The organism is Streptomyces sp. NPDC001781 (assembly GCF_053596035.1).
This window is the reverse complement of the sequence record NZ_JBSFFI010000013.1, coordinates 1-168,891: the sequence shown is the minus strand read 5'-3', so window position 1 is coordinate 168,891 and position 168,891 is coordinate 1. Positions and strand designations below refer to the sequence as shown.

General features: G+C 71.8%; 143 protein-coding genes and 6 pseudogenes. 86 read left to right on the top strand and 63 right to left on the bottom strand.

Translation table 11 applies throughout. The features are described 5' to 3' along the window. Positions 1–131: 131 nt before the first annotated feature. A complete protein-coding gene (gene sepH, locus ACWCV3_RS15195) occupies positions 132–1,172 on the bottom strand; it encodes a septation protein SepH (protein WP_451223242.1) in 1,041 nt (346 codons plus the stop codon). A gap of 482 nt (positions 1,173–1,654) precedes the next feature. Between sepH and ACWCV3_RS15190 the strand changes: the two genes are divergently transcribed. Continuing rightward, positions 1,655–2,407, top strand: coding sequence for a hypothetical protein (locus ACWCV3_RS15190; protein ID WP_451223240.1), 753 nt, complete (start codon positions 1,655–1,657; stop codon positions 2,405–2,407). On the opposite strand, the gene ACWCV3_RS15185 is transcribed toward ACWCV3_RS15190, so the two are convergent. Continuing rightward, a complete protein-coding gene (locus tag ACWCV3_RS15185) occupies positions 2,334–3,650 on the bottom strand; it encodes a D-arabinono-1,4-lactone oxidase (RefSeq protein ID WP_451223238.1) in 1,317 nt (438 codons plus the stop codon). The two genes, ACWCV3_RS15190 and ACWCV3_RS15185, sit on opposite strands and share 74 nt — an antisense overlap. Further along, positions 3,610–4,848 (bottom strand): MFS transporter, encoded by a 1,239-nt coding sequence (locus ACWCV3_RS15180; RefSeq protein ID WP_451223236.1) that lies wholly within the window; start codon positions 4,846–4,848, stop codon positions 3,610–3,612. The genes ACWCV3_RS15185 and ACWCV3_RS15180 overlap by 41 nt, the downstream gene beginning before the upstream one ends. Before the next feature lie 175 nt (positions 4,849–5,023). On the opposite strand from ACWCV3_RS15180, the gene ACWCV3_RS15175 reads away from it, so the two are divergent. Both ACWCV3_RS15175 and ACWCV3_RS15170 read left to right on the top strand, forming a co-directional pair. After that, positions 5,024–6,151, top strand: a complete 1,128-nt coding sequence (locus ACWCV3_RS15175; protein ID WP_451223234.1) for a ferrochelatase — start codon at positions 5,024–5,026, stop codon at positions 6,149–6,151. An 8-nt stretch (positions 6,152–6,159) separates the two neighbouring features. Continuing rightward, on the top strand, positions 6,160–6,975 hold the full coding sequence (locus tag ACWCV3_RS15170; RefSeq protein WP_451223232.1) for an inositol monophosphatase family protein: 816 nt from the start codon (positions 6,160–6,162) through the stop codon (positions 6,973–6,975). 278 nt (positions 6,976–7,253) lie between these two features. Here ACWCV3_RS15170 and ACWCV3_RS15165 read toward each other — a convergent pair whose 3' ends face one another. Beyond that, positions 7,254–7,427, bottom strand: a complete 174-nt coding sequence (locus ACWCV3_RS15165; RefSeq protein WP_165425622.1) for a hypothetical protein — start codon at positions 7,425–7,427, stop codon at positions 7,254–7,256. Positions 7,428–7,839: 412 nt separating this feature from the next. Here ACWCV3_RS15165 and ACWCV3_RS15160 point away from each other — a divergent pair, with 412 nt between their 5' ends. From ACWCV3_RS15160 to ACWCV3_RS15145, 4 genes are all read left to right on the top strand, one after another. Continuing rightward, positions 7,840–8,493, top strand: coding sequence for a response regulator transcription factor (locus ACWCV3_RS15160; RefSeq protein WP_007387794.1), 654 nt, complete (start codon positions 7,840–7,842; stop codon positions 8,491–8,493). Positions 8,494–8,499: 6 nt separating this feature from the next. Further along, entirely contained in the window at positions 8,500–9,780 is a 1,281-nt protein-coding gene (locus ACWCV3_RS15155; protein ID WP_451223231.1) for a sensor histidine kinase, read from the top strand. Between the two features lie 406 nt (positions 9,781–10,186). Continuing rightward, on the top strand, positions 10,187–10,483 hold the full coding sequence (locus ACWCV3_RS15150) for a DUF4193 domain-containing protein (RefSeq protein ID WP_005481602.1): 297 nt from the start codon (positions 10,187–10,189) through the stop codon (positions 10,481–10,483). A 13-nt stretch (positions 10,484–10,496) separates the two neighbouring features. Beyond that, positions 10,497–11,399, top strand: coding sequence for a hypothetical protein (locus tag ACWCV3_RS15145; RefSeq protein ID WP_451223229.1), 903 nt, complete (start codon positions 10,497–10,499; stop codon positions 11,397–11,399). Positions 11,400–11,469: 70 nt separating this feature from the next. Here the strand turns inward: ACWCV3_RS15145 and ACWCV3_RS15140 are convergent, their stop codons facing one another. Continuing rightward, the gene (locus ACWCV3_RS15140) at positions 11,470–11,934 is read right to left on the bottom strand and encodes a DUF3093 domain-containing protein (RefSeq protein WP_451223227.1); all 465 of its coding nucleotides are present in this window, start codon (positions 11,932–11,934) and stop codon (positions 11,470–11,472) included. Between the two features lie 90 nt (positions 11,935–12,024). On the opposite strand from ACWCV3_RS15140, the gene ACWCV3_RS15135 reads away from it, so the two are divergent. The 7 genes and pseudogenes from ACWCV3_RS15135 to ACWCV3_RS15105 all read left to right on the top strand — a co-directional run bounded on the left by ACWCV3_RS15135 (position 12,025) and on the right by ACWCV3_RS15105 (position 18,614). After that, positions 12,025–12,603, top strand: coding sequence for a PaaI family thioesterase (locus ACWCV3_RS15135; protein ID WP_451223225.1), 579 nt, complete (start codon positions 12,025–12,027; stop codon positions 12,601–12,603). Positions 12,604–12,611: 8 nt separating this feature from the next. Next, positions 12,612–13,148, top strand: a pseudogene (gene dut / locus ACWCV3_RS15130) (dUTP diphosphatase). Between the two features lies 1 nt (position 13,149). Then, complete coding sequence (locus ACWCV3_RS15125) at positions 13,150–13,902, top strand: DUF3710 domain-containing protein (RefSeq protein WP_451223223.1); 753 nt, start codon at positions 13,150–13,152, stop codon at positions 13,900–13,902. A gap of 191 nt (positions 13,903–14,093) precedes the next feature. Then, positions 14,094–16,649, top strand: coding sequence for an ATP-binding protein (locus ACWCV3_RS15120; protein ID WP_451223221.1), 2,556 nt, complete (start codon positions 14,094–14,096; stop codon positions 16,647–16,649). Then, positions 16,646–17,332 carry a response regulator gene (locus ACWCV3_RS15115; protein WP_451223219.1) on the top strand — a complete coding sequence of 229 codons (687 nt, stop codon included), beginning with the start codon at positions 16,646–16,648 and terminating at the stop codon, positions 17,330–17,332. The genes ACWCV3_RS15120 and ACWCV3_RS15115 overlap by 4 nt, the downstream gene beginning before the upstream one ends. 64 nt (positions 17,333–17,396) lie before the next feature. Continuing rightward, positions 17,397–17,795: an OB-fold nucleic acid binding domain-containing protein gene (locus tag ACWCV3_RS15110; RefSeq protein WP_451223217.1), complete on the top strand. Its 399-nt coding sequence runs from the start codon at positions 17,397–17,399 to the stop codon at positions 17,793–17,795. Positions 17,796–17,798: 3 nt separating this feature from the next. Continuing rightward, a complete protein-coding gene (locus ACWCV3_RS15105; protein WP_451223215.1) occupies positions 17,799–18,614 on the top strand; it encodes a DUF3159 domain-containing protein in 816 nt (271 codons plus the stop codon). Between the two features lie 65 nt (positions 18,615–18,679). Here ACWCV3_RS15105 and ACWCV3_RS15100 read toward each other — a convergent pair whose 3' ends face one another. The 3 genes from ACWCV3_RS15100 to ACWCV3_RS15090 form a co-directional block, all read right to left on the bottom strand. Next, positions 18,680–19,351: a potassium channel family protein gene (locus ACWCV3_RS15100; protein WP_451223213.1), complete on the bottom strand. Its 672-nt coding sequence runs from the start codon at positions 19,349–19,351 to the stop codon at positions 18,680–18,682. Continuing rightward, on the bottom strand, positions 19,351–20,022 hold the full coding sequence (locus tag ACWCV3_RS15095) for a potassium channel family protein (RefSeq protein WP_030803045.1): 672 nt from the start codon (positions 20,020–20,022) through the stop codon (positions 19,351–19,353). Before ACWCV3_RS15095 ends, ACWCV3_RS15100 begins: the two co-directional genes overlap by 1 nt. A gap of 112 nt (positions 20,023–20,134) precedes the next feature. Then, positions 20,135–20,269, bottom strand: a complete 135-nt coding sequence (locus tag ACWCV3_RS15090) for a hypothetical protein (protein WP_451223211.1) — start codon at positions 20,267–20,269, stop codon at positions 20,135–20,137. Between the two features lie 160 nt (positions 20,270–20,429). Here ACWCV3_RS15090 and ACWCV3_RS15085 point away from each other — a divergent pair, with 160 nt between their 5' ends. The 4 genes and pseudogenes from ACWCV3_RS15085 to ACWCV3_RS15070 all read left to right on the top strand — a co-directional run bounded on the left by ACWCV3_RS15085 (position 20,430) and on the right by ACWCV3_RS15070 (position 26,711). After that, a complete protein-coding gene (locus ACWCV3_RS15085) occupies positions 20,430–22,478 on the top strand; it encodes an APC family permease (protein WP_451223209.1) in 2,049 nt (682 codons plus the stop codon). Between the two features lie 102 nt (positions 22,479–22,580). Then, positions 22,581–23,900, top strand: coding sequence for a class I SAM-dependent RNA methyltransferase (locus ACWCV3_RS15080; RefSeq protein WP_451223207.1), 1,320 nt, complete (start codon positions 22,581–22,583; stop codon positions 23,898–23,900). 378 nt (positions 23,901–24,278) lie between these two features. Continuing rightward, positions 24,279–25,777 (top strand): annotated as a pseudogene (locus ACWCV3_RS15075) (AAA family ATPase). A gap of 53 nt (positions 25,778–25,830) precedes the next feature. Continuing rightward, positions 25,831–26,711 (top strand): IS5 family transposase gene (locus ACWCV3_RS15070; protein ID WP_451223258.1). Its coding sequence is split into 2 segments (ribosomal slippage): positions 25,831–26,203 and positions 26,203–26,711, totalling 882 coding nucleotides; the frame shifts between segments, so codons are not numbered across the junction. A gap of 17 nt (positions 26,712–26,728) precedes the next feature. On the opposite strand, the gene ACWCV3_RS15065 is transcribed toward ACWCV3_RS15070, so the two are convergent. Both ACWCV3_RS15065 and ACWCV3_RS15060 read right to left on the bottom strand, forming a co-directional pair. Beyond that, entirely contained in the window at positions 26,729–27,025 is a 297-nt protein-coding gene (locus tag ACWCV3_RS15065) for a hypothetical protein (protein WP_451223205.1), read from the bottom strand. A 336-nt stretch (positions 27,026–27,361) separates the two neighbouring features. Beyond that, positions 27,362–27,577 (bottom strand): annotated as a pseudogene (locus tag ACWCV3_RS15060) (Lrp/AsnC ligand binding domain-containing protein); the annotation flags it as partial. Positions 27,578–27,783: 206 nt separating this feature from the next. On the opposite strand from ACWCV3_RS15060, the gene ACWCV3_RS15055 reads away from it, so the two are divergent. The 5 genes from ACWCV3_RS15055 (at position 27,784) to ACWCV3_RS15035 (ending at position 31,293) form a co-directional block, all read left to right on the top strand. After that, positions 27,784–28,200 (top strand): hypothetical protein, encoded by a 417-nt coding sequence (locus tag ACWCV3_RS15055; protein ID WP_451223203.1) that lies wholly within the window; start codon positions 27,784–27,786, stop codon positions 28,198–28,200. Between the two features lie 166 nt (positions 28,201–28,366). Continuing rightward, on the top strand, positions 28,367–28,645 hold the full coding sequence (locus ACWCV3_RS15050; RefSeq protein WP_451223201.1) for a hypothetical protein: 279 nt from the start codon (positions 28,367–28,369) through the stop codon (positions 28,643–28,645). Further along, the gene (locus ACWCV3_RS15045) at positions 28,642–29,085 is read left to right on the top strand and encodes a PIN domain-containing protein (RefSeq protein WP_451223199.1); all 444 of its coding nucleotides are present in this window, start codon (positions 28,642–28,644) and stop codon (positions 29,083–29,085) included. Before ACWCV3_RS15050 ends, ACWCV3_RS15045 begins: the two co-directional genes overlap by 4 nt. 295 nt (positions 29,086–29,380) lie before the next feature. Beyond that, entirely contained in the window at positions 29,381–29,989 is a 609-nt protein-coding gene (locus ACWCV3_RS15040) for an ArsR/SmtB family transcription factor (RefSeq protein ID WP_451223256.1), read from the top strand. Further along, positions 29,986–31,293 carry an MFS transporter gene (locus ACWCV3_RS15035; protein ID WP_451223197.1) on the top strand — a complete coding sequence of 436 codons (1,308 nt, stop codon included), beginning with the start codon at positions 29,986–29,988 and terminating at the stop codon, positions 31,291–31,293. The genes ACWCV3_RS15040 and ACWCV3_RS15035 overlap by 4 nt, the downstream gene beginning before the upstream one ends. 395 nt (positions 31,294–31,688) lie before the next feature. Here the strand turns inward: ACWCV3_RS15035 and ACWCV3_RS15030 are convergent, their stop codons facing one another. Further along, positions 31,689–32,003: a hypothetical protein gene (locus ACWCV3_RS15030; protein ID WP_451223195.1), complete on the bottom strand. Its 315-nt coding sequence runs from the start codon at positions 32,001–32,003 to the stop codon at positions 31,689–31,691. Positions 32,004–32,183: 180 nt separating this feature from the next. Next, positions 32,184–32,759, bottom strand: a complete 576-nt coding sequence (locus ACWCV3_RS15025; protein WP_451223193.1) for a rhodanese-like domain-containing protein — start codon at positions 32,757–32,759, stop codon at positions 32,184–32,186. Between the two features lie 83 nt (positions 32,760–32,842). Between ACWCV3_RS15025 and ACWCV3_RS15020 the strand changes: the two genes are divergently transcribed. After that, the gene (locus tag ACWCV3_RS15020) at positions 32,843–33,130 is read left to right on the top strand and encodes a metal-sensitive transcriptional regulator (protein WP_010056191.1); all 288 of its coding nucleotides are present in this window, start codon (positions 32,843–32,845) and stop codon (positions 33,128–33,130) included. A 46-nt stretch (positions 33,131–33,176) separates the two neighbouring features. Here the strand turns inward: ACWCV3_RS15020 and ACWCV3_RS15015 are convergent, their stop codons facing one another. From ACWCV3_RS15015 to ACWCV3_RS14995, 5 genes are all read right to left on the bottom strand, one after another. Further along, positions 33,177–33,920, bottom strand: a complete 744-nt coding sequence (locus ACWCV3_RS15015; protein WP_451223191.1) for a sulfite exporter TauE/SafE family protein — start codon at positions 33,918–33,920, stop codon at positions 33,177–33,179. After that, complete coding sequence (locus ACWCV3_RS15010; protein ID WP_451223189.1) at positions 33,917–34,282, bottom strand: rhodanese-like domain-containing protein; 366 nt, start codon at positions 34,280–34,282, stop codon at positions 33,917–33,919. Before ACWCV3_RS15010 ends, ACWCV3_RS15015 begins: the two co-directional genes overlap by 4 nt. A gap of 60 nt (positions 34,283–34,342) precedes the next feature. Continuing rightward, a complete protein-coding gene (locus ACWCV3_RS15005) occupies positions 34,343–35,701 on the bottom strand; it encodes an MBL fold metallo-hydrolase (protein ID WP_451223187.1) in 1,359 nt (452 codons plus the stop codon). A 394-nt stretch (positions 35,702–36,095) separates the two neighbouring features. After that, on the bottom strand, positions 36,096–36,779 hold the full coding sequence (locus ACWCV3_RS15000; RefSeq protein WP_451223185.1) for an ABC transporter ATP-binding protein: 684 nt from the start codon (positions 36,777–36,779) through the stop codon (positions 36,096–36,098). Further along, positions 36,776–37,864, bottom strand: a complete 1,089-nt coding sequence (locus tag ACWCV3_RS14995) for an ABC transporter permease (RefSeq protein WP_451223183.1) — start codon at positions 37,862–37,864, stop codon at positions 36,776–36,778. Before ACWCV3_RS14995 ends, ACWCV3_RS15000 begins: the two co-directional genes overlap by 4 nt. Before the next feature lie 168 nt (positions 37,865–38,032). Between ACWCV3_RS14995 and ACWCV3_RS14990 the strand changes: the two genes are divergently transcribed. From ACWCV3_RS14990 to ACWCV3_RS14975, 4 genes are all read left to right on the top strand, one after another. Continuing rightward, complete coding sequence (locus ACWCV3_RS14990; RefSeq protein ID WP_451223181.1) at positions 38,033–39,253, top strand: sensor histidine kinase; 1,221 nt, start codon at positions 38,033–38,035, stop codon at positions 39,251–39,253. Continuing rightward, positions 39,250–39,900: a response regulator gene (locus tag ACWCV3_RS14985; RefSeq protein WP_451223179.1), complete on the top strand. Its 651-nt coding sequence runs from the start codon at positions 39,250–39,252 to the stop codon at positions 39,898–39,900. Before ACWCV3_RS14990 ends, ACWCV3_RS14985 begins: the two co-directional genes overlap by 4 nt. Before the next feature lie 893 nt (positions 39,901–40,793). Further along, the gene (locus ACWCV3_RS14980; RefSeq protein ID WP_451223177.1) at positions 40,794–43,733 is read left to right on the top strand and encodes a glycosyl hydrolase; all 2,940 of its coding nucleotides are present in this window, start codon (positions 40,794–40,796) and stop codon (positions 43,731–43,733) included. Positions 43,734–44,159: 426 nt separating this feature from the next. Continuing rightward, positions 44,160–44,501, top strand: coding sequence for a hypothetical protein (locus tag ACWCV3_RS14975; RefSeq protein ID WP_451223175.1), 342 nt, complete (start codon positions 44,160–44,162; stop codon positions 44,499–44,501). A gap of 273 nt (positions 44,502–44,774) precedes the next feature. On the opposite strand, the gene ACWCV3_RS14970 is transcribed toward ACWCV3_RS14975, so the two are convergent. Beyond that, a complete protein-coding gene (locus ACWCV3_RS14970) occupies positions 44,775–45,209 on the bottom strand; it encodes a MarR family winged helix-turn-helix transcriptional regulator (protein ID WP_451223173.1) in 435 nt (144 codons plus the stop codon). Positions 45,210–45,270: 61 nt separating this feature from the next. Between ACWCV3_RS14970 and ACWCV3_RS14965 the strand changes: the two genes are divergently transcribed. The 6 genes from ACWCV3_RS14965 to ACWCV3_RS14940 all read left to right on the top strand — a co-directional run bounded on the left by ACWCV3_RS14965 (position 45,271) and on the right by ACWCV3_RS14940 (position 51,788). After that, positions 45,271–46,068 (top strand): alpha/beta fold hydrolase, encoded by a 798-nt coding sequence (locus ACWCV3_RS14965; RefSeq protein WP_451223171.1) that lies wholly within the window; start codon positions 45,271–45,273, stop codon positions 46,066–46,068. Positions 46,069–46,414: 346 nt separating this feature from the next. Then, positions 46,415–46,993, top strand: coding sequence for a fasciclin domain-containing protein (locus ACWCV3_RS14960; RefSeq protein ID WP_451223169.1), 579 nt, complete (start codon positions 46,415–46,417; stop codon positions 46,991–46,993). Between the two features lie 154 nt (positions 46,994–47,147). Continuing rightward, positions 47,148–47,576 carry a hypothetical protein gene (locus tag ACWCV3_RS14955; protein ID WP_451223254.1) on the top strand — a complete coding sequence of 143 codons (429 nt, stop codon included), beginning with the start codon at positions 47,148–47,150 and terminating at the stop codon, positions 47,574–47,576. A 20-nt stretch (positions 47,577–47,596) separates the two neighbouring features. Next, positions 47,597–49,945 (top strand): hypothetical protein, encoded by a 2,349-nt coding sequence (locus tag ACWCV3_RS14950; protein WP_451223167.1) that lies wholly within the window; start codon positions 47,597–47,599, stop codon positions 49,943–49,945. Positions 49,946–49,974: 29 nt separating this feature from the next. Continuing rightward, entirely contained in the window at positions 49,975–50,664 is a 690-nt protein-coding gene (locus ACWCV3_RS14945) for a hypothetical protein (RefSeq protein ID WP_451223165.1), read from the top strand. A 101-nt stretch (positions 50,665–50,765) separates the two neighbouring features. Continuing rightward, positions 50,766–51,788, top strand: coding sequence for a tetratricopeptide repeat protein (locus tag ACWCV3_RS14940; RefSeq protein ID WP_451223163.1), 1,023 nt, complete (start codon positions 50,766–50,768; stop codon positions 51,786–51,788). A 54-nt stretch (positions 51,789–51,842) separates the two neighbouring features. On the opposite strand, the gene ACWCV3_RS14935 is transcribed toward ACWCV3_RS14940, so the two are convergent. Next, positions 51,843–52,400, bottom strand: a complete 558-nt coding sequence (locus tag ACWCV3_RS14935) for a PadR family transcriptional regulator (protein WP_451223161.1) — start codon at positions 52,398–52,400, stop codon at positions 51,843–51,845. A gap of 55 nt (positions 52,401–52,455) precedes the next feature. On the opposite strand from ACWCV3_RS14935, the gene ACWCV3_RS14930 reads away from it, so the two are divergent. Further along, positions 52,456–52,848 carry a nuclear transport factor 2 family protein gene (locus ACWCV3_RS14930; RefSeq protein ID WP_451223159.1) on the top strand — a complete coding sequence of 131 codons (393 nt, stop codon included), beginning with the start codon at positions 52,456–52,458 and terminating at the stop codon, positions 52,846–52,848. 9 nt (positions 52,849–52,857) lie between these two features. Here ACWCV3_RS14930 and ACWCV3_RS14925 read toward each other — a convergent pair whose 3' ends face one another. Together ACWCV3_RS14925 and ACWCV3_RS14920 are read right to left on the bottom strand one after the other, a co-directional pair. Further along, positions 52,858–53,553: a type 1 glutamine amidotransferase domain-containing protein gene (locus ACWCV3_RS14925; protein ID WP_451223157.1), complete on the bottom strand. Its 696-nt coding sequence runs from the start codon at positions 53,551–53,553 to the stop codon at positions 52,858–52,860. A gap of 112 nt (positions 53,554–53,665) precedes the next feature. Next, on the bottom strand, positions 53,666–54,619 hold the full coding sequence (locus ACWCV3_RS14920) for a GlxA family transcriptional regulator (protein WP_451223155.1): 954 nt from the start codon (positions 54,617–54,619) through the stop codon (positions 53,666–53,668). Positions 54,620–54,706: 87 nt separating this feature from the next. On the opposite strand from ACWCV3_RS14920, the gene ACWCV3_RS14915 reads away from it, so the two are divergent. After that, entirely contained in the window at positions 54,707–55,642 is a 936-nt protein-coding gene (locus ACWCV3_RS14915) for an NADP-dependent oxidoreductase (protein WP_451223252.1), read from the top strand. 181 nt (positions 55,643–55,823) lie between these two features. Next, on the top strand, positions 55,824–56,300 hold the full coding sequence (locus tag ACWCV3_RS14910) for a diadenosine tetraphosphate hydrolase (RefSeq protein ID WP_451223153.1): 477 nt from the start codon (positions 55,824–55,826) through the stop codon (positions 56,298–56,300). A 73-nt stretch (positions 56,301–56,373) separates the two neighbouring features. On the opposite strand, the gene ACWCV3_RS14905 is transcribed toward ACWCV3_RS14910, so the two are convergent. From ACWCV3_RS14905 to ACWCV3_RS14885, 5 genes are all read right to left on the bottom strand, one after another. Further along, positions 56,374–56,853 carry a nucleotide triphosphate diphosphatase NUDT15 gene (locus tag ACWCV3_RS14905; RefSeq protein ID WP_451223151.1) on the bottom strand — a complete coding sequence of 160 codons (480 nt, stop codon included), beginning with the start codon at positions 56,851–56,853 and terminating at the stop codon, positions 56,374–56,376. Between the two features lie 28 nt (positions 56,854–56,881). Continuing rightward, positions 56,882–57,808: a DUF4232 domain-containing protein gene (locus tag ACWCV3_RS14900; protein ID WP_451223149.1), complete on the bottom strand. Its 927-nt coding sequence runs from the start codon at positions 57,806–57,808 to the stop codon at positions 56,882–56,884. Between the two features lie 94 nt (positions 57,809–57,902). Next, positions 57,903–58,898 (bottom strand): methylmalonyl Co-A mutase-associated GTPase MeaB, encoded by a 996-nt coding sequence (gene meaB, locus ACWCV3_RS14895; RefSeq protein ID WP_451223147.1) that lies wholly within the window; start codon positions 58,896–58,898, stop codon positions 57,903–57,905. 7 nt (positions 58,899–58,905) lie between these two features. Further along, entirely contained in the window at positions 58,906–61,080 is a 2,175-nt protein-coding gene (gene scpA, locus ACWCV3_RS14890) for a methylmalonyl-CoA mutase (RefSeq protein WP_451223145.1), read from the bottom strand. Further along, positions 61,080–62,885: a methylmalonyl-CoA mutase family protein gene (locus ACWCV3_RS14885; protein WP_451223143.1), complete on the bottom strand. Its 1,806-nt coding sequence runs from the start codon at positions 62,883–62,885 to the stop codon at positions 61,080–61,082. Before ACWCV3_RS14885 ends, scpA begins: the two co-directional genes overlap by 1 nt. 239 nt (positions 62,886–63,124) lie before the next feature. Between ACWCV3_RS14885 and ACWCV3_RS14880 the strand changes: the two genes are divergently transcribed. The 7 genes from ACWCV3_RS14880 to ACWCV3_RS14850 all read left to right on the top strand — a co-directional run bounded on the left by ACWCV3_RS14880 (position 63,125) and on the right by ACWCV3_RS14850 (position 70,984). After that, positions 63,125–63,508 (top strand): cell division protein SepF, encoded by a 384-nt coding sequence (locus ACWCV3_RS14880; protein WP_030802931.1) that lies wholly within the window; start codon positions 63,125–63,127, stop codon positions 63,506–63,508. A gap of 135 nt (positions 63,509–63,643) precedes the next feature. After that, on the top strand, positions 63,644–64,810 hold the full coding sequence (locus tag ACWCV3_RS14875) for an ATP-binding protein (protein ID WP_451223140.1): 1,167 nt from the start codon (positions 63,644–63,646) through the stop codon (positions 64,808–64,810). Further along, a complete protein-coding gene (locus ACWCV3_RS14870; protein ID WP_451223139.1) occupies positions 64,807–65,151 on the top strand; it encodes a nucleotide pyrophosphohydrolase in 345 nt (114 codons plus the stop codon). The genes ACWCV3_RS14875 and ACWCV3_RS14870 overlap by 4 nt, the downstream gene beginning before the upstream one ends. A 175-nt stretch (positions 65,152–65,326) precedes the next feature. Further along, on the top strand, positions 65,327–65,797 hold the full coding sequence (locus tag ACWCV3_RS14865; RefSeq protein ID WP_451223137.1) for a DUF6099 family protein: 471 nt from the start codon (positions 65,327–65,329) through the stop codon (positions 65,795–65,797). Positions 65,798–65,949: 152 nt separating this feature from the next. After that, positions 65,950–66,873, top strand: a complete 924-nt coding sequence (locus ACWCV3_RS14860; protein WP_451223135.1) for an LLM class F420-dependent oxidoreductase — start codon at positions 65,950–65,952, stop codon at positions 66,871–66,873. Positions 66,874–66,968: 95 nt separating this feature from the next. Then, on the top strand, positions 66,969–68,444 hold the full coding sequence (locus ACWCV3_RS14855) for a 3' terminal RNA ribose 2'-O-methyltransferase Hen1 (protein ID WP_451223133.1): 1,476 nt from the start codon (positions 66,969–66,971) through the stop codon (positions 68,442–68,444). Continuing rightward, positions 68,441–70,984 (top strand): polynucleotide kinase-phosphatase, encoded by a 2,544-nt coding sequence (locus tag ACWCV3_RS14850; RefSeq protein WP_451223131.1) that lies wholly within the window; start codon positions 68,441–68,443, stop codon positions 70,982–70,984. Before ACWCV3_RS14855 ends, ACWCV3_RS14850 begins: the two co-directional genes overlap by 4 nt. A gap of 8 nt (positions 70,985–70,992) precedes the next feature. Here ACWCV3_RS14850 and ACWCV3_RS14845 read toward each other — a convergent pair whose 3' ends face one another. Further along, entirely contained in the window at positions 70,993–71,883 is an 891-nt protein-coding gene (locus tag ACWCV3_RS14845; protein WP_451223129.1) for a hypothetical protein, read from the bottom strand. Next, positions 71,880–72,968: an SPFH domain-containing protein gene (locus ACWCV3_RS14840; RefSeq protein WP_451223127.1), complete on the bottom strand. Its 1,089-nt coding sequence runs from the start codon at positions 72,966–72,968 to the stop codon at positions 71,880–71,882. Before ACWCV3_RS14840 ends, ACWCV3_RS14845 begins: the two co-directional genes overlap by 4 nt. 131 nt (positions 72,969–73,099) lie before the next feature. Here ACWCV3_RS14840 and ACWCV3_RS14835 point away from each other — a divergent pair, with 131 nt between their 5' ends. The 3 genes from ACWCV3_RS14835 (at position 73,100) to ACWCV3_RS14825 (ending at position 77,020) form a co-directional block, all read left to right on the top strand. Beyond that, complete coding sequence (locus tag ACWCV3_RS14835; RefSeq protein WP_451223125.1) at positions 73,100–74,323, top strand: arginine deiminase; 1,224 nt, start codon at positions 73,100–73,102, stop codon at positions 74,321–74,323. Between the two features lie 111 nt (positions 74,324–74,434). Beyond that, complete coding sequence (gene argF, locus ACWCV3_RS14830) at positions 74,435–75,463, top strand: ornithine carbamoyltransferase (RefSeq protein ID WP_451223123.1); 1,029 nt, start codon at positions 74,435–74,437, stop codon at positions 75,461–75,463. A gap of 111 nt (positions 75,464–75,574) precedes the next feature. Continuing rightward, complete coding sequence (locus ACWCV3_RS14825) at positions 75,575–77,020, top strand: amino acid permease (protein ID WP_451223121.1); 1,446 nt, start codon at positions 75,575–75,577, stop codon at positions 77,018–77,020. Here the strand turns inward: ACWCV3_RS14825 and ACWCV3_RS14820 are convergent. Further along, the gene (locus ACWCV3_RS14820; protein ID WP_451223119.1) at positions 76,983–77,432 is read right to left on the bottom strand and encodes an ATP-binding protein; all 450 of its coding nucleotides are present in this window, start codon (positions 77,430–77,432) and stop codon (positions 76,983–76,985) included. The genes ACWCV3_RS14825 and ACWCV3_RS14820 overlap by 38 nt on opposite strands. Before the next feature lie 298 nt (positions 77,433–77,730). Then, on the bottom strand, positions 77,731–78,543 hold the full coding sequence (locus ACWCV3_RS14815) for a PaaX family transcriptional regulator (protein WP_451223117.1): 813 nt from the start codon (positions 78,541–78,543) through the stop codon (positions 77,731–77,733). 173 nt (positions 78,544–78,716) lie between these two features. Here ACWCV3_RS14815 and ACWCV3_RS14810 point away from each other — a divergent pair, with 173 nt between their 5' ends. After that, positions 78,717–79,142 carry a DUF6299 family protein gene (locus ACWCV3_RS14810; protein ID WP_451223115.1) on the top strand — a complete coding sequence of 142 codons (426 nt, stop codon included), beginning with the start codon at positions 78,717–78,719 and terminating at the stop codon, positions 79,140–79,142. Between the two features lie 39 nt (positions 79,143–79,181). On the opposite strand, the gene ACWCV3_RS14805 is transcribed toward ACWCV3_RS14810, so the two are convergent. Further along, positions 79,182–79,964, bottom strand: a complete 783-nt coding sequence (locus tag ACWCV3_RS14805; protein ID WP_451223113.1) for a hypothetical protein — start codon at positions 79,962–79,964, stop codon at positions 79,182–79,184. Between the two features lie 117 nt (positions 79,965–80,081). On the opposite strand from ACWCV3_RS14805, the gene ACWCV3_RS14800 reads away from it, so the two are divergent. Continuing rightward, positions 80,082–80,333: a DUF4287 domain-containing protein gene (locus ACWCV3_RS14800; protein ID WP_451223111.1), complete on the top strand. Its 252-nt coding sequence runs from the start codon at positions 80,082–80,084 to the stop codon at positions 80,331–80,333. Between the two features lie 9 nt (positions 80,334–80,342). On the opposite strand, the gene ACWCV3_RS14795 is transcribed toward ACWCV3_RS14800, so the two are convergent. The 6 genes and pseudogenes from ACWCV3_RS14795 to ACWCV3_RS14770 form a co-directional block, all read right to left on the bottom strand. Next, the gene (locus ACWCV3_RS14795; protein WP_451223109.1) at positions 80,343–82,397 is read right to left on the bottom strand and encodes a phosphocholine-specific phospholipase C; all 2,055 of its coding nucleotides are present in this window, start codon (positions 82,395–82,397) and stop codon (positions 80,343–80,345) included. 218 nt (positions 82,398–82,615) lie between these two features. Beyond that, on the bottom strand, positions 82,616–83,116 hold the full coding sequence (locus tag ACWCV3_RS14790) for a cupin domain-containing protein (protein ID WP_451223107.1): 501 nt from the start codon (positions 83,114–83,116) through the stop codon (positions 82,616–82,618). Between the two features lie 196 nt (positions 83,117–83,312). Then, positions 83,313–84,257 (bottom strand): NADP-dependent oxidoreductase, encoded by a 945-nt coding sequence (locus ACWCV3_RS14785; protein ID WP_451223105.1) that lies wholly within the window; start codon positions 84,255–84,257, stop codon positions 83,313–83,315. 403 nt (positions 84,258–84,660) lie between these two features. Further along, positions 84,661–85,470 (bottom strand): annotated as a pseudogene (locus ACWCV3_RS14780) (helix-turn-helix transcriptional regulator); the annotation flags it as partial. Between the two features lie 1,276 nt (positions 85,471–86,746). Next, positions 86,747–88,276, bottom strand: coding sequence for a helix-turn-helix domain-containing protein (locus tag ACWCV3_RS14775; RefSeq protein ID WP_364810771.1), 1,530 nt, complete (start codon positions 88,274–88,276; stop codon positions 86,747–86,749). Between the two features lie 84 nt (positions 88,277–88,360). Further along, entirely contained in the window at positions 88,361–88,558 is a 198-nt protein-coding gene (locus ACWCV3_RS14770; protein ID WP_086693800.1) for a DUF4236 domain-containing protein, read from the bottom strand. Between the two features lie 345 nt (positions 88,559–88,903). Between ACWCV3_RS14770 and ACWCV3_RS14765 the strand changes: the two genes are divergently transcribed. Continuing rightward, positions 88,904–89,290, top strand: a complete 387-nt coding sequence (locus ACWCV3_RS14765; protein WP_451223102.1) for a hypothetical protein — start codon at positions 88,904–88,906, stop codon at positions 89,288–89,290. Between the two features lie 260 nt (positions 89,291–89,550). On the opposite strand, the gene ACWCV3_RS14760 is transcribed toward ACWCV3_RS14765, so the two are convergent. After that, positions 89,551–90,039: a hypothetical protein gene (locus ACWCV3_RS14760; protein ID WP_451223100.1), complete on the bottom strand. Its 489-nt coding sequence runs from the start codon at positions 90,037–90,039 to the stop codon at positions 89,551–89,553. A gap of 255 nt (positions 90,040–90,294) precedes the next feature. On the opposite strand from ACWCV3_RS14760, the gene acnA reads away from it, so the two are divergent. Further along, complete coding sequence (acnA, locus tag ACWCV3_RS14755) at positions 90,295–93,015, top strand: aconitate hydratase AcnA (protein WP_451223098.1); 2,721 nt, start codon at positions 90,295–90,297, stop codon at positions 93,013–93,015. A 335-nt stretch (positions 93,016–93,350) separates the two neighbouring features. Further along, positions 93,351–93,776, top strand: coding sequence for a DUF6003 family protein (locus tag ACWCV3_RS14750; RefSeq protein ID WP_451223096.1), 426 nt, complete (start codon positions 93,351–93,353; stop codon positions 93,774–93,776). Positions 93,777–93,783: 7 nt separating this feature from the next. Here the strand turns inward: ACWCV3_RS14750 and ACWCV3_RS14745 are convergent, their stop codons facing one another. From ACWCV3_RS14745 to ACWCV3_RS14730, 4 genes are all read right to left on the bottom strand, one after another. Next, the gene (locus ACWCV3_RS14745; protein WP_451223094.1) at positions 93,784–94,548 is read right to left on the bottom strand and encodes a phosphatase PAP2 family protein; all 765 of its coding nucleotides are present in this window, start codon (positions 94,546–94,548) and stop codon (positions 93,784–93,786) included. Further along, positions 94,548–95,501, bottom strand: a complete 954-nt coding sequence (locus ACWCV3_RS14740) for a YihY/virulence factor BrkB family protein (RefSeq protein WP_451223092.1) — start codon at positions 95,499–95,501, stop codon at positions 94,548–94,550. Before ACWCV3_RS14740 ends, ACWCV3_RS14745 begins: the two co-directional genes overlap by 1 nt. Position 95,502: 1 nt before the next feature. Next, positions 95,503–97,218, bottom strand: a complete 1,716-nt coding sequence (locus ACWCV3_RS14735; protein WP_451223090.1) for a diacylglycerol kinase family protein — start codon at positions 97,216–97,218, stop codon at positions 95,503–95,505. 157 nt (positions 97,219–97,375) lie between these two features. Continuing rightward, on the bottom strand, positions 97,376–101,188 hold the full coding sequence (locus tag ACWCV3_RS14730) for a GH92 family glycosyl hydrolase (RefSeq protein WP_451223088.1): 3,813 nt from the start codon (positions 101,186–101,188) through the stop codon (positions 97,376–97,378). Positions 101,189–101,529: 341 nt separating this feature from the next. Between ACWCV3_RS14730 and ngcE the strand changes: the two genes are divergently transcribed. The 9 genes from ngcE (at position 101,530) to ACWCV3_RS14685 (ending at position 113,708) form a co-directional block, all read left to right on the top strand. Continuing rightward, on the top strand, positions 101,530–102,975 hold the full coding sequence (gene ngcE / locus ACWCV3_RS14725) for an N-acetylglucosamine/diacetylchitobiose ABC transporter substrate-binding protein (RefSeq protein ID WP_451223086.1): 1,446 nt from the start codon (positions 101,530–101,532) through the stop codon (positions 102,973–102,975). Between the two features lie 60 nt (positions 102,976–103,035). Beyond that, positions 103,036–103,962, top strand: a complete 927-nt coding sequence (locus tag ACWCV3_RS14720) for a carbohydrate ABC transporter permease (RefSeq protein ID WP_451223084.1) — start codon at positions 103,036–103,038, stop codon at positions 103,960–103,962. 5 nt (positions 103,963–103,967) lie between these two features. Further along, complete coding sequence (locus tag ACWCV3_RS14715; RefSeq protein ID WP_451223082.1) at positions 103,968–104,882, top strand: carbohydrate ABC transporter permease; 915 nt, start codon at positions 103,968–103,970, stop codon at positions 104,880–104,882. Positions 104,883–105,224: 342 nt separating this feature from the next. After that, positions 105,225–106,436 (top strand): ROK family transcriptional regulator, encoded by a 1,212-nt coding sequence (locus tag ACWCV3_RS14710; protein ID WP_451223080.1) that lies wholly within the window; start codon positions 105,225–105,227, stop codon positions 106,434–106,436. A gap of 133 nt (positions 106,437–106,569) precedes the next feature. Then, on the top strand, positions 106,570–107,673 hold the full coding sequence (locus ACWCV3_RS14705; protein WP_451223250.1) for a sugar ABC transporter substrate-binding protein: 1,104 nt from the start codon (positions 106,570–106,572) through the stop codon (positions 107,671–107,673). Positions 107,674–107,851: 178 nt separating this feature from the next. Next, positions 107,852–108,643, top strand: a complete 792-nt coding sequence (locus ACWCV3_RS14700; RefSeq protein ID WP_031181620.1) for an ATP-binding cassette domain-containing protein — start codon at positions 107,852–107,854, stop codon at positions 108,641–108,643. Beyond that, on the top strand, positions 108,640–109,932 hold the full coding sequence (locus ACWCV3_RS14695; protein ID WP_451223078.1) for a sugar ABC transporter permease: 1,293 nt from the start codon (positions 108,640–108,642) through the stop codon (positions 109,930–109,932). Before ACWCV3_RS14700 ends, ACWCV3_RS14695 begins: the two co-directional genes overlap by 4 nt. Before the next feature lie 199 nt (positions 109,933–110,131). Beyond that, on the top strand, positions 110,132–112,060 hold the full coding sequence (dxs, locus tag ACWCV3_RS14690) for a 1-deoxy-D-xylulose-5-phosphate synthase (protein WP_451223076.1): 1,929 nt from the start codon (positions 110,132–110,134) through the stop codon (positions 112,058–112,060). Between the two features lie 148 nt (positions 112,061–112,208). Beyond that, complete coding sequence (locus tag ACWCV3_RS14685) at positions 112,209–113,708, top strand: amino acid permease (protein WP_451223074.1); 1,500 nt, start codon at positions 112,209–112,211, stop codon at positions 113,706–113,708. Between the two features lie 297 nt (positions 113,709–114,005). Here the strand turns inward: ACWCV3_RS14685 and ACWCV3_RS14680 are convergent. Further along, a pseudogene (locus ACWCV3_RS14680) lies at positions 114,006–114,392 on the bottom strand (NTP pyrophosphohydrolase); the annotation flags it as partial. Between the two features lie 73 nt (positions 114,393–114,465). On the opposite strand from ACWCV3_RS14680, the gene ACWCV3_RS14675 reads away from it, so the two are divergent. Beyond that, the gene (locus tag ACWCV3_RS14675; RefSeq protein WP_451223072.1) at positions 114,466–115,485 is read left to right on the top strand and encodes a hypothetical protein; all 1,020 of its coding nucleotides are present in this window, start codon (positions 114,466–114,468) and stop codon (positions 115,483–115,485) included. A 28-nt stretch (positions 115,486–115,513) separates the two neighbouring features. On the opposite strand, the gene ACWCV3_RS14670 is transcribed toward ACWCV3_RS14675, so the two are convergent. Next, entirely contained in the window at positions 115,514–116,584 is a 1,071-nt protein-coding gene (locus ACWCV3_RS14670) for an LCP family protein (protein WP_451223248.1), read from the bottom strand. Positions 116,585–117,202: 618 nt separating this feature from the next. Between ACWCV3_RS14670 and ACWCV3_RS14665 the strand changes: the two genes are divergently transcribed. From ACWCV3_RS14665 to ACWCV3_RS14650, 4 genes are all read left to right on the top strand, one after another. Beyond that, positions 117,203–118,912 (top strand): stealth family protein, encoded by a 1,710-nt coding sequence (locus tag ACWCV3_RS14665; RefSeq protein ID WP_451223246.1) that lies wholly within the window; start codon positions 117,203–117,205, stop codon positions 118,910–118,912. 80 nt (positions 118,913–118,992) lie between these two features. Then, positions 118,993–119,859, top strand: coding sequence for a hypothetical protein (locus ACWCV3_RS14660; RefSeq protein ID WP_451223244.1), 867 nt, complete (start codon positions 118,993–118,995; stop codon positions 119,857–119,859). A gap of 8 nt (positions 119,860–119,867) precedes the next feature. Next, positions 119,868–122,738 (top strand): stealth conserved region 3 domain-containing protein, encoded by a 2,871-nt coding sequence (locus ACWCV3_RS14655; RefSeq protein ID WP_451223070.1) that lies wholly within the window; start codon positions 119,868–119,870, stop codon positions 122,736–122,738. A 71-nt stretch (positions 122,739–122,809) separates the two neighbouring features. Next, a complete protein-coding gene (locus tag ACWCV3_RS14650; protein WP_451223068.1) occupies positions 122,810–124,810 on the top strand; it encodes a PIG-L family deacetylase in 2,001 nt (666 codons plus the stop codon). Positions 124,811–124,967: 157 nt separating this feature from the next. Here the strand turns inward: ACWCV3_RS14650 and ACWCV3_RS14645 are convergent, their stop codons facing one another. From ACWCV3_RS14645 to ACWCV3_RS14625, 5 genes are all read right to left on the bottom strand, one after another. After that, the gene (locus ACWCV3_RS14645) at positions 124,968–127,097 is read right to left on the bottom strand and encodes a 3-hydroxyacyl-CoA dehydrogenase NAD-binding domain-containing protein (RefSeq protein ID WP_451223066.1); all 2,130 of its coding nucleotides are present in this window, start codon (positions 127,095–127,097) and stop codon (positions 124,968–124,970) included. After that, positions 127,094–128,311: a thiolase family protein gene (locus ACWCV3_RS14640; protein ID WP_451223064.1), complete on the bottom strand. Its 1,218-nt coding sequence runs from the start codon at positions 128,309–128,311 to the stop codon at positions 127,094–127,096. Before ACWCV3_RS14640 ends, ACWCV3_RS14645 begins: the two co-directional genes overlap by 4 nt. Positions 128,312–128,459: 148 nt before the next feature. Further along, positions 128,460–129,746: an HRDC domain-containing protein gene (locus tag ACWCV3_RS14635; protein ID WP_451223062.1), complete on the bottom strand. Its 1,287-nt coding sequence runs from the start codon at positions 129,744–129,746 to the stop codon at positions 128,460–128,462. Positions 129,747–129,954: 208 nt separating this feature from the next. Next, a complete protein-coding gene (locus tag ACWCV3_RS14630) occupies positions 129,955–130,620 on the bottom strand; it encodes a LuxR C-terminal-related transcriptional regulator (RefSeq protein ID WP_164196023.1) in 666 nt (221 codons plus the stop codon). 306 nt (positions 130,621–130,926) lie between these two features. Beyond that, entirely contained in the window at positions 130,927–131,607 is a 681-nt protein-coding gene (locus ACWCV3_RS14625; protein WP_451223060.1) for a DUF3000 domain-containing protein, read from the bottom strand. 98 nt (positions 131,608–131,705) lie between these two features. Here ACWCV3_RS14625 and hemE point away from each other — a divergent pair, with 98 nt between their 5' ends. Next, positions 131,706–132,773 (top strand): uroporphyrinogen decarboxylase, encoded by a 1,068-nt coding sequence (hemE, locus tag ACWCV3_RS14620; RefSeq protein ID WP_451223058.1) that lies wholly within the window; start codon positions 131,706–131,708, stop codon positions 132,771–132,773. A 10-nt stretch (positions 132,774–132,783) separates the two neighbouring features. On the opposite strand, the gene ACWCV3_RS14615 is transcribed toward hemE, so the two are convergent. Further along, on the bottom strand, positions 132,784–133,611 hold the full coding sequence (locus ACWCV3_RS14615) for a rhomboid family intramembrane serine protease (protein WP_451223056.1): 828 nt from the start codon (positions 133,609–133,611) through the stop codon (positions 132,784–132,786). An 87-nt stretch (positions 133,612–133,698) separates the two neighbouring features. On the opposite strand from ACWCV3_RS14615, the gene ACWCV3_RS14610 reads away from it, so the two are divergent. After that, the gene (locus ACWCV3_RS14610; protein ID WP_451223054.1) at positions 133,699–134,517 is read left to right on the top strand and encodes a hypothetical protein; all 819 of its coding nucleotides are present in this window, start codon (positions 133,699–133,701) and stop codon (positions 134,515–134,517) included. Here ACWCV3_RS14610 and ACWCV3_RS14605 read toward each other — a convergent pair. Then, the gene (locus tag ACWCV3_RS14605; protein ID WP_451223052.1) at positions 134,514–135,902 is read right to left on the bottom strand and encodes an FAD-dependent oxidoreductase; all 1,389 of its coding nucleotides are present in this window, start codon (positions 135,900–135,902) and stop codon (positions 134,514–134,516) included. The two genes, ACWCV3_RS14610 and ACWCV3_RS14605, sit on opposite strands and share 4 nt — an antisense overlap. Before the next feature lie 37 nt (positions 135,903–135,939). Continuing rightward, positions 135,940–136,878, bottom strand: a complete 939-nt coding sequence (locus tag ACWCV3_RS14600; protein ID WP_451223050.1) for a DUF4349 domain-containing protein — start codon at positions 136,876–136,878, stop codon at positions 135,940–135,942. Between the two features lie 148 nt (positions 136,879–137,026). Here ACWCV3_RS14600 and hemG point away from each other — a divergent pair, with 148 nt between their 5' ends. Both hemG and hemQ read left to right on the top strand, forming a co-directional pair. Continuing rightward, a complete protein-coding gene (gene hemG, locus ACWCV3_RS14595; protein WP_451223048.1) occupies positions 137,027–138,472 on the top strand; it encodes a protoporphyrinogen oxidase in 1,446 nt (481 codons plus the stop codon). Between the two features lie 5 nt (positions 138,473–138,477). Beyond that, positions 138,478–139,209 carry a hydrogen peroxide-dependent heme synthase gene (gene hemQ, locus ACWCV3_RS14590; RefSeq protein ID WP_451223046.1) on the top strand — a complete coding sequence of 244 codons (732 nt, stop codon included), beginning with the start codon at positions 138,478–138,480 and terminating at the stop codon, positions 139,207–139,209. A 103-nt stretch (positions 139,210–139,312) separates the two neighbouring features. Here the strand turns inward: hemQ and ACWCV3_RS14585 are convergent, their stop codons facing one another. From ACWCV3_RS14585 to zapE, 7 genes are all read right to left on the bottom strand, one after another. Further along, a complete protein-coding gene (locus ACWCV3_RS14585; RefSeq protein WP_451223044.1) occupies positions 139,313–140,935 on the bottom strand; it encodes an alpha/beta hydrolase in 1,623 nt (540 codons plus the stop codon). Between the two features lie 117 nt (positions 140,936–141,052). Next, a complete protein-coding gene (locus ACWCV3_RS14580) occupies positions 141,053–141,844 on the bottom strand; it encodes a TIGR04222 domain-containing membrane protein (RefSeq protein WP_451223042.1) in 792 nt (263 codons plus the stop codon). Between the two features lie 107 nt (positions 141,845–141,951). Beyond that, positions 141,952–143,238: a DUF692 domain-containing protein gene (locus tag ACWCV3_RS14575; protein WP_451223040.1), complete on the bottom strand. Its 1,287-nt coding sequence runs from the start codon at positions 143,236–143,238 to the stop codon at positions 141,952–141,954. Between the two features lie 97 nt (positions 143,239–143,335). Continuing rightward, complete coding sequence (locus ACWCV3_RS14570) at positions 143,336–144,052, bottom strand: peptidyl-tRNA hydrolase (RefSeq protein WP_451223038.1); 717 nt, start codon at positions 144,050–144,052, stop codon at positions 143,336–143,338. Between the two features lie 32 nt (positions 144,053–144,084). Next, the gene (locus ACWCV3_RS14565) at positions 144,085–144,939 is read right to left on the bottom strand and encodes a polysaccharide deacetylase family protein (RefSeq protein ID WP_451223036.1); all 855 of its coding nucleotides are present in this window, start codon (positions 144,937–144,939) and stop codon (positions 144,085–144,087) included. A gap of 86 nt (positions 144,940–145,025) precedes the next feature. Then, a complete protein-coding gene (locus ACWCV3_RS14560; RefSeq protein WP_451223034.1) occupies positions 145,026–145,943 on the bottom strand; it encodes a slipin family protein in 918 nt (305 codons plus the stop codon). Between the two features lie 385 nt (positions 145,944–146,328). Then, entirely contained in the window at positions 146,329–147,429 is a 1,101-nt protein-coding gene (zapE, locus tag ACWCV3_RS14555) for a cell division protein ZapE (RefSeq protein ID WP_451223032.1), read from the bottom strand. Between the two features lie 30 nt (positions 147,430–147,459). Here zapE and ACWCV3_RS14550 point away from each other — a divergent pair, with 30 nt between their 5' ends. From ACWCV3_RS14550 to ACWCV3_RS14505, 10 genes are all read left to right on the top strand, one after another. Further along, positions 147,460–148,266 carry a pyrimidine reductase family protein gene (locus tag ACWCV3_RS14550; RefSeq protein ID WP_451223030.1) on the top strand — a complete coding sequence of 269 codons (807 nt, stop codon included), beginning with the start codon at positions 147,460–147,462 and terminating at the stop codon, positions 148,264–148,266. Positions 148,267–148,439: 173 nt separating this feature from the next. Continuing rightward, on the top strand, positions 148,440–148,895 hold the full coding sequence (locus ACWCV3_RS14545; RefSeq protein WP_451223028.1) for an indole-3-glycerol phosphate synthase: 456 nt from the start codon (positions 148,440–148,442) through the stop codon (positions 148,893–148,895). 197 nt (positions 148,896–149,092) lie between these two features. Beyond that, positions 149,093–150,484 carry a UDP-N-acetylmuramate--L-alanine ligase gene (gene murC / locus ACWCV3_RS14540; RefSeq protein ID WP_451223026.1) on the top strand — a complete coding sequence of 464 codons (1,392 nt, stop codon included), beginning with the start codon at positions 149,093–149,095 and terminating at the stop codon, positions 150,482–150,484. 14 nt (positions 150,485–150,498) lie between these two features. Beyond that, positions 150,499–150,906, top strand: a complete 408-nt coding sequence (msrB, locus tag ACWCV3_RS14535; RefSeq protein ID WP_451223024.1) for a peptide-methionine (R)-S-oxide reductase MsrB — start codon at positions 150,499–150,501, stop codon at positions 150,904–150,906. Between the two features lie 282 nt (positions 150,907–151,188). Further along, positions 151,189–152,313, top strand: coding sequence for an ABC transporter ATP-binding protein (locus tag ACWCV3_RS14530; RefSeq protein WP_451223022.1), 1,125 nt, complete (start codon positions 151,189–151,191; stop codon positions 152,311–152,313). Further along, positions 152,310–152,963, top strand: coding sequence for an ABC transporter permease (locus ACWCV3_RS14525; RefSeq protein ID WP_364810880.1), 654 nt, complete (start codon positions 152,310–152,312; stop codon positions 152,961–152,963). Before ACWCV3_RS14530 ends, ACWCV3_RS14525 begins: the two co-directional genes overlap by 4 nt. Further along, positions 152,960–153,628, top strand: coding sequence for an ABC transporter permease (locus ACWCV3_RS14520; RefSeq protein ID WP_451223019.1), 669 nt, complete (start codon positions 152,960–152,962; stop codon positions 153,626–153,628). Before ACWCV3_RS14525 ends, ACWCV3_RS14520 begins: the two co-directional genes overlap by 4 nt. A gap of 109 nt (positions 153,629–153,737) precedes the next feature. Then, positions 153,738–154,697: an ABC transporter substrate-binding protein gene (locus ACWCV3_RS14515; protein WP_451223017.1), complete on the top strand. Its 960-nt coding sequence runs from the start codon at positions 153,738–153,740 to the stop codon at positions 154,695–154,697. A gap of 143 nt (positions 154,698–154,840) precedes the next feature. Further along, on the top strand, positions 154,841–155,206 hold the full coding sequence (locus ACWCV3_RS14510; RefSeq protein ID WP_451223015.1) for an ArsR/SmtB family transcription factor: 366 nt from the start codon (positions 154,841–154,843) through the stop codon (positions 155,204–155,206). A gap of 5 nt (positions 155,207–155,211) precedes the next feature. After that, on the top strand, positions 155,212–157,704 hold the full coding sequence (locus ACWCV3_RS14505; RefSeq protein WP_451223013.1) for an HAD-IC family P-type ATPase: 2,493 nt from the start codon (positions 155,212–155,214) through the stop codon (positions 157,702–157,704). On the opposite strand, the gene ACWCV3_RS14500 is transcribed toward ACWCV3_RS14505, so the two are convergent. Continuing rightward, entirely contained in the window at positions 157,695–159,269 is a 1,575-nt protein-coding gene (locus ACWCV3_RS14500) for an LCP family protein (protein ID WP_451223011.1), read from the bottom strand. The genes ACWCV3_RS14505 and ACWCV3_RS14500 overlap by 10 nt on opposite strands. A gap of 123 nt (positions 159,270–159,392) precedes the next feature. Here ACWCV3_RS14500 and tatA point away from each other — a divergent pair, with 123 nt between their 5' ends. Continuing rightward, positions 159,393–159,593 carry a Sec-independent protein translocase subunit TatA gene (gene tatA, locus ACWCV3_RS14495; RefSeq protein ID WP_451223009.1) on the top strand — a complete coding sequence of 67 codons (201 nt, stop codon included), beginning with the start codon at positions 159,393–159,395 and terminating at the stop codon, positions 159,591–159,593. A gap of 90 nt (positions 159,594–159,683) precedes the next feature. Here the strand turns inward: tatA and ACWCV3_RS14490 are convergent. Next, positions 159,684–159,921 (bottom strand): annotated as a pseudogene (locus tag ACWCV3_RS14490) (DUF6114 domain-containing protein); the annotation flags it as partial. A 59-nt stretch (positions 159,922–159,980) separates the two neighbouring features. Next, the gene (locus ACWCV3_RS14485) at positions 159,981–160,928 is read right to left on the bottom strand and encodes a lytic polysaccharide monooxygenase (RefSeq protein WP_451223007.1); all 948 of its coding nucleotides are present in this window, start codon (positions 160,926–160,928) and stop codon (positions 159,981–159,983) included. Between the two features lie 359 nt (positions 160,929–161,287). Here ACWCV3_RS14485 and ACWCV3_RS14480 point away from each other — a divergent pair, with 359 nt between their 5' ends. Together ACWCV3_RS14480 and ACWCV3_RS14475 are read left to right on the top strand one after the other, a co-directional pair. Further along, positions 161,288–161,935 carry a ScbR family autoregulator-binding transcription factor gene (locus ACWCV3_RS14480; RefSeq protein WP_451223005.1) on the top strand — a complete coding sequence of 216 codons (648 nt, stop codon included), beginning with the start codon at positions 161,288–161,290 and terminating at the stop codon, positions 161,933–161,935. Positions 161,936–161,956: 21 nt separating this feature from the next. Further along, a complete protein-coding gene (locus ACWCV3_RS14475; RefSeq protein ID WP_451223003.1) occupies positions 161,957–163,159 on the top strand; it encodes a damage-control phosphatase ARMT1 family protein in 1,203 nt (400 codons plus the stop codon). Here the strand turns inward: ACWCV3_RS14475 and ACWCV3_RS14470 are convergent. Beyond that, a complete protein-coding gene (locus ACWCV3_RS14470) occupies positions 163,136–164,239 on the bottom strand; it encodes a cytochrome P450 (protein ID WP_451223001.1) in 1,104 nt (367 codons plus the stop codon). The genes ACWCV3_RS14475 and ACWCV3_RS14470 overlap by 24 nt on opposite strands. 235 nt (positions 164,240–164,474) lie before the next feature. Between ACWCV3_RS14470 and cyc2 the strand changes: the two genes are divergently transcribed. The 3 genes from cyc2 to ACWCV3_RS14455 all read left to right on the top strand — a co-directional run. Next, positions 164,475–166,634: a germacradienol/geosmin synthase Cyc2 gene (cyc2, locus tag ACWCV3_RS14465; RefSeq protein WP_451222999.1), complete on the top strand. Its 2,160-nt coding sequence runs from the start codon at positions 164,475–164,477 to the stop codon at positions 166,632–166,634. A gap of 167 nt (positions 166,635–166,801) precedes the next feature. Next, complete coding sequence (locus ACWCV3_RS14460) at positions 166,802–167,926, top strand: M24 family metallopeptidase (RefSeq protein ID WP_451222997.1); 1,125 nt, start codon at positions 166,802–166,804, stop codon at positions 167,924–167,926. A 57-nt stretch (positions 167,927–167,983) separates the two neighbouring features. Beyond that, positions 167,984–168,891, top strand: a 908-nt coding sequence (locus ACWCV3_RS14455; protein WP_451222995.1) for a phosphotransferase family protein, incomplete at its 3' end; no start/stop codon positions are given.

The following is a 168,891-nucleotide window of genomic DNA, read 5'->3' as shown; positions in this document are numbered from 1 at the left end:
GTCCTTTCGTGCGGATCAGGCCGGGTCAGGGGGCGGCACCAGCCCCCGCGAGCCCGGCATGGTCCAAACGGGAGAACCAGCGGAAGACGTGAGGGGGTGGAACGCACCCGCGCTCCACCCCTCCGGTGCGGCTACTCCTGCTTCTTGCGCCGGGTGCCGAACACGATCTCGTCCCAGCTCGGCACGGCGGCACGGCGGCCGGGGCGAACCCCGTCGGCCTCGGCCTGACGGTCCGTCGCACCTGTCAGCCGGTCGCGGTGGCTGGAGACGGCGCGGGGCATCAGCACGTCCGCGTAGGCGGAACCGGCCGACGCGGCGGATGCCGGATGCTCCTCCTCCATGACCTCCTCGGCCGCCTCCTCCGGGGGCTCCGGTGGCAGTTCCGGCACCACCAGGTCACCCCGGAAGCTCGGCACGGCCTCCAGCAGGCTGGTCAGGGAGTCGCGTTCGCCCGTCGTCTCCTCCACGGGCTCGGAGGGCTGCGCGGGCAGGCTGGGCCGCTCGCGGTCGCCCCGGTCGAGGGCGCGGTCCATGCCGCGGTCGCGCGGCAGGCGCGCGATGCGCGGGACGAACGGGAAGGTGGGCTCCGGCACCGCGAGGTCGTCGGACTCGCCGATCAGCGAGCGCGCCTCGTCGTCGACGGCCTGGACGAGCCGGCGGGGCGGGTCGTACGTCCAGCTCGCCGAGTGCGGTTCACCCGCGACCAGGTAGACGAGCAGGACCTCCCAGGTGCCGTCGTCGCGGCGCCAGGAGTCCCACTGCACGGTGTCCTTCTCCGCGCCCCGGAGCAACAGCCGCTCCTGCACGGCCTCGCCGAGCAGCGGGCCGGAGTTCTCGCCGGGACGACGGACGGGGGTCTTGCGGGCGCGCTCGGCCATGAAGGCGCGCTCGGCGAGCACCGGTCCCTCGAAGCGGCGGACCCGGTCGACGGGGATGCCGGCGAGCTGGGCGACCTCTTCCGCGGTGGCACCGGCTCGTATCCGCGCCTGGATGTCGCGGGGGCGGAGGTGGCTCTCCACCTCGATCTCGATCTGGCCGAGGCGGGGGCGGTCACCGCGCACGGCGGCGCGCAGCCGCTCGTCGATCGGAAGGGTGTACTCCGTCGCGTCGGCAGCCTTGAGCACCAGCCGTGTGCCGTCATTCGAGACGGCCACGACACGCAGTTCGGGCATGGGGACCTCCCGGATGGTGCCTGCCGACGTCACGTGCGTCGCTGCTTCCGCTAGTCGAGTGTGGCCTGCCCGAGCGCAACGTGCCACAACCTTGCCGAGTTGCCCGGCGTGTCGGGCGCGAGCCGAGCACCGCCGTTATGGCACGGTTACTTGTTCGCAACGCTGAGTGACGAAATTCGTCACCCTGTGCAACTTTCCCCCTCCTGGCGGCCCTGCGAGGCTCCGGACATCCTGATGGGACACCGGTGCCCAGGGCTGGCCACAGTACTCCATTCGGGCCATGCGCGTCTTTCGGCGCGCCGCCCAACTTCTGCCGGGGGGTGCGACTTGGCCGCCCGTGGGCGGATTCCGCCGGGCACCAACGTGGCGAAGTTCACGCAATCCGGCGAAACGGAACTAATGGTTTCCCTTCGCACGTCCCTCACTCGTCACCTGTCGGCAGGAGCCGGCGCAGAGCAAGGGAAAGGCAGCGGGTTCCGGGTATGCGTGAAACGCCCGATGCGGGTCGGAAGCGGTTCGACCTGAACGTCCCCCAGGTCGCGGGCAGCGCGCTCGCGGCGGTCGTGGCGGCCAAGATGGCCTCCTACTTCGGGGTGTACGGCACGATCCTGGGCGCCGGGGTGGTCAGCATCGTCGCCACCTGCGGCGGCTCGGTCTTCCAGCAGTTCTTCCGGCGCACGGGCCAGCAGTTCCGCGAGGCCCGGGACACCACCCGGTCCCGTACGGCGGCCGTCGCCGGTCATCCGGAACCGGTTCCCGGGGAGTTCACCGAGGGCACCGTCTACCGGGCCAAGGTCAAGAGCTGGAAGCGACCGCTGCTCGCGGCCGCCCTGGTCTTCGGGGTCACGATGGGCGGCATCACCCTCTACGAGGCGGCGTCCGGCAGCAGCTTCAGCGGCGGTTCGGGCACCACGGTCAGCGACGCGGTCGGCGGCCGCGACCACTCCTCCCACCGCGAGGACGACCCCACGCCGGCCGGCACTCCGTCCGGCACGACGGGCTCCACCGAGGAGACCCCGTCCGGGGACGGCTCCGCGACCGGTCGGCCCACGACGCCCGAGACCACGCGGACCCCGGATGACGGGCCGAGCAGCGCGCCCGGCGGCGACGCGGCCACCTCGGCCCCCACCCCCGGCGAGGGCGCGACCGACCCGGCGCCGACTACCCCAGAACCCTCCGCAGGTAGTCGTTCTGGAACAGCCGTTCCGGATCCAGCCGGTTCCGCAACGCCGTGAATTCGTTGAAGCGCGGATACAGCCCTGCGAGATGTCCCGCGTCCCGCGTGTGCACCTTCCCCCAGTGCGGCCGTCCCTCGTGCGCGGTGAACACGCGCTCCGCCGCGCTGAAGTACGCCTGGTACGGGGCGCCCCGGAACATGTGGACCGCGATGTAGGCGCTGTCCCGGCCCGAGGCGGTGGACAGGGTGATGTCGTCGGCCGGGGCTGTGCGCACCTCCACGGGGAAGCTGATCCGCAGCCCCGACCGCTCGATCACGGCCTTCAGCTCGCGCAGCGTCTCCGCCAGCGCCGCGCGCGGCACCGCGTACTCCATCTCCACGAACCGCACCCGGCGCGGCGAGGTGAACACCCGGTACGGGATGTCGGTGTACGAGCGTGCCGACAGTGCCCGGCTGGAGACCCGGGCGATGACCGGCACGGAGACGGGGGCGGCGCGTCCCACCCACTGGACCGCCTGGAAGACGCCGTTGGACAGGAACTCGTCCTCGAACCAGCCCGCCGCCCGCCCCGCCGGCCGTGCGGGTCCTTCGCTGCGGTTGTTCCGCTTGGTGTTGGTGCTGCCGGTGTGCGGAAACCAGTAGAACTCGAAGTGCTCGTTCTCCGCCCAGAGTTGATCGAACTCCGCCAGCACCCGGTCGAGCGGCATCGGCTCCTCGCGCGCGGTCAGCAGGAACAGCGGCTCGACGGCCAGGGTCAGCGCGGTGACGACGCCCAGTGCGCCGAGACCGATCCGGGCGGCCGCGAAGACCTCCCGGTTGTGCTCGGCGGAGCAGGTGAGCACCGAGCCGTCGGCGGTGACGAGTTCGAGTCCGGTGATCTGGGCGGCCATGGAACCGGACTCCCGCCCCGTGCCGTGGGTGCCGGTGCTGGTGGCCCCGGCGACGGTCTGCTCCATGATGTCGCCCATGTTGGTGAGCGACAGGCCCTCGCGCGCCAGGGCCGCGTTGAGCCGCTTCAGCGGGGTGCCCGCCTCGACCGTGACGGTCATGGCGGCGCGGTCGATCGCGCGGATGCCGGTCAGCAGATCGGGGCGGACGAGCACCCCGTCCGTGGCGGCGGCGGAGGTGAAGGAGTGCCCGGTGCCCACCGCCTTCACCCGCTGTCCGCGCTCGGCGGCCACGCGTATCTCGGCGGCCAGTTCCTCGACCGAGGCCGGCGTCACCTGCCGGGCGGGCCTGGCGGTGACGTTGCCGCCCCAGTTACGCCACGTTCCGTGCTTCCCGTTCGCCGTGCTGCTCAACGGTGCCTCCCCGCCCCGTGACCGGCCTGCGCAGCCGGCGGTACCCGAGGAAACCGACCACGGCCGCGGTGGCCCCGGCGGCGACCGGGACCCCGTACCCGGCGCGCGCGCCGGCCGCGTCGATCACCCAGCCCGCCATGGCGGAGCCGAGCGCGATCCCGACCGCCAGACCGGTACCCACCCAGGTCATGCCCTCGGTGAGGTTCGCGCGAGGTACGTGCTTTTCGATGAGGGACATCGTCGTGATCATCGTCGGTGCGATGGACAGCCCCGCAACGAACAGTGCCGCGGCCAGAAGCGCCAGGTTTCCGACCAGTAGGAGTGGGATCATACTCGCGGCCATCGCGCCCACACCCAGCAGCCACCGGCGCTGCGGCGGACCGGAGAGGCGCAGCAGGCCGAAGACCAGGCCCGCGACACAGGAACCGGCGGCGTAGAGCGCGAGGACCACGCTGGCCGCGCCCTTGTGGCCGCGTTCGTCGGCGAAGGCCACGGTGACCACGTCGATCGCGCCGAAGACGGCGCCCGTGGCCACGAAGGTCGCCACCAGTACCTGGAGTCCGGGGGAGCGCAGCGCGCTGCCGGTGCCGTGTTCCTCGCGCGGGTGCGGCACCGGTTCGGTGGCGCGCTGGGCGGTCAGCCAGAGGACGCCGACGGCCAGGAAGCACGCCGCCAGCAGCGGACCCGCCTCCGGGAACCAGGCGGTGGACAGGCCGATGGACAGGATCGGCCCGAAGATGAAGCAGACCTCGTCCACCACCGACTCGAAGGAGTAGGCGGTGTGCAGCCGCGGGTCACCGGCGTACAGCGCGGCCCAGCGGGACCGGATCATCGGACCCAGGCTCGGCACCGCGCCGACCCCGGCCGCGAAGGCGAAAAGTGTCGGGTCCGGCCAGCCGAAGTGCGCGGCGAGCAGCAGTCCGGCGCCCGCCGCGAGCGCCACCAGGGTCGCGGGTCGCAGCACCCGGCGCTGCCCGTGCCGGTCCACCAGGCGGGAGATCTGCGGTCCGAGCACGGCGGCGGAGAGCGCCATGGTGGCCGAGAGAGCGCCCGCGAGGCCGTAACGGCCGGTGAGCTGGGAGATCATCGTGACGACGCCGATGCCCATCATCGACAGCGGCATCCGGCCGACAAGGCCCGCTGCGGAGAAGCTCTTGGTGCCCGGTTCGGTGAACAGGGCGCGGTAGGGGCTGGGCACGCGGGGCTCCGTCTGGACTGCTCGGTAAGGCACGAAGAAGGTGGATACAGCTTACAAGTTAGGTGAGCCTAAGGCGTCCGGTCTCCCGCGGGCGTGAACCGGTGTGAAAAGCCGCTTTCCCGGTTCCCGCCCGTGCCGTTTCCTCCCTGTCAGCGGCGGGTGGCAGGATCGAGTCATGTCAGACGTGCTCGATGCCACCCCTTACGACGCCCTCCTCCTGCTCTCCTTCGGTGGTCCCGAGGGGCCGGACGACGTGGTCCCGTTCCTGGAGAACGTCACGCGCGGCCGCGGCATCCCCAGGGAACGCCTCAAGGAGGTCGGACAGCACTACTTCCTGTTCGGCGGGGTCAGCCCGATCAACGAGCAGAACCGCGAACTGCTGGACGCCCTGCGCAAGGACTTCGCCGACCACGGGCTGGATCTGCCGGTCTACTGGGGCAACCGCAACTGGCAGCCGTACCTGACCGACACCCTGCGCGAGATGACCGCCGACGGCCGCCGCCGCGTGCTGGTCCTCGCCACCAGCGCCTACGCCTCCTACTCGGGCTGCCGCCAGTACCGGGAGAACCTGGCCGACGCGCTCGCCACGCTGCAGGCGGAGGGGCTGACGCCGCCCCGGGTCGACAAGCTCCGGCACTACTTCAACCACCCCGGCTTCGTCGAGCCCATGGTCGACGGCGTACTGCGCTCGCTGGCCGACCTCCCCGACGAGGTGCGCGACGGCGCCCACATCGCCTTCACCACCCACTCCATCCCGCTCGCCGCCGCCGACACCTCCGGCCCCGCCGAGGGCCACGGCGACGGTGGCGCCTACGTCGCCCAGCACCTCGACGTGGCCCAGCTGATCGCCGACGCCGTCCGCGAGCGCACCGGCGTCGACCACCCCTGGCAGCTCGTCTACCAGTCCCGCTCCGGCGCCCCGCACATCCCGTGGCTGGAGCCGGACATCTGCGACCACCTGGAGGAGCGGCACGCCGCCGGGGTCCCGGCCGTCGTCATGGCCCCCATCGGCTTCGTCTCCGACCACATGGAGGTCCTCTACGACCTCGACACCGAGGCCTCTGCCAAGGCCGTGGAGCTGGGCCTGCCGGTCCGCCGCTCGGCCACCGTGGGCGCCGACCCCCGCTTCGCCGCCGCCGTCCGTGAGCTGGTCGTGGAGCGGTGCGAGACCGAGCGCGGCCGGGAGATCACGCCGTGCGTCCTCGGCGCGCTCGGCGCGAGCCACGACGTGTGCCCGGTCGGGTGCTGCCCGGCCCGCGCCCCCCGCCCGGCCGCCGCCGGCGCCGACAGCCCCTACGCGTAAGGAACCCCGTGACCGACCCGTTCCACTCCGAACTGCTCCGGCTCGCCCAGGAGGCCGCCGGCCGAGCGGGGACGCTGCTCCGTGACGGGCGTCCGGCCGACCTCGCGGTGGCGGCGACCAAGTCCAGCTCGGTCGACGTCGTGACCGAGATGGACCTCGCCGCCGAGAAGCTGATCGTGGACCTGATCTCCGGACGCCGTCCCGGTGACGGGTTCCTCGGCGAGGAGGGTGCCAGCACCGAGGGCACCACCGGGGTCCGCTGGGTGATCGACCCGCTGGACGGCACGGTGAACTACCTCTACGGGCTGCCGACCTGGGCCGTGTCCATCGCGGCCGAGGTGGGCGGGGAGACCGTGGCCGGGGTGGTCGCGGCCCCGATGCGCGGCGAGACCTACCAGGCCGTGCTCGGCGGGGGAGCCTGGGCCACCGGCGCCTGGGAGGGCGAGCGGCCGCTGGCCTGCCGCCCGGCGGCCCCGCTGGACCAGGCACTGGTCTCCACCGGCTTCAACTACGTCACCGACGTCCGGACCCGGCAGGCGGAGATCGCGGCCCGGCTGATCCCGCTGGTCCGAGACATCCGGCGCGGCGGCTCCGCAGCGATCGACCTGTGCGACCTGGCCTGCGGCCGGCTCGACGGGTACTACGAGCGCGGACTCCACCCGTGGGACCTGGCCGCGGGGGAGCTCATCGCGCGTGAGGCGGGCGCCGTGACCGGCGGGCGGCCCGGAGAGCGCCCCTCGGCCGAGCTGACGCTCGCGGGTACCCCTGCCGTCTTCGAGCCCCTCCAGCGGCTGCTGGGGGACTTCGGCGCCTGGCAGGACTAGGGCCTCTCGTCTGGATCAGGCCGGCCTCGCGGAGGCGGCCTGATCCGGACGAAAGACCCCACAGGACAGCCCTCAGGGCCTGTCCGGCGGCTCATGACACGGACGCGTGGCCTGGCACACCCGCCCGCGGCGTTGTCGTCACTCGCCGACGCTCCGCGTCGACTCCCTCCTCCGGCTCGCACCCGGACGCACCGGACCCCGCTCACCGGGATCGACCGGCACGGCTGCCTTCCCGCACCCCCGTCCCCCGGACAGGCCCCAGGTGCCCGCAAAGCAGGTCAGGCGGGGGTGACCCCGACCTCCACGCCGTGCTCCGCGGCGAGACGGCGCAGGTCGTCCAGCTCACCCTGCTCCACCTCGACGAGGAAGTCGTCCCCCTCGTCGCGTGCCCGCGTCAGATCGGACTCGGTCGCCTTTATGCGCTGCAGAAGTCCCGTGGTGAAAGCGTCCATGCTGCGCCCCCTCGTCCTGGGTCGTGGGTCGGTGGCACGGGATGTGCCGGGTCAAGGAAGGGGCGATCATCGCCGCGGGTGCCCAGCGCTGCCCTGCCGGGCGGCGACGGTGCCGGACACCCGCGCCCGCTCCGCCGAGTGATCGCGGAGCACCGCATGGTGCTGCGGCACATGCAGAGCGTGATCGCGGGGTGTAAAGCCGTCCTCCCCGTCCGCTTCCGCGCGGAAACCTCGTCGGCGGGAGAAATTCCGGCATTCTCGTTCCGCCCCCTCCGTCCCAGTGGCACCCGCAGCCGGCTTACAGCCGACTTACGGCCGAAAAGGGCAGGATGGAGGCCCGATCCCACGGCCGTATCCGCCCGGCCGCGCCCTATGGCGGTCCAACGGGCGGACTTCAGGAAGGACTAGCGACGTGCGTGTACTCGTCGTCGAGGACGAGCAGTTGCTCGCCGATGCGGTGGCCACCGGACTGCGCCGGGAGGCCATGGCCGTCGACGTCGTGTACGACGGTGCGGCCGCCCTGGAGCGCATCGGTGTCAACGACTACGACGTGGTCGTCCTCGACCGCGACCTCCCGCTGGTGCACGGCGACGACGTCTGCCGCCGCATCGTCGAGCTGGGGATGCCCACGCGGGTGCTGATGCTCACCGCCTCCGGCGACGTCAGCGACCGCGTCGAGGGCCTGGAGATCGGCGCCGACGACTACCTGCCCAAGCCGTTCGCCTTCAGCGAGCTGATCGCGCGCGTACGCGCCCTCGGCCGCCGCACCAGCGTGCCCCTGCCCCCGGTCCTGGAGCGGGCCGGCATCAAGCTCGACCCCAACCGCCGCGAGGTCTTCCGCGACGGCAAGGAGGTCCAGCTCGCGCCGAAGGAGTTCGCGGTGCTGGAGGTCCTGATGCGCAGCGAGGGCGCGGTCGTCTCGGCCGAGCAGCTGCTGGAGAAGGCGTGGGACGAGAACACCGACCCCTTCACCAACGTGGTGCGGGTGACGGTGATGACGCTGCGCCGCAAACTCGGCGAGCCGCCGGTGATCGTGACGGTCCCCGGCTCGGGCTACCGGATCTGATCCGCCGTGGCCGCCACACCCGCGCCGCCCCAGGCGCCCCCGAAGCCCACCTGGGATCCCCGTCCCCAGCCGCCCTTCCCCTGGCTGCGCCCGACCATCCGGATACGGCTCACCCTGCTGTACGGCGGCATGTTCCTGATCGCCGGCATCCTGCTGCTGTCGATCATCTACCTGCTGGCCGCGCAGGCGATCAGTACCGGCAACCAGCCGCTGTTCAAGATCGTCGGCTATCAGGACCTCCGCGTCTCCAGCGGCAACTGCCCGGTGATCAACAACACCACCAGCCTGTCGCTGCAGGACTTCAACACGGCGATCAGCCAGTGCGTCGACCACCAGCGCCAGGTCGCCCTCGACAACCTGCTCAGCCGCTCGCTGCTGGCCCTGCTGGGCCTCGCGGTGATCGCCTTCGCCTTCGGCTACGCGATGGCCGGCCGGGTGCTCTCCCCGCTCGGCCGGATCACCCGTACCGCCCGGCAGGTCGCCGGGTCGGACCTGTCCCGCCGGATCGAGCTGGACGGCCCGGACGACGAGCTGAAAGAGCTGGCCGACACCTTCGACGACATGCTGGAGCGGCTCCAGCGGGCCTTCACCGCCCAGCAGCGCTTCGTCGGCAACGCCTCGCACGAGCTGCGCACGCCGCTGGCGATCAACCGCACGCTGCTGGAGGTCCATCTCTCGGACCCGAACGCCCCGGTGGAGCTGCAGCAGCTCGGCAAGACCCTGCTGGCCACCAACGAGCGCAGCGAGCAGCTGGTGGAGGGCCTGCTGCTGCTGGCCCGCAGCGACAACCAGATCGTGGAGCGGGGCCCGGTGGACCTGGCCGAGGTGGCCGGGCAGGCCATCGACCAGGTGCGCGGCGAGGCGGAGACCCGCGGCGTGGAGATCCGCAGCGAGCTGGAGCCCGCCGTGGTGCGGGGCAACGGGGTGCTGCTGGAGCGCATCGCGCTCAACCTCGTACAGAACGCCGTGCGCTACAACGTGGCCCCCGACGAGACGCAGCGCGACGGCGAGGCGGCGGAGAGCGGATGGGTGGACGTGAGCACGGCGGTCGAGCACGGACGCGCGGTGCTGACCGTCACCAACACCGGTCCGGTGGTGCCCGCCTACGAGGTCGACAACCTCTTCGAGCCCTTCCGGCGGCTGCGCACGGAGCGTACGGGCAGCGACAAGGGCGTCGGGCTCGGGCTGTCCATCGTGCGGTCCGTGGCGCGGGCGCACGGCGGCCACATCGCGGCCGTTCCGCGCGAGGGCGGCGGTCTGGTGATGCGGGTGACGCTGCCGTTGTGACCGGCCTTGTCACAGATCCCGACACTCGCGGAGGATGTTCGCTTCGCGCGGAATTTTCCGAGCACCGAAAGAGGTTTTTCCTGTGTGATCCATCACATGGGCGGATTTCCGGCCATGCACTGTCCGTGATCATGAAGGGGGCCGGAAAGCCGGGAAAATCCGGGTTTTCAGGGCTCCTGATCACGGGAAGTACACGATGAGGCGCCTTTGAGGTGCGGCATCCGGACCGTGTACGGTCCTCACCGCCATCCAAGCCGATCACTCGAGAGGGGCCGGGTTGGGTGTCGATTGAGTAACAGACCTTGATGTGAGGCAAAATCTCCGCCTCAGGTCGGGCACAAGTCCGGCCTCTCACGCGTTACGTGCGCTGAAGACACCGCAGACACCCAGAGGGGGAGAGCGACACATGGCAACCGATTACGACACTCCACGCAAGACCGACGACGACGTCGACTCGGACAGTCTCGAAGAGCTGAAGGCCCGCCGGAACGACAAGTCCACCTCCGCGGTGGACGTCGACGAGTTCGAGGCCGCTGAGGGCCTCGAGCTCCCGGGAGCCGACCTCTCCAACGAGGAGCTGGCAGTCCGCGTGCTGCCCAAGCAGCAGGACGAGTTCACCTGCATGAGCTGCTTCCTGGTCCACCACCGCAGCCAGTTGGCCCGTGAGAAGAACGGCCAGCCGATCTGCCGCGACTGCGACTGAGGACGGGTCGGCCGTGACTGGCTCGACCCCTCCGCGGAAGCGCCGCTTCCACCTTCCGGGAGCGGACAAAGGGCTCTTCAGGAGCTCGCACGGCACACGTGACGAAGACGAGCGGGGCCCCGCCCGACCGGGGGCCTCGCTCGAACCGGCGTCTGAGACCGACGCGGCCAGGACGGACCAGCCCGGCCGCGCGGCGGCGATGCGGGCCCGCGCCCGCCTGCTGGCCCGCGAAGGCGCCCGCAGAGGCGGCACGCACGCCCGCGCGGGACTCGCCTACATCGCCGACCGGGTCATCGACCTGGCGCCGCGCGTCCCCGTACGCGACCTGGCGACGCTGCGCCGCCAGTTCCCGGGCCTCGGGCCCGAGCAGCTCGCCGACAAGCTGGTGGCCGGAGCGGCCGCCGGTACCTCCACGGTCGGCGCCGGCATCGGCGCCGCCGCCATGCTCCCCGTACCGCCCGCCCTGCCCACCGAGCTGGCCGCCGAGATCACCGGGGTCGCCGCGATCGAGCTGAAGCTCATCGCCGAACTCCACGAGGTCTACGGCCTGCGCCCGCCGGGCGGTCTCCGTGCCCGCAGCACCGCGTATCTGTCCTCCTGGTCGGGGGAGCGCGGGATCGAGGTGACGAAGCCGGCGTCCGTCGACGCAGCCCTCAGCGGCCGGATGAAGCGCGAACTGCGCCAGCAGATCATGAAGCGCATGGTCCGCAACCTGCCCAACCTCATGCCGTTCATGGTCGGCGCCGCCGTCGGCGCGGTCATGAACCGCCGGGACACCAGGAAGCTCGCTGCACGAGTGCGGGCCGACCTGCGCAGGAGCCAGGTCCCCTGGGACAGGCTGACCGACCTGCCGCCGCTGGAGGAGCCCGATGACCCGCTGAGGATCACCGGGTATCCGGAGGGCACCGGCAGTTGACGCCCCGCGGGCCGGGGCCTGCCGTCCGGATCGAGCCGGGCTGGTCCGGACCAAAGACACTGGACGCGGCTCAGGCGGCCGGGGCCTTCGCGCCCGCGATCGCCGCGGCCAGCTTCTCCGGCTCCCGCGTCGACAGGTACAGGTAAGGCGTCGGGTCCTCCGGGTCGGTCACCTCGACCCGCAGCGCCGTCGGGATGTAGGCCCGCAGCAGCAGGAACGCCCGGACGTCGGCCTTGTACGTGCGCCAGGCGCGTGCCTCCTCCGCGTCCAGCACCTCGGTCGCGCCGAGTGCCGACACCGGGATCCGCGCCTCGCCCGCGATCAGCGCGTCGCCCACCACCCGGATGCGCGGGGAGCCGTACGCGCTGGCCATCACCGCCGCGACGGCCGTGCCGCCGACCAGGCCGCCGAGCAGCGGCAGGGTGCCGAAGGGCAGCAGGATCAGGGCGAAGGAGACACCCACGAGCACGCTGATCAGCCACCACGAGCGCGGGGCGGTCAGGCGTTCTTCGTAGGGGGCGGCGGAGAGCTGCATGAGCCAAGCTTGGCACGGTGGACGGACATCCCGGACGCCGGGGCGGCGGCGTGGTGGCGGCCACAGGGGGGAGCGGTAAGGTCTGCGCCTGTGAGTTCAGCCAGCCTCCAGCCCCCCGCCGACGCACAGCCCCCCGTCCGGCACCCCGACGCCCCCGCGCCCGGTGAGCCGCTCGGTGCCCACTACGAACACTGTTTCGGCTGCGGCCCCGGTCAGCCGCACGGGCTGCACCTGGAGGCCCGCGCCGGCGCCGGCGTCTCGCTGATCGCCGAGTTCACCGTCCAGCCCGCCCACCAGGGCGCCCCCGGCCTCGCGCACGGCGGCGTGCTGGCCACCGCCCTGGACGAGACCCTCGGCTCGCTGAACTGGCTGCTGCGCACCATCGCCGTCACCGGACGGCTGGAGACCGACTTCGTGGCCCCGGTCCCCGTCGGCACCGTGCTGCACCTGCAGGCCGAGGTCACCGCCGTCGCCGGCCGCAAGATCTACTCCCGCGCGACCGGCCGCATCGGCGGCCCCGAGGGACCCGTCGCGGTCCGCGCGGAGGCGCTGTTCGTCGAGGTGAAGGTCGACCACTTCACCGAACACGGCCGCGAGAGGGAGATCCGGGCCGCCATGAGCGACCCGGACCAGATCCGGCGCTCCCGCGCCTTCGAGGTGAACCCGTGAGCGCCCGGCTGGACGTCTCCCTGCGCCGCATCGACCCCGGCGTACCGCTTCCGGCGTACGAGCACCCCGGTGACGCCGGAGCCGATCTGCGTACCACCGAGCCCTGCGAACTGAGGCCCGGTGAGCGGGCCGTGCTGCCGACCGGCGTGGCTGTCGCGCTGCCCGAGGGGTACGCGGCCTTCGTGCACCCCCGCTCGGGGCTGGCGGCCCGTTGCGGAGTGGCGCTCGTGAACGCCCCGGGGACGGTTGATGCCGGGTACCGTGGAGAGATCAAGGTGATCGTGGTGAATCTCGATCCGCGCGACAGTGTGCGGTTCGAGCGCTTCGACCGGATTGCCCAACTGGTCGTCCAGCAGGTCGAGAGGGTCCGCTTCCGTGAGGTCGCGGAACTTCCCGGTTCGGTGAGGGCCGAGGGGGGCTTCGGGTCCACCGGAGGCCACGCCTCGGTGGACGGCTAGCGCGGCACGACGGTCCGGCCGCCGCGGGGTGGCCGGGCGGGTGGGAATCGATACGCTTCGGTCGTATCCGACCGGGAAGGACAGTGACGTGTTCGGACGTCGCAACAAGAAGGGTGCCGCCGAGGACGCGGCCGGCGAGGCCGAGCAGGTCGTCGACAGCGTCGACACCGAGGCGGAAGAGCAGACGCGGGTACGGCTCGAGCCCGAGCCGCGCCCCGACGGACCCTGGGACTCCACCGAGGTACGCGACCCGGCCGAGGGCCGCGTCGACCTGGGCGGTCTGTTCGTACCCGGGGTCGACGGCATGGAACTGCGGGTAGAGGTCGCCGGTGACGCGATCGTCGCCGCGACCGTCGTCCTGCGCGACAGCGCCGTCCAGCTCCAGGCGTTCGCCGCCCCCAAGCGCGAGGGCATCTGGGGCGAGGTCCGCGAGGAGATCGCCGGCGGCATCACCCAGCAGGGCGGCATCGTCGACGAGGTCGAGGGCCCCCTCGGCTGGGAGCTGCGGGCCCAGGTGCCGGTGCAGCTCCCGGACGGCACGGGCGGCTTCCAGGTCGTGCGGTTCGTCGGTGTGGACGGCCCGCGCTGGTTCCTGCGTGGCGTGATCTCCGGCCAGGGCGCGGTGCAGCCGCAGGCGGCCGGGCTGCTGGAGCAGATCTTCCGGGACACGGTCGTGGTGCGCGGCGAGGGCCCGATGGCGCCCCGCGACCCGATCGTCCTCAAGCTGCCCAACGACGCCCAGATGGTCCCCGAGGGCGTCCAGCAGCAGGAGGAGGGTTCCCGCTTCTCCGGCGGCATGGGCCAGCTCCAGCGCGGCCCGGAGATCACCGAGGTCCGCTGAGCACAGAGGTCCGCCGGGCCGAAAGGCAACGACGAAGGGCCGCACCCTGGGGGTGCGGCCCTTCGCGTGCGCCCGAGGCGTCAGGGATGCGTCAAAGCGTCCCGTCGCGCCGCTCCCCGTCCGTTTTGTCCGCGCCGGCCGCCGTAAGGTCGACGCGGCGCAGACGGCAGTCACCGGAAGACAATGGGGCCATGGCACGCGGCAAGCTTCGGATCTACCTCGGCGCGGCACCGGGCGTGGGCAAGACCTACGCCATGCTCGCCGAGGCGCACCGCCGTCTGGAGCGCGGCACCGACTGCGTGGTGGCCTACGTGGAGCACCACGGCCGCCCCCGTACCGAGACGCTGCTGCACGGCCTGGAGCAGGTGCCGCGCCACCGGCTGGAGCACCGGGGCGCCTCCTTCGAGGAGATGGACGTCGACGCCGTGCTGCGCCGGGCACCCGCCGTGGCCCTGGTGGACGAACTCGCCCACACCAACGTCCCCGGCGCCCGCAACACCAAGCGCTGGCAGGACGTGGAGGAACTCCTCGCCGCCGGGATCGACGTCGTCTCCACCGTCAACATCCAGCACCTGGAGTCCCTCGGGGACGTGGTCGAGTCGATCACCGGGGTCCGCCAGCGCGAGACGGTGCCGGACGAGGTGGTGCGCCGGGCCGACCAGATCGAACTGGTCGACATGTCCCCGCAGGCCCTGCGCCGCCGCATGGCGCACGGCAACGTGTACCAGCCCGACAAGGTCGACGCGGCCCTGTCCAACTACTTCCGCCCCGGCAACCTCACCGCCCTGCGCGAGCTGGCCCTGCTGTGGGTGGCCGACCGGGTCGACGAGCATCTCAACGCCTACCGCAGCGAACACCGGGTCTCCCGGATCTGGGGCTCCCGCGAGCGTATCGTGGTCGGCCTGACCGGCGGCCCGGAAGGGCGCACCCTGATCCGCCGTGCCGCCCGGCTCGCCGAGAAGGGCGCCGGCGGCGAGGTGCTGGCGGTCTACATCGCCCGCAGCGACGGCCTGACCGCCGCCTCCCCGAAGGAACTCGCCCTCCAGCGCACTCTGGTGGAGGACCTCGGCGGCACCTTCCACCACGTGGTCGGCGACGACATACCCGCCGCCCTGCTCGCCTTCGCGCGCGGTGTCAACGCCACCCAGATCGTGCTCGGCTCCTCCCGCCGCAAGACCTGGCAGTACGTCTTCGGGCCCGGCGTGGGCGTCACCGTGGCCCGGGAGTCCGGACCCGACATCGACGTGCACATCGTCACCCACGAGGAGGTCGCCAAGGGGCGCGGGCTGCCCGTGACGCGTGGCTCCCGGCTCGGCCGGGGACGCGTCGTGGCGGGCTGGGCGACCGCGCTCGCGGGCCCGGCCGTGATGGCGCTGCTCCTCAACACCATCGATCTCGGCCTCGCCAACGACATGCTGCTGTTCCTGGCGGTCACGGTCGCGGCCGCGCTGGTCGGCGGACTGCTGCCCGCGCTCGCCTCGGCCGCGCTGGGCTCCCTGCTGCTGAACTTCTTCTACACCCCGCCCCTGCACCGGCTGACCGTCTCCGACCCCCGGAACATCGTCGCCATCGCGATCTTCTTCGGTGTCGGCATGGCGGTCGCCTCCGTGGTCGACCTCGCCGCCCGCCGCACCCACCAGGCGGCGCGGCTGCGGGCCGAGTCGGAGATCCTCTCCTTCCTGGCCGGCAACGTCCTGCGGGGCGAGACCAGTCTGGAGGCACTGCTGGAGCGGGTCCGGGAGACCTTCGCCATGGAGTCCGCCGCCCTGCTGGAACGGGCGGGCGACCTGGAACCCTGGACCTGCGCGGGCCGCGCCGGACTCGGACCCGCGCTGGAGCGGCCCGAGGAGGCAGACGTGGACATGCCGGTCGGCGACCACATGGCGCTCGCGCTCACCGGCCGGGTACTGCCCGCCGAGGACCGCCGGGTCCTGGCCGCCTTCGCCGCGCAGGCCGCCGTCGTGCTCGACCGGCGCCGCCTCCAGGCGGAGGCCGACCGGGCGGGCGCGCTCGCCGAGGGCAACCGCATCCGCACCGCCCTGCTCGCCGCCGTCAGCCACGACCTGCGCACCCCGCTCGCCGGGATCAAGGCCGCCGTCTCCTCCCTGCGCTCGGACGACGTGGCGTGGTCCGAGGAGGACCGGGCCGAGCTGCTGGAGGGCATCGAGGAGGGCGCCGACCGGCTCGACCACCTGGTGGGCAACCTGCTCGACATGTCCCGCCTGCAGACCGGCACCGTCACCCCGCTGATCCGCGAGATCGACGTGGACGAGGTGGTCCCGATGGCGCTGGTCGGCGTCCCCGAGGACAGCGTCGGCCTGGACGTGCCGGAGACGCTGCCCATGGTCGCCGTCGATCCCGGTCTGCTGGAGCGTTCGGTCGCCAACCTGGTGGAGAACGCCGTCAAGTACAGCCCGCCCGGCCAGCGCGTCACCGTCTCCGCCAGCGCCCTGGACGACCGGGTCGAGGTGCGGGTCGTGGACCGGGGGCCGGGCGTGCCGGACGACGCGAAGGACCGTATCTTCGAGCCGTTCCAGCGGTACGGCGACGCCCCGCGCGGCGCCGGGGTCGGACTCGGCCTCGCGGTGGCCCGCGGCTTCGCCGAGGCCATGGACGGCACCCTGACCGCCGAGGACACTCCCGGCGGCGGACTCACCATGGTGCTCAGCCTCCGTGCCGCCCGGCCCGGTCCGGACCCGCTCCTCGCGGGGGAGGACACCGCAGAACAGGAAAGGCAGCCTCAATGACCAGGGTGCTCGTGGTCGACGACGAACCGCAGATCGTGCGGGCGCTCGTGATCAACCTCAAGGCGCGCTCGTACGACGTCGACTCGGCCCCCGACGGCCGCACCGCGCTCCAGCTCGCCGCCTCCCGCCATCCCGACGTGATCGTCCTGGACCTGGGCCTGCCCGACCTGGACGGCGTCGAGGTGATCCGGGGCCTGCGGGGCTGGACCCGGGTGCCCATCCTGGTGCTGTCCGCCCGCCACTCCTCCGACGAGAAGGTCGAGGCGCTGGACGCGGGCGCCGACGACTACGTCACCAAGCCCTTCGGCATGGACGAACTGCTGGCCCGGCTGCGGGCCGCCGTGCGCCGGGCCGAGCCGGTCGGGCCGGGCGAGGGCGAGGTGACCACGGTGGAGACGGCCGGCTTCACCGTCGACCTGGCCGCCAAGAAGGTCGACCGCGGCGGCAAGGACGTCCGGCTCACCCCGACCGAGTGGCATCTGCTGGAGGTGCTGGTCCGCAACACCGGCCGGCTGGTCGGCCAGAAGCAGCTGCTGCGCGAGGTCTGGGGGCCCTCCTACGGCACCGAGACCAACTACCTGCGTGTCTACATGGCGCAGCTCCGCCGCAAGCTGGAGGCCGACCCGGCCCACCCCCGGCACTTCATCACCGAGCCCGGCATGGGCTACCGCTTCGAGAAGTGAACCGGTGTCCGGCCGGGACCCGGTGGAGTACGGTCTCGGGCGCACACCCCGGTACGCTTCAGATATGAGTGGCCTTCCTCGATCCGAAAAGCCGGCAGGCCGGTTCCGCCGCATGCTGGACCGGCTCTCCACCTCCCAGGAGGACCTGGAGTCGGAGGAGCTGCGGGAGGACGCCGAGACCGCGGGCTGCACCCGGATCGGCGACTGCCACGACCGGCAGATCGTCACGGTAACTGGTACCTTGCGCACGGTCACCCTGCGACCGCGGGCCGGAGTCCCGGCGCTGGAGGCGGAGTTGTTCGACGGCACCGCGGCGCTGGACGTGGTGTGGCTCGGCAGGCGCTCCATCACGGGCATAGAACCGGGACGCAAGCTGATCGCATCGGGCCGGATCTCGATGAGCCGGGGCCGCCGCGTGCTGTTCAACCCGAAATACGAACTGCGACCCCTCGGACGGGAGTAGCCGGTGACGTCCCTCGACAAGCCGACCCAAGACGCCGGACAGAGCCCGCCGGACGGTGGCCGCGAGGGCGACGGCCAGGTCCATGACTCCCGGACGGTGACCGAGGCCGCGCTGTTCGAGGCGTTCGGCGGCGTCCGCGGCATGGTCGAGACGGTGCTGCCCGGCCTGATCTTCGTCACGATCTTCACGATCAACAAGGACCTGCACTTCTCCGCGATCGCCGCGCTGGCGGTCTCGGTGGTCATGCTGGTGGTCCGGCTGCTGCGCAAGGACACCGTCAAGCACGCCTTCAGCGGTGTCTTCGGAGTCGTCTTCGGTGTCGTGTTCGCCATGTTCACGGGCAACGCCAAGGACTTCTACCTGCCCGGCATGATCTACACCCTGGGCCTGGCGCTGGCGTACATCGTCACCACCCTCGCCGGGGTGCCGCTGATCGGTCTGATGCTGGGCCCGGTGTTCAAGGAGAACCTCTCCTGGCGCACCCGCAACCCCGGCCGCAAGAAGGCGTACGCCAAGTCCAGTTGGGCGTGGGGCCTGATCCTGCTCGCCAAGTGCGCGATCCTCTTCCCGCTCTACTGGTGGGCCGACACCACCCAGCTCGGCTGGATCCTGGTCATCCTGAAGATCCCGCCCTTCCTGCTGGCCGTCTGGCTCACCTGGGTCTTCCTCGCCAAGGCGCCGCCGCCGATCGACGTGTTCGCCGAGATGGAGGCCGCCGAGAAGGCGGAGGAGGCCGAGAAGGCGGCCCGGGCCGACCGCGAGGGCGCCGCCGCCGAGAACGGCGAGTCCGCGGCCGGACGGCACCGCAGGGACGCGTAGGCATCGCGGACATGTGACGAGGGCGCCCCCGGAGAGATCCGGGGGCGCCCTCGTGCCACGCGGCGTCAGGCGCTGCCGCGGCGGACCGACAGCAGGTCCTCCAACTGCTCCTCGCGGGCCTGCGCCGCCACGAAGAGGAGTTCGTCACCCGCCTCCAGGGAGTCCTCCTTGGACGGCGTCAGCACACGGGTGCCGCGGATGATGGTGACCAGGCTGGTGTCCTCGGGCCACTCCACGTCCCCGACCTGGATGCCGGCCAGCGCCGACTCCTCCGGCAGGGTCAGCTCGACCAGGTTGGCGTCGCCGTGGCTGAAGCGCAGCAGCCGGACCAGGTCGCCGACGCTCACCGCCTCCTCGACCAGCGCGGACATCAGACGCGGCGTGGAGACGGCCACGTCCACGCCCCAGGACTCGTTGAAGAGCCACTCGTTCTTGGGGTTGTTCACCCGGGCCACGACGCGCGGGACGCCGTACTCCGTCTTGGCGAGCAACGAGACGACCAGGTTGACCTTGTCGTCACCCGTCGCGGCGATCACGACGTTGCAGCGCTGGAGCGCGGCCTCGTCCAGCGCCGTGAGCTCACAGGCGTCGGCCAGCAGCCACTCCGCCTGCGGCACCCGCTCCACCGAGATGGCGGTGGGCGCCTTGTCGATCAGCAGGACCTCGTGGCCGTTCTCCAGCAGTTCCGCCGCGATCGAGCGGCCGACCGCCCCGGCTCCGGCAATGGCGACCCTCATCAGTGACCGCCCTCCTCTTCGGGGCCGTCCGCGAACGCGGCCTCGACCTTCTGGACCTCGTCCGTCCGCATCATCACGTGCACCAGGTCGCCCTCCTGGAGGACCGTCTGCGAGGTGGGCAGCACGGCCTCGCCGAGCCGGGTCAGGAACGCCACGCGGACGCCCGTCTCCTCCTGGAGCTTGCTGATCTTGTGGCCGACCCACTTCGCGGAGGCGTGCACCTCGGCGAGCTGGACCCCGCCGGTGGGATCGCGCCACAGCGGCTCCGCACCCGAGGGCAGCAGCCGGCGCAGCATCTGGTCGGCGGTCCAGCGGACCGTGGCGACGGTCGGGATACCGAGGCGCTGGTACACCTCGGCACGGCGCGGGTCGTAGATGCGGGCGGCCACGTTCTCCACGCCGAACATCTCACGGGCCACCCGGGCGGAGATGATGTTGGAGTTGTCACCGCTGGAGACGGCGGCGAAGGCGCCCGCCTCCTCGATGCCTGCCTCGCGCAGGGTGTCCTGGTCGAAGCCGACACCGGTGACCCGGCGGCCGCCGAATCCCGGCCCCAGCCTGCGGAAGGCGGTGGGGTCACGGTCGATCACGGCGACCGTGTGTCCCTGTTGCTCCAGGGTCTGGGCGAGAGCGGAACCCACTCTGCCGCAGCCCATGATGACGATGTGCACGACCGTCCTTCCGGTGTCAATAAGTCTCTGCTCGGCATCAGGGTCTCAGACCAGGGCCCAATGCTGCACACGCGTGCGCGTCCCGCTCGCCGTCGATCCACCGTGACGGCGTTCATCTGCGCTGTTCCGTGACCGCGGTCACGGAAGGAGAGCGGCGCCGAGTGATGCTGCGCACGCTGCACCCGGTGAGGACGGCGAGACCGGCCAGGGCGAGCACGGCCCCGAGCATCTCGGCGGCGGCGGGCATAGGACCTCCGAAGTGCGACGACGGGCCGGAGGAGTCATCTAGGCACGCGGGCGCGCGCACCCGGTACACCCCGGTTCCGGGCGCCCCCGATTTCACTCGTGAGGCAGAACGAGGCCACCGGTTGCGCGCCCGCCTGTTCGAAGCCCTACGATCCTCTCTCGTGTCCAAACTGACCGACGTGCCCAAACGGATTCTGATCGGGCGCGCACTGCGCAGTGATCGGCTGGGCGAGACGCTCCTGCCGAAGCGCATCGCCCTCCCCGTCTTCGCCTCCGACCCGCTGTCCTCCGTCGCCTACGCGCCGGGGGAGGTTCTGCTGGTCCTGTCCATCGCGGGTGTGTCGGCGTACCACTTCAGCCCCTGGATCGCCGTCGCGGTCGTCGTGCTCATGTTCACGGTGGTCGCCTCCTACCGCCAGAACGTGCACGCCTACCCCAGCGGCGGCGGCGACTACGAGGTCGCGACGACCAACCTCGGCCCCCGCGCCGGCCTGACCGTCGCCAGCGCCCTGCTGGTGGACTACGTCCTCACCGTGGCCGTGTCGATCGCCTCCGGCATCGAGAACCTCGGCTCGGCGGTCCCCTTCGTGGTCGAGCACAAGGTGCTGTGCGCCTGCGCGGTGATCGTCCTGCTGACGCTGATGAACCTGCGCGGGGTGAAGGAGTCGGGCAAGCTCTTCGCCATCCCGACCTACGTGTTCGTCGGCGGCGTCTTCATCATGATCGCGTGGGGAGCCTTCCGCGGGCTGGTCCTCGGGGACACGATGCGCGCGCCCACGGCCGACTTCCACATCCGGGCCGAGCACCAGGGCCTCGCGGGCTTCGCGCTGGTCTTCCTGCTGCTGCGGGCCTTCTCCTCCGGCTGCGCCGCGCTCACCGGCGTGGAGGCCATCTCCAACGGCGTCCCCGCCTTCCGCAAGCCCAAGTCGAAGAACGCGGCTACCACGCTCGCCATGATGGGCCTGCTCGCCGTCACCATGTTCTGCGGCATCATCGCGCTCGCCATGACCACCAAGGTCCGCATGGCCGAGTACCCGGCCACCGACCTGCTGCGCCACGGCGTGCCCATCGGCTCCGGCTACGTCCAGAACCCGGTGATCTCCCAGGTCGCCGAGGCGGTGTTCGGCAAGGGCAGCTTCCTGTTCATCGTGCTCGCCGCCGCGACCGCGCTGGTCCTCTTCCTCGCGGCCAACACGGCGTACAACGGCTTCCCGCTGCTCGGCTCGATCCTGGCGCAGGACCGCTACCTGCCCCGCCAGCTGCACACCCGCGGCGACCGTCTGGCGTTCTCCAACGGCATCGTGCTGCTCGCGGGTACGGCGATGCTGCTGGTGGTCATCTACGGCGCCGACTCGACACGGCTGATCCAGCTCTACATCGTCGGCGTGTTCGTGTCCTTCACACTCAGCCAGACCGGCATGGTCCGGCACTGGAACCGGCACCTGGCCGCCGAGAAGGACCCGCTCAAGCGCCGCCACATGGTCCGCTCGCGCGCCATCAACGCCTTCGGCGCCTTCTTCACCGGCCTGGTGCTGGTCGTCGTGCTGGTCACCAAGTTCACGCACGGCGCCTGGGTCGCCCTTTTGGGCATGTGCATCTTCTTCGTGACGATGACCGCGATCCGTAAGCACTACGACCGGGTCGCGGACGAGATCGCCGCCGTGGACGCCCCCAACGACGACAGCGTCCGCCCCTCGCGGGTGCACTCCCTGGTGCTCGTCTCCAAGATCCACCGCCCCACGCTGCGCGCCCTGGCCTACGCCAAGCTGATGCGCTCCGACACCCTGGAGGCGCTCACCGTCAACGTCGACCCGATGGAGACGAAGGCGCTGCGCGAGGAGTGGGAGCGGCGCGGGATCGACGTACCGCTGAAGGTGCTGGACTCGCCGTACCGCGAGATCACGCGGCCGATCATCGAGTACGTCAAGAACCTCCGCAAGGAGTCCCCGCGCGACGCTGTGTCGGTGATCATCCCGGAGTACGTGGTGGGTCACTGGTACGAGCACCTGCTGCACAACCAGAGCGCGCTGCGTCTCAAGGGCCGGCTGCTGTTCACCCCCGGTGTGATGGTCACCTCGGTGCCCTACCAGCTCGAGTCCTCCCAGGTGGCCCGCGACCGGGCCCGCAGGCGCCAGGACTGGAGCGCGCCGGGCGCGGTGCGCCGGGGCCCGGCGGAGCGGCCGAAGGACGGTGCGGGGGCGAAGGAGTGACCGCGGGGGTCCGCGGGACCCCGTAGACTGGTCGGCTGTTGTCCGCGCGGGCCCGGCTGTGGCCATCGCCCCCCTCCTCCCCGATCTTGGAGTCACCCCACCATGCAGGCAGAACAGAAGAAGTCTCTGGTGGGCGAGGAGTACGAGGTCGAGGTCGGCCCCGTCGCCCACGGCGGTCACTGCATCGCCCGTACCGCCGAGGGCCAGGTGCTGTTCGTCCGGCACACGCTGCCGGGGGAGCGGGTCGTGGCGCGGGTGACCGAGGGCGAGGAGGGGGCGCGGTTCCTGCGCGCCGACGCGGTGGAGATCCTGGACGCGTCCAAGGACCGCGTCGAGGCGCCGTGCCCGTTCGCCGGCCCCGGCAAGTGCGGCGGCTGCGACTGGCAGCACGTCAAGCCGGGCGCGCAGCGGCGCCTGAAGGGCGAGGTCATCGCCGAGCAACTCCAGCGGCTCGCGGGCCTCACCCCCGAGGAGGCCGGCTGGGACGGCACGGTCATGCCGGCCGAGGGCGACAAGCTGCCCGCGGGCCAGGTGCCCCAGTGGCGCACCCGCGTCCAGTACGCCGTGGACACGGAGGGCCACGCGGGCCTGCGCCGCCACCGCTCGCACGACATCGAGCGGATCGACCACTGCATGATCGCCGCGCCCGGGGTCAGCGAACTCGGCATCGAGGACCGCGACTGGTCGGGCATGGCCTCCGTGGACGCGATCGCCGCGACGGGTTCGCAGGACCGGATGGTGATCCTGGAGCCGCGTCCGGGCGCCCGGCTGCCGCTGGTCGAGCTGGACAAGCCGGTCTCGGTGATGCGCGTGGACGAGAGGGACGGCGGCGTCCACCGGGTCCACGGCCGCGCGTTCGTGCGCGAGCGGGCCGACGACCACACCTACCGCGTCGGCAGCGGTGGCTTCTGGCAGGTCCACCCGAAGGCCGCCGACACCCTGGTCAAGGCGGTCATGCAGGGCCTGCTGCCGCGCAAGGGCGAGATGGCCCTGGACCTGTACTGCGGCGTGGGCCTCTTCGCCGGCGCCCTGGCCGACCGCCTGGGCGAGAAGGGCGCGGTACTGGGCATCGAGTCCGGCAAGCGGGCGGTGGAGGACGCGCGCCACAACCTGGCGGGCTTCCCCCGGGTGCGCATCGAGCAGGGCAAGGTCGAGTCGGTCCTGCCGCGCACGGGCATCACGGAGGTCGACCTCGTGGTCCTGGACCCGCCGCGCGCGGGCGCCGGCAAGAAGACGGTCCAGCACCTCACGACACTGGGCGCGCGTCGTATCGCCTACGTCGCCTGCGACCCCGCCGCGCTGGCCCGGGACCTGGGGTACTTCCGCGACGGCGGGTACCGGGTGCGGACGCTTCGGGCGTTCGATCTGTTTCCGATGACGCATCACGTGGAGTGCGTGGCGATTCTGGAGCCGGTGAAGTAGGGCCGCTGACCTGGGGTTTTGCGAGGGAGCCGGAGATCTCGACCTGTTTCGGGGGATGAAACAGATCGAGGTCGGTACAACCCTTTCACCTGCGGTTTCGCGCTGGAGTGACGGGTGGGACGGGTGGTTTTCGGGACTCTCGACGCTCGTTTGACGCTCGCGATCTGTCGGTGGGGCCGTCGCTTCGGCCGGGGGATTGGTGAGGTCCGGGCGGACTCGGTTCGTGCCGCCGGACGCGGCTTCGATGTGACTACGCAGAGTGCTGCCGACCGGCGGCTGTCCCTCTCGCGGTAACTCGATCTGTCGCGATTGTGTCGAAGTACACTTAGACAGAATCGCGTGGTCGAGCAGACGGAGGGAGTGCCGGTGGCCGACAGCATGCTTGCCAAGCCCGGGGACGTGGTCGACCGCGATCGTGAGTGGGGTCTGCTCACGGAGTTCGTCACGGATCCGGATCCGGCGATGCGTCTCGGGATCGTGGCGGGGCGCAGGCGGCACGGGAAGTCGTATCTGCTGCAGGCGCTGTCGGAGAAGGTCGGGGGCCTGTACGTCACCGCGGTGCGGGAGGAGGGGCGGCTGCCGGCGATTCAGCGGTTCAGTGACGCCATCGCCGCTCACGCGGGTCTGCGGCCCGGCACGCTGCGGCTGTCGGACTGGCGTGAGGTGCTGTCCGACGCCCTTGATGTCACTGCCCGTTCGAAGACCCCCCATTGCTCGTCGTCGATGAACTGCCGTATCTCCTCCAGCACTCGCCCGAGATTCCGGGGCTGATCCAGCAGCTCTACGACGAGCGTCAGCGCGGCACCGGCGCGAACGACGGCCCAGGGGCCCGAGTGGTCCTCTGTGGCTCGGCGATGAGTGTCACACATGAACTGCTGTCGGGGACCAAGCCGTTGAGGGGCCGTGCGGTGATCGATCTGCGGCTGGAGGCCTTCGACTACCGGGCCGCACGCGACTTCTGGGGGATCGACGACCCGCTGACAGCCCTTCAGGTCCATGCCGTCCTCGGTGGGGCACCGGGGTATCGGCCGGTTGCGGCCCGCCCGCACCCCGACGACGGCTTCGCGCCCTGGCTTACCCGCACGCTCCTGGACCCCGGCAGGGCGGTCTACTCGCGTACGGAGACGGAGTACCTGCTGCGCGAGGACCCGCGCATCACCCAGCACACCCTGTACTACGACATCCTCACCGCGATCGCCCAGGGCGCCTCCACCCCCACGAAGATCGGTGCGGCCCTGGAACGCCAACGCAACGCCGTCACACACCCGTTGGACGTCCTGGAATCCACCGGCTACATCCAGCGGGAGCAGGACATCCTGCGCCCTCGTCACCCTGTCATCACGCTGGCCGACCCGGTCATCCGCTTCAACCAGCTGATCACCCTGCCGCAGGCCGCCACAGTCGAGCAGGGCTTCGCGGAACAGGCATGGCAGGCCGCCGCACCGACGTTCAACTCCAAGATCCTGGGCCCGCATTTCGAGGACCTGGCCCGCACGTTCACCCGCCGGTACGCCCACACCCTCCTCCCCGGCGGCCTGCCGGGCCCGGTCGGCACCACCGAGGTGGCCGACCCGACAGCACGGACCAAGCACGAGGTCGATGTCATCGCGCTGGCTCTGGGCGAGCGCCCGCAGGCCCCCCGGGCCAAGGTCGCCCTCATCGGCGAGGCCAAGGCCACCGCAGCCCGACGGGGCACCGTTGACCTCCAACGCCTGGAACACATCCGGCACTTGCTCACAGGCCAGGGCTACGACACCACGGGCACCACGCTGGCCCTCTTCTCACTGCACGGCTTCTACCCGGACCTGATCGAGTCGGTGGCCAGACGCGACGATGTGCTCCTGGTCGACCTGATGGGACTTTACGGGTCGGGTTAGGCACTGTCCGGCGGATCATGTGACTTTCCAATCGATTTCTCGTTGGTTCGGTCCTGGGGCGGGGAGACCTAACGAATCGCGAGTGGTCACGTGTGGAGCCGCATCTGCCACTTCCCGGCAGGCGGGGAGGCCGGTGGAACGATCACCGCACCGTGCTCAACGGGATCCTGTTCCGGATCCGTACCGGCGTCCCGTGGCGTGATCTGCCGAAACGCTACGGCTCCTGGAAATCCGTCTACGAGAGGCATCGCCGCTGGTCGGCGGACGGCACCTGGGACCGGATCCTGCAGGCGGTCCAGGCCCACGCCGACCTGGCCGGCCAGCTCGACTGGGGCATGGTCGGTGTCGACTCGACCTCCTGCAGGGCCCACCAGCACGCGGCCGGAGCCCGCAAGGCCACTCCACGGATCCCGAAAAATGGACGACGCCCCGGCACCACCGCCCTGACGAGGGACTCGGACGGTCCCGGGGCGGGCTGACCTGCAAGATCCACCTCGCCGGGGAAGGCGGCTGCCGCCCGATGGCTCTCCTGATCACTCCGGGCCAGTGGGGCGACGCCCCGCAGATGATCGAGGTCCTGGGCCGGATCCGGGTTCCCCGCCCGCTGGGCGGACGGCCCCGGACCCGGCCCGACCACGTCAGCGGTGACAAGGCGTACAGCTCTCGCCGAAACCGCCGTTACCTGCGGCGACGCGACATCAAACACACCATCCCGGAACCGAAGGATCAACGCGCCAACCGTCGACGCAAGGGCAGCACGGGCGGAAGACCCACCGGCTTTGACCCTGACCACGACCGGCGCCGCAACGAGGTCGAGCGGACCATCAACCGCCTCAAGAACTCCCGCGCTGTCGCGACCCGTTACGACAAGCGAGCCTACGTCTTCCACGGCACCGTCACCGCAGCAGCAGTCCGCCTCTGGCTCAAGCCGTGAACTGCCGGCCCGGCCTCTCAGAATCCCGGGGCGGGGATGAAACTCGGCCACCACGGGGGCACACCATTGAGGCACGCAGGAGCGGCGGCGCCCTCCCAGAAGATCGAGATGACGCACCAGACAACGCCGAGGAGCGCCACCGCGAGGGCAAGGGCATGGAGGAGGGGACGGTTCCCGAGAAGGGCGCCCACCGAGGCCCAGACCAGCAGCAGGACCGTCCAGAGGCCCGGGATGAACAGCCACAGCAGGAAACCGCTGTTGGCCGCGTTGTTCACTCCTACGTCGCAGGTGGTCCACGACCTGCCCAGAAGCATGGCAGCGGACACCGCGAGAAGCAGAGCCACAACCGCCCCGAGACACCCATGCAGCCGTCGACTCCCCACAGGCCCCCCGTTCGCCGTCCGCTGCGGGAAGCACCGGATCCGCACCGCTCATCACTGCCGCAACCCCCGTACCCCGGCACAGGCCGACAGGGAACAGACGCCCCTGGATCCTAGTAATCACATGATCCGCCGGACAGTGCCTAGCCGTCAGGACTTGTTCTGGTGGGGCCGTACCGGTGACCGCTGCGAGGATGTCGACGATGTTCCCTCGACGGTCGGCGGGCCTTTCCGCTCGCGGACACGCTCTTCCCGCGGACCCGCTTCGGATCAGTCCTGACCGGTGGCCTGCGGGGGAACTGGACGCTCGAAGAGGGTCTCCAGCACCACCGTGGCCTCCGTTCCGCTGACCCCGTCGATCGCGTAGATCCGGCGCAACACGTCCTGCAGTTGTTCGGTGGTCGCGGTTCTGACCTTCACCAGCACCGATGCGGTGCCGGCGATGATGTGCGTCTCCAGGATTTCGGGCATCGCGGCGAAGCTCTCCGTCGGACACCTTCGGCAGCCAGGAGTGGCTGTGGGACGCTCCCGACGAACTCCGCTTCGGCCAGGCCGACCGGAACCTGGCCGGCGCCGGCTTCCGCCTGCCCTACGAATGCGCCGCCGCCGAGGACTCCGCCCGCGTTCCGGCCACGCCTCCCGTCCGCCCGGGCGGCCTCCGTGCGGAGGAGGCCCGGGACTTCCGTCTGGAGGTGACCACGGAACTCTGCCGCGCCGCCGGTGACACGGTGCTGACCTGCCTCCGCGACGCCGATGTCCTCGACGAGCCGCTTCAGGCCCGTATCGGCATCGCCCCGGACGTGGCGCTCCTGGTCCAGCACGGCACCGTAGTCGGCTGGAGCCTCACCGACCCCGTCCGGTATCTGACCAATGGATTCGCCCCTCCCGACCCCGCCCCGCCGTCCCCGGCCGTCGAGCGGCTGTTCACCGAGTGCCTGTCGCTGGTCACCCAGCCGCTGCTCGACGAGGTGCGGAACCGGAACCCGGCCGCCCTGGCCCGCCTGCGAGCCGCCGACGAGGCCCTGCGCACCCACAAGGGCGACCGGCACCGCGCCGACGCGCTCCTCTCGCTCATCGGCACCCTGGTGGAGGACTTGGGGAATCGGTGACCTCAGTGCCATGACGGCGCTCCCAGCGGTGGCCCTTCGCGACGCTCGCTTGCAGGAGCCGTTCAACAAGGTTGACCAGGGCAGGCGGGGTGGAGAGCCGTCGCTTGATCGCAGTCTGTGATGGGGTCAGGAAGTGCGGTCGGCGTCTGACGATCCTCAGGGGAGGGTGGACGGCCGTCACCGGACCGTCCGGCGCCGGAGGAATGGCTGTTTCGCTGACCTAGACCTCGCGATCATCAAAGAGGCCGCGAAGCGGCGCGGTATCAGCGAGGCAGAGATCATCCGCCAGGGCATCCATCTCGCGGCCATGGCCAACCGTGTATGGGACGAGCCTCTCTTCTCCCGCACCTTCCGGGGAGCGGGACGCACTCCCGGTAGGCGCGACGTGCGTGACGCTGTCGCCGACGCGGTGCGCCGTGAGACCGGGACCGGGACCGCTGCGTGATCGTCGTCGTCGCGGACAGCTCCGGGCTGCTTGCTGCGCTCGACTCCGCCCACCCCGAGCACCAGGCGTCGAACGAGGCCATCATGGCTGCCGGGCTCCTGGTGATATCCCCGCTGCTGCTCGCGGAGATCGACCACGTCGCCACGCGCGAGCTCGGCCGTGAAGCGGCGCTCAGTGCGGTCGACGACATCCGGCACTGGGTGCGACGAGGCCGGGTCGTGCTGCCCGAGATCACGGAGGACCATCTGGGTGCCGCCCAGTCGGTGCGCGCACGCTGTCGCGACTTGGACCTGGACCTCGCGGACGCGGTGAACGTGGCCCTTGCTGCCGAGTACGACACCGATGCGGTACTCACGCTCGACCGGCGTGATTTCCGGGCTGTGCGCCCGTTGGGCCGGCACAAGGTGTTCCGGGTGCTGCCCGACGACCTGCCGATCTGAATTCGGGTGGTGTCCGGCTGTGTCGTCCGCCGGGTTCCGCCGGTCGTGACGCTCGTATGACGCCCGTGGCCCTCACGGACTCGCTGGTGGGGTGCGAAACCCTACCTGGCCTGTAGTTTCCCGTATGCGGTTCCGGTCGACATCTTTCCGACCGGGACCTGCTGCGTCCAGCGCCCTGACCTGGCCGATCAGCCCGCCGCCGGCACGTGATCTCACCTGCTCCGCTGGGACGCGCATCCGGTTCGGGAGATGTGAGACTTGACTCTCACAATATGTGAGAGGAACCTCTCACGTTATGGATTCTGGTAATCGCCTCGGCGATATCGAGGTCACTGATCCGCAGGCGATGCGGGCCCTGGCGCACCCCGTGCGGCTGGCGATCCTCGAACGCCTGCAGCGGCACGGGCCGGCGACAGCGACACAACTCGCGCCCGATGTGGGAGCAACTCCGTCAGTGACCAGCTGGCATCTGCGGCACCTGGCGAGCTTCGGTCTGGTCCGCGATGCCGAGCCCGGCCCGGACCGTCGCCAGAGGCGGTGGGAGGCGGTGGCACGGGGCTTCCGGTTCGAGGCGCCGGGGGATCCGGACGATGAGGAGGGCTGGTCGGCTGCGCGGGTCCTGTTCCGGGAGATGTTCCTGCGTTCGGGAGACTTGCCGAACAGGTGGGCTGCCGAGGTCGAACCCGGACTCGAACCGGGGTGGCGGCGGCTTGCAGGTCTGGCCAACACCCGTGTCGTGGTCTCCACCGACGAACTCGCCGCCATCGAGGACGCGATCGAGCGTCTTCTCGCCCCCTACGTGACGCGCGACGAGGCCGCGCGACCGGCCGGCGCCCGTGGCGTCAGGCTGCTGCGGTACGCCCTGCCGGAGGGTGCCGAGGATCAGACCGGCGGGACGCCATGAGCGCGGCGGAGCGGTCCTTACCCGTGTCGCTGTGGCGTGATCGGCGGTTCCGTCGTTTCTGGGCCGGCCAGTCGATCTCTCAGTTCGGCGACCGGATCACCGAACTGGCCCTGCCGTTGATCGCGGTGGGCGCCTTGCAGGCTTCGGCCGATCAGGTGGCGTTGCTGACCGCGCTCATCTGGACCCCGAACCTGCTCGCGATCGTCCTCGGTGCCTGGGTCGACCACCGCGTCCACAAGCGGCGCCTGATGGTTCTCGCCGACCTGATGCGGGCGGCGGTGCTGCTCACTCTCCCGGCGGCCTGTCTCCTGGGGGCAGTGACGCTCGGTCAGTTGTATGCCGTGGCCTTGCTGACGGGCGCGGCCGGGGTGCTGTTCAACACCGCCTATCCGCCGTTCTTCGCCCACCTGGTGCCTCGCTCGTCCTACGTCGACGCGAACAGCAAGCTCAGTGCCAGCCGTTCCGCGTCCTACGTCGCCGGACCGGCGATCGGTGGTGCTCTGATCCAGGCGTTGACCGCTCCCGTCGCGGTCGCCGCCGACGCCCTGACGTTCCTGGCGTCGGCGCTTATGGTCGGTCGGGTATCGGTCGACGAGTCGCCGGCAGTCCACGACCGAGCGGCACCCTCGCTGCTGCGGCGTGCCAGGGAAGGACTGGTCTTCGTCATCCGTCACCCGGTGCTCCGGGCGAGCCTCGGATGCGCGGCGACCGTCAACTTCTTCACCTTCGTCGCGGGCAGCGGGCTGGTCGTGCTTTTCGCCAGCCGAAACCTCGGGCTGACCGCGGGAGTCATCGGTATGGCGTTCGGGATCGGAGCCACCGGCTCGCTCCTTGGCGCGGTGATCGCCCCGAAGATCTCGCGAAGGTTCGGCGTGGGCCCCAGCATCGTCGTGGGTGCCGTACTGTTCCCGGCACCGATCGCCATCGCTGCCGCCGCGGGCGGCCCCCTCTGGGCGCGCGGCGGAGCGTTGGCTACGGCCGAGTTCCTCTCCGGAGTCGGCGTCATGCTGTTCGACGTCAACCTCAACTCCCTCCAGGCGGACGTGATCCCCGACGGCATGCGCAGCCGGGTCGCAGGTGCGTACAGCACGATCAACTACGGATTACGCCCTGTGGGCGCCGTCTTCGGCGGCCTCCTGGCTACCTTCGTCGGCCTACGGACGACCCTCCTCGTCGGGGCCGTCGGCGGAGCGCTGTCCCTGCTCTGGTTGCTGCCCTCGCCGATACCACGCATCCACGCCCTGACTCCGGACCGTCCGGGAACTCCGGACAGTGACACGGACGCGCGACCACTGCCCGGCTGATCGCCGGGGAACCACCCGGGTCCAAGCCGGAACTTCCCGGACCACGCGGCCCGGCACATGCACGTGCCGGGCCGCGAGCCGCCCGGTGCGGACACTGAAGCCGGGCATCGTGGGTCACGTACCTGGAGGCACCCCTGATCCAGGCTTCGGGCTACCTGACCGAAGCCGCGCGTCCTCCTGAGGCCGAGCGACGCGCGTGTCCGCCCTGTGCCCCCTCATGCCGACGACCCGGAGTCCCTCGTCCCCTTCGCCGCGCGCGTCCGCGACGGCGGGCTGCCCGCCTCTGGCAGGGCCGGTCGTCGAGCGCGGACACCCAGCAGGTCTTCGCCTGTCCGGCCGGGCGGGGACACCGCGTCCCGGTCGGCGCCGGCGTCGTCCCGACCGCTCGGACAGGGTTACCGTGTGCCGCCGCCCTTCCGGTTACCACCGGCGAGCTGACCCGCCATCATGATGCTGAAGCCGGCGACGAGAATCGCGGCGCCGATCAGCGTTCCCGACGGCCGAGCGCCGGAATCGCTGATCATCAACCCGAAGACCAGCTGCCAGCACAGTGCAAAGGCCACCACCAGCTGACCCCAGCCGTAGATCCGCGGGGCGCGAATATGGCGCCGGTTCATGGGAAGCACCCAGCCGCGGGTAACCGCCGCAGCGCCGGAGGCGGCGATGAGCAGCGCCGACAGGGCAAGAGGCACGGCGAGGTACAGCTTCACGGCCTCTCCCCTACACACCGGGGCCCACGCCCGAGGACAACGTGATCATGACACCCGCCGTATCGCACGTCCATCACTGCGCAGGCCCGGTGATCGGCCGGACAAGTCCTGGTCCGAAGGCGCGGGCAAGGGAGCGGGAGCCGGTCGTCGGGCTTGCTGCCCTCTTGCCGAGTCGCGGCGTCAGCGGCTGCGCAGTTGCGTCAGGGTGCGGTCGAGGTCGCCGGCGCGGGGGCGGTTGTGGGGGAGCTTGGCGAGGATCGCGGCCATGCCGCAGGTGTTGGTCAGCGCGGAGAAGACCAGTCCTCCGGCGATGCCCGCCGACAGGAGCTGGAAGGCCGGATGGATGAGGAGGCCGAGCAGGAGACCGAGGAGGACGAGGATGCCGGCGGTGAGGCGGACCTGGCGCTCCATGCCCCACACGGTGCGGGCGGATCCCTGGGGCCGGTGGAGTTCGTTGCCCTCGGCGGCCCAGGCTCCGGTGCCGCCGGCGAGGGTGGCGGTGGTGATGCCGTTCTCGGCGAGGATCCTGCAGGCGTTCTCGGAGCGGGCCCCTGAGGCGCAGACGACCAGGACGTCCGCGCGGTTCGCGGCTTCGCTGATGGCGGGCAGGGCGTGCTGGACCTGGTCCAGGGGGATGTTGAGGGCGCCGGGGAGGTGGCCGCCGGCGTACTCGCCCGGGGTGCGGACGTCGATGATGGTCAGCTCGTGCAGGCGGGTGCGGGCCTCACCCGTGGTGAGGGCGGCGGTGGACGTCATGGCAGGTGTCATCCTTTGCGGATCGGCAGCCCCCCCGACGCGGGGAGTATATTACCCCAGGGGGTATGTGATGAGGAGTGATGATGGAGCTTGATCTGGCGGGTGCGGAGCTGAAGGCGGTTCTGAACCGGCTGCGCCGGGCGCAGGGGCAGATCTCCGGGGTGATCCGGATGATCGAGGAGGGGCGGGACTGCGAGGAGGTCGTCACGCAGCTGGCGGCGGCGTCGCGGGCGCTGGACCGGGCCGGTTTCGCGATCATCGCCACCGGGCTCCAGCAGTGCCTGACCGAGATGGAGGACGGCAGCCGCTCCGGCGAGGACCGTGACGAGATGCGTGCCCGGCTGGAGAAACTGTTCCTGTCCCTGGCCTGACCTCTCCCGGCGGCCGCGGCGGCGGTGAAGGTGCGCGGCAGCCGGCTCAGAGGGCGATGTCGATGAGCATCCAAGCCGCCACTGCCAGCAGGACGTACGCGAAGATCCGTTGCAGGGACCGGCCGGTGATCTTCACGGAGAGGCGCTTGCCGTCCCATGCGCCGAGAATCGCCGCCCCGGTGAAGGGGGCGATCACCTCCCAGCGCAGGTCTCCGCCGGCTCCTGTCCTGGCTGTCAGCGCGGCCAGGGAGTTGACGGTGATGACCAGCAGACTGGTGCCCACGGCCTGCTTCATCCGCAGCCCCAGCACACCGACCAGGGCGGGGACGGCGAGGAATCCGCCGCCGACGCCCAGGAAGCCGGTGACGGCGCCGAGCCCGGCTCCCGCTCCGGCTGCCGTGCCGGGACGTGTCCGCCGCGGCGGCGCCGAGGCGGCGGGGCGCAGCATCCGCAGGGCGGCCAGCGCGGCGACGACCGCGAACGCTCCGGCGAGAACGGCGACGGGGAGGTGTCCTGCGGCGGTTCCGGCGAGGAACGCCGGCGCGATGCCCGCGAGCGCGAACAGGGCTCCGGTCTTCCAGGCGACGTTGCCGTCGCGTGCGTGGGCGTACAGGGCGGTGGCGGACGTCGCGGCGACGATGATCAGGCTGGCGGTCGTGGCCGAGGCCGGGGAGAAGCCGAGCAGGTAGATCAGGACGGGGACCGTCAGCACGCTTCCGCCGCCGCCCAGGGCCCCGAGGGCCATTCCGATGACCGCCCCGGCGACCAGGGCGAGTATGAGGGTGCTCACGCTGTCGAGCCGCTGTTCCCGCGCCCCTCCACGACCGGATGTCCGGCGGCGGCCCAGGCGTTCATACCGCCCTTCACATCCGCCGCGTCCGCCCCGCGCCCGGTCAGGAGTTCCGCGGCCTGCTGCGAGCGACGTCCGCTGCGGCAGATCACCACCAGGGGCCGTCCCTGGGCGGCGGCCGGCAGCGCGCCTCCCGCGACCAGGCCCGTCAGCGGGGCGTGCACGGCGTGTGGGGCGTGAGCGGACTCCCACTCCGGTTTCTCGCGCACGTCCAGCAGCACGGCATCGGCCTGCTCCCCGCCTGTTCTGGTACGCGCCTCGTCCACGGTCAGACGCTTACGGCTCTTGCGGAAGAGGAACATCGGGTCTTTCGTCTCATCTCTCGTCGGGCCCCTGGTGGAGCAGGGGGAGGGGGTGAAGGTTCAGCCTCTGACGACGGTCAGCCCGGCCTTCTCGGCGGCCTCGAAGCCGTCGTCGACCGCGACGACGTCGCGTCCGGCGGCGTCCAGGAGGGAGGCGGCGATGCCTGCCCGCATACCGCCCGCGCAGTGCACCCACACCGTGCCGTCGGGTATCTCGGCGAGGCGGCGGTGGACCTGATGGATCGGGACGTGGACGGAGCCCGCGATCCGGCCTGCGGTGCGCTCGGAGTTCCGGCGCACGTCCAGCACCACGACCGCGTCCCTGTTCTGGCCGGCCAGCTCCGCGAAGGTGGCCCTGGGGAAGGACGCGGGGCGTTCACCCTCGCGCAGCCAGTGCGCCGGACTTCCGGTCGCTGCGAGGGCAGGCCGGTCGATGCCTACCCGGACCAGTTCCCGCTGGGCCGCCGCCAACTGCTCGGCGCTCTCGGCGAGGAGGGTGACGGGCTTGCCCCACGGGATCATCCAGGCCAGGTAGGTGGCGAGTTCGCCGTCCGCCTCGAAGTTGAACGAACCCGCCACATGTCCTTCGGCGAACGCGATCCGGTTGCGCAGGTCCACGACCCATTCCCCGGCCGCGAGCCGGGCGGCGATCTGGTCGGGGTCGGCCAGGGCGGGCGGCGTCAGGTCGACCGGTTCGGGGCCTGCCGTGTTGGCCGGACCCATGTGCGCGTAGTAGGCGGGAACGTCCTCCAGGCCGGCGAGCAGCTCGGTGACGAACGTGTCGACGTCCACGGTCAGGGCCGCGTTCGCCGTCTTCTCCTTCCCGATCGTCGTGGAGTCGCCGTCGGCCTGCGCGGAGGAGCAGAAGCTGCCGAAACCGTGCGTGGGCAGCACCGCCGTGTCGTCCGGAAGGATGCGGGCCAGGCGGTGCGCCGAGGCGTGCTGGGCACGGGCCAGCTGATCGGTGAGACGCGGCTCCACCAGGTCGGGGCGGCCGACCGTACCGATGAGCAGGGACCCGCCCGTGAACACGGCCACCGCACGGTCCGTGTCACGCAGGACGTAGGCGGTGTGGTGCGGTGTGTGCCCGGGGGTGGCCACGGCCGTCAGGTTCAGCCCGGCATCGATGCCGACGGTGTCCCCGTCGGCGACGGGCGTCCGGGCGAACGAGACCCGGGCCCCGGCCGGCACCAGGTAGGAGGCGCCGGTGATCCGGGCCAGTTCCAGGCCGCCGGTGACGTAGTCGTTGTGGATGTGGGTCTCCACCACATGTGAGATGCGCACCCCCCGCCGCGTGGCGGCTGCCAGCACCTGGTCTATGTCGCGGGGAGGGTCCACCGCCACCGCTGTCGAGACGCCGCCGGCGAGGTAGCTGCGGTTGCCCAGTCCTTCCAGCTCGATCACGTCGACGAAGAACACCGCGATACTCCTTTCGCACGAAAATTACCCCCTGGGGTATGCGTTTCACCGTAGCACCATTACCCCCAGGGGTATATTTCGAAGAGGGTGGCAGCAGTCACTGGCACCCGCGGATCGGCCGATCGCCCCGGTCGGCGCCCTCACCGAAGTCCTCGGCCCCGGCCCGGCTGGACGGTCCCGTCGCCCACCCGGTGCCGGCGCTGATCGTCTGCTGCCGGGAGGGACGGCGCAAAAACGCCGCAGCCCAAAGCCTCACCCGGTGCGGGCAGGGGCCCCACCCTCGACGGCGGACACCTGCGGGCGCTCCCGGAGGGGGCCGCGGTGACAGGTGGTGGTCCGTTCCGCGGGCGGAGTTCCTGAGGGACGGACATCCGTGCAGCGCGCCCCCCGACGATCAGCGGACCGCGGTCGGGAGGGTGAGCCGTCCGTCGTGCATCTCGGCGACCTGGTCCACGGCGGTGAGGTGGGTGCGGTCGTGGGTGACCAGGACGGTGGCCGTGGCCTGCTCGTGGGTGAGGCGGGTGATCAGGGCGATGACGGCGGCGCCGCGTTCGTGGTCGAGGGCGCTGGTGGGCTCGTCCACCAGCAGGACGGCCGGGTCGTTCATCAGGGCGCGGGCCATGTTGACGCGCTGGCGCTGACCGCCGGAGAGCTGGTGGGGGCGGCGTCCGGCTTGGTCGGCGAGGCCCACGGCATCGAGGAACTCCATCGCGCGGGAGTGGGCGGTGCGGGGTGCGCGGCCGTCGATCCGGGCCATGACCTGGAGTTGTTCGACCGCTGTGAGCGAGGGCAGCAGGTTGGGCTGCTGGAAGACGATGCCGATCCTGTGGCGGCGTAGTTCCGCGAGCTCGCCGCGGGTGAGACCGGTGGTGCTCCGGCCGTCGACGGCGATGGTGCCGGAGTCGGGGGTGACCAGGGTCGCGGCCACCGCCAGGAGGCTCGACTTGCCGGACCCGGAGGGGCCCACCACGGCGGTCAGACTGCCCTGGGGAACCTCCAGGCTCACCCGGTCCAGAGCGGTCAGGCGGGTGTCGCCGTCGGGATAGGTGAGGGTGATGTCGGTCAGAGTGAGGCTCATCGGGCGTTCCCCAGGGCGGTCAGCGGGTCGACTGAGGTGATGCGGCGGATGGACAGGGCCGCTCCGAGCGCGCCGAGAAGGACGATCACGACGGCCGGGATCAGGACGGTGGCCGGGCCGAGGAGGAACGGCACGGAGGAGCCGGACACCAGCGCCCCGACGGCGGCGGCGATGCCGGTGCCGGTCACGGTGCCGCCGGCGAGAAGGACGACGGCCTGACCCATCGCGTCCTTCAGCAGGCCGGGGGTGGAGGCGCCGAGTGCCTTGAGGACGGCGACGTCGCCGCTGCGCTGAATGGTCCAGACGGTGAAGAAGGCGCCGATGACAAGGGCGGAGATGGCGAACAGGAAGCCGCGCATCAGCCGCAGGGAGCCGTTCTCCGAGGTGTAGGAGCCGATCGCGGACAGGGAGTCGCCGATGGACACCGTCTTCGTCCCGGCCGCACGGTCCATGGTCGCGACATCGGTCCCGGAGGTGGTGCTCAGGGCTATGACGGTCGCGGTCGGGCCGTCGTCGGCGCCGGTCGGTGGTGCGGCCTGCCGCCAGGTGTCCAGGCTGGTCCAGATCACCGGAGTGTGACTGAAGTGGGCCTCGCCCGCGACGGCGGACACCCTCAGCCGCCGCCCCGCCAGGGTCAGGGCGTCACCGGCCCCGACACCGAGGCCGTCCGCGGCCGCCGTGGACAGCACCACCGCGCCGCTGTCGATCCTGCGGCTGTCGGGCGCGAGGCGGGAGCCGCGAGCGACACCGAAGACCGAGACTCCGGTACTCCTGTCTCCGGCGGTGGCCCTGGTGGTGGTGATCCCGAGCGGTTCGGCGCTTTCGACACCGGGCGCTTCGGACCAGTCCCGCCACTGCCGCCCGGTGACGGTGGAGTCGGTGTACGACAGGTCCTGGCCCCTCGCGGGCGCCTGGAAGGCGATCCTGTCGGCGGGCAGGGAGGTGATGGCGGAGACGTTCTGCCGGCTCAGGCCGGCCGTCAGTCCGGACAGCAGCCCGACCAGCAGCGTGATCAGCACGATGACGGTCCCCATCAGGGCGAAGCGCCCCTTGGCGAATCTCAGGTCTCTCCAGGCGACGAACACGGTCCTGTCCTTTCCGGCGGTGGCAGCGGTCCGGCCCCACCGTCACCGACGGCCTCCCGCGCGCGCTTCCGGCCCAGGAGCGCTTTTCACGGGCCGGAAGACGCCAGCCGGGTTCCAACTTTCGATGGAGGCACCGGGCACACCGGTCTCCGTATCCTGGAACGCACTGTGAACTCCACCGCGCCCGCCCTGACCCCGACCACCCGTGCCCTGGCCTGGTGTCTGCACCTGCTGATCGTCGGACTGCTCGCCCTGGCCGCCGGCCGGGCCGTGGTCGACGACCGGGCCCACGCCGGGTGGGTCGTCGCCGCCTCGGCGGTGTGCGGCCTGGTGTACACGGGCGGCCCGCTGCTTCCGGGCATACGCCGCTCGCGGCGGGCCGCCGCCCTGTGGCTGGCCGTCGTCGGTGCCTGCTGGCTGGTGCTGCTGGCCCTGTCCTCCGACGCCGTGTGGGTGGCCTTCCCGCTGTACTTCCTCCAACTGCACCTGCTGTCCCGCCGCGGCGGACTGGTGGCCGTGGCCGCCACCGCTGTCGCGGCCATCGCGGGCTTCGCCGCCCACCGGCACTCCTTCAGCCCCGCCATGGCCCTCGGCCCCGCCCTCGGCGCCGCCGTGGCCGTCGCCGTGGTGTGGGGATACCAGGCCCTGTACCTGGAGAGCGAGCGCCGCCGGCGTCTGATCGAGGAACTCACCGCCACCCGCGCCGACCTGGCCGCGGCCCAGCACACCGCCGGCGTCCTCGCCGAACGCGACCGCCTGGCACGCGAGATCCACGACACCCTCGCCCAGGGGCTTTCCAGCGTCCAACTGCTCCTGCGCGCCGCCGAACGGGCGCTGCCCCACGCCCCGGAGATCGCCGCCCGCCATGTCGAGCAGGCGCGGCAGGCCGCCGTCGACAACCTCGCGGAGGCCCGCCGCTTCGTCGCCGCCCTCAGCCCGCCCGCACTGGAAGGCGCCACCCTGGCCGACGCCCTGGACCGGCTCTGCAGCACCACGACCGCCCGGCACCGGCTCGACGCGCGTTTCCACCTCGCCGGCGACCGCGCTCCGCTCGCCACCGCGCACGAGGTCGCGCTGCTGCGCATCGCCCAGTCCGCCCTGGCCAACACCGTCCAGCACACCGAGGCCACCACCGCCGACGTCACCCTCACCTACCTCGGGGACCACGTGGCTCTCGACGTCGTCGACGACGGACAGGGCTTCGACCCCGCCCGCCTGCCCGTCCCCGACCCCGAGACCGGTGGCTTCGGGCTGACCGCGATGCGCGCCCGCGCCGGCGCCCTCGGAGGCACCCTCACCATCGACTCCGCCCCCGGCCGGGGCACCGCCCTGGCCGCCCGGCTGCCCCGCACCCCGGTGGCCGGCGCCGAGCGGGGGGCCCGCCCGTGACCGATCCCGCTCCCATCCGCCTCCTCCTGGCCGACGACCACCCCGTCGTACGGGCCGGGCTGCGCGCCGTGCTGGAGACCGAGCCCGGCCTCCTCGTCATGGCCGAAGCCGCCACGGCCGAGGAGGCCGTCACCCGCGCCGCCGCAGGCGACATCGACGTCGTCCTGATGGATCTGCAGTTCGGCAGAGGCATGGGCGGTGCCGAGGCCACCGCCCGGATCACCGCCCGGCCGGACGCTCCCCGCGTGCTGATCGTCACCACCTACGACTCCGACGCCGACACCCTCCCGGCCATCGAGGCCGGCGCCACCGGCTACCTCCTCAAGGACGCTCCCCCCGAGGACCTGGCCGCCGCCGTACGCACCGCGGCCACCGGACGGACCACGCTCGCGCCCTCCGTCGCCGACCGGCTGATGAACCGGCTGCGGACCCCCGGCACCGCACTGACCCGCCGCGAGAGCGAGGTTCTCACCCTGGTCGCCGACGGCCTGTCCAACCAGGCCGTCGGGGCGCGCCTCCACCTCACCGAGGGCACGGTCAAGTCCCATCTCGCCCGCGTCTACGCCAAGCTCGACGTCGACTCCCGCACCGCCGCCGTCGCCACCGCCACCGACCTGGGTCTCATCCGCCGAAGACCAGGTGTCTGATCCCGTCCGCCGCAGCAGCGGCGAGGGACCGCCAGGGCCTCGCGTCCGGATCACGCCGGGCTCGCGGGGTCCGGCCTGGTCCGGACGAAAGGCCCCCGAGGGCTGTCCTCGGCGTCCTGCTCCGCCCGTCCGACCGCGCGTCCCGGTACACGGGTGGCACAGCGGGGGATCCCGACGCGCACCGGATTCCGTCGCATGCCCGCCCGCTCCGCGAGCGCCCCGGCCACCTCGCCGGAGGCCCTGCGGCGACGCGCCCGCGGCCCCGCCGCGCCGGCCCGTGACCCGGGGTGCTTCCGGGAAGGCGGGTACCGGGTGTGGTGCGGGCGCGCAGTCGTCGCTGCGGTGGATCAGGTGCCTGAGCTGCCTCCCCCTCAGGCGCTGGTAACGCCCCTGCACGAAGTGCCCTGTCCGGTAGTCGACTTGACTGCCGGGTCCGGGATCGCCCGCCGGGCCGCCGGCGGCCGTGCCGCGTTCGGGTACCCGCGCTGATGCCTGCTCGCCCGCTCCGGGGACGAGCCGGCCCGGCTCCGTGCCGGGCGCGGGCCGTCCGGTGCCCGGGTGCCGGAGTCCTCTGCCCGGTCGTGGCGGCGCACGGGTGGCTGTGCGGGCGGCCGTGCAGGTGACGCCGGAAGAGATCATTCAGTGACGTTCGGTTGAACGATCACTGCGGATTGTATTGACGGGCTCGTGGAGCAACCCTAATCTCCCAACATTGAGAGCGCTCTCAAACACCATAATCCAGAGCTCTCTGCCCCCGCAGCCTGAGATATGAATGTCGCGCTGCACTGTTCACCCTCGCTTCCCCGAACCCAGGGGGTGCGGGCCGTTCGTTCGCTTCGCCTCTGCTGAAGGGTCTCCTCATGCCAAGAGACAGTGCTCGGCAATCACGGGCCGTGCCACGGTGGTCCGCCCCCCGGCGCCGGGCGGCGGTGTTCGCAGCCGTCGCCGCCCTCCTCGGTGCCGTTCTCACCGTGCTCAACTCCGCTCCGGCCGACGCCGACACGGTGGGCGCGGGCAGCTACACCACCACGGCTCCCGGCCCGCTGCCCTCGGGCTGTGGGGATCTGTCCACCAATCCGCGCCACTGGGTGACGTCCAACGCCCCGTCGGGTGCTGTCCCCACCAACGACTGGTGGTCGTCGATCCTGTGGAAGCGCACCAACTGCGCATACGGTGAGCCCCTGTTCGCCCAGCCGCTCGGATTCCGCGCGCAGTCGGGCGGGCTGGGTGTCTCCTACAGCACCAAGCCGGCGATCTCCGGCAGCGCCAAGGGCGTGGGGGAGTACCACTTCAACTACGCCGAGGACTTCGTCGCCGGAGTGGCCGGCCTGGGCGCCCCCGAGGTGAAGGTCGACGACTGGAGCGACTGGACCGTCAGCCCCGTCCTGAGCGACGGAGCGCACAAACTGCGGGCGACCATCGGCTCCGGTCTGCCCTTCGCGTACTTCCGGGCGACCGGCGGCGACGCTCAGATCAAGGTGGCGTCCGGCGCGACGGCCGACGTCTGGTCCCGCACGGGTCCGATGCTGGGCTACACCATCGCCGGGCACGACTACGTGGCTTTCGCCCCGAGCGGCGCCACCTGGTCGGTCGACGGCTCCGGCACCACCTTCACCTCCTCGCTCGGCGGCAAGGACTACTTCTCGATCGCGGTGCTGCCCACCACGACGTCCACCTCGGCCGCCGACCGGGCGGCGCTGGCGGACGAGTACGCCAAGTACGCCTACAACCACGTCACCGGGACCGCGGTGTCGTACTCCTACGACGAGGCGAGCAGCACCGTCACGACGAAGTACGGCTACACGACCACCGCCATGGAAGGGAGCGGCAAGGAGACGGTCGCGGCGCTGATGCCGCACCAGTGGCGCAACCTGGCCGACGGCAGCCCGCTGCCGCAGAAGTACGTCTCCTCGCGCGGTCCGCTGAAGGTGCTCGCCGGCATCCGCTCCTTCACGACGTCGATGGTCTTCCACGGTGTGCTCCCCGAGGTGCCGGCCGTCGCCGACAGTTCCGGGGCCGACGCCACCACCCTGCAGAACTACCTGAACGCGGAGAAGTCCGACCCCACCAGGCAGCAGACCGACGACACCTACTGGACCGGCAAGGGCCTCGGACGCGCCGCGCGCCTGGCGGAGATCGCCGACCAGACCGGCAAGACCGACGTGCGCGACGCCGCCCTGTCCGCGATCAGGACCAAGCTGACGGACTGGTTCACCGCGTCGTCGGGGAAGTCGGGTCATCTGTTCTACTACGACCGCAACTGGGGCACCCTGATCGGCTATCCGGCCTCCTACGGGTCCGATCAGGAGCTGAACGACCATCACTTCCACTACGGCTACTTCGTCGCCGCCGCCGCGACCCTCGCCAGGTTCGATCCCGCCTGGGCGGACGCCGACCACTACGGCGGCATGGTCGACCAGCTCATCCGGGACGCCAACAACTACGACCGCGCCGACAGCCGCTTTCCCTACCTGCGGGACTTCGACATCTACGCCGGCCACGACTGGGCCTCCGGCCACGGCTCGTTCGCCGCGGGCAACAACCAGGAGTCCTCGTCCGAGGGGATGAACTTCGACAACGCGCTCATCCAGTGGGGCGTCGCGACGGGGAACAAGGCGGTCCGCGACGCCGGAATCTACATGTACACCACCCAGGCCGCGGCCATCGAGGACTACTGGTTCGACACCCATGACCAGGTATACCCCGGCGACTTCCCGCACAAGGAGGTCGGCATGGTGTGGAGCAACGGCGGCGCCTACTCCACCTGGTTCTCCAGCGCCCCCGAGCAGATCCAGGGCATCAACCTGCTGCCGGTGACCGGCGGGCACCTCTACCTCGGTGACGACCCGGCCTATGTCAGGGCCAACTACCAGGAGATGCTCGACCAGTCCGGCAAGACCCGGCCCGGCATCTGGCCCGACATCTGGTACGAGTACCGGGCCCTCGGTGACGCGGACGCGGCCCTGGCCGACTTCCGCGCCGACAACTCCTTCGCCTCGGAGGAGGGTGAGAGCAAGGCCCACACCTTCCACTGGATCCGCAATCTCGCCGCACTGGGCACCGTCGACACCAGCATCACCGCCGACAGCCCGCTGACCGCGGCCTTCGTCAAGAACGGCGAACGCACCTACGTCGCCGCCAACATCACCGGCACCGACACCGCCGTGCACTTCTCCGACGGAACCACCGTGCAGGTACCCGCCGGGAAGACGGTCACGGCAGGCGCCCACACATGGAGCGGCGGCAGCGCGCCCGGCGGTACCGGGTCCACCCCTACTCCGACCCCGACCCCGACCCCGACCCCGACCTCCACCCCGACCTCGTCCCCCACTCCCACTCCCACTCCCACCGGTGGCGCGGGTTCGTCGCCCACGCTGTACCTGGGCGGGGACGGGACGCTGAGTGGTACGGCTGGAAACGCGGACAGTGTGACCGTGGCGCCGGCCGACGGTGTCAACCACGACGGCACCCCGTACAAGCCCCTGACGTTCACCGCTTCCGGACTGGACCTGAAGTACGCCGGTGGCACCACTCGGTTCGATCTCTTTGTGGACGCGAAGAACGCGGTGGGCAACGGAGTCCAGATGCAGGTGTCGTACGACTGCGGCGGCAGCGGAAAGTGGGACCGCGTGGAGACCTACCGGTACTTCGCCACCGACCCGCTGCCCGGCTGGGAGCACTACACCGAGGGAGCCGGACAGGCCACGGCCGACGGCGCCCTCTGCGACCTGAAGAACGGAACCGTTCAGGTCAAGGTCTGGAACGCCCTGGGCAACGCCCCCAGCAGCCTCGGCACCGGGGACCGGGCGATCCTCCGGCTGCCCTACACCTGATCCGGCACGCCGGCGACGAGCAGGCGGGCACCTGAGCACCGCGAAGTGCCCGGCTCCTTCGTCGGCTTCGCGCCCCACCGGTGACAGGGCGCCTCATCGGCGGTCCCGCCAGGGCGGGACCGCCGGACCGCGAGATCCCCTGACCGCACCCGCTCCGCGGACCGCCGAACCAGGCGCCCGCAGGACCGGGTGCGGTCTGCTTCCGCGGTCACGGGAGGGAGGAGGGCACGAACCCCGGGAGAGGACCGCATCCGCGGGGTCGTGACTTTCGCGCGACGCTCTGCTCCACTGTGCCTGCGGCGACATGACCGCCCGTCCGGCGGTCCGCCGCCCGAACCCGCTCCCTCCCTTTCCGCGGAACGTGTGACAGCCGGCCCCGGTCGCGGCAAGCTGCCTGACATCCGCCCAGCGGCAGAGGAGAGCGTTTTGGCCGGCAACCCCTACTTCGACCAGCCATTGGTCCCCGTCCGTCCGCGCATGTTCCGCAACATCGGCGCGAAGATCGTGTGGACGCTGGTGCCCCTCGTCACCCTCGGACTCGCTGCTGCCGTCCCGTTCGTGGTCGCCGCCGCCAAGGGCGTGGTGAAGCCGTGGCTGGCCGTCACCTACGTCGTCGGAGAGGCGGCCGTGTTCCTGACCGCGTACACGATCAGCCCGGACACGAAGGACGACAGCCCGGTGCCCGGGCTTCTGCTGATCTTTCTGATGATCACCGCCGCCACACACACCGCGCTCCTCGACAACGAGAGGGTCGGCGTGGGGAAGTAGCCCACACCCCGGGCGGCCCGCTGTGCGTCCGCGGAGCTGACCCCGCCGGTGCGGATACGCCCTGTTCCGCGCCGGTCTCCGGCGTCATGGCCTCGCTGTGGCGAGTCCGTCCTCGGGCGTTCCGGGCCGTAACGGCGACCGCCTGAGTCCGGACCCCGACGACCCGTGCGCCCCGCCCGCGGCGCGGCCCCCGCCGTGCCGGTCGTCAGAGGCGTCCGCCATGACGGCCCCGGGCCGGCGGCGGAGACGCGGCTCCGCGACTCCCTCGTGCGGTCACCGTGACGCGCCGTCCTGATCCGCCGGTCCCGTCAGTCGTCCGAGCAGCGCGAGCAGGGCCGACCGCTCCGCGTCGGACAGGGGCGCGAAGCACGAGGCCAGCACCTCGTCCGCGATCCGGTGGCCCGCGGCCAGCGTGCTCTCGCCCCCCTGGGTGAGCCGGTGCTCGATGCGGCGGCCGTGCCCCGGCCTGCGCTCGACCAGCTCCCGGGCGACCAGCCGGCCGACGAGCGCGCCGAAGGCCTGCTCGCTCTGGAAGGTCGCAGCGGCCAGCTCGCGGGCCGACGCTCCCGGACGGCGCCCGATCGCCCGCAGGGCGTCCCACTGGGCCAGTGTCGTCCCGGCCGCGGCCAAGGCGCCGTCCAGCGCGCGGTGCTGCCGGTACTGGACCAGCTTCACGGCGCGCCCGAGTCGTTGCAGTTCGTCATGCATTCGAGAATCCTACGGGACAACACAGCTAGCTTATATAAACATCTTTAGTTAGAGTCCTGTCATGACCACCACGGACTTCACGGCGGACCAGTACGCCGACCTGAACCTCACCCTGACCGAGGCCGGCGCCGGCCGGCCCGTACTCGTCCTGCACGGCGGCGGAGGGCCAGCCACGGTCGCGGGACTCGCCGCGCACCTGTCCGGTGCCGCACACACCCTCACACCCGTCCACCCGGGCTGGGACGGCACCCATCGCCCCGAGCGCATCAGCGGCATCGGCGAACTCGCCCAGGTATATCTGCGGCTCCTGCGCGACCGCGGGCTGTCCGACGTCCTGGTCGTCGGCTCCTCGCTGGGCGGCTGGATCGCCGCCGAGATGGCGGTCCGCGACACCGCGGGCCTCGTAACCGGCCTCGTCCTCCTGGACGCCGTCGGCGTACACGTCCCTGACGCGCCGATCGCCGACTTCTTCGCCATGGACGCCCGTGCCCTCGCCGAGCACTCCTGGCACGAGCCCGACCGGTTCTACGCGGATCCCGCCGGACTGCCGCCCGCCCAGCTGGCTCTGCGGCAGGCCAACCGCACCACCATGCACGTCCTCGCCGGCGACCCGTACATGCACGACCCGGAACTGCTCGGACGGCTCGCCGCCGTGGAGTGCCCTGCCCTGCTGCTGTGGGGCGAGAGCGACCGCGTGGTGACCCCCGCCTACGGGGCGGCGTACGCGCGTGCCTTCGGCGACGGCCGCCTGGAGGTGATCCGGGGCGCGGGCCACCTTCCGCACGTGGAACAGCCCGAGGCCACCTTCGCCCTCATCGACGCGCACCTGCGGCACACGGCCGGCGGCCCCGCCGCCTGAAGGTCACCCTCCCGCAGACGCACGGTTCGTCCTGCCGCCTTCGTCCACCCGCCTCGGCCGTCCACCGCCGACCGGTCCTCGCCGCGCCGCACCCTGGAGTGGCGAAACGGCTCCGGAAGGCGCCGGAGCGGTGGGTGCGGAGAGGGCAGGTTCGCGTCATTGCCCCAGGTGGGACGGCATGTACCGCGTATCGAGATGCGGCCCTCAGCCCGCGCTGCCTATCCTGACGTGGGACTGGGCAGAGCCGCCCAGGGCGTGGCCGTGCAGGCCCCCAACCCGCCCGGCAGCGCGGGACTTTCCCGCAAGCCGCCTTCCGGCGCTCACACCTCCTTGGGAGGGAGTTGCGATGAGGCTCACCCGCATGAACACGGTCAGGATCACCGGAGCCACTCTGGCCGCCATTCCGCTCGCGCTCGGTGCTCTCACATCCCAGAGCAGCGCGCAGGACGCGTCCCCCAGCCCCTCGGGAACCTTCGGGTCGGGCTGTTCGGCGCTCTCCCAGAAGGCCGACACGGCCAAGGACAAGGTCGTGGACGCCGCGGCCGCCTACCCGCAGCTGAGTCAGCTCGTCTCGGCGGCCGTCCGGGCGCATCTCACCGAGGCCCTGAACGGCAAGTCCGCCGTCACGGTCTTCGCGCCGAACAACGAGGCGTTCAAGAACGTGACCACCTCCCAGCTCTCCTCGCTCCTGAGCAACGAGGGACAGCTGAAGAAGGTCCTGACCTACCACGTCGTGGACAAGCAGATCACGCCCGATCAGCTGTCCAACGGCTCCTTCACCACGCTGGAGGGCGCCAAGCTGACCACCTCCGGGTCAGGCAGCGACTTCAAGGTCAACGGCAAGGCGAACATCGTCTGCGGCAACATCAAGGCGGCGAACGCCACCATCTACGTGGTCGACTCGGTGCTCCAGCCGCCGTCCTGACCCGCCCCGAACACCACTTCGTCCTGCGAGGCAGGGTTTCGGCCGCTCACGCGGGCGACGCCCTGCCTCGTCCCGTCATCGTGCGGGGGACTTGATCGGGCCGACGGCACCGTGGATATGGTGGGCGCCGGCCCGGAGGGACTTGGGGGAAGCAGTGGCGTTCGAGCAGGAGTGGGCACAGATGCGTGCGGCGGCGGCCGAGCGGACCGCCGTGCGGCTCAACAGTGTTCCGGCCGAGGGCGGCGGGGCCGGCGGCGGGTACGACCTCGTGGTCAACCGGGACGATCTCGGCGCCGTCGGCAATGACGCGTACGACCTGCTGGGCCGGATGGGCAAGGAGGGCGACATCGCCCGGGCGTCCACATTCGACGCAGCCACGGCGCTGACCAACGGGAACTTCGTCAGCGGTTCCGCCGTGCTGAAGGTGCACGACTTCTGGAAGACACACCTGAAGACCCTGCTGGACTCCTGCGCGCAGATTTCGAACCACCTCGACTACAGCAAGGCGCGGCACGCTGCGGACGAGGTGAGGATCACGGGCGAGTTGACGCGGATCTCCGTGCTCACTCAAGACATGAAATAGGGCTCGGGGGAGCGCACGGCATGCTGAAGTACGAGGACATCATCGACGCCCCGGTGGCGAAGCTGAAGGCCGCTGCCGACGACTGGTCGGAGATGGCGGGGAAGCTGGACAAGCTCGCCGAGGACGCCGCCGACGGCATGAAGGCGAAGGCGGACAAGGCGGACTGGGAGGGCGTCAACGCCGGGGTCACCAGGGCGTTCATCGGCAAGACGGTCAAGGAGTTCGCGGACGCCGCGGCCGAGGCCAAGGGCGTGAAGCTGATCCTGGAAGAGGGTCACGCGGCCATCAAGAAGGCCAAGGACGACCTGATCGGCATCCGTGACCACGAGGGGCCCGCGGCCGGCATCCGCGTGGACGGCCGCGGCAAGGTCACGGCGCGGCACCCGGTGTCCGAGATCTCCGGCGCGCGGCACGACCCCGACTACAGCGACCTTCTCCAGCAGGAGAGGCAGAGCATCGAGTCGTGGCAGAAGAGGATCGACCTCATCGTCGACAACTGCAACGACACCGACGTCGCCCTCAGGAACACGCTCGAGGCCAACGTCACCGACCGCAAGGACTTCAGCGCCCCCACGTACACCAAGCTGGACCAGGAGGAGGCCGCCCGCGCCGCCGCTCTCGCGGCCAAGGGCCGGGACCTCACCCACGCCGAACTCCAGCAGCTCAACGAGCTGTTGAAGGACAACAGTTCGTCGGCGGAGTTCGCCAAGGACTTCTACGGGAAGCTCGGCCCCGAGAGGTCACTCGCGTTCTTCGGCCAGCTCGCCACGGACACGTACGACTACACCAAGGTCGACCCGGAGCGTCTGAAGGACGTGCAGGAGCTCCAGAGGAACCTCGGCCTCAACCTGGCCACCGCCTCCCACGACAAGGAGTTCACCGACAAGTGGGGTCCGGACCTGCGCAAGTTGGGTACGGAGCGCATTCCGCTGGCCAAGCACGACTACGGCGGGCCGTTCGGCTACCAGCTCCTCGGCGGCATCATGCGGTACGGGAACTACGACGCCAGGTTCCTCAACCCGATCGCCGAACACGTGGCGCAGCTGCACCAGAAGGACCCCTACATGTTCGCCGAGAACAAGATGGTGAACAGTCCGTTCAAGAACCCGTTCAACCCCTCCGGTGTGAACGGAGCCGGCTACGACCCGGCCACCGCCATGCTCGAAGCCCTCGGCAACAGCCCCGACGCGGCGAAGCACTTCTTCGCCGACCCGCCGACCGCGTACAACGAGGACGGCACGGTGCGGCAGGGCGCCACGGCCGACCTCGGGAAGAACAAGGACGGCGAGGCGATCGGCAACTACCTCGACTTCTTCGGCAACGAGAAGTGGGAGTCCTTCCCGGACGTCAACTCGCTCGATCCGAAGGAGCTCAAGGCGTCGCTCGACCAGATGCCCGACGCTCTCGGCCACGCCCTGGAGGCGGCGACCCTCGGCTACCCGGCCGGGCACCCGGACACCCACGTGGTGCGGGACGCGGACAACGCCGCGATCATGCAGAAGGTCATGGAGAAGTACGGAGCCGACCCCGAACTGCTGAAGAAGCATCACGAGGCGATGGCCGACAGCCTGGGCACCATGGGCGCCGGCTACATCGACGACATCAACTGGGCCCTGGACAAGAACGATCCGGAGAGCGTGTTCGCGCCGGGCAGGAATCCGGACGGGCATCTCGACTTCGCGGACACGGCGGACGGGAACGGGCGCAGCGTCGTACGGGGCTTCCTCAGCACGCTGGGTCAGCACCCGGACGCCTACGCGACGGTCTCGGCGGCGGAGCAGGTCTACACCCGCAGCGCGCTCGAGGAGACGGTAGGACCGGACGGGAAGATCAGCGAAGGCGCTGCCAGGGCCACCGTGCGTACCGGCGCCGAGGTGCAGGGCATGCTCGACCAGTCCCGCGCCGACCAGGTCGAGGCCACGAACCTCAAGACCCACGAGGACTACGAGAAGGCGGTCGCCAAACGGGCCGGCTGGGTCGAGTTCGGAGCCACGGCCGGCCTCGCGGCGGGCGTCGCCTTCCTGCCCGCGACGGCGGCGGTGGGCGCGGCCGCGGTACTCATCCCGCTCGCGACCGACACCGCCAGCGGTGCTGTCGAGCAGGTCATAGGACAGGTGGTCGGCGACGCCGCCGACAACTCGGTGGATGAGCACAAGGAGAAGTTCGAGGATCTCACCCGCGACGAGAAGACCAAGATCTACTCCGCCGGCGAGAGCATGGCCGAGGCCCCTGCCAAGGATTTCCTGGCCCTTCACGGCATGGGCAGGGACAGTCGCTTCCGGGAGGACCTGCTCGAATCGATGCTGATCGGCTATGGGGTCGGCAACGACCGGGCGAAGCAGCAGGGCAACGACCCGGAGACCGGCTGATGTCGGCGGACTGCCGAGGGCACGTAAGGATGCGAAAAGTGTTCAATAGCAGGTCGGTACGCAGGAGACTGATTGTCGCGGCCGCGGTCGGCTCGCTGCTACTCGGGGCCACGGGTTGTAGCGGTGACGAGGACAAGGACGGCCTCCCTAAGGACTACAAGGTCGTCGCGGGGACACGACTGTGCGGCGGCCGTGCCATCTCCGACGACGCGTCGAAGGCGTTGAAGGTGATCACCGGGTCGTCGCGGTTCGAGGCTTCGGGGGACAAGTACACCGTCGCGCAGGCCGCGAAGGAGCTTGCTTTCACGTTTCCGTCCATCGGCGTCGGCCGAGAGGACGCCTGCCGCATCTTCACGGCCATCGGTACGCCGAACTTTCAGCTCAGAATCACTTGGAGCCTGGAAGACAGCGCCCCCACGGGTGCGCCGGCACCGAAGTTCACCGTGCTGAAGATGGGGGAGCGCACCGATGCGGCAACGGAAAAGGCGTATGTCTTCTTCGCCTGCCGAAGCCCGAGGTTGCTCGACTCGTCGAGTGTGGCCCACATCGCCATCGGCGTGGAGTACTGGGGCATGCCCCGAGATCCCCAGGACAACATAAAGGCCCTGAAAAACGCCTATGCCACCGTGGCCCACTCCTTCTCCCTGGCCATGGCCAGGGAACTCCGCTGTGACAAGGACGGCGGCCTTCCTCAGAAGCCCGTGCTGATCCCCGGCTGAGCGCCCGCCGGCGCGGACTGCGCCGCCGTCCCCTCTGGTCGGACGAGGCCTGGGCGGGGGCGGCGGTGAGAAGTCCCCCGGTGGTCCGGGAAGATGTTCCCATGACAGAAAGCAACCTGGCCGTCGAGGCCGCGCAGCGCCTCGTGGCCGGTGACCGTGCCGCCGCCCTCTCCCTCTATCTGCGGGCCTGGAACCGTCCGGACGACGAGGTGGCGGAGAGGATCTTCGACCTCGTCTCCGAGTGGGGCGACATCGACGCCGCGCTGGAGACCGTCGAGGCCGAGGCGCAGGGCGGCAACCCCGCCGCCTACGAGGCTCTCGCCGAGCTGCTGGTCGAACTCGAGCGGCCCAAGGAGGCGTTGGCGGCACTCCGGTCGGCCGCGGACCGGGGCCGGGACGTCACCCTGATGATCGCCTCCGTCCTGGCCGACGAACTGGGGGACCGCGAGCAGGCCGAGGAGTACTACCGGCAGGCGCTCGTCGACGACAACCCCCGCGCCCTCAACGACTACGGCGCCTTCCTCAGCGAGGACGACGAACGGCTGGACGAGGCGACCGACTTGCTCCGCCGGGCCGTCGATCGCGGCGACACCATGGCGGCCGGCAATCTCGGCCGCCTCCTCGCGGACGAGGAGAAGTACGAGGAGGCGCTGCCCTGGCTGAAGCAGGCGCTGGACGCCGGGCACCGTTCCGTACTGGCCGTGCTCGGTGAGACCGAACACGCCCTGGACGACCTGGAGTCGGCCCGCACCCACCTCCGCGAGGCCCTCGCCGAGGAGGTCACCGGCGCCCACTTCGCCTACGCCCTCCACCTGGCCGACACCGGCGCCCCCGAGGAGGCCGTACGTCACTACGAGGCCGCGGCGAAGGAGGACGGCGAGACCAGCGCCTACCTCAACCTCGCTCTTCTGCATGAGGAGTTGGAGCACTGGTCCCAGGCCGACCACCACTTCCGCGAGGCCCTCGCCCACCAGGACGAGACCGCGTACGTCTACTACGCGCAGTTCCTCGCAGACCGGAACCGGGGGGACGAGATCGCCGCGCTGCTGAAGTCTGCGGAACAACTCGACTTGAATGAAGAGGACTTGGCCGAGTTGAGGGTGCTCGCCGAGGACAGGTCCTAGACCTCCGTGCGGACACCGCCGAAACCCTCCGACGGGGTTTCGGCGGCAGGGGGTTCACGAGGAGCGTGCCGTCAGCACGCGCAGTGCCAGCTCCCCCCACCGCAGGTTCTCCTCCTCGAAGGCGATGCCGCGCAGCAGGGTGAGGTAGGGGCCCACGCGATCCGCCTCCGTCAGGTACTCGTCCTCCGTGCGGCCGTTCAACAGCCGCTCGCGCAGGCGCTCGTAGCGTGCCAGTTTGCCGCGGGCCCAGGTCATGTGGGCCGTGATGTCGGCCTGGACGGGGGCGAGTTCACCGATGTCGGCGCAACTGACCTTGACCAGGAGGCCGTCGCGGATGGCGGTGGGGCGGGTGATGGGGTCGGCGAGGTGGGCGCGCAGGGCGTCGTGGCCGGCGTCGGTGAGGGAGAAGAGACGCTTGTCGGGACGGCGGTCCTGGCGCACCACTCGCGCACTGACGAGTCCCTCGCGTGCCATCCGGTCCAGCTCGCGGTAGAGCTGCTGCGGTGTCGCCGTCCAGAAGTTGGCCACCGAGGCGTTGAAGCCCTTGGCCAGGTCGTAGCCGGATGCCTCGCCCTCCAGGAGGGTGGCCATCACCGCATTGCGCAGGGTCACGTTCTCACCCTACTCTCCGACACACCTATTCAACTTGTTGAGTAAGGAGCACCCTGTGCATCCCTTCCGCGCCGCCGTGGAGAACCGCGACACCGACGCCGTCGAGGCACTCCTCGCGGAGGACGTCGTCTTCACCAGCCCCATCGCCTTCAAGCCCTACGCGGGCAAGGCGATCACCGCCGCGATCCTGCGCGGCGTTCTGCGGGTGTTCGAGGACTTCCGGTACGTGAAGGAGATCGCCGATCCGGGCGGGCGGGACCACGCCTTCGTCTTCACGGCCACGGTCGACGGCCGGGAGATCCAGGGCTGCGACTTCCTGCACTTCGACGAGGAGGGGCGGATCGACGACTTCACCGTCATGGTCCGCCCCCTCTCGGCGGCTCAGGCGCTCTCCGGGGCGATGGGCGCGCAGTTCGAGCGCATCAGCCGGGAGGCGGCCGGCGCCTGAGCGGGTTCCTCAGCCCAGCCGCTTGAGGACCTCCTGCGCCAGCGGCGCGGAGGACGCCGGGTTCTGCCCCGTGAGCAGGTTCCGGTCGATCACGACCTTCGGCGCCCACGGCTCTCCCACCTGCACGTCCATGCCCGCCTCGGCGAGCCGCGTCTCCAGCAGCCACTTGGCCTTGTCGGCGAAACCGGCCTGCGCCTCCTCGGCGTTGGAGAACCCGGTGACCTGGTAGCCCGCGAAGGCGTTGCCGCCGTCCGGCCGGGTCGCCGCGAGCAGCGCGGCCGGGGCGTGGCAGACGACCGCGAGCGGCTTGCCGGAGTCGAGGGCGTCGACCAGCAGCCGGCCGGAGGTGGCGTCCACCGCGAGGTCCTCCATGGGGCCGTGGCCGCCGGGGTAGAAGACGGCGTCGTAGCCGTCGAGATCCACGTCCTCCAGCTTGACCGGGTGCTTGAACTCGGGCGCGGCCTCAAGCGCGGCGGCGACGCGGTCGGCGCCCTCCTGGCCGCCGTTGACCTCCGGCGCGAGGCTGCCCTTGTCGACAGTCGGGACGACCCCGCCCGGGGTGGCCACGACCACCTCGTCACCGGCCTTCTTGAACGCCTCGTACGGCGCGACGGCCTCCTCGGCCCAGAAGCCGGTCGGGTGCCGGGTGCCGTCGGCCAGCGTCCAGTGGTCGGCGCCGGTCATCACGAAAAGGATCTTCGACATGAGGTCTCTCCAAACGCTCCGGGATCCGGGGGGCAGCGGCTCCCCGTTCGACTGTAGACGGGTGCCCCTCGGGGTGGCGATGAAGCCGAGCAGCCCTGACCTGCGGGGACGTCTACTCCACCCCGACTCCCCGGAACGTCCGCCGGTATGCCAGCGGGGTCACCCCGATCGCCGCGTGCAGATGCTCGCGCAGTGAGGTCCCGGTGGCGAAGCCGACCTGCGCGGCGAGGTCGTCCACGGCGAGGTCGGTGGTCTCCAGGAGGTGCCGGGCGCGGGCGACGCGCTGCTGGATGAGCCAGCGCCCCGGACTCGTACCGACCTCCTCGTTGAACCGCCGCGCGAAGGTGCGCAGGCTCATCCGGGCGTGCCCGGCCAGTTCGGCCAGCGACAGCGGCTCGTGCAGGCGCTCCAGCGCCCACTGGCGGGTGGCCGAGGTGCCGCTGGCCTGCTCCTCGGGCACCGGGCGCTGGATGTACTGCGCCTGCCCGCCGTCCCGCCACGGCGGGACGACGCACTCGCGGGCCACGTCGTTGGCGACGGCCGCGCCGTGGTCCTGCCGCACGACGTGCAGGCACACGTCGACCCCCGAGGCCGCGCCCGCCGAGGTCAGCAGGTCGCCGTCGTCCACGAACAGCACGTCCGGGTCGAGGTCGACCGACGGGAACCAGGCGCGGAAGGTGTCCGCGAGGGCCCAGTGGGTGGTCGCGCGCCGGCCGTCGAGCCGTCCGGCGGCCGCCAGAACGAAGGCGCCGGTGCAGATGGAGACGATGCGGGTGCCGGGCGGTACGGCCGCGAGTGCCGCCTCCAGCTTCGGGGGCAGGCCGCGCTGGACCAGGGAGACGTCGAACGGCACGAGGACGACCGTGTCCGCCGTCGCCAGCGCCTCGGGCCCGTGCCCGACCGCTACCGAGAAGTCGGAGTTGGTGGCGACCGGCCCGCCGTCGGCCGAGCAGGTCAGTACTTCGTAGCGGCCCCCGGCCGAACCGAAGACGCGGCTGGGAATGCCCAGCTCGAAGGCGTAGACCCCGTCCAGGGCGAGGACGACGACGCGGTGCGGAGTGGTCATGGCACGATCCCGTTGAAAGATGGCATTCATGCCATGGTACGTCGGCCCGTCCCGGGTGAACCTGGACGTATGACGAACAACGCCACCATGCGCGCCATCAGCCAGGACGAGTACGGAACCCCCGACGTCCTCAAGGAGACCCAGCTGCCCCGCCCGACCCCGGGCCTGAGCGAGATCGTGATCGCCGTCCGTGCCGCCGGGCTCAATCCCACCGACTGGAAGCACCGCTCCGAGAGTCTCTTCCTCGACCGGCTCCCCCTCGTCCTCGGCTGGGACGTCTCGGGCGTCGTCGAGGAGGTCGGCTACGGCGTGACCCTGTTCAAGCCCGGCGACGAGGTCTTCGGCATGCTGCCCTACCCGTACGGCGTAGGCGCCCACGCCGAGTACGTGAAGGGTCCGGCCCGCGCCTTCACCCACAAGCCCGAGTCCATCGACCACGTCCAGGCGGGCGCGCTGCCGCTCGCCGCGCTCACGGCCTACCAGGCGCTGGTGGACACGGCGGACGTCCAGCCTGGCCAGCGGGTGCTGGTGCACGCCGCCGCCGGAGGCGTCGGCCACCTCGCGGTGCAGATCGCCAAGTCCCTCGGGGCGTACGTCATCGGCACCGCGAGCGAGCCCAAGCACGAGTTCCTGCGGTCGCTCGGGGCGGACGAGGTCGTCGACTACCGCTCCGTCGACTTCCGGGACGCCGTGAGCGACGTCGACATGGTGCTGGACACCATCTCCGGCGAGACCCGGGAACGCTCGCTGGAGGTGCTGCGGCCCGGGGGCGTGCTCGTCTCCCTGCTGCCCGGCGCCGATCCGGACGAGGCGGCCAAGGCGGAGGCCCGGGGCGTGCGGGTGGAGACGCTGCTCGTCGAGGCGGACCACGAGGGGATGAAGGCGGTCGCCGGGCTGGCCGCATCCGGTGCGCTGCGAGCGCACATCGAGGGCGTCTATCCGCTCGCGGAGGCGGCCAAGGCGCACGAGGTGGGCGACACCGGGCGGGTCACGGGCAAGTTGGTACTGACCGTCGAGTCCTGAGCGGATGAGGACGAGCCCTGCCGCCCCGCTTCCGGCGAGCGGCAGGGCCCGGCCCCCTCCTTCTGGATCATGCCGGGCTCGCGGGGGCCGGTGACCGGCCCGGCCTGATCCGAACGGAAGGCCCTGGTCGCGCGCGGACGGCCTGGTACTCCCCGCACGGTCCGGGAGATAGGTTCCCGCCATGACCGATGACTGGAGGACGGACCGGATCGGGACCGCGCTGCGGGGCGAGAACCCGACCGTGCTCCGACGGCTGACGGCGGGGTTCGCGGTGATCGGGGACGTACAGTTCCTGCCCGGCTACTCGGTCCTGCTCGTCGACGAGCCCGGCGTGCAGCGTCTGCCGGACCTGCCGAGGGCGAAGCGGCTGTCGTTCCTGTCCGACATGGACCGGCTCGGCGAGGCGGTCGAGCGTGCCTGCCGGAGGCTGGACCCGGCCTTCCGCCGGGTCAACCTGGAGATCCTCGGGAACACCGAACCGTTCCTGCACGCGCACGTCTGGCCGCGCTACGAGTGGGAGCCGGCCGAGCTGGTGGGCAAACCGGTGTGGCTCCATCCGCACGACCGGTGGAGCGACGAACGCTTCAGGCTCGGCCCGCTCCACGACGAGCTGCGGGACGCGATCAGCCGGGAACTGGACCGACTGCGCCCGGCATGAGGACGACACTCGGCCTTGCGATGCACCGCGTCTGCCGCCGCGCCCGGATCCACCGGGGATCACGGGACAGCCCTCAGGCTCCCGCCAGCGGATACCGGTGCACCGGCGGCAGCCCCGTCAGCAGACCCGGCCACACCGTGTCGATGACGTGCGCGCTCGGCGTGAACAGCGGCCGGGGCAGCGCCGCCGGATCGTGCCACTCCCAGCGGTCGATCAACTCAGGCTCCCGCACGCTCGGTTCACCCTTGAAGGCGCTCACCCGCACCGCCGCCGTCACACGCGGGACGCCGTGCGCGGAGTCCATCAGCAGCGCCAGCAGCCGCGCGTCCTCCGCCTCGGCCCGCAGCCCGGTCTCCTCGGCCAACTCCCGTACGGCGGCCTCCGCGAAGCCCTCCCCGGCGTCGTTCTTGCCGCCCGGCAGCTCCCACACCCCGCGCTTCTTCGACCAGCCGAGCAGCAGCCGGCCCGCCGCGTCGGTCACGGCGACCCCGGCACCGGTCAGCGCGTGCGGCGAGGGCCGCCCCTTGTCGGCGTAGGCGATGTCCTCCACCACGTCCCCTTCCGAAAAGGCGGAAGGCGTCTCACTCCTGCTTCCGCCAAGCCTGGACCCCCAGTCTGCCCGTTGTCCCGAGGTCCAGTTCCGGTGTCACCGTCACCGGCGCGGCGCCCGCCCTGGCACGGACGCGGAGGTAGGGGGCGTTCACGGCGCCGTCGACGGCTTCCACCGTGTTGCGCCAGACGATGCCGGACAGGGCGTGCTCGCCGGGCCGCAGGGTGAGGGGGCGGGCCACATCCGGTGGACCTCCGAGCTGGGCGACCTCGGCGGAGGGCAGTACCTTCACCCCTTCGACGCGCTCGTGCCCGGCGTCGAGGATCTCCAGCTCCGGCCGGCCGTAAACCGCGTACGGCTCCTTGCCGCAGTTCTCCAGGTGCAGACCCACCACGCGCAACCCCATCGCCGCGTCCCCCTCGTCGGCGTACACCCGCACCCCTGACGCGGGGCAGGGGCCGCCCGGGGCCGGAATTTCGGCGCTCGGGACGCTGCGCACCGACAGGAGCGACACGCTGGTGCCGCCCGAGGTGTCCCCGTAGCCCGGGGCCATCGCCACCCGTGTGTGCACGGTCCTCCCTGGCCCGACCGGCCCCACGACCCGGCTCGCCCCGGTGTACCCCTTGGCGTCGAGGACGACCGTGTACGTCATGTCGTGCGCGGCCGGGTTGGTCACCTCGAACTCCGCCGTCAGGGAACTCGGCCGGCAGACGCCCTCCCCGTCGACCGCACCGGCGTACAGCCTGGTGATCCGTACCCCGTCCCGGCCGGTCCCCGTGCCGGACGGGACCGGCGTGGGCGTGCCCGGCGGGCGCGGGGCGTCTGCCGTGGCCGTGGCGCGTTCGCGCGGGACCTCCCCGTAGCGCGGGGCCCTGGAGGGGCAGAGGGACTCCGGCCGCGCCCCGCCCGCGCCGGGCTCGCCGGTGCCGCACCCGGCGAGAGCCAGAAGAGCGAGCACTCCCGCACCTGCTGATGATCCGCGCATCCGGCGAGTCGACCAGGAGCGGCCCCCACCGGCTGTGGTGGAAGCCACTCTTCCGGTCACAGGGCTGTCACAGCGTCCCGTTCCGCTTCTCGAAGGCCCGCAGAATCCGGTCCGCCGCCAGGGTCGCCGTCAACGAGCCGTCCCTGACCTCCTGTTCGAGATCCGGTGCGATGCGCCTGACGTCGGGATCCGCGTGCAGCCGGCCGAGCAGCTCGTCGCGCACCATCGCCCAGGTCCAACGCACCTGCTGGTCACGGCGCTTGGCGGTCAGCCGGCCCGTGGAGTCCAGCAGGGCGCGATGCTGCTCAAGGCGTTCCCACACCGTGTCCAGTCCGCTCGCCTCCCGGGCACTGCAGTGCAGCACGGGCGGGGTCCAGAAGGCGTCCTTGCCGTGCATCAGGCGCAGTGCGCCCGCGAGTTCACGCGCCGCAGCTCGCGCGTCCTTCTCGTGCGGACCGTCCGCCTTGTTGACGGCGATCACGTCGGCCAGCTCCAGCACACCCTTCTTGATGCCCTGGAGCTGGTCGCCGGTGCGGGCCAGGGTGAGCAGCAGGAAGGAGTCCACCATGTCGGCGACCGCGGTCTCCGACTGGCCGACGCCGACCGTCTCCACCAGGACCACGTCGTATCCGGCCGCCTCCATGACCACGATGGACTCGCGGGTCGCCTTCGCCACCCCGCCCAGCGTGCCCGCGCTGGGGGAGGGGCGGACGAACGCGTGCGGGTCCACCGCGAGGCGCTCCATCCGGGTCTTGTCGCCCAGGATCGAGCCGCCGGTGCGCGTCGAGGACGGGTCCACCGCGAGCACCGCCACCCGGTGGCCCCGCTCGGTCAGCATGGTGCCGAACGCGTCGATGAACGTGGACTTGCCCACGCCCGGCACCCCGCTCACCCCGATCCGCCGCGCCCGCCCGCTGTGCGGCAGCAGCGCGGTCAGCAGCTCCTGCGCGAGCGCCCGGTGCTGCGGGCGGGTGGACTCGACCAGAGTGATCGCGCGAGCCACCAGGGCGCGCTTCCCGTCCAGCACGCCCTTCACATAGGTGTCGAGATCGATCGTGGCCATACCGGGCTCAGAGTTCGTGGCCGAGATCGGCGGCGAGCCGCCTCACCAGGTCGTGCGCCGCGTCCGGGATGACCGTGCCGGGCGGGAACACCGCGGTCGCGCCCATCTCCAGAAGCGTCGGCACGTCCTGCGGCGGGATCACCCCGCCCACCACGACCATGATGTCCTCGCGCCCCTCCTCGGCCAGCCTCTCCCGCAGCGCCGGGACCAGCGTGAGGTGACCGGCGGCCAGCGAGGACACCCCGACCACGTGCACGTCCGCCTCGACCGCCTGCCGGGCGACCTCGTCCGGGGTCTGGAACAGCGGGCCGACGTCGACGTCGAAACCGAGGTCGGCGAACGCGGTGGCGATCACCTTCTGGCCCCGGTCGTGCCCGTCCTGGCCCATCTTGGCGACCAGGATGCGCGGCCGGCGCCCCTCGGCCTCCTCGAAGGCGTCCACCAGGGCGCGAGTGCGGTCCACCGACGGGGACTCGCCTGCTTCGTTGCGGTACACACCTGAAATGGTACGGATCTGGCTCGCGTGCCGGCCGTACACCTTCTCCAGCGCGTCCGAGATCTCGCCCACCGTGGCCTTGGCGCGGGCGGCGTTCACCGCCAGCTCCAGCAGGTTGCCCTCGCCGTCCGCCGCCCGGGTCAGCGCGTCCAGCGCGTCCCGGCACGCGGTGTCGTCCCGCTCCGCGCGCAGCCGCCGCAGCTTCTCGATCTGCCGGGCGCGAACCGAGGAGTTGTCGACCTTGAGCACGTCGATCTGCTCGTCGGTGTCCACGCGGTACTTGTTGACGCCGATCACCGGCTGCCGTCCGGAGTCGATACGGGCCTGGGTGCGCGCCGCCGCCTCCTCCACCCGGAGCTTCGGGATGCCCGCGTCGATGGCCTGCGCCATGCCGCCCGCCGCCTCGACCTCCTGGATGTGCTGCCACGCCTTGCGCGCGAGGTCGTACGTCAGCCGCTCCACGTACGCGCTGCCGCCCCACGGGTCGATGACCCGCGTGGTGCCGGACTCCTGCTGGATCAGCAACTGGGTGTTGCGCGCGATCCGGGCGGAGAAGTCGGTGGGCAACGCCAGTGCCTCGTCCAGGGCGTTGGTGTGCAGCGACTGGGTGTGGCCCTGGGTCGCCGCCATCGCCTCCACGCAGGTGCGCGTGACGTTGTTGAACACGTCCTGCGCGGTCAGCGACCAGCCCGAGGTCTGCGAGTGGGTGCGCAGGGAAAGGGACTTGGCGTTCTGCGGGTCGAACTGCCTGACCAGCTTGGCCCAGAGCAGCCGGGCCGCCCTGAGCTTGGCGACCTCCATGAAGAAGTTCATGCCGATCGCCCAGAAGAACGACAGCCGGGGCGCGAACGCGTCGACGTCCAGCCCCGCCTCCCGGCCCGCCCGGATGTACTCCACGCCGTCCGCGAGGGTGTACGCCAGCTCCAGGTCGGCCGTCGCGCCCGCCTCCTGGATGTGGTAGCCCGAGATGGAGATCGAGTTGTACCGCGGCATCCGCTGCGAGGTGTACGCGAAGATGTCGGAGATGATCCGCATCGACGGCTTCGGCGGATAGATGTAGGTGTTGCGGACCATGAACTCCTTGAGGATGTCGTTCTGGATGGTCCCGGCCAGCTTCTCGGGCGGTACGCCCTGCTCCTCCGCCGCCACGATGTACAGCGCCAGTACCGGCAGCACGGCGCCGTTCATCGTCATCGAGACGGTCATCCGGTCCAGCGGGATGCCGTCGAAGAGCTGGCGCATGTCGAGGATCGAGTCGATGGCGACGCCCGCCATGCCGACGTCGCCCGTCACGCGGGGATGGTCGCTGTCGTAACCCCGGTGCGTGGGCAGGTCGAAGGCGACCGACAGCCCCTTCTGGCCGGCGGCCAGATTGCGCCGGTAGAACGCGTTGGACTCCTCGGCCGTGGAGAATCCCGCGTACTGCCGGATCGTCCAGGGCTGGTTGACGTACATCGTCGGGTACGGACCGCGCAGGTACGGCGCCATGCCCGGATACGTGTCCAGGAAGTCCAGGCCCTCCAGGTCACGGCCGGTGTACAGCGCCTTGACCTCGATGCCCTCGGGGGTCTCCCACAGGGGCTCACCGCCCCCGGTGTCCCGCTTGACGGCGGCACGCCACTCCTCGGCGCCGCCGTCGACGGACGGGGTGCCCAGCTCGATGCCGGAGAAGTCGGGGATTCCCATCAGGACACTCCCATGCGGTCGAGAGCCGCGGACAGGACGGCGACGGCGTCGCAGCCCGCGAAGACGTAGTGGTCGACGCCCGCGTACTCGGCGGGGCGGCCCGCCAGGTGGATCTGGCGGGCGCCCGCCGCGCGGAGGGCCTCGGCGGCCTGCTCGGCCTCCTCGGCGTAGCGGGCGTCGCTGGAGCAGAGCACGGCCTCGGTGGCGCCGCTCTCCTCGAAGTTCCCGCCGGTGACGGGTTCGATGCCGCCCGCCTGGAAGAGGTTGGCGGCGAAGGAGGCGCGGGCGGTGTGCTCGGCGGCCGGACCGAGGGTGGCGAGGTGGATTCGGGGGCGGGCGCCGGTCGCGGCCAGGTGGGCGTCGGAGCGGGCGCGCAGTGTCTCGTACGCCTCGTCCCGGCGCACGCGCGGGAGGCCGCCGGACGGGGGCTCGGGGGCGGGCTCGCGGCGCACCGGCTTCTCGTCCAGGAAGGGGAACTCGCTGACCCCGGTGATGGGTTCGCGTCGCCTGGCGAGCTTCGCGGACCGCTCCTGCCAGGTGCGGGCGAGGTCGTCGCGGAGCCGGCCGGAGCGCAACACGGCGGCCTGGCCGCCGTCCTGCTCGATCGTCCGGAAGAACGTCCAGGCGGCGTGCGCGAGTTCGTCGGTCAGCCGCTCCACGTACCAGGAGCCGCCCGCCGGGTCGACGACCCGTGCGAGGTGCGACTCCTCGACCAGGATCGTGGAGGTGTTGCGGGCGATGCGGCGGGCGAACGCGTCCGGCAGACCCAGCGCGTGGTCGAACGGCAGCACCGTCACGGAGTCGGCTCCGCCCACCCCGGCGGCCAGTGTGGCGACCGTCGTCCGCAGCATGTTCACCCACGGATCGCGCCGGGACATCATCACCGGACTGGTCACGGCGTGCTGCACCTGGGCGCCCGCTCCCGGCGCCCCGCACACCCCGGCGACCCGCGCCCAGACACGGCGCGCCGCGCGGAGCTTGGCGATGGTGAGGAACTGGTCGGCGGTCGCCGCGTACCGGAACTCGATCTGCACGGCCGCCTGTTCGGTGCTCAGCCCGGCCTCGGTCAGCTCCCGCAGATACGCCACGGCGGTGGCCAGTGAGGCGCCCAGTTCCTGCGCGGCCGAGCCGCCCGCCTCGTGGTACGGCAGCGCGTCCACGGTCAGCGCGCGCAGCCCCGGGTACGCGGCGGCACGGGCCGCGAGCGCGGCGAAGGGGGCGAAGTCCAGCGGGGTGCCGGTACGGGCCTCGTAGCCCAGCGGGTCGGCGCCCAGGGTGCCGCGCACCTGCTCGGGGGCGACGCCCCGCTCCTCGTACAGCTTCAGCAGCGCTTCCGCGGCCGCCTCGGTGTCGGCGCCGGCGTCCAGAGCCACGGGGGCGAGGTCCAGGTAGACGCCGTCGAGCGCGCGGCCGAGGTCCGCGACCGGGATGCCGCCCTCGCCGAGCACCAGCCACAGGGAGGTGACGCCGTTCTCCAGGTCGGTCAGCACCGAGCCGTCGGAGAGCGCCGCGTGCCGCTGCCGGACGTCCCAGCCGCCGGGGGTGTTGCCGACCGGGCGGCCACCGCGGGTGAACGGCGCGAAGCCGGGCAGGCCGGGGTCGGGCGCGGCGTCGCGCGATGTGTACAGCGGCCGGGTGCGCAGCCCGTCCTCGAGCGTGGTGGACAGGGCGTCCTCGACCGCCGCGCCGGAGACTTCCTTGCCGGACTTGCGCAGTACACCCTCGACCAGGCGTTGCCACTGCTCATGCGTCGCGTCAGGGAACTCGGCGGCCAGTGAGAGCCCGTCGTCAGGCAGGACCGTCATGCTCGGATGTTAGGGCAGGGCGCTCAGGTGACAGCAGCACGATGGCCTGTGACGTTCCCCTCGTTGCGGTTGTGATCCGGGCCGCCCTCGGCCCCTGGCGGCGCCGTGCGCACGTCAGATGCGCCGGACGCCGGATCAGGACCGAGTCGCACAGTGTGTCGTTGTTGGGCCGAACGGGTGACTTGGCGTAAGAATTGGCTGGTGCAGGCATCGAAAGCGAGTCAGGTCAGGGGGAGCCGGTGAGCCGTTACGACGTCACCGATGAACAGTGGGAAGGGCTCGCCCAGGTCGTGCCGCTGCGAGGCCGGGACGCTTGGCCGTCCGCGGTCAGCCACCGGACGCTCCCGGACGCGGACACCGAGACGCGCCGCCGGTTCGTCGTCCTGCGGGTCAACATCTTCGCGGACGCCCGCGACGTCGCCGAGACGCTGATGGCGGGGGTTCCGGTGCTGCTGGACCTGTCCGGCGCCGAGGGCGATGTGGCCAAGCGGGTGCTGGACTTCAGTACCGGTGTGGTGTTCGGGCTGGCCAGCGGGATGCACCGGGTGGACCGCAACGTCTTCCTGCTGACGCCGCCGGGGACCGAGGTCAGCGGGCTGATGGACATGGAGGCGTCGGGCTGAGGGCCGCTCCTTCGTAGGTTCTTAGGACGGTTGGGCCGAGCGGGTGGTGCGCCGGGGGCGGGGGCGGTCGCCCGATCGTGGGAAGGTCCGGGGAGAAAACGGTTCGCCCCGCGAGGGCGGTCCTACGGTCCGCTCATGTCGGTCATCTCCCTCCCCACACCCCCTCCGGCCCCGTTCCCCGAGGGGTACGACGTGCGCGCCCGGATCACCGAGCTGCGGCTGTCCGCGTTCGCCGGGCACCGCCGGGCCGCGTTCCCGCTGGGCGCCGTCACCCTGTTCGCAGGGCCCAGCGGCTCCGGCAAGTCCACCGCGCTCGCCGCCTACGAGGCACTCGCGCGGCTGGGCGGCGGAGCCGCGCTGGAGGAGGTGTTCCCCGATCCGGCGGCCTGGGTGCCGGACCGGGCCCGGCCGGACGCCGAGGGGCGCCGCGGGTTCCGGATCGGCTGCACGGCGGACGGCGCCGGGGGTCCGGTGCAGCTCGACGTGGCCGTGCAGGCCGAGCCCCGGCTGCGCATCGTGGGCGAGCGGCTCAGCGCGGACGGGGTCGTGCTGCTGGAGACGGCGCTGCGCGATCCGGGGCGTCCTGCCGTGCAGGCAGCCTGGCACACGGCGGGCGCCGCGCCGGTGACCCGGGCGCCGCTCCCGGACGACGTGCTGGGCACGACTCTGCTGCCGTTGCGGGTGGCCGGGAAGACGGACGGGCAGCGCCGGGTGCTGGCCGCCGCCGAGCAGATGGTGGTCGCGCTTCGCTCGGTCTTCCCCTGCGATCCCGCGCCGGCCCGTATGCGCGTCCCGGTGCCGGCCGGTTCGGGCCGGCTGCTGCCGGGCTGCGACAACCTGGCCGACGTGCTGAGCCGGACCCGTACCGAATGCGGCCGCAGACACGCCCGGTTGGTCGAGGTGGTGCGCGCCGGGTGCGCGGGCCCGGTGACCGACCTGGCCGCCGAGCGGCTGCGGGACGGCACGGTACGGGCGCTGCTCGACCGGGGCCACGGCCACCGCACGGAGCTGGCCCGCCTGGGCGACGGCGAGCTGCGCTACGTCGCACTGGCCCTGGTCCTGCTGACCGGGCCCGGGGTGCTGGAGGTGGACGCGCCGGGGGAGGTGCCGGACGCGCTGCGCACCCTCACCGTGCTGGCCGACGGCTTCGACCGCTGCCTGGACCCCGGTCAGCGGACCGAACTCCTCGCCACGGCGGCCCGGATGGGTGAGCGGGGACACATCCGCTGCGTGGGCGCGATCAGCGATCCGGGCTGGGCCGCGGGGGCGGCGGGTGTCACGGTGGTACACCTGAGGCCGTGACCGAACACCCCGATCTGGCCGGACTCCAGCGCAGGCTCACCGAGTTCGCCGCCGCCCGCCACTGGCAGCCCTTCCACACCCCGAAGAACCTCGCCTCCGCCCTCAGTGTGGAGGCGGCCGAACTGGTCGAGATCTTCCAGTGGTTGACCCCGGACGAGTCCGCCGCCGTCATGTCCGATCCCTCCACCGCCCACCGGGTCACGGACGAGGTGGCCGACGTCCTCGCCTATCTCCTCCAGTTCTGCGAGGTCCTGGGAATCGATCCCCTGGCCGCCCTCGCGGCGAAGATCGAGCGGAACGAGGAGCGGTTCCCGGCGCCCGGAGCGGAGAGCGCCACCTGACCGATCGTCCGGACTCGTGCACTCCACTATCACTCTGCGGAGTCAATTTCTCTGCCGATTCCGAATTGTTGTCCACAGATTTCCGGCTTCCTCTGGCTTTTCGCACCAAGTGGCGTCACTCTGGGTAGTGAAGACGTATGTGCGGTCGAACGGATGGACGGGGACGGGGCGGCGGATGGACGCGTTACGGCTCATCGAGGTCGGCAGAGCGGCGTTGGTGGCAGGTGCCGACGCGGCGGGGACTCTGCGGGAGGTGTGGCAGGCGCAGGCTCTGTCGCAGGCGATCGGCAGCAGGCTGGCGGTGTCCGGGCCGCCGGAACTGCGGGGGGAGGCGCTGGGGCTGATGGAGCTGGCGGGGCGGGGGTGCGGGGTGCTGGACCCGCCCGAGCTGGACACCGGGGACCTGCTCGCGGCCCGGCTCACCGAGCTGGCCGATGCGCGCCGGACCCTGCTGGGCCTGTGCGGACTGCTGGGGGAGGTCGGCATGGCTCTGGTCGCCGTCGCCAGCGGGGCCTCCGACGAGGCGGTGTACTGGCAGTGCATGGAAGCCATCGACGCGGCGGACGAGTCCCGTGACCGGGTGCTGGAGATGCTGCGCAAGCTGGCTGCCAGGGAGGAGCTGCTGCCTGAGGGGGAGCGGGGCTGAGCGGCCCGGGGCGGGACCCGCGCGGACGAGCCCGCGCGTCGGCGCCACAGGGGCCGGGACCAGGGCCCGTGCCGGGGTGCCGGAAGGCCGGGACCAGGCCCGCCGTGGTGCCGATGCTGCTCACCGGGCCGATGGCGGGCAGGATGGAGGTCATGGACTTCCGCATCTTCACCGAGCCCCAGCAGGGGGCCACCTACGACACCTTGCTCACCGTGGCGAAGGCCACCGAGGACCTCGGGTTCGACGCCTTCTTCCGTTCCGACCACTACCTGCGCATGGGCGGCGGCAGCGGCCTGCCCGGGCCCACCGACGCCTGGATCACGCTCGCCGGACTCGCCCGCGAGACCAGCCGCATCCGGCTCGGCACCCTCATGACCGCCGGTACCTTCCGGCTGCCCGGCGTGCTCGCCATCCAGGTCGCCCAGGTCGACCAGATGTCCGGCGGCCGGGTCGAACTCGGTCTCGGCGCGGGCTGGTTCGAGGAGGAGCACAAGGCGTACGGCATCCCCTTCCCGAAGGAGAAGTTCGCCCGCCTGGAGGAGCAGCTCGAGGTCGTCACCGGACTGTGGGCCACCGAGGCCGGCAAGACCTACGACTTCCACGGCACCTACTACGACCTCACCGGGTCCCCCGCGCTGCCCAAGCCCGCCCAGCACAGGATCCCGGTGCTCATCGGCGGCCACGGCGCCAAGCGCACCCCGCGTCTCGCGGCCCGCTACGCCGACGAGTTCAACATCCCCTTCGCGTCCCTGGAGGACACCGAGCGCCAGTTCGGCCGGGTCCGCGCCGCCGCCGAGGAGGCCGGCCGCGCGCCCGGCTCCCTGGTGTACTCCAGCGCCCTGGTCGCCTGCGTCGGCCGGGACGACGCCGAGGTGGCCCGCCGGGCCGCCGTCATCGGCCGCGAGGTCGACGAGCTGAAGGCCAACGGCCTGGCCGGCACCCCGGCCGAGGTGGTCGAGAAGATCGGCCGTTACCAGGAGGCCGGTTGCGAGCGCGTCTACTTCCAGATGCTCGACCTCGACGACCTGGACCAGCTCGAACTGATCTCGGCCGAGGTCATGCCCCAGGTCTCCTGACACCCGCCGCCGGAGCCCGCCGGCCGGCGAGAGGCGGGCTCCGGCTCCGGGAAAACCTGTGGTCGACGCGTCCGAGAACCGGGAGACTCGGACACGTGTTCCTGACGATCTCCACACGCGGCACCGCCGCCACCCCGGCCACCGACCTCGGGTTCCTGCTGCACAAGAACCCCGGCAATCCGCAGACGTTCAGCACGTCCCACGGGACCGCGCACGTCTTCTACCCCGAGGCGGAGGTCGAGCGCTGCACGGCCGCGCTGCTGCTGGAGGTCGATCCCATCGCGCTGATCCGGCGCGGCAAGGGCAAGGGCCGCGGCGGCGCCCCCGACGCGGCCCTCGGCCAGTACGTCAACGACCGCCCATACGCGGCCTCCTCGCTCCTCGCCGTGGCGCTCAGCGCCGTCTTCTCCACCGCTCTGCGCGGGGTGTGCAAGGCCCGCCCGGAGCGCGCCGCCGCCCCGCTGCCGCTGCGCATCGAGGTGCCCGCCGTCGCCGCGAAGGGCGGCCCGGACCTGGTGCGCGCCCTGTTCACCCCGCTCGGCTGGGACGTGACCGCCGAACCGGTCGCGCTGGACGCCGAGTTCCCCGGCTGGGGTGACTCCCGCTACGTCCGCCTGGTGCTGGAGTCGGAGCGGCTCACCCTCGCCGAGGCGCTGCGCCACCTCTACGTCCTGCTGCCGGTGCTGGACGACGCCAAGCACTACTGGGTCTCCCCGGACGAGGTCGACAAGCTGCTGCGCGCCGGTGAGGGCTGGCTGTCCGGCCACCCCGAGCACCGGCTGATCACCAACCGCTACCTCTCCCGCCGCTGGTCGCTGACCCGGCAGGCGATGGAGCGGCTGGAGCTGGTGCGCCTGGCCGAGACCGATGACAGCGAGGTCGAGGACATCGACAACGCCGTCGGGGCGGACACCGAGGCGGAACCCCGGCCCACCCCGCTCGCCGTCCAGCGCCGGGAGGCGATCCTTGCCGGACTGCGCGAGGCGGGGGCCGCGCGCGTGCTCGACCTCGGCTGCGGCGAGGGCCACCTCGTACGGGAGCTGCTGCGGGACACCCGCTTCACCGAGATCACCGGCGTCGACGTGTCCGCGCGCGCCCTCGCCATCGCCGGCCGCCGCCTCAAGCTGGACCGCATGGGGGAACGGCAGGCGTCCCGCGTCCGGCTGCTCCAGGGCTCGCTCACCTACACCGACAAGCGGCTCACGGGCTACGACGCGGCCGTGCTCAGCGAGGTGATCGAGCATCTCGACCTGCCCCGGCTGCCCGCGCTCGAGTACGCCGTGTTCGGCGCGGCCCGCCCGCGCACCGTCCTGGTGACCACGCCGAACGTCGAGTACAACGTCCGCTGGGAGACCCTGCCCGCCGGGCACGCCCGGCACGGCGACCACCGCTTCGAGTGGACTCGCGCCGAGTTCGCCGCCTGGGCGGCCGGCGTCGCCGAACGGTACGGCTACACGGCCGAGTCGCGCCCGATCGGACCTGACGAACCCGAGGTCGGACCGCCCACCCAGATGGCCGTCTTCCACCGAGAGACCACCGAGCAGGACGAGAAGGAGGCGAAGGCCGCATGAGCGGGACCAGCACGGGACGGGCGCTGCCCGTCACCGACCTCTCCCTCGTCGTCCTCGTCGGTGCCACCGGTTCCGGCAAGTCGACCTTCGCCCGCAAGCACTTCGCGCCCACCGAGGTGATCTCCTCCGACTTCTGCCGGGGCCTGGTCGCCGACGACGAGAACGACCAGAGCGCGACCGGTGACGCCTTCGACGTCCTGCACTACGTCGCGGGCAAGCGGCTCGCCGCCGGACGTCGCACCGTCGTCGACGCCACCAGCGTCCAGCCGGACGCCCGGCGGCAGTTGGTCGAGCTGGCCAAGCAGCACGACGTGCTGCCCATCGCCATCGTGCTCGACGTGCCCGAGGAGGTGTGCGCCGAGCGCAACGCCGCCCGACCCGACCGCGCGGGCATGCCCCGCCGGGTGATCCAACGGCACACCCGCGAACTCCGCCGCTCCCTCAAGCACCTGGAGCGCGAGGGCTTCCGCAAGGTGCACGTGCTGCGCGGGGCCGCCGAGGTCGAGGGCGCCACGATCGTCACCGAGAAGCGGTACAACGACCTCACCCACCTCACCGGCCCCTTCGACATCGTCGGCGACATCCACGGATGCTCCGCCGAACTGGAGTCGCTGCTGGTCAAGCTGGGCTACACCGACGGTGTCCACCCCGAGGGCCGTACCGCGGTGTTCGTCGGCGACCTGGTCGACCGGGGTCCGGACAGCCCCGCCGTGCTGCGGCGCGTGATGGGCATGGTCGCGGCCGGGACCGCTTTGTGCGTGCCCGGCAACCACGAGAACAAGTTCGGCCGCTACCTCAAGGGCCGTAGCGTCCAGCACACCCACGGCCTCGCCGAGACCGTCGCCCAGATGGAGGGCGAGAGCGAGGAGTTCAGGGACGAGGTGCGCCGCTTCGTCGACGGCCTGGTCAGCCACTACGTGCTCGACGGCGGCCGGCTCGTGGTCTGCCACGCCGGCCTGCCGGAGAAGTACCACGGCCGCACCTCCGGCCGGGTCCGCTCGCACGCGCTCTACGGCGAGACCACCGGCGAGACCGACGAGTTCGGGCTGCCCGTGCGCTACCCGTGGGCCGAGGACTACCGGGGCCGCGCGGCCGTGGTGTACGGCCACACGCCGGTGCCGGAGGCCACCTGGCTCAACAACACCATCTGCCTCGACACCGGCGCCGTCTTCGGCGGCAAGCTGACCGCGCTGCGCTGGCCGGAGCGCGAGATCGTGGACGTCCCTGCCGAGCGGACCTGGTACGAGCCGGTCCGGCCCCTGCGCGTCGACGCGCCCGGCGGCCAGGACGGACGGCCGCTGGACCTGGCCGACGTCACCGGCCGGGGCGGGGTCGAGACGCGGTACCTGGGCCGGGTCGCCGTGCGCGAGGAGAACGCGGCCGCCGCACTGGAGGTGATGAGCCGCTTCGCCGTCGACCCCCGCCTGCTGCCGTACCTGCCGCCGACCATGGCACCGACGCCCACCTCGCGGGAGGACGGCTACCTCGAGCACCCTGCCGAGGCGTTCGCGCAGTACGCGCGGGACGGGGTCGGGCGAGTCGTGTGCGAGGAGAAGCACATGGGCTCCCGCGCCGTGGCCCTCGTCTGCCGGGACGCGGCGACCGCCGCCAGGCGGTTCGGGGTGGGGGAGGGGCCCACAGGCGCGCTCTACACCCGTACCGGGCGGCCGTTCTTCGACGACGGCGCGGTGACCGAGGAGCTCCTCGGCCGGCTCCGCGCGGCGGTCACCGAGGCGGACCTGTGGGAGCGCCTCGACACCGACTGGCTGCTGCTGGACGCCGAGTTGATGCCGTGGTCGCTGAAGTCCGAAGGGCTGCTGCGCCGCCAGTACGCCGCCGTGGGCGCCGCCTCCGGTGCCGTGTTCCCGCCCGCGCTCGCCGCGCTGGAGGCGGCCGGGGCCCGTGGCGCCGACGTGTCGGCACTGCTGGCCCGGCAGCGTGAACGCGCCGCCGACGCGGCCGCGTTCACCGACGCCTACCGCCGCTACTGCTGGCCCACCGAGGGTCTCGACGGCGTCCGCCTCGCCCCCTTCCAGGTGCTGGCGGTACGCGGGCGCAGCCTCGCCGCGCTGCCGCACGACGAGCAACTCGCGCTGCTGGACCGGCTGGTGGAGCACGACACCTCCGGCCTGCTCCAGACCACCCGGCGCCTGTACGTCGACACCGGCGACCCGGAGTCGGTTCGGGCGGGCGTCGACTGGTGGCTGGAGATGACCGGCCGGGGCGGCGAGGGCATGGTCGTCAAGCCGCTCGGCGCGCTCGTCCGCGACGGGCAGGGCCGGCCGGTGCAGCCGGGCGTCAAGTGCCGGGGCCGCGAGTACCTGCGGATCATCTACGGCCCCGAGTACACGCGCCCGGACAACCTGGCCAAGCTGCGCCGGCGGTTCCTCAACCACAAGCGGTCGCTGGCGGTCCGCGAGTACGCCCTCGGCCTGGAGGCCCTGGACCGCCTCGCCGACGGGGAGCCGCTGTGGCGGGTGCACGAGGCGGTGTTCGGCGTCCTCGCGCTAGAGTCGGAGCCGGTGGACCCGCGGCTGTAGGCGCGGACTCAGCCCACCAGCCGCAGCCGCCGCCCGCACACGCCCACCCGCACCGTCTGCCCCCAGGTCAGCTGGAGTGCGTCGGACTCGATGCCGTCGCCGAAGGCGATCAGGCGGTCGGACTCCACGGTCAGCGTCAGGGACGCCGAGGCGGTGAGGTCGCCCCCCACCAGGCTCGTGCCGGTGGCGGGGGACGGCCACGCCTCACGGACGAACCACAGCAGCCGGTCCTCGGCCGGCGCCGGCAGGGGCAGGGTGCCGCCCCGCTCCTGCCACACCGACCGGAGCCAGCCGGTGGCCCCGGTCCCGGTGCCCACCAGGACCCCGGAGGATGCCTGGGCCTCGACGGCACCCCTGTCGCCGTCGAGGCCCAGGCGGTATCGGGCGGTCTGGTGGCCCGGCGCGCCGAGGTAGATCTCGTTCAGCGCCACCAGCCGCTGCGTGTCGTCGGTGACCGCCTCGACCATGGTCAGCTCGTCCACCGCGCCCCCTGCCGAGGTCAGCAGGGCTGCGGCGTCGCGCGACCGGTGCCGCACCAGCACGCCGGGGTTGCGCCCCGGATCGGTGTCGATGCCGATCACCGGCTGGCCGTGCAGGTACTTGGCGGCGTTCGCCACCAGTCCGTCCTGGCCCACCACCACGACCACGTCCTCGGGCGCGAAGAGGAAGCGGTCCAGGTCGGCCCGCTCCACGAGCGCCCGGCGCCAGTTCAGCGGGACGGCGGCGGTCACCTCGGCCAGGGCGCGGCGCGCGCGGCGGTGGCGCTCCGCGACCTCCTCGATGTCCCGGCCGCGCGAGGAGAGGAAGAACGCGGCCTGTCCGTGTGTACCGTGCCGGGCCACCAGCTCCTCGTACTCCGTGGTGCGGTGCACCAGCACGGCGCGCGGGGCGAGGCTCACGGCGTGCCGTCCGGTGTCTCGCCGCTCAGCCGGGCGAGCAGCCCGGTCAGTACGTCGGGGGAGACGGTCACGCTGTCGATGCGCGGCAGGTTCTCCGCGAGCCGGGCCGCGGTGAGCGCCCGCAGCGCCTCGGCGCCGTCGACGCCGGCCTCGGTGTGCACCCGCAGCCATGCCGCCCGTTCCTGAGCCCGTGCCTCGCCGGTCTCGCGGGCGGCCTCGGCCTGGGCGCGGGCGATCCGCACCGTCCGCTCCGCCTCGGCCTCCGCCAGCCGGGCCGTCCGCGTGGCCTCGGCCTCGGCCAGCGTCACCGACCGGGCCGCCTCCGCCCGCGCGCGCACCGCGTCGGCCGCTGCTTCCTCCTCCGCCTCGCGGCGGGCGTTGGTGCCCCGCTGCTCCACCAGCCGCTCCTCGCGGCGGGCGAGTTCGATGCGGCTGGCCAGCTCGTTCTCCGCGATGGCACGCTCCCGCTCGACCGCTACGGCCCGCCGTTCGTAGGTCGCGCGGTCGGCCTCCTGCTGGACCTGCTCGCGGGCCGGGGTGCGCAGCGCCCGCTCCACTTCCGGCTCGGGGCGCAGCGCCATCACACGCACCGCGACCACCTCGATGCCGGTGGCCGGCAGCCGGGGCTCGGCGCCCAGCCCGGCGGTGACGCGCTCGCGCACCGCCGCCGCGCCGTCCACCAGCGCCGCCGCGAGGGGCGTGCGGGCCAGCACGTCCAGCGCGTGCTGCTGTGCCGTCTCGGTGAGCAGGGTGCCGAGCTGTTCCAGTGGGGCACCGCGCCAGACGCCGGTGTCCGGGTCGATGGAGAAGTCCAGGCGGGCGGCGGCGGTGGCCGGGTCGGCGATCCGGTAGGTCACCGTCGCGGTGACCGCCACGTCCTGGAAGTCGTGGGTGCGGGCGTGGAAGGTCATCGCCAGTTCCCGGTCGTCCACCGGCACCTCGGAGAGCGCGGCGGTCAGCGGCCGGAACCAGAAGCTGAGCCCCGGCCCGTCGTGCACCAGCGTGCCCGAGCGATGGTGCCGGATGTGCGCCGTGGGCACACCGCGCAGGTGGCGCCAGCCGAGGCGCCGGGTGATGTCGGCCATGGGAACCCCTCACTTCTCGTCATGAGGACGATAAGCGGGGTGACCTGTTCTCGTCAATAGGACGAAAAGGAGGGAGCGCGGAAACCACCGAGAGACGAGTGAACGCGCCCCCCGGCGGCCAGGATGAAGGCATGGCATTCCACGTCGACTCCGAGGCCGGGCGGCTGCGCCGGGTGATCCTGCACAGGCCGGACCTCGAACTCAAGCGACTCACCCCCAGCAACAAGGACGCCCTGCTCTTCGACGACCTGCTCTGGGTGCGCCGGGCGCGGGCCGAGCACGACGGCTTCGCCGACGTCCTGCGCGACCGGGGGGTCGAGGTGCACCTCTTCGGCGACCTGCTCACCGAGACCCTCGCCGCCCCGGAGGCCCGCGCCCTGGTGCTGGACCGCGTCTTCGACGAGAAGGAGTACGGTCCCCTCGCCACCGACCACCTGCGCACCGCCTTCGACGCGATGGCCCCGGCCGAGCTGGCCGAGGCGCTGGTCGGCGGCATGACCAAGCGGGAGTTCCTGGCCGGCCATCCCGAGCCGGCCTCGGTCCGCTTCCACGTGATGGAGCTGGACGACTTCCTGCTCGGTCCGCTGCCCAACCACCTCTTCACCCGAGACACCTCGGCGTGGATCTACGACGGCGTCTCCATCAACGCGATGCGGTGGCCCGCCCGGCAGCGGGAGACCGTGCACTTCGAGGCGATCTACCGGCACCACCCCCTCTTCACGAAGGAGGGCTTCAACATCTGGTCGCGCGGCCAGGCCGACTACCCCTCCACCATCGAGGGCGGTGACGTGCTGGTGATCGGCAACGGCGCCGTGCTGATCGGGATGAGCGAGCGCACCACCCCGCAGGCGGTCGAGATGCTCGCGCACAAGCTGTTCGCGGCGGGCTCCGCGCGGACCATCGTGGCGCTGGACATGCCCAAGCGGCGCGCCTTCATGCACCTCGACACCGTGATGACCATGGTCGACGGCGACACCTTCACCCAGTACGCCGGGCTCGGCATGCTGCGTTCGTACACCATCGAACCCGGCGTCGGGGAGTGCGAGCTGAAGGTCACCGACCATCCGCCGGAGCACATGCACCGGGCCATCGCCGCCGCCCTGGGCCTCGGTGAGATCCGGGTGCTCACCGCCACCCAGGACGTGCACGCCGCCGAGCGCGAGCAGTGGGACGACGGCTGCAACGTCCTCGCCGTCGAGCCGGGCGTCGTCGTCGCCTACGAGCGCAACGCCACCACCAACACCCATCTGCGCAAGCAGGGCGTCGAGGTCATAGAGATCCCGGGCAGCGAGCTGGGGCGGGGCAGGGGCGGGCCGCGCTGCATGAGCTGCCCGGTCGAGCGCGACCCCGTGTAGGAACGCCCGCCATGTGAGTCTGCGCATAATCATGCCGCATCCTGAATAGAAATGCCGAGGCTCGTATAGAATTACCGGAGTCAGTGCACCGCGTACCCCTGGAGCGCCCCCATGGCGACAGTCCCGACCGCCCTCACCGGCCGCCACTTCCTCAAGGAGCTGGACTTCACGGCCGAGGAGTTCCGCGGGCTGCTCGCGCTGGCCGCCGAGCTGAAGGCGGCCAAGCGGGCCGGGACCGAGACGCGGTACCTGACCGGCCGCAACATCGCCCTGATCTTCGAGAAGACCTCGACGCGCACCCGCTGCGCCTTCGAGGTCGCCGCGGCCGACCAGGGCGCGCACACCACCTACCTCGACCCGGCCGGCTCCCAGATCGGGCACAAGGAGTCCGTCAAGGACACCGCCCGCGTGCTGGGCCGGATGTACGACGCCATCGAGTACCGGGGGCACGGCCAGGGCGTCGTCGAGGAGCTGGCCGCCTACGCGGGCGTGCCCGTCTACAACGGGCTCACCGACGAGTGGCACCCCACCCAGATGCTCGCCGACCTGCTCACCATCACCGAGCACACCGACAAGCCGCTGGAGAGCGTCGCCTTCGCGTACCTGGGCGACGCCCGCTACAACATGGGCAACTCCTACCTCGTCACCGGCGCCCTGCTCGGCATGGACGTCCGCATCGTCGCCCCCCGGCTGCTCTGGCCCGACGAGACCATCGTCGCGCTGGCCCGCCGGCTCGCCGACGTCTCCGGCGCCCGCGTCACCCTCACCGAGGACGTGAAGGAGGGCGTGCGCGGGGCCGGCTTCGTCGCCACCGACGTCTGGGTGTCCATGGGGGAGCCCCAGCAGGTCTGGGACGAGCGCATCGGTCTGCTCGGCCCGTACGCCGTGACCATGGACGTGCTGCGCGCCACCGGCAACCCGGACGTGCGCTTCCTGCACTGCCTGCCCGCCTTCCACGACCTCGGCACCACGGTCGGCCGCGAGATCCACGAACGGTACGGACTGACCGAGCTGGAAGTCAGCGACGAGGTCTTCGAGTCCGAGCACTCGGTGGTCTTCGACGAGGCGGAGAACCGGATGCACACCATCAAGGCCGTGCTGGTCGCCACCCTCCGGGATGCGTCACAAACCCTTGCGTGACGCGCCTCACCTGGCCTTATCCTGACCGACGGCCTGGCCCCCACCTGCGTGCCGCGCCGACGCAGCGGCCCGATCGGGCCGTCCGCACCACCAGAAACGAGCACCACCCGCATGCCCGCTCCCCGCATCAAGTCCCCACAGCTGCTCGTCGCCGAATCCGGCGCCGACCGCGAGGGCCATGGTCTGAAGCGCACGATGGGCCTCTTCCAGCTCATCTGCTTCGGTGTCGGCGCCATCGTCGGCACCGGCATCTTCGTCGGTCTCTCCGACTCCGTCGCGCAGGCCGGACCCGCCGTGGTCGTCTCCTTCGTCCTCGCCGCGATCACGTGTGTGTTCACCGCCTTCTCCTTCGCGGAGCTGGGCGGCGCGATACCGGTCTCCGGTTCCTCGTACTCCTTCGCCTACGCCGGTCTCGGCGAGTCCACCGCCTTCCTGGTCGGCTGGTGCCTGCTGCTGGAGTACGGCATCTCCATCTCGGCCGTCGCGGTCGGCTGGAGCCAGTACGTCAACGAACTCCTGCACAGCCTCACCGGCTGGCAGCTCCCCGCCGCGCTGTCCGCCGGACCCGGCGACGGCGGCGTGGTGAACCTGCCCGCCGTCGTCGTCATCGCCATGGCCGCCGTGCTGCTGGTACGCGGCGTGCGCGAGAGCGCGCGGGCCACCGCGGCGATGGCCGCCGTGAAACTCGTCATCCTGATCGCGTTCTGCGCCATCGGCTACAGCGCGTTCAAGGACGGCAACCTCACCCCGTTCTCCCCGGCGGGCCTGGGCGGCATCGGCGCGGGCACCACCGCGGCCTTCTTCTCGTACATCGGCTTCGACGCCATCACCACGGCCGGCGAGGAGGCGAAGAACCCGCGCCGGGACATCCCGGTGGCGATCCTCGTCTGCATGGGCCTGGTCACCCTGCTGTACTGCGCCGTCGCGGTCGCCGCGATCGGCGCCATCGGCGCCCACCAGGTCGGCGGCCGCCCCGCCGCGCTGTCGTACGTGGTCAACATGGTCACCGGCTCCACGGTCGGCGGCGGTGTCATCGCCTTCGGCGCGGTCGTCGCCATCGCCTCGGTGGTGCTCGCCGTGATGTACGGCCAGACCCGCATCCTGCTGTCGATGTCCCGCGACGGACTGATCCCGCGCGTCTTCGAGAAGGTGTCCCCGAGGACCTCCACGCCGGTGGCGGGCACGCTCATCGTCGCGGTCGTCTTCGCCGTCCCCGCGGCCTTCGCCTCGCTCGACTCCGTGGTGAACCTCTGCACCATCGGCACGCTCGCCATCATGGCCGTCGTCAACATCGCGGTGATGGCCCTGCGCCGCCGCGAGCCGGGCCTCAAGCGCAGCTTCCGGGTGCCGCTGTACCCCGTCGCGCCGCTGCTCGGCATCGCCTTCTGCCTCTACCTGATGTACGAGACGGGCTGGCAGACCTGGGTGCAGTTCGCGGTCTTCCTCGCGGTGGGCCTCGGCGTGTACCACGCCTACGGCCGCCGGCACTCCACGCTGGGCCGCGCCGAGGCGGCCGGGGTCACGCCGAACGCTGAGCGGGAACGACAGGCAGTCTGAACCACACCGCCTTGCCCGACGAGGTGGGGCGGTGACCACAGGACGAACTGAGGGCGCGGATCAGCAACAGGCCGCGCCCTCCTTCCTGCCAGGGGTCGGGCTCCTCGATCACCGGCCGGGTGAGATGGCCGGGCGGCTCCGGGTCGGGATCGTGCACCTCGACCTGGCAGCCGGTCGGCCGCAGCTCCACCACCAGCTCGATCGGACCGCCGCCCGCGGTGTGCTCCACCGCGTTCGCCACCAGCTCGGCGGTCAGCAGCTCCGCCGTGTCGCAGTCGGCCATGTGCTCCACCTCGGCCAGGGCCGACCGCACCAGGGCACGCGCGACCGGCACCGCCGCGGCGGTGTGCGGCAGCGCGATGCGCCAGGAGGCCGATTCGGTGGGGCGTTCGTACACGGCGGGTCCGTTCATGGAGCAGGCTGTCCTGCCTTCGACTGTAGGAAATGGTACGGGTCCGGCCCTCGAAACCCTCGGTGGCCGCCGGCCGGAACCATAGGGGTCGGTACCCGTCCGCAGGCCGCGCCGAACGCCTCACCACCCCCAGCCGTAGCTGCTGTTACGTCCCTGTCGATCACCGGTGACACCCGTGACGGGACGGTCGCGCCAAGCGGCCGGCCACCCCCGCCGAGTGACCACAGTCACAGCCCGGGGGCACCCGTTTCGGCCGTCCGGTGCCACGGAGCGAGCGACCGGTCACCGGCCGCCGCGCTCACACCCCGACGAAGGCCGCGCCCGCGTCCCGCAGCCGGTCGTGCAGCGCCCTGAACACCCGCGCCGAGCGCGCCCCCGGCCAGTCGGCGGGCAGCAGCCGGGCAGGCAGGCCCGGGTCGGCGCCGGGCAGCCCGCGCCACGAGTCCAGGGCCAGCAGATAGTCCCGGTAGGCGTCCTCGGCCGGGGTGTCCGGCCGCTCCTCCCAGGCGCGCAGCACCGGCGCGTGCGCCGCGAGGAACCGCTCGTGCTCCGCGGCGATGGCCGGCAGGTCCCACCACCGGCCGACCGCCTCCGCCGTGGGAGCGAACCCCAGATGATCGCCCCGGAAGAGGTCCACATAGACGTCCAGGCCCAGCAGGCCCAGCATGTGCCGGGCCTCCTCGTACAGCCGCGCCGGGGCTATCCACACCCCCGGCGCCGCCGCGCCGAAGCCCAGCGCGGCCAGCCGGGAACGCAGCACGTGCCGCTTCTGCCGCTCCGACTCGGGCACCGAGAACACCGCGAGCACCCACCCCGCGTCCTCGGCGCACCCGGTGGACTGAATGCGCCGGTCGTCCGCGCTCAGTAACCGCCGCGCCTCCTCAGACAGCTCGTACCCCGCCGCGCCCCCGGCGGTGCGGGCCGGCAGCAGCATGCCGCGCCGCTTGAGCCGGGACACCGAGGAACGCACCGAGGGCGCGTCCACCCCGACGGCGGCCAGCAGCCGGATCAGCTCGGCGACGGGCACCGGGCCCGGTACGGAGCGGCCGTAGGCTCCGTACAGCGTGACGATGAGGGACCTGGGTGCGTGCTGCTCGGACACGTTGATCATTTTAGATTGTCGGCATACCTGCTGGTCACCATCAGTGCGCGGGCCCGGAACGGGTTACGGGGACGACTGCGCCCGGCCCATTGACGCGCCACCGATGGGGTGACGGTCGCGGGCCGCGCCCGGCGCCGCCGGTACCTGTGGGAGCCCCCACCCCCCACACCGGGAGGCATCCGATGCCCGTACGCCCCGTCCTCGCCGCCGCGCTCGGCGGCGCCGCGCTGCTGTGCGCCCTCGCCGCCCCGGCCGTCGCGGCCCCCGGCGAGAGCGTCACCGTCGACTCCGCCGCCCGCCTGGCGGCCGACGGCACCGTCACACTTTCCGGCACCTACCGCTGCCTGCCCGGCACCGGCCCGGTCTTCGTCAGCTCCTCCGTCAGCCAGGCCGATCCGCGCGTCCGGCACGGCATCGGGGGCGGGGCCGCGCGCTGCGACGGCGTGGAGCACCGGTGGGAGAACTCCGGGAAGGTCTCCTCGGAGACGCTCCAGGCGGGCACCGCGCACGTCCAGGCCCAGGTGACGGAGCTGCGCCCGGGCGGACTCGTGCCGGTTCCCGTGTTCCACGCCGGCCAGGACCGGGACATCACACTCGTCCGGAGCTGACCCCTGCGCCGGCGGCACGTCCGGGGCATGACCCGCCGGTCAGGGCGGAGGCATCCGCCCGGTGTGCCGCCGCCACTCCAGCCGGGCCGTCTCCAGCTCGGCGCGGGCCTCGGCCAGGCGGGGGTTGTCCTTGTTGCGGGCCTCGATCCCGGCCAGCCGCTCGCGTGCCCGGTCGACCGCCTCGGTGTCCTGCTCCAGCAGCTCACGGTCGTGCCGCGCCTGCTTCAACCGCTCCGGCAGGGTGGCGCGGAAGGTGTTCTCCCTGGCCACCGCGCGCTGCACCGCGTCACCGAAGTCCCGCACCCGGTCCTCGGTGAACCCCCTGGCCTCCTCGCCCTCGCCGGTACGTCGCGGGTAGTTCGTCCGCTCGGGGGTGCCGTCGGCCTGGAGGACATAGAGGTAGTAGGCGCTGTCGCCGGACTCCAACCTGACCCGGAGTCCGGCCAGTTGCAGGGACCGCGCGGCCCCGGTCGGTGGCCGCTTGACCAGCGTGTGCTCATACAGGGTCAGTTCACCCAGGGTGCCGAGCTGCTTGCCGCGGCCGGGCTTCTCCAGCCCGGCGACCCGGTCCGCGGCCGCGCTGAGGTCCCGCTCCCGGTTCTGCTCGGCCTGCTCCAGCCCGGCCCGCGCGCCGGACTCCTCCGAGCGGGCGATCTCCTCCAGGCTGCGCACGTTCGCCCGCGCCTGGGCCAGCGGGCGCCGGTCCTCGGCATGCCTCGGCAGAAGCGCGAGAGCGAGGCTGCCCGGAAACCTCCGCGCGCGGACGCGCACCGCCCAGCCGGCCAGTGCCGCCGCAAGCAGCACCACGATCACGTACGCCATGCGCCCCCCAAAGGCTGCCGACACCGCCCGCTGACTGTTACTGCTCGGCGGACGATGACGGCAAACTGGCGCATGCCACACAGGGGTTGGTGACATACGGATCGAGCCGCCGCTCAGGTGAAGGCGTCGCGCGGCGCGGACGGCGGCGTCTTCTCCGACCAGTCGAGCACGCCCCCGAAGGGCCTCACCGGCTACTTCCCCGCCATCGAGAACGGGCGCCCGGCAGCGGAGTGGAAGAACCTCGTCCGCACCTCCCCGCTGACCAGGCACATGGAACGCGTCGCCTGGCTCAGGACCGAGCACGGCCTCGGCCGCGGACACGCCGACGCGCCGGTGGCGCACACCCAGGCCGAGGGCGCGGGCCGGTAGTCCGCGTGATCACACCGTGGCGGTCGCCGGGTCGCTCGTGCTGGGCGCCCCCGTCTCGACGTGCCCGGCGAACCGGCGTACGAAGGCGCCGTCGCCGCTCGCGGTGACCGTGACGTCGTACCAGCGGTTCCCGGCGGCCACCCCCCAGCCCCTGACGACCCGGGAGGCGCCGGGCTGAACGGTGTACGTGTGATGCCGGGCCGGAGCGTAGGCGTCGGTGGCGGTGAAGGTGACGGCGTCGTCGCCCGCGTTGGTGAAGGTCAGGGTCACCTGCCCGGTGGCCTTGTCGTGCCGGGCGGTGACCTCCGGGCCGACGGCGGAGTTGGTGCCGGCCAGGCGGCGCAGGAAGCCGTTGGGGCCGAACACCGAGAAGTCGTAGCAGCTGCCCGGCAGCGCCCAGCTGTCCGTCAGGCTCTTGCCCGCCTCGACCGTGTACGGCCAGGGCCCGTCGGTACGGGTGGCCGACGTGACGTGGAAGGCGGCCCCCGCGGTGCCGAGCGCGGCGAACGTGAACCGCATCCGCCCGCCGACCGCCTTGGTGTCCACGGCCAGGTCGTACGGCAGGGCCCGCGCGCTCCGCGTCCCGCGCTCCTGCTTCGGCAGCGTTCCGGCGGCCGGGGGCACGGGCACGTAGTCGCCGGGGTTGGAGTGGTCCGGCGGCCGGTACCCGCTGGTGTCGGGCAGCCCGGCGGCCGCGGTGTCGCCGCGGGAGAAGTCGAAGGCCGAGGTGAGGTCGCCGCAGACGGCGCGCCGCCAGGGCGAGACATTGGGGTTGCGCACCCCGAACCGCTTCTCGACGAACTGCACGATCGAGGTGTGGTCGAAGGTCTGCGAACAGACCCAGCCCCCGGTGCTCCAGGGCGAGACGACGAGCATCGGCACGCGTGGACCGAGACCGTACGGTCCGGCCGCGTACCCGGATGAGCCGCCGAACAGCTCCTTCGACACATCCGCGGTGGACAGCCCGCGCGCGGCGGAGGCGGGCGGGAAGGGCGGTACGACGTGGTCGAAGAAGCCGTCGTTCTCGTCGTAGGTGAGCAGCAGAACGGTGCGGCTCCAGACGTCCGGGTCAGAGGTGAGGGCGTCCAGGACCTGGGAGATGTACCAGGCACCGTAGTTGGCAGGCCAGTTGGGGTGTTCGCTGAACGCCTCGGGGGCGGCGATCCAGGAGACCTGGGGGAGGGTGCCGGCGGCCACGTCGGCGCGCAGGCGGTCGAAGTAGCCGTCGCCGTTCGCAGCCTTGGTGCCGGTGCGGGCGCGGTCGTAGAGGGGGTCACCGGGCCTGGAGTCGCGGTACTGGTCGAAGAACAGCAGGGAGTTGTCACCGTAGTTGCCGATGAACGCGTCGCCGGTCCACCCCCAGCCGCCGGCCGCGTCCAGCCCGGTGCCGGTGTCCTGGTACACCTTCCAGGAGACGCCCGCCTGCTGGAGGATCTCCGGGAAAGTGGTCCAGGAATACCCGGCCTCCTCATTCCCGAGTACCGGCCCGCCACCCTTGCCGTCGTTCCCGGAATAACCGGTGTACATGTAGTAACGGTTCGGATCCGTGGAACTCAGCATCGAGCAGTGGTACGCGTCGCAGACGGTGAACGCGTCCGCGAGCGCGTAATGGTACGGAATGTCGGCGCGGGTCAGATAGGCCATCGTCGTCGTGGACTTGGCGGGAATCCACTTGTCGTAGAGGCCACCGTCGAACGCGGCGTGCGTCCCCGCCCAGCTGTGGTCCAGATCCTGGAGGAACCGCATCCCGAGCCGGTCGGTGTCCGGCCGGAACGGCAGCGTCTCCCGTCCGGCCCCGTCGGCCTGGTGGAACACGCTCTTCCCCGAAGGAAGTCCGACCGGCCGCGCGTCCCCGAACCCCCGCACCCCTCTCAGCGTGCCGAAGTAGTGGTCGAAGGACCGGTTCTCCTGCATCAGCACGACGACGTGCTCCACGTCGGCGAGCGTACCGCTCCGCACAGCGGGCGCGATCGAGGCCGCCCGCGCGATCCCGTCGGACAGCTGCGTGGCGGCCGCGCTTCCGGCGGCGATCTGCAAGAACCTGCGACGGCTGACATCGGGCACGGAGCATTCTCCTCGAATTCACGCACCGTTCTCGCGCGGGCGTTTCTACGCATTGCAGCGAGAGCTGAACAGTGCAGCGCAGCACCTGTCGCATTGTCAATGGGGAGCTGGGATTGTCGTCTCAAGTGCTCCGGCACTCGACCCGGACTGCCTCTCCCGGGTACGTCACCCCGTCGACCGGTGTCCGGGCCAAGCGCGGATCACGGGACAGCCCTTGGTCACAGGAACTCGCTCCGGTAGGCCGGGGCCAACTCGGCCGCGCGGCGGCGGCGCTCGGCGAGGTCGGCCTGGGACAGCCGGGGCGGGGGCGCGTCCTTGCCCGCGACGGCATCGCCGATACGGGTGAAGTACTCGTCCTGGCCGGCGGGTGTGCACATGCACAGCATGCGGGCCGGCGCCCCCGATGCGTTGCGGAAGTTGTGCGGCGCGTTGGCCGGGATGTTGATCGTGGACCCGGCCCGCACGGTGTGCTTGTCGCCGCGGAAGGTGAACTCGATCTCGCCCTCGAGGACCGTGAACATCTCCTCGAAGTCGTGCCGGTGCGGCGGCGGGCCGCCACCGTCGGGGACGCGCATATCGATCAGGCAGTACCTGCCGTCGGTCTGCTCGCCGGTGATCAGCATGGCGTACGTGTTGCCCACCAGGGATATGTACGGGGTGCCGGGGTCGTCGGGGTCCGCCACGGTCAGCGCGCGGGACAGGTCGTCGTCAGGGATCATCGGGGTCTTCTCCTTCAAAGGTCGGTCAGTTGAGGGCAGGGGGAGCCGGCGCACCCGCGTCCGCCTGCCGGGGGCTCGCGTGGATCGCCGTCCGAGGCGGCCCTCTGACGGTGAACGTGGTGCCCGCCGGGCGGATCGCGGAAGGCGCCGGGCACCCGGACCGTCTCCGGGATCCGCGCACAGGGCGGTGTCCGTGTCAGCCGGCGGACGCGACGATGACCACCTTGCCGTGCAGCTCGCCCGCTGCGGCGCGGGCGTGGACCGAGGGCAGCTGCGCCAGCGGCACTCGCTGTGCCACGTCGACCCGCAGAGTGCCGGAGTCGACCAGTGCCACCAGTCGTGACAGCTGTTCGGCGTCGCTCTCGACGAACAGGTCGACACCGCGCACGCCGCGTCGTTCGTCCCCGGGCGCAGGCATCCACACCGTGGTGTTCACCAGCACCCCACCGGGACGGATCAGGGCGGGCAGCGCGGCCAGCCGAGACGGTTCGACCGGCGCGAGGTTGAGGACGACGTCGACCGGTTCGGTCACCGCCGCGCTCACCTCGGTGACGGTGTGGTCGACGACCTCGTCGGCACCCGCCGCCACGACGCGCTCGTGGCTGCGCGGCCCGGCCGTGGCGATCACGTGGGCGCCGGCGTTCTTGGCCAGCTGTACGGCGTAGCCGCCGACCGCGCCGCCCGCACCGTTGACGAGCACGCGCTGCCCCGCCGTCAGCTTCGCGTGATCGAAGAGGGCTTGCCAGGCGGTCAGCCCCACCAACGGCAGCGCGGCCGCGTCGGGCAGCGGAATGCTCCGAGGCGCCGGCGCCAGGACCGCGGCCGGAGCCACCACGTACTCCGCGGCCGCGCCGTCGCCCGTCATCGGCAGGAAGCCGACGACCCGGTCGCCGGCTTCGACGCCGGCCACGCCCTCACCCAGCGTGTCGACCGTGCCGGAGACGTCGATGCCGGGAGTGTGCGGCAACGCCACCGGGATGGGGCCCTGCATGAAGCCCCCGCGGATGTTGCCGTCGACACCGTTGAACGATGTCGCGGCGACCCGGATGAGAACCTCCCCGGCGCCGGGGGTGGGCCGCTCGACGTCCTCGTGCCGCAGGACGCTCGGGTCGCCGTACTCGTGGAAACGCACTGCCTTCATGGAAATCCTCGTCTTCCGATGCACGCGAGGTGCTTCGCTCCCGAAGCACTCCTGGGTCGAGCCCTGCTTCCTGTGCGAAGCAACGACTCTTCACGGGTGAGCAGGCCGGCCGGACTGCGAGGCCCGGAGCGCCCACGACGGGCAGGAGCCGAAGCTCCGGGTCCGCGGTGAGGGACCTGCCGCGCAGGTCGTGTCCCGGCCTCGCTGTCCGACTGAGCAAGCGTGGCGTGCGTCAGCACTCGGATGAAGGCAGTGCTTGTCCACGGACAGGTTGTCCCTGGCTGTCCACGCGGTGCAGGGCAGGCGACTGGCCTGTGGTCGCACGGCGCGAAGTGTTCGTTCCGCCGCGCAACCGGCGCGCCCGAGGACTTCTCGGTCGGGACTGCTTCTCCACCGCCGACGTGGAAAGGCGATGAAGCTTCTCGTAGCTGGGTGAGCCGGGTGTGGCGGAGAAGACCAGCAGTTCCTGGGCCTGGTCGGTGTCGACCAGGCGCTGGCAGTACAGCTCCAGCTCGCCCAGCTCGGGATGCCGGTAGCGCTTGAGGTCGTTGTGGTGGGTCACATCCACCTCGTGCAACCGCCAGACCCTGGTGAACTCCGGACTGGCCGCCTGCAGGGCGTCGACGATCTCACCGGCCCTGCCCGTCGGATCCGCCGTGTACGCCGCCCGAAGTTCCGCGGTGAAGACCCTGCCACGCAGATCGTGGTCCTCGACGGGGTACAGGTCGCGCTGGGCCGGGTCGGTGAACCAGCGGTAGACCAGATAGCGTGACAGTCCGCTGAAGCGGGTGTAGTCGCCCAACAGCGCGACCGCCGGCCCGGTCTGCAGCAGCGTCTCGTTGAACCGGGACATCACCAACGCGGGTGTGTCCGCGAGCCGTTCGATGATGCGCATCATGGTGGGACTGACGTGATCGTCATACAGCCCCCGCCGCGGCGCCGAGTGCCCTCCGAGCTCGAAGAGGTAGTCCCGCTCGCTCAGGCTGAGGTGCAGCCCCCGGGCGATCCCGGCGAGCACCTGCTCGGACGGCACGGGGCCACGCTGCTGCTCGATCCGGCTGTAGTAGTCCACCGACATACCGGCCAGTGCGGCCACCTCCTCACGCCGCAGCCCACCGGTACGGCGCCGCGAACCGCGAGGGAGCCCTACATCCTCCGGCTGCAGCACCTCACGGCGCGCCCGCAGGAAATCGGCCAGCAACGCCCGGTCCATCCTTCAGCCTCCGTGCACAAGACATCCGCCGACGGACCGTCCGATCGGGGGACCCACCGTATCCGAGGAGATCCTGCCCGGAGCGTGCTCGTCACCGGGCCGGCGGGCTGCCGGCCGCCCCGTCGGGTCACCCGCCTTCGCCCCCCGGTCCGCGGCTGCGGTGATGCGGCGTCAGCGGGCCGGAGCGCTCGACCACGCCGACCTCGCTCGGCGCCGCCCCGGTCAGGAACGGCAGAACGAGCGGCACGACGACGGCACCGCCGAAGGCGCACCCGGACCGAGACGGCCCGGCTGCAGGAGTGCGCCGACAGCGCGGCGACCGCGCAGAGGTACCCCACGCACGCACACGCGCCCCGTAGCCGGTGCGGCTCGGGCGCCGTGATCAACGGGAGGACGGCGGCCCGGGCGGCGGCCACGAGCCGGCCTGCGGGAAGCAACTCATCCATGTACGAACGGGGTTGAGTGGCTCGACTCAGCACCCGTCCATCGCATCGGGGGCGCCGCCCCGGGTCATGACAGCCAAGTCGAAACCCGGGGCTCGTGTTCTCCCCACCATCGTGAGCCTGATGCCTCGAAGTACGGCCGAAAGTCCCAGGGACACCCGGAGGCCCCCTCACGCTCTGAATGTGTGCGGGGCAAGGGGTATTTCGCGCCATCTTCCCTGAGGATTCTCAGATGTCCCGAAAGGGACCAGCGGACGGCGTGCCTGCTGCGATGACGGTCGTGCGTCGCTGACTTGCACGAACGGCCTTTCGGCTGTTTCACGCTTGTACCCGTTGATGCAGCCGGGAGTCCCAGAAGAGTCTCCGGGGACTCCGACTGACCGTAGGCACTCATTCGGCCAGCGCAGGGCCTGCGGGCGCGGTGTGGGCTGATGTTCGTGCATCGGTGGTCCGCCCTGAATGAACGGCAGTGCGCGCTTCTCGAACGGGTCGCGGTCAGTGAAGATCACGCGGCCTGGGAGCCGGGTGGCTGGCGGTCGGCTTACCCTGGTCTTCGACCTCCAACGAGTCATCGACCGTAGCGCCCCGCCGGGGGAGGACTTGTACCCGCCGGTCTGAGTCGGTTGGACTCTTGTGAGACGACGAAGCCCCGGCCGATGGGCCGGGGCTTCGTCGTAGCGCGCTGGCATTCCCGGACTCGCTCCGGCCCGCAAGATGACGCCTTCGGTTCCGACCAAAAGTCCCAGAAAAGTCCCAGAGGCGTCGCCACGCCCCCTCCTGTCTCGCGTTTATCCAGGTCAGAAGGGGTATGGCGGCGTCTATTCCGAGGACCTTCAGATGTCCCGGAAGATCTCGATCTGCGCCCCGATGGAGTTCAGCCGCTCCGCCAGATCCTCGTACCCCCGGTTGATGACGTACACGTTGCGCAGTACCGATGTGCCCTCGGCGGCCATCATGGCCAGGAGGACGACGACGGCGGGGCGCAGGGCCGGCGGGCACATCATCTCGGCGGCGCGCCAGCGCGTCGGGCCCTCGACCAGGACGCGGTGGGGGTCCAGCAGCTGGAGGCGGCCGCCGAGGCGGTTGAGGTCGGTGAGGTAGATGGCGCGGTTGTCGTAGACCCAGTCGTGGATGAGGGTCTGGCCCTGGGCGACGGCGGCGATGGCCGCGAAGAAGGGGACGTTGTCGATGTTGAGGCCGGGGAACGGCATCGGGTGGATCTTGTCGATCGGCGCCTCCAGCTTGGAGGGGCGGACCGTGAGGTCGACCAGGCGGGTGCGGCCGTTGTCCGCGAAGTACTCGCGGCTGCGGTCGTGGTCGAGGCCCATCTCCTCCAGGACCGCCAGCTCGATCTCCAGGAACTCGATCGGCACCCGGCGCACCGTCAGCTCCGACTCCGTCACCACGGCCGCCGCGACCAGGCTCATCGCCTCGACCGGGTCCTCGGAGGGGGAGTAGTCGACATCGATGTCGATGTTCGGCACACCGTGCACGGTGAGCGTGGTGGTGCCGATGCCCTCGACCCGCACGCCCAGGGCCTCCAGGAAGAAGCAGAGGTCCTGGACCATGTAGTTCGACGACGCGTTGCGGATGACGGTCACGCCGTCGTGGCGGGCCGCCGCCAGCAGCGCGTTCTCCGTCACGGTGTCGCCGCGCTCGGTCAGCACGATCGGGCGGTCCGGGTGGACCGTGCGGTCCACCACCGCGTGGTACTGGCCCTCGGTCGCCGCGATGTCCAGGCCGAACCGGCGCAGCGCGATCATGTGCGGCTCGATGGTGCGGGTGCCGAGGTCGCAGCCGCCCGCGTACGGCAGCATGAAGCGGTCCATGCGGTGCAGCAGAGGGCCGAGGAACATGATGATCGAGCGGGTGCGGACGGCCGCCTCCGCGTCGATCGCGTCCATCTCCAGCTCGGCCGGCGGGACCAGCTCCAGGTCCACGCCGTCGTTGATCCAGCGGGTGCGCACGCCGATGGAGTTCAGGACCTCCAGCAGGCGGTAGACCTCCTCGATCCGCGCCACCCGGCGCAGCACCGTGCGCCCCTTGTTGAGCAGGGACGCGCACAGCAGGGCCACACATGCGTTCTTGCTCGTCTTGACGTCGATGGCGCCGGACAGCCGGCGGCCGCCGACCACCCGCAGGTGCATCGGACCCGCGTAGCCCAGCGACACGATCTCGCTGTCCAGAGCTTCACCGATCCGGGCGATCATCTCAAGGCTGATGTTCTGGTTGCCGCGCTCGATGCGGTTGACCGCGCTCTGGCTGGTGCCGAGCGCGTCCGCGAGCTGCGCCTGAGTCCAGCCACGGTGCTGCCGGGCGTCACGGATGAGCTTGCCGATGCGTACGAGGTAGTCGTCTGACATGAGGTTGAGGCTATCTCAGATATGAGATCGCGCCTCCCGGGGGGTCCGTTCGGGTGACGCGGGACCGGCGGCCGCCGGCGGGGGTCAGCGCTTCTTGGTCGTCGTCTTGCGCCAGCCGAACGGGCCCGGCAGGTCCATCGAGGTCGTACGGCGTCCGGTGCTGCTGTGGGTGTGACGGGGGCCGTGCTTGCCGCCGCCGGTCGTGATGGACCATGAGTGGCGGTTGATGTTCAGCTTCACGCCGGGAAGGATGCGGAAACTCTTGCGGAACGTCAGGCCCATGGCTGTCTCCTCCGATTGTTCGGCGCTCCTGAGCGGCGCTCAACCCGGATACCCCCATTCGGGGAACAGATGACCGACGACCTATGCGGGGTCGGTCCGGGATCGCACCCGGCCGCCACCGGCCGTGGCCTGCGGCAAGGGTGTGACGGGTGATTTCGATTGAGAACGGGACGTATGCTGCACGAGATTGAAGGCGTCGGCCGGGAGTCGAAGCGCGTTTCCGGGCGTCCCGAAACTGCTTCCGAAGCCCCCGTTCTCGCATATATCGCGGTAACTCCGGAGAACGACCCGGAAACCTACGCGAACAGGCTGCGGGATGTTCTGGGAGCGGTTTTCTCTCTTGCCGTGGACGCGGACTTCGACGAGGGAGAACTTCCCGTGGACGGCATCCCGGACTTCTTCGTCGACGCCGGCCGGGACGGTGGCGCCGTCGGCCCGGCCTCCGAAGCGGCAAGGAGCCGGTACCGAGAGCGGACCGGTGCCGAGCCCTGGGAGATCCAGGACTGGCTCTTCCGCTTCGACCCGGAGATGGAGGCGCGGGGCTGGGAGTTCTGGGACCTCACGCGCGCGGCCGACGGCAGCGGGCGGCTCCACCTCTGGCTCGACACGTGGGGTGAGCCGATGTTCTCCTGGGAGGAGCTGCGCTGGCTCCTGTACGCCTGCGGGGCGCAGACCGTGGCCGACCCGGAGGTCGTCGGCTCCGGCTCCTGGGCCGCGGAGGCAACCGTATGAGCAGCGAGACCCCCGAGCACCAGGTTCGCGCGGCGTTCGACGAGGATGCCGTGACCGTCCATCAGGCGTACGGCGAGCGGATCGCGGTACCGGCACGGCGGGCCGGTCGCCCGCCCACGAGGTGCGCGCGGCCGTGCGCGCGGGGGACGACGGAGCGGCTCGCGCGCTGCTTCCCGTCGAGCGGCCTCATCCGCTGCCGGACGAGCTGAGGGCGCGCATCGGCTCAAGCGGGACGCGGCGGGGACCGCGCTTGCCGCCGCTCACCCCTGCCGCCTGCGCTCTCTCCGGCGCAGCGCCCGGCGCTGCCTGCCGGGGAGGGTGTGCGCCAGTTCGCCGACCTCGCAGAGCTCGTGGCCCTCGCCGGCCCGGCACCACCACACCGCCCGCCCGCCCGCACCGGCGTCAGCGTGCACCCCGGTGCGGTGCTCCGGGCACACCGGCCACACCTGCCACAGCACCGCCTGGACCGTCTCCTGGGCCGCCTCGGCGATCCCGGGCGCGTCGGGGTACGTCACGCCGTCGTGCCAGCGGCCGTCGGGCAGGGCCGCGTGGTACTGGTCCGGGATGTCCTCGTCGTGCGGCGGCGTGCACATCAGCCGCATCGGGCCGGCCTCCGGCAGGGTCGCCGCCAGGTCCCGGTTGACCGCCTCCAGCGCGGCCTCCAGGTCGGGACGGCTGCCCGGCTCGAGCGGGCGGGTCCGCGGCTCGGGGTCCTCCGGGGTGGCGGGGCGGTGCGAGAAACGGCTCATCCGGTGATCGTCCCAGTCGCGAGCCCCTCAGGCGCCCACACGTCCGGGGTGTGACGGACCCGTCACACCCGCTGTGCGGGCATGACCATCGAGCCCCCATGTACTAGAGTTATCTCGACATCGAGATATCTGCCGAGGCGCACCGCGGCAGCCACATCGGTAAGGGTTACCTAACTTAGCCTTACCTCAGCGGATTGCTGGATCGGCGTGGCGGCAGGATGCGGTGGAACGCGCACATCAATGAAGGAGACTGTCGTGTCGGCGAACAGCTTCGACGCCCGCAGCACGCTGCAGGTGGGCGACGAGTCGTACGAGATCTTCCGGCTGGACAAGGTCGAGGGCTCGGCCCGCCTGCCGTACAGCCTGAAGGTCCTGCTGGAGAACCTGCTCCGTACGGAGGACGGCGCGAACATCACCGCCGACCACATCCGCGCCCTCGGCGGCTGGGACTCGCAGGCCCAGCCCAGCCAGGAGATCCAGTTCACGCCGGCCCGCGTGATCATGCAGGACTTCACCGGCGTCCCCTGTGTCGTGGACCTCGCGACCATGCGTGAGGCCGTCGCGGCGCTCGGCGGTGACCCGGCGAAGATCAACCCGCTCTCCCCGGCCGAGATGGTCATCGACCACTCCGTCATCGCCGACAAGTTCGGCACCAACGACGCGTTCAAGCAGAACGTCGACCTGGAGTACGGCCGCAACAAGGAGCGCTACCAGTTCCTGCGCTGGGGCCAGACCGCGTTCGACGACTTCAAGGTCGTCCCGCCGGGCACCGGCATCGTCCACCAGGTGAACATCGAGCACCTGGCCCGCACCGTCATGGTGCGCAACGGCCAGGCGTACCCGGACACCCTGGTCGGCACCGACTCGCACACCACCATGGTCAACGGCCTCGGTGTGCTGGGCTGGGGCGTCGGCGGCATCGAGGCCGAGGCCGCGATGCTCGGCCAGCCGGTCTCCATGCTCATCCCGCGCGTCGTCGGTTTCAAGCTCACCGGTGAGCTGAAGCCCGGCACCACCGCCACCGACCTGGTGCTCACCATCACCGAGATGCTGCGCAAGCACGGCGTCGTCGGCAAGTTCGTCGAGTTCTACGGCGAGGGTGTGGCCGCCACCTCCCTGGCCAACCGCGCCACCATCGGCAACATGTCGCCGGAGTTCGGCTCCACCGCCGCGATCTTCCCGATCGACGGCGAGACGCTGAACTACCTGAAGCTGACGGGTCGTTCCGAGCAGCAGGTCGCGCTCGTCGAGGCGTACGCCAAGGAGCAGGGCCTCTGGCTCGACCCGGCCGCCGAGCCCGACTTCTCCGAGAAGCTGGAGCTCGACCTCTCCACCGTCGTCCCCTCGATCGCCGGCCCGAAGCGCCCGCAGGACCGCATCGTCCTCGCGAACGCCGCCGAGCAGTTCAAGACGGACGTCCTCAACTACGTCACGACCACCTCCGACGAGGCGGGCGAGGAGTCCTTCCCGGCCTCCGACTCCCCGGCCGTCCACCCCAACGGCGGCCCGTCCAACCCGGTCGAGGTCACCGCCCCCGACGGCTCGACCTACACGATCGACCACGGTGCGGTGACGGTCGCGGCCATCACCTCCTGCACCAACACCTCCAACCCGTACGTCATGGTCGCCGCGGCGCTCGTCGCCAAGAAGGCCGTGGAGAAGGGCCTGACCCGCAAGCCGTGGGTCAAGACCACCCTCGCCCCGGGCTCCAAGGTCGTCACCGACTACTTCGACAAGGCGGGCCTGACCCCGTACCTCGACAAGGTCGGCTTCAACCTCGTCGGCTACGGCTGCACCACCTGCATCGGCAACTCCGGCCCGCTGCCGGAGGAGGTCTCCAAGGCGGTCAACGACCACGACCTCGCCGTCACTTCGGTCCTCTCCGGCAACCGGAACTTCGAGGGCCGCATCAACCCCGACGTCAAGATGAACTACCTGGCCTCCCCGCCGCTGGTCGTCGCGTACGCCCTCGCGGGTTCCATGAAGGTGGACATCACCAAGGACGCCCTCGGCGCCGACCAGGACGGCAAGCCGGTCTTCCTGGCCGACATCTGGCCGACCGAGGCCGAGGTCAACGACGTCGTGGCGAACGCCATCGGCGAGGACATGTTCAACAAGTCCTACCAGGACGTCTTCGCGGGCGACGCCCAGTGGCAGGCGCTGCCGATCCCGACCGGCAACACCTTCGAGTGGGACACGGAGTCCACCTACGTCCGCAAGCCCCCGTACTTCGAGGGCATGGGCATGGAGCCCGCCCCGGTCGCCGACATCTCCGGCGCCCGCGTGCTGGCCAAGCTGGGCGACTCGGTCACCACCGACCACATCTCCCCGGCCGGCGCCATCAAGGCCGACACCCCGGCCGGCAAGTACCTCACCGATCACGGTGTGGAGCGTCGTGACTTCAACTCCTACGGCTCGCGCCGTGGCAACCACGAGGTCATGATCCGCGGCACCTTCGCCAACATCCGCCTGCGCAACCAGATCGCGCCGGGCACCGAGGGCGGCTACACCCGCGACTTCACCGTCGAGGGCGCGCCGGTCTCCTTCATCTACGACGCCTCGCGCAACTACATCGACCAGGGCATCCCGCTGGTCGTGCTGGCGGGCAAGGAGTACGGCTCCGGCTCGTCCCGCGACTGGGCCGCCAAGGGCACCGCGCTCCTCGGCGTCAAGGCCGTCATCGCCGAGTCCTACGAGCGCATCCACCGCTCGAACCTGATCGGCATGGGCGTGCTGCCGCTCCAGTTCCCGGAGGGCGCCACCGCGGCCACCCTCGGCCTGACCGGCGAGGAGACCTTCTCCTTCACCGGCGTCGAGGAGCTGAACAACGGCACCACCCCGCGCACGGTCAAGGTCACCACCGACACCGGTGTGGAGTTCGACGCGGTCGTCCGCATCGACACCCCCGGCGAGGCGGACTACTACCGCAACGGCGGCATCATGCAGTACGTGCTGCGCAGCCTGCTCCGCAAGTAGGGTCCGGCGCGACACGGTCGAGGGCCGCACTCCCGGTGACGGGGGTGCGGCCCTCCGCCGTACCCGTGGCGGCGAACGCCTCGGGCCGGGCGGCGGGTTGCCCGCCAGACCGTGGACGCCGGGACTCCTTCGCCGCCCACGTGTCCGGCACCGGGCCGTTCGCCGCGCCGGACGGGAGGGACATCAGGAGCGTAGTGCCGCCGGACGACGGCTACCCGCACGAGTTCGCGCTCGCCGTCAAGTGATCCGGGGCGGTTCCTTCTCCTTGGCGCGGTGCGGCGGCAGTAGCATCGGTCTCCGTACCCGGATCGACAGCGACAAGGCGGAACCGCCCGATGGCCGACGAGGCTTACCTCTTCCTGCTCCCCGACCGTCACCCGAGCCTCGGCGCGGCCATGGCAGCCGTCGCCCCGCTGGAGTGCGACCAGACCCCTGCCGTGCGGGGCTGGATCTCCGCCCACGATGTCGCGCCGTCCTCCGAGCAACTGCGGATTCTGCCCGCCTCCTCGGAGACCCTCATCCCCGAGGAGGCCGAGCGGCTGCCGATCCCGCTGACCGACGAGGAGGAGGTCCGCGTCCAGCAGGAGTGCGCGCCCCAGTCGGTCACCGACATGGAGCGGGAACTGCTGGACTTCCGCGACGCCACCCAGGGCTGGGAGACCCTGGTGCACCGGGCGCTGACCGCCGGGGTCCCGGCTCCGCGCATCGCCCGGCTGACCGGGCTCGACCCGCAGGAGATCGGCCGGCTGACCGGCGTGTGACCTCGCTTCAGCGGGGGGTGCTGTCCGGCTCGGGAGCCGGGCCGGACAGCTCGGGCTCCAGCCCCTCCACGACGGGCGCGGGCCGGCGGCCGGTGTCGGACCGCCATGCCCCGAATGCCCGGCTGGTCAGGACGACGACGGCCAGTCCGAGCAGCCACCCGCCCAGCACGTCGCTGAACCAGTGCACGCCGAGCGCGACCCTCGTGAAGCCGACGCCCACCACCGACAGCACCGCCACCACCCAGCAGGCGATCCGGGCCCGGCGCGGCACCATGGGGAGCAGGACCAGCAGGAACACCGCGAACGAGGTGGTGGCGGTCATCGCGTGCCCGGACGGGAAGGAGTAGCCCGGCGCGTGTGCCACCGGGTCGACCAGCACCGGCCGTGCCCGCTCGACCAGCATCTTGACCCCCAGCCCGAGCAGGCCCCCGACCACCGCCGTCGCAGCCGCCCACGCGGCCAGCCGCCGGGCACCGCGCCACAGCAGCCAGCCGGTCAGCAGCGCCACGCCCACGCGCAGGGTGAGCGGGTCCCAGACGTAGTTGGACAGCACGCGCAGGGTGCTCGTCCAGGCCGGATGGTCCACGGCGACCCGGTGCAGTCCGTTCGCCGCGTCGCGGTCGAGATCGCGCAGCGGCCGCCACTGGCCCTCGACCAGGACCAGCAGCAGCGCGAACGGCACGGCGGCGGCCGCGGCGCCTCCGGCCGCTGCCAGCAGCCGGACGCCGAACCGCCGGTCGGTCTCCCGCAGGGTCGTGGTTTTCGTCGGCATCAGACCCCCGGGTCGGGTTGGATCGGTTCGGGCCGCCGGCCGCGCGCCGCCTCCAGCTGGGCCGCGAAGGACAGCCCGAGGAAGAGGGCGAGCGAGGTCAGGTAGGCCCACAGCAGCAGGGACATGAAGGCACTCAGCGGACCGTAGACGGTGTCGAAGGAGCCGCTCAGGTCCAGATACAGGGTGAGTACCCAGGTAAGCGTCATCCACAGCACCAGGTACACCGCCGCGCCGAAGGCGAGCCAGGTGTAGCCGGGCTGCTTGCGGCGCGGCGAGCGCCGGAAGATCGCGCTGGCGGAGATCAGGGCGAGCAGCAGCCCGATGGGCCAGCGCACGATGTTCCACACCATCTGCGCGTTCGAGCCGAGCCCGTAGACCGCGCCGGCGGCCGAGGCCAGGTCGTCGCCGGCGACCATGACGACGAAGCCGAGGCCGAGCGGGAAGCCCGCGCACAGCGCCATGACCAGGCCGCGCGAGTACTTGAGGTGGAAGGGCCGGTCGCGTTCGTTGCCGTAGATGCGGTTGGCGCCGCGCTCTATCTGGCACATCGCCGTGGTGACGTTGACGATCGAGAAGATCGCGCCGAACCAGAGGGCGACCTGGGCGCCGTCGCCCGCCTTGCGGCGGCTGCGGTCGAGCGCGTCGTCGACCACCTCCGCGCTGGGTCCTTCGGCGATGCGGTGGATGGTCAGCTCGGCCAGCTTGCCGATGTCCTCGGTGTGCAGGCTGGTGGAGAGGCCGACGAAGGCCAGGGCCAGCGGGATCACCGAGAGCACGGTCTGCAGGGCGAGCGCGCGGGAATGGCTGAAGCCGTCGGCGTAGCGGAAGCGGAGGAAGGCGTCGCGCAGCAGGGAATAGCCGCCGTAGCGGCGCAGGGTCACCCACGCCTCGTCGGCGGAGAGTTCGTCCCCGCTCATGTCCCGGGTCTCCGGGACCTTGGTGGCGCTGCCCATGTCAGCCCTCCCGGTTCGGCACCAGTACGGTCAGCGCGCCCGGCACGACCTCCACGGTGAGCCGGCGCCCGGTGCCGACCGGGTCGCCGTCGATCTCGCGGGGCTCCGGCGCGTCGAAGGTGAACTCGGCCCGCCGGAAGGTACGGAACTCCGGCTGCCCCTGGCGCTCCTCGCCGTCCCGCTTCCGGTGCAGCAGCAGCGCGCCGGCCGTGCGCAGCCAGCCGCCGGGGCCCCGCGGGTCGAGGATCAGCAGATCCAGCACCCCGTCGTCGGGCCGGGCCTCCGGGATCAGCCGCAGTCCGCCCTGGAGGGCACCGGTGTTGCCGACGAGCACCATGCGGGCCGCACGGCGCAGCGGCTGACCGCCGTCCAGGCTGACGCGCAGACCCATCCGGGGGCCGCGCATCGCCTTCGGGGCGGCGAGGACGTAAGCGGGCCAGCCCAGCATCGACTTGGCACGGTCGTGCTCCTCCGCGTACTTCATCATCGCGGCGTCCAGGCCGACGCCGGACATGACGGCGAAATGGGTGGCGGGAAGGCCGTCGCCCTCGACCCGGGCGAGGTCCACGACGCGGGACGTGCCGCCGAGGGCCGCGTCGAGCGCCTCGGCCGGAGTCAGCGGGAGGCCGAGGTTGCGGGCGAGCAGGTTGCCGGTGCCGCAGGGCACGACGGCGAGCGGGACCCCGCTGCCGGCCAGCCGGTCGGCGGCCGCGCGGACGGTGCCGTCGCCGCCGCACACCACGACCAGCGCGGCACCCTCCTCCAGCGCCCGGGCGGTCTGGCCGCCGCCGGGGTCGGCGGCGGTCGTCTCGATGAACACCGGCTCGTGGTGGCCGTGCTGGGCGAGGACCCGGCGCAGCTCGTCGCGTGCGCTCTCGTCGACCGTCGTGGGATTGACGACCACCGCGACCCGGCCCGGCAGCCGCTCGACGCGGGCGCCCTCCGGGACCTCGGGCAGGGCGGCGGGCGCCGACACCCGGCCGTCGCGGAGCAGGGCGTGCCCGACGATCAGCAGGGCCAGCGCTCCGTTGAGCATGCCTCCCACCACGTCGGTCGGGTGGTGCATGCCCCGGTACAGACGGCAGAAGCCCACCACGACCGGCAGCAGGAACAGCAGTGCGGCCAGCACACGCCGCCAGGGACTCCGGACGCGGGAGAGCACGAGGACCGCGAGGCCGCCGTAGACGGCGGTGGCGGCGCCGGTGTGGCCGGAGGTGTAGCTGGAGGTCGGCAGGGAGCCGTCGAGCCGGTGCACGTCGGGGCGCTGGCGGTCGACCGCGATGGTGATGACCAGGAACACCAGCGACTGGAGCGCGACCCCGAGCGCCAGGAAGGACGCCTGACGCCACATCGGCAGCCTGGGTATGAAGACCAGCCCCAGGCAGGCCGCCAGCGTCACCCCGATCACGGTGCCCGTGTTGCCCAGCTCGGACCCGATCGAGGACAGCGTGGTCAGGGTGGAGGTGCGCAGCCGCTCCAGGCCCCGGTTGACGCCGTCCTCGGCCGTCATCGGCCACACGTGCTTGGCGGGGCCGGTGATCAGGAAGCCGATGCCGATCATCAGGACGGCCTGGCAGACGGCCAGCGCCCCGATGGAGGCGGCCGCCCGTGCCACACCGCGCGGCAGCTTGCGGGGGTGCCCGGTGGGAGTCGTCGTGACGGGGCGGGGCCCGTCCTCGGGCAGGCCGGCTGATCTCTCCGGTACGGCGGTCGGCATCGGTGCAACTCCTCGGCTGGGTCGACGGGGCCGGGCCGGACCGCACAGGCCCGACCCCCCGCCGTATGCCCCCGCAACGGCCGCGCAGACGGCACGGGCACGACGAAGGGGCGGCCCCCCGCACGGGACCGCCCCTCCACTTCCCGGCCCGGCTCCCTCAGGCCAGCAGTTCCACCTCCGCCAGCGTCGACTCCCCGTCCAGCACCAGCCGGTACCTGGTGTACGACCCCGGCGCGGTCACGCTGAACGCCCGTGTCTGGCGGTCCCAGGCGAAGGACTCACCCGAGCGCCTGTCCAGCGTGCGCCAGGCCGTCCCGTCGGTGGAGCCCTGCAGGGTCCACCCGGTGGGCGCCTTCGTACGGTCCGCCGGCGAGGTCAGCGTGTACTGGACCGCCTCGGTGGCGTCCCCGGCCGAGCCGGCGGGCAGATCCACCGAGGTCACCGCCGCGCTCGTCGCCGAGGTGTCGTCGAACAGCGCGCCGTCGCCCTTCAGCACGTCCGCGCGCGGAACCGGCACCCTGTCGTCCTCGGTGACCGAGACCGGGCCTGCGTCCTTGCCTGATCCCCACGACGAGGGCCGCGGCCCCATCGAGAAGTCCAGCACCCCGCCCTTGGACAGCAGCGAGTGGGGGAGCGAAGTGGATTTCCAGGAGCGGCCGTTGAAGCGGACGCCCTGGACGTACACATTGCGGTCGCTGTTGTCCGGTGCCCTGACGACCAGGTCCCGGCCGTTCTCCAGGTGCACGGTGGCCTTCGTGAACAGCGGCGAGCCGATGGCGTACTCCCCGCTGCCCATGACCAGCGGGTAGAAGCCGAGCGAGGAGAAGAGGTACCAGGCCGACTGCTCGCCGTTGTCCTCGTCGCCGTGGTAGCCCTGCCCGATCTCGCTGCCCGTGTACAGGCGGGACAGCACCTCGCGCACGTTCCTCTGCGCCTTCCACGGTTCGCCGGCCGCGTCGTACATGTAGGTGACGTGGTGGGCGACCTGGTTGGAGTGGCCGTACTGGCCCATCCGGACGTCCCGCGCCTCGGTCATCTCGTGGATGACCCCGCCGTAGGAGCCGGTGAACTCGGGGGAGGCGGTCTCCGGGGTGGCGAAGTACTCGTCCAGCTTGTCGCCGAGGGCCTTGCGGCCGCCGTAGAGGTTCGCCAGGCCCCGGCTGTCCTGGGGTGCGGTGAAGGCGTAGCCCCAGCCGTCGGTCTCCGTGTAGTCGTAACCCCACACCCGCGGGTCGTACTTCGCGGAGTCCACGCGCCAGCCGCCCTCGGCGTCGCGGCCCTGGAAGAAGCCGGCCTTCGGGTCGAAGAGGTTCACGTAGTCGCGGGCCCGGTTGAGGAAGTACGCCGACTCCTCCTTGTACCGCCTCTCGCCGGTCCTCCTGTAGAGGGCCTCGCCCATCTTGGCGATGCCGTAGTCGTTGACGTAGCCCTCCATGGCCCAGGAGAAGCCCTCGCCCGTGTCGGTGGTGGTGTAGCCGAGGAAGGGCGAGGTGTCCATGCCCTTGCGGCCGACGCCCGAACTCGGCGGCACCACGGTCGCGTTCTTGACCGCCGCGTCGTACGCCGCCTTCGCGTCGAACCTGACGCCCTTGACGTAGGCGTCCGCGAACGCCACGTCCGAGGAGGTGCCCGTCATCAGGTCGGCGTAGCCGGGGGAGGACCAGCGGGAGGTCCAGCCGCCGTCCTTGTACTGCTGCACGAACCCGTCGACCATCTCGCCCGCCTGGGAGGGCGACAGGAACGAGTAGGCGGGCCAGGTGGTGCGGTACGTGTCCCAGAAGCCGTTGTTGACGTACACCCTGCCGTCGACGACCCTGGCGCCGGTGTGCGTCGGGGTGTCCGGGTTCGGCATCGGGGAGAACGGCGAGGCGTACTGGTCCTTGCCGTCGACCTTCTCGAAGCCCGAGTTCGGGTAGAGGTACAGCCGGTACATGCTGGAGTACAGCGTGGTGAGCTGCTCCGGGGTGGCGCCCTCCACCTCGACCTTGCCGAGGATCCGGTCCCAGGCCCGCTGGGCACGCGCCTTGACGGCGTCGAAGGAGGTGCCGTCCGGGATCTCCTGGCGCAGGTTGTCCTGCGCCTGGTCCAGGCTGATCAGCGAGGTGGCCAGGCGCAGGGTCACCGTACGGCCGGCGCCCGCGGCGAACCGCAGATAGCCCTTGACCCCGCTGGATGAGCCCTCGGTGACCGGCCTGTCGAAGGTGCCGTAGACGAACAGCCGGGTCGCGCCCGTGGACAGCCCCGACTTCACGTCGGAGTAGCCGGTGACGATCCCGTGCTCCTTGTCCAGCGTCAGCCCCGCCTGCTCGGTGACGTTGTCGAACAGCACGCTCGCCTCGTCGCCGGGGTAGCTGAAGCGCAGCACGGCCGCGTGGTCGGTGGGAGTCATCTCGGCCTTGAGGCCGTTCTCGAACCTCACCCCGTAGTAGTACGGCCGGGCCGTCTCGTTCTCGTGCCGGAAGGCCAGCTCACGGGCCTCGCGGCCGGTGTCCGGGGTGCCCTTCGCGGCCGACGGCATCAACTGGAAGGTCTGCCGGTCACCCATCCACGGGCTCGGTTCGTGGCTCGCGCTGAAGGCCTGCACGGTCGGCAGGTTGGCGTCGTTGTTGGCCCGCGCGTACTCGTAGAGCCAGCTCAGCGAGGAGGCGTTGGTCACCGGGGTCCAGAAGTTGAACCCGTGCGGCATCGCGGCGGCCGGGAAGTTGTTTCCGCGCGAGAAACCGCCGCTGGAGTTGGTGCCGCGCGTGGTCAGCGCGTAGTCCGACAGATGCGCCCTGGGCCGCTCGGGGGCCACCCGCCTGAGCGCCACGTCGTCGACCCAGCCCCGGAACTTCGCGGGGCCCCCGGGGGAGTCGTACGCCACCAGGATCCGGTCGACGGTCCTGCCCGCCGCCACGGTGCCGATCCGGGACGCCACGTCGTTCCACTGGTTGACGTACAGCACCTTGGCGTCGCCCTGGCCGCGCGGGGTCAGCGGGAACCCGTGCTGGTCCCTCGCCCCGAGCTGGCTGAGGTAGGTGCCGTCGGTGAAGGCCAGGTCCACGCTGACGTTGGTGGCGTCGTAGTCCCGGTCGCCGTCGGCCATCGACGGGAAGAGGCGGTACGACAGCCGGGTGTCGCGGCTCACCTTCACATCGACGTCGAAGACCTTGTTGTACGAGTAGCCCCGGCCGTCGGAGGTGTGCCGTCCGGCGTAGCGCAGGGCGTGGGTGCCGGTGAAGCCCGCGCGCGCCTTGGCGGTGGGGGAGCCGCTGGGGCCCTTGTCGACGAGGCTCAGCATGTCCCGCGGCGCCGGACCGTCACCGCCGCCGGTGGAGAACTGGACGTCGGCCAGCTGGAGCGCGTCCGGGGCGCCGTTGTTCCTCGTCACCTCCAGCCGGAAGTGCTGGTACTCGGCGGGTGTGCCGAGCTGGTACGACTTGGTGCCGAACCGGTCGGAGAAGGTCTCGCCGCCGCGGGTGTCGAGGGTCTTCCAGTCCTTGCCGTCCGCCGAGCCCTGGAGCTGCCAGTCCTCGGGGTCGCGCTCGGCGTGGTCGTTGGCCGAGGTGAGCGCGTAGGCGGCGAGCACGACCGGCCGGTCGAGGTCGAACTCCACCCAGCCGGTGGGTGCGAACGTCAGCCATTTGCTACCGGGATCGACATCGGTGAGGTTCTCCTTCACCTCGCCCCCGCCGGTGTTCTCCCCGCTCGCCCGCAGACCGGTGACGTGGTCGGTGACGTTGCCCGGGATACCGGTGGTGTAGCCGCCGTCCACGCCCGCGGAGCGCCTGGCTCCGTCCGGACCCGTCTCGACGGTGCTCAGCCAGTCCGGCGCCCGCTCGCCCGACTCGAACGAGGACGCGAACTCCGCCGCGGCGGCGGGGACCCCGGCCGGCAGGGCGACCGCCGCTCCCTGCGCGCCGACGCCCATGGCGAAGGCGGTCGTGAGGACGACCGCCCAGGTCCATCTGTGCCGAGATCTCCGCTGCATCTACGGATTCCCCTCCCGCGCTCACTGCGGACAACGTTGTCAACTTGCTGCGCAGGAACCAGTAGGTGGTCAAGTGGCCCATGGTGTCAAGGGCGTTGGCTGCGGCATTCAGGGGGCTGTACCGGTAATTCATCCGGCAGGGTGTGCGGCGCCCGGCGATATCTCCACCAGGTCTCAACTCGGAAAAGACCGGCGGCCGACCTTGCATTCGATCTTGCCCCGCCGACGGGAAGTGGACTATACCTGTCGGCGTTTCCTGCACGAGCCAGCACAACCCGACCGCGGTGCCGGGGGGAGATCCGGTTCACCGCCTGAGTCCTGGAGAAGGCGAGGACTTGAGCATGGGTTCCACCGGACAGCATGGCAGCGAGGGCGTCGGCCGTCGTGATCTGATCAAGCGCACCGCGGCGCTCGGCCTGGTGGCCGCCCCCGGAATGGGGCTGCTGTCGGCCTGCGCGAGCAGCGGCGGCGACGGGCAGGACAAGGCGAAGGCGGGCAAGAAGACCGGGAAGAACCCGCTGGGCGTCAACGAAACCGCCAAGCTGGACTTCGTCCTCTTCGACGGCGGCTTCGGCAAGGAGTACGCCGAGGACGCGGTGAAGCTGTACGAGAAGGCCTTCCCCAAGGCCCAGGTGAAGTTCTCCGCCACCCAGAAGATCCAGTCCACCCTCCAGCCCCGCTTCAACCAGGGCGACCCGCCGGACCTCATCGACAACTCCGGCGCCGAGCAGATGGACATGGGCGTCCTGGTCGGCAAGAAGCAGCTCACCGACCTCACCCCGCTGCTGGACGCGCCGTCCTGGGACGACCCGTCCAAGAAGGTCCGCGACACCCTGCGGCCGGGCATCGTGGAGATGGGCCAGTTCGACGGCGACCCGGTGTGGATCCTCAACTACGCCTACACCGTGTACGGCGTCTGGTACTCCCAGAAGGCCCTGGACGGGCTGGACGAGAAGTACCCCGAGACCTGGGACGACATGCTCAAGGTCTGCGCCAAGGCCAAGAAGAAGGGCATCGCGGGCTGGACCTACGCGGGCAAGTACCCGTACTACCTGCCCTTCTCGCTCTACCCGATGATCGCCAAGGTCGGCGGCCGCGAGGTGCTGGACGCGATCGACAACCTGGAGCCCAACGCCTGGAAGCACCCGGCCGTCAAGGCGTGTTTCGAGGCGTACTACGAGCTGTTCCAGAAGGGCTACATCCTGCGCGGCACACCCGGCCTGGACCACATCCAGTCGCAGACCGCGTGGGCCAAGGGCAAGGCGCTGTTCATACCGAACGGCTCCTGGGTGGAGAACGAGTCGGCCAACGTCATCCCGGCGGACTTCGACCTGGCGGTCTCGGCGCCCACCGGGCTGGACGGCTCCGACAAGATGCCCTTCGGCACCATCTGGGCCTCCGGCGGTGAGCCCTTCGTCGTGCCGGCCAAGGCGGCCAACGCCGAGGGCGGCATGGAGCAGCTGCGCGTCATGCTCTCCGAGGCGTCCTCGCGGAACTTCACCTCCAAGGTGAAGTCGCTCTCCGCGCTCAACGGCGGCATCGACGGCATCGAGCTGACGCCCGGTCTGAAGGCGGGCGTCGCGGCGCTGGACAAGGCCGGGGACAACGTGGTGAACCCGCGCATCCCGGACTGGTACGTCCAGCTGGAGAAGGAGAAGATCGGCGTCGGCGGCCTCGGCGAGATGATGGCCGGCCGCCTCACCCCGGCCGAGACGGTCAAGAAGATCCAGGGCTTCGCCGACGAGGCCGCCAAGGACACCTCCATCAAGCACTACAAGCACAGGTAACACCCCTCACGGGTTCGTCACCAGCGGCAGCACGTGTCCCAGGAACGGGGTCGTCCGGCAATGCAGCACGGCAAGTACGGGTTCATCACGGGGTTCCTCGCGGCCCCGCTCGGGCTCTACGCACTCTTCGTGATCTGGCCTTTCATCCAGTCCATCTACTACTCGTTCACGGACTGGACCGGCCTGAGCCCCGAATTCAGCATGGTCGGAACCGACAACTACACCCGGATGCTCCACGACGACATCTTCTGGAAGTCGTTGACGCACAGCCTGCTCTTCGCACTGCTGCTGCCGCTGGTGACGCTCGGCATGGCCCTGTTCTTCGCTTTCATGATCAATGTGGGCGGCCGGCACCGAAAGGGCGGACCGGTCGTCACCGGAGTGCGCGGGTCCGGCTTCTACAAGATCGTCTATTTCTTTCCGCAGGTGCTCTCGATCGCCATCGTGGCCCTGCTCTTCGCCTTCGCCTACAACCCGGACAGCGGCGCGATCAACTCGTTCCTGCGCGGCATCGGCCTGGACAGCCTGCAGCCGCTCTGGCTCGGTGATCCGAGCCTCGCGCTGTGGTGCGTGATGGCGGTGCTCGTCTGGTCCACCACCGGCTTCTTCGTGGTGCTGTTCAGCGCGGGCATGGCCTCGATCCCGGCCGAACTGTACGAGGCCGCGCTGCTGGACGGGGCCGGCCGCGCGACCACCTTCTTCCGCGTCACCCTGCCGCTGCTGTGGGACACCGTGCAGTCCGGCTGGGTCTACATGGGCATCCTCGCGCTGGGCGCCGAGTCGTTCGCCGTCGTGCAGATCATGACGACCGGCCCGGGCGGCCCCGACTACTCGACCACGGTGCTGGTCCTGTACGTGTACCAGAAGGCGTTCCGGGACGGTCAGGCCGCCTACGCCACCACCATCGGCGTCGCCCTGCTGGCCGTCACGCTCGCGTTCGCCGCGATCGTGATGCGGCTGGGCCGCCGCGAGCGGCTGGAGTACTGAGCCCCATGACAACCACCGACGCCCCCGTCCCGCCCACCGCGCCCGTCGTGAAGACCGACGCGGTCCCGCCCCGCCCCCGCGCCCCCCGCCGGTCCGAGGGCTCCGTCCTCAACGTCTTCTCGCACGGCGTGCTGGTCATCTGGGCGATCATGGTCGTGCTGCCGCTGCTGTGGGCGGTGATGACCTCGTTCAAGGACGACAGCTCCATCTTCGGCTCGCCCTGGGCGCTGCCGGACACGCTGCACTTCGACAACTGGTCCCGCGCCTGGTCCCAGGCCCACATGAGCGACTACTTCCTCAACACCGTTCTGGTGGTGGGAGGTTCACTGATCGGCACCCTGGTGCTCGGCTCCATGGCGGCCTACGTGCTGGCCCGCTTCGACTTCCCGGGCAACCGCTTCATCTACTACCTGTTCGTCGGCGGCATGAGCTTCCCGATCATGCTCGCGCTGGTGCCGTTGTTCTACGTCGTGAACAACATGGGGATGCTGAACACGATCCACGGACTGATCCTGGTCTACATCGCCTACTCGCTGCCGTTCACGGTCTTCTTCCTGACCGCCTTCTTCCGTACTCTGCCCACTTCGGTGGCGGAAGCGGCCTTCGTGGACGGCGCCTCGCACAGCCGGACCTTCTTCCAGATCATGCTCCCCATGGCCAGGCCCGGCCTGATCAGCGTGGGCATCTTCAACTTCCTCGGCCAGTGGAACCAGTACATGCTGCCGACGGTGCTGAACACCGACCCGGACAAGAAGGTGCTCACCCAGGGCCTCGTCCAACTCGCCGTCAGCCAGGGCTACAAGGGCGACTGGTCCGGCCTCTTCGCGGGCCTGGTGATGGCGATGCTGCCGGTGCTGGCCGCGTACGTCGTCTTCCAGCGGCAGGTGGTCGCGGGGCTGACTGCGGGCGCGGTGAAGTAACGCGAGGTCCCCGGCCGAACCGGCCCCGGTGCGCCCCACCGGGGCCGTCGCACGTCCGGACACCGGCGGTCACTTTGCGATCGTTACCGCTCACCCCGTGCGAACCCCGCTGTCAGCCCGTGAAGCCACTCCTGGTCACAGACTCGTCACGCGGCGAAACCCACTCGGGGGAGGGGCGTCGGATGAAGACGGGAGTCAGTGATTTTCGTCAAGGACTTGACTGCGGTTACCCCTTCAGCAGAGCTTGGAGTTCATAACTTGTAAGTGGCCCGGTTCCGCAGATGTGACCTGGGCCACGGGCGGCGATGGGGCCGCCCGCCGATGTCGGGAGTGGATGGGTCGATGGAGACTCCGGGGTCGCAGTCGTCGCTGCACCGAGCCAACCTGGAACGAGTCGTACGGGCGGTGCGGCTGGCCGGGTCGCTCACGCAGGCGGAGATCGCCCGTACGACCGGCCTGTCCGCCGCGACGGTCTCCAATATCGTGCGTGAGCTGAAGGACGGCGGGACCGTGGAGGTCACGCCCACCTCGGCGGGCGGGCGCCGGGCCCGCAGCGTCTCGCTCAGCGGGGACGCCGGAATAGTGGTCGGGATCGACTTCGGCCACACCCACCTGCGCGTGGCCATCGGCAACCTGGCCCATCAGGTGCTCGCCGAGGAGTCCGAGCCGCTCGACGTGGACGCCTCCTCGACGCAGGGGTTCGACCGCGCCGAGGAGCTGGTCGAGCGGCTGATCGCCGCCACCGGCGTGGACCGGGGCAAGGTGGCCGGGGTCGGGCTCGGCGTACCGGGGCCCATCGACGTGGAGTCGGGCACCCTGGGCTCCACCTCGATCCTGCCCGGCTGGAGCGGCACCCGGCCCGCCGAGGAGCTGCGTGAGCGGCTCGGCGTGCCCGTGCACGTGGACAACGACGCCAACCTGGGCGCCCTCGGCGAGCTGGTCTGGGGCAGCGGCAAGGGCGTGCGCGACCTGGCCTACATCAAGGTGGCCAGCGGCGTCGGCGCCGGCCTGGTGATCAACGGCCAGATCTACCGCGGGCCCGGCGGGACGGCCGGGGAGATCGGGCACATCACCCTGGACGAGGGGGGCCCGGTGTGCCGCTGCGGCAACCGCGGCTGCCTGGAGACCTTCACCGCCGCCCGGTACGTCCTGCCGCTGCTCCAGGCGAGCCACGGCAGCGCCCTGACCATGGAGGGCGTCGTCCGTCTGGCCCGGGACGGCGACCCCGGCTGCCGTCGTGTCATCGCCGACGTGGGCCGGCACATCGGCAGCGGCGTGGCCAACCTGTGCAATCTGCTGAACCCGAGCCGGGTCGTCCTGGGCGGCGATCTGGCCGAGGCCGGGGAGCTGGTGCTGGCCCCCATCAGGGAGTCCGTGGGACGCTACGCGATCCCCAGCGCCGGACGTCAACTGTCCGTACTTCCAGGGGCACTTGGCGGCCGCGCGGAGGTGCTCGGCGCACTCGCGCTGGCGCTGAGCGAAATGGGCGATTCGACCCTGCTCGACGGTTCTGCCACGGCCTCGCTGCCCGTGGTCGCTCCTGCCTTCACTTAGATAACGGATGGCACCGTTGCCATCTCGTTAAGGATTTACTTCTTGACGCCGAACGCGTGGCCGAGTTGACTTCCAGCCACCTCGGCCGCAACGACGCGGCCTCGTCAGGGAGGTTTCTGAAGTGAACACGCGTATGCGTCGTGCGGCCTTCGCCGTTGCTGCTGGTGCCATGGCCGTCTCGCTGGCCGCCTGTGGCAGTGCCAAGGAGTCGGGTGGCGGTGCCGACAAGTCGGCTGACAGCAAGAAGAAGGGCGACGCGATCACGGTCGGCCTGCTCCTGCCGGAGAACCAGACCGCGCGTTACGAGAAGTTCGACCGTCCGCTCATCGAGAAGAAGGTCTCGGAGCTGACGAACGGCAAGGGCAAGGTCGTCTACGCCAACGCCAAGCAGGACGCGACCCAGCAGAACCAGCAGGTCGACACCATGATCACCAACAAGGTGGACGTCCTGATCATCGACGCGGTCGACGCCGCTGCGATCAAGAACTCGGTGCAGAAGGCCAAGGACGCCGGCATCCCGGTCGTCGCCTACGACCGCCTGGCGCAGGGCCCGATCGACGCCTACACCTCGTTCGACAACGAGACCGTCGGCAAGACGCAGGGCGAGGCCCTCCTGAAGGCCCTGGGCTCCAAGGCCAAGTCCGGCAAGATCGTCATGATGAACGGCTCCTCCACGGACCCGAACGCCGCGCAGTTCCGCAAGGGCGCGCACGACGTCCTCGACGGCAAGGTGAACGTCGGCAAGGAGTACGACACCAAGGAGTGGAAGCCGGAGAACGCCAACTCCAACATGGAGGGCGCCATCTCGGCCCTGGGTAAGAAGAACATCATCGGCGTCTACTCGGCCAACGACGGCATGGCCGGCGGTATCATCACCGCCCTCAAGTCCGCGGGCATCGCCAACATCCCGGTCACCGGCCAGGACGCCGAGCTCGCCGGTGTGCAGCGCATCGTCTCCGGCGCCCAGTACATGAGCGTCTACAAGCCGTACGCCCCGGAGGCCGACGCCGCCGCGGAGATGGCCGTCAGCCTGGCGCAGGGCAAGTCGCTCGACTCCGTCGCCAAGGACAAGGTCGACAGCCCCACCACCAAGGCCGTCCCGTCGATCCTCGTCCCGGTCACCTCGCTGACCAAGGACAACATCAAGGACACCGTCATCAAGGACGGCGTCTACAAGGTGGCCGACATCTGCACCGCCCAGTACAAGGCCGCCTGCGCCAAGGCCGGCCTCAACTAACACCGACGGGTCCCTTCTCTCCCCCGCCGACCGGATTCCCGCCGGCGGGACGGTGAGGCCCGCTCAGGCTCCTCCGGCGCCCCGCGCATCACACAGCCCCGCAAGCTCGGCGCGGGGCGCCGGACGGAATTCCCCCAAACTTCTGCACAACCTCCCGCCGGGTCAGGCGGCGAAGGAGATGGTTCACGTGTCCGCTACGCCCGTGCTGGCGTTGCGCGGAGTCTCCAAGCGATTCGGTGCCGTCCAGGCGCTCACCGATGTCACGCTGGAGGTCCACGCCGGTGAGGTGGTCGCCCTGGTGGGCGACAACGGTGCCGGAAAGTCCACGCTGGTCAAGACGATCGCCGGCGTGCACCCCATCGATGAGGGTGTCATCGAATGGGACGGCAAATCCGTCCAGGTCAACAAGCCGCACGACGCCCAGAACCTGGGCATCGCGACGGTGTACCAGGACCTCGCGCTGTGCGACAACATCGATGTCGTCGGCAACCTCTACCTGGGCCGGGAGATCCGCCGCGCGGGCGTCCTGGACGAGGTCGAGATGGAGCGGCGCTCGCGTGAGCTGCTGGACCAGCTCTCGATCCGCATCCCCAGCGTCCGTATCCCGATCGCCTCGCTCTCCGGCGGTCAGCGCCAGGTCGTGGCCATCGCCCGCTCCATGCTCGGCGAGCCCAAGCTGGTCATCCTCGACGAGCCGACCGCCGCACTCGGCGTCGAGCAGACCGCCCAGGTCCTCGACCTGGTCGAGCGGCTGCGGGAGCGCGGCCACGCCGTGATCCTCATCAGCCACAACATGGCCGACGTCAAGGCGGTCGCCGACAAGGTGGCCGTGCTGCGCCTGGGCCGCAACAACGGCGTCTTCGAGGTCAAGTCGACCTCGCAGGAAGAGATCATCTCCGCCATCACCGGCGCCTCGGACAATGCCGTCACCCGTCGTGCGGCGCGCACCAATGGGGAGATCAAGAAGTGAGCATCGAGAAGACCTCCACCCCCGCGGGCGACGCCGCCGCGGTGAACCCGGAGGCCGCCCCCGGCGCCGGTGTCGCCGTCGACCCCCGGCTGCTGGTGCGCGAGCAGGGACTCGCGGGCTACGTGGGCGAGTTCAAGCGCAAGATGAAGGCCGGCGACCTGGGCTCGATGCCCGTCGTGGTCGGACTCGTCGTCATCTGGATCATCTTCCAGAGCCTGAACTCCAACTTCCTCACCGCGGGCAACCTCTCCGACATCTCCGTAGCCATGGTCGGCACGGGCATGATCGCCGTCGGTATCGTGTTCGTCCTGCTGCTCGGCGAGATCGACCTCTCGGTCGGCTCCCTCTCCGGTGTCGCGGGCGCGACCTTCGCGGTCCTGAACATCACCCACGGCATGAACGAGGTGCTGGCCTTCGTGCTGGCCATCCTCACGGGCACCGTCGCCGGTGCCATCCAGGGCTTCTTCTTCGCCAAGATCGGTGTGCCGGCCTTCGCCGTCACCCTGGCGGGACTGCTGTTCTGGAACGGCCTGATGCTCAAGGTCCTGGGCGACAACGGCACGATCAACCTGAACAGCGACGGCCTGGTCGCCAACCTGACCAGCTACTACTTCTCCGACGTGGCCGCCGCCTACGGGCTGGCCGCCGTGGTGACGGTGCTGTTCTTCGTCAGCTCCTTCCTCGGCAACAAGCGCCGTGACGCCGCCGGGGTGCCGTCGAAGCCGCTGAGCGAGATCGTCCTGCGCACCGTGTTGCTGGGCGTGGTCTCCTTCGCCGTGGCGATCGTCTTCAACCAGTACAAGGGTCTGCCGCTGGCGGTCGTGATCTTCGTCGCGGTCCTCTTCGTCACGGACTTCGTGCTGCGCCGCACGGCCTACGGCCGCAAGGTGTTCGCGCTCGGCGGCAGCGTCGAGGCGTCCCGCCGTGCCGGTATCAACGTGGACCTGGTCCGCATCTCGGTGTTCGCCGTCTCCGGCACCTTCGCGGCGCTGGGCGGTCTGTTCATCGCCTCCAAGATCGCCTCCGCCAACCAGGGCGCGGGCGGCGGTGACCTCCTGATGAACGCCATCGCGGCGGCCGTCATCGGCGGCACCTCCCTCTTCGGCGGCCGCGGCCGCACCTGGAACGCGCTCCTCGGTGTGCTGGTCATCGTCTCGATCCAGTACGGCCTGGCCCTCCAGGGCATCCCCTCCCCGGTGCAGTACATGATCACCGGTGGCGTCCTGCTGGCGACCGTCGTCATCGACGCGGTGACCCGCAAGACCCAGAAGTCGGCCGGCCGCGCGTAAGCCCGGCAGGCTTGGCAGGAGCCCGGCGCGATGGAGCGCCGGGCTCCTGCGTTTTCCCTGGTCGCACCCCCGTCCCCCGGAGATGCGGCCGTTCGTATGACCGCGGGGGCACCGCCCGGCCGTCGGCAGCCGGGGCGGAACATTAGACTCATCAAGCCCGGCAACAGCTCGATCAGCTCATACTTGCAAGGAGGCACGGGTGCCGCTGCTGACCCGCATCACGGGACCGCGCGATCTGGACCGGCTCAGCCTGGAGGAGCTGAACCAGCTTGCTGAGGAGATCCGGACCTTCCTCGTGGAGGCCGTGTCCAAGACCGGCGGTCACCTCGGACCCAACCTCGGTGTGGTGGAGCTGACCATCGCCCTGCACCGGGTCTTCCACTCGCCCGCCGACAAGGTGCTGTGGGACACCGGGCACCAGTCCTATGTCCACAAGCTCCTCACCGGGCGCCAGGACTTCTCCCGCCTGAAGATGAAGGGCGGCCTCTCCGGCTACCCGGCGCAGAGCGAGTCCGAGCACGACGTCATCGAGAACAGCCACGCCTCCACGGTGCTGGGCTGGGCCGACGGCATCGCCAAGGCCAACGAGCTGAAGAAGTCCGACGACCGCGTGGTCGCCGTCATCGGCGACGGCGCGCTGACCGGCGGCATGGCCTGGGAGGCGCTGAACAACATCGCCGAGGCCAAGGACCGCCCGCTCGTCATCGTCGTCAACGACAACGAGCGCTCCTACGCGCCCACCATCGGCGGCCTCGCCAACCACCTCGCCACCCTGCGCACCAGCGACGGCTACGAGCGCTTCCTCGCCCGCACCAAGGACCTGCTGGACCGCACCCCGGTCGTGGGCCGCCCGCTCTACGACACCCTGCACGGCGCCAAGAAGGGCCTGAAGGACTTCATCGCCCCGCAGGGCATGTTCGAGGACCTCGGCCTGAAGTACGTCGGCCCGATCGACGGCCACGACATCGAGGCGCTGGAGTCGGCGCTGGCGCGCGCCAAGCGGTTCGGCGGCCCGGTGATCGTGCACTGCCTCACCGAGAAGGGCCGCGGCTACCAGCCCGCCCTCCAGGACGAGGCCGACCGCTTCCACGCGGTGGGCAAGATCCACCCCGACACCGGCCTGCCCATCGCGTCCTCCGGCGCCGACTGGACCTCCGTGTTCGGCGAGGAGATGGTGAAGCTCGGCGAGGAGCGAGAGGACATCGTCGCGATCACCGCGGCCATGCTCCAGCCGGTCGGCCTGGACAAGTTCGCCAAGCGCTTCCCCGAGCGGGTGTACGACGTCGGCATCGCCGAGCAGCACGGCGCCGTCTCCGCGGCCGGCCTCGCGCACGGCGGGGTGCACCCGGTCTTCGCGGTGTACGCCACCTTCCTCAACCGCGCCTTCGACCAGGTCCTGATGGACGTCGCCCTGCACAGGTGCGGGGTGACCTTCGTCCTGGACCGCGCCGGTGTCACCGGCACCGACGGCGCCTCCCACAACGGCATGTGGGACATGTCGATCCTCCAGGTCGTGCCCGGCCTCAGGCTCGCCGCCCCGCGCGACGCCGACCAGGTCCGCGCCCAGCTGCGCGAGGCCGTCGCGGTCGAGGACGCGCCGACCGTGGTCCGCTTCTCCAAGGGCGCCGTCGGCCCCGCCGTGCCGGCCGTACGCCGGGTGGGCGGGATGGACGTGCTGCGCGAGCCGGGCACCGAGCGCCCGGACGTGCTGCTGGTGTCCGTGGGTGCGCTCGCCCCGATGTGCCTGGAGATCGCCACGCTGCTGGACAAGCAGGGCATCTCCACCACCGTGGTCGACCCCCGCTGGGTCAAGCCGGTGGACGAGGCGATGGCCCCGCTCGCCGAGCGGCACCGGGTCGTCGTCACCGTCGAGGACAACAGCCGCGTCGGCGGTGTCGGCTCCGCGGTCGCCCAGGCGCTGCGGGACGCGGGCGTGGACGTGCCGCTGCGCGACTTCGGCATCCCGCCCCGCTTCCTCGACCACGCCTCGCGCGCCGAGGTCATGGCCGAGATCGGGCTGACCGCTCCGGACATCGCCCGCCAGGTCACCGGTCTGGTCGCCAGGATCGACGGCCGCTTCGGCCAGGGCGCGGAGGCCATGGACTCGGTGGAGTCGGCGCGCGAGTAGCCACCCGAACGCCACAGGGACCGGCCGGTTCCGCCACCTCCCCGGGTGGCGGAACCGGCCGGCTTGCGTGAACCTGCCATTGCCGGGGCACCCGCACCCCGTCCCTCTCGATCATGTCGAGGACGACAAGCGTGGGAGGTAGGTACGTGTGAGCACGCTCTTCCGTACGAAGAACGTCGAGCAGTCCATCCGGGACACAGAGGAACCTGAGCACTCGCTCAAGAAGTCCCTCTCCGCCCTCGACCTGACCGTGTTCGGTGTCGGCGTCATCATCGGCACCGGCATCTTCGTGCTGACCGGCCAGGTGGCGAAGAACAACGCGGGCCCGGCGGTGGCCATCTCCTTCGCCGTCGCCGGTGTGGTCTGCGGCCTGGCCGCGCTCTGCTACGCCGAGTTCGCCTCGACCGTCCCGGTGGCGGGGTCGGCGTACACCTTCTCGTACGCCTCGCTCGGTGAGCTGCCCGCCTGGACCATCGGCTGGGACCTGGTGCTGGAGTTCGCGCTGGGCACGGCGGTGGTGGCGGTCGGCTGGTCCGGGTACATCCGGTCGCTGTTCGACAGCTGGGGCTGGCACCTGCCGGCCTACCTGTCCGGGCGGGACGGTGCGAGCGGGTTCGGCTTCGACATCCTGGCGGCGGCCCTGGTGCTGCTGCTCACCTGCGTGCTCGTGGTCGGCATGAAGCTGTCCGCCCGGATCACCTCGGCCGTCGTCGCCATCAAGGTGGTCGTCGTCCTCATCGTGATCGTGGCGGGCGCCTTCTTCGTGAGCGGCCACAACTACAAGCCGTTCGTCCCGCCGGCCCAGCCGCAGGAGGCGGGCGCCAGCCTCAAGGCCCCGCTGATCCAGCTCATGTTCGGCTGGGCCCCGGCCAACTTCGGCGTGATGGGCATCTTCACCGCCGCCTCGGTGGTGTTCTTCGCGTTCATCGGCTTCGACATCGTCGCCACCGCCGCCGAGGAGACCCGCAACCCGCAGCGGGACATGCCGCGCGGCATCCTCGGCTCGCTCTTCATCTGCACGGTGCTGTACGTGGCGGTGTCCCTGGTCGTCACCGGCATGCAGAAGTACACCGAGCTGTCGGTGGAGGCACCGCTGGCGGACGCGTTCAAGTCGCTCGGGCATCCGTGGTTCGCGGGCATCATCAGCTTCGGCGCCGCCGTCGGCCTGACGACGGTGTGCATGATCCTGCTGCTCGGTCAGACGCGGGTGTTCTTCGCCATGAGCCGCGACGGACTGCTGCCCCGCTTCTTCTCCCGCGTCCACCCGCGCTTCCGCACACCGCACCGGCCGACCATCCTGCTGGGCGTGATCATCGCGATCATCGCGGGCTTCACCAGCCTCAGCGAACTGGCCGAACTGGTCAACATCGGCACCCTGTTCGCGTTCATCGTGGTGGCGATCAGCGTGATCATCCTGCGCAAGACCCGCCCCGACCTGCCCCGCGCCTTCCGCACCCCGCTGGTACCGGTACTGCCGATCGTGTCGGTGTGCGCCTCGCTGTGGCTGATGCTGAACCTGCCCGCCGAGACCTGGCTCCGGTTCGCCGTCTGGATGGCGATCGGCTTCGTCGTCTACTTCCTCTACGGCCGCACGCACAGCCGCCTGGCCCGCGAGGAGCAGCCCGAGGAGGCCCCGAAGGCGACCTGAGCCGGACGCCGGTCCGCGCCGCCCCTCCAGGTCCTGTCCGGCGGACCGTGGCGCGGACGCGGGGCCCGGCTCGCCCGTCCGCGGCGTTGCCGTCACTCGCCGGCGCTCCGCGCCGACGCCCTCCTCCGCCTCGCACCCGGACGCACCGGACCCCGCTCACCGGGATCGACCGGCACCGCCGCCTCCCCGCACCACGATCCGCCGGACAGGCCCTCAGGGCCTCTCGTTCGGATCATGCCGGGCTCGCGGGGGCCGGTGCCGCCCCCTCGCCGCGTTGTCGAACGAAAGACCCTGGCCGAGGGCCGTACGCGGACCGGCGACGTCGGCGCCCAGCGCGCCCACCCGGCGCCGCAGCTCGCGGTCGGCGGTCACCACCAGGCGGTCCCGGTCGGCGGACCCGGCCACCAGCTCCACGATCCGGTCGTCCCCGCTGCCGGGCGCGGACTCCACCCATACCCCCGGCACCGACTCGACCCCGCGCGCCGCGCCCTCCACCACCAGCACGATCTCCACCGGGTCGGCGCGGCCCGGCAGCCCGTCACCGGCCAGCCGGTCCCGCAGCCGCTCGGCGGCCCCCTTGCGGTCCTTCCACCACCCGTCCGGCCGCGAGCCCATCACGTTGGCACAGTCCACGATCGCCAGCAGGGGGTCGTCCTGACGTGGAACACCGGCTACGTCGTCCATGGGGCCAGGGTCCCACGGGAGCCCCCGCGGGGGCGCGGTCCGGAGCCCGGAACAGGCGGCTTATGGTGATGCGGTGAACGGCGACTGGCTCATACGCGGCCGCGACGGCCGGCTCGGTGTCTACCACCCCAACGACGACGGTGTCCTGTCGCGGGCGGAACACCGGCCGGGCGGCGGCTGGACCGCCCCGCGCAGGGTGGGCGGCGAACAGAAACTGCGTCCCGGCCTCGGGGTGGGCCAGGGCGCGGACGGCTATGCCCACCTCGTCTCCTGGCATCCGGCGGCCGGCGGCGAGGCGGTCCTCACGCACTCCACGCACTACCGGCCCGATCTCACGGCCATGGACTGGACCCCGCTCGGCCACCCCAACGGCAGGGGACCCGTCACGTCGGACCCGGCGGTCGCGGTGGACCACCAGGGCCGGGCCCATGTCTTCGTGGTCAACGGCGGCCAGGGCCTGAGCATGGTCGCCCAGCGGGAGAAGGGCGGCTGGGCCCCCTGGCGCGACCTGAACGGCTCACGGGTCCAGAACGGCCTGGCGGCGGTGACGGGCGAGACCGGCCTGGTCGGGGTCTACGGGGCGGTGCCCGGCGGCATCGTGCACTGGACCCAGGAGAAGCCGGGCAAGCAGGTCGCCATCGCCGATTCGCTGTTGGCGCGGGTCCGGCCCGGCACTCTGACCGCGCTCGCCACCTCGGAGCAGAGCACGACCGTGTTCTACACCGACACCGAGGGCGTGCTGTGCGCCTGGCGTCCCGGCCGGGCGCCCGTGGCGCTGCTGCCCGCGGCGGGTCCCGGGCCGGTGAGCGCGGTGCGCTGCCGACTCGACGGCCACGACTGCACGGTGCTGGCGCAGCGCGCGGCGAGCGGCCGGGTGGCCGTCGCCGCGTATCCCACGGAGTCGGAGTCGGCGGGCGCCTGGTGGGCCGAGTCGGGCCCGGTGCTGCCCGAGGACGCGCGGGTCTTCCTCGCGGGCGACGCGGACCTCGGCAGGCTGACCGCGGCTTCGCTGTCCCCGTCGACCGGACGGCTCCTCCTCACCCACCGCAAGGACGAGCCGGGGCTCGCGCTGGAGCCCTGGCGGGAGGTCTGACCCCCGCGCTCCCGTGACGGCGCCGCCCTTACGGGGTGGCGCCGCCGCGCGCGGGCGACTTCCTGGCGGAGTCGGGGATGGCGCCGTCCGTGCGCAGGGCCGTCCAGAGCTGCTCGGCCTGCGGCTCGGCGGCCACGACCCGGTTGGGGTCCTGGGTGTCGTACTGGACCGGCAGCATGATCGTCTCCATGGTGGAGGTGTCCACGCCGTTCATGCTGCGGCTGAACTCGGCGAGCCTGGTGAGGGAGGCGAGCCCGGAGTCGGTGGTGAGCGCGGTGGTGAGGTCGTCGGCCACGGCGTACGCCTTGGTGGGGCTGCCCATCAGGTCCTGCTTCTTGATCTCGGCGAGCAGGGCCATCAGGAACTTCTGCTGCATCCCGATCCGGCCCAGGTCGCTGCCGTCGCCGATGCCGTGCCGGGTGCGGACGAACTGGAGCGCCTCGGTGCCGTCGAGGCGATGGGTTCCCGCGGCGAGGTCGAGGCCGCTGGAGGAGTCGTGGATGTCGCGGTCGACGGTGACGGGCACGCCGCCTATCGCGTCGACCAGGCCCTTGAACCCGGCGAAGTCGATCTCGACGAAGTGGTCCAGCCGTACGCCCGACATCTTCTCGACCGTCTTGACCACACAGGCCGGACCGGCCGCGGAGTAGACCGAGTTGAACATGACGCGGTTCGCCGGGGACAGCTTCGTCCCGTCGTCCTTGACGCACTCGGGGCGGGTGACGAGGGTGTCGCGCGGGATGCTGACGGCCACGGCCTGCTTGCGGCCCTCGGGTATGTGGATCACCAGCGCGGTGTCGGATCGGGCCCCGGCGACGTGCCCGGTGCCCAGCCCCGCGTTGGCCCCGGCGCGCGAGTCGGAGCCGAGGACCAGCACGTTCTGCCCGGAGGTGGGCAGCTTCGCGGGGCGGTCGTCACCGATGGCCTTGTCGAGGTCGAGGCCGGTGATGTTGCCGTCGAGCCGGCTGTACATCACGTATCCGGTCCCGGCGCCGGCCACGACCAGCACCGCGAGGGTGAGCATGACCCACCGTCCGGTCCGGCGCCGGCGTGGTGCCTTCTGCGGGGTTGAGCTGTCGGGAGCCTCTGGGGGCGTCATGGCGTCGCTGTCCTCGTTCACTGGTGCCAGGAAAGTGCTGGGTGCTCGGGTCAGACCCGCAGCGGGCCGCGTGCGTTGTGCGGCAGTGGCGCGCGTCACACGACGTGTTCGTGGCGCGCGGCGTACCGGGTGCGGCGGATCGGGCGTCCCCGTGTGAACCCCTGTTCACGGCCCATCAGTTGAGCTGTGTGCATTTTATGTGATGACCGGCTCTCCCTGTATCGGGCCGGGGTGACCTCCGTGTGGCGCGGACTCAGTACAGCTCAGGAGGTTGTACGGGTGTGGGATGCATGACAAGAACGCCCGTACGCTTCTGCCCTTCTGGACAGCGGGCACACCAGATGTAAACATTCTGTGTGACTGGTAAGGCTCGGGTGAGTCGTAGTCACCATCCGGCGAACGCGATGGGGCTGACGGTCCTGTGACGGCGGCGATGGGGGCGACGGTCGCGGTTGAGGGTGGGAGTGGTCACCGGGGCGGTCTGCTTCGGTTCGAAGTGGATGGTGTGAAAGTCGGGTGAGCCTGAACAACCCCGAGGCAAGCGTGCTCGTGTCGACATATCGATCTGTCGTTCCGGTAGGAGCGCGGCGCTGGATCGTGCGGCGGGTCCCCGGTTCGATGCGCACCTCGGTGAAGCGTTCGCTCGCCTCCGCCGACGCCGTGCGTTCCGCGGCGGTCGTCCGGGCCATGGAAGGCCGCCGCCGCGCGGACGCGGACAGCACCACCGACGGTGTGCGACGAGTCGTCAAGGCGGCCGGCAGGTTCCTCCGCGCGGTCGAGGTCCCGGGAGCCACCGAGTGGGCCGCCCGCGCCCGCAACCTCCATCTCCTGCTCTCCTTCCTCGAAGAGGGCGGACTCGACCACTTCTGCGTGCGCGGCACCGCTTCCCCGCGTCTGCCGTGCGTCGCCGTACCGGCCCGGCTGCGGGCGCGGTTCGAGGAACTGCTGCGCCTCGCCTTCGCGGAGCATCCCGGCTACGTCGGTACCGGCAACCCGACGCAGTTGCGACCCGGCAGCGCCGCGGCAAGCTGGCGCGCGCTGCGCGGGAAGCCGGTGCTGCGCGTCGTCTGGATCGTCTGCGACCCCAGCGGGAACCTGGTGTTCGGTGCCGAATCCGGCTGCGAGGTCGAGTTCTGGGACGAGCGGGACGGCGTGCTCGTCGCACCGCGTCCCAACAAGGTGACCACGGAGATCCTGGCGGACGCCGGCCGCTGCTGGGGGCAGCAGAACCGATTCAGCACAGTTCCCGGGCTGTACACCACCGGACAGGCCCGCACCGTGCCGGAGTTCCTCGCCGCGCTGCCGGACGACCATCTGTTCCCGATCGACGTGGTCTACACCTGGGTGGACGACGCCGACCCCGTATGGCGCCGGAACCGCGAACGCGCGCGCGGTCACCTGACCTCGGGCGGGACCACCGCGCTGCACGAGCAGGCCGCCAACGACTCCCGTTACACCAGCCGGGACGAACTGCTCTACTCGCTGCGCTCGATCCACCAGTACGCACCCTGGGTGCGCGACATCTATCTGGTCACGGCCGGACAGAGGCCCTCCTGGCTGCGCACGGACGTGCCCGGCCTCCGGGTGGTGGACCACCGCGAGATCTTCACCGACCCGAGCGCGCTGCCGACCTTCAACTCCCATGCCATCGAGAGCCAGTTGCATCACATTCCCGGACTGTCGGAGCACTTCCTCTACCTGAACGACGACGTGTTCTTCGGCCGTCCCGTCGAGCCGGGACACTTCTTCCATCCCAATGGACTGACCAAGTTCTTCCAGTCCAAGGCCCTGATCCCCTCCGGCCGGGCCGGCGCCGGCGACCTCCCGGTCGACGCCGCCGGAAAGAACAGCCGAGGCCTGATAGCCCAGCAGTTCGGGACTGTCATCTCCCAGAAGATGAAGCACACCCCGCACGCGCTGCGGCGCAGCGTCCTCGCGGAGATCGAGCAGGTCTACGACAAGGCGCACCAGGTCACCCAGCACTCCCGCTTCCGCTCGCCGCGCGACGTGCCGATCGCCTCCTCGCTGCATCACTACTACGCCTACAGCTCGGCCCGCGCCACGGTGGGCGACATCCGCTACGTCTACGTCGACCTGGCCGACCGGCTGGCCCAACGCAGACTGGACACCCTTCTCGCCCGCCGCAACTTCGACACCTTCTGCATGAACGACACGGTCACCGCCGCCGACCCCGAAGAACAGGCCCACATGGTCGCCACCTTCCTGGACGCCTACTTCCCGGTGCCCAGCCCCTACGAGGCACCCGGGCAGGCCCGCCTGCCCCGGCGCCGGCCGAGCCGAGGCGAGCTGGGGGCCACCTCCTCGTGAACGCCTCTCCCGCCCACGCCACGGCCGGCGGTCCCGGCCCCCGCCTCCGCTCCCTGGCGTTCGCCGTGCGCACCCGGCTCATGATGAGCCTCTTCGTCCCCCTGCGCCGACGGCGTGCCGCAGTCCTCCGCTACGCGGGCATCCTCGACGGCCAGACCGTGAACCTGCACGCCCGGCTGCCCTCCTGGGCCGGGATGCCGCAGCACGCCGAGATCGTGCTGCGCCGCCGCCGTCGCCGGTACCTCGCCGAGGCCCGCCTCCATCAGGGCCCGGCGGGGGAGACCCTGCTGGACGCCGCCGTGCTGCTCGGCGCCGAACTCGGCGGCGTACCCGTCTCCGACGGGCGCTGGCGGCTGGCCGTCCGCGTGCGCGCCGGACGCCGTACCCGCACTCTCGCGCTGGTGCTGCTCGATCCGCCCGTCCCCTACGCCGGGCCGACCAAGCCGATGGCGGCATCGCCGGTGACCGGCGAACGACACCGGCTCAGCCGCTCCTTCCGGGGCAGCGCCCGGATCGCCAGCACCGCCGCGCGGCCCGCCGTCGAGGTCGCCAAGGTGCACCTCGGGCACGCCGGGGTCAGCGTCGACTTCCGGGTGCTCGGCACCCGAGCCGACGCTCCCTGGGCCGAGTTCACGGCGTCCGGCCGTCGGGTCGAGCAGCCCGTGACCGCACTGGGCGGCGGTGTCCTGCGGGTCGAGGTCCCGCTGGAGCGGATGGCCCCGCGAGGCAGCCGCCCCGACCACTGGGACGTGAGGCTGTGCGACGGACGGGGCCTGTCGCTGCGGCTGGGGCGACGGCTGCACGACGTACGCAACCCCCTGCGCGTCTTCGCCATGCGCCGGCTCGCGGTCACCCCGCCGGGCCGCACCACCATGATCGTCCAACCCCGTTACACCCCGGCGGGCAATCTCCGGATGACCTGCACGCGTATGCCCGAGGCAGGCTGAACCCACAGATGAAGATCACGTTCCTGCTGACCACGGCCGACGCGGTCGGTGGCACCGAGCGGGCGGTGTTCAACCAGGCTTCCGATCTGGCCGCACGACACGACGTGCGCGTACTGAGCGTCTTCAAGAGCAAGACCGAGCAGTTCTTCACCCCGGATCCGCGGGTCCGCGTCGACTATCTGATCGACCTCACCGCCGAGATCCCCTGCCCCCTGCGGCCCACCTCGGTGGAGACCCCGGTCTGGGAGGGGCTGGCGGCACAGCCGAGCGAGATCGTCGACCGGTCCTGGGAGTCGGCGTTCAACCGGCTCTCGGACCTGGAACTCGGCCTCGCACTCCAGAGCACCGACACCGACGTGCTCGTCACGACCACGCCCGCGCTGATGGCGCTGGCCGTCCACTTCGCGCCGGCGCACGTCATCACCGTGCACCAGGAGCACCGGGTCTCCGAGCTGCGCGGCACCAGTGGCGAACCGCTGCGGCGGTACGCCGCCCGGCTGGACGCCCTCGTCGTGCTCAGCGAACGCACGCTGGAGTGGTTCGCCGAGACCCTGGGGGACGCCGCGCCCCGGCTGGACGTCGTCCCCAACGCGCTGCCCAGCGGATTCCGTCCGCGGTCGACCCTCCGGACCCGCACCGTGATCATCGCCGGGCGGCTCGTCGCTGAGAAGCAGATCGACCACGCCGTCGCCGCCTGGGCGATCGTCGCGCGGCAGCACCCGGACTGGCAGCTCCGGATCTTCGGTGACGGGCCGCTCAGCGGTGCCCTGCGCCGGCAGATCGACATGCTCGGACTGCACGACTGCGTCCAGCTCAACGGCAACTCCCGGCACCTGGCCGAGGAATGGGCCAAAGCCAGCATCGCCGCCCTCACCTCCCGCAACGAGGCGTTCGGCCTGGTCCTCGCCGAGGCGCACGCCGCCGGTGTCCCCGTCGTCTCCTACGACTCCCCGAACGGCCCGCGCGAAGTCGTCATCGACGGCCGGACCGGTGTCCTGGTCCCGCCCGGCGACACCGAGGCCCTCGCCTCCGCGCTGATGCTGCTCATTCAGGACGACGAGCTGCGCAGCGACATGGGTGCCGCCGCCCTGGCCTCCGTCAGCCGCTTCGCGCCTGCCGTGGTCACCGCGCACTGGGAGCGCATCTTCCACGAACTGATCGCGGAACGCGACAGCGGTCGCCGGGCCGTCGCCAAGGCCGAACGCCAGGCGGTGCACGCCTACTACAGCGGTCCCGGCGGCATCGTCGCGGCCGCCGTGCCCGCCCCCGCCACCACCGTCCGCACCGGCGACCAGCGCGCCGTGGAGCAGCGGCTGCTCCAGCGCGGCGAACTGGTCGAGGACGGCGGCCAGGTGTGCCGGGTGATGGACTGGGAGTCGCCCTGGGACGGCGTCCAGCGGAACCTGGCCCTGGCGGCCGACGCGCTGGAGTCTGCGTCCATCCCCTACCTCGTGGTACGCGACCACCTGATCCGGCACACCATCGCCGTGCACGCCATGCACCGTGACTCCGTGTTCAAGGCGCTGGGAGAGCACTTCGCGGACGCGGCGGTCTACGCCGGCATCCTCAACGAGGGTCAGAAGACGATCGCCACCGTCCTCGCCGGACTGGTGACCCCGCACGCCGACCCGGCCGTCTCCGGTATCCGGATCTACCAGAACCTCGTGTCGCACTCACGGCTGCTGCGTCTGGGCGCCGTCTACGGCTGCACCATCTCCTTCTGGGAGACCGACCCGGAGACCGAGAGCCTGCTCGTGGCCCCGGCCCGCACCCTGATCGGCGACAGGGTGCCCCTGAGCGCCATGCGCCGCAGATCCCTCACCCTGGGCGGTCGCGCCTACCCGAGCATCGAGGCGTTCGCCCGCCGCCTGCACGGAGACATCGACTTCCCCGTGGACGCCGTCTACACCTGGGTCGACGGGGCGGACGTCAACTGGCTGGAGCGCAAGAACGCCGCCCTCGCCGCCCTCGGCATGGAGACCGAGGACGCGGCCACCAGCGCGGCCCGCTTCCGGGACCGGGAGGAGCTGCGGTACTCGCTGCGCTCCATCGACATGTACGCGCCCTGGATAAGGAACATCTACCTGGTCACCGACCAGCAGGTCCCGCACTGGCTCGACCTCGAGCACCCGCGCGTGCGGGTCGTGGACCACACGGAGATCTTCGGTGACCGTGGCGCGCTGCCGAGCTACAACTCGCACGCCATCGAGAGCCAGTTGCACCACATCGAGGGGCTGGCCGAGCACTTCCTCTACTTCAACGACGACGTGTTCCTGGGCCGCACCCTGAAGCCCGACGCGTTCTTCCTCGGCAACGGCCAGTCCAAGTACTTCATGTCTCCGACGTCCGTGCCGATGGCCCCGGTCGCGGAGACGGACGAGTTCAACGTCGCGGCGGCCAAGAACAACCGGGCCCTGATGGAGCGGGAGTTCGGGCAGACGCTGGTGCACACCTTCCTCCACGCACCGCATCCGCTGCGGCGCACCGTCCTCGCGGACATCGAGCGGAGGTACGCCGACGCCGTCCAGGTCACCGCGCACAACCAGCTCCGCAGCCACCAGGACGTGTCGGTGGCCTCCTCGCTCCACCACTACCTGGGCCACCACACCCTGCGCAGCGTGCCCGCCGGCATTTCCTGCGGCTTCGTCAACATCGGCCTGAGCGAGCACAAACCCCGGCTCAGCCGCATCCTCACAGTGCGCCCGCACGACGTGTTCTGCCTCAACGACTACCACGACGGCGACGTCTCCGAAGAGGAACAGGACGCGATCCTCGCCGCGTTCCTGCCGAGCTACTTCCCGGTACCCAGCCAGTTCGAGACCGGCTCAGCGCGCAACCGGCTGGCCCGCCGGGGCCGTCTGCCCGCCTGGCCGCTGTGACACCCCACCGGACCGTACCCGTACAGCCCGCCGCAGTCCGCCCGCCGGACACAGTTGATGGGAAAGCCGCCATGCAGTCCGCCGAAGGTACGACACCGCGCCCTTCACTGCTCCAGGTCCTCGCCCACCCCGACGACGATCTGTATTTCATCAACCCCGACCTCCAGCGCGCGCTGGAGGCGGGGCACCGGGTCACCAGCGTGTACCTGACGGCCGCCGAGGCCGACGGTCGCAACATCGACACCCGCGACCCGCACCGGCTGGACAGCCCGCCGGACTACGCCGGTTACGTCGAGGCGCGCCAGCAGGGGCTGCGCGCGGCGTACGCGGCCATGGTGACGGGCGACCGGGAGAGCGGGTGGGCGCGGGACGCCGTCTCCTTCGCTGCCGGGGTGGCGGCGGAGCGCTCCACCCTGCTGGCAGCACCCCACGTCCAGCTGTTCTTCTTCGGGCTGCGCATGGTCGACACCGAACACGGTTTCGCCGACGTGCCGCCCGCCAGGCTGGCCACGCTGTGGACCGGGCGGTCCGCCACACAGCTCACCCTGAACGCCGCCGATTCCCCGCTGGGCCCGGCGCAGGGGATCAGCCGTGACACTCTGCACCGCTGCCTGACCGAACTGCTCCACCACACCCGGCCCGACCAGTACTGGACCATGGACCCCGATCCCTGGCACGGCGAGTGGGACGAGGTCCGGGGGCCGACCTCGAGCGACCACCCCGACCACACCGCCACAGCGCAGTTCGCGCTGGGCGCCCTGGACCGGTACCTCGCCGAGGGCGGGGCGCCCCCGCTCGTCGGCCACTGCGTCGGCTACGGCAACAAGCTGTCGCCCAGCAACCTCACCGAGCACGCCTGGGCCGAGAAGAAGCGGGTCATCGAGGTCTACACGGCCGCCGACGGCCACGACTGCCGACGCCGGTACTGCGGCGACCGGCAGCTCGCCGACGGGTCCGACATCCGCCGCTACGGGTGGAGCACCCGGTCCCGCTACGAGGGCGGCACCGACTGGCTGCACCTCCAGGCCGACGGCCGGCTCGCCGCGTACGCGGTGCTCGGGGACCGGGTCGCGGTCTGGACCGAGAGCGCGCCGGGCAGCGACACCTGGGACCGGCCGATACTGCTGCCGGGCGGCCGGCTCACTCCGGCGCTGTCCGTGGCGCCCGACCGGGACGGAGGGGTGCACCTCGTGGGCATGCGCCGCACGCCGGGGCCGGGCGGCCGGGTGGACGTGGAGGTCGTCCGCATGTGGCGGCAGGCCCACACCGGTGCGACGACTTCGTGGGAGAGCGTCGGCAACCCCAACGAGGGGTCGAGGGACTGGCAGCGCTGCCGCGAGGTCGGCGTGCCCGAGGCCGTCGTCGACCCTTCGCAGCGACTGCACGTGTTCATGCGGAACTTCGGAGCGGGCATCAGCGCCCGTCGGGAGACCGCCGAGGGTTGGGGCGCCTGGGAGGACCTGGGCGGCCGGGGGATGCAGGACTGCCTGACCGCCGTGCTGAAGTCCACCGGGCGCGTCCAGCTGTTCGCCGCGAACCGCGTCGGCGCTCTGCACTGGTACCAGGAGGACGTGTACGGCCCGTACAGGCTGCGGGACGGCGTGACACAGGCCGACCCGGACGCCTGGCGGCCGGTCGGCGGGATCACACCGGTGCAGGTCGGGCGCTCCCGCATGGCGGTCGTGTACAGAGAGGAGGACTCGGGCGAGGTGATGTGCGTACGGCAGCGCCCCGACGGCCGGTGGCACACCCGCGCCGAGCGGCTCGGCGGCCACGGCGGGACGGGACGCATCGCGGCGCTGCGGCAGTTCACCGACCGGCACGACACCCTCGTGCTGGCGCGTCGCAACGCCCGCAACGGCCTGAGCGTCGCGGTCCTCGCCACACAGGACCGGGACCCGGCGCCCGAGTGGGCCGACCACGACGTGCTGATGGCGCGTCCGCCCGCCCTCGCGCTGGACTGCTCCGGTCGCATCGTGGTGGCGGTGCTGGGCACCGACGCGCGTCTGAGGGTGATGCGGCAGAAGACGCCGGACCCCGCCGAGGGTTTCGGGCCGCTGACGATGGTGTGACCGCCGCCGTCTGTGGATCAAGACAACGGCAGGACACGTGCCGCACACCTCGCAGGCGTCCCGCCGCGGCCCTGACCGGCGATGCCGCCCTGGTGCGACAGCGGGAGGGCCCCCGCGCCGCGGCGCCGGGGCCCTCCTGTGTACGGCCGGTCAGGTGTTACGCGGGCACGCTCGCCACACCCTGCTCCAGGAACCGCTTGCCGTTCACCCGCTCGGAGACACCCTCACGGTCCAGGTACGGCGTGATGCCGCCCAGGTGGAAGGGCCAGCCGGCGCCGGTGATGAGGCAGAGGTCGATGTCCTGGGCCTCGGCGACGACGCCCTCGTCCAGCATGAGGCCGATCTCCTGGGCCACCGCGTCCAGGACGCGGTCGCGGACCTGCTCCTCGGTCAGGACGGAGTCGCCCTGCTCGAGCAGCGCGGCGACCTCGGGGTCCAGCTCCGGCTTGCCGCTGTCGTAGACGTAGAAGCCGCGCTTGTCGGCCTCGACGACCGCCTTCAGGTTCGGGGAGACCGTGAAGCGGTCCGGGAAGGCCCCGTTGAGGGTCTCCGAGACGTGCAGACCGATCGCGGGGCCGACCAGCTCCAGCAGCACCAGCGGGGACATCGGCAGGCCGAGCGGCTCGACGGCCTTCTCCGCGACCGCGACCGGGGTGCCCTCGTCGATGACGTTCTGGATCTCGCCCATGAAGCGGGTCAGGATGCGGTTGACGACGAACGCCGGGGCGTCCTTCACCAGCACCGCGGTCTTCTTCAGCTTCTTGGCCACGCCGAACGCCGTCGCCAGGGCGGCGTCGTCGGTCTGCTCGCCGCGCACGATCTCCAGCAGCGGCAGGATCGCGACCGGGTTGAAGAAGTGGAAGCCGACGACCCGCTCGGGGTGCTTCAGCTTCGACGCCATCTCCGACACCGACAGCGAGGAGGTGTTGGTGGCGAGGATCGCGTGCGCCGGGGCGACCGCCTCGACCTCCGCGAACACCTTCTGCTTGACGCCCATCTCCTCGAACACGGCCTCGATGATGAAGTCCGCGTCCGCGAAGCCCTCGGCCTTGTCCAGGACACCGGTCACCAGCGCCTTGAGGCGGTTGGCCTTGTCCTGGTTGACCCGGCCCTTGCCGAGCAGCTTGTCGATCTCGGCGTGGACGTAGCCCACACCCTTGTCGACGCGCTCCTGGTCGATGTCGGTCAGCACGACCGGCACCTCCAGGCGGCGCAGGAAGAGCAGCGCGAGCTGGGAGGCCATCAGACCGGCGCCGACGACACCGACCTTGGTGACCGGACGCGCCAGCGACTTGTCGGGGGCGCCCGCGGGACGCTTGCCGCGCTTCTGCACCAGGTTGAACGCGTAGATGCCGGAGCGCAGTTCGCCACCCATGATCAGGTCGGCGAGGGCCTGGTCCTCGGCGTCGAAGCCCTTCTGGAGGTCGCCGTCCTTGGCGCCCTCGATGATCTCCAGCGCGCGGTAGGCGGCCGGGGCCGCGCCGTGCACCTTGGAGTCGGCGACGAAGCGGCCCTTGGCGACGGCCTGGTCCCACGCCTCGCCCCGGTCGATCGCCGGACGCTCGACGGTGACGTCACCCTTGAGGACCTGCGCGGTCCACAGCAGCGACTGCTCCAGGAAGTCGGCACCCTCGAACAGCGCGTCGGCGATGCCGAGTTCGAAGACCTGCTTGCCCTTGAGCTGACGGTTCTGGTTGAGGCTGTTCTCGATGATGACCTGGACGGCCTTCTCGGCACCGATCAGGTTCGGCAGCAGGGCGCAGCCGCCCCAGCCGGGCACCAGGCCGAGGAAGACCTCGGGCAGCGAGAACGCCGGGATCGCCTTGGAGACGGTCCGGTAGGAGCAGTGCAGGCCGACCTCGACGCCACCGCCCATCGCCGCGCCGTTGTAGTAGGCGAAGGTCGGGACCGCGAGGCCGGAGAGGCGCTTGAAGACCTCGTGGCCGCCCTTGCCGATGGCGAGCGCGTCCTCGTGCCGCTTCAGCAGCTCGACACCCTTGAGGTCGGCGCCGACCGCGAAGATGAAGGGCTTGCCGGTGATGCCGACGCCGACGAGACGGCCGTCCGCGGCCTCCTTCTCGACCTGGTCGATCGCGGCGTTCAGGTTCGCCAGCGAGGCCGGGCCGAAGGTGGTCGGCTTGGTGTGGTCGAGTCCGTTGTCCAGCGTGATCAGCGCGAACTTGCCCGCGTCGAAGGGCAGCTCGAAGTGCCGTACGTGGGCCTGGGTGACGACCTCGCCGGGAAACAGCTCGGCAGCACCCTTCAGCAGCTCGGTGGTGTTGCTCACTTGTCCCCCTCGAAGTTCGGGTTCTCCCAGATGACCGTCGCGCCCATGCCGAAGCCGACGCACATGGTGGTCAGGCCGTAGCGGACGTCCGGGTTCTCCTCGAACTGGCGGGCGAGCTGGGTCATCAGCCGCACACCGGAGGAGGCCAGCGGGTGGCCGAACGCGATCGCGCCGCCGTACTGGTTGACGCGGCTGTCGTCGTCGGCGATGCCGTAGTGCTCCAGGAACGCGAGGACCTGGACGGCGAACGCCTCGTTGATCTCGAACAGGCCGATGTCGGAGATCGACAGGCCGGCCTGGGCGAGGGCCTTCTCGGTGGCCGGGATCGGGCCGTAGCCCATCACCTCGGGCTCCACGCCGGCGAAGGCGTAGGAGACCAGGCGCATCTTGACCGGCAGGCCGTTCTCGCGGGCGAAGTCCTCGGACGCGATGAGGGAGGCGGTGGCGCCGTCGTTCAGACCTGCCGCGTTGCCCGCGGTGACCCGGCCGTGCACGCGGAACGGCGTCTTGAGACCGCTCAGGTTCTCCAGCGTGGTGCCGGGACGCATCGGCTCGTCGGCGGTGACCAGACCCCAGCCCGTCTCACCGGCCTCCTCGTTGGTGCGGCGCACCGAGATCGGCACCAGGTCCTGCTGGATCCTGCCGTCGGCGTACGCCTTGGCGGCCTTCTCCTGCGAGCGGACCGCGTACTCGTCGGCGCGCTGCTTGGTGATGGCCGGGTAGCGGTCGTGCAGGTTCTCGGCGGTCATGCCCATGAACAGCGCCGACTCGTCGACCAGCTTCTCGGAGACGAAGCGCGGGTTGGGGTCCACGCCCTCGCCCATCGGGTGCCGGCCCATGTGCTCGACACCGCCCGCGATGGCGATGTCGTACGCGCCGAAGGCGACCGAGCCGGCCACCGAGGTCACGGCGGTCAGCGCGCCCGCGCACATGCGGTCGATGGAGTAGCCGGGGACCGACTGCGGCAGACCCGCGAGGATGCCCGCGGTACGGCCGAGGGTCAGGCCCTGGTCACCGATCTGGGTGGTCGCGGCGATGGCGACCTCGTCGATCTTCTTCGGGTCCAGACCGGGGTTGCGGCGCAGCAGCTCCCGGATCGCCTTCACGACGAGGTCGTCGGCGCGAGTCTCGTGATAGATGCCCTTCGGGCCCGCCTTGCCGAACGGGGTGCGGACGCCGTCGACGAAGACGACGTCCCTGACGGTACGAGGCACGATGGCTCTCCTCCAGGGTGCGGGACGCTGAGCGCTTGCTCAACCCCATGCTACTTATGAGTAACGTAGCTGCACAGTCCCACCCCTGCTAGCGGTGAACGTCACACCCCGGCCCCGCCCTGCGGGGCGGATTGTGGCGCGAAATCGCCTACTCGGGTATGGCCGACAGCACCGCGACCAACACCGGGGTCACCTGCTCCACCTGCCAGGACCGCGCACCGTGCCCGGTGAGGGCGGCGGCCACCGCCGACTCGTCCGCGGGGACCGGGGGCTCCCAGCAGATCCGGCGCACGGTGTCGGGGGAGATCAGGTTCTCCTGCGGCATCTCCAGCCGCTCGGCCAGCGCCGAGACCCCGGCGCGGGCGGCCGACAGCCGGGCAGCGGCGGCCGGGTCCTTGTCCGACCAGGCACGCGGCGGCGGCGGACCGGTCACCTGCTGGCCCTGCTGGGGCAGCGCCGACTCCGGCAGCGCCTTCGCCCGGTCGACGGCGGCCTGCCACTGGTCGAGCTGGCGGCGGCCCACACGGTGGCCGAAACCGTTCAGCGCGGCCAGCGCGTGCACATTGGCCGGCACCGCGAGCGCGGCCTCCACGATCGCCGCGTCACCGAGCACCTTGCCGGGCGAGACGTCCCGGCGCTGCGCGATCCGGTCCCGCGTCTCCCACAGCTCCTTGACGACGGCCAGCTGCCGCCGCCTGCGCACCTTGTGCATCCCGGAGGTGCGGCGCCAGGGGTCCTTGCGGGGCTCGGCGGGCGGCGCGGCCGCGATGGCGGCGAACTCCTCCAGCGCCCACTCCAGCTTGCCCTGCCGCTGAAGCTCCTTCTCCAGGGCGTCCCGCAGGTCGATGAGCAGCTCCACGTCGAGCGCGGCGTAGCGCAGCCACGGCTCGGGCAGCGGGCGGGTGGACCAGTCGACGGCGGAGTGGCCCTTCTCCAGCACGAAGCCGAGCACGTTCTCCACCATCGCGCCGAGTCCGACGCGGGGGAACCCGGCGAGCCGCCCGGCCAGCTCGGTGTCGAACAGGCTGGTGGGCACCATGCCTATTTCGCGCAGGCAGGGGAGGTCCTGGGTGGCGGCGTGCAGCACCCACTCGACGTCGGACAGCGCGGCGCCGAGGCCGGAGAGGTCGGGGCAGGCGACGGGGTCGATCAGCGCGGAGCCCGCGCCCTCGCGCCGCAGCTGCACCAGGTAGGCCCGCTGGCCGTACCGGTAACCGGAAGCGCGTTCGGCGTCCACGGCCACCGGGCCGGTGCCGGCGGCGAACGCGGCGACCACCTCGGCCAGCGCGTCGGCGTCCGCCACGACCGGCGGAATCCCCTCACGGGGTTCGAGCAGGGGGGTGGGCGCCGCCGCCTCAGCAGGCCCCGCGTCGGGGGGCGTGCCCCCGTTGATGCGCCGGGAACTGTCTGCTGCGGTCTCTTGGGCGTCCGTCACATGCCAAGGGTATCCGCATGCCCGCGCCGCTGGCCTGCACGTTCGACCGACATCCTCGCTGACCGGCCAAAACGCGCCGCGCGCGGGCGCACACCGTGCGCCGTACGGCGCACTCCGCCCGGCGCGCACGCCGGTGCCCGTCGGCGGAACGTTCCGCCGACGGGCACCGGAGGTCAGAAGGGCGTGGGACGAGGGACGGGGAGGGGGGTCAGTGGATGATTCCGGTGCGCAGGGCCACCGCGACCATGCCGGCGCGGTCGCCCGTGCCGAGCTTGCGCGCGATGCGGGCCAGGTGGCTCTTGACGGTCAGTGCGGACAGGCCCATGGAGACGCCGATCGCCTTGTTCGACTGGCCCTCCGCGACGAGGCGGAGCACCTCGACCTCACGGCCGGACAGTTCGCGGTAGCCGCCGGGGTGGCTCGGGGCACCCGGCGGACGCCGGTGCCCCATTCTGGCCGCGGCGGAGCCGATGGGGGCGGCGCCGGGGCGGGTGGGCAGGCCGATGTTGGTACGGGTGCCGGTGACGACGTAACCCTTCACGCCCCCGGCGAGGGCGTTGCGGACGGCGCCGATGTCGTCGGCGGCGGACAGGGCCAGGCCGTTGGGCCAGCCCGCGGCACGGGTCTCGGACAGCAGGGTGAGGCCGGAACCGTCGGGCAGGTGGACGTCTGCGACACAGATGTCGCGGGGGTTGCCGATGCGGGGACGAGCCTCCGCGACGGACGAGGCCTCGATCACGTCGCGCACACCGAGGGCCCACAGATGGCGGGTCACGGTGGAGCGGACGCGGGGGTCGGCCACGACCACCATGGCGGTCGGCTTGTTCGGGCGGTAGGCGACCAGGCTTGAGGGCTGCTCGAGGAGAACGGACACCAGGCCTCCTGGGTGGGGGACGGGGCCGGCTTGCGGGGAGGAAGCCGGGGGGAACCGTGCTTGCAAGGTCACAGTCGTCTTCGGCAGCAAACCCGTCCGCCTTTAGAGAATGATCACGATCTAGTGAGTCACAATCTGTGCAATTCGGACACGCGATCGATCATCCGAAGATCGAATCGGCTTCAGGGTGGGGCGATTCGAGTGCGGAAAGTGGCCGTATCGACAAAGTGATGGTTCGGGAGTGATCACAAAGCAGCGCCCCGCCGATCCCGGCGGGGCGCTGAGAGGATGATCGGCCCGGAAGGGCTAACGGGACTGCGGACCCCTGCGCTGCGGCAGGGTCACCACCGAGCCGTCGCCCGGCGCGGCGGGGGGCAGGCCGCCGATCTGGGCCAGCAGGTCACACCAGGAGGCGAGGTGGGCGGCGGTGTCCGGAACACCGCCCAGCCCTTCGAGGGGCGTCCAGGAGGCGCGGATCTCGATCTGCGAGGCGGCCGGCCGCTCCGACAGCCCGCCGAAGTAGTGGGAGCTGGCGCGGGTGACCGTGCCGCTCGGCTCGCCGTAGGTGAGTCCGCGCGACTGGAGCGCGCCGGTCAGCCAGGACCAGCACACCTCCGGCAGCAGCGGGTCGGCCGCCATCTCGGGCTCCAGCTCCGCCCGTACCAGCGTCACCAGGCGGAAGGTGCCGTGCCAGGCGTCGTGGCCGGCCGGGTCGTGCAGCAGGACCAGCCGGCCGTCGGCCAGCTCCTGCTCGCCGTCGAGCACGACGGCCTCCAGCGCGTGCGCGTACGGCGCCAGCCGCTGCGGGGCGCGCGTCGGCTCCACCTCCACCTGCGGCCGCAGCCGCGCGTTCCTCAGCGCCTCCACCGCGCCACGGAAGGCAGGGGGGACCTCTGGCACCCCGGCTCCTCTCTCCTTCGCCTGCGTGTCCTTCACGTCGTCCATTCCGCCGGTGCCGTCCGACGATCGTCCCTGAGCCGCAGCCATGCGGGGAAGAGTAAGGGGAAGCGGGCCTTCGTGCAGGGCATGACACCCCCCGGGGGCGGCGGCACTTCTCCCGCGCGGACCGTGCGAGACTTGCCGACGTGAGTGCCAACGCCATCCCCACGGGCCAGCAGCCAGAAGCGACCTACGACAGCGCCTTCCTCAAGGCGTGCAGGCGTGAGCCCGTGCCGCACACCCCGGTGTGGTTCATGCGCCAGGCCGGCCGGTCCCTGCCGGAGTACCGCAAGGTGCGCGAGGGCATCCCGATGCTGGAGTCCTGCACGCGGCCCGAGCTGGTCACCGAGATCACGCTCCAGCCGGTGCGCCGGCACGACGTGGACGCGGCGGTCTTCTACAGCGACATCGTCGTCCCGCTCAAGGCCATCGGTGTCGACCTCGACATCAAGCCCGGCGTCGGCCCGGTCGTCGCCGAGCCGGTGCGCACCCGCGCCGACCTCGCCCGGCTGCGCGACCTGACCCCCGAGGACGTGCCCTACGTCACCGAGGCGGTCCGCATGCTCACCGGCGAGCTGGGGTCCACCCCGCTGATCGGCTTCGCCGGCGCCCCCTTCACCCTGGCCAGCTACCTGGTCGAGGGCGGCCCCTCGCGCACGTACGAGAACGCCAAGGCGATGATGTACGGCGACCCCGAGCTGTGGGCCGACCTGCTGGACCGCCTCGCGGACATCACGGCCGCGTTCCTCAAGGTGCAGATCGAGGCCGGTGCCTCGGCGGTGCAGCTCTTCGACTCCTGGGCGGGCGCGCTCGCCCCCGCCGACTACCGCGCCTCGGTGATGCCGGCCTCCGCGAAGGTCTTCGACGCCGTCGCGGGATACGGCGTCCCGCGCATCCACTTCGGCGTCGGCACCGGTGAGCTGCTGAAGCTCATGGGCGACGCGGGCGCGGACGTCGTCGGCGTCGACTGGCGGGTCCCGCTGGACGAGGCCGCGCGCCGGGTCGGCCCCGGCAAGGCGCTCCAGGGCAACCTCGACCCGACGGTCCTGTTCACCGACCGCAGGACGGTGGAGACCAAGGCGCAGGAGGTGCTGGACGCGGCCGCCCACCTGGAGGGCCACGTGTTCAACCTCGGCCACGGCGTCATGCCGAACATCGAGCCGGACGCGCTGACCCACCTGGTCGACTACGTCCACCGGGCGAGCGCCCGCTGATCCCGTCCGCTCACCACGCCTGACGGTGCCGCGCCCGCCTGCCGAACAGCAGGCGGCCCGGCTCCGGCGGGGGCGGGGTGCCGGCCTTCAGCGGCCACGCGAGCAGCATGCCGGCCACGAAGCCGACGACGTGCGCCGCGTACGCCACCGTGCCGGTGCCGGCCTCGACGCCGCGCCCCGAGGAGTAGACGGCCTGGAGGCCGAACCAGAAGCCCAGCACGATCCACGCGGGCAGCCTGAGCGGCAGGAAGACCAGGAACGGGACCAGCACCCACACCCTGGCCTTCGGATACAGCACCAGATAGGCGCCGAGCACCCCCGCGACCGCGCCGGACGCCCCGATCAGCGGGTCACCGGAGTCGGCGTTCAGCAGGGCGAAGCCGTAGCTCGCCGCGTAGCCGCAGACGAGGTAGAACAGCGCGAAGCGGACGTGGCCCATGCGGTCCTCGACGTTGTTGCCGAAGATCAGCAGGAACAGCATGTTGCCCAGCAGGTGCAGCCAGCCCCCGTGCAGGAACATCGCCGTCACCACCGACAGCGCCGGCGACTTGTCGTACCCCGGCACCCCCATCACACACCCCGGCCCGGCCGCCCCCGTCCCCACCTGACCGGTCGGCACCAGCTCGGGCAGCTGATGATGGATCATCTCCCGCGGCACGGCCGCGTAGTGATCCATGAACGCGTGCAGCTGACACAGCTGCGCCACATGACTCTCCCCGCCCGTGGCCCCCGCCGCACCGGGCGTCAGCAGAAACGCCAGCACACTGGCGGTGATGAGCGCGTACGTCACGTACGGCGTACGACGCGCGGGATTGACGTCATGGACGGGTATGACCACACAGGATTAGTGCCCCGGCGGCGGCCTGCGAATCCGTGAACCGCACCGGGCCGGGGCGTCCCGGACACCGCGCGGTACCTTGCCGCCATGTGCATCTCGACCGGCGCCGCCGACTTCTCCGGGACGATCGTGTACTGCGGGCGGCGGGACCACCCCGAACACGGCCTGGTCCATGTGCTCGGCTACCAGAACACCGCCGTGAACCTGGCTCGGGGGCCGAACGCCATGGTGCTGCACCTGCCCGCCGCCGGGCGGCTCGGAGAGGGGCACTTCCTCTCCGCCGGACGCTGCGTGGACGTGCTGCAACGGATGGTCGACGCGGTGGAGTCCGCCGCCGTCCGGGACGAGGGGATCGAGTGGATGGGTGCGGAGGCGGAAGCCGTTCAGGTCTTCGAGCACGACGTGTACACCGTGCTGCTGGCGGCCGACGTGACCGCGGTCCCCGCCGCGCTGGGCCGGGTGCCCGCGCATCGGCGGCCACGGCTCGATCCCGAGTTGCTGCGGTTCTACGGTGAGCACTTTCCCGATCACACCTTCGCCGTCTGCTGTTTCGACAACGCCGACGCCCAGCGGGCCAAGCCGTTGCTGCTCTGGTATCCGCCGCTCGATCCGGACCGGCTGACCGTGCCCGCCCTGGACTGCCATACCGGTGGGGCGCCGAACCTGGACGCGGTCGTGCCGGTGGATCACTGGGTCCTGTTCGCCAGTGATCAGGCACCCGACGGGTGGGGGGTGCCCGTCCAGTACCCGGCGGACATGCGGCACCGGCTGCGGGCGTTTCTGCCCGGTGCCGTGCTGGGGCGGAAGTACGGGGACGGGACGGCGTTGCGCAACGGGGACTTCTCCATCGGGCACCAGGACCTGCTCGACGGGGACCTCGACCGCGTCGAGCGGTCACAGCACTAGCCGGCCTCCCGTACCCTGCGCACCGCCCTGCGGGCCGCGACCAGGACCGGGTCCCAGACGGGGGAGAAGGGTGGGGCGTAGCCGAGGTCGAGGGCGGTCATCTGCTCCACCGTCATGGCGGCGGTCAGGGCCACGGCCGCGATGTCGACGCGCTTGCCCGCGCCCTCGCCGCCGATGATCTGGACGCCCAGGAGGCGGCCGGTGTTGCGTTCGGCGATCATCTTGACGGTCATGGGGGAGGCGTCGGGGTAGTAGCCGGCGCGGCTGGTCGACTCGATGACGACCGCCTCGTACTGGAGGCCGGCCCGGCGGGCGTCGCGTTCGCGCAGGCCGGTGCGGGCGATCTCCAGCTCGCAGACCTTGCTGACGGCGGTGCCGACGACACCGGGGAAGGTGGCGTAACCGCCGCCCACGTTGGTGCCGATGACCTGCCCGTGCTTGTTGGCGTGCGTGCCGAGCGGGATGTACTGCTCCTGCCCGGAGACCAGGTTCAGCACCTCCACGCAGTCGCCGCCCGCCCAGATGTCCTCGTGCCCGCGCACCCGCATGGCGAGGTCGGTGAGAAGGCCGCCGCGCGCGCCCAGCGGGAGCCCCGCCGCGCGGGCGAGCTCGGTCACGGGCTCCACGCCGATGCCCATCACGACCACGTCGGCCGGGTACTCGGCGTCCTTCGTGACCACCGCGCGGACCCGGCCGTCCTCCCCGGTGCGCAGGGCCGTCACCTCGGCGTCGTCCACCATGGTGATGCCCATGCCCTCCATGGCCCGCCGCACCAGCCGGCCCATGTCGGGATCGAGCGTCGCCATCGGCTCCGCGCCCCGGTTGACCACCGTCACCTCGAAGCCCCGGCGGAGCAGCGCCTCGGCCATCTCCACGCCGATGTATCCCGCGCCGACGACGACCGCGCGCCGGCCCTCCGTACGGGTCAGCGTGTCGATCAGCGACTGCCCGTCGTCCAGGGTCTGCACCCCGTGCACCCCGCTCGCGTCCGCCCCCGGCATGTCGGGCCGGATCGGCCGCGCACCGGTGGCGATGACCAGCTTGTCGTACGCGGTCCAGTACTCGTTGCCGGACTCCAGGTCGTGGGCCCGCACCCGGCGCCCGGACACGTCGATCTCCGTCACCTCGGTGCGCAGTCGGAGGTCGATGTGCCGCTCCCGGTGCTCCGCCGGGGTGCGCGCGACGAGCTGGTCGCGTTCCTCGACCGCGCCGCCCACCCAGTAGGGGATGCCGCACGCCGAGTACGAGGTGAAGTGGGTGCGCTCGAACGCCACGATCTCCAACTCGTCCGGTTTCCGCAGCCGGCGGGCCTGCGACGCCGCGGCCATTCCCGCGGCGTCGCCGCCGATCACGACGAGCCGCTCGGGCCCTTCACGCTTCTCCATGGGAACAAGCTACGGCGCGCACGGTGCTGACGCATCGTCACTTCTGCTCACCGGCGGCCGGCGCCCCGCTCTCGGACACCGGACGCGCCTGCGGCAGCGAGCCGGTGACCTTGGTGCGCGCCGGGCGGCGCGGGAGCCGGGGGCGGACCACCCGGCGCCACAGGAGCACCAGCAGCGCGAACAGCGCCGCGAACGGCAGTACCGCGCCCACGACCAGCGCGATCCAGCGCAGCATCGTCAGGAAGGCGTGCCAGCCGCCCGACAGCGCGTCCAGGAAGCCGGGCGTGTCGTCACCGGCAACCGGATGCGCGCCCCTCCCGGCCAGCGACAGGGTGATGGTCGCGAGGCCCGTGCGGTCCTTCAGCGACGCCTGCTGGGCCAGCAGTGACTCCAGGTCGGCCTCGCGGCTGCTCAGTTCGCCCTCCAGCGCGACGACGTCCGTCAGCCTGTCCGCCTTGTCCATCAGCTCCCGGACCCGGGCGACGCTGGCCCGCTGGGTCTTGATCCGGCTGTCCACGTCCACCACCTGATCGGTGACGTCCTGTGCCCGCGCGGTGCGCCGCAGCAGCTTGCCGGTGCCCTGGAGCGAACCGAGCACCTCCTCGTACCGCTGGGCGGGAACCCGCAGGACGACGCGGGTGCGCTCGCTGCCGTCGTCGTCCCGCTCGGTGCTCTCCTCGCCGACGTAGCCGCCCGCGTCCTCGGTGACCCGGCGGGCCTTGGTCAGGGCGCCGGGCACGTCCCGCACCTCGACCTCCAGTGAGGCGGTGCGGATGACGCTCGGCGTGAGCCGGGGCGAGCGGCTGGTGGACCTGCCCCTCTCGTACGCGCCGCCGCCCGCGCCGCCCCCGCCTGGCGCGGCCGTCGGCGCGTCGGCGGAGGACGTCTTGGAGTCGCCGCCCGACTCGCCGCACCCGGCGAGCGCGAGCGAGGCGGCGAGCAGGACCCCCGCCAGGATCCGGACCTGTGTACGCATGTCGGTAACCCCCCGATGAGACGCGGTGCTGTCCCTCCTTGGACGGCCCGCCCTGCGGGAACGGACCCGTTCTCCGGTCCCGATGAGGTCACGGTCCGGTGACGTACCGGGCACCGGGACGCCCCGCGCGGTCTGAGAGAGTGGGGGCATGAGCGCAGCGAGCAGGGGTCATGTCGTCGTCATCGGAGCCGGTGTCGCCGGACTGGCCGCCGCCCACCGGGCGCTCGCGCGCGGCGCGCGGGTGACGGTGCTGGAGGCCGCCGACCGGGTCGGCGGCAAGCTGCTGCCCGGCGAGATCGCCGGCCTGAGGGTCGACCTCGGCGCCGAGTCGATGCTCGCCCGCCGCCCCGAAGCGGTGGGCCTCGCCCGCGAGGTGGGCCTCGGCGACCGCCTCCGGCCCCCGTCCACGGCGACCGCCTCGATCTGGACCCGGGACGCCCTGCGCCCCATGCCCAAGGGCCATGTCATGGGCGTACCCGGCACCGCCGCGGCCCTCTCCGGCCTGCTCTCCGCCGAGGGCCTGGCCCGGATCGGGCGGGACGCGGAACTGCCGCCCACCGAGGTCGGTGACGACGTGGCCGTTGGTGAGTTCGTCGCCGCCCGGATGGGCCGCGAGGTCGTCGACCGGCTGGTGGAACCCCTGCTCGGCGGGGTGTACGCGGGCGACGCCTACCGGCTCTCGCTGCGCTCGGCCGTCCCCCAGCTCTACCAGGCCGCCCGCGCCCACGACACCCTCACCGCCGCCGTCCAGGCACTCCAGGCCAAGGCCGCCGAGGCCGGGCAGACCGGCCCGGTCTTCCTCGGCATCGAGGGCGGCGTGGGCACCCTCCCGCTCGCCGTCGCCGACGCGGTACGGGCGCGCGGCGGCGAGATCCACACCCGCACCCCGGTGAGCGGGCTGCGCCGGGACGGCACCGGCTGGCACGTGACTGCCGGGGACCGCACGCTACACGCCGACGCCGTCGTGGTCGCCGTACCCGCCCCCGCCGCGGCAGGGCTGCTGCGCGCCGAGGCCCCTGCGGCCGCCGCCGAGCTGGCCGCCGTCGAGTACGCGTCCATGGCCCTGATCACCCTCGCCTACCGCCGCGCCGGCGCGGCCCTGCCCGAGGGCAGCGGGTTCCTGGTGCCGCCGGTGGACGGCCGCACCATCAAGGCCGCGACCTTCGCCTCCCAGAAGTGGGGCTGGGTCGGCGCCGAGGACCCGGACCTCCTGGTCGTGCGCACCTCCGTCGGCCGCCACCACGAGACCGGGATCCTCCAGCGCGACGACGCCGCACTCGTCGCCGTCGCCCGGCACGACCTGCGCGCCGCGACCGGACTGGACGCCGAGCCCGTCGCCACCCGCGTCACCCGCTGGAGCGACGGCCTGCCGCAGTACCCGGTCGGCCACCACGCGCGCGTGGCCCGCGTCCGCGAGCACGTCGCCAAGCTGCCCGGCCTCGCCGTCTGCGGCGCGCAGTACGACGGCGTGGGCATCCCCGCCTGCGTCGCCAGTGCCTACGCGGCCGTCGACCAGCTCGGCGGCGACCTCTCCGGCGTGCGCGAGCTGACGGCCAACCCGGTGCAGAGCCTGCACGGCGGAGCGGGAGAATAGGGGGCATGAGTGACGACGCCCCCACCACCGAGCCGGCCCGCATCCCGAACAAGGGCAAGCTGGCCAAGGACCTGAACGAGGTCATCCGCTACACCCTGTGGTCCGTCTTCAAGCTGAAGGACGTACTGCCGGAGGACCGCGCGGGCTACGCCGACGAGGTACAGGAGCTGTTCGACCAGCTCGCCGCGAAGGACGTCACGGTCCGCGGCACGTACGACGTGTCCGGCCTGCGCGCCGACGCGGACCTGATGATCTGGTGGCACGCCGAGACCGCCGACCAGCTCCAGGAGGCGTACAACCTCTTCCGCCGCACGAAGCTGGGCCGCGCGCTCGACCCGGTGTGGTCGAACATGGCGCTGCACCGCCCGGCCGAGTTCAACCGCTCGCACATCCCGGCGTTCCTCGCGGACGAGACGCCCCGCGACTACGTGAGCGTCTACCCCTTCGTGCGCTCCTACGAGTGGTACCTGCTGCCCGACGAGGACCGCCGCCGCATGCTCGCCGACCACGGCAAGATGGCCCGCGGCTACCCCGACGTGCGCGCCAACACGGTCGCCTCCTTCTCGCTGGGCGACTACGAGTGGCTGCTCGCCTTCGAGGCCGACGAGCTGTACCGCATCGTCGACCTCATGCGTCACCTGCGCGCCTCCGAGGCCCGGATGCACGTCCGCGAGGAGGTCCCGTTCTACACCGGCCGCCGCAAGTCGGTGGCGGAACTGGTGGCGGGGCTCGCCTGAGGGCTGTCCCGTGATCCCCGGTGGATCGGCGCGCGGCGCCGGACGGATCAGGCCGGGTCAGGCACCGGACCCCGCCGGCCCGGCATGATCCGGACGAGAGGCCTCAGGCAGGCCTGCCCCTGAGCGCGTCCCGGTCCGGGAGGCCGCGTCCGGCCGGCCCGGCGGGGCGCGGCTCCGGGCGCGGGGCGCAGGCGGCGCGGCGGCCCGGCAGGCGGCCTTCGAGCAGGTAGGCGTCCAGATGGGCGTTCACGCACTTGTTGGGGCCGCCGCCGATGCCGTGCGTGCCCGCGTCCCGCTCGGTGACCAGGGTGGACCCTGCCAGCCGCCGGTTCAGCTCCAGCGCCCCGTCGTACGGGGTGGCCGCGTCCCGCTCGGCGGCGAGGATCAGCACCGGCGGGGTCTCGCCGCGCCCGGTGCGCACGTCGAGCGGAACCCGACGGCGCGCGGGCCAGTACGCGCACGGCAGGTTCGTCCAGGCGTTGTCCCAGGTCTCGAAGGGGGCGGTGCGGGCGAGGCGGGTGTTGTCCCGGTCCCAGACCCGGAAGTCGGTGGGCCAGGGCGCGTCGTTGCACTCGACGGCCGTGTACACCGCGCCCGCGTTCTCCGCCTCGGCGGCCGTCTCCGGGCTGGGCGCGCCCAGCCGGACCAGAGGCCCCGCGTCGCCCTTCAGATACGCGGCGAGCGCGGCTGCCCTGCTCGGCCAGTAGTCGTCGTAGTACCCGGCCATCAGGAACGTGTTCTGGAGCTGGCCCGGACCCACCCTGCCGTCCGCCGGGTGCGCACGGAGCCGGCCGCTCGCGGTGTCGTAGGAGCGCTGCACGGCGGCCGGGGTGGCGCCGAGGCCGTACACGTCGTGATGGCGGGCCACCCAGGCGCGGAAGTCCGCCCAGCGGTCCTCGAACGCGGCGGACTGGTCCAGGTTCGCGCGGTACCAGACCTTCGCCGGGTCCGGGTCCACCGCCGAGTCCAGCACCATCCGGCGCACGTGACCGGGGAAGAGAGTGGCGTACAGGGCGCCCACGTAGGTGCCGTACGAGGCGCCCATGAAGGTGAGCCGGGACTCGCCGAGCGCGGCCCGCAGGACGTCCAGGTCACGGGCGTTGGCGAGCGAGTTGTAGAACTCGAGCCCGCCGCCCGACCGTTCGGCGCAGCCGCGCGCGTACGCCTTCGCCCGCGCGACCCGCTCCCGATTGTACGCCTCGGAGGGGTGGACCGGTGCGGGCGAGGGCGCCTTGAAGAAGTTTTCCGGCTTCTCGCAGGACAACGGGGCCGAGGGCGCGACCCCGCGCGGGGCGTACCCGACCAGGTCGTAGGCGGCGGCGACGCGCTTCCACTCGGGGATCACGCCGATCATCGGGAAGTTCAGGCCGGAGGCGCCGGGACCGCCGGGGTTGTAGACGAGGGCGCCCTGCCGGGGCACCTTGTGCTTGCTGTTGGCCGGGTCTCGCCGGGTGGCGGGCATCCGGCTGACGGTCAGCTCGATCTGAGCGCCGCCGGGGCGGGCGTAGTCCAGCGGGACGCGTACGGTGGCGCAGCGCATCCCGGCCGGCGACTCCTCCTGGCAGGCGCCGAAGTCGAGGCCGGCCGCGCGGGCACGGGCGGCGGCGATGGCGGTGCCGCGCAGCTCGGCCGTGCCCGGCGCGTCGGGGGCGCCGTCGGCCGGGGTCCCGGCGAGCCCGGTCAGCAGCAAGGAACCGGCGGCCGAGTACAGGGCGGCAGCTCTCATCGGACATCCCTTCGGTGCGCGGCGGCGATGGCACGGCTGCCATGGTCCGTCGGCCACAGAAGGGATGTTTCGGAAGGGGCGTCGGGGAAGGCAAGCACCGGCACGCGGGTGTCGGCGTCAGTGCTCCCTGTGCGCCCCCGGCGCATCGCGGTGGGTGAACGCGGCCCGCAGCTCGGGGTCGTTCAGCGCCCGCACGCCCCGCGTCGCGAGCCGCATGAGCAAGGAGCCCTCGTCGCCGTCCCCGGCCGGACGCCGGGCCACCTCCCCGAGGAGCCGCTGTCCGGCGGGGGAGGCCCAGCGGGGGTACGGGTGCACCTCGACGCGGGCTATGGCCAGACAGCTCAGGGCGACGACCAGGGGCAGCGCGAACCACATCGCGACCTGGAGGCGCGGAACGTCCACGGGGGACGGCATGAGCAGCGCGGTCGTGCCGAGCGCGAGGACGGCCACGGCGGCGGCCCGGACCTGACGCACCCCGGCGGCCACGGTCGTCCCCGTGTCGAAGGGGACCGCGAGGCCGGCCGCGACCAGCCGGTCCGCGAGCCGCTGCACCGCCTCCGCCCCGGCCGCCGCAGCCCGTACCGGGGCGATCCGGGACTGCCCTCGCGGGCCGATCGCGCTGATGACGGAACGTTCCATCTCGTCCCGTCCGCGCGGGTCCACCACGGTGGCCCAGCCGGTGTGCGCGAGCAGCAGCCGGCGCTGCCGGGCCATCCGGACCATGGCGAGGTCGGCCACGCGGGAGGGGCCGCCGGCCAGGAACGCCGTCTCGTACAGCGTCAGATGGCGGTCGTCGCCTCTCGACCCCGCGCCGTCCGCGGCGGCCGCGCGGACCGCGGCGAGGCACAGCCGGGTGCAGGCGGTGGCGGCGAAGGCCCAGGCCGGAAGCAGGAGGAGGACCCAGAACATGAGATTTTTCTATGTCAGCGCACCCTCGAAACCATGGCTTGTTCACCATGCGGACAGAGTGTGGCCGGTATGTGACGTTCCGTTTTTCGCCGGGCCGGGAAAGGTGGTCAGTGCCGCGCCGGCAGCACCCGCCTGGCCAGCCGGGCGGCCGGGCCGGGTGTACGGGGGGCCGGGCCCGCGCGATCGAGCCACCAGTCCCGCAGCCTTCTGCGTGCCCGTGCGTCCGCGGGGCGGCCCGTCTTGAGGAGCTGGGCGGCGAACTCCAGCGCGTCCTGCCGGTATCCGCCGCGCATCGGCCGGGTGCGTGCGTAGCCGAGGAACGCCTCCCGGTACCCGGCGCCGAGGATCACCGGCAGCTCGGGCGCCACCCTGGCCACCACGTCCGCCCGCTTCGCCGCCAGCGACCGCGCCTGAACGCCCATCCGCCCCCGGTCGAACCCCTCCGGCAACGGCGTCCGCGCCACCAGCGCCGACAGCACGGCCGTCTGCGCGACGGCGACCCGCTGCCGCGCCTCGGCGGAGGCGGCCGGCGGGACGGGCAGGGCCTCGTCCGCCTTGGTCCGCGCGCTCCCGCCGCCCTTGCGCACCGCCTCCCCGATGTCCGCCAACTCCCGCTCCAGCTCGGCCGGTCCGGGGAAGTTCTCGTCCCGTTCCAGCAGGACGCCGGGCGGTGCGACGCGGGACGCCAGGTCGGTCAGGACGTCCAGCACGGCGGGCGGTACGGGGTGCGCGTGGCTGTCGTGCCAGACACCGTCCCGCTCGAAGCCGCCCGCCACGTGCACATAGGCCAGCGCCTCCAGCGGGAGCCGGTCCAGCGCCTCGGCGGGGTCCTCGCCCCGGTTGACGTGATTGGTGTGCAGGTTGGCCACGTCGATGAGCAGCCGTACGCCGGTCCGCTCCACCAGCGCGGCGAGGAACTCGCCCTCGCTCAGCTCCTCGCCCGGCCAGGAGAACAGGGCGGCGATGTTCTCCAGCGCCAGCGGCACCGGCAGCGCCTCCTGGGCGATCGCCACGTTCTCGCACAGCACGTCGAGGGCGTCCCGGGTGCGCGGGACGGGCAGCAGGTGGCCCGCCTCGAGCGGCGCCGACGCGGTGAGCGGGCCGCCCGCGCGGACGAACGCGATGTGCTCGGTGACCATCGGCGCCCCCAGCACCTCGGCCCGCTCGGCCAGCGCCCGCAGCCGCCCCTCGTCCGGCCGCTCCGCCCCACCGAGACCGAGGGAGACGCCGTGCGGGATCACCGTCACCCCGCGCTCCCGCAGCCGGACCAGCGGCTCCGGCAGATGGCCCGGGCAGATGTTCTCCGCGACGACCTCCACCCAGTCGATCCCGGCCATCCCCGACACGGCGTCCGCGATCTCCGGCCGCCAACCGATCCCCGTCCCGAGCCGCATCCCCGTCCCCCTCCTTCGTCTGCCGGGGGTATGGCCCCGGCAGACGGGCGCGAACCGCCGGGGCGGGGGGTTCAGAGCAACATTTGAGGTTCGCCGGTCAGCGCAGCGCCGGGTGGTCCGCGACGACCGTGGCGGATCCGGGAGCGATCTCCGTGAAGCCCGCGTCGCGGACCAGGGGCAGGCCGCCGGTGGTGAGCTCACGCCAGTGGGCGGGGGTGGCGGTGCGGACGGCGAGGGGGTAGCCGGCGACGCGCCAGGCTTCGCGGGCCGCGCCGGACAGGGCCCACCAGGCCAGCTGGGCGCCGTGGCCGACCTGGGCCATCTCCTTGCCGGCCGACATCTCCAGCTCCGGGTTGAGCCAGAGCACGGGGGCGGTGCGGTCGGGGTCGGCGGGGGGCTCGGGGTCGTCCAGTTCGGTGCCGGACACCTGGAGCTTGGCCAGTTCCCTGGGCCAGCCGTCCAGCGGGATCGGCGGGAAGACCCGTACCTCCGCCGAGGCGCCGGTCACCGTGATGCCGGGCAGCTCCTGGGCGCGGCGCCATTCCGCGCCCCGGGCGCGCCGGACCACCTTGCGGATGCGGGCGTCCTCCCAGCCGCGTACCGCCTCGGCCCACTCGCCGTCGCCGCGCGCCCGCTCGTCCCCGAGCAGGACGAGCACGGCGCGTGCTGCGGTCTCCAGCGCGTCGGTGCGGGCGGGCGGGTCGCTCTTCTCGATCCGTACGACGAGGGGCAGCACGAACTGCGGGGCCTCGTCGCGCGGGGTGGGTTCGGTCTGGAAGGGGCTGTCGCCGGGAGCGGCTGGAACTTGCGTCACGTCAGCCAACCCTACGAGCACTCCGGCGCCGGTCAGCGCGCGGTGCCGGACTCCCGGATCAGCTCCGAGACCTTCACGAACCGGTAGCCCTTCCTGCGCAGCTCCGGCACCACCGAGCGGACGACCTTCTCGGTCGTCGGGGCGGCGCTGCGGGTGCAGTGCATGACCACCACGGAACCGGGCTTCACCCCGTCCAGCACCTGCCGCACGACCGCGTCCGCGTCCGTGGCGAAGGCGTCGCCGCTGATCACGTCCCACTGGACGGCCGTGACACCGGCGCCGCTGATCGCGCGCAGCGCGTCCCGGTCGTAGCAGCCGCCGGGGAAGCGGAAGTACGGCATCGGGTTCGGTACGCCCGCCTTGCGCAGGGCGGTGTAGGTGCGCCGGATCTCGGTCAGCTCGGCGCTCCGGGCGACGGTCGGCAGACCGTAGCAGTCGCCGGTGAACGCGTAGTGGCTGTAGGAGTGGTTGGCCACCTCGAACCGGGCGTCGTGCCCGAGGGCGCGGGCCTGGTCCGGGTACTCCTCGGCCCAGCGGCCGGTCATGAAGACGGTCGCCGGGACCTTCAGCGTGCGCAGGGCGCTGATCAGGCCGGGATTGTCGAAACGCTCACCTGCGGCGGCGCGGGGCCCCTCGTCGGCGGTCATGTCGGCGTCGAAGGTCAGCGCGACGGTCCTGCCCCTGTCACGTGGACCGTGCTCGAAGACGGGGGTGAGGCCGCCGGGCCCCGCCGCCATGGTGGGGGTGCCGGCCGGGGACGGTGAGGCGGAGGCGTGCGGCTCGGCGTGCGCCGGGCGGGCGGGTCGGGCGGGGTCCGCGGTGCCGCAGGCGGCGAGGGCCGCACCGAGGACGCAGACGGCGGTGAGGCGGCGTGCGAGTGCAATCACCGTATGAAAATAGGGCCGCTTGGCTGCTCGTATGTTCATCCACTCACCGACGCGGCGGGATGGTCACCCGCGCGGCGGGTGGGGTGTCATCCCACCTCGGTGGGGGGCTGGTCGAGGAGCGCGCCGAGTTCCGGCGTCCCGGTGACCGCGTCCAGGCGCGGTGTCCCGGAGAGGGGGACGGGCTCGACGGGCGGTTCCGGCGGCGGTGCGGGCTCCTTCCTCCTCCCCTCCGCCGGGGCCGGGTCGCGGGCGCCGCGTTCCAGGAAGTGGAGGAGCTCCACCGGGATGGGCAGGACCAGGGTCGAGTTCTTCTCGGCGGACACCGCCATCACGGTCTGGAGCAGCCGGAGCTGCAGGGCGGTCGGGGTGTCCGCCATCTGCTGGGCGGCCTCGGCCAGCTTCTTGGACGCCTGGAGCTCGGCGTCCGCGTTGATGATGCGGGCCCGGCGCTCCCGGTCGGCCTCGGCCTGGCGGGCCATCGAGCGCTTCATGGTGTCGGGCAGGGAGACGTCCTTGATCTCGACCCGGTCGATCTGGACGCCCCAGCCCACGGCCGGGCTGTCGATCATGAGCTCAAGACCCTCGTTGAGCTTCTCCCGGTTGGACAGCAGGTCGTCCAGGTCGCTCTTGCCGATGATCGACCGGAGCGAGGTCTGCGCCATCTGCGACACCGCGAACTTGTAGTCCTCCACCCGCACCAGCGCGCTGGTCGGGTCCACGACCCGGAAGTAGACCACCGCGTCCACCCGGACGGTGACGTTGTCCCGCGTGATGCCCTCCTGGGCCGGGATCGGCAGCGTGACGATCTGCATGTTCACCTTGTGGAGCCGGTCCACGAACGGAACGATCAGCGTCAGCCCGGGCTCACGGGGCTCGCCGGTGATCCGTCCCAGCCGGAACAGCACTCCCCGTTCGTACTGCTTGACGACACGCATCGCCGTGGCCAGCGCCGCGAGACCGATCGCGCCGACCACCACTACGAGCGTGATCACGAGTTCCCACATGGTCGCCCCCCTCGTCGAGAGGTCCGGTTAATCCCTTACTCAACAGTACGTCTCATATGTGCGCCGAAGCCATGGTCCGGGGACGCGAGTGAGGACCGGGTCCAGCCCCCGAGCGGATCAGGACGCCCGCCGGCGAGGGCAGCGGTACACGCGCGAGGGCGCCCGGCGGCATCGCCGCGAACGCGTGGCACCGCACGCCCCGTCCCCGGACTCGCCGGCCGGGCGCGGGCCGGCGTGCCCCAGTCGGTCGCCCGACCAGATGCCTTGCGGGGTCAACGGGGGCCAGGCGTCGCGGGGAGCGTGGGAGAAGGGCGGGTCAAGCGGCTGAAGCCAGTCCTCGACCCGCCCGAGTCGACGGAATGCCGGCAACAGGGCGATCGGTCTGTCAGTCCGTCACCAGTGGCTCGGCGTCGCGCGCCAGCGCGGTGAGCCGGGAGATCGCGCGGAAGTACTTCTTGCGGTACCCGCCGTTCAGCATCTCCTCGCTGAACAGCTTGTCGAAGGGCAGCCCCGAGGCCAGTACCGGCACCTCGCGGTCGTAGAGCCGGTCGGCCAGCACCACCAGACGCAGCGCCGTCGACTGGTCCGGGACCGGGCGCACGTCGGTGAGGCAGACCGCGCGCACCTCGTCGGTCAGCGCGCCGTACCGGCTCGGATGCACCTTCGCCAGGTGCTCCAGCAGGCGCGGGAAGGCGTCCAGCGAGGCGCCCTCGGCGCGGTACGCGGCCTTGGTCACCTGCTCGTCGGTGTACGGCGCCGGGGCCTCGGGCAGGCCGCGGTGGCGGTAGTCCTCGCCGTCGATGCGCAGGGCGCGGAAGTGGGCGGACAGGCCCTGGATCTCGCGCAGGAAGTCGGCCGCCGCGAACCGGCCCTCGCCCAGCTTGCCGGGCAGCGTGTTGGAGGTGGCGGCCAGTGCCACGCCCGCCTCGACCAGCTTGCCGAGCAGGCTGGATACCAGCACCGTGTCCCCGGGGTCGTCCAGCTCGAACTCGTCGATGCACAGCAGGGCGTGGCCGGAGAGCGTCCGGACCGTCTGCTGGAAGCCGAGGGCGCCCACCAGGTTGGTCAGCTCCACGAAGGTGCCGAACGCCTTGCGGGAGGGCTCGGCCGGGGTGGCGTGCCAGAGCGAGGCGAGCAGATGGGTCTTGCCGACGCCGTAGCCGCCGTCCAGGTAGACACCGCGCGGGCCGGCCGGAGTCCTGGTCCTCGCGCGGCCGAGGCCGAACAGGCCCCGCCTGCCCTCGACGGGCCGGGCCGGGCCCAGTCCCGTCGCGAAGCCCTCCAGCACGCGCACGGCGTCGGTCTGGCTGGGCTGGTCCGGGTCGGGGATGTACGTGGCGAAGCGCACCGAGTCGAAGCGGGGCGGGGGCACCATCTCGGCGACCAGACGGTCGGCCGGGACGTGCGGCTCGCGCGCGCACAGGGACAGCGGACCGGCGTCGGTCAGCGGAGTGGAGCCGGAGGCTGCGGTGGAGGACACGGTCACCCATGCTAATCGCCATGTCAGACTGCACGAATGCGACGCCTGTTCCCTGTGACCGACGAAACAGCGGCTCCGGCCGACCGCCACGAGGGTGCGGGGCCGGACGGGACCGGTGAGTGGAGTCTCGCCGAACTGGCCGCCGCCTACGCCTACCCCGTCTTCGGCGACGGCGGTCCGCGCACCTGGCTGCGGGCCAACATGATCTCCACCCTGGACGGCGCGGCCCAGCACGACGGGCGCTCCCAGCCCATCTCCTGCGCGGCCGACATGCGCGTCTTCGGCACGCTGCGGGCGCTCGCGGACGTCGTGCTGGTCGGCGCGGAAACGGTTCGGCAGGAGGGGTACCGGCCCGCTCGCGCCCGGACCGGGTTCGCGGCGGCGCGGGAGGCCGCCGGACAGGGGCCCGCCCCGGCGATCGCGGTGGTGTCGGGCAGCCTCGACCTGGACTTCTCGCTTCCGCTGTACACCTCGCCGCTGGTCCCGACGGTCGTCCTCACCGGCGCGGACGCGCCCGCCGACCGGGTGGCCGCCGCCGAGCGGGCCGGAGCGCGGGTGATCGTCGCGGGGAAGGGGAGGCGGGTCGATCCGGTACGGGCCGTGGCGGCGCTCGCCGGGCTCGGGTACGTCCGCCAGCTCACCGAGGGCGGCCCGCGGCTGCTGGGGCAACTGGTCGCGGCGGGGGTGCTGGACGAGCTGTGCCTGACGCTGTCGCCCATGCTCGCGGCGGGGGACGCGCAGCGCATCGCGGGCGGTCCCGGGGTCCCGGTGCCCCGGCGGTTCGCGCTCGCGTCGCTGCTGGAGGAGGACGGATTTCTGTTCGGGCGGTACCGCCGACCCTGAAACCAGCGGAATCTACCGTTCCGTTTAGCCCCCAGGGGGCACACTTGGTCCCGGTGCTCCCGTGCGGTAACGGGGCAGGATGGTTTCCGCAGGGCCTTTTCGGGCCAACGGAGGACAGAGGGTCACATGGACTCTCCATGGAGAAGAGGCGGCTGGTGTTCACAAGCGTTCTGATGATCGAGAAAGCCCTGACGTCGGCCGACGTGGAGTTCGTGACGACCTTGCACGGGGATGAGCCGGTCTTCTTCCACGTCCTGCTCCAGCCTCGCGGCGACCAGGCGGACCGGCTGCTGCGGGCCATCGACGACATCGCTCTCGGCGAGCTGGACGAGGCCGTGCACGAGGGGGAGACGCCCGAGGGCTCGGACGCCCGGAGCGTGGGGCAGAAGGCCCTGGAGGTGTCCCTCCAGGCGCTGCGCGCCGCCGGCAGCCGGGCCGAGGGCCGACTGGTCGAGGAGCACCCGCTGGACGCGCTCAAGTCCCTGGTCGCGGAGGTGCACGCCGACGAGGTCATCGTCCTCACCGACCCCCACTACGTCGAGGAGTTCTTCCACCGGGACTGGGCCTCCCGGGCCCGCCACAAGGTCGGTGTCCCCGTCCTGAAGCTGTTCTCGCACAGCAAGGCGTAGTCCCGCGGGGCCACCGCGGCCGATCCGGCTCCGGATGCCGCGCCCGACGGCCGCGGTGCGGGCGCGGCCGCGCGCTCGCACCGTCCCGCCACCCGTGCGCCCACCGACCGGCGCGTCCCCGGCCGGGGTGCGGGGCGGGGCGGATCTGCGCATAGGGTGGGCATCCTCTGGCTCGCTCGTATATGGGAGAAGAACGCATGGCACCCGGCCTTCCTACCGCCATGGACCGACCGCACTTCATCGGGATCGGGGGGGCCGGGATGTCGGGGATCGCCAAGATCCTGGCCCAGCGTGGGGCGCGGGTGGCGGGGAGTGACGCCAAGGAGTCCGCGACCGCCGAGGCGCTGCGGGCGCACGGGGCGACCGTGCACATCGGCCACGCCGCCGGGCACCTCGCCGACGACGCGAGCTGTGTGGTCGTCTCCTCCGCGATCCGGCAGGACAACCCCGAGCTGGCCCGCGCCGCCGAGCTGGGCATCCCCGTGGTGCACCGCTCCGACGCGCTCGCCGCGCTGATGGAGGGCCTGCGGCCGATCGCGGTGGCCGGAACGCACGGCAAGACCACCACCACCTCGATGCTCGCGGTCTCCCTGACCGAGCTCGGCGCCCGCCCGTCGTACGCCATCGGCGGCGACCTGGACGCCCCCGGTTCCAACGCCCTGCACGGCGAGGGCGAGATCTTCGTGGCCGAGGCGGACGAGAGCGACCGCAGCTTCCACAAGTACGCACCCGAGGTCGCCATCGTCCTCAACGTCGAGCTGGACCACCACGCGAACTACGCCTCGATGGACGAGATCTACGAGTCCTTCGAGACCTTCGCGGGGAAGATCGTCCCCGGCGGCACGCTGGTGATCTCCGCCGACCACGAGGGCGCCCGGGAGCTGACCCGCCGGGTGACCGGTGTGAGGACGGTGACGTACGGCGAGGCCGAGGACGCCGACGTACGGGTCCTGAAGATCGTCCCCCAGGGGCTCAGGAGCCAGGTCACCGTGCTGATGGACGGCCGCGAGCTGACCTTCGCCGTCTCCGTCCCCGGCCGCCACTACGCGCTCAACGCCGTCGCCGCGCTCGCCGCGGGCGTCGCCCTCGGTCTCGCCGCCGACGAGCTGGCCCCCGCCCTCGCCGCGTACACCGGCGTCAAGCGGCGCCTGCAGCTCAAGGGCGAGGAGGCGGGCGTGCAGGTGATCGACTCCTACGCCCACCACCCCACCGAGATGACCGCCGACCTGGAGGCCATGCGCGGCGCGGCCGGGGACGACCGCCGCATCCTCGTCGTCTTCCAGCCGCACCTCTTCTCCCGCACCCAGGAGCTGGGCAAGGAGATGGGCCAGGCGCTCGCCCTCGCCGACGCCTCCGTGGTGCTCGACATCTACCCGGCCCGCGAGGACCCGATCCCCGGCATCACCAGCGCGCTGATCATCGAGGCGGCCCGCGCGGCCGGCGCCGAGGTCACCGCCGTACCCGGCAAGGCGGAGATCCCCGAGGTCGTCGCGGGAATGGCGAAGCCCGGTGATCTCGTTCTCACCATGGGCGCGGGTGACGTCACCGACCTGGGCCCGTTGATCCTGGACCGCCTGTCGCGGAAGTAAAGGGGCTGATCCTCATGGCGTACGACGTCGACAAGCCGGACGAGCAGTGGCGGGCCGAACTGAGCCCGGCCGAGTACACGGTGCTGCGCCAGGCGGGCACCGAGCCCGCCTTCACCGGTGAGTACACGGACACCAGGACCGAGGGGGTCTACTCCTGCCGGGCCTGCGGCGCCGACCTGTTCACCTCGGACACCAAGTTCGCCTCGCACTGCGGCTGGCCGTCGTTCTTCGACCCGAAGGACAGCGACGCGGTGGAGCTGATCGAGGACCGCTCCCACGGCATGGTCCGCACCGAGGTCCGCTGCTCCCGGTGCGGCTCCCACCTCGGCCACGTCTTCGAGGGCGAGGGCTACCCCACGCCCACCGACCAGCGGTACTGCATCAACAGCATCTCGCTGCGCCTCACCCCCGCCGAGGGCTGACATCCGTCCCCGACGACGCCCACCCGCCGGAAGCGGCGGGTGGGCGTCGTCGGGTGAGCGGAGCGGTATGAGTGGTGTCACATGATCAGATGAATGGATGGGCCGTGACGGGGTAGCAGCCTCCCGATTCATGGGACCGTCCGGCCGTGGCACGACCACGGGTGCGCGCGCCCGCACCCGGTCCGGTCGCCCTTCCGCGCTCTCCGGGTGGCGTGGTTCGTGCCGACTGGACTCGGCCGGCACGGTCCAGGCACTCCTGCCAACCGAAGGGCGCGCGGCGTTTTGATACGGATAGACTCAGTCACCAAGCGGTACCCGGACGGCACGGTCGCGGTCGACCGGCTGTCGCTCGACATACCGGACCGCGCGATCACCGTCCTCGTCGGCCCCTCCGGCTGCGGCAAGACGACCACCCTGCGGATGATCAACCGGATGGTGGAGCCCAGCGAGGGCAGCATCCTCCTCGACGGTGCCGACATCCGGCAGCAGCCCGTGAACTCCCTGCGCCGGTCGATGGGTTACGTCATCCAGAACGCCGGGCTCTTCCAGCACCGCACCATCATCGACAACATCATCACCGTGCCCCGCCTCCTCGGCTGGAGCAAGGGCAAGGCCCGTGAGCGCGCGGCCGAGCTGATGGAGCGGGTGGGACTGGACGCCTCGCTCGCCAAGCGCTACCCCTACCAGCTCTCCGGCGGTCAGCAGCAGCGCGTCGGCGTGGCCAGGGCGCTCGCCGCCGACCCGCCGGTCCTCCTCATGGACGAGCCGTTCTCCGCCGTCGACCCGGTGGTCCGCAAGGGGCTCCAGGACGAACTGCTGCGCATCCAGGACGAGCTGGGCAAGACCATCGTCTTCGTCACCCACGACATCGACGAGGCCGTGAAGCTCGGCACCATGGTCGCCGTGCTGCGGACCGGCGGCCACCTCGCCCAGTTCGCGCCGCCCGCCGAACTGCTCACCGCTCCCGCCGACCCCTTCGTCGAGGACTTCCTCGGTGCCGACCGCGGCATCCGCCGGCTGTCCTTCTTCCCGTCCGGCGCGCTGGAACTGGAGACCGGGCCGATCGTCCCCGTGGACGCCGACGCCACCCGGCTCACCCCGCACGGCAGCGCCCCGTACCTGCTCGTCACCGACGCCGACGGCCGTCCGCTCGGCTGGGGCGAGCCGGCGGCGCTCACCGCGGGGGCCGTCGACACCGGCCGGCTGCTGTCGCACGGCAGGCCGTTCCGGCCGGGCACGGACTCGCTGCGCACCGCGCTCGACGGCGCCGTGCTGTCGCCGACCGGGTGGGCCGTGGCCGTCGACGGCGAGGGGCGCGCGGTCGGCGTGGTCTCGCAGGCCGCCATCGGCGAGGCCATCCGCGCCGCGCACACCGAGCACCGTCCGGAGGTGACTGCGGCCGGATGAACGGCTTCTTCGACCTCCCGAGCGACCTCCAGCACAGCTACCTCGGCCTGATCGGCCTGCATCTGCGCGAAGCGCTGCTGCCGGTGCTGGCCGGGCTCCTGCTGTCGCTGCCCGTCGCCCAGCTCTGCGCCCGCTTCCGCTGGCTGTACCCGCCGGTCCTCGGCGTCACCACGGTGCTGTACGCGATCCCGTCGCTCGCCTTCTTCGTCATCCTCATCGACTACACCGGGCAGAGCGAGACGACGGTGATGATCCCCCTCGCCGTCTACAGCCTGGTGGTGCTCGTCCCCGCCATCGTGGACGGCGTCCGCTCGGTGCCACCGGAGACCCTGGCCGCCGCCGAGGCCATGGGGCTCGGCGCCGTACGGCGTTACCTCCAGGTGCAGCTGCCCATCGCCGTGCCCGCCATCATCGCCGGCCTCAGGGTCGCCACCGTGTCCAGCATCTCGCTGGTCAGCGTCGGCATGCTCATCGGCAACCAGGGCGCGCTCGGCAACATGCTGAACGACGCCAACCTCTACCACCGGCCGGAACTCGCGGTGAACTCCGTGGTGACCACGGCCCTGCTGGCGATCCTCGTCGACGCGGCACTGGTGCTCACCCGCAACCTGCTGACCCCGTGGATGCCGAAGAAGGGTGCCGCCCGGTGAACGTCCTGGACTTCGCGCACTCCTTCTTCGCCGACTCCGCCCGCTGGCACGGGTACGACGGCATCCCCACCCGCCTGCTGGAGCACGTGGGCTACTCCCTGGAGGCCCTCGCCGTCGCCGCGCTCATCGCGCTGCCCGTCGGGCTGATCGCCGGGCATCTGGGACGCGGCGGCAACGCCCTGTCGATGGTCGCCACGGCCGGCCGGGCGCTGCCCAGCTTCGGTCTGCTGGTGCTGCTGTTCATCTGGTTCGGCTTCGGCACGCTGCCCGTGATGGTGCCGCTCGTGGTGCTCGCCGTACCGCCGATCCTGGTCACCACCTACGAGGCGATCCAGACCGTGGACCCGTCCCCGGTGGACGCGGCGCGCGGGATGGGCATGACCGAGCCGCGCATCCTGTTCCAGGTCGAGCTCCCGGTCGCGCTCCCGGTGATCCTCGGCGGACTGCGCACCGCGGCCGTCCAGATCGTCTCCACGGCGACCATCGCCGCGTACGTCAGCTTCGGTGGCCTCGGCCGGTACATCATCGACGGGCTCTACCAGAAGGACTACGAGAAGGTGGTCGGCGGCGCCACCCTGGTCGCCGGACTCGCCTTGGTGACGCTCCTGGTGTTCTGGGCGCTGTCCAAGCTCACCGTCTCACCGGGGGTGCGGCGCGGTGGGTGACCCCTTCGCCGGGGGCGTTCACGCCCCCGACACAAACAGGCGCGATCGAGGCCGATCGGTGACCTCGCTTCCCTTGACTGACAAATCACGAACTGGCTTGGATCAAAAGGTGACTTACAACAACCGCATCAGCAAGTCCATCCGGGGGAACCGAGGGGCGGCGCTGGTCGCCCTCGCGGCGGCTACGACGCTGCTTGCGGGCTGTGGCTCCTCCGACGGAAAGTCCGACAACCCGCTTGCCGGAGGCGGGGCCGGCGGTGACACCGTCGTCGTCGGCTCCAACAACTTCGCCGAGAGCATCCTGCTCGCCGACATCTACGGCGAGGCCCTCAAGGGCAAGGGCGTCAAGGTCAAGTACCAGCCCAACATCGGCAGCCGCGAGACCACCTACGGTCTGCTGAAGAACGGCTCCGTGACGCTGCTGCCCGAGTACAACGGCGCGCTGCTGGCCTACCTCGACCAGAAGGCGGCCCCGAAGTCGACCGAGGAGACCACCAAGGCCATCGAGGCCAAGCTGGACTCCAAGCTGACCCTCCTGGACCCCTCCCCGGCGGAGGACAAGGACTCGGTCACCGTCAACGCGGCCACCGCGAAGAAGTACGGCCTGACCGCCAAGTCCTCCATCGGTGACCTCAAGGGCGTCGCCAAGGACCTGGTCATCGGCGGCTCCCCGGAGTTCCAGACCCGCCACCAGGGTCTGAGCGGCCTGAAGTCGCTGTACGGACTGGAGTTCAAGTCCTTCAAGTCCCTGGACGCCGGTGGCCCGCTCACCCAGGCGGCGCTGAAGAAGGACTCCGTGCAGGCCGCGGACCTCTTCACCACCGACCCGGTGATCGCCAAGGAGGAGTTCGTCGTCCTGAGCGACCCGAAGAACCTCTTCGGCTTCCAGAACGTCCAGCCGCTCGTGCGCAAGAACGCGGTGCCGCAGAAGGGCGTCGACGCGCTCAACGCCGTCTCCGCCAAGCTGGACACCAAGGCCCTGCTCGACCTGGACACCCAGGTGCAGGTCCAGCACAAGGACCCGCTGGACGTGGCCAAGGCGTGGCTGAAGGCCAACGGCCTCGGCTGACCCCGCCGCACCACCCCTGCCGCCCGGCCGACGCAGACCCTCGTCGGCCGGGCGGTCCGCGTGTGGGCCCGCGAGGTCTCCCGCCCCTAGACTGACCCGTCGGACAGCGACCGAACCGCCGACACCGCGTGAGGAGCAGAGCAGTGGCGACAGGGCCCGGCAGCGGCCGGCGGGACCCCTCCCCGGAGGTCCTCACCGAGGCGGCGGCCGCCTTCGGCCTGCTCGCCTCCCCGGCCCGGCTGCACCTGGTCTGGGCGCTCGCGCAGGGCGAGAGCGACGTCACCGGGCTCGCCGAACGGGTCGGCGGCGCGCTGCCCGCCGTCAGCCAGCACCTCACCAAGCTCAAGCTCGCCGGACTCGTCCGCTCCCGCCGCGAGGGCCGCCGCCAGGTCTACTTCGTCGACGCCGACGAACAGGCCGCGCTGGTGGACGTCGTCCGGCTGCTGGTGGGCAGGCTCACCGAACAGACGGCATCCGCCGCACCGGCCCGCCGCCTGCGCGGACTGTGACCGCGGTGCCGGACACCTCGCTGCGGCTCCTGCGGCGCCTGGAGACGGGCCCGCGCGGACTGACCGACACCGAGGCCGCCGCCCGGCTGGCCGAGCACGGCGAGAACACGCCGGCCGCCGCACCGCCCGCCGCGTCCTGGCCGCGCCGCTCCGCGCGGGCCCTGCGCGACCCGTTCACCGCCGTGCTGCTCACCCTCGGGCTGGTGTCCGCGTTCGTCGCCTCCTGGGGCACCGCCGCCGTGATCCTCGCCCTGGTCGCCGTGAGCTGCGCGCTGCGCGTCGCCGGGGAGCGCCGTGCCGACCTTTCCCTGGCCGCGCTGCGCGATCTGGTCACCGGCACCGCGACCGTACTGCGCCGGGCAGGCGGCGGGGACGAGCCACGCGCCCGCGAGGTGCCGGTCGCCGACCTCGTGCCCGGCGACATCGTCCGGCTCGGCCCCGGCGACCTCGTACCGGCCGACGTACGGCTGCTGCGCGCGCGGGGGCTGACCGTCCGGCAGGACACGCTCACCGGGGAGTCGGCGCCGGTCGCCAAGCAGTCGGCCGACGTGCCGAGGCGGTTCGCGGAGTCCCATCTGTGCTTCCAGGGCAGCCAGGTCGTCTCCGGGAGCGCGAGCGCCGTGGTGGTGGCGACCGGGGCGCGCACCCGTTTCGGTGCCGCCCGGCGGGCCCCCGTCCGGCGGGGTCCGAGTGCCTTCGACCGGTCCGTGCACGGCATCTCCTGGGTGCTGGTCCGGTTCATGCTCCTCACCCCGCCTCTCGTGCTCATGGCGAGCGCCGCCGTGCACGGCCGGGTCCTCCAGACCCTGCCGTTCGCCGTCGCGGTGGCCGTGGGGCTCACCCCCGAGATGCTCCCGGTGATCGTCACCACCTGTCTGGCGCGCGGCGCGTCCCGGCTGTCCGACGCCCACCGGGTCGTCGTACGGCGGCTGCCCGCGCTGCACGATCTCGGCGCGGTGGACGTGCTGTGCCTGGACAAGACCGGCACCCTCACCCAGGACCGTCCCGTCCTCGTGGCCGCGCTCGGACCGGACGGCCTGGACGACCCCGAGGTGCTGCGCTGGGCCGCGGCCGCCGCCTGGTGGGGCCTCACCCTCTGCGAACTACCCGCCCCCGACGCCCTGGACGAGGCCCTGCTCACCGCCGCCGGGCCGGTAGGGGAGGAGTACGACGGGATCGCCGCCCTCCCCTTCGACCCGGCGCACCGGCTGGCCACCGCCGTGGTCACGGGTGCCCTCGGCCGGCATGTGCTGATCGCCAAGGGCGCCGCCGAGGCGGTGCTGGAACGGTGTGCGCTGACCGACGCCGAGCGCGACCGGCTGCTCGGGTTCGCCGCGCGGCAGTCGGGATCCGGGCTGCGCGTCCTCGCCGTCGCCACCGCCGACCTCCCGGCCCGCACCCGGCCCCACCGTGCCGAGGACGCCCGGGGTCTCACCTTCCGCGGCCTGCTGACCTTCCGCGACGACCTGGCGCCCGGCGCCGCCGACGCCCTGCGCACCCTGACCGGGCTCGGCGTCGAGGTGCGTGTCCTCACCGGCGACCACCCCGCCACGGCCGTACGCGCCTGCCGCGACCTGGGGCTGGCGGTGGGGGAGGTGCGCACCGGCGGCGCACCGGAGGCCGCCGGGACACCGGGCGCCGTCACCGTCGTGGCCCGGTGCACGGCCGAGGACAAGGCGCGGGAGGTGGCCGCACTGCGTGCCGCCGGGCACACGGTCGGGTTCCTCGGGGACGGCGTCAACGACGTGCCCGCCATGCTCGCCGCCGACGTGGCCGTGGCACCGCGCGGCGCCGTCGACGTGGCCCGCGAGAGCGCGGACGTGGTGCTCGGCGAGAAGGACCTCGGCGCGCTCGGGCACGCCGTGCTCGCAGGACGGCACAGCAGCGCCAACATCGCCTCCTACCTGCGCGTCACCCTCTCCTCCAATCTCGGCAACGTCCTCGCCATGCTCGCCGCCGGACTTCTGCTGCCCTTCCTGCCGATGCTCCCGGCCCAGGTCCTCGCGCAGAACCTCTGCTTCGACGCCTCCCAGCTCGCCTTCGCCGACGACCGCCCCGACCCCGGGGCGCTGCGCCGGCCGACCAAGCTGCGGCCGCCCGCCTTCCTGCGCTTCCTCACCGGCTTCGGCCTGCTCAACGCGGTCGCGGACCTCGCCACCTTCGCCGTGCTCACCCTGGCCCCCGGGGGCGGCGCCGGACTGGGCGACGAGGCGCTGTTCCACTCCGCCTGGTTCACCGAGAACCTGCTCGCGCAGGCGCTGACGATGCTGCTGCTGCGCTCGGGGCGCCGCATCGCGTACGGCCGCCCCGGGCCGGTCGGCCTGGCCTCGGCCGCGCTGGCCGGGGCCGGGCTGCTGCTGCCGGCCACCCCGCTGGGCGCGGTCCTCGGACTGACCGCGCTGCCCGCCGACCGCTACCTGCTGCTGGCCGCGGTCCTCGTGCCGTACGCGCTCGCGCTGGCCGTGGCGCGGGTGCGCCACGACCGGCGTCAGCCGTAGGTGAGGTTCGCGCAGGGGTTGTCGTCCGCCGAACGCGCCCCGTTGGCCACCTCGCTGGGCACCGAGGCGGAAGTCGACGAGGGCGTCGGGTCCGTCGCGTAGGCCTGGCCGAGGACCACGTTGATCCGCGGGGCGCCGATCTGCTCCAACTGGGCGCCGGGGAAGACCCCGGCCACCGTCCGGGCGCGGTCCGCCATGCCGGGGCCGTACTGGACGACCGTCGCCAGGTGGTTCTGCGAGAGCGCGGTGGCCGTACCGGTGACGGTGAAGCCGGACGCGGTGAGCGCGGACGAGCCCTTGGCGGCGAGCCCAGTCACCGTGGTGCCGTTGTAGACCGCCACGGCGATGCCCTTGCCGGAGACCGGGGCGGGGGAGTGCGCGGCCGGCCCGGGCTTCCTCGCGCTGCGGCCCTTCCCTCCGCTCGCGTCGGCGCCGTCGATCGTGCGATCCGCCTTCAGCGCGGCCCACAGTTCACCGGCGTCCGGCTCCACGACCGCCACCCGCGCGCCCGCGTACCGCCAGGGCACGGTGACGAACTTGGTGTTGTGCAGGTCGACGTCCTTCAGCGACATGGCGAACGACAGCAGCTTGTCGGCGCTGCCCAGTCCGGGGTCGACGGTCATCGACCGGGTCGCCGCGTCGGCCAGCGGCAGCAGCCTGGTCGGGGTGAACCCCTTGTCCTTGACCTCCTTCAGCAGGCTGCCGACGAACGCCTGCTGACGCTTGATCCGTCCTATGTCGGAGCCGTCCCCGATGCCGTGCCGCAGGCGTACGTAGTCCAGCGCCTGCTGGCCCGCGACCCGCTGCTCGCCCTGCCGGAACAACAGCGTGCCCCGGGTGGTCCGGTTGGGGTTGAGGTCCCTCTGGTACACCGCGTTGGGCAGGCACACCTTCACCCCGCCCACGACCTGCGTGAGCGCGGCGAAGCCCTTGAAGTCCACGACCACCGTGTGGTCCACGCGGAGCCCGGTGAGCTGCTCCACGGTGTTCTGCGTGCAGGCCGGGTTGCCCCTGTCGGTCTCGCCGACCGAGAAGGCGGCGTTGAACATGGTGTCGTGCTGGGCCTGGGTCCAGCCGCCGGTGGGCAGCTTGCAGGGCGGGATCGTCACCAGGGTGTCGCGCGGTATCGACACGGCCAGCGCGTGCTTGTGGTCGGCGTATATGTGCAGCAGCAGCGTGGTGTCGGAGCGGCCGATGCCGTCCTTGTCGCCACCGCCCAGCGCCGCGTTGCCGTCGGTGCGCGCGTCGGAGCCGATCACCAGGACGTTCTCGCCCTTGGAGGAGCCCGCCGGGCGGTTGTCCGACAGGCCGCCGGCGTCGAAGGTCTGGATGTTGCCGTTGAGCTTCAGGTACACCCAGCCGGCCCCCGCGCCGCCGAGGACCACCAGCGACAGGCAGACGAGGAGCGCCACCCGCGCCCTGCGCGCGCGGCGCCGCCGCCGGTCCCGCCCGCCGGACCTGGTGCCCCGCCCCGCGTCTGCGGAACCGTCCTCGCCGCGCGGGGAGCCCCGGCCGCCGCCGCGTCGCCGTGACGGTGCCGTCCCCCGGCTGCTCGTGATGCTCATCGCCCGCCCTCTGTGCCTCTCCCTGGGTTGTACAGTTGCGCAATGTAGCAATCATCGCTGAACGAGCCGGAGGCGCGGGAGCCCCTGGCCGTCCGCAACCGCGTGAGAATAGGGAGGGTGACCATGCTCCGTAACGGACTGGAACCCTGGCATCTGCTGGTCGTGGCGATCGTGTTCATCGTGCTGTTCGGCTCCAAGAAGCTGCCGGACACCGCCCGCTCGCTGGGCAGGTCCCTGCGCATCCTCAAGAGCGAGGCGAAGGCGATGAAGGACGAGAGCGCCGCTCCCGCCGCTCCGGTGCCGGCCGACCCCGCTGCCCGGTGAACTCGGCACACCGGGGGATGAGTTCCCGTATCACCTGAAAGAGGGAGAATCCCGCGGCAGGGTGCCGTCGGGTCCGGGCGGATCGGGTGCTCAGGCGGCGACGCGCTCCCGGCGCCGCTGCCGCCGGACACACGGGCCTCCTGGTCGGGCGGCCGGCCGAAGGCGAGGCAACCGCCGACGACGCCGAGGAGCAGGCCGATGAGGAAGCCGCCCAGGTTGGACGTGAGCCGGCTGCCCAGCGAGACCAGGACGCCGACGATCGAGTAGAACAGCCGCTGGGGACCAGCAGCCCGAGCGGCAGCATCAGGGTGGGCGGCAGGTGGCCCGCCCCGGTCACCGACGCGGGCGCGCGCCTGTTCGTCGACTGACGCGGGACCGCCCACCCGTTCAGCGCCGGCGCAGACGCGGGACGAGGGCGGCGGCCGCGGTGACCAGCAGCACCGCGGCCGCACCGCCCGCCAGCAGCGGAGCCGGGGGACCAGACTTCCCGCGGGTCGCCTCCGCCACCGGCCTGCCGTCGTCCGGAGCGGCGGCGTACGAGGAGTCCCTGCGCGGCACCGGAGCCGAAGCCTTCGGCGCGGGCGACGCGGACACCGGGTGCGAGGCGTGCGCCGAGGGCGTCGGCGTCCTGTCGGCCGGCCTCTCTGCGGGCGCGGGCCGGGCGGCGGCCGAGCCGCCGCCCGAGGCGGTGCTCCCGCTCGCGAGCACGACGTCCGAGCACGAGTAGTAGGTGTCCGGCGTGCTGGTGTTCTGCCAGACGGTGTAGAGCATCTGACGTCCCGTCCGGTCGGAGGGGAGCGTCGCCCGAAGGTGGTAGGCCCCGTTGCTCAGCTGCGGGTTCTTGAACTCGGCGAACGGGCGGTCCGGCAGGTCGGACCACTTCAGCGGCTTCGCCGGATCGTAGCCGGGCTTGGTCAAGTACAGCCGGAACGAGCCCTCGTGGGCGATCGTGGAGGCGTACGTCAGGGTCATCCGGGCGCCCGGAGTCAGCCGGGTGGCGGGCCAGTCGGCGCGGGCCAGGTCGAGCCCCCGGTAGGCGGGAAGGTTCCCGCTGCACAGCCTGCCGTCCGGAACGACCTGCCGGTCGCGGCCGTCGACTCCGGGCACCCGCAGGTTGTCCCACGCGGTGAAGGGGGCGCCGTTCGCCGCGATCGCGGCCCGGCACGCGGCCGACCGGCCGGCGCTGCCGCCCTGGGGCGAGCAGGCGTAGACCCGGCTGACCGGATCGGTGGGGGCGCCGTGCGCCCGGGCCGGTCCCGCAGTCCACGGCAGCAGCAGGAGCGGGGTCGCGGCGGCGGCCGCCACAGTGCCCAGGCGGGCGGTCGTCCGAGTCATCCGGGGCCTCTCCTCGGCGGGGTGGTGAAGGGCTCTACGTCCCCAATACGGGTGCCGGCGCCGGGGCGTTCACGCCCTCGAGTGACCCGGGAAGCCAAAACACAGACCGCATCGGCTGTTTCCGCCGCTCCCTCTGCCGCTCGGGAGTCTTCGCGTACGCGACGGGATGCGCCTTGCGGACCCCGGAGCCGCAGACAAGTGGAAGGCCCAGTTCACGCCGGTCGAACAGGGGTGGAGGCGCGGAAGGGCGCTGAATCCCGGTGCGTCCCGCGTGACTCCCTTTCCGGCTGGGTGAGTTATCGTATGCGAGGGGTCAAAACAAACCGCGTGTCCCGTTCGTGCAGGAGAGGGGTCGGCCGATGGCGAGGCAGTTGCGCGCGGAACAGACCCGGACGACCATCATCACGGCCGCGGCCGACCTGTTCGACCGGCAGGGGTACGAGTCCACCAGTCTGAGTGAAATCGTCGGACACGCGAACGTCACCAAGGGCGCTCTGTACTTCCACTTCGCGGCCAAGGAGGACCTGGCCCACGCCATCCTCGAACTCCAGTCGACGGCGGCCCGGCAGGTGGTGGCCGAGGTGGAGAGCCGGGGCTGCTCCTCGCTGGAGGCGCTGATGCGCACCACCTTCGCCCTCGCCCGCCTCGCCGTGCAGGACCCGGTGCCCCGCGCCGGCCTCCGCCTGGTCACCACCGACCTGCCCGTGCGGCCGCCGCTGCGGCACCCCTTCGCCGAGTGGCTGGAGTTCGCCTCCCGCAAGCTGCACGGCGCGGTCCGGGACTGCGACGTGCACACCGAACTGGACGCCGGGATCGTCGCCCACTCCCTGGTCTGCTTCTTCGTCGGCACCCGGGTCGCCGGGCGCACCCTGGAACCGCCCGCACGGCTGCCCCGCAGGGTCGCGGAGATGTGGTACCTCATGCTGCGCAGCCTGGTCCCGGTGCACCGCCGCCCGCGCTACCTCGCCCTCGCCGCGCAACTGGAGCGGGAGGCCAGGACCGGCTGACCTGCCGGGTACGGTGACGGCATGTCCGACGCCGCCCCCACCGCGCCCGTCATCCGCGCCGACGAACCCGGCTCCTTCCCGCACCGCACACTGGCCGAACGGCACCCCGCGATCATCCGCCAGGTCCGGGCCGGCCTCCCCTACGAGCCATGGCAGCGGCGCGCCCTGGACGCCCTGCTGCGCAACTGCACCGAGGGCGTCGTCGAACCCCTCCCCGCCGACGCCCCCGACCGCGCCCGCTGGGCGAGCTGGGGCCTGGACACCTACGCGGGCCGGTCCTGGTTCGACGTGCCCTGGCTGTGGGCCGAGAGCTACTTCTACCGCCGGCTGCTGGACGCCGTCGGCTACTTCGGCCCCGGCGCCTGGCACGGCGTCGACCCGTTCCGCCCCTCCAAGACCGGCGAACTCCACTCCGCCGAGACCGACGCCGAGCTGTCCGCGCTCGACGCACTCCGGGCCCGACCGGCCGGCGACCGCGCCCGCGCCCTGCTGAGCGGCTCCCTCTGGGGCAACCGTGCCGACCTCAGCTTCCGGCTGTCCGCGGAGGGCGGCGAGCAGGGCGAAGCCGTCCCCGGCCTGGTCGCCGACGACAGCGACCTCCTCTGGACGCTGCTCCCGCCCGGCGGCACCGGCATCCTCTGCCTGGTCGCCGACAACGCCGGCCGCGAACTCGTCCCCGACCTGCTGCTCATCGCCGCGCTCCTCACCGAGCCCCGCATCGGCCGCGCGGTCCTGCACCTCAAGCCGCACCCGTACTACGTCTCCGACGCCACCACCGCCGACGTGATCGACGCGCTGCACCGCCTGCGCCCGGCCGGCGGACTGGCGGGGGAGTACGGCGACACGCTCTGGTCGGCCCTGGGTGACGGCCGCCTCGTCCTCCGCGCCCACCCCTTCTCCTGCTCGCCGCTGCCCTACGCCGCCATGCCGGACGACCTCCGCGCCGACTTCGCGGCCGCGGACCTCACCCTGTTCAAGGGCGATCTCAACTACCGCCGCCTGGTGGGCGACCGGTACTGGCCCGCCACCACGCCCTTCGAGTCGGTGACCGCCTGCTTCCCCGGCCCGGTGGCCGCGCTGCGCACCCTGAAGTCCGAGGTGATCACCGGGCTCTCCTCGTCCACCGCGACCGCGCTGGACGAGACGGAGGGGAAGGCGTGGCTCACCAGCGGCACGCACGCCCTCGTCCAGGTCAACCCGTCACCCGGCACGGACGGGCAGTGACGCGACCCCGTTGGTGACGCCGGAGCCGGACCACAGCACCGGACCGGCGAGCCGCAGCTCCGGCAGGGCGCGCAGCACCTCCTCGTGGAGCACGCGCAGTTGCAGGCGGGCGAAGTCGGCGCCCAGGCAGAGGTGCGGACCCGCGCCGAGGGAGAGGTGCGGATTGGGCGTGCGGGCCGGGTCCAGCCGCTCGGGGGCGGGGAAGACCCGGTCGTCGCGGTGGGCGGCCGCGAGGGAGACGAAGACCCGGTCACCGCGCCGGACCCGGCGTCCGCAGAGGTCGGTGTCCGCGGCGGCGGTGCGGCGCAGGGTGAGCAGGGGAGGGTGCAGGCGGAGCAGTTCCTCGATGGCGGCGCCGAGTTCCCCCTTTCCGTCGCGCAGCTCCCGGTACACCCCGGGGTGCTCGGCCAGCACCGCGAGTCCGCCCGCCGCCGCGTCCCGCATGGGGGCGAGGCCGGTGGTCAGCAGGAGGGGGACCAGCATCCCCAGCTCGGCGGACGTCAGCCGGGCGTCGTGGGCGAGCACCGTGGTGAGGTCGTCGTCCGGGTAACGGCGCCGGTGGACGATGAGACGGGGAGCGTAGCCGGTCGTGTCGTCCAGCGCGTGCGGCCCGGTCCAGCCCGGCAGGCGGCGCCGGTCGGCGTGCGGGACGCCCAGCAGGTCGGCCAGGTTGAGCGAGGTGTACGGGTCGGACACCTCGGTGGCGAGGTCGAGTACGCCGTCGGTGGCGCGGGCCGCGTCCAGGGCCCGGGTGAGCAGGCTGCGGGCTCGCTCGCGGGCGGTCGCCGTGAAGCGTTCGACGCGCGCGGGGGTGAGTGCGCGAGCGGCGCTGTCTCTGAGGCGGGTGTGCTGGGGCGGGTCCTGGTGGGACAGCAGCCCCCTCAGGAGCGGGAGTTCGCCGGGTCCGGGCAGGGACGAGTACGTCGCCGGGTCCTGGAGCACGCGGAGGGCGTCGGCGTGCCGGGTCACCGCCCAGAAGCCGGGGCCGGGCGGGCTGCCCGCCGCGCCGGTACCGGCCTGCCATGACACCGGGGCGGGCGCGTGCGGTGACCGGTGCCGGGGCGGCGGGGTGGGGATCATGGCCCATACCGTGGCCCCGGCCCGGGGAGCGGACAAGGGGAGTGACGGCCTCCGGGGGCGGGCTGTCCGGATGTCGTCGGCAGGGCCGGAAACGGGCCCCGGTCAGAGGTGTGGGCGTGACGGTCAACGCCACACCATGCGGAGCGAGTTCCCGGCTTCGGAGCAGGTTCACGCGATGGTGTGATCATCCCCGTCGCGGCGGATGACCCATTTGCCCGGCGGGTAGCCCCCGGCCATGACGCAGCCGTTCGAACTCCCGCACTTCTACATGCCGTATCCCGCGCGGCTCAACCCGCATCTCGACGAGGCCCGTGCCCACTCCACCGCGTGGGCACGCGAGATGGGCATGCTGGAGGGCTCCGGGATCTGGGATCGGGCCGATCTGGAGGCACACGACTACGGCCTGCTGTGCGCCTACACCCACCCCGACTGCGACGGCCCCGCGCTCTCGCTGATCACCGACTGGTACGTGTGGGTCTTCTTCTTCGACGACCACTTCCTCGACATGTTCAAACGCACCCCGGACCGCGCGGCCGGCAAGGCCCACCTGGACCGGCTCCCGCTGTTCATGCCGCTCGACCCCGCCACCCCCGTCCCCGAGCCGGAGAACCCGGTCGAGGCCGGCCTCGCCGACCTGTGGGCCCGTACGGTTCCGGCGATGTCCGCGGACTGGCGCCGCCGCTTCGCCGTGGCGACCGAGCATCTGCTCAACGAGTCGATGTGGGAGCTGTCCAACATCAACGAGGGCCGGATCGCCAACCCGGTCGAGTACATCGAGATGCGCCGCAAGGTGGGCGGCGCGCCCTGGTCGGCGGGGCTCGTGGAGTACGCGACCGCCGAGGTGCCCGCCTCCGTCGCACGGTCACGGCCGCTGCGGGTGCTGATGGAGACCTTCTCCGACGCCGTCCACCTGCGCAACGACCTCTTCTCCTACCAGCGGGAGGTGGAGGACGAGGGCGAGAACAGCAACGGCGTGCTGGTGCTGGAGCGGTTCTTCGGCTGCTCCACCCAGGAGGCCGCCGAGACCGTCAACGACGTCCTCACCTCACGGCTGCACCAGTTCGAGCACACCGCGCTCACCGAGGTGCCCGCCGTCGCGCTGGAGAACGGGCTGCGGCCCGACGAGGTCGCCGCGGTGGCCGCGTACACCAAGGGGCTGCAGGACTGGCAGTCCGGCGGCCACGAATGGCACCTGCGCTCCAGCCGCTACATGAACCAGGGTGCCCGGCCAGAGACACCCTGGCGGGTGCCGACCGGCCCCGGCACCTCCGCCGCCGACGTCCGCGCGCTGCTCGCCTCGGCGGGCGCCGACCGCCTGCGCGCCCACACCCACGTCCCGTACCAGAAGGTCGGGCCCTCGCTGCTGCCCGACTTCCACATGCCGTTCCCGCTGGGACTGAGTCCGCACCTCGACGCCTCCCGGCAGAACCTCCGCACGTGGTGCCACGCCATGGGGATCCTGAGCGAGGGCGTCTGGGACGAGGACAAGCTCGCCGCGTACGACCTCGCGCTGTGCTCCGCGGGACTCGACCCCGACGCCACCCCCGAGGCGCTCGACCTGAGCGCGCAGTGGCTCGCCTGGGGGACGTACGGCGACGACTACTACCCCCTGGTGTACGGACACCGCCGCGATCTGGCGGCCGCCCGGCTGACCACGGCCCGGCTGTCCCGGTGCATGTCCGTCGACGGGGAAGCGGACGTCGTCCCGGCCAACGCCATGGAGCGCGGCCTCGTCGACCTCTGGACGCGGACCACCGCGCCGATGAGTGCCGAGCAGCGGCGCACCCTGAAGGCCGCCGTCGACGTGATGACCGAGAGCTGGGTGTGGGAGCTGTCCAACCAGCTCCAGCACCGCGTCCCCGACCCGGTCGACTACCTGGAGATGCGCCGAGCCACCTTCGGCTCCGACCTCACCCTGAGCATGTGCCGCATGGGCCAGGGCCCGGCCGTTCCGCCCGAGGTGTACAGCACCGGGCCGGTGCGCTCGCTGGAGAACGCCGCCGTCGACTACGCCTGCCTGCTCAACGACGTCTTCTCGTACCAGAAGGAGATCGAGTACGAGGGCGAGATCCACAACGCGATCCTCGTGGTGCAGAGCTTCTTCGGCATCGACTACCCGGCCGCGCTGGCCGTCGTCCACGACCTGATGACCCAGCGCATGCAGCAGTTCGAACACGTGATCGCGCACGAGCTGCCGGTGCTGTACGACGACTTCCAGCTCTCCGCCAAGGCGCGGGCGGCGATGGACCACTATGTCCTCGACCTCCAGAACTGGCTCGCGGGCATCCTCAACTGGCACCGGGAGGTCGACCGTTACAAGGCCGAGTGGCTGGGCGGCCGGGCTCACGGCTTCGTACCCGGCCAGGCACCGGCGCGACTCCAGCCGACCGGCTGACGGCGCTCCTGCTCCCCGGCGGCCACCGGGAACCCGGTGGTCGCCGTATGCCCCGAGCGTCATGATGGCCGTATGCCGACCGTCCGTCCCCAGCCGCGCCGGGCAGCCCCGCGGGCCCAGCGTCCGGTCGGCCGTACGCTCCGCCACGACCACACCCGGAGGCCCGGATGACCGGCAGCACGCCCGCGATCTTCACCGCCGAGGACTACCGCGCCCGGATGGCCCGCGCGACCGGCGCCGCCGCCGAGGCGGGGCTCGGGGGGCTGCTCGTGGCGCCGGGACCGGACCTGGTCTGGCTCACGGGGTACGCGCCGCCCGTCACCGAGCGGCTCACCCTGCTGGTCCTCGTGCCCGGCCGCGAGCCCGTGCTCGTGGTCCCCGCGCTGGAGGCACCCGACGCCGAGCGGGCCGCCGGCGCCCCCGCCCTCACCCTGCTGAAGTGGACCGACGGCCAGGACCCGCACTCCCTCACCGCCGAGCTGCTCGACCCCGAGAGCGGCGTCGGCGTCAGCGACAACGCCTGGGCGCTGCACCTGCTCGCCCTCCAGCGGGTCCTGCCGGCTCTCAGGTGCGCCGCGCTCACCGACGCGCTGCCCATGCTGCGGGCCGTGAAGGACGCGGCCGAGCTGGAGCTCCTGGCCGCCGCCGGCGCGGCGGCCGACGCCACCTTCGAGGAGATCCGCAAACTGCCCTTCGCCGGGCGCCGCGAGGACGAGGTGGGGCGCGACCTCGCCGGCCTGCTGCGCCGCTTCGGGCACTCACAGGTCGACTTCACCATCGTCGGCTCCGGCCCCAACGGCGCCAACCCGCACCACGAGGTCGGGGAGCGGGTCATCCAGCGCGGCGACATGGTCGTCCTCGACTTCGGCGGGCTCAAGGACGGATACGGCTCCGACACCACGCGCACGGTCCACGTGGGCGAGCCGACCGAGGAGGAGCGCCGGGTGCACGACGTCGTGCGGGCCGCGCAGGAGGCCGGATTCATGGCCGTCCGGCCGGGCGCCACCTGCCAGGACGTCGACCGCGCCGCCCGCACGGTGATCGAGGACGCGGGGTACGGGCCGTACTTCATCCACCGCACCGGGCACGGCATCGGCGTCACCACGCACGAGCCGCCGTACATGATCGAGGGCGAGGAGCAGCCGCTCGTGCCCGGCATGTGCTTCTCGATCGAACCCGGCATCTACCTGCCCGGCCGGTTCGGGGTCCGGATCGAGGACATCGTGACGGTGACGGAGGACGGCGGACGCCGCCTGAACGACACCACCCGTGAGATGGTCGTGGTGGACTGACGACACCCAGGCGGCGACCTCCGCGACGACCCTTCCCGGAACGGCGAGAGACGACCCATGACCCGGCCACCTGCCCCCACCCCGGACACCGTGCGCGCACTGGTCCGCTCACTGCTCAGGAGCGGTACGGCCGCGGGGCCCGAGGTGCGGCCCGTCGCGCCGGGCCACCCGTACACCTGGTGGGTCGGGACGCGGTACGTGCTGCGGCTCGCGCCCGACCGGGAGGCGTCCGCCCGGCTGCGGCGGGAGACGCGGCTGAGGGACCTGGTGCGGCCCCACGTGCCCGTGGCCGTCCCGTCCATGGTGGCGCACGGCGACTGGACGCCCGGTCTCGCCTGCACCCTCGACGCACGCCTGCCGGGCGACTACGGCGGCGGCCACGAGGTGTCCGCGATGGGCGAGGCCGATCTCGCGGGGCTGTTCACCGGGCTGCGCGCGGTTCCGGTGCGGCAGGCCGAGACGCTCGGGGTGCCGCGCGTGGCCCCGCGGTCGCTGGGCGCGCTGCGCCGTATCGCCGCCCACGCGGCCGAACGGCTCGCCGCGGCGGACGAGTTCGACGCGGGGCGGCTGCGGCAGCTCACGTCCTCCGGGGCCGCCCAGCTCGCCGCCCAGGCCGGTTCGGCCGTCCTCACCCACCACCGGCTCACCGGCGAGCACGTGCTGATCAGCGCGGACGGCCGGGTCCGCGCGGTCCTGGACTGGACGGGCGCGGCCCTGGGCGACCCGGCCGAGGACATCGCCGCCCTCGCCACCTCGGCCGGTGCCCCCGCCGCCGTCCGCGCCGCCACCCTCGCCGGCTACGGCCCCCGCCCCTGCCTGCGCGGCCTCTGGCTGGCCCGCTGCGACACGGTGACCGCCCTGACGCAGCACCTGGACACCCCGGCGGCGGGCCCCCTGCACGCGGCCCTGCTGCGGGCATGGGAGCCGATCATGCTGGAGCGGGTCACCGAGCTGAAGGACGTGGA

Coding starts and splice junctions, on each gene's coding strand:
- ACWCV3_RS15025 (WP_451223193.1), bottom strand. CDS start 32,759: ATGACGTCCACCGCCGCCCTCACCACGGGTGAGGCCCGCACCCGCCTG.
- ACWCV3_RS14750 (WP_451223096.1), top strand. CDS start 93,351: ATGGCCGACGAGGCTTACCTCTTCCTGCTCCCCGACCGTCACCCGAGC.
- ACWCV3_RS15115 (WP_451223219.1), top strand. CDS start 16,646: ATGACCAGGGTGCTCGTGGTCGACGACGAACCGCAGATCGTGCGGGCG.
- ACWCV3_RS14835 (WP_451223125.1), top strand. CDS start 73,100: ATGGCATTCCACGTCGACTCCGAGGCCGGGCGGCTGCGCCGGGTGATC.
- ACWCV3_RS14860 (WP_451223135.1), top strand. CDS start 65,950: ATGGACTTCCGCATCTTCACCGAGCCCCAGCAGGGGGCCACCTACGAC.
- ACWCV3_RS15110 (WP_451223217.1), top strand. CDS start 17,397: ATGAGTGGCCTTCCTCGATCCGAAAAGCCGGCAGGCCGGTTCCGCCGC.
- ACWCV3_RS15065 (WP_451223205.1), bottom strand. CDS start 27,025: ATGCTTCTGGGCAGGTCGTGGACCACCTGCGACGTAGGAGTGAACAAC.
- ACWCV3_RS15100 (WP_451223213.1), bottom strand. CDS start 19,351: ATGAGGGTCGCCATTGCCGGAGCCGGGGCGGTCGGCCGCTCGATCGCG.
- meaB (WP_451223147.1), bottom strand. CDS start 58,898: ATGGCCACGATCGATCTCGACACCTATGTGAAGGGCGTGCTGGACGGG.
- ACWCV3_RS15035 (WP_451223197.1), top strand. CDS start 29,986: ATGAGCGCGGCGGAGCGGTCCTTACCCGTGTCGCTGTGGCGTGATCGG.
- ACWCV3_RS14865 (WP_451223137.1), top strand. CDS start 65,327: ATGGACGCGTTACGGCTCATCGAGGTCGGCAGAGCGGCGTTGGTGGCA.
- ACWCV3_RS14600 (WP_451223050.1), bottom strand. CDS start 136,878: ATGCGTACACAGGTCCGGATCCTGGCGGGGGTCCTGCTCGCCGCCTCG.
- ACWCV3_RS14665 (WP_451223246.1), top strand. CDS start 117,203: ATGCGCACCTCGGTGAAGCGTTCGCTCGCCTCCGCCGACGCCGTGCGT.
- cyc2 (WP_451222999.1), top strand. CDS start 164,475: ATGACGCAGCCGTTCGAACTCCCGCACTTCTACATGCCGTATCCCGCG.
- ACWCV3_RS14705 (WP_451223250.1), top strand. CDS start 106,570: ATGCGTCGTGCGGCCTTCGCCGTTGCTGCTGGTGCCATGGCCGTCTCG.
- ACWCV3_RS14805 (WP_451223113.1), bottom strand. CDS start 79,964: ATGGCGTACGTGATCGTGGTGCTGCTTGCGGCGGCACTGGCCGGCTGG.
- hemQ (WP_451223046.1), top strand. CDS start 138,478: ATGAGTGACGACGCCCCCACCACCGAGCCGGCCCGCATCCCGAACAAG.
- ACWCV3_RS14610 (WP_451223054.1), top strand. CDS start 133,699: ATGTGCATCTCGACCGGCGCCGCCGACTTCTCCGGGACGATCGTGTAC.
- ACWCV3_RS14735 (WP_451223090.1), bottom strand. CDS start 97,218: ATGCCGACCGCCGTACCGGAGAGATCAGCCGGCCTGCCCGAGGACGGG.
- ACWCV3_RS14840 (WP_451223127.1), bottom strand. CDS start 72,968: ATGGCCGACATCACCCGGCGCCTCGGCTGGCGCCACCTGCGCGGTGTG.
- ACWCV3_RS14710 (WP_451223080.1), top strand. CDS start 105,225: ATGGAGACTCCGGGGTCGCAGTCGTCGCTGCACCGAGCCAACCTGGAA.
- ACWCV3_RS14700 (WP_031181620.1), top strand. CDS start 107,852: ATGGTTCACGTGTCCGCTACGCCCGTGCTGGCGTTGCGCGGAGTCTCC.
- ACWCV3_RS14655 (WP_451223070.1), top strand. CDS start 119,868: ATGAAGATCACGTTCCTGCTGACCACGGCCGACGCGGTCGGTGGCACC.
- ACWCV3_RS15175 (WP_451223234.1), top strand. CDS start 5,024: ATGTCAGACGTGCTCGATGCCACCCCTTACGACGCCCTCCTCCTGCTC.
- ACWCV3_RS14945 (WP_451223165.1), top strand. CDS start 49,975: ATGCGAAAAGTGTTCAATAGCAGGTCGGTACGCAGGAGACTGATTGTC.
- ACWCV3_RS15150 (WP_005481602.1), top strand. CDS start 10,187: ATGGCAACCGATTACGACACTCCACGCAAGACCGACGACGACGTCGAC.
- ACWCV3_RS14745 (WP_451223094.1), bottom strand. CDS start 94,548: ATGCCGACGAAAACCACGACCCTGCGGGAGACCGACCGGCGGTTCGGC.
- ACWCV3_RS14500 (WP_451223011.1), bottom strand. CDS start 159,269: ATGAGCATCACGAGCAGCCGGGGGACGGCACCGTCACGGCGACGCGGC.
- ACWCV3_RS14920 (WP_451223155.1), bottom strand. CDS start 54,619: ATGACCACTCCGCACCGCGTCGTCGTCCTCGCCCTGGACGGGGTCTAC.
- tatA (WP_451223009.1), top strand. CDS start 159,393: ATGCTCCGTAACGGACTGGAACCCTGGCATCTGCTGGTCGTGGCGATC.
- ACWCV3_RS14545 (WP_451223028.1), top strand. CDS start 148,440: ATGATCGAGAAAGCCCTGACGTCGGCCGACGTGGAGTTCGTGACGACC.
- ACWCV3_RS14650 (WP_451223068.1), top strand. CDS start 122,810: ATGCAGTCCGCCGAAGGTACGACACCGCGCCCTTCACTGCTCCAGGTC.
- ACWCV3_RS14885 (WP_451223143.1), bottom strand. CDS start 62,885: ATGACGGTCCTGCCTGACGACGGGCTCTCACTGGCCGCCGAGTTCCCT.
- ACWCV3_RS14815 (WP_451223117.1), bottom strand. CDS start 78,543: ATGATCAACGTGTCCGAGCAGCACGCACCCAGGTCCCTCATCGTCACG.
- ACWCV3_RS14770 (WP_086693800.1), bottom strand. CDS start 88,558: ATGGGCCTGACGTTCCGCAAGAGTTTCCGCATCCTTCCCGGCGTGAAG.
- murC (WP_451223026.1), top strand. CDS start 149,093: ATGGCACCCGGCCTTCCTACCGCCATGGACCGACCGCACTTCATCGGG.
- ACWCV3_RS14785 (WP_451223105.1), bottom strand. CDS start 84,257: ATGAAGGCAGTGCGTTTCCACGAGTACGGCGACCCGAGCGTCCTGCGG.
- ACWCV3_RS14915 (WP_451223252.1), top strand. CDS start 54,707: ATGCGCGCCATCAGCCAGGACGAGTACGGAACCCCCGACGTCCTCAAG.
- argF (WP_451223123.1), top strand. CDS start 74,435: ATGGCGACAGTCCCGACCGCCCTCACCGGCCGCCACTTCCTCAAGGAG.
- ACWCV3_RS14575 (WP_451223040.1), bottom strand. CDS start 143,238: ATGCGGCTCGGGACGGGGATCGGTTGGCGGCCGGAGATCGCGGACGCC.
- ACWCV3_RS14670 (WP_451223248.1), bottom strand. CDS start 116,584: ATGACGCCCCCAGAGGCTCCCGACAGCTCAACCCCGCAGAAGGCACCA.
- ACWCV3_RS14730 (WP_451223088.1), bottom strand. CDS start 101,188: ATGCAGCGGAGATCTCGGCACAGATGGACCTGGGCGGTCGTCCTCACG.
- ACWCV3_RS15040 (WP_451223256.1), top strand. CDS start 29,381: ATGGATTCTGGTAATCGCCTCGGCGATATCGAGGTCACTGATCCGCAG.
- ACWCV3_RS14950 (WP_451223167.1), top strand. CDS start 47,597: ATGCTGAAGTACGAGGACATCATCGACGCCCCGGTGGCGAAGCTGAAG.
- ACWCV3_RS14775 (WP_364810771.1), bottom strand. CDS start 88,276: ATGTCAGACGACTACCTCGTACGCATCGGCAAGCTCATCCGTGACGCC.
- ACWCV3_RS14605 (WP_451223052.1), bottom strand. CDS start 135,902: ATGGAGAAGCGTGAAGGGCCCGAGCGGCTCGTCGTGATCGGCGGCGAC.
- ACWCV3_RS14715 (WP_451223082.1), top strand. CDS start 103,968: ATGACAACCACCGACGCCCCCGTCCCGCCCACCGCGCCCGTCGTGAAG.
- ACWCV3_RS14820 (WP_451223119.1), bottom strand. CDS start 77,432: ATGAACGGACCCGCCGTGTACGAACGCCCCACCGAATCGGCCTCCTGG.
- ACWCV3_RS15090 (WP_451223211.1), bottom strand. CDS start 20,269: ATGCCCGCCGCCGCCGAGATGCTCGGGGCCGTGCTCGCCCTGGCCGGT.
- ACWCV3_RS14525 (WP_364810880.1), top strand. CDS start 152,310: ATGAACGGCTTCTTCGACCTCCCGAGCGACCTCCAGCACAGCTACCTC.
- ACWCV3_RS14480 (WP_451223005.1), top strand. CDS start 161,288: ATGGCGAGGCAGTTGCGCGCGGAACAGACCCGGACGACCATCATCACG.
- ACWCV3_RS15140 (WP_451223227.1), bottom strand. CDS start 11,934: ATGCAGCTCTCCGCCGCCCCCTACGAAGAACGCCTGACCGCCCCGCGC.
- ACWCV3_RS14485 (WP_451223007.1), bottom strand. CDS start 160,928: ATGACTCGGACGACCGCCCGCCTGGGCACTGTGGCGGCCGCCGCCGCG.
- ACWCV3_RS14580 (WP_451223042.1), bottom strand. CDS start 141,844: ATGTTCTGGGTCCTCCTCCTGCTTCCGGCCTGGGCCTTCGCCGCCACC.
- ACWCV3_RS14970 (WP_451223173.1), bottom strand. CDS start 45,209: ATGCATGACGAACTGCAACGACTCGGGCGCGCCGTGAAGCTGGTCCAG.
- ACWCV3_RS14760 (WP_451223100.1), bottom strand. CDS start 90,039: ATGAGCCGTTTCTCGCACCGCCCCGCCACCCCGGAGGACCCCGAGCCG.
- ACWCV3_RS15190 (WP_451223240.1), top strand. CDS start 1,655: ATGCGTGAAACGCCCGATGCGGGTCGGAAGCGGTTCGACCTGAACGTC.
- ACWCV3_RS15165 (WP_165425622.1), bottom strand. CDS start 7,427: ATGGACGCTTTCACCACGGGACTTCTGCAGCGCATAAAGGCGACCGAG.
- ACWCV3_RS15000 (WP_451223185.1), bottom strand. CDS start 36,779: ATGAGCCTCACTCTGACCGACATCACCCTCACCTATCCCGACGGCGAC.
- ACWCV3_RS14850 (WP_451223131.1), top strand. CDS start 68,441: ATGAGCGGGACCAGCACGGGACGGGCGCTGCCCGTCACCGACCTCTCC.
- ACWCV3_RS14875 (WP_451223140.1), top strand. CDS start 63,644: ATGTCGGTCATCTCCCTCCCCACACCCCCTCCGGCCCCGTTCCCCGAG.
- ACWCV3_RS15120 (WP_451223221.1), top strand. CDS start 14,094: ATGGCACGCGGCAAGCTTCGGATCTACCTCGGCGCGGCACCGGGCGTG.
- ACWCV3_RS14560 (WP_451223034.1), bottom strand. CDS start 145,943: ATGTGGGAACTCGTGATCACGCTCGTAGTGGTGGTCGGCGCGATCGGT.
- ACWCV3_RS14790 (WP_451223107.1), bottom strand. CDS start 83,116: ATGATCCCTGACGACGACCTGTCCCGCGCGCTGACCGTGGCGGACCCC.
- ACWCV3_RS14810 (WP_451223115.1), top strand. CDS start 78,717: ATGCCCGTACGCCCCGTCCTCGCCGCCGCGCTCGGCGGCGCCGCGCTG.
- ACWCV3_RS14825 (WP_451223121.1), top strand. CDS start 75,575: ATGCCCGCTCCCCGCATCAAGTCCCCACAGCTGCTCGTCGCCGAATCC.
- ACWCV3_RS14460 (WP_451222997.1), top strand. CDS start 166,802: ATGACCGGCAGCACGCCCGCGATCTTCACCGCCGAGGACTACCGCGCC.
- ACWCV3_RS14625 (WP_451223060.1), bottom strand. CDS start 131,607: ATGGCTGCGGCTCAGGGACGATCGTCGGACGGCACCGGCGGAATGGAC.
- ACWCV3_RS14660 (WP_451223244.1), top strand. CDS start 118,993: ATGATGAGCCTCTTCGTCCCCCTGCGCCGACGGCGTGCCGCAGTCCTC.
- ACWCV3_RS14925 (WP_451223157.1), bottom strand. CDS start 53,553: ATGTCGAAGATCCTTTTCGTGATGACCGGCGCCGACCACTGGACGCTG.
- ACWCV3_RS14740 (WP_451223092.1), bottom strand. CDS start 95,501: ATGGGCAGCGCCACCAAGGTCCCGGAGACCCGGGACATGAGCGGGGAC.
- ACWCV3_RS14585 (WP_451223044.1), bottom strand. CDS start 140,935: ATGAGAGCTGCCGCCCTGTACTCGGCCGCCGGTTCCTTGCTGCTGACC.
- sepH (WP_451223242.1), bottom strand. CDS start 1,172: ATGCCCGAACTGCGTGTCGTGGCCGTCTCGAATGACGGCACACGGCTG.
- scpA (WP_451223145.1), bottom strand. CDS start 61,080: ATGGGAATCCCCGACTTCTCCGGCATCGAGCTGGGCACCCCGTCCGTC.
- ngcE (WP_451223086.1), top strand. CDS start 101,530: ATGGGTTCCACCGGACAGCATGGCAGCGAGGGCGTCGGCCGTCGTGAT.
- ACWCV3_RS14940 (WP_451223163.1), top strand. CDS start 50,766: ATGACAGAAAGCAACCTGGCCGTCGAGGCCGCGCAGCGCCTCGTGGCC.
- ACWCV3_RS15010 (WP_451223189.1), bottom strand. CDS start 34,282: ATGTTCCTCTTCCGCAAGAGCCGTAAGCGTCTGACCGTGGACGAGGCG.
- ACWCV3_RS14475 (WP_451223003.1), top strand. CDS start 161,957: ATGTCCGACGCCGCCCCCACCGCGCCCGTCATCCGCGCCGACGAACCC.
- ACWCV3_RS14470 (WP_451223001.1), bottom strand. CDS start 164,239: ATGATCCCCACCCCGCCGCCCCGGCACCGGTCACCGCACGCGCCCGCC.
- ACWCV3_RS14550 (WP_451223030.1), top strand. CDS start 147,460: ATGCGACGCCTGTTCCCTGTGACCGACGAAACAGCGGCTCCGGCCGAC.
- ACWCV3_RS15020 (WP_010056191.1), top strand. CDS start 32,843: ATGGAGCTTGATCTGGCGGGTGCGGAGCTGAAGGCGGTTCTGAACCGG.
- ACWCV3_RS15080 (WP_451223207.1), top strand. CDS start 22,581: ATGCAGGCAGAACAGAAGAAGTCTCTGGTGGGCGAGGAGTACGAGGTC.
- ACWCV3_RS14910 (WP_451223153.1), top strand. CDS start 55,824: ATGACCGATGACTGGAGGACGGACCGGATCGGGACCGCGCTGCGGGGC.
- msrB (WP_451223024.1), top strand. CDS start 150,499: ATGGCGTACGACGTCGACAAGCCGGACGAGCAGTGGCGGGCCGAACTG.
- ACWCV3_RS14960 (WP_451223169.1), top strand. CDS start 46,415: ATGAGGCTCACCCGCATGAACACGGTCAGGATCACCGGAGCCACTCTG.
- ACWCV3_RS14720 (WP_451223084.1), top strand. CDS start 103,036: ATGCAGCACGGCAAGTACGGGTTCATCACGGGGTTCCTCGCGGCCCCG.
- ACWCV3_RS14965 (WP_451223171.1), top strand. CDS start 45,271: ATGACCACCACGGACTTCACGGCGGACCAGTACGCCGACCTGAACCTC.
- hemG (WP_451223048.1), top strand. CDS start 137,027: ATGAGCGCAGCGAGCAGGGGTCATGTCGTCGTCATCGGAGCCGGTGTC.